228 protein-coding genes, 13 pseudogenes and 4 riboswitches (2 of these 245 running past the window's edge) are annotated in these 230,686 nt (G+C 36.3%); of the genes and pseudogenes, 44 read left to right on the top strand and 197 right to left on the bottom strand.

The window, feature by feature from the left end:
- The 24 genes from AC0L8O_RS09405 to AC0L8O_RS09290 form a co-directional block, all read right to left on the bottom strand.
- Window positions 1-230, bottom strand: the 5' end (the start) of a protein-coding gene (locus AC0L8O_RS09405) for an aminotransferase class I/II-fold pyridoxal phosphate-dependent enzyme (protein WP_473447580.1). 517 nt of this gene lie to the left of the window's left edge; only the first 230 of its 747 coding nucleotides appear in the window; its start codon is at window positions 228-230; the stop codon falls past the left edge of the window.
- A 29-nt stretch (window positions 231-259) separates the two neighbouring features.
- A complete protein-coding gene (locus tag AC0L8O_RS09400) occupies window positions 260-4,723 on the bottom strand; it encodes an amino acid adenylation domain-containing protein (RefSeq protein WP_473448793.1) in 4,464 nt (1,487 codons plus the stop codon).
- A 146-nt stretch (window positions 4,724-4,869) separates the two neighbouring features.
- Window positions 4,870-6,114, bottom strand: coding sequence for an ATP-grasp domain-containing protein (locus AC0L8O_RS09395; RefSeq protein WP_473448791.1), 1,245 nt, complete (start codon window positions 6,112-6,114; stop codon window positions 4,870-4,872).
- A gap of 48 nt (window positions 6,115-6,162) precedes the next feature.
- The gene (locus AC0L8O_RS09390; RefSeq protein ID WP_473447578.1) at window positions 6,163-6,858 is read right to left on the bottom strand and encodes a 4'-phosphopantetheinyl transferase family protein; all 696 of its coding nucleotides are present in this window, start codon (window positions 6,856-6,858) and stop codon (window positions 6,163-6,165) included.
- An 85-nt stretch (window positions 6,859-6,943) separates the two neighbouring features.
- Window positions 6,944-7,708 carry a thioesterase II family protein gene (locus AC0L8O_RS09385; RefSeq protein ID WP_473447575.1) on the bottom strand — a complete coding sequence of 255 codons (765 nt, stop codon included), beginning with the start codon at window positions 7,706-7,708 and terminating at the stop codon, window positions 6,944-6,946.
- A gap of 355 nt (window positions 7,709-8,063) precedes the next feature.
- Complete coding sequence (locus AC0L8O_RS09380; RefSeq protein WP_473447574.1) at window positions 8,064-8,906, bottom strand: enolase C-terminal domain-like protein; 843 nt, start codon at window positions 8,904-8,906, stop codon at window positions 8,064-8,066.
- A 138-nt stretch (window positions 8,907-9,044) separates the two neighbouring features.
- Window positions 9,045-9,215: a hypothetical protein gene (locus AC0L8O_RS09375; RefSeq protein WP_473447572.1), complete on the bottom strand. Its 171-nt coding sequence runs from the start codon at window positions 9,213-9,215 to the stop codon at window positions 9,045-9,047.
- 534 nt (window positions 9,216-9,749) lie between these two features.
- On the bottom strand, window positions 9,750-10,712 hold the full coding sequence (locus AC0L8O_RS09370; protein ID WP_473447570.1) for a Gfo/Idh/MocA family protein: 963 nt from the start codon (window positions 10,710-10,712) through the stop codon (window positions 9,750-9,752).
- 80 nt (window positions 10,713-10,792) lie between these two features.
- Window positions 10,793-11,632 carry a sugar phosphate isomerase/epimerase family protein gene (locus AC0L8O_RS09365; protein WP_473447569.1) on the bottom strand — a complete coding sequence of 280 codons (840 nt, stop codon included), beginning with the start codon at window positions 11,630-11,632 and terminating at the stop codon, window positions 10,793-10,795.
- A gap of 62 nt (window positions 11,633-11,694) precedes the next feature.
- Window positions 11,695-12,669, bottom strand: coding sequence for a Gfo/Idh/MocA family protein (locus AC0L8O_RS09360; protein ID WP_473447566.1), 975 nt, complete (start codon window positions 12,667-12,669; stop codon window positions 11,695-11,697).
- Window positions 12,666-13,676, bottom strand: a complete 1,011-nt coding sequence (locus AC0L8O_RS09355; RefSeq protein WP_473447564.1) for a Gfo/Idh/MocA family protein — start codon at window positions 13,674-13,676, stop codon at window positions 12,666-12,668. Before AC0L8O_RS09355 ends, AC0L8O_RS09360 begins: the two co-directional genes overlap by 4 nt.
- Before the next feature lie 41 nt (window positions 13,677-13,717).
- The gene (locus AC0L8O_RS09350; RefSeq protein WP_473447562.1) at window positions 13,718-14,695 is read right to left on the bottom strand and encodes an ROK family protein; all 978 of its coding nucleotides are present in this window, start codon (window positions 14,693-14,695) and stop codon (window positions 13,718-13,720) included.
- 28 nt (window positions 14,696-14,723) lie between these two features.
- On the bottom strand, window positions 14,724-15,536 hold the full coding sequence (locus AC0L8O_RS09345) for a carbohydrate ABC transporter permease (RefSeq protein WP_026560420.1): 813 nt from the start codon (window positions 15,534-15,536) through the stop codon (window positions 14,724-14,726).
- Between the two features lie 17 nt (window positions 15,537-15,553).
- On the bottom strand, window positions 15,554-16,444 hold the full coding sequence (locus AC0L8O_RS09340) for a carbohydrate ABC transporter permease (protein ID WP_473448790.1): 891 nt from the start codon (window positions 16,442-16,444) through the stop codon (window positions 15,554-15,556).
- A 180-nt stretch (window positions 16,445-16,624) separates the two neighbouring features.
- On the bottom strand, window positions 16,625-17,884 hold the full coding sequence (locus AC0L8O_RS09335) for an ABC transporter substrate-binding protein (protein WP_473447560.1): 1,260 nt from the start codon (window positions 17,882-17,884) through the stop codon (window positions 16,625-16,627).
- 128 nt (window positions 17,885-18,012) lie between these two features.
- Entirely contained in the window at window positions 18,013-19,227 is a 1,215-nt protein-coding gene (locus tag AC0L8O_RS09330; protein WP_473447558.1) for an ROK family transcriptional regulator, read from the bottom strand.
- 430 nt (window positions 19,228-19,657) lie between these two features.
- Complete coding sequence (locus AC0L8O_RS09325; protein ID WP_473447556.1) at window positions 19,658-21,223, bottom strand: SagB family peptide dehydrogenase; 1,566 nt, start codon at window positions 21,221-21,223, stop codon at window positions 19,658-19,660.
- Window positions 21,224-21,240: 17 nt separating this feature from the next.
- Window positions 21,241-23,187, bottom strand: a complete 1,947-nt coding sequence (locus AC0L8O_RS09320) for a TOMM precursor leader peptide-binding protein (RefSeq protein WP_473448787.1) — start codon at window positions 23,185-23,187, stop codon at window positions 21,241-21,243.
- Window positions 23,188-23,189: 2 nt separating this feature from the next.
- Complete coding sequence (locus tag AC0L8O_RS09315) at window positions 23,190-25,088, bottom strand: putative thiazole-containing bacteriocin maturation protein (RefSeq protein WP_473447554.1); 1,899 nt, start codon at window positions 25,086-25,088, stop codon at window positions 23,190-23,192.
- A gap of 148 nt (window positions 25,089-25,236) precedes the next feature.
- A complete protein-coding gene (locus tag AC0L8O_RS09310; RefSeq protein ID WP_473448785.1) occupies window positions 25,237-25,530 on the bottom strand; it encodes a heterocycloanthracin/sonorensin family bacteriocin in 294 nt (97 codons plus the stop codon).
- Window positions 25,531-25,787: 257 nt separating this feature from the next.
- Window positions 25,788-28,091, bottom strand: coding sequence for an ATP-dependent DNA helicase (locus AC0L8O_RS09305; protein ID WP_473447552.1), 2,304 nt, complete (start codon window positions 28,089-28,091; stop codon window positions 25,788-25,790).
- A gap of 150 nt (window positions 28,092-28,241) precedes the next feature.
- Window positions 28,242-29,195 (bottom strand): DUF4097 family beta strand repeat-containing protein, encoded by a 954-nt coding sequence (locus AC0L8O_RS09300; protein ID WP_473447550.1) that lies wholly within the window; start codon window positions 29,193-29,195, stop codon window positions 28,242-28,244.
- The gene (locus AC0L8O_RS09295) at window positions 29,196-29,795 is read right to left on the bottom strand and encodes a DUF1700 domain-containing protein (RefSeq protein WP_473447548.1); all 600 of its coding nucleotides are present in this window, start codon (window positions 29,793-29,795) and stop codon (window positions 29,196-29,198) included.
- Window positions 29,785-30,105, bottom strand: a complete 321-nt coding sequence (locus AC0L8O_RS09290) for a PadR family transcriptional regulator (protein ID WP_473447546.1) — start codon at window positions 30,103-30,105, stop codon at window positions 29,785-29,787. Before AC0L8O_RS09290 ends, AC0L8O_RS09295 begins: the two co-directional genes overlap by 11 nt.
- Before the next feature lie 243 nt (window positions 30,106-30,348).
- Here AC0L8O_RS09290 and AC0L8O_RS09285 point away from each other — a divergent pair, with 243 nt between their 5' ends.
- Complete coding sequence (locus AC0L8O_RS09285) at window positions 30,349-30,825, top strand: DUF2975 domain-containing protein (protein WP_473447544.1); 477 nt, start codon at window positions 30,349-30,351, stop codon at window positions 30,823-30,825.
- 10 nt (window positions 30,826-30,835) lie between these two features.
- On the top strand, window positions 30,836-31,066 hold the full coding sequence (locus tag AC0L8O_RS09280; RefSeq protein WP_473447542.1) for a helix-turn-helix domain-containing protein: 231 nt from the start codon (window positions 30,836-30,838) through the stop codon (window positions 31,064-31,066).
- 632 nt (window positions 31,067-31,698) lie between these two features.
- On the opposite strand, the gene AC0L8O_RS09275 is transcribed toward AC0L8O_RS09280, so the two are convergent.
- The 7 genes from AC0L8O_RS09275 to AC0L8O_RS09245 form a co-directional block, all read right to left on the bottom strand.
- The gene (locus tag AC0L8O_RS09275; RefSeq protein ID WP_473447540.1) at window positions 31,699-32,211 is read right to left on the bottom strand and encodes an alpha/beta hydrolase family protein; all 513 of its coding nucleotides are present in this window, start codon (window positions 32,209-32,211) and stop codon (window positions 31,699-31,701) included.
- Between the two features lie 7 nt (window positions 32,212-32,218).
- Complete coding sequence (locus tag AC0L8O_RS09270) at window positions 32,219-32,656, bottom strand: alpha/beta hydrolase (protein ID WP_473447538.1); 438 nt, start codon at window positions 32,654-32,656, stop codon at window positions 32,219-32,221.
- A gap of 103 nt (window positions 32,657-32,759) precedes the next feature.
- Complete coding sequence (locus AC0L8O_RS09265) at window positions 32,760-32,951, bottom strand: hypothetical protein (protein ID WP_473447536.1); 192 nt, start codon at window positions 32,949-32,951, stop codon at window positions 32,760-32,762.
- A gap of 96 nt (window positions 32,952-33,047) precedes the next feature.
- A complete protein-coding gene (locus AC0L8O_RS09260; RefSeq protein WP_473447534.1) occupies window positions 33,048-33,347 on the bottom strand; it encodes a hypothetical protein in 300 nt (99 codons plus the stop codon).
- A 169-nt stretch (window positions 33,348-33,516) separates the two neighbouring features.
- Window positions 33,517-34,242, bottom strand: coding sequence for a DUF421 domain-containing protein (locus tag AC0L8O_RS09255; protein ID WP_473447532.1), 726 nt, complete (start codon window positions 34,240-34,242; stop codon window positions 33,517-33,519).
- Window positions 34,242-34,484, bottom strand: coding sequence for an LbetaH domain-containing protein (locus tag AC0L8O_RS09250; protein WP_473447530.1), 243 nt, complete (start codon window positions 34,482-34,484; stop codon window positions 34,242-34,244). Before AC0L8O_RS09250 ends, AC0L8O_RS09255 begins: the two co-directional genes overlap by 1 nt.
- 74 nt (window positions 34,485-34,558) lie before the next feature.
- Window positions 34,559-34,939: an LbetaH domain-containing protein gene (locus AC0L8O_RS09245; RefSeq protein ID WP_473447528.1), complete on the bottom strand. Its 381-nt coding sequence runs from the start codon at window positions 34,937-34,939 to the stop codon at window positions 34,559-34,561.
- A 265-nt stretch (window positions 34,940-35,204) separates the two neighbouring features.
- Between AC0L8O_RS09245 and AC0L8O_RS09240 the strand changes: the two genes are divergently transcribed.
- Entirely contained in the window at window positions 35,205-35,720 is a 516-nt protein-coding gene (locus AC0L8O_RS09240) for a YhcN/YlaJ family sporulation lipoprotein (protein WP_473447526.1), read from the top strand.
- A gap of 149 nt (window positions 35,721-35,869) precedes the next feature.
- Here the strand turns inward: AC0L8O_RS09240 and AC0L8O_RS09235 are convergent, their stop codons facing one another.
- The 3 genes from AC0L8O_RS09235 to AC0L8O_RS09225 all read right to left on the bottom strand — a co-directional run bounded on the left by AC0L8O_RS09235 (window position 35,870) and on the right by AC0L8O_RS09225 (window position 37,294).
- Window positions 35,870-36,094, bottom strand: a complete 225-nt coding sequence (locus AC0L8O_RS09235; protein ID WP_473447524.1) for a cyclase — start codon at window positions 36,092-36,094, stop codon at window positions 35,870-35,872.
- 68 nt (window positions 36,095-36,162) lie between these two features.
- A complete protein-coding gene (locus tag AC0L8O_RS09230; protein ID WP_473447522.1) occupies window positions 36,163-36,600 on the bottom strand; it encodes a DinB family protein in 438 nt (145 codons plus the stop codon).
- Between the two features lie 160 nt (window positions 36,601-36,760).
- On the bottom strand, window positions 36,761-37,294 hold the full coding sequence (locus tag AC0L8O_RS09225; protein WP_473447520.1) for a dihydrofolate reductase family protein: 534 nt from the start codon (window positions 37,292-37,294) through the stop codon (window positions 36,761-36,763).
- A 117-nt stretch (window positions 37,295-37,411) separates the two neighbouring features.
- Here AC0L8O_RS09225 and AC0L8O_RS09220 point away from each other — a divergent pair, with 117 nt between their 5' ends.
- A complete protein-coding gene (locus AC0L8O_RS09220) occupies window positions 37,412-38,347 on the top strand; it encodes a helix-turn-helix transcriptional regulator (RefSeq protein WP_473447518.1) in 936 nt (311 codons plus the stop codon).
- Between the two features lie 134 nt (window positions 38,348-38,481).
- Here the strand turns inward: AC0L8O_RS09220 and AC0L8O_RS09215 are convergent, their stop codons facing one another.
- The 8 genes from AC0L8O_RS09215 to AC0L8O_RS09180 form a co-directional block, all read right to left on the bottom strand.
- Window positions 38,482-39,657, bottom strand: a complete 1,176-nt coding sequence (locus AC0L8O_RS09215; protein ID WP_473447516.1) for a hypothetical protein — start codon at window positions 39,655-39,657, stop codon at window positions 38,482-38,484.
- Window positions 39,658-39,839: 182 nt separating this feature from the next.
- On the bottom strand, window positions 39,840-40,235 hold the full coding sequence (locus AC0L8O_RS09210; RefSeq protein ID WP_473447514.1) for a GNAT family N-acetyltransferase: 396 nt from the start codon (window positions 40,233-40,235) through the stop codon (window positions 39,840-39,842).
- Window positions 40,236-40,429: 194 nt separating this feature from the next.
- Window positions 40,430-40,750: a hypothetical protein gene (locus tag AC0L8O_RS09205; protein WP_473447512.1), complete on the bottom strand. Its 321-nt coding sequence runs from the start codon at window positions 40,748-40,750 to the stop codon at window positions 40,430-40,432.
- Between the two features lie 110 nt (window positions 40,751-40,860).
- The gene (locus AC0L8O_RS09200) at window positions 40,861-41,721 is read right to left on the bottom strand and encodes a GNAT family N-acetyltransferase (protein WP_473447510.1); all 861 of its coding nucleotides are present in this window, start codon (window positions 41,719-41,721) and stop codon (window positions 40,861-40,863) included.
- Between the two features lie 376 nt (window positions 41,722-42,097).
- On the bottom strand, window positions 42,098-43,723 hold the full coding sequence (locus tag AC0L8O_RS09195; protein ID WP_473447508.1) for a DUF4179 domain-containing protein: 1,626 nt from the start codon (window positions 43,721-43,723) through the stop codon (window positions 42,098-42,100).
- Entirely contained in the window at window positions 43,704-44,267 is a 564-nt protein-coding gene (locus AC0L8O_RS09190) for an RNA polymerase sigma factor (protein WP_473447506.1), read from the bottom strand. The genes AC0L8O_RS09195 and AC0L8O_RS09190 overlap by 20 nt, the downstream gene beginning before the upstream one ends.
- A 259-nt stretch (window positions 44,268-44,526) precedes the next feature.
- Window positions 44,527-45,048 (bottom strand): GrpB family protein, encoded by a 522-nt coding sequence (locus AC0L8O_RS09185; protein WP_473447504.1) that lies wholly within the window; start codon window positions 45,046-45,048, stop codon window positions 44,527-44,529.
- Window positions 45,049-45,229: 181 nt separating this feature from the next.
- Window positions 45,230-46,297 (bottom strand): sulfite oxidase, encoded by a 1,068-nt coding sequence (locus AC0L8O_RS09180; RefSeq protein WP_473447502.1) that lies wholly within the window; start codon window positions 46,295-46,297, stop codon window positions 45,230-45,232.
- A gap of 291 nt (window positions 46,298-46,588) precedes the next feature.
- Here AC0L8O_RS09180 and AC0L8O_RS09175 point away from each other — a divergent pair.
- The 3 genes and pseudogenes from AC0L8O_RS09175 to AC0L8O_RS09165 all read left to right on the top strand — a co-directional run bounded on the left by AC0L8O_RS09175 (window position 46,589) and on the right by AC0L8O_RS09165 (window position 50,284).
- Window positions 46,589-48,077, top strand: a pseudogene (locus AC0L8O_RS09175) (spore germination protein).
- 19 nt (window positions 48,078-48,096) lie between these two features.
- Window positions 48,097-49,287 (top strand): Ger(x)C family spore germination protein, encoded by a 1,191-nt coding sequence (locus AC0L8O_RS09170; RefSeq protein ID WP_473447499.1) that lies wholly within the window; start codon window positions 48,097-48,099, stop codon window positions 49,285-49,287.
- 10 nt (window positions 49,288-49,297) lie between these two features.
- Window positions 49,298-50,284: pseudogene (locus tag AC0L8O_RS09165) on the top strand (GerAB/ArcD/ProY family transporter).
- Window positions 50,285-51,045: 761 nt separating this feature from the next.
- Here the strand turns inward: AC0L8O_RS09165 and AC0L8O_RS09160 are convergent.
- The 23 genes from AC0L8O_RS09160 to AC0L8O_RS09050 form a co-directional block, all read right to left on the bottom strand.
- On the bottom strand, window positions 51,046-52,245 hold the full coding sequence (locus AC0L8O_RS09160) for a CbiX/SirB N-terminal domain-containing protein (RefSeq protein WP_473447497.1): 1,200 nt from the start codon (window positions 52,243-52,245) through the stop codon (window positions 51,046-51,048).
- 76 nt (window positions 52,246-52,321) lie between these two features.
- Entirely contained in the window at window positions 52,322-53,152 is an 831-nt protein-coding gene (locus tag AC0L8O_RS09155; RefSeq protein WP_473447494.1) for a class I SAM-dependent methyltransferase, read from the bottom strand.
- 291 nt (window positions 53,153-53,443) lie between these two features.
- The gene (locus AC0L8O_RS09150; RefSeq protein WP_473447491.1) at window positions 53,444-53,998 is read right to left on the bottom strand and encodes a nitroreductase family protein; all 555 of its coding nucleotides are present in this window, start codon (window positions 53,996-53,998) and stop codon (window positions 53,444-53,446) included.
- Window positions 53,992-54,753 carry a uroporphyrinogen-III C-methyltransferase gene (cobA, locus tag AC0L8O_RS09145; protein WP_473447488.1) on the bottom strand — a complete coding sequence of 254 codons (762 nt, stop codon included), beginning with the start codon at window positions 54,751-54,753 and terminating at the stop codon, window positions 53,992-53,994. The genes AC0L8O_RS09150 and cobA overlap by 7 nt, the downstream gene beginning before the upstream one ends.
- On the bottom strand, window positions 54,750-55,379 hold the full coding sequence (locus AC0L8O_RS09140) for a precorrin-2 dehydrogenase/sirohydrochlorin ferrochelatase family protein (protein ID WP_473447485.1): 630 nt from the start codon (window positions 55,377-55,379) through the stop codon (window positions 54,750-54,752). The genes cobA and AC0L8O_RS09140 overlap by 4 nt, the downstream gene beginning before the upstream one ends.
- Window positions 55,348-56,733, bottom strand: coding sequence for a cobyrinate a,c-diamide synthase (locus tag AC0L8O_RS09135; protein ID WP_473447482.1), 1,386 nt, complete (start codon window positions 56,731-56,733; stop codon window positions 55,348-55,350). Before AC0L8O_RS09135 ends, AC0L8O_RS09140 begins: the two co-directional genes overlap by 32 nt.
- Window positions 56,730-57,866, bottom strand: coding sequence for a cobalt-precorrin 5A hydrolase (locus AC0L8O_RS09130; protein ID WP_473447479.1), 1,137 nt, complete (start codon window positions 57,864-57,866; stop codon window positions 56,730-56,732). The genes AC0L8O_RS09135 and AC0L8O_RS09130 overlap by 4 nt, the downstream gene beginning before the upstream one ends.
- A complete protein-coding gene (gene cobM, locus AC0L8O_RS09125; RefSeq protein WP_473447476.1) occupies window positions 57,859-58,641 on the bottom strand; it encodes a precorrin-4 C(11)-methyltransferase in 783 nt (260 codons plus the stop codon). The genes AC0L8O_RS09130 and cobM overlap by 8 nt, the downstream gene beginning before the upstream one ends.
- Window positions 58,641-59,345, bottom strand: coding sequence for a precorrin-2 C(20)-methyltransferase (gene cobI, locus AC0L8O_RS09120; RefSeq protein ID WP_473447472.1), 705 nt, complete (start codon window positions 59,343-59,345; stop codon window positions 58,641-58,643). Before cobI ends, cobM begins: the two co-directional genes overlap by 1 nt.
- Complete coding sequence (gene cbiE / locus AC0L8O_RS09115) at window positions 59,345-60,538, bottom strand: precorrin-6y C5,15-methyltransferase (decarboxylating) subunit CbiE (protein WP_473448783.1); 1,194 nt, start codon at window positions 60,536-60,538, stop codon at window positions 59,345-59,347. The genes cobI and cbiE overlap by 1 nt, the downstream gene beginning before the upstream one ends.
- Window positions 60,513-61,649 carry a cobalt-precorrin-5B (C(1))-methyltransferase gene (locus AC0L8O_RS09110; protein ID WP_473447469.1) on the bottom strand — a complete coding sequence of 379 codons (1,137 nt, stop codon included), beginning with the start codon at window positions 61,647-61,649 and terminating at the stop codon, window positions 60,513-60,515. The genes cbiE and AC0L8O_RS09110 overlap by 26 nt, the downstream gene beginning before the upstream one ends.
- Entirely contained in the window at window positions 61,624-62,298 is a 675-nt protein-coding gene (locus AC0L8O_RS09105; protein ID WP_473447466.1) for a precorrin-8X methylmutase, read from the bottom strand. The genes AC0L8O_RS09110 and AC0L8O_RS09105 overlap by 26 nt, the downstream gene beginning before the upstream one ends.
- Window positions 62,279-63,055: a precorrin-6A reductase gene (gene cobK, locus AC0L8O_RS09100; protein ID WP_473447463.1), complete on the bottom strand. Its 777-nt coding sequence runs from the start codon at window positions 63,053-63,055 to the stop codon at window positions 62,279-62,281. Before cobK ends, AC0L8O_RS09105 begins: the two co-directional genes overlap by 20 nt.
- A 9-nt stretch (window positions 63,056-63,064) precedes the next feature.
- The gene (gene cobJ / locus AC0L8O_RS09095; protein WP_473447460.1) at window positions 63,065-64,687 is read right to left on the bottom strand and encodes a precorrin-3B C(17)-methyltransferase; all 1,623 of its coding nucleotides are present in this window, start codon (window positions 64,685-64,687) and stop codon (window positions 63,065-63,067) included.
- 140 nt (window positions 64,688-64,827) lie between these two features.
- A riboswitch (cobalamin riboswitch) is annotated at window positions 64,828-65,005 on the bottom strand.
- A gap of 98 nt (window positions 65,006-65,103) precedes the next feature.
- Window positions 65,104-65,874 (bottom strand): ABC transporter ATP-binding protein, encoded by a 771-nt coding sequence (locus AC0L8O_RS09090; protein WP_473447457.1) that lies wholly within the window; start codon window positions 65,872-65,874, stop codon window positions 65,104-65,106.
- A complete protein-coding gene (locus AC0L8O_RS09085) occupies window positions 65,874-66,593 on the bottom strand; it encodes an ATP-binding cassette domain-containing protein (protein WP_473447454.1) in 720 nt (239 codons plus the stop codon). The genes AC0L8O_RS09090 and AC0L8O_RS09085 overlap by 1 nt, the downstream gene beginning before the upstream one ends.
- A gap of 1 nt (window position 66,594) precedes the next feature.
- Window positions 66,595-67,422 (bottom strand): ABC transporter permease, encoded by an 828-nt coding sequence (locus AC0L8O_RS09080; protein ID WP_473447452.1) that lies wholly within the window; start codon window positions 67,420-67,422, stop codon window positions 66,595-66,597.
- Between the two features lie 13 nt (window positions 67,423-67,435).
- A complete protein-coding gene (gene nikB, locus AC0L8O_RS09075; protein ID WP_473447449.1) occupies window positions 67,436-68,365 on the bottom strand; it encodes a nickel ABC transporter permease in 930 nt (309 codons plus the stop codon).
- 9 nt (window positions 68,366-68,374) lie between these two features.
- Complete coding sequence (locus AC0L8O_RS09070) at window positions 68,375-69,922, bottom strand: ABC transporter substrate-binding protein (RefSeq protein ID WP_473447447.1); 1,548 nt, start codon at window positions 69,920-69,922, stop codon at window positions 68,375-68,377.
- 193 nt (window positions 69,923-70,115) lie between these two features.
- Window positions 70,116-70,316, bottom strand: a riboswitch (cobalamin riboswitch).
- Window positions 70,317-70,769: 453 nt separating this feature from the next.
- Entirely contained in the window at window positions 70,770-71,036 is a 267-nt protein-coding gene (locus tag AC0L8O_RS09065; protein WP_473447444.1) for a GerAB/ArcD/ProY family transporter, read from the bottom strand.
- Between the two features lie 424 nt (window positions 71,037-71,460).
- Window positions 71,461-72,714: an exosporium leader peptide gene (locus tag AC0L8O_RS09060; protein WP_473447441.1), complete on the bottom strand. Its 1,254-nt coding sequence runs from the start codon at window positions 72,712-72,714 to the stop codon at window positions 71,461-71,463.
- 944 nt (window positions 72,715-73,658) lie between these two features.
- Window positions 73,659-74,048, bottom strand: a complete 390-nt coding sequence (locus AC0L8O_RS09055; protein WP_473447438.1) for a hypothetical protein — start codon at window positions 74,046-74,048, stop codon at window positions 73,659-73,661.
- A gap of 449 nt (window positions 74,049-74,497) precedes the next feature.
- A complete protein-coding gene (locus AC0L8O_RS09050; RefSeq protein ID WP_473447435.1) occupies window positions 74,498-74,863 on the bottom strand; it encodes a winged helix-turn-helix transcriptional regulator in 366 nt (121 codons plus the stop codon).
- A 145-nt stretch (window positions 74,864-75,008) separates the two neighbouring features.
- Between AC0L8O_RS09050 and hxlA the strand changes: the two genes are divergently transcribed.
- Together hxlA and hxlB are read left to right on the top strand one after the other, a co-directional pair.
- Entirely contained in the window at window positions 75,009-75,650 is a 642-nt protein-coding gene (gene hxlA, locus AC0L8O_RS09045) for a 3-hexulose-6-phosphate synthase (protein WP_473447433.1), read from the top strand.
- Window positions 75,651-75,662: 12 nt separating this feature from the next.
- Window positions 75,663-76,220, top strand: a complete 558-nt coding sequence (gene hxlB, locus AC0L8O_RS09040) for a 6-phospho-3-hexuloisomerase (protein WP_473447431.1) — start codon at window positions 75,663-75,665, stop codon at window positions 76,218-76,220.
- 169 nt (window positions 76,221-76,389) lie between these two features.
- Here hxlB and AC0L8O_RS09035 read toward each other — a convergent pair whose 3' ends face one another.
- The 3 genes from AC0L8O_RS09035 to AC0L8O_RS09025 all read right to left on the bottom strand — a co-directional run bounded on the left by AC0L8O_RS09035 (window position 76,390) and on the right by AC0L8O_RS09025 (window position 80,076).
- Window positions 76,390-77,802 carry a sugar porter family MFS transporter gene (locus AC0L8O_RS09035; RefSeq protein WP_473447429.1) on the bottom strand — a complete coding sequence of 471 codons (1,413 nt, stop codon included), beginning with the start codon at window positions 77,800-77,802 and terminating at the stop codon, window positions 76,390-76,392.
- Between the two features lie 235 nt (window positions 77,803-78,037).
- On the bottom strand, window positions 78,038-78,934 hold the full coding sequence (locus AC0L8O_RS09030; RefSeq protein ID WP_473447427.1) for a sugar phosphate isomerase/epimerase family protein: 897 nt from the start codon (window positions 78,932-78,934) through the stop codon (window positions 78,038-78,040).
- Window positions 78,931-80,076, bottom strand: a complete 1,146-nt coding sequence (locus AC0L8O_RS09025) for a Gfo/Idh/MocA family protein (RefSeq protein ID WP_473447425.1) — start codon at window positions 80,074-80,076, stop codon at window positions 78,931-78,933. Before AC0L8O_RS09025 ends, AC0L8O_RS09030 begins: the two co-directional genes overlap by 4 nt.
- Before the next feature lie 179 nt (window positions 80,077-80,255).
- Between AC0L8O_RS09025 and AC0L8O_RS09020 the strand changes: the two genes are divergently transcribed.
- Together AC0L8O_RS09020 and AC0L8O_RS09015 are read left to right on the top strand one after the other, a co-directional pair.
- Window positions 80,256-81,092: a helix-turn-helix transcriptional regulator gene (locus tag AC0L8O_RS09020; protein ID WP_473447424.1), complete on the top strand. Its 837-nt coding sequence runs from the start codon at window positions 80,256-80,258 to the stop codon at window positions 81,090-81,092.
- A gap of 174 nt (window positions 81,093-81,266) precedes the next feature.
- A complete protein-coding gene (locus tag AC0L8O_RS09015; RefSeq protein ID WP_473447423.1) occupies window positions 81,267-82,430 on the top strand; it encodes a serine hydrolase domain-containing protein in 1,164 nt (387 codons plus the stop codon).
- A 201-nt stretch (window positions 82,431-82,631) separates the two neighbouring features.
- On the opposite strand, the gene AC0L8O_RS09010 is transcribed toward AC0L8O_RS09015, so the two are convergent.
- On the bottom strand, window positions 82,632-83,090 hold the full coding sequence (locus AC0L8O_RS09010) for a hypothetical protein (protein WP_473447422.1): 459 nt from the start codon (window positions 83,088-83,090) through the stop codon (window positions 82,632-82,634).
- A gap of 149 nt (window positions 83,091-83,239) precedes the next feature.
- Between AC0L8O_RS09010 and AC0L8O_RS09005 the strand changes: the two are divergent.
- Window positions 83,240-83,338: pseudogene (locus AC0L8O_RS09005) on the top strand (DUF2975 domain-containing protein); the annotation flags it as partial.
- A gap of 216 nt (window positions 83,339-83,554) precedes the next feature.
- Here AC0L8O_RS09005 and AC0L8O_RS09000 read toward each other — a convergent pair.
- The 3 genes from AC0L8O_RS09000 to AC0L8O_RS08990 form a co-directional block, all read right to left on the bottom strand.
- Complete coding sequence (locus AC0L8O_RS09000) at window positions 83,555-83,932, bottom strand: SET domain-containing protein (protein WP_473447421.1); 378 nt, start codon at window positions 83,930-83,932, stop codon at window positions 83,555-83,557.
- 140 nt (window positions 83,933-84,072) lie between these two features.
- Window positions 84,073-84,444, bottom strand: a complete 372-nt coding sequence (locus AC0L8O_RS08995) for a VOC family protein (protein ID WP_473447420.1) — start codon at window positions 84,442-84,444, stop codon at window positions 84,073-84,075.
- Window positions 84,445-84,833: 389 nt separating this feature from the next.
- Window positions 84,834-85,712 (bottom strand): TolB family protein, encoded by an 879-nt coding sequence (locus AC0L8O_RS08990; protein ID WP_473447419.1) that lies wholly within the window; start codon window positions 85,710-85,712, stop codon window positions 84,834-84,836.
- A gap of 243 nt (window positions 85,713-85,955) precedes the next feature.
- On the opposite strand from AC0L8O_RS08990, the pseudogene AC0L8O_RS08985 reads away from it, so the two are divergent.
- Window positions 85,956-86,962: pseudogene (locus tag AC0L8O_RS08985) on the top strand (DUF3231 family protein).
- Between the two features lie 169 nt (window positions 86,963-87,131).
- Here AC0L8O_RS08985 and AC0L8O_RS08980 read toward each other — a convergent pair.
- The 22 genes and pseudogenes from AC0L8O_RS08980 to AC0L8O_RS08875 all read right to left on the bottom strand — a co-directional run bounded on the left by AC0L8O_RS08980 (window position 87,132) and on the right by AC0L8O_RS08875 (window position 106,577).
- Complete coding sequence (locus AC0L8O_RS08980; protein ID WP_473447418.1) at window positions 87,132-87,632, bottom strand: LURP-one-related/scramblase family protein; 501 nt, start codon at window positions 87,630-87,632, stop codon at window positions 87,132-87,134.
- Between the two features lie 68 nt (window positions 87,633-87,700).
- Window positions 87,701-88,591 (bottom strand): AEC family transporter, encoded by an 891-nt coding sequence (locus AC0L8O_RS08975; protein ID WP_473447417.1) that lies wholly within the window; start codon window positions 88,589-88,591, stop codon window positions 87,701-87,703.
- Window positions 88,592-88,890: 299 nt separating this feature from the next.
- Window positions 88,891-89,763: a LysR family transcriptional regulator gene (locus AC0L8O_RS08970; protein WP_473447416.1), complete on the bottom strand. Its 873-nt coding sequence runs from the start codon at window positions 89,761-89,763 to the stop codon at window positions 88,891-88,893.
- A gap of 167 nt (window positions 89,764-89,930) precedes the next feature.
- On the bottom strand, window positions 89,931-90,413 hold the full coding sequence (locus AC0L8O_RS08965) for a PTS sugar transporter subunit IIA (RefSeq protein ID WP_473447414.1): 483 nt from the start codon (window positions 90,411-90,413) through the stop codon (window positions 89,931-89,933).
- Between the two features lie 24 nt (window positions 90,414-90,437).
- Window positions 90,438-91,223 (bottom strand): endonuclease/exonuclease/phosphatase family protein, encoded by a 786-nt coding sequence (locus AC0L8O_RS08960; protein WP_473447413.1) that lies wholly within the window; start codon window positions 91,221-91,223, stop codon window positions 90,438-90,440.
- Between the two features lie 3 nt (window positions 91,224-91,226).
- Window positions 91,227-92,867, bottom strand: a complete 1,641-nt coding sequence (locus tag AC0L8O_RS08955) for a PTS transporter subunit IIBC (protein WP_473447412.1) — start codon at window positions 92,865-92,867, stop codon at window positions 91,227-91,229.
- Between the two features lie 62 nt (window positions 92,868-92,929).
- The gene (locus AC0L8O_RS08950; RefSeq protein WP_473447411.1) at window positions 92,930-94,591 is read right to left on the bottom strand and encodes a glycoside hydrolase family 13 protein; all 1,662 of its coding nucleotides are present in this window, start codon (window positions 94,589-94,591) and stop codon (window positions 92,930-92,932) included.
- A gap of 299 nt (window positions 94,592-94,890) precedes the next feature.
- Window positions 94,891-95,499, bottom strand: a complete 609-nt coding sequence (locus AC0L8O_RS08945; protein WP_473447410.1) for an ABC-2 transporter permease — start codon at window positions 95,497-95,499, stop codon at window positions 94,891-94,893.
- Window positions 95,480-96,361 (bottom strand): ABC transporter ATP-binding protein, encoded by an 882-nt coding sequence (locus tag AC0L8O_RS08940; protein WP_473448781.1) that lies wholly within the window; start codon window positions 96,359-96,361, stop codon window positions 95,480-95,482. Before AC0L8O_RS08940 ends, AC0L8O_RS08945 begins: the two co-directional genes overlap by 20 nt.
- Window positions 96,361-96,738: a GntR family transcriptional regulator gene (locus AC0L8O_RS08935; RefSeq protein WP_473447409.1), complete on the bottom strand. Its 378-nt coding sequence runs from the start codon at window positions 96,736-96,738 to the stop codon at window positions 96,361-96,363. Before AC0L8O_RS08935 ends, AC0L8O_RS08940 begins: the two co-directional genes overlap by 1 nt.
- Before the next feature lie 160 nt (window positions 96,739-96,898).
- Window positions 96,899-97,519: a DUF3298 and DUF4163 domain-containing protein gene (locus AC0L8O_RS08930; protein WP_473447408.1), complete on the bottom strand. Its 621-nt coding sequence runs from the start codon at window positions 97,517-97,519 to the stop codon at window positions 96,899-96,901.
- A 382-nt stretch (window positions 97,520-97,901) separates the two neighbouring features.
- Entirely contained in the window at window positions 97,902-98,543 is a 642-nt protein-coding gene (locus AC0L8O_RS08925; RefSeq protein WP_473447407.1) for an NUDIX hydrolase, read from the bottom strand.
- Window positions 98,544-98,593: 50 nt separating this feature from the next.
- Entirely contained in the window at window positions 98,594-99,052 is a 459-nt protein-coding gene (locus AC0L8O_RS08920) for a DinB family protein (protein ID WP_473447406.1), read from the bottom strand.
- 29 nt (window positions 99,053-99,081) lie between these two features.
- A pseudogene (locus AC0L8O_RS08915) lies at window positions 99,082-99,682 on the bottom strand (response regulator).
- Window positions 99,679-100,815, bottom strand: coding sequence for a sensor histidine kinase (locus AC0L8O_RS08910; RefSeq protein WP_473447405.1), 1,137 nt, complete (start codon window positions 100,813-100,815; stop codon window positions 99,679-99,681). Before AC0L8O_RS08910 ends, AC0L8O_RS08915 begins: the two are co-directional and overlap by 4 nt.
- Window positions 100,816-100,820: 5 nt before the next feature.
- Window positions 100,821-101,561 (bottom strand): ABC transporter permease, encoded by a 741-nt coding sequence (locus AC0L8O_RS08905; RefSeq protein WP_473447404.1) that lies wholly within the window; start codon window positions 101,559-101,561, stop codon window positions 100,821-100,823.
- 1 nt (window position 101,562) lies between these two features.
- Window positions 101,563-102,462, bottom strand: coding sequence for an ABC transporter ATP-binding protein (locus AC0L8O_RS08900; RefSeq protein WP_473447403.1), 900 nt, complete (start codon window positions 102,460-102,462; stop codon window positions 101,563-101,565).
- A gap of 196 nt (window positions 102,463-102,658) precedes the next feature.
- Window positions 102,659-103,167 (bottom strand): annotated as a pseudogene (locus AC0L8O_RS08895) (GrpB family protein).
- 89 nt (window positions 103,168-103,256) lie between these two features.
- Complete coding sequence (locus AC0L8O_RS08890) at window positions 103,257-103,466, bottom strand: hypothetical protein (RefSeq protein WP_026561435.1); 210 nt, start codon at window positions 103,464-103,466, stop codon at window positions 103,257-103,259.
- Between the two features lie 150 nt (window positions 103,467-103,616).
- Window positions 103,617-104,483, bottom strand: a complete 867-nt coding sequence (locus AC0L8O_RS08885; protein ID WP_473447402.1) for an alpha/beta fold hydrolase — start codon at window positions 104,481-104,483, stop codon at window positions 103,617-103,619.
- A 169-nt stretch (window positions 104,484-104,652) separates the two neighbouring features.
- Window positions 104,653-105,885 carry an ATP-grasp domain-containing protein gene (locus tag AC0L8O_RS08880; RefSeq protein ID WP_026561433.1) on the bottom strand — a complete coding sequence of 411 codons (1,233 nt, stop codon included), beginning with the start codon at window positions 105,883-105,885 and terminating at the stop codon, window positions 104,653-104,655.
- A gap of 416 nt (window positions 105,886-106,301) precedes the next feature.
- The gene (locus AC0L8O_RS08875; protein WP_473447401.1) at window positions 106,302-106,577 is read right to left on the bottom strand and encodes a histidine kinase; all 276 of its coding nucleotides are present in this window, start codon (window positions 106,575-106,577) and stop codon (window positions 106,302-106,304) included.
- A gap of 273 nt (window positions 106,578-106,850) precedes the next feature.
- On the opposite strand from AC0L8O_RS08875, the gene AC0L8O_RS08870 reads away from it, so the two are divergent.
- Entirely contained in the window at window positions 106,851-107,771 is a 921-nt protein-coding gene (locus tag AC0L8O_RS08870; protein ID WP_473447400.1) for a class I SAM-dependent methyltransferase, read from the top strand.
- A gap of 166 nt (window positions 107,772-107,937) precedes the next feature.
- Here AC0L8O_RS08870 and AC0L8O_RS08865 read toward each other — a convergent pair whose 3' ends face one another.
- From AC0L8O_RS08865 to AC0L8O_RS08825, 9 genes and pseudogenes are all read right to left on the bottom strand, one after another.
- Window positions 107,938-108,687, bottom strand: coding sequence for an ABC transporter permease (locus AC0L8O_RS08865; protein WP_473447399.1), 750 nt, complete (start codon window positions 108,685-108,687; stop codon window positions 107,938-107,940).
- Window positions 108,688-109,449 (bottom strand): ABC transporter ATP-binding protein, encoded by a 762-nt coding sequence (locus AC0L8O_RS08860; RefSeq protein WP_473447398.1) that lies wholly within the window; start codon window positions 109,447-109,449, stop codon window positions 108,688-108,690. It abuts the gene before it with no gap.
- Window positions 109,450-109,625: 176 nt separating this feature from the next.
- Window positions 109,626-109,772, bottom strand: a pseudogene (locus AC0L8O_RS08855) (DUF1048 domain-containing protein); the annotation flags it as partial.
- A 136-nt stretch (window positions 109,773-109,908) separates the two neighbouring features.
- The gene (locus tag AC0L8O_RS08850; protein ID WP_473447397.1) at window positions 109,909-110,241 is read right to left on the bottom strand and encodes a DUF1048 domain-containing protein; all 333 of its coding nucleotides are present in this window, start codon (window positions 110,239-110,241) and stop codon (window positions 109,909-109,911) included.
- On the bottom strand, window positions 110,238-110,591 hold the full coding sequence (locus AC0L8O_RS08845) for a DUF1048 domain-containing protein (RefSeq protein WP_473447396.1): 354 nt from the start codon (window positions 110,589-110,591) through the stop codon (window positions 110,238-110,240). Before AC0L8O_RS08845 ends, AC0L8O_RS08850 begins: the two co-directional genes overlap by 4 nt.
- Before the next feature lie 43 nt (window positions 110,592-110,634).
- A complete protein-coding gene (locus AC0L8O_RS08840; protein WP_473447395.1) occupies window positions 110,635-110,970 on the bottom strand; it encodes a DUF1048 domain-containing protein in 336 nt (111 codons plus the stop codon).
- Window positions 110,967-111,311, bottom strand: coding sequence for a PadR family transcriptional regulator (locus AC0L8O_RS08835; protein ID WP_473447394.1), 345 nt, complete (start codon window positions 111,309-111,311; stop codon window positions 110,967-110,969). The genes AC0L8O_RS08840 and AC0L8O_RS08835 overlap by 4 nt, the downstream gene beginning before the upstream one ends.
- 312 nt (window positions 111,312-111,623) lie before the next feature.
- Window positions 111,624-112,763 carry a M20 family metallopeptidase gene (locus tag AC0L8O_RS08830; protein WP_473447393.1) on the bottom strand — a complete coding sequence of 380 codons (1,140 nt, stop codon included), beginning with the start codon at window positions 112,761-112,763 and terminating at the stop codon, window positions 111,624-111,626.
- Window positions 112,764-112,922: 159 nt separating this feature from the next.
- Window positions 112,923-113,411, bottom strand: a complete 489-nt coding sequence (locus AC0L8O_RS08825) for a GNAT family N-acetyltransferase (RefSeq protein WP_473447392.1) — start codon at window positions 113,409-113,411, stop codon at window positions 112,923-112,925.
- An 84-nt stretch (window positions 113,412-113,495) separates the two neighbouring features.
- Between AC0L8O_RS08825 and AC0L8O_RS08820 the strand changes: the two genes are divergently transcribed.
- On the top strand, window positions 113,496-113,888 hold the full coding sequence (locus AC0L8O_RS08820; protein WP_473447391.1) for a (deoxy)nucleoside triphosphate pyrophosphohydrolase: 393 nt from the start codon (window positions 113,496-113,498) through the stop codon (window positions 113,886-113,888).
- Window positions 113,889-113,938: 50 nt separating this feature from the next.
- On the opposite strand, the gene ilvA is transcribed toward AC0L8O_RS08820, so the two are convergent.
- The 10 genes and pseudogenes from ilvA to AC0L8O_RS08770 all read right to left on the bottom strand — a co-directional run bounded on the left by ilvA (window position 113,939) and on the right by AC0L8O_RS08770 (window position 122,862).
- On the bottom strand, window positions 113,939-115,141 hold the full coding sequence (ilvA, locus tag AC0L8O_RS08815; protein ID WP_473447390.1) for a threonine ammonia-lyase: 1,203 nt from the start codon (window positions 115,139-115,141) through the stop codon (window positions 113,939-113,941).
- Between the two features lie 105 nt (window positions 115,142-115,246).
- A complete protein-coding gene (locus AC0L8O_RS08810; protein WP_473447389.1) occupies window positions 115,247-115,669 on the bottom strand; it encodes a GDSL-type esterase/lipase family protein in 423 nt (140 codons plus the stop codon).
- Between the two features lie 55 nt (window positions 115,670-115,724).
- Window positions 115,725-116,249, bottom strand: a complete 525-nt coding sequence (locus AC0L8O_RS08805; protein ID WP_473447388.1) for an SGNH/GDSL hydrolase family protein — start codon at window positions 116,247-116,249, stop codon at window positions 115,725-115,727.
- A 140-nt stretch (window positions 116,250-116,389) separates the two neighbouring features.
- Window positions 116,390-117,190: a DUF817 domain-containing protein gene (locus tag AC0L8O_RS08800; RefSeq protein WP_473448779.1), complete on the bottom strand. Its 801-nt coding sequence runs from the start codon at window positions 117,188-117,190 to the stop codon at window positions 116,390-116,392.
- Between the two features lie 266 nt (window positions 117,191-117,456).
- Window positions 117,457-117,861 (bottom strand): VOC family protein, encoded by a 405-nt coding sequence (locus AC0L8O_RS08795; protein ID WP_473447387.1) that lies wholly within the window; start codon window positions 117,859-117,861, stop codon window positions 117,457-117,459.
- A gap of 165 nt (window positions 117,862-118,026) precedes the next feature.
- A pseudogene (locus AC0L8O_RS08790) lies at window positions 118,027-119,150 on the bottom strand (polysaccharide deacetylase family protein).
- 17 nt (window positions 119,151-119,167) lie between these two features.
- Window positions 119,168-120,490: a 6-phospho-beta-glucosidase gene (locus AC0L8O_RS08785; RefSeq protein ID WP_473447386.1), complete on the bottom strand. Its 1,323-nt coding sequence runs from the start codon at window positions 120,488-120,490 to the stop codon at window positions 119,168-119,170.
- A gap of 4 nt (window positions 120,491-120,494) precedes the next feature.
- Window positions 120,495-121,469, bottom strand: coding sequence for an N-acetylglucosamine kinase (locus tag AC0L8O_RS08780; protein ID WP_473447385.1), 975 nt, complete (start codon window positions 121,467-121,469; stop codon window positions 120,495-120,497).
- Between the two features lie 112 nt (window positions 121,470-121,581).
- Window positions 121,582-121,965, bottom strand: a complete 384-nt coding sequence (locus AC0L8O_RS08775) for a hypothetical protein (protein ID WP_473447384.1) — start codon at window positions 121,963-121,965, stop codon at window positions 121,582-121,584.
- Between the two features lie 45 nt (window positions 121,966-122,010).
- On the bottom strand, window positions 122,011-122,862 hold the full coding sequence (locus tag AC0L8O_RS08770; protein WP_473447383.1) for an AraC family transcriptional regulator: 852 nt from the start codon (window positions 122,860-122,862) through the stop codon (window positions 122,011-122,013).
- A 167-nt stretch (window positions 122,863-123,029) separates the two neighbouring features.
- On the opposite strand from AC0L8O_RS08770, the gene AC0L8O_RS08765 reads away from it, so the two are divergent.
- Window positions 123,030-124,154 (top strand): glycoside hydrolase family 88/105 protein, encoded by a 1,125-nt coding sequence (locus AC0L8O_RS08765; protein WP_473447382.1) that lies wholly within the window; start codon window positions 123,030-123,032, stop codon window positions 124,152-124,154.
- A gap of 440 nt (window positions 124,155-124,594) precedes the next feature.
- Here the strand turns inward: AC0L8O_RS08765 and AC0L8O_RS08760 are convergent, their stop codons facing one another.
- Together AC0L8O_RS08760 and AC0L8O_RS08755 are read right to left on the bottom strand one after the other, a co-directional pair.
- The gene (locus AC0L8O_RS08760) at window positions 124,595-124,849 is read right to left on the bottom strand and encodes a spore coat protein (RefSeq protein WP_026560035.1); all 255 of its coding nucleotides are present in this window, start codon (window positions 124,847-124,849) and stop codon (window positions 124,595-124,597) included.
- 11 nt (window positions 124,850-124,860) lie between these two features.
- Window positions 124,861-125,046, bottom strand: a complete 186-nt coding sequence (locus AC0L8O_RS08755) for a hypothetical protein (RefSeq protein WP_473447381.1) — start codon at window positions 125,044-125,046, stop codon at window positions 124,861-124,863.
- 197 nt (window positions 125,047-125,243) lie between these two features.
- Between AC0L8O_RS08755 and AC0L8O_RS08750 the strand changes: the two genes are divergently transcribed.
- The 3 genes from AC0L8O_RS08750 to AC0L8O_RS08740 are packed head-to-tail and all read left to right on the top strand — an operon-like array spanning window position 125,244 to window position 128,136.
- A complete protein-coding gene (locus tag AC0L8O_RS08750; RefSeq protein WP_473447380.1) occupies window positions 125,244-126,275 on the top strand; it encodes an ROK family transcriptional regulator in 1,032 nt (343 codons plus the stop codon).
- A 24-nt stretch (window positions 126,276-126,299) separates the two neighbouring features.
- Window positions 126,300-127,535, top strand: a complete 1,236-nt coding sequence (locus AC0L8O_RS08745; protein WP_473447379.1) for an MFS transporter — start codon at window positions 126,300-126,302, stop codon at window positions 127,533-127,535.
- Window positions 127,536-127,575: 40 nt separating this feature from the next.
- Window positions 127,576-128,136 (top strand): sugar O-acetyltransferase, encoded by a 561-nt coding sequence (locus AC0L8O_RS08740; RefSeq protein ID WP_026560039.1) that lies wholly within the window; start codon window positions 127,576-127,578, stop codon window positions 128,134-128,136.
- A gap of 713 nt (window positions 128,137-128,849) precedes the next feature.
- Here AC0L8O_RS08740 and AC0L8O_RS08735 read toward each other — a convergent pair.
- Entirely contained in the window at window positions 128,850-129,914 is a 1,065-nt protein-coding gene (locus AC0L8O_RS08735) for a DUF5105 domain-containing protein (RefSeq protein ID WP_026560040.1), read from the bottom strand.
- A gap of 533 nt (window positions 129,915-130,447) precedes the next feature.
- Between AC0L8O_RS08735 and AC0L8O_RS08730 the strand changes: the two genes are divergently transcribed.
- Together AC0L8O_RS08730 and AC0L8O_RS08725 are read left to right on the top strand one after the other, a co-directional pair.
- On the top strand, window positions 130,448-130,594 hold the full coding sequence (locus AC0L8O_RS08730; RefSeq protein WP_156931934.1) for a BH0509 family protein: 147 nt from the start codon (window positions 130,448-130,450) through the stop codon (window positions 130,592-130,594).
- Window positions 130,595-130,753: 159 nt separating this feature from the next.
- A complete protein-coding gene (locus AC0L8O_RS08725) occupies window positions 130,754-131,230 on the top strand; it encodes a glutathione peroxidase (protein WP_473447378.1) in 477 nt (158 codons plus the stop codon).
- A gap of 45 nt (window positions 131,231-131,275) precedes the next feature.
- On the opposite strand, the gene AC0L8O_RS08720 is transcribed toward AC0L8O_RS08725, so the two are convergent.
- From AC0L8O_RS08720 to AC0L8O_RS08705, 4 genes are all read right to left on the bottom strand, one after another.
- On the bottom strand, window positions 131,276-132,454 hold the full coding sequence (locus AC0L8O_RS08720; RefSeq protein WP_473447377.1) for a serine hydrolase domain-containing protein: 1,179 nt from the start codon (window positions 132,452-132,454) through the stop codon (window positions 131,276-131,278).
- Window positions 132,455-132,605: 151 nt separating this feature from the next.
- Entirely contained in the window at window positions 132,606-134,540 is a 1,935-nt protein-coding gene (gene fbp / locus AC0L8O_RS08715; RefSeq protein WP_026560043.1) for a fructose-1,6-bisphosphatase, read from the bottom strand.
- Window positions 134,541-134,784: 244 nt separating this feature from the next.
- Window positions 134,785-136,620 (bottom strand): YhgE/Pip domain-containing protein, encoded by a 1,836-nt coding sequence (locus AC0L8O_RS08710; protein ID WP_473447375.1) that lies wholly within the window; start codon window positions 136,618-136,620, stop codon window positions 134,785-134,787.
- Window positions 136,617-138,617 (bottom strand): efflux RND transporter permease subunit, encoded by a 2,001-nt coding sequence (locus AC0L8O_RS08705; protein ID WP_473447374.1) that lies wholly within the window; start codon window positions 138,615-138,617, stop codon window positions 136,617-136,619. The genes AC0L8O_RS08710 and AC0L8O_RS08705 overlap by 4 nt, the downstream gene beginning before the upstream one ends.
- A 206-nt stretch (window positions 138,618-138,823) precedes the next feature.
- On the opposite strand from AC0L8O_RS08705, the gene AC0L8O_RS08700 reads away from it, so the two are divergent.
- Window positions 138,824-139,390 (top strand): TetR/AcrR family transcriptional regulator, encoded by a 567-nt coding sequence (locus AC0L8O_RS08700; RefSeq protein ID WP_473447373.1) that lies wholly within the window; start codon window positions 138,824-138,826, stop codon window positions 139,388-139,390.
- 243 nt (window positions 139,391-139,633) lie between these two features.
- Window positions 139,634-139,780, top strand: a complete 147-nt coding sequence (locus tag AC0L8O_RS08695; protein ID WP_473447372.1) for a BH0509 family protein — start codon at window positions 139,634-139,636, stop codon at window positions 139,778-139,780.
- A 98-nt stretch (window positions 139,781-139,878) separates the two neighbouring features.
- Here the strand turns inward: AC0L8O_RS08695 and ltrA are convergent, their stop codons facing one another.
- The 10 genes and pseudogenes from ltrA to AC0L8O_RS08645 form a co-directional block, all read right to left on the bottom strand.
- Entirely contained in the window at window positions 139,879-141,153 is a 1,275-nt protein-coding gene (gene ltrA / locus AC0L8O_RS08690; protein WP_473444226.1) for a group II intron reverse transcriptase/maturase, read from the bottom strand.
- A gap of 541 nt (window positions 141,154-141,694) precedes the next feature.
- A complete protein-coding gene (locus AC0L8O_RS08685; protein WP_473447371.1) occupies window positions 141,695-142,798 on the bottom strand; it encodes a 5-methyltetrahydropteroyltriglutamate--homocysteine S-methyltransferase in 1,104 nt (367 codons plus the stop codon).
- 116 nt (window positions 142,799-142,914) lie between these two features.
- Window positions 142,915-143,017: riboswitch (SAM riboswitch) on the bottom strand.
- 117 nt (window positions 143,018-143,134) lie between these two features.
- A pseudogene (locus tag AC0L8O_RS08680) lies at window positions 143,135-144,315 on the bottom strand (MFS transporter).
- Window positions 144,316-144,708: 393 nt separating this feature from the next.
- On the bottom strand, window positions 144,709-145,602 hold the full coding sequence (gene gnd / locus AC0L8O_RS08675) for a phosphogluconate dehydrogenase (NAD(+)-dependent, decarboxylating) (RefSeq protein ID WP_473447370.1): 894 nt from the start codon (window positions 145,600-145,602) through the stop codon (window positions 144,709-144,711).
- Window positions 145,603-145,664: 62 nt separating this feature from the next.
- Entirely contained in the window at window positions 145,665-147,155 is a 1,491-nt protein-coding gene (gene zwf, locus AC0L8O_RS08670; protein WP_473447369.1) for a glucose-6-phosphate dehydrogenase, read from the bottom strand.
- A 152-nt stretch (window positions 147,156-147,307) separates the two neighbouring features.
- Window positions 147,308-148,120, bottom strand: coding sequence for a sulfite exporter TauE/SafE family protein (locus AC0L8O_RS08665; protein WP_473447368.1), 813 nt, complete (start codon window positions 148,118-148,120; stop codon window positions 147,308-147,310).
- A gap of 14 nt (window positions 148,121-148,134) precedes the next feature.
- Complete coding sequence (locus AC0L8O_RS08660; protein ID WP_473447367.1) at window positions 148,135-148,410, bottom strand: hypothetical protein; 276 nt, start codon at window positions 148,408-148,410, stop codon at window positions 148,135-148,137.
- Window positions 148,411-148,561: 151 nt separating this feature from the next.
- On the bottom strand, window positions 148,562-149,131 hold the full coding sequence (locus AC0L8O_RS08655) for a cupin domain-containing protein (RefSeq protein WP_473447366.1): 570 nt from the start codon (window positions 149,129-149,131) through the stop codon (window positions 148,562-148,564).
- A 79-nt stretch (window positions 149,132-149,210) separates the two neighbouring features.
- Window positions 149,211-150,245, bottom strand: coding sequence for a flavin-containing monooxygenase (locus AC0L8O_RS08650; RefSeq protein ID WP_473447365.1), 1,035 nt, complete (start codon window positions 150,243-150,245; stop codon window positions 149,211-149,213).
- 222 nt (window positions 150,246-150,467) lie between these two features.
- Window positions 150,468-150,995, bottom strand: a complete 528-nt coding sequence (locus tag AC0L8O_RS08645; RefSeq protein ID WP_473447364.1) for a hypothetical protein — start codon at window positions 150,993-150,995, stop codon at window positions 150,468-150,470.
- 216 nt (window positions 150,996-151,211) lie between these two features.
- Here AC0L8O_RS08645 and AC0L8O_RS08640 point away from each other — a divergent pair, with 216 nt between their 5' ends.
- Window positions 151,212-151,343, top strand: coding sequence for a biofilm-forming protein (locus AC0L8O_RS08640; RefSeq protein ID WP_473447363.1), 132 nt, complete (start codon window positions 151,212-151,214; stop codon window positions 151,341-151,343).
- 146 nt (window positions 151,344-151,489) lie between these two features.
- Here AC0L8O_RS08640 and AC0L8O_RS08635 read toward each other — a convergent pair whose 3' ends face one another.
- From AC0L8O_RS08635 to AC0L8O_RS08625, 3 genes are all read right to left on the bottom strand, one after another.
- Window positions 151,490-152,548, bottom strand: a complete 1,059-nt coding sequence (locus AC0L8O_RS08635; RefSeq protein WP_473447362.1) for an LLM class flavin-dependent oxidoreductase — start codon at window positions 152,546-152,548, stop codon at window positions 151,490-151,492.
- Window positions 152,549-152,788: 240 nt separating this feature from the next.
- Window positions 152,789-153,226, bottom strand: coding sequence for a DUF421 domain-containing protein (locus AC0L8O_RS08630; RefSeq protein ID WP_473447361.1), 438 nt, complete (start codon window positions 153,224-153,226; stop codon window positions 152,789-152,791).
- A complete protein-coding gene (locus AC0L8O_RS08625) occupies window positions 153,199-153,390 on the bottom strand; it encodes a hypothetical protein (protein ID WP_473447360.1) in 192 nt (63 codons plus the stop codon). Before AC0L8O_RS08625 ends, AC0L8O_RS08630 begins: the two co-directional genes overlap by 28 nt.
- 204 nt (window positions 153,391-153,594) lie before the next feature.
- On the opposite strand from AC0L8O_RS08625, the gene AC0L8O_RS08620 reads away from it, so the two are divergent.
- Window positions 153,595-153,762 carry a hypothetical protein gene (locus AC0L8O_RS08620; protein WP_156931938.1) on the top strand — a complete coding sequence of 56 codons (168 nt, stop codon included), beginning with the start codon at window positions 153,595-153,597 and terminating at the stop codon, window positions 153,760-153,762.
- Window positions 153,763-154,024: 262 nt separating this feature from the next.
- On the opposite strand, the gene AC0L8O_RS08615 is transcribed toward AC0L8O_RS08620, so the two are convergent.
- Both AC0L8O_RS08615 and AC0L8O_RS08610 read right to left on the bottom strand, forming a co-directional pair.
- The gene (locus tag AC0L8O_RS08615; RefSeq protein ID WP_473447359.1) at window positions 154,025-155,026 is read right to left on the bottom strand and encodes an LLM class flavin-dependent oxidoreductase; all 1,002 of its coding nucleotides are present in this window, start codon (window positions 155,024-155,026) and stop codon (window positions 154,025-154,027) included.
- Between the two features lie 166 nt (window positions 155,027-155,192).
- A complete protein-coding gene (locus AC0L8O_RS08610; RefSeq protein WP_026560059.1) occupies window positions 155,193-156,392 on the bottom strand; it encodes a phosphoglycerate dehydrogenase in 1,200 nt (399 codons plus the stop codon).
- Window positions 156,393-156,524: 132 nt separating this feature from the next.
- Window positions 156,525-156,603: riboswitch (ZMP/ZTP riboswitch) on the bottom strand.
- Between the two features lie 557 nt (window positions 156,604-157,160).
- On the opposite strand from AC0L8O_RS08610, the gene AC0L8O_RS08605 reads away from it, so the two are divergent.
- Entirely contained in the window at window positions 157,161-157,889 is a 729-nt protein-coding gene (locus AC0L8O_RS08605; protein WP_473447357.1) for a DsbA family oxidoreductase, read from the top strand.
- A gap of 34 nt (window positions 157,890-157,923) precedes the next feature.
- On the opposite strand, the gene AC0L8O_RS08600 is transcribed toward AC0L8O_RS08605, so the two are convergent.
- Window positions 157,924-158,382: a hypothetical protein gene (locus AC0L8O_RS08600; protein ID WP_473447356.1), complete on the bottom strand. Its 459-nt coding sequence runs from the start codon at window positions 158,380-158,382 to the stop codon at window positions 157,924-157,926.
- Window positions 158,383-158,603: 221 nt separating this feature from the next.
- A complete protein-coding gene (locus AC0L8O_RS08595) occupies window positions 158,604-159,710 on the bottom strand; it encodes an HD-GYP domain-containing protein (protein WP_473447355.1) in 1,107 nt (368 codons plus the stop codon).
- A 312-nt stretch (window positions 159,711-160,022) separates the two neighbouring features.
- Here AC0L8O_RS08595 and AC0L8O_RS08590 point away from each other — a divergent pair, with 312 nt between their 5' ends.
- Window positions 160,023-160,247 carry an HPr family phosphocarrier protein gene (locus AC0L8O_RS08590; RefSeq protein WP_026560063.1) on the top strand — a complete coding sequence of 75 codons (225 nt, stop codon included), beginning with the start codon at window positions 160,023-160,025 and terminating at the stop codon, window positions 160,245-160,247.
- 83 nt (window positions 160,248-160,330) lie between these two features.
- On the opposite strand, the gene AC0L8O_RS08585 is transcribed toward AC0L8O_RS08590, so the two are convergent.
- From AC0L8O_RS08585 to AC0L8O_RS08565, 5 genes are all read right to left on the bottom strand, one after another.
- Window positions 160,331-160,483, bottom strand: a complete 153-nt coding sequence (locus AC0L8O_RS08585) for a hypothetical protein (protein WP_473447354.1) — start codon at window positions 160,481-160,483, stop codon at window positions 160,331-160,333.
- Between the two features lie 74 nt (window positions 160,484-160,557).
- A complete protein-coding gene (locus tag AC0L8O_RS08580; protein WP_473447353.1) occupies window positions 160,558-161,421 on the bottom strand; it encodes a manganese catalase in 864 nt (287 codons plus the stop codon).
- Window positions 161,422-161,566: 145 nt separating this feature from the next.
- Window positions 161,567-161,779, bottom strand: a complete 213-nt coding sequence (locus tag AC0L8O_RS08575; protein ID WP_473447352.1) for a DUF4025 domain-containing protein — start codon at window positions 161,777-161,779, stop codon at window positions 161,567-161,569.
- A gap of 123 nt (window positions 161,780-161,902) precedes the next feature.
- Window positions 161,903-162,196 (bottom strand): spore coat protein, encoded by a 294-nt coding sequence (locus AC0L8O_RS08570; RefSeq protein WP_473447351.1) that lies wholly within the window; start codon window positions 162,194-162,196, stop codon window positions 161,903-161,905.
- 19 nt (window positions 162,197-162,215) lie between these two features.
- Window positions 162,216-162,419, bottom strand: coding sequence for a hypothetical protein (locus AC0L8O_RS08565; RefSeq protein WP_026560066.1), 204 nt, complete (start codon window positions 162,417-162,419; stop codon window positions 162,216-162,218).
- A gap of 142 nt (window positions 162,420-162,561) precedes the next feature.
- Here AC0L8O_RS08565 and AC0L8O_RS08560 point away from each other — a divergent pair, with 142 nt between their 5' ends.
- The gene (locus AC0L8O_RS08560; protein ID WP_473447350.1) at window positions 162,562-163,005 is read left to right on the top strand and encodes a DUF2512 family protein; all 444 of its coding nucleotides are present in this window, start codon (window positions 162,562-162,564) and stop codon (window positions 163,003-163,005) included.
- 34 nt (window positions 163,006-163,039) lie between these two features.
- On the opposite strand, the gene AC0L8O_RS08555 is transcribed toward AC0L8O_RS08560, so the two are convergent.
- Window positions 163,040-163,234, bottom strand: coding sequence for a spore germination protein (locus AC0L8O_RS08555; protein WP_473447349.1), 195 nt, complete (start codon window positions 163,232-163,234; stop codon window positions 163,040-163,042).
- A gap of 324 nt (window positions 163,235-163,558) precedes the next feature.
- Here AC0L8O_RS08555 and cyoE point away from each other — a divergent pair, with 324 nt between their 5' ends.
- Window positions 163,559-164,470 (top strand): heme o synthase, encoded by a 912-nt coding sequence (gene cyoE, locus AC0L8O_RS08550; protein ID WP_473447348.1) that lies wholly within the window; start codon window positions 163,559-163,561, stop codon window positions 164,468-164,470.
- A 114-nt stretch (window positions 164,471-164,584) separates the two neighbouring features.
- Here the strand turns inward: cyoE and AC0L8O_RS08545 are convergent, their stop codons facing one another.
- From AC0L8O_RS08545 to AC0L8O_RS08520, 6 genes and pseudogenes are all read right to left on the bottom strand, one after another.
- Complete coding sequence (locus tag AC0L8O_RS08545; RefSeq protein WP_473448778.1) at window positions 164,585-164,959, bottom strand: hypothetical protein; 375 nt, start codon at window positions 164,957-164,959, stop codon at window positions 164,585-164,587.
- A 216-nt stretch (window positions 164,960-165,175) separates the two neighbouring features.
- A pseudogene (gene fabZ, locus AC0L8O_RS08540) lies at window positions 165,176-165,600 on the bottom strand (3-hydroxyacyl-ACP dehydratase FabZ).
- Between the two features lie 110 nt (window positions 165,601-165,710).
- Entirely contained in the window at window positions 165,711-166,124 is a 414-nt protein-coding gene (locus AC0L8O_RS08535; RefSeq protein ID WP_473447346.1) for a GNAT family N-acetyltransferase, read from the bottom strand.
- A 148-nt stretch (window positions 166,125-166,272) separates the two neighbouring features.
- Window positions 166,273-166,464 (bottom strand): hypothetical protein, encoded by a 192-nt coding sequence (locus tag AC0L8O_RS08530; protein ID WP_026560073.1) that lies wholly within the window; start codon window positions 166,462-166,464, stop codon window positions 166,273-166,275.
- Between the two features lie 85 nt (window positions 166,465-166,549).
- Window positions 166,550-167,386 (bottom strand): sugar phosphate isomerase/epimerase family protein, encoded by an 837-nt coding sequence (locus AC0L8O_RS08525; RefSeq protein ID WP_473447344.1) that lies wholly within the window; start codon window positions 167,384-167,386, stop codon window positions 166,550-166,552.
- Window positions 167,387-167,481: 95 nt separating this feature from the next.
- Window positions 167,482-167,952, bottom strand: coding sequence for a hypothetical protein (locus AC0L8O_RS08520; RefSeq protein WP_034332275.1), 471 nt, complete (start codon window positions 167,950-167,952; stop codon window positions 167,482-167,484).
- Window positions 167,953-168,164: 212 nt separating this feature from the next.
- Between AC0L8O_RS08520 and AC0L8O_RS08515 the strand changes: the two genes are divergently transcribed.
- Window positions 168,165-169,004, top strand: coding sequence for a DUF2935 domain-containing protein (locus tag AC0L8O_RS08515; protein WP_473447342.1), 840 nt, complete (start codon window positions 168,165-168,167; stop codon window positions 169,002-169,004).
- A 63-nt stretch (window positions 169,005-169,067) separates the two neighbouring features.
- Here the strand turns inward: AC0L8O_RS08515 and gntK are convergent, their stop codons facing one another.
- The 3 genes from gntK to gnd (AC0L8O_RS08500) form a co-directional block, all read right to left on the bottom strand.
- Window positions 169,068-170,612 (bottom strand): gluconokinase, encoded by a 1,545-nt coding sequence (gene gntK, locus AC0L8O_RS08510; protein WP_473448775.1) that lies wholly within the window; start codon window positions 170,610-170,612, stop codon window positions 169,068-169,070.
- A 56-nt stretch (window positions 170,613-170,668) separates the two neighbouring features.
- Window positions 170,669-172,012: a GntP family permease gene (locus tag AC0L8O_RS08505; RefSeq protein WP_473447340.1), complete on the bottom strand. Its 1,344-nt coding sequence runs from the start codon at window positions 172,010-172,012 to the stop codon at window positions 170,669-170,671.
- 105 nt (window positions 172,013-172,117) lie between these two features.
- Entirely contained in the window at window positions 172,118-173,014 is an 897-nt protein-coding gene (gene gnd, locus AC0L8O_RS08500) for a phosphogluconate dehydrogenase (NAD(+)-dependent, decarboxylating) (protein ID WP_473447338.1), read from the bottom strand.
- A 151-nt stretch (window positions 173,015-173,165) separates the two neighbouring features.
- Here gnd (AC0L8O_RS08500) and AC0L8O_RS08495 point away from each other — a divergent pair, with 151 nt between their 5' ends.
- Window positions 173,166-174,020 carry a MurR/RpiR family transcriptional regulator gene (locus AC0L8O_RS08495; protein WP_473448772.1) on the top strand — a complete coding sequence of 285 codons (855 nt, stop codon included), beginning with the start codon at window positions 173,166-173,168 and terminating at the stop codon, window positions 174,018-174,020.
- 44 nt (window positions 174,021-174,064) lie between these two features.
- On the opposite strand, the gene pepF is transcribed toward AC0L8O_RS08495, so the two are convergent.
- Complete coding sequence (gene pepF / locus AC0L8O_RS08490; protein ID WP_473447336.1) at window positions 174,065-175,861, bottom strand: oligoendopeptidase F; 1,797 nt, start codon at window positions 175,859-175,861, stop codon at window positions 174,065-174,067.
- A 190-nt stretch (window positions 175,862-176,051) separates the two neighbouring features.
- Between pepF and AC0L8O_RS08485 the strand changes: the two genes are divergently transcribed.
- Window positions 176,052-177,416, top strand: a complete 1,365-nt coding sequence (locus AC0L8O_RS08485; RefSeq protein WP_473447334.1) for an MATE family efflux transporter — start codon at window positions 176,052-176,054, stop codon at window positions 177,414-177,416.
- A 72-nt stretch (window positions 177,417-177,488) separates the two neighbouring features.
- Here AC0L8O_RS08485 and AC0L8O_RS08480 read toward each other — a convergent pair whose 3' ends face one another.
- The 20 genes and pseudogenes from AC0L8O_RS08480 to AC0L8O_RS08385 all read right to left on the bottom strand — a co-directional run bounded on the left by AC0L8O_RS08480 (window position 177,489) and on the right by AC0L8O_RS08385 (window position 199,055).
- Window positions 177,489-177,668 carry a hypothetical protein gene (locus AC0L8O_RS08480; protein ID WP_034332259.1) on the bottom strand — a complete coding sequence of 60 codons (180 nt, stop codon included), beginning with the start codon at window positions 177,666-177,668 and terminating at the stop codon, window positions 177,489-177,491.
- Between the two features lie 202 nt (window positions 177,669-177,870).
- Entirely contained in the window at window positions 177,871-178,653 is a 783-nt protein-coding gene (locus AC0L8O_RS08475) for an enoyl-CoA hydratase (RefSeq protein WP_473447332.1), read from the bottom strand.
- Window positions 178,654-178,667: 14 nt separating this feature from the next.
- Window positions 178,668-180,008 (bottom strand): acetyl-CoA carboxylase biotin carboxylase subunit, encoded by a 1,341-nt coding sequence (locus AC0L8O_RS08470; protein WP_473447330.1) that lies wholly within the window; start codon window positions 180,006-180,008, stop codon window positions 178,668-178,670.
- A 29-nt stretch (window positions 180,009-180,037) separates the two neighbouring features.
- Window positions 180,038-181,177, bottom strand: a complete 1,140-nt coding sequence (locus AC0L8O_RS08465; protein ID WP_473447328.1) for an acyl-CoA dehydrogenase — start codon at window positions 181,175-181,177, stop codon at window positions 180,038-180,040.
- 30 nt (window positions 181,178-181,207) lie between these two features.
- A pseudogene (locus AC0L8O_RS08460) lies at window positions 181,208-182,761 on the bottom strand (acyl-CoA carboxylase subunit beta).
- A gap of 3 nt (window positions 182,762-182,764) precedes the next feature.
- Window positions 182,765-183,661 carry a hydroxymethylglutaryl-CoA lyase gene (locus AC0L8O_RS08455; protein ID WP_473447326.1) on the bottom strand — a complete coding sequence of 299 codons (897 nt, stop codon included), beginning with the start codon at window positions 183,659-183,661 and terminating at the stop codon, window positions 182,765-182,767.
- 14 nt (window positions 183,662-183,675) lie between these two features.
- Window positions 183,676-183,888 carry an acetyl-CoA carboxylase biotin carboxyl carrier protein subunit gene (locus AC0L8O_RS08450; RefSeq protein ID WP_473447324.1) on the bottom strand — a complete coding sequence of 71 codons (213 nt, stop codon included), beginning with the start codon at window positions 183,886-183,888 and terminating at the stop codon, window positions 183,676-183,678.
- Window positions 183,889-184,295: 407 nt separating this feature from the next.
- On the bottom strand, window positions 184,296-184,727 hold the full coding sequence (locus tag AC0L8O_RS08445) for a YueI family protein (RefSeq protein WP_473447322.1): 432 nt from the start codon (window positions 184,725-184,727) through the stop codon (window positions 184,296-184,298).
- Between the two features lie 538 nt (window positions 184,728-185,265).
- Window positions 185,266-186,555 carry a multi antimicrobial extrusion protein MatE gene (locus AC0L8O_RS08440; RefSeq protein WP_473447320.1) on the bottom strand — a complete coding sequence of 430 codons (1,290 nt, stop codon included), beginning with the start codon at window positions 186,553-186,555 and terminating at the stop codon, window positions 185,266-185,268.
- Between the two features lie 252 nt (window positions 186,556-186,807).
- On the bottom strand, window positions 186,808-187,896 hold the full coding sequence (locus AC0L8O_RS08435; protein WP_473447318.1) for a Gfo/Idh/MocA family protein: 1,089 nt from the start codon (window positions 187,894-187,896) through the stop codon (window positions 186,808-186,810).
- Window positions 187,893-188,879: a Gfo/Idh/MocA family protein gene (locus tag AC0L8O_RS08430; protein WP_473447316.1), complete on the bottom strand. Its 987-nt coding sequence runs from the start codon at window positions 188,877-188,879 to the stop codon at window positions 187,893-187,895. The genes AC0L8O_RS08435 and AC0L8O_RS08430 overlap by 4 nt, the downstream gene beginning before the upstream one ends.
- A 15-nt stretch (window positions 188,880-188,894) precedes the next feature.
- Window positions 188,895-190,004: a Gfo/Idh/MocA family protein gene (locus AC0L8O_RS08425; protein WP_473447314.1), complete on the bottom strand. Its 1,110-nt coding sequence runs from the start codon at window positions 190,002-190,004 to the stop codon at window positions 188,895-188,897.
- Between the two features lie 21 nt (window positions 190,005-190,025).
- Window positions 190,026-190,904 carry a sugar phosphate isomerase/epimerase family protein gene (locus AC0L8O_RS08420; RefSeq protein ID WP_473447312.1) on the bottom strand — a complete coding sequence of 293 codons (879 nt, stop codon included), beginning with the start codon at window positions 190,902-190,904 and terminating at the stop codon, window positions 190,026-190,028.
- A gap of 32 nt (window positions 190,905-190,936) precedes the next feature.
- Window positions 190,937-191,644, bottom strand: a complete 708-nt coding sequence (locus AC0L8O_RS08415) for a carbohydrate ABC transporter permease (RefSeq protein WP_473447310.1) — start codon at window positions 191,642-191,644, stop codon at window positions 190,937-190,939.
- A gap of 136 nt (window positions 191,645-191,780) precedes the next feature.
- Window positions 191,781-192,731: a carbohydrate ABC transporter permease gene (locus AC0L8O_RS08410; RefSeq protein ID WP_353579790.1), complete on the bottom strand. Its 951-nt coding sequence runs from the start codon at window positions 192,729-192,731 to the stop codon at window positions 191,781-191,783.
- Window positions 192,732-192,787: 56 nt separating this feature from the next.
- Window positions 192,788-194,089, bottom strand: coding sequence for an ABC transporter substrate-binding protein (locus AC0L8O_RS08405; RefSeq protein WP_473447308.1), 1,302 nt, complete (start codon window positions 194,087-194,089; stop codon window positions 192,788-192,790).
- Window positions 194,090-194,378: 289 nt separating this feature from the next.
- The gene (locus AC0L8O_RS08400) at window positions 194,379-195,530 is read right to left on the bottom strand and encodes a GntR family transcriptional regulator (RefSeq protein ID WP_051475504.1); all 1,152 of its coding nucleotides are present in this window, start codon (window positions 195,528-195,530) and stop codon (window positions 194,379-194,381) included.
- 181 nt (window positions 195,531-195,711) lie between these two features.
- Window positions 195,712-196,704, bottom strand: coding sequence for a Gfo/Idh/MocA family protein (locus tag AC0L8O_RS08395; protein ID WP_473447306.1), 993 nt, complete (start codon window positions 196,702-196,704; stop codon window positions 195,712-195,714).
- A 221-nt stretch (window positions 196,705-196,925) separates the two neighbouring features.
- Window positions 196,926-198,071, bottom strand: coding sequence for a M20 family metallopeptidase (locus AC0L8O_RS08390; RefSeq protein WP_473447304.1), 1,146 nt, complete (start codon window positions 198,069-198,071; stop codon window positions 196,926-196,928).
- 69 nt (window positions 198,072-198,140) lie between these two features.
- Window positions 198,141-199,055: an AEC family transporter gene (locus tag AC0L8O_RS08385; RefSeq protein WP_473447302.1), complete on the bottom strand. Its 915-nt coding sequence runs from the start codon at window positions 199,053-199,055 to the stop codon at window positions 198,141-198,143.
- Between the two features lie 177 nt (window positions 199,056-199,232).
- Between AC0L8O_RS08385 and ppnP the strand changes: the two genes are divergently transcribed.
- Entirely contained in the window at window positions 199,233-199,547 is a 315-nt protein-coding gene (gene ppnP / locus AC0L8O_RS08380) for a pyrimidine/purine nucleoside phosphorylase (protein ID WP_473447300.1), read from the top strand.
- Window positions 199,548-199,621: 74 nt separating this feature from the next.
- Here the strand turns inward: ppnP and AC0L8O_RS08375 are convergent, their stop codons facing one another.
- From AC0L8O_RS08375 to AC0L8O_RS08360, 4 genes and pseudogenes are all read right to left on the bottom strand, one after another.
- On the bottom strand, window positions 199,622-200,209 hold the full coding sequence (locus AC0L8O_RS08375; protein WP_473447298.1) for a branched-chain amino acid aminotransferase: 588 nt from the start codon (window positions 200,207-200,209) through the stop codon (window positions 199,622-199,624).
- A gap of 60 nt (window positions 200,210-200,269) precedes the next feature.
- On the bottom strand, window positions 200,270-201,025 hold the full coding sequence (locus tag AC0L8O_RS08370) for an exodeoxyribonuclease III (RefSeq protein WP_473447296.1): 756 nt from the start codon (window positions 201,023-201,025) through the stop codon (window positions 200,270-200,272).
- 364 nt (window positions 201,026-201,389) lie between these two features.
- On the bottom strand, window positions 201,390-201,920 hold the full coding sequence (locus AC0L8O_RS08365) for a cysteine dioxygenase (RefSeq protein WP_473447294.1): 531 nt from the start codon (window positions 201,918-201,920) through the stop codon (window positions 201,390-201,392).
- A 67-nt stretch (window positions 201,921-201,987) separates the two neighbouring features.
- A pseudogene (locus tag AC0L8O_RS08360) lies at window positions 201,988-202,868 on the bottom strand (DMT family transporter).
- 186 nt (window positions 202,869-203,054) lie between these two features.
- On the opposite strand from AC0L8O_RS08360, the gene AC0L8O_RS08355 reads away from it, so the two are divergent.
- Complete coding sequence (locus AC0L8O_RS08355; protein WP_473447292.1) at window positions 203,055-203,951, top strand: MBL fold metallo-hydrolase; 897 nt, start codon at window positions 203,055-203,057, stop codon at window positions 203,949-203,951.
- A gap of 37 nt (window positions 203,952-203,988) precedes the next feature.
- On the opposite strand, the gene AC0L8O_RS08350 is transcribed toward AC0L8O_RS08355, so the two are convergent.
- Window positions 203,989-204,258 (bottom strand): DUF1292 domain-containing protein, encoded by a 270-nt coding sequence (locus tag AC0L8O_RS08350; RefSeq protein WP_216773991.1) that lies wholly within the window; start codon window positions 204,256-204,258, stop codon window positions 203,989-203,991.
- A 143-nt stretch (window positions 204,259-204,401) separates the two neighbouring features.
- Between AC0L8O_RS08350 and AC0L8O_RS08345 the strand changes: the two genes are divergently transcribed.
- Entirely contained in the window at window positions 204,402-205,088 is a 687-nt protein-coding gene (locus AC0L8O_RS08345; RefSeq protein WP_473447290.1) for an SIMPL domain-containing protein, read from the top strand.
- A gap of 35 nt (window positions 205,089-205,123) precedes the next feature.
- Here the strand turns inward: AC0L8O_RS08345 and AC0L8O_RS08340 are convergent, their stop codons facing one another.
- Window positions 205,124-206,221 (bottom strand): PRK06851 family protein, encoded by a 1,098-nt coding sequence (locus AC0L8O_RS08340; protein WP_473447288.1) that lies wholly within the window; start codon window positions 206,219-206,221, stop codon window positions 205,124-205,126.
- A 144-nt stretch (window positions 206,222-206,365) separates the two neighbouring features.
- Between AC0L8O_RS08340 and AC0L8O_RS08335 the strand changes: the two genes are divergently transcribed.
- The gene (locus AC0L8O_RS08335) at window positions 206,366-206,671 is read left to right on the top strand and encodes a hypothetical protein (RefSeq protein ID WP_473447286.1); all 306 of its coding nucleotides are present in this window, start codon (window positions 206,366-206,368) and stop codon (window positions 206,669-206,671) included.
- A gap of 50 nt (window positions 206,672-206,721) precedes the next feature.
- Here AC0L8O_RS08335 and fabF read toward each other — a convergent pair whose 3' ends face one another.
- Both fabF and AC0L8O_RS08325 read right to left on the bottom strand, forming a co-directional pair.
- Window positions 206,722-207,963, bottom strand: a complete 1,242-nt coding sequence (gene fabF / locus AC0L8O_RS08330) for a beta-ketoacyl-ACP synthase II (protein WP_473448770.1) — start codon at window positions 207,961-207,963, stop codon at window positions 206,722-206,724.
- Between the two features lie 230 nt (window positions 207,964-208,193).
- Window positions 208,194-208,631, bottom strand: a complete 438-nt coding sequence (locus tag AC0L8O_RS08325; RefSeq protein WP_473447284.1) for a DUF6376 family protein — start codon at window positions 208,629-208,631, stop codon at window positions 208,194-208,196.
- Between the two features lie 793 nt (window positions 208,632-209,424).
- On the opposite strand from AC0L8O_RS08325, the gene AC0L8O_RS08320 reads away from it, so the two are divergent.
- Window positions 209,425-209,862: a MarR family winged helix-turn-helix transcriptional regulator gene (locus AC0L8O_RS08320; RefSeq protein ID WP_473447282.1), complete on the top strand. Its 438-nt coding sequence runs from the start codon at window positions 209,425-209,427 to the stop codon at window positions 209,860-209,862.
- A 53-nt stretch (window positions 209,863-209,915) separates the two neighbouring features.
- On the opposite strand, the gene AC0L8O_RS08315 is transcribed toward AC0L8O_RS08320, so the two are convergent.
- Entirely contained in the window at window positions 209,916-210,869 is a 954-nt protein-coding gene (locus AC0L8O_RS08315; RefSeq protein ID WP_473447280.1) for a GAF domain-containing protein, read from the bottom strand.
- Window positions 210,870-211,608: 739 nt separating this feature from the next.
- On the opposite strand from AC0L8O_RS08315, the gene AC0L8O_RS08310 reads away from it, so the two are divergent.
- Window positions 211,609-211,827 carry a hypothetical protein gene (locus AC0L8O_RS08310; RefSeq protein ID WP_473447278.1) on the top strand — a complete coding sequence of 73 codons (219 nt, stop codon included), beginning with the start codon at window positions 211,609-211,611 and terminating at the stop codon, window positions 211,825-211,827.
- Window positions 211,828-211,864: 37 nt separating this feature from the next.
- On the opposite strand, the pseudogene AC0L8O_RS08305 reads toward AC0L8O_RS08310, so the two are convergent.
- The 3 genes and pseudogenes from AC0L8O_RS08305 to AC0L8O_RS08295 all read right to left on the bottom strand — a co-directional run bounded on the left by AC0L8O_RS08305 (window position 211,865) and on the right by AC0L8O_RS08295 (window position 216,272).
- Window positions 211,865-214,224 (bottom strand): annotated as a pseudogene (locus AC0L8O_RS08305) (FdhF/YdeP family oxidoreductase).
- Window positions 214,225-214,571: 347 nt separating this feature from the next.
- Window positions 214,572-214,931 (bottom strand): Na-translocating system protein MpsC family protein, encoded by a 360-nt coding sequence (locus tag AC0L8O_RS08300; protein WP_026560116.1) that lies wholly within the window; start codon window positions 214,929-214,931, stop codon window positions 214,572-214,574.
- A gap of 72 nt (window positions 214,932-215,003) precedes the next feature.
- Entirely contained in the window at window positions 215,004-216,272 is a 1,269-nt protein-coding gene (locus tag AC0L8O_RS08295) for an L-lactate MFS transporter (RefSeq protein ID WP_473447276.1), read from the bottom strand.
- A gap of 488 nt (window positions 216,273-216,760) precedes the next feature.
- Here AC0L8O_RS08295 and fdhD point away from each other — a divergent pair, with 488 nt between their 5' ends.
- From fdhD to AC0L8O_RS08280, 3 genes are read left to right on the top strand one after another with little or no spacing between them, the layout of a single operon-like run.
- Window positions 216,761-217,552, top strand: a complete 792-nt coding sequence (fdhD, locus tag AC0L8O_RS08290; protein WP_473447274.1) for a formate dehydrogenase accessory sulfurtransferase FdhD — start codon at window positions 216,761-216,763, stop codon at window positions 217,550-217,552.
- A gap of 12 nt (window positions 217,553-217,564) precedes the next feature.
- Window positions 217,565-218,590: a GTP 3',8-cyclase MoaA gene (gene moaA / locus AC0L8O_RS08285; protein WP_473448767.1), complete on the top strand. Its 1,026-nt coding sequence runs from the start codon at window positions 217,565-217,567 to the stop codon at window positions 218,588-218,590.
- A 9-nt stretch (window positions 218,591-218,599) separates the two neighbouring features.
- A complete protein-coding gene (locus tag AC0L8O_RS08280; RefSeq protein WP_473447272.1) occupies window positions 218,600-218,830 on the top strand; it encodes a hypothetical protein in 231 nt (76 codons plus the stop codon).
- 81 nt (window positions 218,831-218,911) lie between these two features.
- On the opposite strand, the gene AC0L8O_RS08275 is transcribed toward AC0L8O_RS08280, so the two are convergent.
- The gene (locus AC0L8O_RS08275) at window positions 218,912-219,430 is read right to left on the bottom strand and encodes a DoxX family protein (protein ID WP_473447270.1); all 519 of its coding nucleotides are present in this window, start codon (window positions 219,428-219,430) and stop codon (window positions 218,912-218,914) included.
- 293 nt (window positions 219,431-219,723) lie between these two features.
- Between AC0L8O_RS08275 and AC0L8O_RS08270 the strand changes: the two genes are divergently transcribed.
- Window positions 219,724-220,254: a YceI family protein gene (locus AC0L8O_RS08270; RefSeq protein WP_473447268.1), complete on the top strand. Its 531-nt coding sequence runs from the start codon at window positions 219,724-219,726 to the stop codon at window positions 220,252-220,254.
- A 40-nt stretch (window positions 220,255-220,294) separates the two neighbouring features.
- Here AC0L8O_RS08270 and speD read toward each other — a convergent pair whose 3' ends face one another.
- The 4 genes from speD to AC0L8O_RS08250 form a co-directional block, all read right to left on the bottom strand.
- A complete protein-coding gene (speD, locus tag AC0L8O_RS08265; protein ID WP_026560123.1) occupies window positions 220,295-221,101 on the bottom strand; it encodes an adenosylmethionine decarboxylase in 807 nt (268 codons plus the stop codon).
- A gap of 128 nt (window positions 221,102-221,229) precedes the next feature.
- Entirely contained in the window at window positions 221,230-221,874 is a 645-nt protein-coding gene (locus AC0L8O_RS08260; RefSeq protein WP_473447266.1) for an SDR family oxidoreductase, read from the bottom strand.
- Between the two features lie 65 nt (window positions 221,875-221,939).
- Window positions 221,940-223,418, bottom strand: coding sequence for a D-alanyl-D-alanine carboxypeptidase/D-alanyl-D-alanine endopeptidase (gene dacB, locus AC0L8O_RS08255; protein WP_473447264.1), 1,479 nt, complete (start codon window positions 223,416-223,418; stop codon window positions 221,940-221,942).
- Window positions 223,419-223,543: 125 nt separating this feature from the next.
- Window positions 223,544-223,645, bottom strand: a complete 102-nt coding sequence (locus AC0L8O_RS08250) for a YjcZ family sporulation protein (RefSeq protein WP_084042975.1) — start codon at window positions 223,643-223,645, stop codon at window positions 223,544-223,546.
- A gap of 142 nt (window positions 223,646-223,787) precedes the next feature.
- Here AC0L8O_RS08250 and AC0L8O_RS08245 point away from each other — a divergent pair, with 142 nt between their 5' ends.
- Window positions 223,788-224,456 carry an SOS response-associated peptidase gene (locus tag AC0L8O_RS08245; protein ID WP_473447262.1) on the top strand — a complete coding sequence of 223 codons (669 nt, stop codon included), beginning with the start codon at window positions 223,788-223,790 and terminating at the stop codon, window positions 224,454-224,456.
- A gap of 64 nt (window positions 224,457-224,520) precedes the next feature.
- On the opposite strand, the gene AC0L8O_RS08240 is transcribed toward AC0L8O_RS08245, so the two are convergent.
- From AC0L8O_RS08240 to AC0L8O_RS08210, 7 genes are all read right to left on the bottom strand, one after another.
- Window positions 224,521-225,132, bottom strand: a complete 612-nt coding sequence (locus AC0L8O_RS08240) for an alpha/beta hydrolase (protein WP_473447261.1) — start codon at window positions 225,130-225,132, stop codon at window positions 224,521-224,523.
- Window positions 225,133-225,152: 20 nt separating this feature from the next.
- Window positions 225,153-226,133: a ring-cleaving dioxygenase gene (locus AC0L8O_RS08235; RefSeq protein ID WP_473447260.1), complete on the bottom strand. Its 981-nt coding sequence runs from the start codon at window positions 226,131-226,133 to the stop codon at window positions 225,153-225,155.
- A gap of 143 nt (window positions 226,134-226,276) precedes the next feature.
- The gene (locus tag AC0L8O_RS08230; RefSeq protein WP_473447259.1) at window positions 226,277-226,669 is read right to left on the bottom strand and encodes a hypothetical protein; all 393 of its coding nucleotides are present in this window, start codon (window positions 226,667-226,669) and stop codon (window positions 226,277-226,279) included.
- Between the two features lie 19 nt (window positions 226,670-226,688).
- Window positions 226,689-227,279: a spore coat protein gene (locus tag AC0L8O_RS08225; RefSeq protein ID WP_473447258.1), complete on the bottom strand. Its 591-nt coding sequence runs from the start codon at window positions 227,277-227,279 to the stop codon at window positions 226,689-226,691.
- 195 nt (window positions 227,280-227,474) lie between these two features.
- Window positions 227,475-227,759: a hypothetical protein gene (locus tag AC0L8O_RS08220; protein WP_473447257.1), complete on the bottom strand. Its 285-nt coding sequence runs from the start codon at window positions 227,757-227,759 to the stop codon at window positions 227,475-227,477.
- A 73-nt stretch (window positions 227,760-227,832) separates the two neighbouring features.
- Window positions 227,833-228,444 (bottom strand): YitT family protein, encoded by a 612-nt coding sequence (locus tag AC0L8O_RS08215; RefSeq protein WP_473447256.1) that lies wholly within the window; start codon window positions 228,442-228,444, stop codon window positions 227,833-227,835.
- Window positions 228,445-228,631: 187 nt separating this feature from the next.
- On the bottom strand, window positions 228,632-229,261 hold the full coding sequence (locus AC0L8O_RS08210) for a peptidylprolyl isomerase (protein WP_473447255.1): 630 nt from the start codon (window positions 229,259-229,261) through the stop codon (window positions 228,632-228,634).
- 116 nt (window positions 229,262-229,377) lie between these two features.
- On the opposite strand from AC0L8O_RS08210, the gene AC0L8O_RS08205 reads away from it, so the two are divergent.
- Window positions 229,378-230,686 carry the 5' portion of a DUF294 nucleotidyltransferase-like domain-containing protein gene (locus tag AC0L8O_RS08205; RefSeq protein ID WP_473448766.1) on the top strand. Its footprint extends 602 nt past the window's final position, so only the first 1,309 of its 1,911 coding nucleotides appear in the window; the start codon lies at window positions 229,378-229,380; the stop codon falls past the right edge of the window.

Here is a 230,686-nt window from a genome sequence, read left to right as displayed (position 1 = left end):
TCATGCATCTCTGTATATCCGTCTGGTGACGTATAGCCAGGTTCGATTGAGTGCAGATTTGCCATCTCTGTTCTTGTGAAAATCTCGGGAAATAGATTGATATTAAAGTTCATATTATCCAACACATCGATCTTTTCACGTCTGTCAAAAATAATGCTCCAATATTGAATCAATCGTTGGTACATTTCTAAATTTTCAATGTCTTCTTTGTAATAAGCATTTATCGACACAGAAACACTTCTTTCTATTGGGAGATTTTTTAGTCCATTAATAGTAAGTCCAAATCTTCCTGATCTAACTTAACCGTGTCAAAATCAGATGGAGTAAACTCGATGTTTTGTTTGTTCAAGCAATGATCCACGATTTCTTTTAGATTCTTGATCCACTCATCCATAAATCGGGATATCCATTCCTCACTGAATTGACGAGTAGCATATGTCACAGACAATCGAAGCTGACTTTCAATGATCATCACAGAAACATCTAGTAAAACGTTAAAATTATTTCTTTGTCCGAGATCAGGACCTGTGAATTCCTCTGACAAAGTAAATAGTTCAGAGGTCACCGAATTGTTAAAATCACCAAGATAGTTAAAGCGAATGATCTGTTGTTCATTCGTTTTCGGTAGCAGATGCTTACTGATATAGCGTTTTACTAAATAATCGAATCCTTTATTCGGAACCTGACGAAGCTGTTCTTTCACTGTTTTAATCTGATCGGCTAACTCAGAATTTGGAAATGTGAACAAAACAGGGTAAATACTCGTAAACCACCCCACTGTTCGGGAAACATCGATTTCATCATTCATTTCTTCTCGACCATGTCCTTCCATCTCGATTAAGATGGATTGGTTATTTGTCATATGCTGCATTGTTATAGAAAGCGAGCTTAGTAATAAATCAACAGGTTCGGTCTGGTAAGCATTATTTGTATGGAACAATAATTGCTCTGTTACATCTCTGCTCACTTTTTGACTGACTGTTGCTGTCTGCTTCATTAGTTGTTGACTTTCATCCGTTGTGGCAATGAGTTGAGGACCTTGATGTCCTATGTTTTTCGTCCAATAACACTCATTTTCCGTTTGTAAGCTGGCAGCATATTCTGTCACCTGTTTCGTCCATTTTTGAAACGAGCTTGTTTTAGGTGGAAGCGAGATTTTTAGTAATTGCCTCTTGCTGTCTAAAATTGTTGCCAAGTCTTCAAGCAAAATTCTCCATGAAATACCGTCAACAACAAAATGATGTGCGGTAATTAATAGCCGGTTGCCTTGATCTCCTAAATAAAAGACAGCCGCTTTAATTAACAAACTGTTTTCAAGATCAAAGGATGATTTTATCTTTCTACCAATTTCCGCCATTTCTTGAAGCTGTTGTTGGTATGTCAATTCAGACAAATCAAAGATTTTAAGCTGCACATGTTCATCTAAATGTTTATCGTTATAAAAGAAAACACCATCAGAACGAAGATTAAGCCGTAAGCTATCATGATGTTGTATTAAAACATCCATAGCTGTTTCGATGTCTTTGGATTGTACCGACTTATCAAGTCGCAGCAATACAGATTGATTGTAATATTCCGGCTGTTGATGACCTTGATTAAAGAACCAATAATAGATCGGGGAATAGTTCAGTTCTCCCTCAATTGGTGCTTGTTCATTTTCTTCGTTGGCATGTTCTTTTCTTTTCATATAAGCTGCCATCGTTCCTATATGCGGATAGGCTAATATATCTTTCGTTCTGAGCACATAACCGATTGTGTTCAAACGAGATGATAATTGAATCGCTTTAATCGAATCACCACCAAGTTCATAAAATTGATGGTCCAACCCAATTGGACTAATGCCCAGTACGTCCTCAAGAGCAGCTACTAACAGTCCTTCTTTTTCAGAAAAAGTGAAAGCATCCTGGCTCATTTCCTCTTGGTTACCAGTAGGATCTGGAAGTCTCGAAGTATCGATCTTCCCATTTGTTGTTAATGGCATTTCATCCATAGAAATGATATGCACCGGGACCATATATGCCGGAAGTGATGAGCTCAGGCTCGCCTTTATGACAGATGGATCCATATCTTCCGTTGAAACAATGTAAGCAGACAACTGCTTACGTCCATCCGGCATTTCCCATGCGGATACATATGCATGTGTAATAGTGGATAAAGCCAATAATCTGGCTGCTATTTCTTCTAATTCGATTCTGTATCCATTTATTTTGACTTGATGATTTTTTCTTCCTACATATTCAAGTAACCCGTTTTCGTTAAAACGCACCAAGTCACCAGTTTTGTATAATGTCTTACATGTTAAGAAATGTTTCTCTATGAAATGACGTTTTGTTAAATCGTTACGACACCAATAGCCTTTTGCCACTCCATCGCCGGCAATGTAAAGTTCACCAATGCTTCCCATCGGTAGAGGCTGCTGATAATCATCAAGGACATACAGCTGAACATTATCAGCTGGTTTGCCAATCGGCACCGAATGACCGGTATCTGTTTCTGGATCATATTTATGAATCATACAACCGACTGTTGCTTCTGTCGGTCCATATTCGTTAAAGATCGAAATATTTCTTTGAAATCGTTCATATACAGTTTGCGCTGTTGATACTTTAAGATTTTCTCCCCCGACAATTAACGTTTGAAGTGAACTGTTTTTAAAACATTGCTCATGAAGCAAAGCTAAATGGGCTGGTGTAAGTTTAAGTACGGTTACTTTGTTTTCTTGTAAAATATCGAATAATACGAACCCCTCTTTCGGTTCTTTATATATTCGAATTTCATGCCCTCCAATTAAAGGCGTGAATATGGATGTGACAGTCAAATCGAATGATAAGGGGGAATATAAAGCAAAAACACCTGGTTTTTCATTTGCGTACACTCTATTTGCCCACCAACAGTAATTTGTCAGGCTGCTATGTCTGATCATTACACCTTTGGGTCTTCCTGTTGAACCAGATGTATAGATCATATAAGCCAAATCTTGTGGTCCAGACTGTCTGATATGATGATCTATACATATCGTTTCATCTTTAATCTCCAACTCTGCTACATGTAAAATCTGACCATCAAAGTGAATTTCCTCTGGAAGATCGAAATTTACCACGATACAAGATAAACTACTGTCTTCTATCATTTCTGTAATCCGCTCGGCTGGATAGGTATAATCAATCGGGACATACGCTGCCCCAACCTTTAAAATGGCGAAGATTCCAGCGATAAGTTCCATAGAATGTGAGCCATATACTCCGATTCTCTTCTCCGGTCCAATACCTATTTGGGCAAGTTTACCTGCAAGGTGAACAATCCTATTGTGCAGTTCTCCATAAGTCCAATGGTTAGGACCACTGCTTAAGGCAACCTTTTCCGGGTTAAGCCTAACCTGCTCTTCAAACAATTCCACAACCGTTTTATCTTTTGGATACGGCCTTGTTGTTTGATTAAATGAAACTAGCATTTTTTCTCGTTCTTCTTCAGTTAGGACAGAAAGATCACTCACAATGGAATTCGTGTTTGCCATTACAAATTGTGATAATTGAACAAGTCTACTAGACAGTTGATCAATTTCAGTTTCGCTAAAAACAGATGTTTGATAATCAAATTCCAATGAAAGTTGATTTTCCGCCCATTCGTTTATAACAATTTGCAATGGAAATACTTGCTGACCCGGGTGAATTTCCGTTAATTCGAAATTGTTACTGAACATTTGATTAGATGGAGTAAATGGATAATAATTAACAACTACTTGAAACAAAGAATCATACCCGTGCTTCTTAAGCTGCAGATCTTGAATCAAGAGGTCAAAAGGGTATTTTTGATGATGATAGGAATTGCGGATTTCTCGCTTGACTGTTGAAAGCAGGTCAAGCACTGAGGCATTTTGATCTAGATGTAATAACAAAGGAATTGTGCTCGTAAACATGCCAATTGTCTGTTTTTCCTTAGCACCTGAGCGATTGTACACAGGCATACCAATTGTGAAATTCTGCCTACCGTACAATTTATGTATAGATAAAGAAACTAAAAAAATAAAGAAATCATTTACTGAACAATTATTCTTTTTCGTCCATTGATAAATGGAAGATGTTAATTTACTATCAAGAGAATAGGTTTTTCTTTTAGCCTGGAGCTGATCAGCGTTAAACTGAAAAATCGGCTCCGGTATCAATTCGAATTTTTTGAGCCAATATGCGCTGTCTTTCATTGCACGTATAGAACTGAGGTATTCCTTTTCTCGATTAATGAATTCTAAATAAGAGGTACATTCGATGTAATTAATAGGCTCACCTTTTGATAGCTTCTCGTAGTTGCTGCCAATCTCTTTTGTTAAAATCTCCATAGACCAACCATCAAAAATAAAATGATGCAATTTAGCAAAAATCCCCCAATGATCATCGTCCATTTGATAAATCACGAAATAATAGTGAGGTTGACCATTCAATAATAGTGGGGTATTCTTCTGTTCTTGTAGCCACTGATTGAATGAATGTTGCCGATCAGCTGCACAACGAAAGTCAACAACATTAATTTTTGTGTCATGGATGTTTGAAACCGATTGGACTGTTTTCTCAGATTGTTGGGCTATGATAAGGCGAAATGCTTGATGCTTTTGAATGACAGTGTGGATGGATTGGATCAGTAGTTTGGCGTCTACATACCCTTTAATTTCTCCAATACCACAAATATGATGAATCAACGTATCGGGGTACAACTTTTCATTGTACCAAATTCTTTTTGCGGATGACTTAGCGGATAATTGTGTCCCTTTTCATCTGTTAGATGAACCATTAAGGTGAAAACCTCCTCTTCAACTGAATATCCTAACTTCTATTACTTCTGACACAACCTATACCCATATCAAAAATAACACGCTTATCATATATCGAGATTTGAGATGAATTGAGACTGTTGTTCTTGTTTTACATCCACCTTTATCATGTTTATTGCTTTGTCCAATAGTAGACTTGTATCTTCATATGAAGTTGTTTTTGCAATAATAAAACCAAGACGATGTGATGCATTTTTAGGAACGTGGATTTGGTCTCCTGCTTTTGAAGTAAGAGTAACCTGCTGTATTCCATCTAAATTCTTAACTTGATCGACTCCTAAAATTTCTACTAATTCACCCGGTTGATCGGAAACGATAAAATGAATCCCCGCACATCCTGTATGGTTTATGTTGAAAAGCGGTTTTTCACCGATTGCACTCTTAGTTTGCAATTCCAGCAAATCAACTTCTGCAACAGCTTGGATTAATTCCGGAATCATTCCGCCTGCAGGTCTAGCATTTATTTCAATGATTGCACAACCTTTATTTGTCCATTTTATCTCTGTATGTGTTACGCCATTGACAAATCCAATAGCTTTTAATGCTGCTGATACTGTCTTAGTCATTTCACTTTCTAAATCACCCGGTAATCGTGCAGGAAAGATATGCTTGTATTCAATAAAATACGGATATCCTTTCACATGTTTTTCTGTAATACCAACACAATTTGATACACCATTCCACGTAAACATTTCAACACTATATTCTTGATCATGTAAAAATTCTTCTACTAGAACTACTTTAGAAGGTGCTTGTCCACGAGCATTATGAGTTTTATTAATAATTACGTGGAATTGTTTGAGTGCTTCTTCTTTTGTTTCACAAACACGAACATCGTTAGAACTGCTTTCGTCTGTAGGCTTAACTACACATGGCAGACCGATTTTTAATAGTTCTTCTTCTAACTCTGCAACAGAATGAATAGCGCTAAATTTTGGTTGATTTATTTTCGCTTCTGATAAAGCAAGCCGTGTTTTATACTTATTGCGGCAGAGGCTGAGTACATCCGGAGGATTTCCGGGCAGATCAAATATCTTCGCTAGTTCTGAAACAATGGTTAAATAATACTCACTTGTTGTCATAATTCCGGCAATTTCTTCAGAGGTGAAGGTTGATTTGATTATTTGGATTAAATCAGTAACAGAGTTTGTATTACAGCTTATAATTTCACATCCTGTTCTATTCAGTCCCACATAAACATCTTTACGCTGTGTTAAAAAAACAGGCTCATACCCCCATAGCTTCGTCTTATTCAATAAGATCATTCCGGTACCTGTTGTATTAGACTCCACAAACAATATTTTTTCCTCATCACTTATCACTCCATTACGTAACAACCACTAGTTTGAGACCATATTTTTAAAACGAAACGCCAAATCATTTGATGATATCATTTCTACTTGTTCAGGAAACGTGGAGTTCCTGGCACAAACTGATAACTTATACCTGTCATCAATTTCATACTGATAAAAACACCAATTTTCTTTGTCAGTATTGGTCTGCAATCTCATTTTCTCATCAACTAGATTGATCGAAAAGGACTGAGGTGGTATTGATAATCCCTTGCCAACTGCTTTTATATAACTTTCCTTTAATGTCCACACCTTGTAAAAATGCGCCAATGTGTTTTCTTCTGGTTGTTCATCTAATTGTGTCTTTTCTAATTGTGAAAAGCAGTAATCTGTTATGGCAAGATCAATTGGTACCATTTCTTCAATATCAATTCCAACAGGTAACGGATCAAATGCTGCTACTACCCAATGACCTGAATGAGATAGATTAAACTGAATTTGAGGAAATCCGCATATTGCAGGTTTACCGAACTTATTTTTAACAAAGTTGATTCTGTCATTTCTTAATCCCCATTTTTCGATCATATAGGTACGAACAAGCAACTCACTGAATATCGAACGTAATTGATCTTCGCGAAACTTAAAGTGACGAAGCTTTTTTCTCCTATCAGGACTTAAGTAGCCGCTTAATCGATCACACAAGGTCTGATCAACATTTTCAATTTGCACTGCAACAATTTCCATTTACCTTAACCTCGAAAGTTATTTTCACAAAATGATTTTTATCAAAGTCAAAAACGAATATGTTTGTTGAATGAGACTGTTTATTTTACTCATTGCTTTTCACGGTAAAAAAAGATGTCAAACGATGGTAGATATACTGCTGTAGTTTTTTATCTTGAGAGCGAATGAAAAAATGATCACCATGATACATTTTCACCACTACTGTACCTGTTGTTAATTCACTCCATTTTTCCAAACTTTCCATTGAAGTAAGATTATCCTGATAGCCACCAAAGATTGACATCGGACATTTTAACGGCTCTCTATTAATAAAGTTATATGTATCACAAAGTTTAAAATCTCCTCTAAGAAGAGGTTCGTATAGTTCAAATGCCTCAGGATGTTCAAGAATTTCCTTTGGAGTCCCTCCGAGAGATCTCAGCTTTTGTAGAAACATGTCTCTTGGCATATTATGAAGGGATGGTTGCTGATTCTTCAGGTGTGGTGCACTTTTTCCAGATAGAAACAGATGGGTGGGTGAAATTCCATTGTCTTGTTGTAGTTGATGTGCTAATTCAAATGCTAAGAGCGCTCCCATACTGTGTCCAAAAAAGGCAAAAGGTGTATCTAAGTTTTCACGAATTTCGTGCGATAACTTAGAAACTAGATGATCCATTTGACTAATAGGCATTTCATTGAATCTTGTCTCCCTGCCTGGCAAAATGGCTGCATACACTTCAATATCCTCATTAAATTCCCAATGTTGATAAATCGAACTTCCACCACCGGCATACGGAAAACAAAAAAGCTTAATTTTCGGGAAAGCTCGAGGGTTTCTGCACATAAACCAGGAAGAACAGGTGTTGCCCATTTGCTTCTCCACCTTTTACAGATAAATAATATTGATTTTTCAGGGAACTAAATAATTATTTTAATATTCTAAATTATAAACCAACTGGAAGAAAATGAACATAATGCCAAAGTATGGGGATTGATTATACAGAAATAGGTATTTCTCCTAGTTATTTTTATACTCATTTTACTTTTTATAAGCAAAAAGAAACGGGTTATTCGTTATGAATATCACAATGAAAAAGGCATTACGTCCTATATTAAACAGATTAAAAATAATTCTTTTATTAAATAAAGGACCTTAAACATCAATGAAATATCAGAAATATAAAGATCCACACCTATTTCTTATAGGTGTGGATCTTTATTTGAAATTACCCAACAAGTTTTTTACAAACTTTCCATCCGGATTTCTCTACCATATTAGTGTAAAAGTTATGATCCAATTCAATACCGAATCCGGGTTTATCAGGCACTTCCACCTTTCCTTCCTTAATAATGTAGCTAGAAGCATCGATTCCTTCAACTTTTATTTCATCCCATTCTATGAATAAAAAACCTTTAATTAGTGGAGCTAAATGACCCAACACATAATTTCCATATACACACCCATAACTGTGCGGTGCTGTATATACATTTGCTCTATCCAGTTCCTGACCTAAATTTATCCACTTATGAAAACCATAGTGAAGGATGTCATACTGTATTGCATCTAAATATCCCTGTTTCGCCCAATCGACTATTTGTGGTGCGGCATCTCCTTCACCATCTGTTACAAGTACATTCAATCCCTCATTTTGAATCCAATTCTTTAAGTTTTCAAGAAGAGGTGGATCTTCATGAAAGGCTTCTTCGATCCATGTGATGTTAGAATGGGCAGTTGCCTTCAGAACATATTTAGTAAGGTTTAGGTTATATCCATTATTAGCGTCAATCATAATTTTAGCATCTGGACCTACTGCTTCTCGAACTCCATTTATAATGGCAATGTCTCTTTCTGTCCCTTTATCGACAGGCATGTGCATAGCTCCGCGACCAACTTTAATTGTGTATGCTCGATGTCCCCGTGCTTTTCCTTCTAATGCCTGCGATTGAATAAGTTCTATCGCATCATCGTCGTCCTGGAGGTGGAGGTCATCAAAATAAAGAGAAGTATCATAGCATGGAACACTTATTTTTAAATCTGTGTCGCCTAATAATAACTTATATACAGGCATGTTCTTTATTTTTCCTAGCCAATCTAATAGGGGAAATTCAATATCATAATAAAGGGAATTTACTTCTCCATTATGATTAAATAACTCCCCAACTTTTTTACCTAAAAGTTCCTGTGCTCGTTGTTCATTTATTCGAGACTACCCAAAACCTTCATGCCCTCCTATTGTTACCCTGACAAGGTCTAAAGGAACACTATCTCCATGCACACCTAGGCGTGCATTACATCCTGCTGCACGTATTCTTTTACCTGGCAGCTTGCACCATTCAATTCGCTCAATTTCTTTATTGGCTATATTTAACATATCCATATAATTGCCTCCTTTTGACTTAAAATATCCATCTATTATTAGTTCCTGTAATGATATAGATTTAAAAAATTTGCTTTTGATATAGTTAGAAGGTTAAATTTTGCATAATTTATCTAAAGCAAAATCATAACACCAGAATCCGCATCACTTTCTATTATTGCTATCACCTCTTATAAAAATATAGTTACTATAAAAGTTGTTTTATAACTAAAAACATTGTTCCAAAAGACACAGTTCCTTTATAATCGTTCTCCTATTTATATTTATGTTCCATTTATCAAAATAAGCTAATATAAATCTATAAAAGTCGTTATAAAATACTTCACTTCCTTTCATTCGATTCTATAACTGTACGCAAGAAAATGTTCCGTGAAAGATAACAATTTTTACAGTAAGCGCTTTCTATAAAATATTCATTCGATAAATTGCAAAAAAGACTGTAAGGTGTTGGAACACTCTACAGTCACTACTTTTCAAGGTTGCTTCTACACTCAAATTTTTTCTCGATAAAATTATTTGAACCTATAATTCTCATTATAATTGAACAATTCTACCTTTCTCATTCGATCTATTTGCCGCAAGGGTCACATGTAATGTCTTAAGTCCATTTTCATAGGATGATAGAATGTAATCTTTATTGTTCGTTTTAACTGCGTCAATAAATGCATGATCTTGTATTTCATAGAAATCAACCTTTGACGTATAAGTTGTTGTATTTTCTCCATCTATGATCGTTACATCCGTTCCATTCACTTCCACTCGGAAACCATTTCCCATTACTTCCAGGCCCATTCTGTGATCAGGCTGTGTGAGGGAACAATCTATATGTCCTACCGCATCCGTTGCAAACGTAACATTAATAGATGAAACATCAGGGATATTCATTCCCTGTATATCTTTTAAGACATGTAGATTCATATCAGCGGAAACCGAAACGATTTCTCCTGCTAAATAACGCATTAAATCTACAATATGGGTGGCCTGTTCGACAAGCTGTCCTCCTGATTTCTCCATTTGCCTAAACCATGGCGTTTTGACAAAGGAGGTTAAATAATAGCCTCTTACCATGGCAATCTCTTTTCCTGACAAAAATTCTTTTGCGATTGCAACAGTATCTAAGTAGCGTAAACAATAGCCTGTTGCACATAGAATACCGGCATCCTTGATTGCTTCTAACTTTTTCTCGACGGAATTCATATCCAATCCTACCGGCTTTTCAACCATTAAATGAATCCCAAGGCGTGCTGCCTTCTCCTCCATGTCACCATGTGCAAATGGAGGAACACAGATAAATAAGGCATCCAGCTTCTCATGTGAAAGCATCGCATCGAAGTCTGTATAGGCAGTTGCACGATATTCTTCTCCTGCTCGTCGTGCATTTTCCTCAGCAATATCGCAAACCGCAGCAACCGTTGCATCCGGGTTCTTTGCAATGTTTCGCAGGTGGACAGCACCTATTCCTCCTACGCCAACAAATCCAACCTTTACTTTTGGCATCGTTCTCCCCCTTAAGGTTTTACACAGAAGACTCTCTGCTAGATTGATAGGTTGAAAGAGAGCGCTTCTGGTCCACTTCGTTAACGAGTCACCATATCTTGCATGTTAAAAATGAACTCCAGATTCCTTGATGTATCAACAGCTAATGGTCGAGGATCAAGTTTGTATGATGTGATTTCAGCTGTTACCGTGTCATGGTAGCCAATTTCTTTTAGTGCTTCAATAACATTTTGCCAATTGACATCACCTGCGAGTAATGGGACAAATCCGGTAATGTTTCCAACAGATGTATTAAAATCTTTAACATGTATCTTTTTGATCCGATGCCCTAAGATTCGAATCCATTGCTCAGGGTAGCCGAACTGCAAGACATTTCCCACATCAAAATAAGCTCCAGCATAATCAGAATCTAATTCATCAATGTAGTTGACCATTTCTAATGGTGAAAGTAAAAACTTATTCCATACATTTTCAATTCCAATCGTAACGTTGTTCTTCTCTGCCAGTGGAAGCAGTTTTCTAAGTTCAGTCTGACTGCGCAAATAGCATTCAGAATAGGTTATTATTTCTGTTACAACGCCCGGGACAACTAAAACGGTATCAATTTCCATCACGGTCGCTAATTGAATTTGTTTTTCCACCACGTTTCTGCCTTGCTCCCTAATAGCTTCATCCGGGTGACTAAGTGGATATTTCCATAATAAACCTGTTGATAGACTTTTCAGTTTTAAATCATAGGCAGCTGCAAGTTGGACAATCTGCTTTGCTTCCTCTTCGGTTGTTTCCATTGTTAGTCCTATACCGCCAGTATCATAAACATTTAATTCCACTGCGTCAAAGCCTGCGTCACGACTATATTCAAATACTTGTTCAAGTTGAGTTCCCTCTGGATAGCACCATTGATTGATCCCTTTTAACATGTAAAACCACCCCTTCATAAAAAGAGGTCATCCCCTTAACTAGAAATGACCTCTACAATTTTTTAAATAAGAGAAACTGGTTGTTTCTTTTCGGAAGATTCATAGGCTGCGATTGCTACTTCTAATGCTTTTAGGCCATCTTCACCAGTGATAGACGGATCCCGTTTTTCTCTGACGGTTGTGATAAAATCGGCGACTAACTCTTCATCCATATTGTCTCCCCAGAAATCCCACTGTGCACCTTCCTCATTACTATAGACAGCTGTTTTCTGTTCAAAGGCATCTACTGTTAGAGTCCCATTTGTGCCGACAATCTCTAATGTCACATCTCCCCATGTCGGGTAGGTTTTATTACGGGACCAGCTGCAATCTAATGTAGCAAACATGTTATTATCAAATTCCATTGTCAATAAGCCACAATCATCAATATCATAATCCGAAATTTTGTTATCAACTTCAGCATAGACCTCGGTTACTTCTGCACCTGTATACCAACGAATCACATCAACGACATGGACCGTGTGATCGATGACAGCACCGCCACCTGATTTTTCCTTATCGACAAACCAGCCTCCCGGATTTGTTCCACGATTGGTTCCTTTAATCGCAATGATTTTCCCAAGCTCGCCACTATCAATGATTTTTTTTGCGTTTACGATTGGCGTGTTAAATCTTACCGGAAAAGCCGTCTGTAGAATAACATTATTTTCCTTACATACCTGGATCATTTTTTTCGCATCTTCCACTTTTGAAGCTAACGGCTTTTCACATAAGATATGAATCCCTTTCCGGGCAGCACTTACAACATGCTCCATATGAAGACTGTTTTCAGAGGTAATAATAACAGCTTCTATATCTTGATCAAATAATTCATGGTAATCAGCATAGTGCTTCGTTTCAAATTGAACAGCTACCTTTTTACCGCGTTCTTGACTGTCATCTGCAATTCCAACTAGTTCTACTCCGTTTATTTTTTGTAAGGCACTAGCGTATCCGTATGCATGACCATGAGCAAAACTAATGATCCCGACTCTCATCGAATAACCTCCTTTACTTTTACCTCATGTAAGACAACCGGTTTACCTGTTTCAATTGACTCTAAGGCTGCTAAAGATATTTCCATTGCTTTCACTGCATCTTCTGCCGTTACAATTGGTTGATCGTTATTCTCGATACATTGTATAAAATGCTGCAGCTCTATAAAATAAGGATTATCTTTTAACGGACTTTCAGGAACAGCAACACCATCTGTACTGCTGTTATTCCGTCCAGTCACAACAGGCAGTACCTTTGAGCTATCAAATTCAATAATTCCACTTTTACCAGCAATTTCGAATTTCGTTGTAAAGTTTTGATGGGCCCAGGTTCCCTCCACATGTGCAATAACACCGCTTTTGAATCTTAATGTGACGAGCGCATATTCTACTCTTGAATACACACGCCCCTTGCTGCTTTTCGCGTATACACGTTCGACTTCACCAAAACACCATCTTAAGTAATCAAAATCATGGATAATCATGTCTAAAACCAAGCCGCCGCTGCTGTTAAAATCAGCATACCAATCATTTGAGGCATTTGGGAAACCGCCACCTCTTGACGTTCTGACAACTGCCGGAGAACCGATTTTATTCGTATCAAGTAATTGCTTTGTTCTAACATATTCAGGGAAAAACCGTACAACATGCCCAACAAACAGCTTTACATCTTTTTCTTGACAGTAAGCAATCATTTCCTTGGCATCTGTCAATGTTCTTGCAAGAGGCTTTTCACAAACAACATGACTGCCTTGATCAGCAACCTTTATCAAGTATTCCTTATGAAGCGGCGTCGGCAAGCAAATGGATACTACATCAATTTCTCCAATACTTGCTGCTGCCTCCTCATATGTACGAAATGCTTTGGCCCCAACCTGCTCTGCCAACTTTTGTGCTTTCGGATAATTAGTATCAACAATACCCACTAACTCGACGTTTGTTAATTTTTCGTAGGCCTGAGCATGAACAGTTCCCATTGTTCCAGCTCCAATAACAAGTGATTTAAACACAAGCAACTCCCCTTTAACCTTTTAAGTTAGAACAATTCTTTTTACATATTTATACTTGGTTCAGTTCCTTCAATTAGAAAAAATAAACCTGATGCTCCCATCACACCTGCTCTTTTCCCTAACACCGTTTTACTGATCACAACATCTCTGCTCATTTGAGTGATGCTATTTCCCCTTACATATTTTTCAACTGTAGGTAAAATAAAGTCTGACATATTCATGATTCCGCCCCCAAAGACGATGGCCTCGGTATTAAATAAATGGATTAAGCTCGTTAAACCTGTCCCTAAATATTCACCAACTTCATGAAGTAATGAGATGGAAAAAAGATCACCTTTTTCAGCAGCTATTGCAATCTCTTTATTTGTTACTGTTGATCCTGTTTTCAAATCATGCAGCAGGCTGGTGGAATGCTTTAGTCGTTGATTTGCCAGCCTTGCAAGTGCTGTACCTGAAGCATACTGCTCTAAACAACCTCTGTTTCCACATCCACATCGTTCACCTTTATGAACAATGGTGATATGTCCAAATTCACCTGCACTATCATGGATTCCAGTGATCAGTTTCCCGTCACTAATAATTCCCGCCCCGATACCGGTGCTCACGGTAATATAGATAAGATTTCTTTTTCCAATACCTGCACCCCAAATCCATTCGGCAACGGCAGCGGAATTCGCGTCATTACAAACATGAACCGGAAGATGAAAGTGATCTTCAAGCAAGGCTCCAATCGGATAGTTTTCCAATCCTAAATTATTGGCATAGACTATATTCTTTCGCTTCGAATCTATAACACCCGCCGAAGCAACGCCAATTCCTCTTAATCTACTCTTATCTACGTCCTCGATTAATTGTGTAATTGCGTTAACTAGAATCAATGAAATATGATCTGCATCTTGTTTAGAAGTTTTGCATTCCAATTCCCTTATTACTTTTCCATCAACCGAGACGAGCGCTACTAATAATTTTGTTCCTCCTAAGTCCACCCCGATTGCTAGATCTTTTTTCTCTAAGCTCATCTGTATCCTCCTAAGCCATTCTAGTAACCTATCTTCTAACACCTTGTAAAGCAATTCCTGAAATGAGATGTTTTTGGAACAGAATAAACATGATCAGCATTGGAATTGTTGAAAGCACAGCTCCAGCCATCAGTAACGGATAATCAGTTGAATATTGTCCTTGGAATGCAGCAATTCCAACTGAAAGAACTCTCATATTCTCAGAACTCGTCATCACAAGCGGCCAGAGGAAATCGTTCCATGCTGCAAGGATAGTGAAGATCCCTAGTGCAATGAGTGCCGGTGTTGCATTTGGAAGAATGATTCTCCAATAGATCCCGAACAATGAACATCCATCCATCGTTGCTGCTTCGTCAAGTTCCTTTGGTATCCCCATAAAAAACTGTCTTAACAAAAAGACACCGAAGGCACTAAACATACCTGGTACAATTAATGCATAAAACGTATCAATCCAACCAAGCTGTGTTAAAATCGCATAGTTTGGAATTAATATAACTTGTGGAGGAACCATCAACACAGATAGAATTGCAATAAAAATGGTATTTTTAAAAGGAAATGTTAATCGGGCAAAGGCAAATGCAGCAAGCGAACATAAAAACAACTGTGCGATCGTTCTGCCAAGTGTTAACGCAATTGTGTTTATATAATATTTCACAAAATTAACACTCTCGAACACTTCAGCATAGTTTTCAAATTTCCATTCTTTCGGTAAAATGGTTGGCGGTACCTGCATAGATTCTCCAAATGTTTTCAGCGAAGTGGAAACCATCCATAAAAATGGTACAATCATGATAAATGCCCCGAAAATCAGCAATATATGATTACCTATTTTTAACTTCATATGTTAACAACTCCTTTTTATCCATCATAGTGAACCCACTTCTTCTGGAAGACAAACTGAATGATTGTAACCGCCAAAATAGCTAAGAATAAGAGGAAGGCTTGTGCAGAAGCCATGCCCATTTGTGAGTACTCAAAGCCTGTCTCATATACCCCGAACACAACTGTCCTTAATGGATCTAACAGGGCCGTACTTTCCCCTATCATGATATAAATTAAATCAAATACTTGGAGCGAGCTAATCATTCCTGTAATGAAGACAAAAAATAAAGTTGGTGTGATAAGCGGCAGTGTTATGTTGAAAAACTGCTTCATTTTTGAAGCACCGTCAATTTGAGCTGCTTCATAATAGGTTTTATCTATTCCTTGTAATCCAGCCAGAAGGAGAATGACATTATTTCCGACCGTCATCCAGACGTATACTAAAATAACGGAAATCAGAGAAATATTTGGATCAAACAACCATGACGGTTGTGGAAGTCCTAATGAACCTAACATGTAATTAATGAGTCCATATTCCGTGTTATATAGCCACTTCCAAACCATTCCAACTGCGACAGGCATCGTGACAACAGGTAAGAAGTAAAGGGTACGATACACGACCATTCCTTTGATTCTTTGGTTCAGCAGCAAAGAGATAATAAGAGCAAAAATAACAGAAAGCGGAACAGAGACAATTGTAAAAACGATCGTATTGAGTACTGAACGAATAAAGGATTCATCATTTAGTAAGGATATGATATTTTCCAGCCCAACATATTCTGCCCTACTAATGCCATTCCATTTCGTAAACGAGAGAGCAAAAGACGCAATCGCCGGAAACATATAAAAGACGAAAAGGCCAAGAACAGTCGGAGCTATAAATAGATATGCCCAAAATACTTCTTTATTCGGTTTCTTTTTTCTCATCTTAGGTAAAACCGGTTCCTGTCTTTTCTCTGTAGCTAACGAATTTTCCAACTAAATCTCTCCTTCCGTTTAAGATTTTCTGTTCTCTTCCCTTTATTCAATAAAGCGAAGAGATTAGACAGCCAGATTGAGAAGGGATTTAGTCATTTTCATATGTGATAAACCCTTCTCAAACTTCTATTATTCTTTTTGTTCTTCTTCCAATATGGCATTCATTTCTGTACCAATTTTTTCTAACGCCTCGTCAATTGTCTGTTGACCTAAAAAGGCTGCCTGAATTTCTTTTGTTTCAACATCTTGCCATTCTGCGGTACGTTTTGATACTGGATAAGCAGCTCCTGACTCTTGTGCATCAATAAAGACTTGTAAATCCAATGATGGTAATGATTCTTTCCAAACATCACTCATCGATTTAATTGCCGGGATTGAAAAACCTGTTTCAGCAATTACGCGGTTTCCATCTTCATTTGATAAATACTTAACTAATTCCCATGTTAAGTCTTCATCTTTTGTTTTTTCATTCATTGCCCAGCCAATACCATGGACAATCGTTGCTTCCTGCTTACCTGCCGGAAGTGGTGCAACTCCGACGGAATCTCCTAATTCCTCCGTATATGTAGAGGCCTTAACATTAATTGCCGGTATCATTGCAAGTTTATTTGAGATAAATAATTGTTCAACTTCTGTTTCAATTTGAGATTGTGTGGATGGAGATATACCTTTATCCTGTAATTCTTTTAAAAAGGTGAAAGCTTCTTTAGCCTCTGGGGTGTTAAATCCTGAAGTTGTTTTATCATCACTGATGACATAACCGCCTGCCTGGTGCATTAAGTTGTAGTAACCCGGCTGACTTGATACAGTATGTGCGGCATAGCCATATATGCCTTTGTCAGGGTTCGTTAATTTTTCACCGGCAGTTTTTATGTCTTCCCATGTCCATGATTCATCCGGATATTCTACGCCTGCTTCGTCAAAAATTTCTTTATTGTAAAATAGACCAACAGCATCAACAAAATAAGGGGCAGCGTATAACTCTCCTTCTAATGAATAAAGATCAACAACAGCCGGGAAATACGTATCTTTGTTAAATGAATCATCTTCGGAAATAAATGGTTCAAGGTTTTTAATTAAGCCTTGTGTTGAATATTGATAAAAGTTCGGACCATTCATCCAGAAAACATCCGGTCCACTTCCGCCACCTAAACTTGTTTTTAATTTCGTCCAATATTCTGCAAAAGGTGTATATGTGACATTTACTTCAACATCCGGGTGTTCTTTCTTAAAGGCTTCAATTGAGGCATCAACTGCATCGCTTGCATTTTCATCCCATAATGCAACCTCAAGCGTTTTCTTATCTTTTCCACTACTAGAATTCGAACTACATGCTACTAAAGAGATAACCATTAATGTTAGTACGATCCAACTAACGATCTTTTTCATTTTTCCCTGCACCCCTTTATATACTTTGATTTACAAACCAAAACCTAGAGTAATGTTGGAAAACGATCTGTTATTCTAAGATGTAGTGTCATTCTAGTAGTACCACCCCCTTAAAAAGTTGAGAAATTTTAAGAAATTTCAAATTTAAACTTTCCATGAAGCAGCACAGCTGCCGATCCGAGTAATTCAAAATCCGGACCAAGTGATGTACTTTGGATGTTAACCCGATCTCTTAATACCGGAATGACCTTACTTGCTACCATTTCATTGATTCGTTTTAAAAGCTGCGGATTGTCTTGAACAATACTTCCACTTAAAATGACAACTTGTGGATTAAACATATGAACAATATTTGTTACGGCAATAGAAAGGTATTTCACAACTTCCTCTAAAATTTCCACTGCCAATTCATCTTGACGGTTAACAGCCTCAATAAATGTCTTAGGTTTGATTTTGTTAAAATCATTTTGGGAAAGCTCTTTAATGATAGTATTAGAACCAGTCGTGATGATCGCGGATACGATTTTTGAATAGATGGTCGGCCAATTTGTATAGTTTTCTAGACAACCTTTGTTGCCACAATCACACTTCACCCCGTCTTGAACAACTGTTGTATGACCAAATTCTCCTGAGCTGCCAAGAAAACCGCGGTAAATCGAACCATTTATTAAAATACCGGATCCTACACCATCCCCAATTGTTACATATAGCAAATCTTTATAATGACTAAATGATCCAAAAAAGTTTTCTGCTAAGACATATGCATTTGCGTCATTATCAACGAAAGTAGGTAAGCCAATTTTCTCCTCAATTATTTTTTTCAACTCAACGTTATATAGTTTCAATTTTGAGTTATAGGAAATAACCCCCTTATTCGCATCCACAATCCCTGGAGTGATAATTGAAATCCCCTGGCATTTTTCAAGGTCCTGTTTATTCTTTGTAAAGCTTTCAACAATTTCTAATAAAAGGTGAATCATCTCATCCCCTAGGCAATTGTTCGTAGGATGTACTTCTTTTTTTAGAATGTTTCCTTCAAGATCCATATCCGCAATTTTAATAAAAGAGTTGGTGATCGATACACTAATGACTGAGTGGGCCTTCGGATTAAAGCGAAGTAATACCGGCTTCCTTCCTCCGCTTGAACTTCCCACTCCATCCTCAAAAACAAGCCCTTCATTTATGAGCTCAGCTACAGCAGATGTAACCGTTGTCGGACTCACCTTAATGGCTTTGGCGATTTCAGTCCTTGAGATTGCGCCACGCTTACGAATTGTATCCAGTATTAGTGATCGATTTAACTCCTGTATTAACCTTAAGTCCCCTGTTCGTTGAATTTCCATTTATATATCCTCTTTTCAAAACTTACTTTTTCCAGTGCCTTTATTTAGTTTTTCACATAAGAGTTTGCATTATATGTATAAAGCCCCTGCTTCGCCCTTATTTATGAGCTTACATGGTGATTTTGATGATTTCGACAAGTTTGTAAGACTTCCTCACAACTATTTTTCATCAGTTACTTTTTCCAGTGCCTTTATTAAGTATATTAAATGATTATACCTTAAATGTAAACGCTTTATTTTTTATTTTTTTAATTATAGATATTTCATCATTATCTTGTATTTCCTCTAATCGACTTACCTTTTTCCTTTATTCTTATTGAAAAACATGATCAAATCTACTTTTAAAGAACCAAAAAAACCTTGAATAGCAAGAGCTAATCAAGGTTAATATTTTATTCGTATCTTTTTCGGCTAAGGTCTTAGTTGTGATTCAAGAATGTAGCCTTCCCATTAACCAAGGTCTTTGTCGATAAGGACCAATTGGGATTTGAATGAAGCTTGTTTTTCCTAGAGAATCCAAGTTGTAAAGTTGATCGCTTAGATTAACGTCAAAACCAAGGAGAGGGTGGCCACCCATCTCAAGGGCTGATGCTGCTAATAATAATCTTTGGACGAGCATCCCCGCTTCCATCTGTTGAATTCGATATCCTCTGTAGCCGAGTGAATCCTTCTCGTAATCCTTGTCACCGACAACATGTATGGTGATCGGTACTTGCAGGAGATTTACATTACCTAAAGGCATACCGGATTGCAGCATGAGCCTGTGGTCCCCTGGATTTACCAGACGCAATGCGTGTGCACTGTTGTCATAGAAATAAGCTCCATTAGGGATTCCTTCTATATTATACAAACAGGCAAAAATAGAAATACGTGTGTCAGTTAAATATCTTCCGTCTATGTCATTACGATAATAGAAAGATGCTGTCGCCTCATTTAGAAGGTGGGCAAGTTGGTTTAGACTTACCTTACCTAAAGTGAAATCCATATCAGGTGACATTCGCTTTTGACAGGTAGATTTGAAATCATACGAAAGGCGTTTAACCAGTGGTAAGGGTATCACCTTTCCCTCAACTCTTCTATTCTCCTTTTCCTTGATCCATCGAAACCTAGTAGAATCAAGTACGGAAGCTTCATTCATTTTTAATAACATCGGAAACTCTTTCATTCTCTTTGATTTAACATAATGTTTATGGTGTATGGCAGGTAATTCTAGTAAAAGGTCTGCAGCTGAGACAATCATACCATGACGGATTCCTGACCAAATGGTTGGCTCTATTGATAACGGAATGACGGCATATATGCTCTCTTCTTGTTCCACGAGCCCAAGAAGATGGTTAATCGCACGATCAAGATATTGATAGTACACACCTGATTCAAATCCAAAACGCTTAGCCACTTCTAATAACTGCCCCATCAGTACACCTGTGTCTAACCCTTGGAGTCGGTAAGCAAAGTTATTGTACTTGAAAAAGTTTTTCCAAAACATCGTGGAGATAAAAACTGTGCCAAAGCAAGATGTAAGATCACATTGGTATCCGAGGGTCCGGTTAAGATATTCGTCAAAATTGCCTTTACGCAATAAGACTAAGCGGTGGTGTGAAGGATCAAAATGATAAACACCTTCAGGTAAGTCGTCAACTTTTAAATAGACGTATAATTCGTTTGGATACAGCCCTCCACCTGAAGGAGCAAACCTTCTATAAGATTGCATGACTTCCAGATTATTCTCGGTCGAATCCGTCTGGAAAACTGATTGGTTAAATTGGGTCATCCCATAAACATACCAAAGAAAGTGACCGATTTTCCTATGATCAGGCTTTTCTGGAGCATCCTGGCCTTCCAGCGATAATGGGATATCCAAAGAAAGCGGGATTTCAGCTAAGTCATAGTAAAGCTTGTAAGCTAGGGGGCCATCTTCCCAATCCACTTCCCAGTTTGGTATACTTGCCTTGTCGACGTCAAAATGGAGATTGTGCAAAAACTCATCAAGATTCATCCTTCCGTCCTCCCTTCTTATGGAAACGGATGTGGAAGTGGATTAAGCTTTTCATATGTCAGTGGTTCTGTCGTATACCCCAGTTCCTTAGGGACCCGCAATATCCGCTCTAAACCTGATACGCGCTTTAGATGATGCCCAAAGGTCATCGGTAGCATTCCGGGTATCAGCACTTTTACACAATGTAATCTGTTTTGTTTAAGTTCAGGTGTAGTCTGATCAACGACAATGACATCCAAGTTTACGCTCCGTAAAGCTTGAAGGATATCTTGAAGATCTTCGGTCAGATCAGCATGGTTTGACTTCCACTTGAATACTTCGTTAAATGTTTTTATCGGAGATTTATTGTTAAGTAAAAAATGCAGCCGTTCTTCGGCTTGTGGTAATCCATACAGCATACCATGGTCATCCATTTGTTGGACTAAGGAAGAATCTTGTAACATACGCACATATTCTTCTTTGTTTGCCTCCAATTTCTCATCCAGTGTCAACATCATGCCAGCCAGCTCATGAACAGCGGTTTTCACAGCCCGCACTGGATCCAAATGAGCCCCGGCTGCGCAGATTAGGTTTAACCCTTTTTGCTTTTTGTTTTTTGCTAATGCCACAACGCTTGGAATTCCGTGTTCCATTGTAGAGTTATATACATACAGATCATATCCTCCAACTGTACTCATCCGCTCAATCATCAACTTTAGTTCTTCATCTTCAGAGGAGTATGGATCGATACGTGGTAAAGATAATTTTGCGTACCAGGTCATAAGAAACGAATCACGCTCAACCACTTCCATAATGCCGTAAAAAATCGCTTCTTCTAAACTTCCTCCTAGTGCACATCCGTTTGACGTTTCATAGACAAATCCTCGTGATCCACACCCCAAACTGTAATAAGCAAGTAACTCCGGGATGAGAATCGGTTGCTCAATCAAAAGAGAAAAGCCCCAGACCCATTTCATTGGACGGTCAGGATCAAATTTTTCAAAGGGGAATCCCGGGCGTTGATACTGTTCTGTCTCATGTACACCAACCGATTTTGGATTTAAGGCTTGATCTTTTACATTTTTATAAGAGTCATATACCTTCGTCCGTTTTCCACGGGGCTCAAGGCCGCAGTATCGTTCCAATCCTTCTAAAATGGCCGTTAACTCACTTTGAGCATAGGAATTTGTACGGCCGGCTGTTCCTTCATCTCCCTCAAATAAAGGTAAATTGACACTTACATCCGCAAATGGAGGCACGAGATTAAACATCTTATCATTAAGCAGACCTGTTCGAGAATCAAGATAGTCTTTAGCTAACACGTTTTTCAGATCATCTAATGAACGTGTACGATAACTTTCCATACTGATTTTCGGACTTTGCTGAAGGGAAATTCGAGCTAATTCCGGTGAATCATCAGGTATGGAACTACATACCGTACATTGTGGGACGTGCAGGAAGGAATGCCATGAACTCTTCAATGTTTTTAGGTTGATGAAACCAATCCTCTTCTCTTCTTGAGAATGTTTTTCTTTTATAAACCTTTGAATCTCTGTTTTAAGGAGATAGACCATCTGTAATAATCCTGTCCGCGATATCCAGGCTTCATGTTGAGTTTTTCCAGTGTCCTCTAAACTTTTATGCATCTGCCACATTTCTCTACGATGTCTTCCGGTTATAATACGGCGCTGATCGGCGCATTGAGAACAACCTGGAATTTCAGGATAAACCAAAGGCCCGACAACACCTTCTCCAAATGATACACACCCCCGAAGCCATGGGGTATTGCTTGCCCGATACACAACTTCAGCGATTTGATAAATAGAGGGATTCCATTCATCATGCAAGACAAGAGCTAAATCAATGGTTTTCGGTACGACTGAATCAACATGTGTCTTTCGAACAATCAGAAATTCTGAGGATAGCTCCTTACAAAAAAGGTCTGCCAGTAAGCCTTCACCAACAACCAGCAAATCAGCACTCACCATCATTCCTCCTCTCGAACCACTACACCAAATATCCCTGCTAAACCTTCTTTTATAATTGGCTCTAGTTCAAGTTCAAAAATATCAAGTCGCTTTCCATTTCGGCCCAATACTTCCTGTGCTGATTGCAAAAGCAAAGAATGTTTCTGAGATTCACCATCAGGTATATTAAGTTGCTTTTGTGCTTTTTCATTAAATAGTACGGATGCTGCGGTTAAACCTTGAAAATTTATCGGATCCTCATTGTTTTGTAATTTATAAAGAGCCTGTTGCAATGCGTTTCTTAATGAACGTGTTAGATTCGTATCTACACTTCCATACCATCCATTTTTCGTCCCAATCCACACTGCAGGGAAGCCATGGACTTCCTCTCCTAATCCAATCAACGGCTCACCTTGAATCGTTGATAAGGACTGTAAATAAAACCTGCATCGTTCATCTTCTACTGTATTCAACTTGATTCGAGTAAGAGAATCGGTATTGTTTGTCTGGCTTCTTTTCATCTCCTGTACTAAACACTTTTGTAACCCACGATAGACACTTTCCGTAAATGTTTCACCTGCACCAATTTGAACATTTGTTGGCAGATCAAGCATGGCCGTTAATCGCATTGCGTATGCTTCAATTCCAAAGAGACCCGCTTCCCTTCTAGCTTCCTCGTGCGTTAGTCCCGAACTGATGACACTTTGCAACAAATCAGCAGGTCCATCAGACAAGGGATCTGTTGGCTGAACCCGGCACTGTGCTAACGGAAGCTGCAGCAAATCTCCCTCATTCCAGATATGGAAAATCCCTGTTGCCTTTGATGTTAACTTATTGAAAAAAAGAAGTGATTTTCCTGTTTCTTCTCTTTCCAGATCTCGCTGGATTCGTTCATCAAAATCGTCTACAGTTCTAGTTACCTTATTTCCACTACATATCGGATGAGGAAGAAATGTATGCCAGATTCCTTCCAACGTTTCTAAATTCAGTAAAAAGGTTTGATTATTCTTTTCCCGCTCCGTCACCCCGGTAATGTTCTTAAACAATTCAAAAACAATGAGATTAGAAAGCATGGCCCCGGCTGTTGTGGAAAAAGAAGAAATTCGATTTTCTTTAAAGAGTTCTGTTCGGTGAAGCCTGCGCCATGCAGATTCCCAACAATACTCTGAGCTTGGTAAAACGACAGGCCCCGCCATCCCAATCTGTTGTAAACATAAAGCAGGGATAAACACTTTCTTTTCTTCTCTACAAATCGTATGGAGAAGTTTTAGCTCTTCTACATTCCCTTCTTGTGACACGTATAATATATAATCAAAAGGCTTCACAATCTCTCTCCAAGTGCTTAGTGAGATCTCCTCGACTGCAACCTCCGAATCGTTTTTTCGGGCATGTGCCATGAGTTCATGCAGCCGCTGTATATTTGTCTGTTTCCTATCTGTTATGAGTATTTGAAACTTAGGTAACCCAGATTCTAGTAATGCGGAGATCAATGAAACGAACATATCTCCTGAACCAACTGCCAATGCTTTTACCTGACGATACGTCTGAAATCGAAACGCGGCAGAATCTACAAAACTATCAATAAATTCAATTTGTGAAGCATACTTTTTAAGGACATGTTCAGGCAATTGATACGGATGGTCGCGACTTACATCTTTAACAAATCCGTTTTGATACAATGTTTCAGCAATTTCGTACACTCGATCACGATAAGGTCCTGGTAATCCTGTTGTCAAACTCTCTAAAGTATTTTCTCCATTGAACATCGGTATTAGTTTCTCAACCCACTTATCAATCATACTGCCTTCCATACGAAACGAACTTACATTATTCCGAAAATATACACCGCTGTTAGCTTCAGGGAGAAAAAACGTGTCCCTTTTCACCTTCAGACGCATAGAAGGGTATAAGTTTGTCATATCGATCCTCCTTAGCTGTTGCTACCAAAGTCTTTCCATTCATTACTACCATCCTATGTACTGTAAATTGTCCCTTATGTTACTTTTCAAAGAGAAAGCCTCTACATTAGTATGTAAAGGCTTGCCGTATTTCTTTACGAAACTTAGTTTATCTGCCTCCGCAGCGACCTCCGCCGCCACAATGGCCTCCACCACCACAACGGCCTCCGCCACCACAATAGCCCCCGCCACCGCAACGGCCTCCGCCACAGCGACCTCCGCAACCATAGCAGCTGAAACAGCTAGAGCAACCATAACAACTGAAACAGCTATAACAATTAAAGCAGCTATAACAGCGGAAAATATTTCCGAGACCAAAGAAAAATCTTTCATCATCTTGATAGTATTGATTCGGGTCATAAGGTACAGCCTGAGTAGCTTGGTAATCTCCGAGATTTAACATCTGAAGATCCTGCTGAAAATTATTCATTAAGTAAAACCTCCTCATAATACTTACCTGGGACCAGTGACGAGAAACGGAAACGTAAATTCAAACCTGATTTTTTGGTTATCACATACTTCTTCAACAAATTATGTAAATTGGGTGGGTATTGCTACTGGTGAAAGAGCCTAATTATTTCTAAGATTTAATAGGTTAATGGCTTGCAGGGCACAAAAAAATAGAGAAACGACTAATCGTTTCCCTTAAGATAACAAAACTTATTGATCAATCGGGAGATTTTGAACATATTCAAAATCCCTCCATTCCCTTGGTAAAAGTCCTTGATATTTCTGAGTCAGAAACCGATCATCAACAAGTACTATTACTCCGGTATCGGTCTCAGATCTGATTAATCGGCCACCTGACTGTAACACTTTGTTCATGCCAGGAAAGGTATATGCGTAATCATATCCGTTTTTTCCTATTGTTTGAAAATAGTCTTTCATTATATTTCGTTCCAGGCAAAGCTGTGGTAAACCCACTCCGACAACGATGACACCATTCAGCCTATTCCCTTTTAAGTCAACACCTTCAGAAAAAATACCACCTAATACCGCAAAACCTAAAAATGGTTCTGTACGATCTTCTTTGAACTCTTCTAAAAATTGTTCTCTTTCCTTCTCATCAATCCTGTTCGTCTGAATAATCGTACGAATGTCCGGACAGCTAGTGGTAAAGTCATCATATACACTGTTCATATAATGATAGGAAGGAAAGAAGATCAAATAGTTTCCGCTGCGTGCTTTCAAAAGTTTTGAAAGCATATCAATGATCGGCTTTTTTGAATATTCCCGGTCTTGGTACCGAGTCGATAAAGGTTGAAGAAATACCTCTATTTGTTCGTTTGCAAATGGTGAAGGAATCGAAATTGTATAATCCTCTGTCGTACCACCTAACATATCTAAATAATACTGAAATGGTAAAAGAGTTGCAGAAAAATAGACAGTTGTCCGAAACTTTTTACTAACCTGCTGTAATAGATGAGAAGGATCCAAACAGAACATTTTAAGGCGAACTTCATTTTTCTCTATTTCGACATACGTAACATATTGTTCATTATAGAGATTTGATATTCGAACAAATCCAGTTGCGGCAAAATAGGTTTCTAATAGACCTGATTGCTCAACTTGTTTTGAAGGTTGTACTAATTCTTTTTCTGCCTTGTCTACAAATTCTTCAAGTATGTTGATCAGATGTTCATCCAATTCCCGCCACACAAGATGTCCTTTTTCAAAACACTTTTTCTTCAGTTCAATAAAATATTTATTTAGTTTTTGAACTGATTCATACAAACCAGACCCTTTATAAGCACGTTTTAATGAAAGAAAATCGGATTTTTGTAATTCAGCTGAAAACATTTCCCTTGCTCGATCAACCAGATTATGAGCTTCATCGATTAATAAGGCGGATTGTCGTTTATGTTCATCAAAGAACCGCTTTAGTGACACTTTTGGATCAAAAATATAGTTATAATCACAAATAATTGCATCTGCCACAAATGCTAAGTCTAAGGAAAATTCAAATGGACAAAGCGTATGCTTTCTCGCGTATTCCTCGATTTTTTGACGATTAATAAACGTTTCATTAGAGTAAATATCGAGAACAGCCTCATTTATTCGATCATAATATCCATTCGCAAATTCGCAATATTCCTTTTGACAAATGGTTTCTTCTTTAAAGCAGATTTTTTCCTTGGCTGTAATCGTAACAGCACTCATACACAATCCCTTAGTTTTCATAAGTGAAAAAGCTTCTTCTGCGGTTTGTCTTGTGATGGTTTTGGCTGTTAAATAAAACATTCGATCCAGCTTGCCTTCTCCGATCGCCTTCACTGTTGGGAAAATCGTCGAAATGGTTTTTCCAATACCGGTTGGTGCATTTGCAAAAATATTCTTTTCCTCTGAAATGGTTTTATAAACGACACCTGCAAGCTTACGTTGGCCCTCTCGATATGTGGTAAATGGAAATGATAGTTGATTCATACTATGATTTCTTCTCAGTTGATGGTTTTGCATAAGAGATGCATATGGAAAATAGTCCTTCACTAATCCAAATACAAACTGTTCGAGTTCTTGATAAGTAAAAAGTTTTTGAAATTTCTTTTGCTCTGATGTAACAGCATGTATGTAAGTTAATTGAACAATCATATCGTTTTGTCGATAATCTTTGGCATATATATAGGCATAAACCTTTGCCTGTGCCCAGTGTACAGGGACTGACTCTTCCTCTATGTCACTCAATTCTCTTGAAGTTGACTTGATTTCATCAATAAGGATTTTATCATCGCGAAATAGCAACCCATCACATCGACCTTCAATGATGAACATTATTTTTTCATACTCAATTTCTGTTTTTAGAAAGACTTCTTTCTCATCATTTTCTTGATACGTCCTTTGGATGGCTTTATGAGCTTTTGTTCCTTCCGTAAGGGTTGTGGCAGTTCGAAATCGTTGATCAATACTTCCACTTCGAAACACATATTCAACTAATGAACGTACAGATAGCTTTATTTCAGGTTGCATATTATCACCTAATAGATAAGATTAGTTGTATCGTATAAAGTATACCAGACATTGTCAAAAAGGAAGGTGGATGGAGTCATGTAACAATAAATAAAAATAGACGGCATCCGATCCTTCTAAACCGGTTTGCCGCCAAAATTATAGATGGTTTTATTTATCTAAAGAGATCTCAACATCACCATCACTTGAAAGAATTGTTATTTTATCATTAGAATCAATATTATTCGTTGCTTTTGTTTGATATTCTTCACCGTTCACTACTATATCGCCAAAATCATTCTGAATATGATAATTCAGTTGAGTTTCTTTATTTGTTAATTCCAACACCATATCGCTAAAGCTGGATTCGATATTTGTTTTTCCCAAGAGCTCACCATTTATATAAATTTCCCCGTCAGAGCTTTCAATTTTTGTGCCATGACTTGTAAAGTCACGTAATGAAATTTCACCAAAATCATTTGAAAGAGTTGCTTCTTTCGCAATATTAACAGAATTAAATTCGGCGTCCCCATCATTAATTTCTAGTGTTAAATTGTTTATTTTTACGTTTGAGGCGTTAGTATCGCCAAAATCGTTTTGAATTGTTACAGTATTAGATTGAATGTCCTTGATGTCTAGATCTCCATCATTGGATAAGATCATCAATTTATCGGTTGTCATTTCGTTCAGCTTTATATCTCCAAAATCATTCGCAATGCTAACATTGTCAAACTCTTTATCGGCTGGAACATAGATTTTAATGATTGTTTTTTGAATGTTTCCAATAAAGTTCATGGCAAATGTAAATTCTGCGTGTGATGTTCGATCCTTAATCGTAAGTGTTTCATTTTCAACTGTATGTGTGATTTTTGTACCTTCTAAACTCTCAATCTCCAATTTATATTCATCAGAGGGAATAACCTCTAGTTTGGCGTCCGAGAGAGCTACCTCCAAATTATTGAATTCTTCCAATACCCATTCCTCATTCTGTCGATCTTCTTTTCCTACTGCTTTCAACCCATTATCTGTTAAGATAATCGAAAATTTAGTTCCACTGAATAATCCTATGACAGCAAGAAGGATTCCAATCATAATCATTGTGAGTGCGATTTTTGTATGTTTCATTTAGATTCCCTCCTTGCGTCTAATCATTTTATCTAACAATCTCTTCAATACTTTCACAATTCCTGAGCTAGTCTTCTTGGTGAATTGTAGAAAAGGAGAAAATAAAAGCACACCAATTCCAATGGTAATTAGGCCGATACCACTAAAGAATATGGATGTTTGCCAATCTTGTGCGATGACCGACACGCCAGCAAATAAGCTGAACAATCCACTAATGGGTAAACTTACAACAAGGATAAAAAAAGTAAGAATCGCTACACCACAAACCAGAATTAAGGTAAATACAAGACAAATGATCACAAGGACAAGTGGCAAAGCAATCGGCGAGGCTAGAATGGCAAGGATGATAAACCACATGGCCGAAAAGTTCTTTTTCGTTGTACTTTTTTGGTTATCCAAGTCTTTTATTGCATAATCTGCCAAAATTTGAGATGCGACATAGGATGGCGAACCAAGTCTTGCAATAACTGATTTGGTATCTTCTTCGCCTGCCTCATCAAAATACTCACGATAATAGTCAATTGCTTCTTCTATTTCTTCACTTGGCAATTTTTTGATTTTTGCCCGGAGCTTTTTCAAATATTCTTCTTTACTCACCATCTATTCCTCCTAATAAAACAGATTCAATTTTTTGTTTGTGTTCCACCCATTCACTGCGAAGTTCTTGGAGCTTTTCCATTCCACTGTCAGTAATTCGGTAATATCGGCGATTTCTCCCTTGAAATGGGCTGTCATATGTTGTTAAATATTCTTTCTTTTGTAATCTGCGAAGCACCGGGTATAGGGTCGATTCTGAGATATCCATAATTTCACGTACTTGCTGAGTGAGTGAATAGCCATATGCATCTTCTTTTGCCAATACGGCAAGGACACAGGCATCAAGTAAAGAGGAACCCAATTGGAATGACATTTGAACACCTCCAATTTCTTTTATAATATTATACGGCGTATATTATTGGAACAAACATATTATACGTCGTATAATATCGTTTCGTCAATTCCATTTTTGGATAATTTTGTATTGTCTATTCTGATTGAAATTAGACTATTTATTTAACAACAAAACAATCATAAATATAAATAAAACTTTATTGTAAATCGATAAATTATATGATAAATTTATAAACGAAAAATATATGTGAGGTGCTTTTTTATGAAAATAGGTACAACACTCTTTTTAAAGGCAGCTGTCTTCCTTATCGGAACACCTGTACTACTTTTGAGTATTTTTGGATTGGTTCAATTAACTAATAATCCGGCAAATCCGGATTATGCCCATATCCTGTATCCCATTGTGATCGGATTGTATATATCAGCAATCCCTTTTTTTATTGCCTTGTTCCAGGCTTTTAAGCTATTAAGCTACATTGACAAAAACCAGGCTTTCACGGAATTGTCTGTTAGAGTTTTAAAGGTGATCAAATTCTGCGCATTAACCATCAGTGGTTTGTATGGAGTCATCATTCCATTTGTTTTCCTATTAGCAGAATTGGATGATGCACCAGGTCTTATCATCATTGGAATGGTCCCTATCTTCGCTTCACTCGTCATCGCTGTATTCGCCGCTGTTCTTCAACGTCTTTTACAAGAAGCAATAACAATCAAATCAGAAAATGAATTAACGGTCTGAGGTGAAATGAATGGCGATCATTATTAATATCGATGTGATGTTGGCGAAACGAAAAATGAGTGTTACTGAGCTTTCGGAAAGAGTTGGAATTACGATGGCGAACCTTTCTATCTTAAAGAATGGCAAGGCAAAAGCTGTTCGATTTTCCACTTTAGAGGCAATTTGCAAGGCATTAGAGTGTCAGCCTGGTGATATTTTGGAGTATAGAAGTGATGATGAAGTGGATGGTAATGCACCTTAAATCTGAACGGGGTTATTGACCTTTTAGAGCTGTGTAGGTTGAATATAAATAGGGACAGTGTACCTGTCCCTCTGGTCCTTAGAAATCCGCCATTTTTAAATGAAATTTGTTTTATTTGCGATTTTGGATATTTATTTTCGATTTCAGGATTTTATTTGCTATTTTGAAAATTTATTTGCGATTATTGAATTTTATTTGCTATTAGACATAATCCGACAAATTACGACCAACTACGGAATTTTGTTTCAAATTCATAAATGAGGATTTAACCCAAAGACAATACTTTGGGACAATCGATCTCCTTTTCCGCTTTTTACTAGATAAGGTACCTTATTGCTTTGTAGCATTTTCACATTTAAATTACCCAACTTAATTCCTCCTCATTTGCTATATATACAAAATCAACCTTTTCTATTTTAGCAGTTGTTTTTAAAGGTAAATAATGTTAAAAACAAAGAGATTATTGCTCGAATCTAATGTGTGCAACTTATATCAGCTTAAAGGAAAAATTCCCTATCACTATGACTCTATCGAACACAAACTTTATCCATTTCAAACATAAAGAAAAGACGATACGTAAGAATCATATTCATACAGTATCGTCTTGTTTATTTTTATAAAATTTTAAGTTTTTAACGCTTGTGTTCCATTTCCATTAATTCAAATGGTGTTAGCTCAGGCAGCTCCAAAGCAAATCTCTTTTCCAACCATGCCTCCGCTTCAATAATCCATCTAGCCGCATCGCGATCCATTTGGCTTTTCGCCTGGGATGTAGCTTGATTCGACAGGCTTAAACCATGTGGTCCTTTTTCGTAAATGTGAACTTCATAAGGAATGTTTTTATCGGCAAGTGCATGTGCCATCCTTAGAGTGTGTTGTGCTGGTACTAATGTATCCTCTGACGTCGCCCATAAGAACATAGGTGGCGTACTTTTCGACACGTGAAAAACCGGGCTTATTTCTTTAAGTGTTTCCTCATCAGGTTCTTTGGTCCCTGTAAACGCAAGATTCGCAGCTTCAAAAAGCTTGGAATCTACAGGGCTTTTCGGGAAGGATCGCATGAAAAGATAATCACTTAATGTGTAGCCTAGAATCGTGGCTGCTGGTTTGAACATTTCGGTTTTTTCATTGAAATATTCATTCATAATAGGCTTATCCCAATACACAGAATACATAGCACAATTGTGTGCGCCTTGCTGAGAATCCACAGATGGCGATTTTATCTACATCTACAAGCCATTCTTCAGCATGTTCCCTAATTGTCAGCATCGCTTTTCCTATTTCTCTCATTGGTGTTGGGTGAATGGAGTGTTCCTTCATTTTCAATTCTTCTTGAAAATTTGGAAATCCAACCTCTCCTCCCATATAGGTTGAATATCGAAGGACAAAAGCATGATATCCCATAGCCGCAAACCTTAGTGCCACCGCTTCTCCTTCTCTGTCTGAACAGGCTAAATAGGCTCCTCCCGGACAAATAAGAATAGCAGGTCTCTTCTTTCCACCCAATAATTCCGGTGAATCTGCGATCACGTATGATGTTAGTGTTACGTCATCTCGATCATCATAGAACTTTATCACTTCAGATTTCATTGATTCTCCCCCTTGTTTATTGATTTACTCCTATCACTTCAAATGTGATCGATCTCGCTGCGCATTTTACAAGATCATAATTGAATTTACAATTACTCCCTGTTTAAATTTTAGCATGATATTTTTCATTTATTGAAGTACCATTTACAATTTTATTAATCTTTTCCAGTATTTCATCAACTTGATTGGAAGTAATACCTGTTTCCGGTGTAACTTTGCATTCTCCAAACGTCATGCCTTTCATTATTTGAAACGCAACGTGTGGTGGCATTTCACCGTGCATAAAATTGGTCAAGTAACTTTCAACTACTGCTTTTGCTATCTCAGTTTGGTTTTTGGCAGCAGTTGGCTATGGGTTTATGTTCGCTTCTTCTGTGTATTTTATGGTGCACTATATTGCTAGACCTGATTTAAATGTAACGATCACTTCTCTTAAAGGGTTTGCGTAAAAATGTGGGAACACGATTACTAATTCAGGGATTTTAGCATTACTAGCTGTTTCTGTATATATCCGAGGTGCAATTGGACAACAACCGGTCGAACCATGTTTACGTTGAACTTTGTTCGTTTTGGTATCCCTGCCATCATTTGCTTGGTAATTGTTATTTGTATGAAGTATTATCCGCTTGAAAAATATCGTCCAGAAATTGATAAGATGAAAAATGGTTCTATTTAATAATGATTGATACATTATTTAAAAACATTTCCCTTAAATAACAACCATTGTAAGTCACATCCTATTATAGATTAACGTATCATGTTTATTTTTCCATAATCACAGGGAAAAACCCTTAATACCTAAAGTGAGAACTTAGGTTTAGGGGCTTTTTTCATTATGAATATTTACTAGAAACATCAATTTAATGTCTTATCTGCACATCGGTTATATTATGGTCGCTTTTCAATGATACGTGCAATTCATGATTTGCATTTATTGATGCAAAGAAGATATCAGAAGTTTTCAGCCCCTTTTTCTGTAACTCACGTAAAAGCCACTTTTCTTTTAGATTTAATTGAGAGAGAACATGACTTTCTATGTTACCTTCCACAATAACAGGATAAGCGATACTTCTTGATATCTTCTTTATTCCTAAATCCTCTATAGTGACAGCAGATTTATGAGATTTTTTAAAAGCAGTGAGTTTTCCATTTGGTTCAATTAACGCTAGTTCTACTTCATTGACATCAAAAATATCTTTTTCTCTTAACATTTGTAAAACATTGTCTAATGAATACCGAATCTTTTTTAAATTCTTCACAACAAAAGAGCCATTTTGGACAACAATTGTGGGTTCAAATGTAATAAGTCGCCCAAATAATCGATTTTTCAGTTTTAATTTCGAAACAACAATTTGTAAACCACCTATTGCTGATATCGACAAAAACGTATATAAGTGAGGAATATCCGGATCAGCAATATCTGCGCCAGCTACAGCACCAAGCACGATAATGATCAAAAAATCAAAAACAGGAACTTCACCTATTGAGCGCTTCCCCATAAACAAAGTCACAATTAAAAGCCAAGGAATAATAGTGATAATCCTTCCATAGATCTTCAAAATATCTACTAATGTATCTGCTTCCATTATTTCCTATCTCCTTGGTATCCAAGAGTTAGTTCTCTATGGGTATTAACAATTTTTTCGTTGATATTAAAATAATGGTATGATTCTGTATTACTTGGAAGATCATCTGCGTCCTCTTGATTAGTAATCACTCTACCAGCTTGGACATATCTGTTTTTAGGTATCGTAACCCCAATTATTTTTGCCCCCGGTTCTATGACAACATTTTCCTGAACATAAGAATCAAAAATAAGACATTGCATACCAATAAATACATTAGAATCAATTCGTGCTGGTCCAAAGATTTGAGATTGTGGAGCTAACGTACATCTTTCACTTATATAAACAGAAAAAGGGGAATTGTCTTTAAAACTGAATTCATAACTACATTACTTCCAAATTCAAAGTTTTTCATTCCATGAATAACAACCCCATCCTGAATATTGGAATAATTTCCAATATGGATTTTCAACCCTTCGTCACCTCTGATAGATGAAAAAGGTCCTACAAACGTTTCTTTTTTTATATTTACACTCCCGATAACTGAGGCAAAATGGTGTATATATGCTGTTTTGTCTATAACAGGAGTATCTTGGTTAAGATTAAAAGTTGTTTGTGTATTTGGAATTACGTTGTCCTTCTTATTAATCATCTCTATTGCTTTTCCTACAAGTGAAGTTGCAATAAGCCCCATGAACAATTTATTTTTCGTTTTCATTTTCTCAACCACCGTTCATTCTTTTTAAATTTAAAAACCTTTTTTTATTTTATGATTAGAATGTTTTTCTACTATGGTAAATAGAAACACTATTGTCTGTGGTAGGAAATGAAATGAAAGTAAAGAAAAAGTACTTATACATTCCCTTTAATGATGGTGATCAGACTTGTTGACACAAAAATAGAGCGACAATAAACTTTTTCAATTACATAAAAGAAATAAAATTGGTCATTCTATTATCGAACTTAAATTAGGAGGGACTTTGATGAAATTACTTAAACAAATTTCAATCTGCTTGTTTGCCATAGCCTTCATTACTGGTTGTGCAATGAATGATGAAGCAAGAAATGACAATAAAACTGCAAACAACAACGACACAAATATTCAAAATGTTGCAAATCGAAATAACAACAATAGCAATAATAATAATAATAATAATAATAATACAAGAATGCAGGTTGCAGATGAAGCACAGGATAAAATTGAAGACTTATCAGAAGTAAGACATGCCAATGTTATTGTTACGAATAGAAATGCATATGTTGCAGTAGTACTCAATGATGATTCAAAAGGCGAGGTAAGAAAAGAAGTTGAAAATAAAATCTCTGAACAGGTAAAATCTACTGATAACAATATTCGGAATGTTTTTGTGTCAAGTAATCCTGATTTCGTTGATCGTATGGGAGATTATGGGGATAAAATCCAAAGCGGAAAGCCAGTACGTGGATTATTCGAGGAATTTAATGAGATGGTACAAAGAATCTTTCCGAATGCACGCTAAAGGATATATTTATAAAAAGGGGGCACCGGTTAGGCGCCCTCAATTAAGTTAAAAGCATAAAAAACATCCTATAATTTGATTAATCACAGTGAAATAAAGAAAAGCTACCTCATTTGGCAGCTTTTTTATCATGTACAGTGTATAGATCATTATTTCTGGTTATCAAGATTTCGTTTATGTTTTTCATTTATTATTTTCTTGTTAAGTATGCGCACTTCTCCGACCATTAATAATCTCATATCCTCTACAATATACCTTGCTAATTCTTCGTCAGAAATATCATTTCCCTCAATATCAAGACGGAATTCCTGCCCTTGTATTCCGCCACCATTCGTAAACTCAATTTCAAAGTCGAAAAGAACTCTTTTATCCATTTCTCATCCACCTTTTTAAATTGTATTAGATTAGTATAAATTCACATTCGAGGAAGACAGGCTAATGTTTATTTTACGAAATTCATTTCAGACAACCCCAATATGTCTGTATTACGAGGAATATATCCAAGTAATCGAATCATTGAAGCAATTTGTCCTTTATGATGGGATTCATGAGTAATTGAATGAAATAGTAACTGATGTGGAGTTTTTCTAATAAATCCACTGCCTGCTTTCCAAGAAGGCTCTTTTTCGATAAGCTCATCAAATTTGTTTCTGAATTGCTCTAATACACTCTCTACATATTCATCCGCTTGTTTAAAATAGCGTTGAATATCATCTACCTTCATATTATTCATTACTTTCTTTATTAATAATGGAGATATTGTTACTGAAAGCACAAAAGAACCTAACCATGCATGATAGCAGCCTGCCACATGAACGAAAGTATCTCTAATGCTCTGAAAACCAAATTCAACTTCTTTTGTAATTTCATCTTCAGTCAATTCTCTGCATTGTTCTTATAAGATTTGACGTGTTTGTTTTATCCAATCATATTCTATTTCTTCCATAGCATCCTCCCCCCTTCAAAGTAAAGGAAATATACACCAATTGATCCGATATAGAAATAAGCGCCTTTCTTCATACAAGAAAGGCACTGCCAAATCATTTCTTACCTTGATTCACCTTATAAAATAATTGTGCAAACTGTCCAAACCGTTTTATATCAATTAAATTTAAATCGATTTGTGGTTTCTTATGTTTAAATAAAGGGATACCCGATCCTAAAATATGAGGTGTGACCGTAATGATATATTCGTCAATTAAATTTTCTTTTAAAAAAGAATCAAGTAAACAACCTCCACCAACCATCCATATTTTAGAGCCCTCTTGTGCTTTTAACTTTTTGGTAAATTCAACTACATCTTCATTTACAAATTCCACATATTCGTTTGAACCTTTTTCAGTAGTGGAGAAAACATAACATTTTTTGTCAGGATAAGGAAATGGCTCCATATGTTTTACTATATAGTCATACGTCTTTTTCCCCATGATCACAGTATCAATAGATTGATACATGTCTTGGTATCCAGCGTCCCCTTCCCCTTCTGTATCTTCAAGCCATTGTAAGTCATCATCTTCTTTCGCAATAAATCCATCTAAACTTGCGGCAATGTACAAAACAATTTCACGTGACATCCTTTGATCTCCTTTTTCTTATAGAATTTCCCTTATTGATAAAATCATAAGGTATACACTATACTAACTGTAAAACATGACAAGTAATGGCATGATTAACGAAAAAAGGTGAGAAAAATGGCAAAATCCAAGCGACTATTAGATATTCTACTGTTTGTTACGGCTAAAAAGAAATTTACAGCTCAAGAAATAGCAGATGAATTTCACATATCTATTCGTACTGTACATAGATACATAGTAGATTTATGTGATATAGGATTGCCGATTTATGCTGAACAAGGACGGAATGGGGGTTATACCGTATTAACACATTCTTTTCTTCCCCCTATTTTATTTACTGAAGAAGAAGCCGTTTCAATCTTCTTTGCTTTTCAATCGCTAAAATATTATCGAAGTTTGCCATTCGGGGCTGAAATTACCTCGGTTGAAAATAAATTATATAACTCACTTCAAAGTGAAGCAAAATCAAAAGTAGATAAAATCCGTTCACATATTGCATTTTGGAACCCTAAGCGAACAATTGATTCGCCATTATTAAATGAAATGTTAGAGTATTCTATTGAGAATAGAGATGTACATATTCAATATGAATCAAAAACAGGAGTAAGGGAAAAACACATTCGTCCAATCGGTGTATATGCACATGATGGGTTATGGTATTTGCCCGCTTACGATTATGATAAGAAAAAAATTTTACTATTCCGTGTAGATCGTATTCTTTCCATCATTTCAAATGAAAAAAATCAAGATGAATTTATGACTTTAGAAGACTGGTTCGACTATCAGGAAGTAAAAAAACCAATTCGGTTGCATGTACATTTAACAACGGAGGGCGTACGTCAATGTAAAAGTGTTCCTTATTTTGAAGGTTTTATTGTCACACAAGAAGATGGAACTGGTTACATAGATTCAATCATTGATAAAGATGAACTTGGTTTTATAACACCCTTATTTTTAAGACTTGGACGTCATGCACGAATAATAAAACCAATGGAATTAATTGATGGATTACGAAGGCAAGCTGAGGAGATTTTAACTATGTATGAAGATTAAGGTGCCTTCAAGACATTGTTTGTCTAAATACAGTTTTGTGTTTTAAGATATTTTAAAAATTCTACAATAAGACAGATATCAACCAAAATGGTTTCCTTCTCGTTAGATTTTTAGTTTTGTCAGCTTACCATACTTTAATTCTTAACAACAAAGTCTAATAAATGACTATGCGCAATTGGTATTTCCGCTTTAAGATCGAATGAGGTATTGTCAATTACCAATAGTTTTTCTTCTTGTTCACTTGAACGAACGATATAAATTTCACCGTTTTCTTTATCTTGATACAAAAACCTATAGCTGCTGTCTTGTTCAAGATAATCCTTATTAAGGGGTTCAAACTTTGGTTCAGGTTCATATGTCATTAGACCAATGATACTACCTTTTTCTTGACTATAAACATTATATAATGCTCTATTTGTATCTATTAATAATTGACTACTTTCGTCATTGAAAAAAATATCTTCTTTGCTTATACCTTTAAAAGGTTCATAGATGTTGGATTCAAAATTTTTGTCGTATGAAATGACTTTGCCTGCTTCACCAAGTACAAAGGCATGTTCTTGTGTTGCATATAGCGGATACATATCCACGTTTTTACCGCTATTCATATACTCAACACTTTGATTTTCTAAATCAATCACACCAATACCTGAGTTCACATATTTATCATTGTCACCATATTGTCCACTTGTACCATAAAGGATTTTATTATTAAATTCTAAAAGCGGTGTCCACTTTGGTGGATTCCCGTACTCTGTTTCAAAACTTTTTTGTGATGAGAAGTTAGATATAGATACATTGAATTCATTTGTTTCACTATCCGTATTTTGTTCTCCAGTTTTATGAGAAACCAAAGTTTGAAAAAGTACACTCTCACCGTAATGCATTATGTGATCAACACCGACTTCATAATCAAAGTAATCCAATTTTACTCTTTTAAATTGTTTTGTTGGAATATCGTACGTGTAGTAGTAATTATCAATTGTAGCTTCACCAAAAAGAGAAAGATATAATTTATCTATACTATTTGGTTTCTGATGCAAACTCATTCTTCTAAAGTATCTATCTTCTATTTCATATTCCCGTACAATTTCACCGTCAAGTGTTACTTCTTTTACAATGGTGTTTTCTTGTGAAACCCTTATGTCAGCTGGGTAAAATAAAAGATAATTCTTATTATTGCTGCTGAACGGTTCGAAATTTTCAATCCCTTTAACAAGTGTTCGATCAGTATTTTTTGGTAGTAGGTAATATGTCACTGTAATTACTATTACTAGCACCATAGCTACGATCAAGTATCTTTTTTTCATAACGATCCTACCCAACTTTAAATTATTTTTGATTTTACCAGGAAGTGATGTCCCTTTGTGTTGTCTTTAACTTCAACAAACTACGTCGTTCTTTCTTTTAATTTGTACATCTTTGTTTCCAGAATGGTGTTTGATTGTTGAAGATATAAATGAAGAAAAGCAAGCTAGTTGAAACAAATTCTTCACGTATATGATTGCCAAACCCCTCCTGAACCAGGTGTAAAGCCACATGCTTTATAAAAGGTTGTTTTGTTTTGCTCATATGATACTGTTACAATTCCAAGCCCAAAACGTTTGGATTCACGCAATAATTCCTTTACTAACGCTGCACCAATTCCTTGCCCCTGATACATAGGATGAACGATAATATCTTCCATATAACCATGTTCTAAGCCCATTCCACACACATACCCAAAGGCAATCAGTTTATCATTTTCGTCTCTAACCCCTGCCCAGAAATTACAACGTTCAAACAGTGTCGGGTAATCTTCTTCTCGTCTACTCCAACCAACAAGTTCTCTTAAATCAGGTACTTCATTCGTATCTATTGGTATATTTATCATTACTTTATCATTCATTTATACCTCTCCTTACTCATATGCAATATGCTAAACTATATATTGAAGTTCTATTCCCCCCTACACTGCTTGTTAGGTTTAGTGAAAGCCTTGACATTTTTCTTTCCCTTGCTAAGTGTTCTTCACAAATCTGGCCACCATATTCTAAGAACAGTGTTCACTTGTTGAATTACACAGTTAATAACTGAAAAAAACTAATGTGTATCTCTTTTTCCAATACCATAACCAATCACAATACCTATGATAAGCGGAGCAAGATAGTTAAGCTCTAAATCTTGTGTAAAAAAACTTAATACAAACCAAGCAACTATTGCACCTAAAATTGCTAACCCTAAATTCTTCATCAATTCCCCCTGAAAAATTTCTACTTCACTCAATGGCCTCTTTAGCTGAGACCTATATAAAAATAAAACTACCGCAGCAATCCAATAATTCGTGTTCAAGATAAGCGATTGATTGCTGAATTGTATATCCATTTTTGAAAAATAGCCATCTGCAAATGATTTTGTATTCACCCTAGGCCCAAGTACTAGCTATTGGATATTTACCCCTTTCTTCTAATGTATCAGTTCTTATTACTTGATATCCTTCCATAAAATGCACGTTTCTTTATTAACGCGTTCTTTCAATGTTCAGTGAACTTTTTTGGGATAACAACAGCATTACAGGCTTTTTCATAAAACTCAAGAGGACCAGCTTCACCAATTACAGCATACCCATATCCAATTTCCTTCATCTCATTTAAACAATAATGAAGTAGAGTATATCCAATTCCTTGTATTCTATTTGAAAAAGATATACCCATTGGACCGAATAATCCCTTTTTTCTTCTAACTACATCAAAGCAAGCGAATCCAATAATCCCTTGCCCATCTAGAGCTATAAAAATTGGAATATTTTCTTGTAAAAATCCGTTTTCAATTGAATCTAGCCATCCATTTCCAAATTCCTTTTCTACAAAGGTTTTCAAGGATGGAGCATCCTTTTGCTTCGCCTTTCTATATGTTATTCTACTTTTTGAAATGGTAGGAAACGAATAATCTTTTAAAGAAACGATCATATCTCTTGGCAGAGACACAATTTCAAGAATACGAGAGACATCCAAACCATCAATTATTGCTCTCGTTAATCTGTCATTAACTTTAAATATGGCGTCCACAATATGTCCTTCATTTAAATAAACTTGTTTGAATCGCTTCATCTGATCCTCTGCGTGCGCTAATACTCTTTTCGTGCTTTGAGAAATATTTAGTGTTAAAGGTTCATAATTAAATCCTTTATCTTCCTTATCAAATTGTATATCTGTTACTCTTTTATTTAATACCTCAGTAAGATTTGGATAATTAATATATAATTCAGCACACACACTTGTCCCCTCGAGCAATACCCCTAAAAATAAATGAATCGGATAAATAATCTTGGTTGTCCTTTCAGCTTCCATTTCTGAATATTTTAAAATTCTTAAAGAACGATCAGTGTATCTCAAAAACCTTCACCCTCAGTCAATCTATAAATTCAGTGTATCAATGAATTTCCGATGAATTTCTCCTCCTGATTTGACTATAATAGTTTAGTATAAACACTTTTTAATGGAAGTATCCCGATTACAATTCCATCCACATTTTAACATATATATCCAAATGCGTTATAATATTTTAGCTTAAAACCTGGCCATTCTGGAATAAGTATGCATCAACCTTTAATAGTATTTTAGAAAAAAACAATTACGTTCATATATGTAAAAACACTCATCGTGGAATTATTCCCATTAAAGTATTAGCATCATATACACAAGGAGTATATATTTTCACCCTCAAGAACTTAAGTCTTGAGGGTGAAATTTTGATCATCTCGTTATAGTCTCAATTTGATGAGTATAACGGAACCTTCCACTTATCTTTGACCTCATAATACCTAGTCACAGAAAGTAAATGCAATGTTAGTTCTTCAGGAATTTCATCTAAATCATATGAAACGAGATCAATAGTTGTTTTATAACGCCCGTTCTCATCTTTTTCATTTAGAATGGAACCGCTAGGATAAGTGAAATAATTTTTCCCTTTGTCATCCACTAAAACCCATGCTCCAAAATCTGAAGCCGGCGCTTCTTTGCCGCCTTCCATTTCAATTTTAAACATCGTTTCCTTTTTAATTGGGATGAGCGATTTACGTAATGAATACATACTTTGTTTTTTCGCCTTTTTAATTGTTATATAATTACCCTCGTATTCAAATGAGACAGGTTTTTTCCTCAACTCGTTTGGTTTAATTTTAATGGAAAAATCTGAAGGCACTGTTTTTATAACCCCATCTAACACAAAGGTCAATTTGGTATCCTCTTTTTGCGGGATAAATGACTCATTCCACGCATTATGGCCGATTTTCCCCATCGGTTGGCCAGAACCTTGTAGCATTCCTAAATCACTCGGGTGTCCTTTATCTTCAAAAAAGGTATTATGGTGATATATAGCTTGATTTTTGTCATTCTCAATATGATATTGAATAGCCGATCCAAAGTTAGTAAAGGAGTCTGCACTTTCCTCACCAAATTTTTCTTCAAGCTGCTTTATCTTTTTTTCTATTCTAGCTTGTTCTTTTTTCGTAAAAGATGTTTCATACAATAATTCATTCGAGGAAGGTGCAAAGCGAACTTCCTTCATGTTAATGGTTACATCATGCAGGCTTGTTTTTGCATCATTTAATGAGTAAATAGTTGTGTTTTTAAGACTCTCTTTTAAATCAACTGGAATCTCTAACTCCCAGTTACCCTTTATTCCATTTAGCTCGACTAAGTCAAAATTTACAGTAACTTTTTCCAATACTTCTTGTTCACGTAATGAAAATTCGATAAGCCCGTAGTCACTTCTTTCTGACCACCCTATGCTTAATCCATCAAGTTTTTTTCCATTTTGATCACTTGCCATGATGTTGTTCTTTGAATCAGTTAATTCAATATATGAATCTTGTGATTGTCCTTTTTCATTTAAAATTTGATAGGATAACGCCACCCGGGAAGAATCGGCAAAAACATCTTCTACTTTTAAGGTAATTCCATTATCCGTTACTTCTTGATTGATTCGTTTTACTAACCCTGCCTCAGATGCCATTCTTAATCCTTCATCCACTTGTTCTGTTGAGAAAAGGCCACCTATCCACTGTGCGAAGCTAGGGTGTAGTGTTGTCCCTAAACCAATCACTAATACAGCTCCAGCTGCTACAAGCGTCATACGCTCCCAGGGACGCCTCTTTTTACGGGCAGCAGTCTGTCCATAAGGCTCCAGTTCGTCAAGGACTAAAGAAGCAAAATCATCAGTTAATGTTGGAGTTTGTAAAGTTTCTTTTAAAAATTGTTGTTCCTCCTTGAAAGCATTGACTATATGCATACAACCTTCACAACTCTTTAAATGAGTGTGTATATCAACATGTTCTTGTTTTAATAGTAGATCATCAACATATTGTGAAAGTTTATCACCCGTTGGACAGTTCATGAAAATAGCCTCCTCCGCATTTTATAGTTTCTCTCATTTTTTTCTTAGCCCGATGAAGTTTATTACGAACATTTGAAAGTGGGAGCTCAACAAGCTCACTTATTTCGCTATAGCTTAATTCATTTACATAACGTAAGAGAATAATGATACGCTCATCTTCTGGCAAGGATGAAATTAACCGTTCTAGCTGTCTATTTTTCTCATTTTTCAAGAAAATGACTTCCGGGTTATTAGGATTCACGACTTTTTCTTCATTTATTTCTACTTGCATCATTTTATAGCGTTTTTTTCGGAACTCATCCATACAATGGTTGATCGACACCCGATAAATCCAACTGGAAAACGATCCTTTTCCATCATATTTACCCAACTGGTGATATACTTTGATAAATGCTTCTTGTACTAAGTCTTGTGCATCCTGTGGATTTTTTGTCATTCGTAAAATCGTTGCATATAACTGATTTTTATATTTATTAATAATGTGTGCGTAGGCATCTTTATTGCCGGATAGCACTGCTTGAATCCATTGGATTTCCTCTTCCATTTTGTCCTCCTGACTATACTCCATGTGCATTTTTCGCTTTTTAATCTCATCTATTATAACGAGTTCATCTATGAAATAATTTCATTTCATAGAAAATAATTTTTCGAATAAAATATACGTATTTAAATTAGACACAAGAATGGCTGTCGGAACTTTACCGACAGCCTGAACACTCTGAAATATAGCAACCCTTTGTTTAAACATTAACACATACAGTTATTAAAATGTTGAAACCAGTCTATCTATCCCACCAAAATCATTACTTGTTTTTCTCGTTTCTCCATCGGAAAGATTTTTCAACAAGTTCATGAACAAATGCTTCTTTTCCTTTTTGATATTGATGAGTATCCTTGAACTTATTAGCTAATTCAATTTTTAACTCTCCATATTTATTTGCTTCTTCGGGGTGGTTCAATAAATAGTTTTTAAAACTTAAATGTATTTCAATATTCTCGTTACCAATTTGATAAATATGTACATGGTGTGTTCGTTTATCTTTACCTTTAGGAAAGTATCTTCTTCCCGAAATACCGTTTTCACCTCTAGGTTCATATCCAAAAGTTTGCATTTTATTATTATATGCATCAACCTTATCAATATTTTTAACAATCATTAAAATATCAATTATTGGTTTTGCATAACCAATTGCTGGTACAGAGGTACTTCCAATATGAACAATATCTACCAATTCATTTATGAAGATTTCATTAAGTAATTTCTCTTCTTTCCTGTAGGATTCTTCCCATTTTTTTGTCCAGGGGACAATTTCGGTTTTTCTCAAAAAAAGCACTTCTTTCCTTTTAAACTTCTATGTTTTACCCTACTAAATTCATTATTTACTTAAAATAATCCTTCTTCAAATAACCTGCCGAGATCGTTTAGGTTTACCATACACAATCTTTTTTGTTTTAAATCTTTTTCAATAAGGTATGACTCCATTATTAATAAATGAAACATGTGTGTTATTCAATGTTAACTTTTATCCTATCTATGGCGTTGTAACCATACCCTTTTCTGTTCCACATTGGCTTTAATGGTTGAACATTGCCTTTAGAATCAGTCGCTTTGGATAGTATTGTATATTCGCCTTTATTATGTGCCTCCCATTTATACTTCCAACTAACCCAAGCATTTTTCGCGGAAGAAGAAGTTAGTTGACATGGATCCCAAGTTTGACCACCATCAAAACTAATTTCCACCTTTGTGATATGGCCATTACCTGTCCATGCAATTCCATCCATTTCATATATTCCTGAATGTAATATTTTCCTATTTAAAGGATATTTAATCGTTGAATTCACATTGATCGTCGTAAAAGGGAATTTTCCACTATCGTTCTCTTTGTTCGGATAATAAACGTAATCAACTGCTTGAAAAGGTCCTTTAAATTCCTTATCAATCACTATTATCCTTTTAACCCATTTCACTGATGCCATTGCATACCATCCAGGAACAATTAACCTAAGTGGAAAACCATGCTTGAATGGGATTGGTTGATTGTTATATTCATACGCCATAATGGTATCTGGATCAAGGGCTTTTTCTATAGGAAGGCTTCTTGAAAAACTATGCGACTGGTTAGAATCAGGCCTTTCTCCAAAATCATGCCCCTCAAAAACAATTTCTTTGGCAGTTTCAAGTAATCCTGTGTACGCCAATAAGGATCTTAAAGGTACGCCTTTCCAAATCCCTTGGCTAATCGCACCTTTTCCCCATTGCTCTCCATAAACTTTTGGGTTAAATAACTCACGTTTATTACCAGAACATTCTAAAACCACTTTTATCGTTTTAGACGGTAATGAGTAAAGTTGCTGCAAAGAAAAGACTTTTGGATGATGTACCAGCCCCTCAATTGGCAAAAAATAAAAGGAAGACGCAAATCGTGGATAAGGAAAATGATTTCTTCTATAAAACAGTCTATTACTAACAATATCGCCATGCATAAAATGTATAGGTGTTTCCTGATTTTCAGGAACTAAACTCTTTGTAAGCAGGTAGGGCCTTAGTTCAGATTGATGGGAATTACTCATAAAAACCACCTCTTTTTACATGTAGTTGCTAATTAATGCATATGTAGCTTATGAGTAATCATTCAGGGATTATTAAGTTTTGAAAAATTAAGAACCTAGGGATATGTTAGAATTACCATTCAAAATGAATCCTAAATCATGTCGCACAAAGATATAACTCATAATCCTCAAATTAAACCACTTGCATAAAATATTAAATTCTTGCCAATGATGTTTCTACAGATGTTGTTCAAGTACACCTATTTCCCGATACCTTTTAATGGTGTTAAACAGCTAATGAGGTGAATACCCTTGGAGGAAAATAATAGCAATTTAGGATCTGATACATTCAAAAACATTGATGAAGATCTTCAAGTAAATCTTGATCACATAAAAGATGAATTCGGAATCAGTAGTGATCTTTCCATAAAAATCGTAAATCAATATAATAATCAAACTAGTATAGCGATCATTCATCTAGATGGTATTGTGGACGAACAAAAAATTAATGATCATATATTGGAACCAATCATTAACATCTGTAACCGTCAACCAGCTATAGAACCAGATGAAATTATGAATAATATTATCCTTACAAAAACATCAACGATCTATTCTTGGGATAAACTTATATCCTCCATTCTATCCGGGAATACGATTATTTTACTTGATAAAGAAAAGAAAGCCATCGTAGCAAGCACACAAAGATTAGAAACCCGATCTATTAGTGAACCGACAAGCCAAACAGTGATTAGAGGGCCAAAAGATAGTTTCAATGAAAATATTAGTCAAAATATATCACTTGTTCGTTTTAGAATTCAAAATAAGAATTTAAGAGTACTAAACACAAAAGTAGGATCTGTTACAAAGACAGATGTGATGATCATGTATATAGAAGGAATTGCAGACAAAGCAATAGTCAATGAAGTACTCTCGCATCAAAAAAATAAAAATTGATCGGGTGCTTGAATCAAATTATATAGAGGAACTCATTCAGGACAACAAGAAAACAATCTTGCCTCAGTTACTAAATACCGAACGGCCAGATGTTGTCGCAGGAAACTTATCCGAAGGAAGGATAGCCATTTTTATTAATGGAACGCCTTTTGTTTTAATTTGTCCAGTAAATTTTATTTCGTTCTTTAAAACACCTGAAGATTATTACAACAATTTTTATTATAGTTCTCTTGTGAGAACACTAAGAGTCGTAACATTTATTATTAATTTATATGCTTCATCTTTATATCTAGCTTTAACCACACATCATCAAGGTTTAATACCAACTACTTTACTTGTTTCTTTAATGGCTCAACGGGAAAAAATCCCCTTTCCTGCGGTGTTTGAGATCCTTTTGATGGAAATAGCTTTTGAAATTTTACGCGAAGCAGGTATACGAATGCCTAGGGCAATCGGTCCTGCTGTTTCGATTGTAGGTGCACTTATTTTGGGACAAGCTGCAGTAGATGCTGGGTTTGTATCAGCCGCAGTGGTAATTATTGTGGCAACGTCAGCAATTAGTAGTTTCACTCTCCCGAATACCAGCACGATGAATCTAGCACGTATTTTACGTTTTCTATTCTTATTCAGTTCTGCATTTATTGGGCTATTAGGTGTGTTATTAATGACACTCACTTTTTTACTTCATCTAAGTAGTTTAAGATCATTTGGGAAACCTTACTTTGCTCCCTTTGCACCTTTGGAAGTAGATGGTCTAAAGGATAGTTTTATCCGAACATCCTATTCATCTATGGAAAAAGAACAAGACCCCATTCCCTCTTCCCAAAAGTCAAATGATTCTTAACTTACTGAAAGGAAAACCTATGAAGAAAATTTTGTTGATTTTGATATGTATGTTGTTATCCAGTTGTTCAAATTATAGAGAACTTAATAACCTAGCTGCAATCATTTCAGTAGGAGTAGACAAAGGAAAAGAAGATGGGTATCGTGTTACCTTTCAAGTAGTAAACCCAGGACAATTAACCAAAACAGGAGGTAATTCACCTGGTTTACCCTTAATTAATTATCCCATTGAAGGAGAAACCTTAAACGATGCTTATCGAAAATCATCCGCCTTTATCCCAAGAGAAATTATTACATCACATCTTTCCCTCCTCATAATAGGGGAAGAACAAGCAAAAGAAGGTATATATCCCTTACTCGATGCTTTTGAGCGTGCCAAACAAACCAGATCAAGTGTACTAGTATTCATTTCCAGAGGCATGACTGCTGAGGAAGTTTTGGAAGTAGTAGAACCTATTGAGTCAAACCCGAGTAAAAGTATTATAAGTACAACAGAAAACAACAAAAACATGTATGGAATTGGAGATTTAATACCTATATATGAACTCGTCAGTATGTTCTCCTCAGAAGGAAGAGCCCCTATTATTACGGGCATAAGTCATAGTAAACCTAAAGAAGGAGTTAGTCAAAGCCAGAACTTAGAGAAAATGACACCAGCTGTTATAGAAGTTGATGGGTTAGGATTATTTAAAGATGATCGCTTAGTTCGCTGGTTAGATGGTGAACTAGCAAGAACAGCCCAAATGATCTTATCAGAAAGCAAGAGTACTACTTTCCCATTTTCTTGTTCACAGATTGATTCTGGTAGTAAAAACGAAAAGTTAACATTAACAACTCAGGGCAGTAACTCTACCTTAATTACAAAAGTTAGTAAAAGTGAAATTTCATTAAGGATAGATGTGTCTCTTCCAGCATTCATAAGTGATTATAATTGCAATATGGATCTAGAGGACCCAAAGACAATCGAGAAAATAGAAAAGACTCTTGAAGATGAGGTAAAATCGCAAATTAATCAAGTAATGGAAATTGTCCAAAAAGAACAAACAGATGTTTTTGGATTTGGTGAAAAACTTTCTAAAACCGACCCTAAGTATTGGGAAAAGCACAAAAAAGAGTGGGATGAATTATTTTCGAATGCCTCCTTCTCAATTAATATCAACTCAAAGATTTCGAATACCGGAATGCGTACGAATACTTTTGAGATGAAATGAGTGAGAGTCAATGACAAAGATTCAAATTGGTCAAGTTCAATTTTTTTGTATGATGGTATTGTTTTTATTCGGCACTGCGGTTTTGTTAGACATCGGCAGTGGAGCCATGCAAGATGCTTGGCTAGTATCTCTTATTTCACCATTGTTTGGTGGAGCAGTGTTTTACTTGTACTATTATCTATTTACAAAGTTCCCTGACAAATCATTGATAGAATATACCAAAATTATTTGGGGAAAATATTTGGGATCAATAGTTGGTCTTTCTTATATCATCTATTTTATATACATTGCTGCTAGAGTATTTCGGGATTTTTTGGAAATGTTAGTTATTTCTCCATATTTTAGAACTTCCATGACTACGCTAGGAATTTGTATTATACTTGTATTAATATATGCGGTTAACTTGGGGATAGAGGTATTTTCAAGAGTGGCTGTTATCTGTTTTGTCATCATGTTATTTTCCCTGTTCGTCATTAATACAATGTATGTTATTGGAGGATACATATCACCTGAAAATATCATTCCGGTATTAAGTAATGGCTTGAAGCCGATAATAAAGGAGGTTTTTCCTCTTGGTATAACTGTCCCATATGGGGAACTTATTACATTTACGATGCTTCTCCCCTATGTTAACAATAAGAAAAAAGTGATGAAGACAGGACTGTTCGCTATTGCTTGTACGGGGCTTTAGCTTACATTTAATATGCTTATGCTTATTAGTGTGATTGGACCAGATCTTATTATTCGATCTGCGTTCCCCTCACTTACAGCGGTTTCAAATATAAACATAGCTGACTTTATTCAAAGATTAGATACGTTTATTATTACATTAATGGTCATCTTAGGTTTTGTAAAAATAACTATTTTTTTCTTTTGTGGTGTAATGGGTATAAACCAATTGTTTTCGAGGAAACCTCATCTACTTATAAATTATTCTGTAGGTGGAATGATACTCTTTTTTCTATTATTATTGCCTCAACCTATCAAGAACATTTAAAGGAAGGATTGGATTTAGTTCCCTATTACTTGCATATACCGTTTCAAATCGTAATTCCCCTTGGGTTATTACTTACACTATTAATTAAAGAAAAGATATTGAAGAAGCCATACAAAACATAAAGCACATAAAGAAAGCACTTACTTTTCTGACTTTATATATGTAAAGAATACGTATGTGTATATTGAGAAAAAGATGACTAACAATACTATATCTTCTCCTTTGAATAATTTCATTTGATCTTTTAGTATATTGAGTGTCATAAACGTACTAATTCCTTGACTTATATCTAGAGTGATGATCAGAAGTAAACATGCACACATAACAACAAGTAGGATAAAAATGCTGATCAATATTACCTCTTCCTTTCGTAATAAGATAAGTACTATTATCATGATTAACAAAATGTAAAGAAATTATATTTATCTTTTAAAACAACCTACCTTCAGTATTGGTTTGGAGAGATTTAGTTTTATTAATTCGCGATATTTAGAGGTGTTTGTTTACTAGAGAAAAGTTCATTATTTAGATTGAAAGCTGGTATATAAAAATGAAAGGCTATACCTAAACCACTCTTAATAAAGCCACGTGTATTCTAAAATAGTTCATCACTTCGAATAGAAAAAATTATCAATAAAAACGTTCATTATTCAATTCATACTATTAGAGAAAACCTAGAAAAATGGATTTTCTATTTTTAAAAATAGTAATCGTTGTTACTAAGAAAAACCGGATTAAAATCAAATCCGGTTGTATATCCTCTAATTATGGTGATGATGATGTTCATATCCATGTTCTTCCGCATATTTACGAAAATTTTCTAAATCTTTATTGCCAGTGGAAGTACCGTTAATGGCCTGATTCATTCGTTCCAACAGTACTGTTCTTAATTTTGGGTGATAGCCAAAATACTGAGCAATATCAATTGTTATATACGGATATGTTTCCTTAAACTGTTCGGCCATTTTATACATTCTTTCCATTAAAATTCCTGTAAATAAAAAATATGGCAGCATGATAATTTTTTTTGCGCCTAATTTAATGCATCGTTCCATCCCATCCTGCACAGTTGGCGTGGTGACCCCCATAAAGGCACTTTCAACAATAGGTACATGTAATTTCTCCCACAATAATCTGCTGATTTTATAAAAATCACCATTTGCATATGGATCGCTGCCGCCTCGTCCAATTAATAAAATTGCTGTGTCCTCATGCTTTTGATCCACATCAAAACCTGCTTCAGTAAGTCTTGTTTTTAAAATTTCAAACACTTCCTCATGAACACCTATCGTTTGGCCATAGGTAAATCGAACATCTGGGAAATGCTCTTTCGCATGTTCAATTTCTGCAGGAATGTGCAGTTTTGAGTGTCCTGCATGTAATAAAATGATTGGAATGACATGTATTTCATCTGCACCTTTTTCAATACACAACTGAATTCCATCTTCAATATTTGGTGAGGCAAATTCTAAAAAACAGGTTTCTACTAGGAAGGCTGGATCTATGTATTCTTTCATTTGCCCTACAAATTCGCAAACTTCTATATTTCCTGCCTCCAGTCTGCTACCGTGTCCAACAAATAATACAGCTTTTTTCATCGGTGCATTACCTTTCTTGTATTTTTCAATTCCTTTTATTCGATCTTCGCTACGTTTCCGCACACCTTGCTGCATTGAATAAATGATAGCTTCTTCTTTCACTTTTTCATGAACAATATCACGTGCAGTTTCTTCATGTTGAACCGAATACCATGTCCCTTTTGGGTAATCAATTACGACGCATTTATCTTTACAGCGGCCATTACATCGTGTCCGCGATGTATGAATATCCTCATCTAAACGGTTTTTTCGAATTTCGTCTCGAATTTGCTGGGTTACCTCCTCGGCTCCTGCTCCCATACAAGTTGCCCCATTGCAAATAAGTAAGTGACGCTGCATTTGCGTTAAATTCCAGGTTGTCATAAAGTGTGATCTCCCCTCTTTCATCATCTTTCATCTTGTACACATATTCGTAATGTCAAAAAGAAACTTAGTCATTTTACCTCACAGGCTCCCAACTAATAATCGCAGCATAGAATGGATAACGGTAAACATACTGGCCATCTTCCATTATTATAAAACATTCGAGTGATTCTTTTACATGTGCCATATCAAACCGAGTTGACAAGATTTTTTTGCTTTGTGCTTCATATAATTGCTGTAATGTCTCATAACGATACTCACGCTCCAGCTTGAGCATTTCACAATTTGCATAAATTCCTAATTGATACAGCATATTGACGATGGTAATATAATCACGGCGAGGGTATTTAATATCATAGCCGAACTGCTCATCTAATTGTATGTAATGGGGCTGTATAGGTCCTGTTGTTAAGCCAATGATGGCGCGTTTTTTGGCAAGATTGTTCATTTTTTTCAGCGCCGCATTCATTTCATACATACGATAAAAGCAGTTAACCCCCATAACAACATCATGTTCCTCAATTTGCTCTTCTTCCCATTTACTATGAACGAACTGAACATTTGCATCGTTTTCAAAGTATTGTTTTAAATAAGTCAGCACACTTTCAGAACCATCCACCAACGTTAAACGTTTTACATCTTGATGGAGTTGGAAAGTATAATTGCCCCATCCGGGACCAATTTCAATACAAGTGGAATTTTGCGGAATATGCTGTTTTATTTTTTCGTATATTTTTTTTGAATACTCATCAGTTTGCTTATATGTTTTTTTCTTCATGGACTGAGCCCAAAATGCTTCTTCCAGCTCATCATCAATCATTCTTTCTGGCATTTTCCCATGCCAGTCTAACATTCCTTCTTTCCACAGCTTTTCAAAATCAAGTTGCAAAGGGGATTGTTTTATCATTGAATTTCTCCTCAATTTTCACAACAATATGGGCAATACTTTTGGTGTTTTCAACAACTACTCTTACTGTTTACAAATCTTTTAGATGTCTTAGCTTGTACTTTAGCTGATGTACAAGGCTGCATTGATTGACGCTTCCTAAGTATCACTTGCCTAATATTCTGAACACGCCAAGACGTAGTTTCTTTTGCCTAGCTTTTCCCTTGTTAAGATAGAAATCTTCTGTATTCCTATTCCGGTTACTTTATAGGCAAAAAGCATCCCCTGTCGTGTCGCCATTTACAAACCTTCTTATAACCAAGTTGTTTTTTCTACAAATGGTGTGCGCTTTTTTTCAGTAGTGATTTCTTCTGCAGGATAACCAATACATAACGTACCGATTAATTGTTCCCCATCTGATGCACCTATAAAATCATGTAATGCTGTATCATGAACTAAGCCTACCCCACGTGTACGCCATACCATTCCTAAACCCAGTTGTTCGGCCATTAACCACATCGACATAATCGCACTGCTGACTGCAAAGGTATTATCTTTTGTTGCACCTTCATCGTGATCAACAATGGCAGATGTCACCACAATGATAAGCGGAGTTTTAATGATGGCTTCCATTGAGCTTTCCACTAAATGTGGTTTTGTTGGAAAACGTTTTTGTAAATAATCAAGCGCCACCTGCTCATAACGGTGTAAGCTGTCTCCCTGTAATATGTAGAAATGCCAGGGCTCACGCATACGGTCATTTGGTGCATACGTTGCCGCTTCTAGTAATGTCTCGATTTTGTCACGTTCCACTTCTCGCGTTTCAAATTGGCGAATCGCACGGCGTTTTTTTAAAACATCTAACATAATTCATGCTCCTTTTCTATAAACCAGGTAATTTGATCTCGAACACGAACCACTTCGCCAACTAAAATCATGGCTGGATTAGTGATACGATGTAGTTGAATATCATGTGCAATCGTGGAGAGATTACCTGTAATCGTACGCTGGTTTTTGGTTGTTCCCCATTCAATAACGGCAACAGGGGTTGTTTCACTTTTGCCATAGGTTATTAAGCTTTTCGTAATATGCTCGATATTGCCAATGCTCATATAAAAGGCCACCGTATCAATTTGAGCGAGCGCGGACCAATTTAAAAAGTCCTGCTCTTTTTCTGGGCGGCCATGACCTGTAACAATCGCAAAGCTTGCAGCATGATCACGATGTGTGACAGGAATCCCCGCATAAGCAGGCGCCGCAATCCCCGCTGTAATACCTGGCACGATTTCAAATGGAATATCTGCTTGCCGTAAAATCGCTGCTTCTTCTGCACCACGTCCAAATACAAATGGATCACCGCCTTTTAAGCGGAGAACCTGCTTGTCAAGATTAGCTTGTTCCACTAGTACACGATGAATTTCATCTTGAATCAGTCCATGCCTGCCAGGTTCTTTTCCACAATAAATCTGCTCAGCGTCTGCTTTCGCATGTTTTAATAATTCAACATTCACCAGACGGTCATACAAAATCACATCTGCTTGCTGAATGCACTCTAATCCTCGAATCGTCAATAGTTTTGGGTCACCAGGACCAGCTCCTACAATATATACAAATCCACTCACCGTTTTTCTCCTATTCGCTGTTGCAGCCACGCTTCACATTTTTGTTTTTCACCTTTCTCCATCCATTCTAGTAACTGTGGATCCAGGAGCTCTGCTAATAGCTGTTTTTTCATATTCCCTGTAAACACTTGTAAAATTAGCTGACGTGCTTCCTTTAAAAAAGAAACATACTGAGCGTAATGTCCTTCAAATTGCTCTTCTAAATCCGACTTTACTTTGCGTGTCAGACCTGGACTTGCTCCAGACGTTGATACAGTTAAAACGAGATCACCGCGTCGAACAACTGCTGGATTGATGAAATCAACACGTCCTTTAGCATCCGCACGACTGAGTAATTGCCAATGCTGGGTCGCTTCTTCCACGGCAGTGTTTACCTCTTCTTCATTTGTTACCGCAAATATCAGTGCTGCATCATCTAAGTCAGCAGGATCAAAATCTTTTTCTTTCCATGTCACATGTCCCTCTTTAATATAGTGATACAATTTTTCGGTTACCGATGGGCTTATCACCGTCACCAGCGCATTTGTTGGCATCAGTGCTTCCACCTTTTGACGTGCTACATGTCCTCCCCCAACAACAACAACCTTTTTATAGTCAATATTCATTAATAGTGGGAAATAATTCATTGTTTACCTCCAAACATGCTGTCAGCCAATTTTTCACAAGCTGTGGATTCGAAGCAAAATGAAAGTGTGTATATCCAGCAACAATATTTTTATGTAGATATCCTTCCTGTTGAGCACGAAAACGGCCTTTACTAAAATAAGCAGGTGATAAATGCTTCCCCTCATACGTTGAGTAATGGAACTCATGCCCTTTTGCCCACTCCTCTTCATTTATTAGAAAGTTACCTGGAACACCTGTAATTTCCCGGTATCCAAGTGCCGCTAATTTATCCTGCATCCGCACACGTCCCGGAATAATTCCGAGCATCGGGAATACCTGTCCTTGACGATCCACAATTTCCTCTGTTAAATACATAAAACCCCCGCACTCCGCTAATGTTGGCAACCCTCGCTTAAGCGCTGCTCTTATTGATTGCATCGTTTCTTCATTTTCCGCCAAGATTTTAGCAAACTCTTCCGGGAAACCCCCGCCGAAATACAACCCTTGAGCTTTTTCCGGAACTTTCTCATTATCTAATGGAGAAAAATAATGCAGTGTGGCACCATATGCACGGAGTAATTCCAAATTTTCTTCATAATAGAAGTTAAAAGCGGCATCCTTTGCAACTGCAATATGTACTTCTTGTCCTTGCGGCTTAATATCAAAAATAGATGCAGAGATTTCTAATGATTGTGTTTTCGTAATTTTTAACAGTTGTTCAATATCTACTGTTTCTTCAATTGCTTCTGAAAGTCTATCAAAATAGGAATCTAAATCACCCCGTTCAATGGCTGGCACTAACCCCAGATGACGACTTGGCATCTTTGGTACAGCTCCTTTTGGCAAATAACCAATGACAGGAATTCCACATTCTTGTTCAATCGCTGCTTTGACAATATCAAAATGACTTTTACTTCCTAATTGATTGGCAATAACACCCACAATAGTTGAATTTTCATCTAACATTTGAAATCCTTTGACGATGGCAGCCGTACTTCTTGCCATACTAGCAGCATTGACAATTAAAATGACAGGGCTGTTTGTAATCTCACTAATATGAGCAGCAGAACCATCATTTGATAATGGCGATTTGCCATCATAAAAGCCCATGACACCTTCAATAATCGCTGCATCTGCACCTTTGCTCGCTCTTGCGACAATTGCGCGAACTGTTTCATGTGACATCATGAAACTATCAATATTGCGAGAAGGTCGTTGTGTAACAGCAGTATGATAGGTTGGGTCAATATAATCTGGTCCACATTTAAAGCCCTGAACGATTAAACCACGCTTCATAAGAGCACTCATGATGCCGATTGTGAACGTAGTTTTTCCAACACCGCTTCCTGTGCCGGCCAGAACAAATCGATTCATCGTATTTCCTCCTCAAAGTTGACACGTGCAATGGAAATCGTTACATTTCCACTTTTCTTTTTCTCCAGCAGTAACTCTTTCGCATTCGCATACCGTAATGCGGCCGGCTCGCTGACCCCATACGCGCCTGTATATTTAAAGACTGTTTCCGATGGGTTTTGCATCGGAATTTCATTTAGTTGATCTGGTGTGTACGTGACAAACGTCCAGTTATGTTTAGCAGTTAATTCAAGCAGACCTGTTTCGTTTTTCTTTAAATCGATGGTCGCAATTGCTTTGACACTCTTTTTACTTAAACACAGCTCTGATAATGTTTCATCTATGACTAGTTCAATCTCTTCCATTGTTGTACCACGATTACAGCCAATGCCAAGTACAATTGATTTTGGCCGATAAATAACTCCGTTCTCGAGCAGCATCTCTTCATGTGCCTCAATTAAACGATCTGTAATTAGCAGGGCCGCTTGCGGCTTAGCTTTGATTGCTTCTTCAATCGTTGGATAAATGTTTAAACTCTCAGGCATTGAGCGGTTGTACATCCACCAATTTTTTTCTCCTGTTTCCTGCACAATTGCAACATGCTCTTCATTAACTACTGACGCACTAACAGGTGTTAATTTTTCTTCACTATCCCATATCCACCCAAATTGGGCGCCAAATAAATCCACAGGGATCGTTTTTTGAACATCTGACGCGGTTGTTATGACGGGCGCAGCACCGATCGCATGGGCAAATTCATGTGTTAAGGCATTGGCACCCCCAATGTGACCTGATAATACGCTTATGACATATTGACCTTTATCATCCACTACTAACACTGCAGGATCTTTCTTTTTATCAATTAAAAGCGGAGCAATCATGCGTACAACGGCACCGAGGGAAATGATGCAAATGATGCCTTTATATTGCTGGAACAAAGCGGGCAATAATAAACGGACTGTTCCATCAAATAACTGAATTTGACGAATGTCTTCGTCGCCCTGCTCGAATTTCTTCATATAATATAGGTCCGCATACGGAAATTTTTCTAGGTAGCTTCTTGCATGTGTGACTCCATGTTTCGTAATGGCGACGAGTGCATACGGTTTCCGCTTTACAATTACTGGAATTTCACCTTCACATAAACTAATCATTTTCCTTCACACCTTTGCGGAAGCCATGAGTAAAGGTTTTATCATATAGCTTCGAACGATACTTTTTTTCATGGATATGCGGGTCTAATGCCCAGCCTGCCAGAATCATCGCATGTTTGCGAATACCATTAACACGCATTGCTTCATCTAATTCAACCAGTGTTGTTCGCACAATTTTTTGATCTGGCCATGAAGCACGCTGCACAACAGCAACTGGTGTATCATCTGCCCACCCAGCAGCCTGCAGTTCTTTGGTAATTTTCTTTGTTAATGTTGCACTTAAAAACATGGCAATTGTACAGTGATGGCTTGCCAGTGCCTGTAATTTTTCACGCTCAGGCACCGGTGTTCGTCCTTCAGCTCTTGTTAAAACAAGAGTTTGAGTTAAATCAGGAATCGTAAGTTCTGCCCCAACAGCTGCTGCAGATGCAAAAACAGAACTTACACCCGGCACTACTTCATAGCTAATCTCATGCTGCTTTAATAATGCTACTTGCTCCATCGTTGCCCCGTACATCGCGGGGTCGCCTGTATGTAAACGAACGACCTTTTTGCCTGCATGAACACGATCGACGATACAATCCACCATTTCCTGCAGATGCATCCCTGCTGTGCGGATTATTTCAGCTGACTCCTTCGCTTCCGCTACTAACGTTTCACTCACAAGTGAATCGGTATACATCACAACATCCGCTTCTTTTAATAGCTTTAAGCCTTTCACCGTGATTAAATCCGGATCTCCCGGACCTGCTCCGATAATCCAAATTTTCTTCATTATTTACGCACCACCATACATGACAAATAATTTAATTCTGCACCCTGAAGCTCATTGATCTTCCAAATGACCTCTTCGTCGGATGTAACTTTTGTAACCACATGTGCTTTTTCTAATAAATTCATTTCCTCTAGTAGATCGAGCATTGCGTCTAATACTTTTGCTACTTTAATAAAGACGATTCCATCATGTGTTTCAATCACTCTACGCATTTCTTCCATATCCTCTGTAGCAGGAATCATGGCCACATAATCATCCCCATCGGCCAATGCAATCCCTAGACGATTAACAGAACCATTAAATGAAGAAATACCTGCTACCGTTTCAATTGGGACATCTGGGTACATCGATTTCATTAAGTTCATTAAATGAATAAATGTGCTGAACAGCATCGGGTCCCCTTCCGTTACAAAAGCTACATCTTTTCCTTGTACTAGATAGCCATAAATTGCTTCCACAGATTTCGTCCACTCTGTACGGAGGGTATCCTCATCCTTTGTCATGGGGAATACCAAGCCAAGCATCTCTTTTTCCGCCGGATTAATATACACTTCAACAATACGATGGGCATAAGATTTACTGCCCTTTAATTTTTTGGGATAAGCAATGACCGGGCTTTCCTGCATTTTGCGAAATGCTTTTACTGTGATTAATTCTGGATCTCCAGGCCCGACACCTAATCCAAATAAAGTTCCTATTTTCATTATTCTTTTCCTTTCTTTGCTGTCACGATATAGATTGGATTTAACGGTTCAAAACGTGTTAAATGTAAGATTGGCTTACTTTTTGAAAGTTGTGCTTGTATTATCGTTACTTCACATCCTAATATTTTTAGATGTTGCAGCGCTTCTGCCAGATTTTCGATCGTGGCAATATTCATTACAAGGCGTCCATCGGGCTGTAATCGTGAAATACATGTTTGTAATAAATGCTCCATATTTCCACCGTTTCCACCAATAAAAATTGCATGTGGATCTGGAAATTCATCCAGACGCTCAGGTGCTTTCCCCAGCACTGCAACAAAATCTGTACGATGTTTCCATTGATTTTGCAGACAGTTTTCAAGGTCACCCTCATTTTTTTCAATTGCATACACAGCACCTTCCCGAGCTATTTTCGCAGCCTCAATTGCAACTGAACCTGTGCAGGTGCCAATATCCCATACAATGCTATTTTCCTTAAGTCCTAACTCCTGCAGACAAAGAGTCCGAATTTCTCTTTTCGTAATTAATCCTTTATCTGGTTTCCTTTGAAGAAAAGCATCATCCGGAATTCCAAGAGAGGCGCGTTCGACCACCACGCGCTGTTTTAAAATCACAACATTCAATGGAGAAAAGGAGCTTTGTTCCATTTCGTCTATATTGAAGAAACGGCAGCGCTCCTTTTCACCTTGTAGATTTTCAGCAACAAAAGCATCATATTCTGTCATGCCAAAACGCTTTAAATATGATGCGATTTCATTAGGGGAATTTGTTTCATCTGTTAAAACAGCAACTTTTTTACGCCCATCAATTTTTTGCGCAAATCCTTTAATGGTGCGGCCATGCAAGCTGACAATATACGCATCCTGCCAGCTTTCCTGCATTTTAGAAAAAGCGAGTTGTACCGAGCTGGTATATGGATAAATTTCTATTGGAAGCTTCTTCGCAAGTACACTGCCAAGTCCATAAAACAGTGGATCACCGGACACTAAAATAACGACATTCCGTGTTTCTTGCTGCAATTCATCTATTAACGGTGTTAAACCACCTTTGATTACTTTTTTCTCTTTTTTGTATTCAGGGAAAAATGTTAAATGACGCTCCCCGCCTACAAGTACATCACATTCATCTATCCACTCAACATATTGGGGGAGCAATCCTTCCGCGCCATTATCCCCTATACCAATCATCTTCATCCAATTCATTAATGTTCTCAGCCTTTCCTAAACAATCTCCATTCATGGCATACAAGGTTGTCGACACGATCATGTCAGTATTCATATGATTCAGTGCATAGTAGCAGCAGTTTTTGCAAAGTGTTGCAAAGAATGCTTCGTTTCCCTGAAGCATTTCACCAACCTGTGAAGCCGTATTCGCCTTTAAAATTTCTCGCTGCGTCTCCTCATCAACACCCACTTTATTGGCAATGCCTGCTAAAAACTCAAAACTTATCGGTGCGCTTTTTGAGTGAACCATCATAACGCCTTGGGCAACTTTTGAGAATTTCCCCATCATCCCTACTAAAGAGACTCTCGGAATCTTCTTACGCGCAATATTTTTTAATGTAAAACCGACAAAATCGCCCATTTCAATAAATGCTTCTTCTGGTAAATGAGGATACTGCTGCATCGCATATTTTTCACTGCGTCCGCCTGTTGTAATGACTACATGCTTACATCCTGCTTCTTTTGCTACATTGATCGCTTGTACAATACTTGCCATATAAGCAGAACTTGAAAATGGTACCACTGTTCCCCGCGTACCTAATATTGAAATTCCTCCTATAATGCCTAAACGACCATTCAATGTTTTTTCAGCAATCTCTTCACCGTCTGGTACGGAAATGACCACTTCAATTCCGCCATTCAATTTATATTTTTCTATTGCTTCTTTTACAACACTATTTATCATTTTACGAGGTACAGGGTTTATCGCTGCTTGGCCAACTGGTACAGGTAATCCCGCTTTTGTTACTCGCCCTACACCAATCCCTCCATCTAAATGAATGCCTTTTTCTTTTGAATAACAAACAGTACTCTGAATTCGAGCTTGATGTGTTGCATCAGGATCATCACCGGCATCTTTGATCGTTTCACACATTACCCTGTTGTCTAACACTTCATATGCTGTTACTTTAAATGTTGCATACTGGCCAACCGGTAAATAAATCGTGACTTCTTCTGGTACCTTCCCTACGACAAGAGCTTGCAATGCTGCCTTTGTCATCGCTGTTGCACAAGCTCCTGTCGTGTAGCCGTGACGCATTTGTGAAGGATCTTTTTTATTTCGTTTCTTTTGCTCGTTCATCTGCCATAATCGAGATGGCATTAAGTGCAGCGACTGTCACTGTACTGCCACCCTTTCTCCCTGAATTCGTAATAAATGGAATCCCTTCAAGCACCGCTAACTCCTCTTTCGACTCTGCTGCTGATACAAAGCCGACTGGCATTCCAATAATTAAATCCGGTTTTGCTATCCCTTCTTTAATTAAACGAATTAACTCCAGCAGGGCGGTTGGTGCATTGCCAATGGCATAAATTCCTCCTTGATGTAAACGCGTTGCTTTTTGCATGGAAATAATAGCCCGTGTTGTTCCTTGAGCCTTTGCTTCCTTTGAAACATCATCATCCGCAATATAACAATGCAAGTCCCCACCATGCTTTTGGAATCTCTTACGACCTGAACCACTTTCAATCATTTGCACATCCGCCACTACATGACGGCCCGCTAAAATGGATTGAATCCCTGCCTCAATTGCATCCGATGTAAAAATCATACTGCGGCCTAACTCAAAATCTGCCGAAGCGTGAATGACACGCCGAACAACTAACCATTGCTCATCTGTAAATGGATGTTCGCCCATTTCTTCTTTGATAATGGAAAAGCTGTAATCATAAATTTTGTCTGGATCTACTGTTACAGGAATAAATTTGGTATTAAAGTTTGTGTTTGCCAAGAATAAAACCTCCCAATAATTGAGTTACTTCTTCAAAAGAAGTACAAAAATTTTCATATTTTATCGCTGGACGTTTGATTAAAATAACAGGAATCCCTAATTGCAAAGCAGCTGTCATTTTTTCATCTACAGATCCTACTTTGCCGCTTTCCTTTGTAATCATCAGCGTCACATTGTATTGCTCACATAATGCTTTATTTAAAGATTCAGAAAATGGTCCCTGTATCGCAATAATGTCTTTTTGTTTTATACCTAAACGATTGCACTTTTCCATGTTTCCTACATTTGGCAGCATTCTGCATACAAGCCGGATATCATCATGCATTAAGTGTTTTGTGAATATTTCCAATGTTTTGCTACCTGTTGTCAGCATGACTGTCCCTTTATGAGATTGAGCTAATTTAGCTGCTTCTTCATAATTTTCAACTTCTGTAATGAGAGGCGAAATAAATTGTTCTTCTGGCCTTTCATAACGAATATATGGAATTTCACTTGCTTTTGCAGCTGCCATTGCGGTTTTCGACGCTTCTTCCGCATATGGATGGCTGGCATCGATGACACAGGTGATCTTTTGCTTTTGAATCATTGCCATCATGTCATCAACTGATAACCTTCCAACTTGGCAAGGTATATCTTTTGCATGTAAGCTTTCGGCTGCAGATTCTGTGACAACCGTTGCTAATAAGGGATAGCCTTGATTTTGCAAGTGAATGGCCAATGCTCTTGCATCACTTGTGCCTGCTAAGAATAAAATCATGTGTTCCTCCTAATCTCCACATGGTGCCGGCTCGATTTCAATTTTGGAGCTCATATCCTGATAGGTAAAATCCTGAATTCTTTTCACACGTTTAAAATATTTAAAAAGACGTTCATTTGGATGGGCATTTTGTTTATACTCTTCTATCATTTTCGTTAATAACGGCAGCAACTGATCTGGTTCAATCCCTTCTGCTACTGGCTGTGCAGCATGCGCTGTTCGGCCAACAGGCTTTGCGCCAATAAATAAATCAAATTTCTTCTTGCGGTAAACAATCCCGATATCATCGAAAACAGCCCGATAACAGGCCATCCCGCAACCGTTGAAACCAATATGTAATTCTTTTGGAAGCTTTAATCCTCCCAGTTTTGATGATATTTCTTCTGCATATGGTATAGATTCAGCTTTTTCACCGTAGCAAAAATCACAAGCTTTTAGATTTAAAACATCTCCGACAGGCATGACAAGTAAATCATTTTGTTCAAGTTTTTTTACAATCGATTCGGGCTGATCTGTTGGAACTTTAAGTAAAAAACGATGATCTGGCGTATATTCCATGGTGCCTGTCTCGCCAATGGTTTCTGCCAATACGCTCATTTGCTTTGGGGTAATAAATTTATTGGCAACACCAGGTGAAACAGCAAATTCAAATATGTCTTCGATTGTCTGCTGAACGAAATGCGAAGGTTCTATTTCCGATTTTGACACCAAGGATAGAGCCTTTAGAGCTAAATCTAATGAGCTAACTTCCTGTTTTTTTCTATTAATTTGTTCATAACCCGCTTGTGCCTCACCTGTTTCTTGATTTAATGCCCATGGTTCGGCTTCCTTTTTCAAACGCTGATGCGGTTTTAAGCTCTGCTTATCCTCACCTAACGTATATTTACGCTGATAACCTCGAGGTGTAATGATCTTATTGTCATAAAAGAACGTAGAAGAATTCCCAATTATAACCGTAGTTAGCATTCCGATATCATGTTCTAACATTTTATCCAGTGTTGTCAGCACAACATTTTGATTGGCCCGATAGGCACTTTTCACAAGTCCTACAGGTGTTTCTGGAGAACGATATTTTAATAAAATATGTTGCGCCTCTACAATTTGGCGTGTCCGTCGACCGCTTTTCGGATTATATAAAGCTATAACAAAATCCGCCATCGCAGCTGCTTCAATGCGCTTTTCGATTACGGTCCAAGGTGTTAAATGATCACTTAGACTGATCGTGCATGAGTCATGCATGACGGGTGCACCCAGTAAGCTCGCACAAGAATTAATGGCTGAAATACCCGGAACAATTTCTACTTCAATACCTTCTTTTTCAGTCCAGCCCTTCTCAATCAGCACTTCATACACTAATCCAGCCATTCCATAAACACCTGAATCCCCGCTGGAAATGACTGAAACAATTTGACCTGCTTCTGCTTTCTTTACTGCATCCTGTGCACGTGACACTTCTTCTGTCATACCCGTACTAACAATGGATTTTGCTGTTACCAAATGTTGAATTAGCTCCACGTATGTTTTATAGCCGATAATACAATCACTTTGCTGCAACGCAACTACAGCTCGATTTGTAATATGCTCACGATCACCAGGACCGAAGCCAACAACAAAAATTTTCCCTTTATTCATAGGCTTACCTCCAAATAAAAAATGCCTGCACTCCTTTTAAAAGGAATACAGGCATGTGAAATAGCAGTATAAAAAAAGCATACTAAAAACACAAAAACAATAGGTAACATTGTCCCGCCTATACTTCTCCCTCCGAAAAGCAAGTGTCGTTTAAATAAGCAGGTTTCCTGACTTAAGCTTCTTTTTACTCTTACACCTTCCCGATATCTCAGTGGTATTGTAATTTCATCAGCTCTTACAGTTGCGGGGGCAGTACCAGACTTTCACTAGTTTCCCTTTTACCTCACATATGTGAGCACTTATTTAAATACATTATTAAATTTTTTATTAATATAACATACAATCTCGTAAGTTAATATACTATTTTTTGTAAATATCATAAAAGCTTATGTAGAAAACCCCTTTTTAAGTTGATATCATGCTTCATTACGTTGGCTCATGGTATCAAATAGTAATTGTGAATATGGGTGCTTTAGCTGCCAGCGTTCCCAATGTGTAATAGTCTCTACGATTTCCCCTTGATGCATTACTTCTATACGTTTGCATAGTTGTTTAGTGGACTGTAAATCATGGGTAATGAATAGATAACTTGTCCCGTTTTGTATTTGAAAAGATCTTAAACTTTCTAGAATTGATTGTTGAGAAGGACGATCTAAGCTAGCGATAGATTCATCTAAAATAATGAGTTTCGGCTTAACGGCTAAAGCTTTTGCAATACAAATACGTTGTTTTTGCCCACCACTTAATTGATTAGGAAAATACTCCAAAAATGACGAGTCCAAGCCTACTACATCCAATAGTTTCTTACATTCTTCATACCAATTCTTTTGATCTGGAAAAAAATTACGAATAGGCTCTGATAGGATCTCTTCAATACGCATTTTAGGATGCAATGAGGCTGAAGAATCTTGCAATACCATTTGGAAGTTTTTATAGAATGTACTAAATTTTAATTGTTTTGAGTCAATGCTATGTCCATTCCATAAAATTTGCCCGGAAGTTTGTTTCTCCATTCGCATGATTAATTTTGCAATGGTACTTTTTCCGCTCCCACTCTCACCTACAAGTGCTACGCTTTCACCTGTTGAAATGGTTAAGTTAACATTGTTAACAGCCATTTTTTTCTTGCTTTTCCCTCTTCGAAATCGAATAGGATACTCTTTTGTCACTTGCTTTAATTCTAACATTATGATGAAAGTACCCCTCCTTCATTCATATGAATGACACGATCCGCATACTTTTTTATACTGTTTTCATCATGTGAAATGAGAAGTACTGTTAATCCTAGATTACGTTGTAACTGCTTTAATAACCTTAATACTTTTTCACGATTTACGATATCAAGTGCAGTTGTTGGTTCATCAGCAATTAATATTTTCGGCTTTAAACCTACGATCAACGCCAATAATACTCGCTGCCTCATTCCGCCGCTTAACTCAAATGGATATGAACGAAGAATTTGTTCCGGTTCGGAAAAACCGACTTGGGTGAGCAGATGATGCAATAGTTGTTCAACTTCTTGATTTGTACCTAGCTTTCTCTGTCGAATTGTCTCTAACATCTGCTTTTTTACTAGCCTAATTGGGTCTAATCCGTTTAATGAATGTTGAATCATCATGGCAATACTCTGTCTTCTTAAATTTTCAAATTGCTTCTCACTAAAGTCCACAATATTTTTCCCTTCAAATAGAATTTGCCCTTTTGTCACATGTAACCCTTTATCTAGTAATCCAACTATTGCATTTGATACAATACTTTTACCCGCACCACTTTTACCAGTCATTGCAACTATTTCTCCTGGATATAACATGAAAGATGCATCTTGAATAATCACTTTTTGCTGCTGCCTATGTTTATATGTAACTTCTATATGCTCAACCTTTAATAATGGGCTTCCTTCCACCATTTTATGCCTCCTTACCTACTGTCCTATTCATTATCCCCAGTTTTTCACTTACTAACTGACATGCTAGGACAAATAAAACAATAGATAAACCAGGGAAAAACATAACATGTGGAGAAGTCTGGAAATATCCAATCGCATCATTTAGCATTGCACCCCAATCAGGTGTGGGTGGCTGAGTGCCTAATCCCAAAAAGGAAAGACCGGCAATATTCAAAACAATCTTGCCCATATCTAAGGCACTAAAAACCATGATAGGCATCCCTATTTGAGGAAGTACATAACGTTTTAAAATACGAAAATGAGTATTTCCAGCCATTCTTGCTGATAGGATATAATTTTCTTGAGATATTTTTACAACAAGACTTCGAATAAAGCGAACATAACTTGCCCAACGAACGACTACAATGGCGAACAGCATATTTACTAAACCGGGACCTAATAAGCCTACTATCGCAATCGTTAGCACAATATCTGGAATGGCTAAAGTGCTATCGATGATCCTCATCATAAAAGAATCTGTACGTCCTCTTACATAACCTGTTAATAACGCAATTGGAATACTAATTAACATAGTGAAGAACATGATGATCAAAGCCGATGTTACACTTATTCGAATACCAAAAATAATACGAGATAAGATACAGCGTCCCAGATGATCTGTTCCAAATGGATAAACCCAACTTGATGACTGTAATCTATCGGCCAAATTTACTGCTATTGGATCATGAGGTGCAATCCATGGTGCAAATAATCCTAGCAAAGAAAAACAAAATAGGATTCCGCCCCCTGCAAGCAAACCAATATTTACTTGCTTGAATCTCTTCAACATTATCTGCCTCCTCCTATCGAACTTTTAAACGTGGATCAATGAGTAAATAGATACAATCTACTAGCATATGAATGGATACAAATAAAATAGCTGCAAAAACAACATAACCTTGAATGACAGGATAATCTCGCATATTAATAGATTCTATGACATATCGACCTAAACCTGGCCATGAAAAAATTGTTTCTACAATGATACTTCCGCCTAGCATATATGCAAAGCTTGTACCAACCATCGTTACAATTGGTAATAAAGCATGCTTGAATACTTGAAATACTAAAATCCTATTTTTCGATATTCCTCTTGCTCTAGATGCCTTAACAAATGGTTGCTGCAACATCTCCAGCATTTGCATGCGCAAAACTCGCGCATATACTGTCCCAAGGCTGAAACCTAATGTTGTCGCTGGTAAAATTAAATTTTCCCAATTATTTCTTCCCATTGATGGTAACCATCCAAAGTGAACTGAGAAAAGATACATAAATAAGAATCCTAACCAAAATGTAGGTATCGCTGAACCTAAGAGTGCTAATACACGCCCTATTTTATCCACTACTCCATTTTCATAAACAGCCGTAGAGATTCCTAAAATCAAAGTCACTAATAACATAACGCCAAGCCCTGCAAATGCTAGCTCTAACGTAGCTGGTAACCTCGCAAACAACTCACTTATGACCGGCCTTTCTGAAACATATGACTCGCCCCATTGCCCAGTAAATATTTGCTGTAACCATTCAATATATTGAACGCCAATAGAATTTGTTAAGCCTAGTTCACTCTTTAGTGCATAAATAGCTTCATCAGAAACAGGAACATCATTGGCTTTTAACATAATCGTTGCCGGATCTCCAGGCGAAATTCTAACCAATAAAAATGTTAGCGTCGATACAAAAAAAATAACAAGAAATAATTGAAGAGTATGTTGTAGTACGAATTTTTGCATAATGTATGATTACTCTTTGTCAACATTGGCATTATTATAGTAATACTCGATTGAAAATGCCTCAAAGCCTTTCAATTTATTGTTCACTGCAAATACAGTATTTGGATATACAATATATGAATGAGGTACTTCCTTTCCAATTTCCTCTTGAATTTGGATTGCTAAAGAATTCATTTTTTCTGAATCAGTTGTTTGATGTAATTCATTGATCATTTCATCAACTGTCTGTGAAGCAAAATGGTTTTTGTTTGATGAACTATTCGATTTATAGAAAACCTCTAAGAAAAAATTTGGACTACCTGTATGAGCAGTAAGCATACTATACATGGCTAAATCCCATTCTTCATTATTCAGTGTTTCATCAATATTCTCTACTTGGCGAATAGTTACTTTCATCCCTTGTTCAAGTAATTTGCTTTGAATAACCTCTGCCATAACAGTTAGCTCAGGACGTTGTGGGAATGATAAGAGGGTGGCTTCAAATACTTTCCCGTTTTTTTCCCACAAACCATCTTTGCCTTTTGTCCAACCATCTTGGTGCATTAACTGTTCAACAGAAACATCTTCCTGTGTTTCATTTAATTGTCCAAATGGTAAAACTGGTGAGAATGGACCAACTGCTACAGTTCCTTGACCTTTCATAACAGATTCCACAATTTCTTGGCGTGGAATTAATGAATCGACAGCTTTTCGAATAGCTAATTGCTTAAATATGGGAGATTCCAAATTGTACATCATCAAATGTGTACGTAATGATTTAGCTGTTAAAACCTCAAATTCATCATTTTTTTCTAAAACTTCAATGTTGTCAACTGAAATATCGGTTGCACCATCTACATCTCCAGATTGTAAAGCCATTAATCTCGTATTACCGTCAGCAATAAACTTAATCGTTACTTCAGCTAGTTTTGCTTTTTCACCCCAATAGTCTTCATAACGATGTACAATTAGAGATTCGTCTTGGTTAAATTGTTTTATCATATATACACCAGTAAACGCCGGATAGCTATCCTCTTTATCTAGAGAATCCACATCCACGACAATCGTGCCTGGCGCTGCTAAGTTTGAGATTAGTGCAGCATTAATTTCTGTTGTTTCAATTTTTAACTCTGTTTCTGAAACAACTTCCATAGATTTAATTTTTAATAAATCATTTGTTCCTTGATTATTTTCAATGGCACGTTGTAAAGAATTCTTTACAGCCGTTGCATCCATTACTTTTCCGTTATGAAATGTTACATTTTCTTGCAGACGGAACAACCAAGTACGATCATCTACTTGCTCCCATGATTTTACCAACCATGGTATAGGTACTAATTCTTCATTTAATTTAATTAAGGTTTCTGCAGTTCCTGATCGCATTACCTCCCAGCTATCTTCACTATGTGGATCTAAACTTGATGGACTCCAAGTAAAGGCTAAGGTAGCAGTCTTTTCACCCACTTCTTTGCTGTCATTAGCTACTTGTTCTTCCTCGTTAGCTGAGCAACCTACTAATGCAATAAGGAATAATGCCATAAAAAACCATGTAGCCAAGCTTTTGTACCTTTTCTTCATTTCTTCTCCTCCTAAAAACAATTGTTACAACAGGCTTTTTTACTTCTGTGCACCCGTGTTAAATAATTCAAAATAAAAAGCACTCCTGACTTAAGAGGTCAGAAATGCCTTAGAAAAATACACAGGTAGTGTCTAAAAATCCACAAAATATGATAAGCAAAACTAGCCACCTCCCTATTTTCCCGTAGGTTTATCAGTGATGTTCATATAGGCAGGTCTCCTGACTTATCTTCTACACAACTTGCGCCTTCCCGCTTTTCTCATAAAAAGCAGTGACATTATGCAAGTTGCTCAAAAATTACAGTGGCGGGAACCGTGTCGGATTTTCACCAAACTTCCCTTTTAAGCTATCTATCTTTGAGAAAGGTATAGCACCTATATTAATAATTATGAAGTTTTTTACATAATACCATACAATAATGAAATAATGGCAAAAAATTAAGACTTATGTTAATTGATAATAATATTTAGAGGGTTACAACTTAAATTTAACCTTACACTCTTAAACTCTATCCTTCAATTCATAAAAGGAACAAACGATATTTCCCATTTTTATTAATATATCTGAGACAAATAATATAATAGAAACACCCTTAATTTCTTCTACTAACTTCTGGTTAAATGTCAAATATGAACACACATATCGGGAAATTTACTGGTACTTACGAAAAAGTATTCTGCAAAATCAACCGATTACCTTTTCTTTGGATACATTTTATCTATAATAAGCTTCTTTATTAAAAACAATCTAATCTGTTATGATATAGTTTCATCTTCATGGATTCTTTTCTTTAAGAAATTTCTCTTTTTCTTTTCTAAGATAATGAGAGAAAGTAATAAAAACCCATTACAAGCTAATACACCCCATATCAAATAATAAACTCGATGCGCCAACAAAAGAAAAATACACAAATGAAACAGCAATTATTTTTCCTAGCCATTTCCCCAATATTATTTCACAGTATTCAACAAAATTGTAGCCCGGATAATGTCTAGCTAAAACACTAAATAAAATAACGATAATCATTGATATCCCTATTCCGAATAGTGATGCTATACTTGCTAGTCCTAAAGGGGTAAGGAGAATAGAGCTGCCTATCGTAAAAACAACCACTTATAATCCGAATTGAAGTGGAGAGATTTTTTTGTTATCTATCAAAAGTGATTCCACCTTTTTTCAAGCTATATATACAGCTCCTATTCTTTCCTAAGTTTTACAAATTAGTCTAAAAGAGATACCCCTTAAATGGTTTTAGTTTATCTACTTTTTTTAAACAGTCTTAATCAAGGGACAACCTTTCAAAAAACAATATTCCTTTGTACATCGTTTACTATTTCATTCTCATTAGGCTGAAGTTTAGCAGGTTTTCATTCACCTCATCAACGATATGAATAGCAAAGGATCTGGAAGAAAGTTATTTGTTGAGTAAATAATGGTAGATTTTCATAAAATAAAGAAAGGACTTTACTTTGAGGAATGGGTGACTCAAAGTAAAGTCCTTAAATAATTTTCTACTGTTACAATCAGTTTGTACTTATTACGGTATAGGACCATGATTTGCAGCTATAATAGCTGCCATTCTATCTAAGGCTTCTTGTACTGTCGTTGGGTCAGGATCTAACCAATCTCCTGTATTAGTTGGCGTGTAACCTAAACCAGCAGCATCATCCAAATATTCAATTCTGGTATTTCCTGTTAAAGTTACTCTACTACGTACAGGTATAGAATCTACAGTTGCCCTAATTCTCGTAGCAACAGTGTTTACTCCGTTAACAGTTAAACTACCTTTAATAGCGAAGCTAAGGAGATCGAAAGGATCGATAGGAACGGTTCCGTTTGTCACATTAACGACTACATCACCATCCGTACCTCCCCCGATAAGATGCACTTGAGTATCATACGGTACAATAGAATTTATAGTGATGACTGGTTGTGGTAAAGGTAAAGGTACTCCTCCAACATAGGAAGCGAACATTGTTACATTGGCTCCATTCTGTGTATACCCTCCGAATAATTGAGAGTCACGGATATTTATTTGACTAAGAAAAGTACTATTTCCTGTAAAGACTGGCGTCGGACTAATATTAACGCTAACAAAGAATAATCTACCAGTGGAAGGTGTAATGGCATTTGTTGAAAAGTCAAAATTAAGGGGTCCTGTCAATAATGATAGGTCTGCAAAACCTGAACGATTATCGACATTAAGATTGCCATCCCATGATGGATCATCAATATCAAAAGGGATGGCTAATCGAGTTAATAAATGATTAGTTCCAACCAATTGTACATTTGCCTTGAGATGAATTAATGGTTCGGTATAAGTACCGGGTCCTATGGAGATAGCATATCGTTTAGTTGGAGAAGCATCTGTGATAAATGCCATGGCTGCAGTAACGGTCAAGAATGGATCACATTCACTACCATCAGCTGTTGCATCGTTACCAGCTTTATTTACATACACAATTTGAGTGGCTACTGGAGGAGGTTCTATACATCCGGGTCCTGGTATACCTTGAGGTCCTTGTTCTCCTTGAGGTCCTTGTTCTCCTTGAGGTCCTTGTTTTCCTTGAGGTCCTTGTTCTCCTTGAGGTCCTTGTTCTCCTTGAGGTCCTTGTTTTCCTTGAGGTCCTTGTTCTCCTTGAGGTCCTTGTGATCCTGGAATTCCTTGTGGTCCTTGTTCTCCTTGAGGGCCTCGAGGGCCTGGTGGACAGGTAGGAGGGCACGGAGGTTTGGTTTTTGATGGACAACATCCGTTAAGTTTCATCCTAGCTATTTTATTTTTTCTTGTCATTTTCTCACTCCAATACTTTATATTTTATAAATTACGTCATAAATTAAAGATTTGATTGCACGATTGTCTAATAGTATTAAGATTTCCATTAAGCCCTTCCATTGTGAAGTTCTTTCATTACTCCTACTCAAACATTGATAATATCAATAGATTTTATGCATAAAAACACTATCACAAATAAGACAAAGAGCCTAACCTAAAACTAGATTTTTGCTTTTTACCTAACCGCACGCTTCATAGGCACATACCGAAATGATGCCTTGTTCATTTACTACACAGTCTGCAATTTTTTCGAATTGCTCCAGCTCTTATCACTGATGTCTTCTAGATCTCCCCACTCAATATGTCCCCAAGTCCGAACAGAATCGTTATTGGAATTAACGAATCAATTTTATTAGACAAATATAGGGAAATTGTATGAGGATAAAAATCTCCATTTGCCCAATAGAAGTCAAAATTATTCATGATGTGTAAGTTTTTTCTTTGTTCTTTGCTCAATTGCTGTGAAGCATATTTCTGTCATTTTCAATTAATAGAATATGTTCACCATGTGTGATACCTAAAACGATAAATGAAACCACCGTTTCAATGTATTTGGTTGGATATCATATATATAACATATATGTCCCCCGTTATCTTTCTTTAATTGATCTATCACTGGCTGAACATATCATATCTATTCATGAACTAGTCTCCTTATGCTAGCAATTACCCACTCGGGCTAAAAGTTCTTTTTGAACTTCCCCGTTTGTTCAAAAAAGTCTATAAATTTAATACTTCTTTCAAGACAGGCATTGCTTGTTCATAATCATTTTTGTAATGTGCAAAACTTTCCTCCGCCATAATTTCGAAACCTGCCTTAAGATAAAGCCCAATTGCTTTATAACTTCAAGTCTGTGTATGTAAAAATACATCTTTTTAACCTTCATAAAATAGGAATCTATTTAAGCACTCAGATACCAAAGCCTTCCCAAGTCCATAGCCCTGATAATTTTTTTTACTGCGAACCAATGAATGGATGGTACTTTTTCCGGCCCTCCAAAATCCCACCAGCTTGTGATTGTACCAATTTCCTCACCACCTTTATTTTGAACAAATAGAAGTCGTTTTCTTAGTTCATCAAAATAAGGTGAATAATGAGAATGAAAGTATTTAAGCGCTTCTTCAGTATTTTGGAATTCACCAACAGATGTTACAATTTTGGCCCATTGTTCTTCTTTACCTTCAGTGAACCAGGAAAACGAGTATCCTTTTGGCAATTCAACATTTGTAATTGGCTTAACAAAGCTTCTTTTCATTATTACATTAAAGTATGGTAATGATTTATCTAACACTTTTAAATCTCCCCTTTTTTTACCGTGAAGTTTTCTTTTTTATTAGATTAACCTGATCCTTCAATCTCTCCTGATCACCTTTCATAATTAACTTCTATTTACTATCCAATCTGGTCATACATACTCGTAATGGATTCGATATGAAATTGATTATTCTTTCTAGTTAAGCTGTACTGCCGCGTTAGTTTAAGTATATTTCTTCACAATATTTAGATTGTTATTCCTTAATTTAACCCGATCGCTTACGAAATCCAAATTTTTACAGAACCTATTTCTATAGTAAGTCTTTTATTAAACCGATAATAGAAATACCTTAGCCCTCAAGCCCACTCAATATAAAAATAGAGAAACGACTATATCGCTTCTCTAATAATTATTCAGTTTGACTTTTTCTTTTTATGATTTACCATATCGTAGGTTGATGAAAATTTACACCTAGCACTCTATCTTTATTTGGCATCATCCTCTGTGAATGTTGTGTGTTCTAAATATTTTTTTCGATAATTCTTTCCCCACTCGTACATTGACTCTAAGATCGGCATTAATGTCTTTCCTTGTTCGGTTAAAGAGTATTCCACTTTCGGAGGTACAACTGGATATACTTCACGATGAACGATTAAGTCTTCTTCAAGTTCTCTTAACTGATTGACTAACATACGTTGTGTGATTCCTGGAATCAATGATTTTAATTGGTTGAAACGCAGTGTTCCATCCTTTCCTAAATGCCACATGATTAGCATTTTCCATTTTCCACCAATCACTTGTAATGTTAGTTCTTTTTCGCAATTAAATGTCTTCTCATCAAAACGGCTCATGGGTTCCTCCTTTGTATACTCAATAGCAATTAGTATACTTTTATACACTATATGATTTAAAAGTGCGTACTTTTAGTTTTGAATAATTCTAATATAATTGATACTGTAAGAAAACTCAAACAGTAGCCGTTAAGGAGGAAATAAGATGGAATTACAACTAGCATTAGATTTAGTAAATATCGAAGAAGCAAAACAAGTGGTGGGTGAAGTTCAGGAATTTATAGATATTGTTGAAATTGGTACACCAGTCGTTATTAACGAAGGATTAAGAGCAGTTAAAGAAGTAAAAGAAGCATTTCCAAATCTTACAGTTTTAGCAGATTTAAAGGTTATGGATGCCGGGGGCTATGAAGTGATGAAGGCTTCTGAAGCAGGTGCCGGAATTGTCACAATTCTTGGTGCAACAGATGATGCAACAATTATAGGTGCGGTTGAAGAAGCAAAAAAACATGGTACAAAAATCTTAGTTGATATGATTAATGTGAAAGATATTGAACAACGTGCCAAAGAAATTGATGCTCTTGGCGTTGACTATATTTGCGTACATACAGGTTACGATCTTCAAGCTGCAGGAGAAAATTCCTTTGAGCAATTACGCACAATCAAACGTGTTGTATCGAACGCAAAAACGGCTGTAGCTGGCGGAATTAAACTAGAAACACTACCGGAAGTCATTGCTGCTCAACCCGATTTAGTTATTGTCGGTGGCGGAATAACAGGGAAAGATGACAAAAAAGCGGTCGCATCTGAAATGCAAAAATTAGTTAAAGAAGCTACTTTAGTATAATCGGGGCAATATATGGAAACATCTTATTATCTTTCAAAAGTATTGGAAGAATTAAACCATTCTGTTAAGTATATTACGGATGCTGATGCCGAGGGTTTAGTTAAAGCCATTAGATCCTCAAATAAAGTGTTTGTTGCAGGTGCAGGCCGATCAGGTTTTATGGGAAAATCATTTGCCATGAGAATGATGCATATGGGAATCGATTCATATGTTGTCGGTGAAACAGTTACGGCTAATATCGCAGAAAATGATTTACTTATTATTGCTTCAGGATCAGGAGAAACAAAAAGCTTAATTTCCATGGCTGAGAAAGCAAAAGGTTATAGGTCTAAAGTGGCTGTTGTAACAATTAATCCTGAATCCACCATTGGAAAACTAGCCGATATTATTGTCAAAATGCCTGGTTCTCCTAAAGATCAGGAGACCAGCGAGTATCAAACGATTCAACCAATGGCATCACTTTTTGAACAAACGCTGTTACTGTTTTTCGATAGTTTAATATTAAGATATATGGAGCTAGAAGGATTAAATTCTAAATCCATGTTTACTAAACATGCTAACCTCGAATAGCAATGTGATATTATAAGCAGAAATGTATGAAGTTCATACACTTCTGCTTATAAATTTTTTCAGTGAATGTATTTCTTTTCCGAGTTTCTACTATTATATTTGAAATCTTCTTGATTGATAGAAAAAGTCAATCCCTCTTAAAAACCTGACATCTGTGGGGCATTATTAACTATATAGCTTCTTTTCTCTCTTCACGATCCTTACCCCAAATTTCCTCCAGCTCCTCAAGTGTTTTCCCTTTCGTTTCAGGAACCATCTTCCATATGAAAAATACAGCTAATAGACTAATAAATCCATAGATGCCAAACGTCATACCACCAAAAAGATCGTTTAATGGCGGGAATGTAGATGAAATCGTTAAATTAGCCAACCAATGTAAAGCTACTGCAATTGATGTCGCCTGACCACGAATCTTATTTGGAAAAATTTCAGAGACGATGACCCATGTAACGACTCCCCATGAAAATTGAAAACTGGCAACATATAATAAGATGAATAGTAATGTTGAAAGCCCAAATATGTCCATTGATGCTAATGCTGCTACAGTAAACAGGCTTACTGCACAACCAATAGATCCTCCAATTAATAATGGCTTTCGGCCCCAGCTATCTACAAACAAAATAGCCAAGGCCATAAATACAACATTGATAACACCAACAATAACAGTTTGCAACATAGATCCATTTTGACCGGCACCCAATTCTTCAAAAATCCTTGGGGCATAATATAAAATAACATTAATTCCGATTAATTGTTGTAATATTGCAATAGCTATTCCTATACCGATGACTAGTTTTCCATATGAGAAAATATGAGCTTTACCTGTTGTTTGATTTAATAAAGAAGTTTTTATATCATCCATTATTTCTTGTGCCCTATTTTTAGAACCGTTTACTTTTTCCAGAATAGATAAGGCTTGATGATAATCTTTTTTTATAGAAAGATATCTCGGGGTTTCTGGTACGAAAAATAGTAAAATAAAAAAGAGAAAAGCCGGTATCATTTCTGAAGCAAACATATATCTCCATCCAATATCATCAATCCATGCAGAACTCTGACCGGATACAATCGATAAGTTTACAATATATACGACTAGCGCACCGACTCCGATCGCTAATGTGTACAGTGCCACATACTTTCCTCTACTTCCTTGAGGTGAGATTTCACTTATATATACAGGAGCGATAGCAGAACCAATCCCAACTCCAATTCCACCTATAATCCTGTACAAATTAAACATTAGCAACAAACCAATGGTAGGCTGGTCTTTTGTGAAAAATAGCAGTTCCGGATAAGCACTACCTAACGCTGATAAAAAGAACAAAATAGCAGCTATTATTAATGTTTTCTTTCTCCCTATTCTATTGGCAAGGTACCCTGAAATGATGCCTCCTACCACACATCCAAATAATGCACTTGACACGGTTAACCCATGAGCAAACGAGCCTAACCCTAAGGTATCAATTAAGTATCTTTGTACAGACTGTTCTGCACCAGAGATAACAGCTGTGTCGTAACCGAAAAGAAAGCCGGCTAATGCAACAGTTAAGACAACTGTAAGAATATATCGGTTATTTTTCATCTTGTTACTCCTCCACAACTTAAATTTAAGCGCTTTCATATTCAAAAATAATGATTTTTCATATAAGACTAACTATGATTCTTGTATAACCTAATCCAACTATTTATGATTTATTTCTTAAATAGTTGAAATAGGTTACACGAGTGGTTTTTTCATTTTGAGCGCCTTCTTCTCAAACGATTCTCATTCAGGAAGTACCTCGTCTGCAAAGTACTCCCCGATTTATCTACTTTTTTTATATTTTCATTTGTTCTTTTTGCAGTAATGTTTCTAAATATTCATAGGTTCTTTTGGCAATTGGATAAGGTTTTTCAAACGGTGCCGGATACATGTCCTGTTCCACGATCGCCCAGCCATTAAAGTTAATCTCCTTTAACAATTGTACAAAGGCTTCAAAATCCACGATCCCTTTTTCCGGTTCACACATTATATCCTCGCTTACTGCTTTTGCAAAAGACCACCCTTCTTCCTGCATTCTCTTTCTTACTTCCAGATCACAGCTTTTCACATGAAGATATGGTATTCTTAAGTGATGTTTTTTCATAAAAGCAACAGGATCACCGTCTGTATAAGCGTGATGTCCAGTATCTAAACAAAGATTTACATCACTATCCCGTAACAATTTTTCTATTTGTTCCTCTGTTTCGATGTGACTTTGAGCATGTGGGTGAAAAACAACTTCCAATCCGTATTCAGATTTTGCATGGTTTTTAATTCGATCAACGTTGGTAATGAATTGTTCCCATTCTTGTTCATTTAATTCAGGGGAACGAACAAGTTCACCAGTAAATAAATCTGTATAACAATCATCAATTAAAACAACATATTTAGCAGTTGGAAACTTTAATTGAAGTTCGCTCATTTCGTCTAGCAATGCAATCATTTCATCTGTTTTAGTATCAGAGGTTAAATCACCTACTAATGTTGTCGCTGTTAGTGTTAAGTTTCTTTTATCTAATTCTTCCTTTAATTGATGATACTCATTTGGAAGATAACCCCAAGGGCCGAGTTCTACTCCTTGATATCCCGCTTTCTCCATCTCGTCTAAACATCTTTCCCAATGCGTTTGTTTTTCATTTTCTGGAAACCATACTCCCCATGAATCAGGTGCAGTGCCTACTTTAATGTTCATACTATAACTCCCCCTTTTTCACTTACATCAATCCAGTTCTTTTCTTCAGCAGATGTTAAGATGGCGCTTACAGTTTTATCAATACTTGCTCCGAACTCGAAATCACATACATATGGAGTATTTTTTGTTACGGCAGAAAGGAGTTCGTGCGCCTCTAATACCTTCATATCGTTATAGCCAATCGCAATTCCTGCAGCAGGGTAAAATGCGGAATATCCTTTGTGTTCAGGACTTAGAAATACCGTTCTGAACCCTCTATCCCTGCTATTGTCGGAAGTAAAATACACATTCACTTCATTCATACGTTCAAGAGAATAATAAACTGTTCCTCCCGTTCCTTGTATTTCATAGGTTAAGTAATTCTTTCTTCCTGCCGCAACTCTACTTGAGGAAATCATGCCTACTGCACCATTTTCATAATTTGCTAGAATTGAGATCACATCATCATTCTCTACTTTGGCATACTCTGATGATCCTGCAGATACCGGTCTTTCTTCTATGACAATTTTTGATAATGCATTTACACATTGAATGTTTCCAAGGATATATTGTGAAACACTTATTAAATGTGAACCAAGGTCGCCTAGTGATCCAGATCCAGAAAATTTATTAATATGACGCCATGTAATAGGCAGGGATTCATCTAATAACCCATCCTGGTCATACGTTCCAGTGAATTTAACAATCTTGCCTAGTTTACCAGAATCGACAAGCTCTTTTATATAGGCATTAGCCGGATTCATAACATTGTTATATCCTACATAATTAACAACACCTTTTTGTTTTGCTAGTTCCGCTAATTCTACAGATTGTTCAGCAGACAATGTTAAAGGTTTTTCACAATAAACATGTTTTCCATTTTCTAATGCTGCCTTTGCTATTTCATAATGAAAGGCATTAGGTGTGGCAATATCAATGATGTCTACTCTTTCATCTGTTACAACCTCTTTCCAATCCGATGTACATCTTAAAAACCCCAATTGTTCCCTTGCCATTTTTGCAGCATCTTCACTAACATCTGAAACTACTTCAAATACAGGTGTACCGGCATCAGGTCCGAAGATCATTAAAGCGTTTGCAAAAGCGTTCGTATGAGCCTTTCCCATCCAACCTGCTCCTATAAGTCCAATTCTTACGTCCATTAAAACTCCTCCTACATTTATTATTGTTGATGATGCTTTAATCTTATTACAGGCATCCAAAACAGTCATTACTCTATATTGCCTAAAAATTTAGGAATATTGCTCTTTCTAAAAAAATCCTTTTGATGTAACTTAGTAGTAAATAGTTTAATAGAAAATGTTTCGAGGTGATGTGTTTTATGAAGATAAAGGATAAAGGAACGTTACCCCAATCTAAAATGTTTTTTACGATGACAAATGAATTTGCCAAAAAAGCACTTTATTACCTCATTTATTCAGGGACATTTTATTGTAGTGAAAAATATAAGGTGAGTAGAGAGAATTTTAATAGTTTTTTATTTTTATATGTAAAAAAAGGGAAAATGAATTTCACTTATAAAGATCGTCAATTTATGGCACCTGCAAGCACCTTTGTATTTCTCGATTGTTATCACCCACACTCCTATCATGCAGAAGAAGAAACGATTTTTGATTTCTTCCATTTTACCGGTAATTCAAGTAGAGAATATTTCGACCTCCTTTATGGTAAAAACGGTAGTGTATACCCTATGTATGACAATCATATTATTCTTGATTATGTGAAACTTATTTTAAAAATGGCTGAACAAAATGAAGTTGATGAACATAGTGTTTCGATCACGATCCAAAAAATACTTTATGAACTGAATCAATTCTCTAATTTTTCCAACGACTCAACGGAAAATAAAATAAAACAAGCGATCCTTTTCTTGGAGAATCACCATACAGAAAACATAAAACTTGAAGATATTGCCAATCACGTATACTTAAGTTCTTACTACTTTACAAGGATATTTAAAAAACATATGGACTGCTCACCCATTCAGTATTTAATTAACTATCGAATTAATAATGCGAAGAAGCTCCTACACAATACTAGTTTGACGATCAATGAAATATCTACTGTTTGTGGATTCAATAATACTTCTCATTTTGTTACAACATTTAAAAACCATGTAAACATGTCTCCAAAAAAATTTAGAGACATACCATTCTAAACATGACATGGAAACATCCCATTTCCTGTTCAAGCTGTGATACAACTCCGCCTCTATCACTGATGAGCTCCTCCACTTAAAAAATAGAATCTTGTGACAAATAGCAATAAATGGTTAAATGGAAGTATCATCTATTTTTCTGCAATTCTACGCTTCATAAGGAGGGGAATCTGTTTGAAATCTTTTGAAAAGCTACACCCATTATTAAAAAGCTTTGTCGAGAAAGGTCCGGCTGGATGTGCCTGTTCCGTTACCTATCAAGGGCAAACAGTATTTGAAGATTTTATTGGCTATAGTGACCTTGAAATGAGAAAACCAATTTTACCTGATACGATTTATAGAATTTATTCAAACACCAAAGTGATCACATGTGTGGCTGCCCTTATTTTATATGAACGGGGCATGTTTTTGCTGAACGATCCTCTTGAAGAGTATCTTCCTGAATTCAAAGAACCAAAATTTTACCATAGAAATCAAAACGAAGATTTGTCGATCATTCCCTCTTCAAAATCAATCAGGGTAAAAGATCTCTTCACGATGACCTCTGGTTTAACCTATGGAGGGGAAGGAAATGAAACCGAACGTCAGGTAAAACTAGCACTCAATAACTACAACAACGACAAAGGTTCTGAGATTTTAGATGTAAGAACCCTCTCCAAAATGCTAAGCGATATTCCACTAGCCTTTGAACCTGGGACAAAATGGCACTATGGTTATAGCCATGATGTCTTGGGAGCACTGATTGAAGTTCTGTCCGGTAAATCCTTTGGAACGTTTTTAAAAGATGAAATTTTTGATCCTTTGGAAATGAAGGATACATTTTTCAAGATTCCCGAGGAGAAAAAAGCGCGTCTTTGCAGCCTTTACAATCGTAATGAAAATGGAGAGTTAACCAAAAATTCATTAATGGACGGGAGTTATCAGCCAGAAGCCAAGTTTGAAAGCGGAGGCGGAGGGTTGCTGTCTACGTTAGGCGACTATAGTCGATTTGCCCACATGTTGGCAAACGGCGGAGAGCATAACGGTGTCAAAATTTTAGGTAGGAAGACGATTGAACTAATGTCCACCAACCATCTACAGCCAGAGGTGTTGCCATCCTATAATTGGGATTATCTGAAGGGTTATGGTTATGGATTGGGTGTCAGAGTCATGAACAATCCGCCATTAGCTGGCAGTAACAGTTCAATTGGAGAATTCGGATGGTGTGGATTAGCTGGCACATGGGTCATGATCGACCCAAAAGAAAAACTCTCTGCTGTGTATATGCAGCAAATGTTCCCTAACTTTGAAGCTTACCATCACCCACGGCTTCGCTCGGTTATTTATAGTTCGATTTGAGAGAATACGACTTCCTCTAGAGGAAATACCGCCTAACCACACCTTCATTGTTGGAAATAAACTTCCACATGAAGATGTGGTTTTTAAAATTGAAGAAAGGGCTTCCAACTAAAATGGGAAGCCCTTGTTTTTAGGATTATTCTTTCTCCGTGAATCTCCAAAAATCCATATTATTTATCTCCTTCTACACTGCATTTTTTTTTATATGAATAACTTTTTTAAAACAAAAATCAGCGCATGTATATTGGCGTTCAATTGTTCTTTCTTTCCAGAATCTTTTCCAGCATTTAGTTGGTTGGTCACATTGATACAAGCCTCTAATTCTATAATAGATAGATTTAATTTGTTTTGTTGTAAATATTCGTATGAACGTGATAAATGATGTTTTACTTGATTTTGAATTTCGCTATTTTCTATTTTTTCCGCTATGGATTTCACACACTTGTAATTTTCTAATAGATGATCAAACCCGAGCAATTCAATTTGGGAAAGAGAGGTTACATTTGATACACCATTATCAATGAATTCAAATCGATAGTATGAAAAAGCACCTGGATTTTCGATTGTAAAAGCTTTTGTGTATCTCCTCCATTTAAAATGAACATGTTCTTTTCGATCAAGAACTTCCCAATCCTCTCCATCATTTGATCCAAGTAACAACCAGCTTTTAGTGATGGAACATATTTAAGTGAACTTGAAGCAGTCGACCAACACGGAATTCATTTGAATCCCATAGCACAAGGTGATTTTAAAACACTATATCCGAATCAATGGAATTTCTGCCATTAAATAAAAGAGTGGCATCCCTACTTTTGAACTATATTGACAGGAACAATGCGTTCTCACAAATTTCTGTAAATGCTTTAAAGAAGATAAAGTTTTGTGCATTTACAATCAGTATCTTCTATGCGAACCGGGATTCCAATTAGGATAACAGCTATTTTTAAAAATAATGTTGTTCCACGATTCATACATAGCACCTCTCTTCATTATTGTCAGTATGATTTTAACCTACAATTTATTGTTTTTCAATAAATAATTATTAATAAAGGGTATTTTTAAATTTTTACAATAAAAAGAAGCATTTTTCAATGAAAAATGCTTCTTTTTGGTATTTGCTATCTTCAATCTTTATCAAACCAAAGCTTTTCTTTGTCATCTACATCGCCGTTATAGTTAATGAGGATCTCATCTCCTGCTTTTATATCCGTATAAGCAAAGAAATCGAATGTATGATTGTCAAAATTAATTTCGTATGTTGCATTTGGTTCATAAGAATGATTGAATAACATTCCATAACCAAGAAGAATAGCAGTATGATTTATCCCATACTCAAAAGCGTAATCAGCAAGCAGGGTTTTTTCTATGTATTTATGCTCATCATTCGGATATGCAATAACAGGTGCTTCATGTAGAAGTTGTCCTTTTTTAATATCGTTTTTAGCAAATACCCCTCTATTAAATTCTCCATCACTTAGTTGCGAAGTTTTTATCTCAATCATGTTAGTCGCCTTCTCACTTTTAAAGTTATTGTATTAACTATAACATTAATGTAAGCAATTAGCTTTACTTTAAAACGTTTTCCGCAAACTTTGTTGTTTTTTGTTTGATTCGGTAAAGAAAACAACTATTTATCTTATGATTATCTGTGTTGATCTAAAAGAATGAGATTACCATCGGGGTCTTTAATTGTAAAACTAGCAGGGCCTTCGGTTGTTTCATCTGCTTCTGATAATAAATTCATTCCTTTTGATTTAAGTTGTTTTTGGATATCTCGAATGTCAGTAAACGAATCAAGATTTTCAGCATTTTGATTCCATCCCGGATTAAAGGTGAGAATATTATCTTCAAACATTCCTTGAAAAAGACCAATTACACTGCTTTCATTTTTCATAATGAGCCAGTTTTGCGTAATATCTCCTCCCAAAACTTCAAATCCCAGATTTTCGTAAAATGATTTTGATTTGTTAATATCTTTTACACTTAAACTTACAGAGAATGCTCCAAGTTCCATGTTTTTCCTCCTAAATTTTTTTTCGTATATGTACTACTTTGTCTTGAATGTTTATCCACTTTACGCCATATAAATTTATTAAAAGGTGGTGATTACGTGTATAAGACAATCACAAAAAAGACAAAAGCTATTGTAAAATATTGTCCACAATGTAATAAAGATAATCCATATTCAATCAATTATGTATCAGGCACTATTTTCTGTGAAAAATGTGGATATTGCCATTCTGCCCAATATTGATACTTACATAATAGTATACATTAAGTTAAGCTCTATCATTATTTTTCTACCAACATGTTAGGTGAAGTATAATTAAAAAAGAAAACTCTTTTTGCTAGTGTTGATGGTTGATTGGAGTACCAATCAACCTATTTAAATGTTTTTAGAAATTATAAAAATTCATACCTCACAAAAGCAATTTGTTTGCTATCTGGTGACCAGGAATTCACATTGATCGTACCTTGTCCTCCAAACAGTTTTAGGAGTAAGCGAGATTCACCACCGGAACTTGACATGATGCGTAATTCAACATCCTTATTAGGTGGATGATCACCAGGTTCAACGTCTCCTTTACGATAAGCAAGATAGACTACTTTTTCACCATTTGGAGACACGTGTGGGAACCAGTTATTGCTTTCTTCATATGTCATTTGCGTCTGATCACTGCCATCTGCATTCATTCGCCAAATTTGCATCAATCCAGAACGAGTTGAATTAAACCAGATATGCCTGCCGTCAGGAGAATATTCCGGACCATCATCAAGTCCCGGGAGATCGGTTAACTGCTTTTCAACCCCTCCGCTTATTGGGATTGTATAGATATCATACTGTCCGTTCCGTTCAGCACAGTAAGCTAATGTTTTACCATCTGGTGACCAGCCGTGCAAATAAGAAGGTGCCATCGGTGTAATGAGAGTCGGATTACCACCCTTTAATGGTAACGTATATATGCGAGATTGACGATCTTCCAACGTATGATGACTAACAGCAATTTGAGATTCGTCCGGAGATAACACATGGTCGTTATTACAAAAGCAAGCAAACCCCGAATCAATTACATTCCTTTCATTCGTATTGATATCAAAAGAGTGAATATGCCCACCACTGTTATAAATAAGCCTGTCATCACGAGTCCAATTTGGTGCTTCAATAACTTGATCAAATGTTGCCAACGTTTCTCTTTCACCAGTTTCTATATGTATGATTTCAAGGTAACTTTTTGTGTTTTCCCGTACTGGAAAAATAAATGGTTCTTTCAGTGTATCCATCTTTATTCTCCCCTTTTTTAACATTAGTCAGAATTAGAGTTGGCTGTTTGATTCACCTATCTAATTACATAGTATTCGCCTATTAACACCTTAATCCTCTATAAAAAATAAAAAGCTCTATGCATTTTAACGATTAGCCATATCTTTCTTCATGAACCTACTTATACATTGAATTGATAAGTTTGGATATAATATTTTTAAATCTAAATAATCAAACAGAATGTAATAAGTGTTGAGGTGAATATGTTGGATAAAGATCAATTAAGGCTTACATCTTCTGAAATAGGATCTCTATGGGGAGAGTTTGTTAATGGTACGATGACTGATGTAGTTAATAAATATATGTTCTCAATTATTGAGGACGAGCAAATTAAAGCAGTTTTTGCAGAGGCTATAGAAGTATTTAAAGGGCAAAAGGAACAAATGAGTTCATTATTGAAGAACGAGGGCTTTCCTGTTCCAATTGGATTTTCTGAAACTGACCTTTTTAAAGGAAAACAAAGATTATTCACAGATATTTTTTGTCTGAATTACTTACATGTTATGACGTTACATGGTTTGCTCGGTCACAGTACTTCCTTAGGTGTATCTGTGAGAAAAGACTTAAGATTACTTTATGATTCATTTAATAATGATGCAAAAAATATGTATCATCAAACGATAGAACTTTTACTTGAAAAAGGTAATTTCCAAAGAGATCCTTTATTCTATCCAGCCGAAAATCCTGAATATATTACAGATAAAGACTTCACCGATGGCTTTTTTGGAAAAGGCAGAACATTAGCGGCAACAGAGATCATTAGTATTTCCTTCAACCTAAAAAAAGCATAATGGCTAAAACACTTTCTATTGCATTCAGTCAAGTTGCTCAGTCTAAAGAGGTAAGTAATTTTTTAACCGATTCAGAGAAGACAGCAGATGGACAAATAAAAGCATTAGCAAAAATCATGCAAGCAGATAATTTACCTGTTCCAAAATCTTGGGAAACAGAAGTGACAACCTCGACTGAATCCCCTTTTTCTGATAAATTGATGCTGTATCACATTGGATTCTTATTCCAAGCAGCACAGAATTATCATGGAGCTGGTCTTGCATCGTCTATGCGAACCGATCTTGTTACTACATATGAAGGAACGATTTTAAAAAATCTTAGGGTAACAAAGAAATGGTTTGATTTAATGGTGAAAAATAAATGGTTAGAACAACCACCCCTTGCCCCTAATAGAAATGAACTTGCACGTCAAAAGTAGTAATCAATGCTATGTTTTAAAACCAACCTCATAATTCAGAGGTTGGTTTTAGTATACAGAAACGGCTCATTATGTCATTTTTTCTGTTTGTTTCTACAACTCATTACAGTAAAAATTCAACTCTCTACTTTACCACTCGGTTCACCGTAAATGGGCTCTTTGTTCTACGTTAAATCGTCGATGCTGAGGAAGCAGCTGCTTGATCATCAGCCTTCACACAATCAATGGCTACAACTAACGCGATGATAATGTCGTCCATCTCTTCTTGCAAAATTTGGACCTTATAGCTATCACCCCAACTGAACCACTCCTTGCTCACATTACCGATCACTTCACCATTCTGTAAAATTTGAAAATCCATATCCCACCAGTTTCCCTGTACCTCAATACCTGCCGCATCAATCGTATAACGAGCTTTAAAGAATGAGAACTCTTTCTTGATCGTTAACACCTCACGACCATTTACCTCAACTAAAAACGTCGGTAAAAAGCTAAATACCTTTTTCGAAATCAATGCAACTTCATCTCTTGCTGAATTCATAATGGAGAAAGTCTTTGGAATTTGCATAAAGCTTCCCTCCACATAATAAACATCATTCTCCTGCTGATCCTTCACCGTAAACTTGCCGCTTAGACTGAATACTTTCTGCTTTATATAGAGTTGTTTCATCCTGCACCACCTTCAAAATGCTATTTATAGAAATACGTTTTAACATGTTGAAAGTTTCATATTTCCGCCTACGGAAATAAAATCTTTGAAAGATACACGACCACTGTCACTGTGATCATACTTCCTATCGTTGACAGTAAGACTGTTTGGGCAGCATAGTCTGGGTGATTGTCATATTCCAAAGCAAGTAAAGAACTATTTCTGGAAGTCGGAAATGAACTTGCGATAAACAAAGCTTGTGCTGTGATTCCTTCCAATTGAAAAATAGAGATAAAGACGAAGGCAAGACAAGGAGATATGACCAGTCTACCGATAAGGCTTAGAATCAATGGAAGTGATAAATGGTTAATTTTCAAAAAGGCACTCTGAGCACCAAGTGTAATAAGGGCGATCGCCAAAAACGCATTTGAAACTGTTTCGATCGGTGTCCAAATGTACTCAGGTACTTTAATAGCTGTCACATGAAGGAACATCCCTAAGAAAAAGGCATAGATTACAGGATTTTTGAAAAATGCCTTCATGGCTTGTAATTTATTACTACCAACTGAAACGGAATTAAACAACCCGTAAGTGTATGTTAGGAGATTTTGAAATACCATCACAACAATTTGGATAGACGCACCTAAAGGGTTATGCTGAAACACAAGCTGGCTTACAGGTAATCCGAAATTACCTGAGTTAATTAATACAACACTATTTTTAAAAGTGGATGATAGTCTATTCTCGAATTTAAACACCTTTGAAATGACTGTTGTTATGATGATTAGACAAAGACTTTGTAACGCAAGAAAGCTAAGGATCTGCAGAAGTATGTCCCCTCCCATCTTACTTTCATAAACATTAGCAAAACCGACAGCCGGCAAAAGAAGATACGTATTTAGTTTTGATAATGTTCCCATATCAAAGGTGAATTTCCGATGTAGAAATACACCAAGACCAACTAACGAAAAAACTGGCAAAATAACATGTAATAAAATAAGAAAAAAACGTTCATATTGTACAAACCTCCATTACCATTTACACAAGAGCCATTATTGATCCTTATTGATTCTCTGTATCTAAATTATATAAATAAAAAAAGTTTTACTGAAATATAAATATTTTATCGAAAGGTATTCAAAAAACGAATAATGCTAATTAGAAAAACTTGGCTTGTCGCCAAGTTCTATTGGCGAGAGCCTTAGTTTTTCTTAACTATCCTCCATAAAATTTAAATTCTTTCTGATAGTAAAAAAAATCATGGCAGGATAACCATGATTTAAATATCAACCTTAAAATCAAGTTCTTTTACATAATCAACAAATTCTTTTACAACCTTCATCTCAAGAGATTCTTCATGATAAAGCATCCATGTTTTTCTTATAAGAGGAAGGCCCTTTTCGTTTTTCAAATGTATACAATGAAGATCCGGATGATCTTCAACAAGGACGCTTGGGAGAATTCCATAACCTAAACCATTTACTACCATTTCCTTGCACGTATCTGCTTTGTCCACTTCCATTCCAATGAATGGAGGTGAGGAAAAGGTTCCTGTCCACCAATTATCGACTAATGTTTTCAATGTCATATCTGTTTCATATTGGATTCTCGGTAATGTTGGCAAATCCTTAAGGTCGATTTTCTCTCTTGAGGCTATACAAATCGTTTCTTCAAAAAGCAGCTGCTTGGCATCTGCCCAATGATAGTCTCCCCGCACAATTCCAATATGAACATCTTGGTTATAAACAAGATGATACACTTCATGACTCCAACCTGTTGTTACCTTGTAGTTTACATTCGGAAATTGTTCACGAAATTCCTTTAAAAGACCCGGCAGTTTGTGTCTTGTCATATAATTCGACACCGCCAAACGTAATGTTCCACCTACCTCCTGAGACATATTTTGGACTGTTTCTTTCATTTCACAAAGACGACTAAGCATTTCATCTGCACATTTTACTAGATATTCACCTTGTGGTGTAAAATGAACACCTTTTGCTCCCCGTTTAATGATCGCCACATCAAACTGTTTTTCTATTTGTTGAATTCTTTTTGTTAATGATGGCTGTGATATATATAAACTTTGTGCTGTCTTCGTAATGTTCTTTTTTTCATAAAGAACCTTTAAGATCAGCCAGTCACGTTCTTCCATTTGTTTCCTCCAACGATTAACTAGTTAGCTAGTTTGGCTAGTTTGTTTCTACCATTCTACTTGATTATTTCCATTATACCTTTGTTTCTTCTTTTGTTGAACCTAGTCCTAACCAATAAAAAGAGGTCTTAGTTGAATATCAACTAAGACCTCATAAAATTTAACTATTAAATTTTCGTAATTTCCATAATCACATCTTGACCGCCAGAAACGGACTGATTGTTTTGTTTATTTTCTATTTTAAAATGTTCACCATTTAGTAGAATGATCGGCGTAATGATTTTTGTTCCAGTATTTGATACTTTTTGAATATCAAATTCCGCTATAGGATTTCCTTTTTTAATTTTGTCACCTTCCGAAACATGAACTTGGAACCCTTCTCCATTTAATTTCACTGTTTCCAGTCCCATGTGAATAAGGAGCTCTGCACCGGATTTTGAACGAATGGTGATCGCGTGTTTCGTTGGAAATACACTTACGACCTCACCATCAACTGGTGAATATACTTGATTTTGTGTTGGTTCGATGGCTATTCCATCTCCCATCATTTTTTCAGAAAAAACAGGATCCGGAACTTGTTCCAGTGCAACTGATTTTCCTGTTAAAGGAGCATGAATTGATTCCTTTTTTTGTGTAAACAATTTGAACATGTCGGCTCTCTCCTTACTTTTTGATTAGATAGTAATTTCTACCCCAAAATGATCCGATATAACCGGTTTATTTTCCCCGTTAAAAATAACAGAAGAGTTTTTTACGTTAACTGGAAAGTTTGAAAAAATATAATCAATACGTAAATCACGTTTGTTTTTATCCCAACCGGCAATCTTACCGGCAACCGTTACCCCGGAATCTTTCTCTTTAGATAATGTGTAAGAATCATAGAGACCTTTGCCCAACAAATAATCATATCCTTCGCCTCTAATATGTGCACCATTATTAAAGTCACCCATTAGGAAATACTTTCCGTTTCCATTCGCCTTATCACATAAAGAATCGATTTGTTGTTTAAACGGTTCTTCCTCATCCCCCCACCAGCCAAGGTGGCAAGAATAAAAGCTAAAGGTTTCATCTTCTATTCTGATGTTCGCCCCAACAATTTTTCTTGTTTTCCAATACTCCGTATTTTCTGACTGACTAATAAAAAAGGAGGTTGCTTTTTCAATCGGATGTTTTGTTAATAGTGCCACACCCTCTTCATACTTTTCATATCCTATATGGGAAAAATCCCAAACAAATTGATAGTGGGTATTACCCAGTTTTTTTAATTCTTCAAGTAAAACTTTAACAAAATTATCTTTTTTTACTTGTCCATCAATGATTTCCGACTCGATGGATTGACTTACTTCCTGTAGGGCGATCACATCATATGACTTTTCCTGAATGGTTTCAGCTAAAATCGTTATTTTCTCAAATTGATCATCTTCCTGCCAAGAATGGCAATTAAGTGTTAATAATTTCATTGTTTAAACCCCTAAACGGTCTTGTATATCTGATTTTAATACGTCAGCTTTTGGTCCATAAATGGCTTGAACACCTTTTCCTTTCAGGATTAAGCCAAGTGCTCCATTTTGTTTCCACTCTTGTTCGGAAGCAACCGCATTCATATCAATTATCGTAACGCGAAGTCGTGTCATACATGCATCAACTTCTTCGATATTATCTTTTCCACCTAATAAACCGATCACTGTTGTTGCAAGTGAATTATCCTGTTCCTTCGCACTGCCTTGTGAAGTAGAAGGAGCTTCCTCTTCAATATAGTTTCCTAATCTTCCTGGTGTCGCGTATCTAAACTTTTTAATCATAAAATTCGCAACAAAGAAGTTCATTGCAAAGAATAGTAAACAAGCGACGACAAAATACACGAAATCCAACCATAAGCCCGCTTTCATAATCATCGGTGTTCTTGTTAATAATTCGATGATGCCAAAGGAATGAATTCGAATATGAACAATATCAACAATCGCAAAAGCTAGTCCTGTCATAATCGCGTAGGCCACATAAAGAACTGGTGCCACAAACATAAACATAAATTCAATCGGTTCTGTAACACCTGTTAAAAATACTGCTAATCCAGCAGAAAAGAACATTGATTTATATTTTGTGCGTTTATCTTTATCAACATTTTTATACATCGCAAGCGCAATACCAATTAATGATGCACATGATAAAATCATTTGACCAACTTTAAATCGAGCAGGTGTTACTTCATTTAATAATGCTTCATATCCTGCAGTATCGCCTGCAGCAAGTAAATTATTTAAATCAGCGATCCACGCAAGCCATAAAGGATCTTGTCCTGAAACCGTTGTCCCTGCACTTGAACCTGTTAATATTGTGTATGTTCCGCCCAACTCTGTATAGTTCATTGGTACAGTTAACATATGGTGTAAACCGAACGGTAATAAAAGCCTTTCCAATGTTCCGAAAATAAACGGAGCAATAACCGGAGCTGTTTCACGTGATGAAGCAATCCAGCGGCCAAAGTCATTTAGAAGACCTTGAATAAATGGCCAAACTACTGAAAGAATGATTGCTGTTACAATAGAACCTACGATTACAACAAACGGGACAAAACGCTTTCCATTGAAGAAAGCAAGCGATTGTGGCAGTTTGTCATAGTTATAATATTTATTAAAGATATTTGCTCCTAAGAAACCGGAAATGATCCCTACAAACACACCCATATTTAAGGCTGGTGCACCAAGAATAGAAACGAAATAGTCTTTGACAATTAATTCACTTCCAAAAAGGGAAGTAACAGTCGCTTCAGGATCATTTAACATCTCACTGTTAACACCAAAAATAGCACCTGTAATTCGATTAATTAGAACAAACGCAATCAGTGCTGCAAATGCACCACCTGCACGTTCTTTCGCCCACGATCCCCCAATTGCCACTGCAAATAGAATGTGAAGATTCCCAATAATTCCCCAACCGATTTCCTCCATCACTAAAGCAATCGTTTGCACCAACGCTATATCTCCACTTGCCATTCCAATTAGTTTACCAAGTGAAATCATGATTCCGGCAGCCGGCATAACCGCTACAACAACAAGTAATGCTTTTCCGAATTTTTGCCAAAATTCAAAGGATATAAATTTCATCTGTTTTCTCTCCCTATCAATTCAGTATACAGGCAACCGTTTCTACAAACGGTTGCAAAATGTTATGTTAATCGATACACTCTTGCTTCAAAAGGTTTTAAAACACCATTCATAACAGACGTTTCCGAAACGTTTTCATTTCCAATCAACAATTCGGCATTTTGATGTTGACATTCAGCAGGCAGTTGATATGATGTTTCTTTATCAAAAAGATTTGTCATAATTAGGAATGTTTCATCTTTCCATGTTCTTAAATAAGCAAAAATTTGGTTATGCTCTTCCAATATAAGCTTAAAACTACCATACACGAGGGTCAAATGCTCTTTTCGTAATTGAATCAATTTCTTATAGTAATAATAAATGGAATCTTGATTATTCATCGCATGTTCTACATTAATATCGGTGAAATTCGGATTTATTTTTAACCAAGGTTGCCCTTTTGTAAAACCGGCATTCTGACTATCTGTCCATTGCATAGGTGTTCTTGAATTATCACGACCGTTTTTCCAAATAATCTCCATTAACTCTTCATGACTTTGACCATCTTCGATTCCGTTTTGATACAAATTTTTGATCGCAACATCATTATAGTCATCAATTGATGGAAACTTAACATTGGTCATTCCGATTTCTTGACCCTGGTAAATAAACGGTGTTCCTTGCATGAGAAAATACATCGTCGCAAGACATTTAGCTGATTGATCACGGTATTCTTCACTGTTTCCCCATGTAGAAACAGAACGAGGTTGATCATGATTTTCTAGAAACAATGCATTCCAGCCTTTTCCATCAAGTGCTGTTTGCCATGCGTTAAACGTTTCTTTCAATGCTTTAAGATCGATTCCTCCAGATACGCTTTTTCCCCAGAGATCTAAATGTTCAAATTGAAAAATCATATTAAAAACGCCTTTTTCTTCTCCAACCCACTCATCCGCCTGATTTGGCTTTACACCATTTGCTTCACCAACAGTCATAATGTCATATTTAGCAAACGTTTCCCGTTTCAGCTCCTGAAGAAATACATCAATCCCCTCTCGATTCATATGTCCTTCGAATGATGGAACATATTTAAGGTTCTTTGGATTTGGTAAATCAGGGAAACCTGCAACTTTTTTAATATGTGATATCGCATCAACCCGAAAACCATCAATTCCCTTATCAAGCCACCAATTGACCATTTCATATAAATCGTTTCTGACATTCGGATTTTCCCAGTTTAAATCCGGCTGTTTGCGAGAGAAAACATGCATAAAATATTCTTTCGTCTCTGGATCATATTCCCAAGCAGAACCTCCAAAAATCGATTCCCAGTTATTAGGTTCCCCACCTTCACCCGGATGCCATATATAATAATCTCGATAAGGATTTTCTTTTGATGAACGAGATTCAATAAACCAAGGATGTTCATCAGATGTATGGTTAATAACCAAATCCATAATTAATTTCATCCCGCGCTTATGAACTTCTGTTAAAAGTTGATCAAAATCGGCCATTGTTCCGAAATCTTCCATAATTCCTTTATAATCACTAATATCATACCCATTATCATCATTTGGTGATGTATAAATTGGACAAATCCAAATCACGTCAATTCCTAAATCCTGCAAATAATCCAGCTTTGACATAATGCCTTTCAGGTCACCAATTCCATCACCATTAGCATCCATAAAGCTGCGAGGGTAGATTTGGTAAGCAACTGCTTCTTTCCACCATATTCTATTCATGATGCATTCCTCCTCGTAATCTAAAAACTAATATATCAGACTATGAGATTTTGAGCAACCGTTTGCATTAAAATTTTCGTAATTTTTTTGTTAAGGTTTTCAATAAAGTTTATTTACACGACTAATTTTGCTTTATAAGTTATAAGTTTCACTCTATTATGCAGAGATTCCATCCTACTAATTTTAATTTCGGGACAATCGTTTGCATGTTTGTCTGTGAATTATTAGATATTACGTAAGTGTTATTGAAGCAATTAACAGAAAAAAGGCATCCAGTAAAACTAGATGCACTTATATCCTTAAAATACTTTCCTTTTATAAATCCGGATCGACAGCAGCCATGAAATCATGTAAATGAACCCTACTGTTATCATCATGTATAAATAAATCTGTACATTATTAAAAGATAAGAATGTTTTAGTCAATTCCCTTATTCTATCATTAAGATCTACAATAAAAGAATTCACAATAACCATATAGACGACAAATGCGAATATTGATGCGATCATTAAGTACTGACTTTTTAGAAAATACGAAAAAGGAAAAGCAATTGAAATAAACAAGACAACAAAACCAATAGTCAATGCCATTTGTCTCCATTGTACGAATTCTCTATGCATCAACCAATTCCCAATAAAAATCGTCAAGAGAACCAAACATGTAAAAACAATTGCACCTAAGTATTTGGCACTAACGATTTCTTTTCGTGTATATGGCAAAGTGTTCAATAATGTCTTTACTGAGGTTTTTTCATCAATTGAAAAAGCATTCATAATAATTGCAATACTAAAAATAATCCCTACCCACATGGTTGAAGTTCCTAAAAATAAGTAGATTAATAGAGCAGGTAATAAAATTAATAGTATTTTTTTCTGTAAGAGAATATCTTTACAAATAAGATGTAACATGGTCACTTTTTCCTTTCTTTGTATAAAACATAATATCCTCAAGTGTTGGTTTTTCAAAGATGACTGTCTTCCCAAAAATATCATGTATCCGTTGTTTATTCGTTGCTAATGCTTCAAATCCGTGATTGGATTTTCGAACAGCTATAAATTCGCGCTCTGTATCACGATCTAATAAATTGATTTCTCCTTTTACAATGGCATAATCTTCCGCGATTTTATAACTCTCTTTTGTAAAAACATGCTGGCCGTTATGTATAAAAGTAATGTAATCTGCTATTCTATCTAAATCTGTTGTAATATGTGTTGAAAAAAAGATTGTTTTTTCTCCGTCCATCATTACATCATGAAGGAGTTCTAACAGTTCCCTGCGAAATACTGGATCTAATCCAGATGTTGGTTCATCCATTATAATTAAATCCGCATGATGTGATAAAGCAAACGTTAAAGAAGTTTTCATCATCATGCCCTTTGAGAACGTTTTGATATGCTTATTTAAAGGCAGTTCGAACCTATCTACATATTGAGTAAATAATCCATCGTCCCAATTTTTATATGCAGGTTTCATTAGTTTCTTCATTTCGTTTAATGTAACATTTTCATAAAACATGTTGCCATCACACACAAATCCAATCCGTTGTTTAATTTCTTTCTCATGCTTTTTGTAATCCATTCCAAAGACAGAAATGGTTCCACTGTCAGGTTGTAATAGATTCATAATCAATTTAATCGTTGTCGACTTCCCAACTCCGTTACCTCCAATAAACCCTGTAACAAAGCCTTTCTTCACTGAAAGTGAAAAATCTTTCAATTGAAATCCTTTAAAAGCTTTATTGACATGATGTAATTCAATGACATTTTCCATCATGTATCCTCCTTATATAGCATCGTTAGTAATTCATTTAATTCTGATAAGTTTATCCCAATTTCTTTACTATTTTGAATCGCTGCCATTAACTGTTCTTCGATTACTTTCATTTTGCGTTCGCGGATCATTTCATTATTTTGTTCAGACACGAACGAGCCCTTTCCTACTACAGAATAAATAAAACCATTTTTTTCAAGCTCTTCATAAGCTCGTTTTGTTGTAATTACACTTATATCTAAATCTTTTGCTAATTGACGCATGGAGGGTAATGATTGTCCCGCTTTCAATTCATTAGATAAAATATGCTTTTTTATCTGGGTATAAATCTGCTCATAAAATGGTTCTTTTGAGTTATTCGAAATAATAATTTGCATGCACATACCTCTACGTGAAATATTGTATATATACTTTATATACAATATATACAAACTGGAAGGGAATTTCAATATGTTTTAATAAAAAAGAAAACTCACCATTAATTTGGCGAGTTTATCGTTCCTATTACCTTTTTACTTTGCTTTGTATGTTGAAAAACTAATGGTTAACAGCCATTCGGCCAAGAGGTCCATCTTCATCTATAATATCTTGAATTTCATAAACAGATATGGGGAACATTGGAAAACCAAAAACATATGGAGTGATGTCATAAAGTTGAAAATAGATAACCAACGCTTTATCAGCCATGTAAAAATCCTGATTTGGCGCAATTGTTGTAAAACTATTCAGAATGGGAATATCGCGCTCTTTTATTTGCGCCTGGATGATGCTTGAGAGAGTTTTTATATAATCACTTCCAGGTTTAAATAAATCTTTAAGGTTACAAAGCTTTCCCTTATTGAGATCAAATGTTAAAGACTTACTAATCGTTAACCCATGTGCCGCTTTTTCATGATACGTATAATTTGAAAGGGATAAGCTTAGTACTTGACGTTGGTTGTTCTTAATCTCATATTGTCCGAGCATTTCTTCAACCGTACTTGGCATATTTCCAACTTGTTGATCGATTAACTGCTGCGCTGTATATACAATCATCTGGTTGATAGATAATTGCAATCGTTGATTTTGCATGCGAACAACTCTCGGATAAACGACTGTCTTTTTCGGCGCACTGCTAATCTTTACTGTTTTTGTGGCCACAGGTAATGAAAAGGACATTTTTGTTCACCTTCTTATTTTTTACTCATTGTATTCTCTCACTGAATAAAAATGAGTAAAATTAAAGGCTTTACAAGAAGTCTATTTTTCTGTTCTCCGACGATAAATAAACAAAGTAACTTCCATTTAATAGTAAGGTCACAATGAGCAGATAGGCCCCAACGTATGCAACAGCACCCACAGTGTCCAATCCAATTTGTACGAGATGATAGCTATAGAAAATTTGGAAACATAGCTAAATAGCAATGCACTTCTACTCAAAGCGGGAGGGTCATCCATTTCCTATTGTTCTGATTTTCAACCTGTACAATGGTTACAATTGGAAGGATCTATGCAACAAGTCCAAGCACAAGACTGCCAAGACTAAGTAAACCAATCATTTTTAACCCCCTATTCTGTCAAAACAATGTTCTTGCAGATTTCGTATCACTTCTTTATAGAAAGAAACTTCATGTGGTACAAATTTATCCCTGCTTACATGTTTACGAATGGTACATTTTTCACCTTCATCCGTTATTTCAAAACCGTTGATTTCAATTTCATTTTTTTCTCCAAGCCACAGTTGAGCAAAATCAGTGAATTTTGCTTTTACAATTCCTGCAACTTCTTCTGATTGAAGTGTGAAATCATCAAAGGTATATTCACTTTTATATAAAAAAACGTTTGCTAGTTCTTTATCAATAAACCCTTCCTTCGTCACCTGATACCGAATTTCTCCCAAACTTATTAACTCGTAAAAATCGACACTTACACCTATTTCTTCTTCTATTTCTCTTACTCCATCCAAAACTGTTTCGTCAGCTAGTAAATGTCCGGCCGCCGTGATATCTAATAGATCGGGATAGTCTTTTTTACTTTTACTACGAAGCTGTAAATAGATATAATCTACTCCTTCATCATTACTGATAAACCAACAGTGAAATACTTCATGCCAAAGCCCAAGTCTATGTACCTCACTACGGGAAGCGACTCCTATATGGTTTCGATGATCATCAAAAATCTTTAATTTTTCTTGTTCACTCATGATTATTCTCCCTGAAACGTATTTTTTCGTATAATCAGATATAACATACATCAACTTTCCCGAACAAATGTAATGAAGTCAATACCAACTGGTTCCATTCCTTCTGCTCGAAGTTGTAAGTTAACCTGCCCGCGATGATAATGACCGTGTAGAGCAACATGAGTTAAAATATCGATAAGTGATGATTGAAATTCCTCACCTTTGCTATTTTTGTATTGGACAAGGTCAATATGGTTCTCTTCTGATAAATTTGAAAGGATTTCAGTAAAGCCCTTTTCATTTTGTTTTATTAGTTTCTCACAGTCCTCTAATCCAATATCTGCCCAAATGGGTAATGTTGAGCTATCCTTTCCTTGAATTCTCGTTAACCATACTTGTTCTGCACAAAGAATATGCGAAAAGAACTGTCTAGCTTTGTGGCTGTCACTAGGTTCGTTCGCTTTTAGAGTTTTTAAAATCTGCTGATTAGCCCAATGTAAATGGTCAAACATGCTTTTGATCGTTTTCATTTTGACATCACCTCAACTATTAATCTCTACTAAATCCACCCTTTTTCCTTCGCTACCGTTACAGCTTCCGTTCGGTTTTTCACTTCGAGCTTATTGAGTATTTCAGACATATAATTTCGGACAGTACCTGCAGATAAAAATAATTCTGAAGAGATGTCTTTTGAGGTTTTTCCTTCTGATGCTAATCGTAATACATCCTTTTCACGATCAGTCAGCGGGTTATCGTGCTTCATACTCCCAAAAATCAGTTCCGGAGCAAATTCACGTTTTCCTTTCATGACACTTCGAATCGACTCAGCAAGCTCATCAATGGAGCCGTCTTTTAGCATATATCCATTTACTCCAATCTTTACTGCCTGCTCAAAATATCCAGGGCGAGCAAACGTTGTTAATATAATGATTTTACAGGTAGAAAAATTTTTTTGCCTCTTCTGCTACATCAAGGCCACTCATTAGAGGCATTTCAATATCCATTAAACAAATATCAGGTTGAAGGGAGGTAATCATGTGTAATGCTTCCTTGCCATTTGATGCCTCCCCCACAATTTCAATATCATCCTCAAAATCTAGTAAAGAGCCTAATGCACCCCTTAACATTCCTTGATCTTCTGCAATCATTACCCTAATCACGATCCAACACCAACCTTTTTATCCTTAACAATAATTGGAACAGTTATGATTAATTTTGTTCCTTTGTGTGAGATGATTTTCATCATTCCGTCTATTAATCTTAAACGTTCACTAATACCTTTCAAACCGTTCCCATCTTCAACTGTTTCAATAAGTCCTTTTCCGTCGTCACAAACTGCTAATTCAATTTCTCCATCTCTTTTCACCAGATGAACGACACAGTTTTTTGCCTGACTATGTTTGACCACATTTGTAACTCCTTCTTTAAGACACATGCTGAGGATATTCTGCGTGAGTAACGGAACATCTTCCAGCTTTGAATCACCTGTAAAATGAAAGGAAACTCCTGCTGCCTGTAAAAGAATCTCCGACTCAATCAGTTCCTCCGCCACCGTAATGGCTCGCATATCAGATACTAATTCTCTTACTTGCTTTAGTGCTGATCGGGAAGTTCGTTCAATCTCTTTTGTCTCCAATTTGGCTTTTTCAGTATCCTTACTGATTAATTTATGCACGAGCTGACTTTTTAACGTAATGAGTGATAACGTATGACCTAAATGATCATGAAGGTCTCTCGCTATACGCATTCTTTCATCTCGTTTGACCAATTCTTTAATTTGTTCATTTGCTTCATCCAGCTTTTTCTCCAATTCCATTCTGGTACTCATAGACCTGATGCCGAATGGAGAGATAAACATAATGAGGATAAAAATTCCATAATAGTATATATCTTGTAAATCCAAGGTCTCTCTTTGAACAATCAACGGTGAAATAATGACTACCGCAAACATTCCCAAAGCTTTGTAAAACATTCTCTTACTCTTATACCACCCAATAAAATGTGCGGTAAAAAACCCTAAAAAGATATTATAAAGATTAAATAAGATTGCTAGAATTAAAATGACAAAAACTTGTATGACGAGCCAATACGTATATGATTTCTTATCAAAGGAGTTATAGAGCTGCCGATATGTGATTAGAAACAACAACAGCAACCCGATTCCAATTATTCTTTTCCACCCTTGTGCAATTGCCACATAAAAGGCAGGCATGGCAAGATAGATTAAAAACACATATGGAAAAAAACCATATCTATCTGGAAAAACCCTAAACCCCTTTAATTTCTGCACCATTTAGCTTACACCGCCGCTTCTTGTTTTCTCCTAATATAACCTGATATTACCACGAATAGGAAGAGATACCCAATTAAAAGGATAAAATTAGCCCATTCCGGCTCTTCACTTCGAACGATTTGCCATGCACCATTGCCAAAATGATAAGATGGAAGCCATTTCCCAATCGTTTGGACAAAATCCGGCATAATCTCAAGCGGCATCCACATACCACCTGCAATAGCCAGAATCATATACACCATATTTGAAATCCCCGCAGCTGTATCTACCCTTTTCATTGTTCCTACTAAAGTTCCCAATGCAAGAAATGGCAAGGAACCAAACAATAGCCACAACCCGCATAGTAACCATTCCACCACTGATAATGAAATCCCGTTAATCATTGCTCCTGCTGTAAAAATAACCGCAATCGACAATATATGAATCATTGTTTGCCCGACCATTTTCGCAAAGAAATAGGCATGGTCAGATAAAGGAGTTATCCTCATAAAGGTAGACCATCCTTGAGCTTTTTCTTCAACCAGGCGGATACCAAGGGTCATAATCGCAGAGCCCATCAAACTAAAAGCCGTCATTGACATTAGATAATGTCCCTGCCATAGTTGTTGATCGTCCATTGCAGAGTTAAAAATTCTAGTAAACACAATATAAAAGGCAATAGGCATAAACAATGACCAAAACACATAATAGGGATTCCTTAAAATCCTCAATACTTCCATCTTACATTGCATCAAAAGTCCGTTCATATTATATAACCTCCCTTTTTTCCATAACTTGTTCAAACGCATCTTCAAGACGTCCCCGTTCAATTCCAATGTTACGTACCGGAATATCTTTCGCAAATATAGCTTTAAGGACATCATCAGGTTGCTCTGTTAAACAAAAGAACCTTCCATCTTTTTCGTATACATCCGTTACAAAAGGAAGAGCGGTTAAATCCTCGTAACGAATGGTTGAATCACTTGAAAATGTTACGGCTTGTTTTGTGAGCTTACTCTTAATATCCAAAGGAGTACCATCGCCGACAATCTTCCCTTCATGAAAGAGTATCACTCGCTCAGCAATATCATCTGCCTCCTGTAAATAGTGTGTTGTAAAAATGATCGTTTTTCCCCGTTGTTTTAATTCCTTCACCGTACTCCAAAACACTTTCCTTGATGTCACATCCAAGCCAACTGTTGGTTCATCAAAAAATAACACATCAGGATCACCTGCCATCGCAATGGCGAAGCCAAGTCGTCTTTTTTGACCTCCAGAAAGTTTATTTGCCCTTTTTTGACATTCATTCTGACTAAAACCAGCGAAATCCACTAGCTCCTCAAAAGACAATGGATTAGGGTAATAACTTCTAAAAAGGTGAATGACTTCTTTCACCTTTAAAGCATCAATTACACTTACCTCCTGCAACATCGCACCGATTTTCTCCCTTACAAATTTATCTTTTGGCTGTTTTTTAAATAGCTGGATACTTCCCTCACTAGGCTCTAACAGTCCAAGCATCATATTCATTGTTGTTGTCTTTCCTGCTCCATTAGGACCCAGGATCGCAACAATTTCTCCTTTATGAATAGAAAATGAAATCTTATTAACAGCAGGTTTATTTTTAAAAATTTTCGTTACTTGATTTAGCTCAATTATCGGTTCCATTTGTGACACCTCCATTGTTTATATAGTAAGTTTACAATGGAGGAAGGATTTGGATTAGTAGATTATGTCATGAGGTGAGGTGACAATTGTCATATTTAAGTCAGTGATCTCTTTAAGAAATGAGCCTACGGTTATGTAAAACTAAAAACACCTACAAACATTGGTTAAATTGTTTGTAGGTGTTTTTAATGAACATTCATTTATTTGCAAACCATATAAGTGCTCTCTGTTCCATGTCCTTTACAAATGTTTTTTTGGCTGGACTATATTCACTTGTGGAATCATAACGTTGGGCCAACTTTTCTTTAAACGAGCTGTACGTTTCGACCTCCTTAGGATATGAGCGCAGGTAATCTCGAAAGATAAGGTGACGGTCAATTTGAGGATTGTTCTCTTCATAAAAATGAATATGATGGGTTCTGTTTTCCCCCCTTTACGAAATAGCCTTCTGCCTGTAATGCCCCATTCCCCTGCAACATCATAACCGAGTGAATTCATTTTGTTATCAAAAGAATCAATCTCCTCTATGTCTTTAACGATGCACATCATATCAATAACAGGTTTTGCCTTCATGCCGGGTACAGACGTACTCCCAAAATGTTCAAACTTGATGATTTCATCTCTAAAAATTGTTTTCAAAAATTGTGCCTCCGTTTGAAACATTTCAAACCAATCTTCACTAAAGTTTGTCAGACGCACTTTCATAAGGATATACCCCTCCCTTCCTTCATCAATCCAATTATATAAAAAAGTGCCAACTTCTATTTAAAAGAAACCGGCACTCTTTGGTAGGCTTAACGCGACGCTTTTGGTGGCTGACACACGTCACATTTACGTTGATTATTATTTTTAAATTTCGTGAAGGTTTTCTCAAAATTGTTACCACATGCACACTTAAATTGTAACTTTTGAGAAAAGCCGTGATATTCTGTCGTAAGTAACGTACTTTCAGAATTATTTTCAACAAAATCTTTAATTTTTCCGATGGTCCATCGTTTATTCATTCTTTACAACTCCTATTTTTTCACTGGACGGAAGCTTTTATAGGCATCCGGTTTTGTTAAACAAAACTTACATTTTCTAAGAGCTAATTATAGCATGTGTTGACAAATATAGAAATTAGGGACTGAAAATTCGTTTATGTATGAACTAATCTAAGTCATTTTATGAGATAAAAGGAACTCAATAAGGCTTCTATCAGTTTCTTCAGAAGATTTTCCTAACCAAATTAAATGCCCCCATGTGTCTAGTAATAGCAATTTGGAAATAGGAATGTTCTCATGAGCAAGATTTGGATGTTCCAATGGTACTGAAGCATCATTTTTACTATGCATAATAAATGTTGGACATTGTACATCTTGTAAACTGTTGATCGTCACTTCATTTATCTGTACAAGATCCATTAGAAAACCATTACCAGATCGCTGACGATTGTTCATCTCTCTTATAGCCTCTATATCGTTTATATCTAATTTATCTTTCGCTTGTTTAAATGTGAGGGTACTAAAGGATGGTAACATTTGTTTGAATATAAACTCCGGGAAGACATTGTTTATAATAGAGATAAGTTTCCATGTGAACTTTTCAGTTTTTGGACGGAATAGTACATTTGCAACCTTGTATTCTATGTCTTTTGGGGTAAGCCATTCTTTTGTAACAGCAGATTGTAATATTAGGGTATGTACGTTTTCCGGGTAGGTTGCAGCGAATAAAATACCACTTGGTCCACCTGCAGATATTGCAAGTACATGAACTCTTTCAATGTTTAAGTGATCTAGTAGCCTTTTATAAAAATGACATGCTGTTAAGAGGCTTTCTCCGACTTCTTTAGAAGTTTCTCCATAACCCGGTCTTGAAGGAGTAATTAGTGAGAAACCACGTCCAATTAATGCTTTATAACCAAATTCTTCATAACAGTTTGAGTGTCCACCATGGAAGACGAGTAAGGGTTCTCCTTCACCAATAATAGAATATTCCATCGTTACCCCTTCTATGGTCAATTTCATTACTATTCTTTCCATTGTCTATCCACCCATTTCTTAGGCTTTCATCCTTGATTAGATGCAAATCTATAACTTGATCTTCTATACTTTAACATAATATACCAATTTAGTCCTTAAACAATTATCCAGACAAAAAACAGGGCTGTCTCAAAGACTTACCCTGTTGTAACAAAACATCCTAGTGCTATTATTCTTTTAAACTAAACCCAGCTCTGTTCATCTCTTCCAACACTTCCTCTACTTCTTCAGATGAATGCCCGATCACTAGACCAATTATCTTTGTCACTTGTTTGTTATCTGGAAAATATCGAGGGTCTAAGACACTTAATGGAATGAAGTGTTCCTTATCTAAGAATTTTTCGGCTATTGGAATAGCACTTTCAACGTTTTCATTCCAATCAAAATTACATAGGCGCATGCACTTTTTGCCAAATCGTTCTTGAATTTCGTTATATAGCAGGAGTCCACATGTAGATGCATTAAAACGGACATTTAAATCAATAAAATAGTATTGTCCTTTATATAAGAGAACATCGAAGCCGGCTACACCAACATATCCTTTATCTGAAATATTTTTCATTACTTCAAAACCGGTTTTCACGATATCCGCGATACTGTCGTCATAATCAGTGGAAATCCAGCTGCCGCAGAAATTACCATCTTTGGTTACAAGTTGCTCTGACTTTCCTAGAAATTGAATAACACCGTTTTTGTCTGCCATATAATGAACAGATATGTTTTGTTCGTATGGGATTTGCTCCTCTACGATGATGGATGTTAAATCTCCAAAGCTTTCATTAATTTCCTCAAGTTGTTTTTCATCATTAATAAGTAAAACTCCATATCCACCTGAAGTTGGACGGCCATCACCTGTTTTTAAGACGAATGGCAGTTGCGGTTTTTCTTCCAAAATTTGTTCCAGACTCATCATTCTTCGCTTTGGTATATGTTCGGATGGAACAAGTTCAGGTATATTTCGCTTATCACAAAGATAGGCTAACACTTCCGGGCCAACCCTGTACAGTTCGGTTGACACCTTATTTTCAGGATGAGGATATTGAAAAATTACTTTTTTCTGTTGTTTTGATAGAAGCTTAAGAGTTTCAATATATTCTTCTTCATTTCGATATGTGTAAAGCTTTGACGGTAATTGAAGCCCTGCCTTTTTTAACAATTGTAATGCAGGTTTTGTCGCACATGCCTCATGACATACAACCGGTGTGTTTCCAACAACACTTAGTTCCCTTCCTGTTAGCGCATTTAAGCTTAATAAATCCCCTGCAAAATGCTGATAATCTTCAGCATATAATTTTGGGTTAAAAATGATTTCTTCACCGTAAATATCTTGAAGTGAATAAACCGGACGGAAATTCAATTGCTGATTTTGTGTAAATGTTAATTTTTTTGCTGCTTCTCCCATTTGGAAAACCTCCTAAAGTCCTTGTTTTAGTAAAATAATTTTTTCTTTTATTTAAAAGATTTAAAAACTTACATTTCAGTATTCTAGTAATCTCTTTTGATTTCTATTACCTTTTTAATTCACGAAAAAGACAATCCTTAAACCTAATTTTTTTCATTTTTCTACATTATTTTCATTTATTACTAGAAAAACAAATAGATAAATTATTATTTTAAAAAACAAAAAAAGAACTGTTAACAAAGGGTTCATTACCCTATGTAACAGTTCTTTTTTATAAAAACAAACTTGAATCATTCCATATGTAATTTTAAGACCATTACTATGTACACTCTGCGGATTCTATCAAATATGCGGCTAGCAGATTCTTTAAGGTTTCATCATCAAAAGCGCCGTTTGCATTGACGGTTTTTTCCAGTCTATGTCCCAAAGTTACCGAACAACATTATACCAATAACCAAAATAAACAAACCGAATAAAGCTAGCATTCCAAAAGAAGAAATAGCTAAGCTAATTGTTTTTAACCGCCCTTTGACACTAAAAATAGCAGTAAGGAACGAACCCAGCAATAGAAATAATAGTAACAATAAATCCAGGGATTCAGGTAAGGGATTTAATACTTGTGGGACAATAAAACATAAAATGATAAACGTAATGATTATGAACAATGAGCTCAAACCAAGATATTTTTTCATTAATTTTCCTCACTCACATTGAAAATCAAACATCCAATTGCGCCTATCCACTTAAATACAAGGAACCAAAATTGTCAAAATTTAATTTTTCCGGTTATTCATCCCGATTTAACATGATTCTTTAGTTTAATTACCATCCTCTCCTTATCATAACACATATAAATATTTGACAAAATATTCTATTTATGCTATAATTTACATTTATTATTTTGCGTATTATAATGAGATTCTCCTGGCCAGGGGAATCTCATTTTTTTATAGGAGGAAAATGGAATGAAACATAATGAGTCCAGTTTAACTTCCTTGATATCGGCTTTCAGTCGTGCATATCACAGTAAATATGATACACCTAAAATTTTGGATGATTTTATTGCAAACAATCTAATTTCCAATGAAGAATTTTCTACTATTAGTACCAATTTGATTAACGGGATAGAATTTTTCAACAAAGATATTGGGCAACGATATAAAGATGATCCAAAAGAAGTCTTAAAATGGATTACACAAGTTCAGCTTTCCCCAACACCTTTAGCACGCTCTGCCTATTGCGAAAAAGTACTGCTTAATGAAATTACGTTAGGTGTACAACAGTATGTCATACTTGGAGCTGGGTTAGATACATTTTGCTTCCGATATCCAGAATTGAAAAACAGACTAGAAATATTTGAAATTGATCACCCAACTACCCAAAAATTTAAGAAGAAAAAGTTAGCAAATGCTGAATTTGATATCCCTAGTAACCTTCATTTTGTTTCTATGGACTTTACTGCTACATTTACTTATCAAGATTTAATGAATGCTGGTTTCAATCATGATAATAAAAAAACTTTCTTTAGCCTTTTAGGTGTTTCTTATTATTTAAATAAAGAGGAAAATGCGAATTTAATAAGTGATTTATTTGCTACCATGCCACCAGGCAGCTCTATTGTTTTAGATTATGCAGACGAAAACCTATTTGATGAAAAAGGGATGTTTAATAGAGTTGAAAACATGGTGAAAATGGCTACTGCAAGTGGAGAACCAATGAAATCAAATTTTACTTATAATGAAATGGAAAAGATGCTAGAAAAATCTGGTCTACTAATTTATGAACATATGTCACCAACTAAAATAAATGAGCTATACTTTAGAAATAGAACTGATTATTTATCTGCATTCGAAACCATTCATTTTATCCACGCTGTAAAGAAGTAATTAAATTTATGTAAAGCCTCTTAAAATTCAAGAGGCTTTTATAATCCAACTCGATTATCAATTAATCTATATATACTATTGGAATTCCTTTAGGTCAAACCATTTGATAACAAATATATTCATCATAACTTCTGACTAGTAATATGCTAATCTCACAATACTATTTTTATCCTAGCTGGCGTTTAAATGCTTTATTAGCGAAGACGTAAGCGATGACCATGATGCCGATGCACCAGGCAAGTGCTGTCCAGATATCATTACCAACGGTCCCTTCATACAAGAGAGCACGAATAGCATTCACGATTGATGTCACGGGCTGGTTCTCAGCGAACGCACGGACAAGTTTAGGCATGGTTTCGGTGGGAACAAAAGCCGAACTTATAAACGGCAGGAAAATCAACGGATACGAGTATGCTGTCGCCCCTTCCATAGACTTCGCTGTTAATCCGGGAATGACCGCCAACCATGTAAGTGCAAGTGTAAAGAGAGCGAGTATTCCTGCTACCATGAAACAATCCAGGACATCAGCACTGGAACGGAAGCCCATCAATAGTGCGACTAGGATAACCACCATAACAGTAAGCGCATTGGAAACAAGCGAGGTCAATACATGAGCCCATAACACCGATGAGCGCTTGATGGGCATGGTAATAAAACGTGCCATCAATCCACTCTTTACATCGGTAAACAGCCTCAACGAAGTATATGCGACTCCGGAAGCGATAGCCATCAACAAGATTCCCGGCAATAAATAATTAACGTAGTTATCTGTGCCTGTCTCTATGGCTCCGCCAAATACATAGACAAACAGCAACATCATCATAATTGGCGTAATCGCCACCGTGATAATCGTATCCGGGCTGCGCATGATATTCTTCATTAAACGTCCTAGTAATACCCCTGTATACCTATTCATTTACATCTCCCCCTTTTTACCAATAATAGAGAGGAAAATTTCCTCCAATGTCGGCTGCTTCTCGACGTACTCTACTTTCGCTGGCGGGAACATCTCCTTAAGTTCGGTAAGAGTACCGGTCGTAATGATTTTTCCGCCATGCAGGATGGCAATACGGTCCGCAAGTTGTTCTGCTTCTTCAAGGTACTGGGTCGTCAGCATAATGGTTGTTCCTCCATTGGCAAGCTCCTTGACGGCATTCCAAACTTCAATCCTCGCTTCGGGGTCAAGCCCTGTTGTCGGTTCGTCAAGAAAAATAACTGCTGGCGTACCGATCAGACTCATGGCAATGTCAAGCCGGCGCTTCATCCCACCGGAATACTTATCGGCGCGGCGGTTGGCCGCATCATTGAGGCTGAATCTTGCTAGCAATTTGTCGGCGACTTGAGAGGGATTGGAAACTCCCCGTAACTTGGCGATCAACATCAAGTTTTCCCTCCCGGTGAGCATGCCGTCCAACGCTGCAAACTGCCCTGTCAGGCTGATGCTTTGACGAACATCATCAGGTTGACGCTGGACGTCATAACCGCAAATACCTGCTTCACCGCCATCGGGCTTCATCAACGTCGAGAGGATGTTGACCGTAGTTGTCTTGCCAGCTCCATTTGAGCCCAACAGTGCGAAAATTTCGCCGCACTGCACTTCAAAATCTACCCCTATTAAGACTTCCTTGTCTTTAAAGGATTTTTTTAGCCCTTTTACAGAAATCGCTGTATTGTTCATATTTATTCCTCCTTATAAAAGTCCAGCAAGGCACAAGATTGACTATACCACCCTACTTAGTCTTACTGATAATCAGTATTACTTAGTACCTAATTAAAAATATAACTGAATAGTGAAGGTGGCCATTAATTTTAACCAGCTATTCAGTAGGAATTATCTATGGAATTTCCTATTTCCTAATCGATCTGATTCATATCTTCACGATACTTGTCGACATAGGTTTTAGCGTTTGCCGTAAGTCCGTTGGCAAAGGATATCAAGCCGAACCCAGTGATTTCCAAGAGTTGTCTGCCTTATTCCGCACCGGTATCGAACAACTCAATTTATTCAGTCCATCGAGCAGTTTAATTGAAGAAGGAATGAGTAATGTTCAAAAATTGTTTTTTATAGAAGTGATAAAAATAGGATTTTGTGGAATTAACAAGGTGAATAAAAAACACAATATTATTAAAGTTCCTTCTATTTTTTCATAGTTTTAACCACTATTTGATTGACCGATTCTTGATAGAGTTCAGCGTAAGTTATTGAATCTTCAATAAGCTCATCACAGAAAGCAGCAACGTTTGTTCCTGTGACTTCAAGTACACCATTCCCAGCAACTGCACCTTCTTCAAAGAAGCTGAGAATTTCAGAGAGCAGTCCGATACCTTCGTTTAGCTCAACAGGGCCGACTTTGAAGAGATATTTTTGGATCTCTTTATAGACAATTTGGTAATCTTGTGGAAGCGCTTTGACACGCGAAACATGAACTCTCCATTCTTTTTTGCCTTCGATGATTTTTTTGATACTCATTTTAGTCCTCCCAATTTTCTTGCTACGTTGTTGTTGAGTTGGTCACGCCATTTATCTCTATAAGTTTTTGCTCCTTCGTCACCAACAAGAGCTGCACAGAATCCTTTAATATCATCTCCTAGTACTTCTTCGATTCTCTGGCAGTCTCCTGATGTAACTTCAAGCAGTTCAAGAGCACTGTCAAGAATCGGCATCAGATTACGACCGGTGAAATCTCCGTGAATCCAGAGATTACTTATAATTTCTTTCCAAGCAGTTTGATATTCAGCTGGCAAGACTTTTACTCGCGCTTCAAAACCTTTCATTGCTTTAGTCATATCACTGCCGGTTATTTTTTCTAAAAAGTTCATTGTCGTCTCCTTTAAGATACTAAGCTGTTTTAGCAAAGTTCTATTATTTAATCGAATCGTTGAGTTTTTGACGCTGCTTATCAACCCACGATTTTGCATCAATGACAAGATCATCACAGAAGGCTGATACGTCATTACCAGTAATTTCCTTAACTTGCTTACCATTAGCTGCGACTTCTTCAAGAAGGTCGATGATGTGATTAAAGACGAATTTTGTTTCTTGCCAATCCATCACACTGCCAGTGTTCCAGAGATATTTTTGCATCGCTTTGTAGGCGTTGTAGTAGTCTTCAGGTAAGGCTTTTGCACGTTTTTCCATTTCACGCCATGCTTTCTTTTCGCTAAAATCGCCAAAGATTTTCTCAAACATACTCATCATATTACTTCTCCTTTTGATTTCATTTTTGTTTTGAGTTCGTTAATTTTGCTTGATACGAATTCCCATTTTTTCCAAAAAATTTCAAGATGCTCTTGACCTGCTGCATTGAGTGTGTAAAATTTTCTCGGCGGTCCCATAGTTGATGGCTTTTTCTCGATGTTCACCAGATTGTTTTTCTCGAGTCGCATGGTAATTGTATAAACTGTGCCTTCAACCACATCAGTGAAGCCAAGTTCTCGCAGCTGCTGCGTGATTTCGTAGCCGTAAGTTTCTCCACGGCTGATGATCTCAAGCACACAACCCTCAAGCACCCCTTTCAGCATTTCTGTAATATTTTCCAACTATTTTCCCTCACTTGTATTTCCTATTTTTTTGTTTTCAGTATTACAGGTATTATGTGCTACTGATATTTAGTATTACTTATTACTAGTATATAGTATTACAGAATACCGTCACTTGTCAATAAAACTTTTAATCAATTAAGCCCAATTTTAATAACATCATACATGTTCTTTTCTAATTTAATATCTCAGAAGTTACTCCCACCTACTGAGTGCTTACATATAAAAAGACCAGGATAGTATCCATCCTGATCTTTTTGTACAAATAGTATACAAGAAAAAATATTGTGACTTGCTTAACTGTAAACAAAACTATGCACTTAACTTTTCAATCGTTTTCGCAAGTAATGCAGTAAATTGAGGGAATGTTTTTAAGTCTGTATATTCTTCCTTTTCACTATGAGAAAACTCCCCCATTGGACCCATTCCATCTACGGTTGGGATCCCTTCACTTGCGGTAAAAGATGCGTCCGACCCTCCTCCTGAGCTTACCTCGCGAATCGTTATGCCAAGATCATCTGCCGCTTCATGGATAACCTTCATTAGCTGCTCAGTCTCTCTTGTCTTCTGCATAGGGGGCCGACTAATATCTCCTTTAAGCTTGGTGAATGTACCCGAAACATGCTCCTCCTGAGAAATTTCTGTTATTTTCCGCACAATATCAGCAGCCTGTTGTTTATTGTTAAACCTCACATCAATGTCTGCTCTTGCAACTGAAGGGATCGTATTTGTTGAGGTCCCTCCTTGCACTAACCCAACGTTTACAGATATTCCTTCATCATAATTGTTCAGCTGTTGAAGTTTTAAAATTTTATGAGAGATTTCCTCAATGGCACTTCTCCCCCGCTCAGGATCTACTCCGGAATGAGCACTTTTCCCTTTTACGTCTAGCGTGAATTGGCCAACCCCTTTGCGCTCAGTTACTAGTCCTCCATTTGGGCGTGAGCATTCCACAACAAGTGAATAGTGTTTGTTTTCAGCAACCTGTTTGATTAATGGTTTTGAGGTAGGAGAACCGATTTCTTCGTCACTGTTAAAAATAATATGCACATTTTTATATGCATCAGATCCGGCTACCTTCAACGCCTTAAGTGCATATAAAACTTGAACATGACTCGCTTTTTCATCATTAACACCAGGACCAAAAGCTTTGTCACCAATCACTTTAAATGGGCGTTTTTCCGCTTCTCCCTTTGGAAAAACGGTGTCCATATGGGCAATGATTAGAATTTTCGGATCAAGATCTCTCGAAGCTTTAATTTCCAAATGATTACCCAGCTTTTCTTCATAATGAACTTTTACATCCATTCCGATCTCTTCAAATTTCTCTAATAACATGTCACCAACAGCATCTACACCTTCTTTATCATATGTGCCGCTGTCTGTATTGACTAAACGTTCCAAAAGGCCGTACATTTCTTGTTTTTTTGACTCTAAATATGTTTCAATCATTTTTCTCTCCTTATGCTTGTTTGTAGGTTCATTACCCACTGTTTTCTGTGATAAACATAAAATTAAGGTCTATTCTTTTTACTTACGGTTAAATCGGCAAAAAAAAATACTCACAAAAACAAAGTTGTGAGTATGAAAGCTATTCATATTTGGTACTAGTTATTTCTTTTTCAAAATGCACGGTCTGCCATTCATCAAACTCATCAAGTGTTTCGTCAAAACCTTTTTTCTCCAAAAAGAAAGACCGCCTGGTAAAAATTTATGAGTATGTAGATACATCATTTTATAACCTGCTATATTGCTATAGCGTTCAATTGCTTCATATAATCGTGTTCCAATACCTTGTCTGCGGGCATTTTTATCAACATAGCATTTAATAATTTCGCATGTTTGCACTAAGTCATAGCGATCTCTAAGTAAAGAAATACGTCCATCATAAGGGCGAAGAGCGATGGTTCCAACCACTTCTCCTTTTGAAAATGCAGCGAGAATAGTCGCCTTACTCTTATTTATATATAATGATTCCATGTCCGTTAAATCTCTCATAGACGCATCTCCAATTTGAAATGGATAGACATCTTCCATCGTTTTTAATAAAAACTGTGAAACCTTCTCAACCTCACATTTCCTTACCTCTCGAATATCCATAAAATGTTTCCTCTCTATATTACCTTCTTTTCTATATATCTTACATGGTATCATATTCAAGTAAAACCATTTATGGAGGAGATCATGAAAAAAATTGTGAAGGTGGTAGCTGCCATCATAGAAAATGATGAAAATGAAATTTTATGCGCACTAAGATCTCCAAACATGTCCATGGCGAATATGTGGGAGTTTCCAGGAGGTAAAGTGGAGAAGGACGAAGACATTTATGCTGCCTTAGTACGAGAAATTAAAGAAGAACTCAACTGTACGATCGAAGTTAATGATTTTTTCCATGACCATACACATGAATACGAAACTGCTACCATTAACCTAATATGTATGACATGTAGAATTGTAAGCGGTCAACCCGAATCAAATGAGCATTCCGCCTTACTCTGGTTAAAAAGAGAAAATCTCACATCCCTCATATGGGCACCTGCTGATATCCCGGCAGTAAAACAATTAAGTGTGTCATAAGGTGGTCCATGGGGACAGGTTCCTTGTCCCAGCTAATTGGGACAAGGAACCTAGACACGAATATTATATCCTTTATTTTTCAAGACTTTATGTATTTGTTCAATATGGTCATTGTTTTTTGTTTCAAGGGAAATCTCTAGTTGTGCAAATCCTGGATAAATATGTCTTCCAATATGTTGCAGATTGACATTTTGAATGTTTGCATTCAGCTCAGTAATATAGCGTAGAACCTTTTCAAGCTCACCTGGTTTATCTTTTAATGTGAGTGAAAAATGTGCATACCTTCCTGCTTCTACAAGACCGCGTTCAATAATTTTCGAAATAAAATGTACATCCACATTTCCTCCACTTATTATAGCCGTTATTTTCTTTCCTTTTATATTTAACTTTTCATATAAAAGGGCAGCTACCGGACTAGCTCCCGATCCTTCAACCAATAGCTTATTTCTCTCCAAAAGCATTAACATCGAGCGAGCGATTTCCATTTCATCTACACATACAATATCATCAACATATTCTCTAATGATGTCAAAATTCCGTTGTCCTGGTTTTTTTACGGCAATTCCGTCTGCCATCGTAGGAGTTGCTTCTACCATGACAGGTTTATTTTGTAATAAAGACTGTTTCATACTTGGACAAGCAAGGGTTTGAACACCGTAAACAGATACTTTCGGATTCATCTGTTTCACCGTCATGGCAACGCCTGCTATTAGCCCACCTCCACCAACAGGACAAATAATCGCATCTACATCAGGAAGTTGTTCAAGTATTTCTAACCCAACTGTCCCTTGTCCAACAATCACTTCATTATCATCAAACGCATGAATAAATGTACCATTTATTCGATCACAATACTCTAATGCATATGCTAGAGCTTCATCAAACACCGATCCTTCTAAAATAACTTCTGCTCCATATTGCTTAGTCGCAAGGACCTTACTAAGCGGTGCTCCCTTTGGCATCACAATCGTACAAGGAATACCTAACATTTGACTTGAGTAAGCAACACCTTGAGCATGATTGCCTGCTGAAGCTGCAACAACTCCCTTATGTAAATCTTCCTTTGATAAAGAAATTAGCTTATTATACGAACCCCTTACTTTAAATGACCCTGTTTTTTGGAGATTTTCAAGCTTTAAATACACTTCATTTTGAGAAAGATGACTAAATGTATGTGAATAGTCAAGCGGTGTCGTATGAACAATCCCTTTCAATTTTTCCCTGGCAACTACTACATCATCCACATTCAACAAATACTCCTCCTAACCTTACATGCTTTTCTTAGGATGTTCAGTTGAGTGAAGCATTATGATTATTTAGCTCGTAATAAATAGAAAAACTTGGCTTACCGCCAAGTCTTAATTTTGATTCTCCACTTCATCCCTGACGTCCGGTTCAACAGTAACTTCCTCCAAGTTCTGCAAAATCCGCTTTGCCATCAGCTTATATCCGCTAGTATTTGGGTGGAAATGGTCATCAGATAATAACTCTTCATCAGAATCTATAAATAAATCTGAGATAGGAATATAATTCACATTTTCAAACTGTTCAGTTACCAATCGTCCAGAATCATTCCACTCGTTGATAATCATTTCTAATTCTTCTATTTCAGCTAAATAACGATCAAAGGGGTTATAAAAACCGATTAAATAAATTTTGGTATCTGGATTTATTTCGTTAACCCTTTGAAGAATAGCTGTTAATCTCTCAAGATATGTTATTTTTTCTTGATCAAACAGATCTAATTGAAGATTCATAATATTATTTCTTACAATTTTCATAATATCATTGGCACCTATTGTTATTAATACAATATCTGCTTTTTTAATTGACGTTTCAATTTCTTTTTTCAAGACGTTTTAATAATTGATCTGTTCGATTTCCTCGTTTGCCATAGTTTTCAATCGTAACATTAATATTATTTTCTATAAAAGTATTATTTAAGATCCCCACATAGCCGCCATTTCCTGTTTCATCTCCAACACCTTGAGTGAGAGAATCACCAATTGCGACAACTTTTAGATCTTTCTTAAATAATTTAATAACACCTTCTACTACTCCCTTAACCTTCTCCCTAAAGCCTTCCGTTTTTGTTTCATCAGTCTCTCCGTCTACAACTTCTTCCTGTTCACTCTCAGCCATTTCGACCGTAACTTCCTCAACCACTTCCACATTCTCAGGATCAGATTCTTTTTTAGTTAATGACTCATCTATTTTTTCATTAGAATGTTCATTTACATTTAATGTTTCGACAATACTCTGTTTCGTTTCTTTGGAGTCAGAAAGAAAGAAGTAAACACAAAAACACACGACTAGCATACTAGCAATCAGCAGCCACACTTTCACTTTCCGTTTTTTCAAGTTTAACAACACCTATCAATTTATAGTACGAATTCAACAGTTTATTTATTTTATCATGATGTTAAAAATTCACAAACTATAAGTAGTTTTTAAACCATTGTACTATAAATGTGTATATACTCTTATGGGATTTTATGCCATTAAACCTGTTGTTCTTCTATTTGGGACAGTGTTCCTGTCCCTATGTCCCGTTTCACAATTTTTAGAGTTGCTACGATAAGAAAGCTAACGATGACGAGTAGTAGCCATGAGCTTACTTTTCCTAGGTGGACTAGGCTCCATGCTTCTGTTTGGTTTGGATATTCCCATGCGCCGAAAAATGTGGCGATGTTTTCGGCTATCCATATAAAAAACCCGATGAGGACAAAAGAAAGGGCAAGTGGCATACGATAACGAATTCCATTCACTTCGTAAAAGACCATTGTTCGAAAAAAGACAATAATGACAAGTCCCGATAACCACCATCGGATATCGATCCAGAAATGATGGGTGAAAAAATTCAAATAAATCGCAGCAGCAAGAGGAACAACGACAAAATACGGCGGCCACTTTATTAGTTCAACCTTCAATCTTCTCCACGCCTGGCAAAGATAACTTGCTACACTAGCGTACATGAAGCCACTGTACAATGGCACCCCAAAAACTTTCGAAAACCCATCCTCCGGATAAGACCATGAACCCATATGTACTTTAAAAAGCTCAAGAGCAAGACCAATAATATGGAACAATGTAATCACTTTAAGTTCATCACGTGTTTCAAGTCCGGAACGCACCATCACCCACTGCATAAAAAGGCAAATAATAAGGAGCCAGTCATATCTTGGCAGAAAAGGAAGGGGGATGAATTTTGTCAAAGCCAAAGATGCAAAAATGACAACGGGAAATAAACATGATAAGGCTTGCTCCCATCCAAAATGAACAAGTTGTTTTAGTGCTTTCATGATTTCATTACCTCCAAAGGTGTTATATATATAAGAAGGATCCATCGTTTGCTGAATTTCCACGTTAAAAAAGTTGTTAACTTTCATAAAAGTCCCTGCCTATATTTCCTATTTAGAATTTAGCATAATATTTATTGATTTACAATAAAAAATTATTGCTTTTATTTCAATCATTATTGTTAATGGATAAAAAAAGCATCCCTTTACAAAAAGGAATGCTTAATTACGTATATAAGTCTAATTTATAAAATATAAGGCGTGTTCCATTAAGCTTCGTGACTAAATTGCCAATGAATCTGATACTTATCAGTTAAACTACCATAACATTTACTCCACGGTGTCTCTTGCAGCTCCATTTGTACAGAGCCATCAGCTTTCAACTTCTTAAAGGCATCTCTGATGGCAGACTCGTCACCACTTACATAAGCGAGTGTAATATTATTACCCACATGATAAGGAGTCCCAGGAAAATTGTCAGAGAACATCAGCTTAGTACCAGCAATCTCTAGATATGTATGCATAATTAAGTCTTCTGTACCTGGTGGTAAATGCTCGGAATGCATAGATCCGAAGGTCATAAATTGAGGTTCCTCAAGTCCAAACACCTTTGCATAATATTGGACCACCTCTCGAGTATTTCCATCAAAAATTAAGTATGGATTCAATGCCATAAGATCACTCCTTAAATTGGATAGTTTTTACATACATATCATACCATATAGGAACCCTATAATCAAACATACGTTCTTAATTTTCGAAAAAATAATACCCCTCAATAATTGGGGTATTACAGATACCTGCAATAGTTTTTCTGATGGTCTATCAAAGTTGACATACTACCTTTCAATTAATTGCCCTGCCATTAAAAACTCATCAACTTCTATCTTTGAATTCCATCCCATCTGTTGACACATTTTATGGATTCTTCGCATGTCTTGTCTTGCGACAATGCTTGAACATCCTACTTTTTTTGCTAGATATGCGGCCCGCCGCAGTAAATCTACTAAAGTATCAGCTTGTGCTTCCCTAAATCCAAAATCTAATAATACTAATTCCTCTTTATTCACACCAAAACGTGCAAATCCCCAAAACTCGTCTTCCTTTAACTGTCCCGAAAACAACTCTCTATCCTCAACTATTTTTTGTACTTTTATGGGCTCTGTTAAATACTGAATCCACTGCCTTTCTGCACCATTTCCAGAGGGAATTTTGCCTAGACCCCATTCTAATGATTCAGCTGCCAGTTTTTGTCTATCTTGTGAGCTTTGTATGATAGTCCACTCATGTAAAGGTATAGAGTTTACATCAGGAACTTCAATCGAAATTTTCCATGATCGATATTCCGGTGTAATACCGACTCCTTCTAATAAATCAGATATTTTCACTGGTTTTAAACCCCTATTCAGAGCGCGGCGTATCAGCTGTTTTAGGGCAGCTGGAGTTTCTTTCGTAATATCATTGCTATGCAGAACGAGAATCGAACCATTATAAAGAAACACTGAGCCATTATCGACTATTTTTTGTGCAGGAAGACCTGCCCAATCACCTGTATCATTTCCAGTAATGCTGTGATAACCCCATTTTGAAAGCCAACTAAGATTTTCTTCATTAAAATTTAGATAAGGAAAACGGAAAAAGTTCGGGCTTAGCTTTCCTGTAGCTTCTTGATAGGCCAGTTCTGTTTCCTTTAATTCTTCCAAAAATACATCTTCTGATAGTTCTGACATTCTGCGATGATAATAGGAATGGGATGCAAGTTCATGCCCCCGTGATATCAACATATTTGCTTTATCAGGATGTTTGTCAATCCACTCTCCTGTAAAAAAAATGTTCCTGACACTGAAAATTGTTCAAGTGCGTCCAACCATGCTTCTAATGGTTGTTTACTAGGACCATCATCAAATGTGAATGCACAAGCATTTATCGTTGGATTTCCTTTTTCTATCGATTTATATCCCATCGTCATTCCTCCGTTTCCTAATCTTTGTATCTATTAAATTGAGGAAGAAATTCCTTATTTTCATTTAAAATATCGCTAAAAACCCTTTTAGCTAATTCTGCAGACCCAACAAGAGGATGAATCGTTAATGCTTGTAATCCTGCCTGATAATCACCATGAACTGCTGCTTCAACGGTAAGTTCCTCATATGCTTTTACTACTTGTAATAAACCACGAATATGTGGAGGTAACGCTGTTTTTACCTGTAAAGGTGTTGCACCTTCAGAATCTATGACACAATTCACTTCTACAGAAACATCATCCGGAAGACATGAAAGAATTCCATTGTTTTTAACATTGACAATTTGGATGTCTTTTTTATTGTTATAAATGGATGTCATTAGGTTTACTGCAGCTTCCGAATAGTATGCACCTCCGCGTTTTTCAAGCTGTGTCGGCTTACAATTTAAAAGTGGATCTTGATAAAGGGCAAAGAGCTCTTCTTCCACCTTTTTCACTTCGTCTGCTCTTGTTCCTTTCGTCTCTAAATCTTCTAATTGCTTTTCTAGCATTTTATCTTTCATATAGTAATATCTTAAGTAACTGCATGGAATCATCCCAACTGATTGAATAAATTTATGTTCCCATTCTATATCAGGAATATTCTTCACTGAAACACCTTTTACACCTGATATGATATCAAGGACTTCACCTGTTTTTTCTATCCCTTCCACCCATACTTTTGTTGTCCAATTCAAATGGTTGATTCCTGCCATTTCAATATCGACTTTTGAGACATCAACACCCATCATTTTTGCCACTAACATTTTGGTACCGATTGGTAGATTACATAATCCAATCGTTTTCACCTTTGTGTATTTCGTAACAGCTTCTGTCACAATTCCTGCCGGGTTGGTAAAATTTAATAAGAAGGCATGGGGAGAAAGTTCCTCCATTTCCTTACAAATATCCAAAATAACTGGGATTGTTCTAACCGCCTTAGCAAATCCGCCAGCACCTGTTGTTTCCTGACCTAAAAGACCATATCTTAACGGTATTTTTTCATCCCGGGATCTGGCATCAAGCATTCCAACACGTATTTGTGTTGTGACAAAGGCAGCATCTTGAATGGCCTCCCTTCGATCAAATGTCATGTGGAGTTCTATAGGCAAACCAGCCTTCTCAATCATCCGTTCAGCCAGTGCACCAACCGTTTTTAATTTTTCACGGCCAGCTTCAATATCGACTAAATACAACTCATCAATAGGAAATTCCTGATAGCGTTTAATAAAACCTTCAATCAGCTCAGGGGTATAAGAGGAGCCCCCACCGATTACGGCAACTTTCAATTTATTTCGCACTTTCTTACGTCCTCCTTTCATCTCTGAATTTTTGATACATTTCCTCCGTTGTTTCAATACCAATGTGATCAAAAGCAAGCAAAATGGACCCATATACAGGCTCAATATCTGGTATTATGACTGAAATACTAGCATTTTCACTTTCGATCTTTGCTGTCAATGATTGTATTAAATGCTGATTTCTCCCCTTTTGAAGAATAGAACCGATTAGCACAACAGGTATGTTATCGCTTTCAAAACCACCCAGGCTTTTTATAACAGCATTGGCGGCAATCCCTAACTCTTCACCTATATTCTTCAAAAGTTGAATCGCGAGTTGGTCACCCTCTGCTGCAGCTTCATGTAAGACGATCGTTAATTCACCAGGTACTTCATAAATGTCCTGATCTAAAAAATCATTAACAAGTTGATCCATCGTTTGAAAGCCAAAAAATCTTGAAACTTTTTCTGTTAGTATTGAAGGGATTTCTCGCTGCTCCCATGACCTTACGGCTGAACGAAACGTCTCACGTGCCATATATATTCCACCGGCAGCATCTCCGTAAAGATATCCCATACCCCCTATTTGCACGACTCTCCCTTCCTTATTTCTTCCGGCAGCATTTGTGCCGCTTCCACATACAAGGACAACCCCAACATTATTTTTACTGCCAATTCTCAACCCTTCAAATGTGTCACATACAACATCCCACAATCTAAGGGGTAACATACTCAGAGCCGGCCGTAAAATAGCAAAATCCTTTTCTCGATCTGCTCCGGCGAGCCCAAATTGTGTAAAAGTTATATCTTCATACTGAAGACCCGCAGTCTCCAAAGCGATATCAATCGATTCTTTTATATTCTTCATTGCAAACTGAATTCCTTCAACTTGATGATTTCCTCTACCAGATAAACCTTCCCCTACTTTATTTCCATATTCATCCGTAATAACAGTGTATGTTTTACTGCCTCCCCCATCAACACCCATTAAATAGCGCATAAATCCTCCCCCTGATAATCGCGTATCTTATCATATATCATTATTCAAATACTCACCTACACATGACTAATTCTGGAACATGGGGACAGGTCCCTTGTCCCATCCGCCAACCCTAACTCGGTTTTCTCTCTAACACACTTATAAAGTTTTTTCTATAATAGAAAAGCAAATAACCATGAGCAAAAACAAGAATAATAGCTAATAAAAGGAATGAGTGATCCTGGAACAAATGAAGCAAAAAAATATTGGCTACAATCGGCGATAAGACAGCAATAACTAGAGGAATATATTGATTGATTAAAAGGAAAATACCACAAAATACTTCCAATGTTTTTTCTACAATTAACAAATAATTAGATTCAAACAATGCCATAGCTTCAGGGCTAGTCTCAATAAATGGCTCAAGTCCAAAAATAACAAAATAACCATTAATACCTGCAACTAAAAAAATCACACCCAATAATAATCTGCTCGTTTGCATCATTGCTTTACTCAACACACACTCCTCCTATGGACCGCATGGACAGGTCCCTTGTCCCAATTACTGTGGACGGGGCACCTGTCCCCTCGACCCGCTTTTTCTGTAATGTAGCGGAGCATAGCCGGTGATTGATTTGAATACTCTGCCGAAGTGTGTAATGCTTCTGAAGCCTACTTTTTTGTAAATTAGGTTGACTTTCATTGAGGAGTGTTCCAGTAGCTTTTTGGCTTCTTTGATTCTTACACTGTTCAGATATTCAATAAATGTGAAGCCTGTTGCTTCTTTAAAAAATCGACTTAAGTAGTATGGACTTACGTAGAATTTCTCTGAAACTAAATTCAGTGACAAATCATTCATATAATGGTTGTTCATATAGCGGACAACTTCTGAGATTCTTTCATGCATTGGGCTTGGGTACTCCAATGATTCTATGCTGTTTTGTTTAACATGCCGGCAGCAAATAATGAGCAGTTGCAGCACCAAAGTCTGTGCGTACATCTCGAAACCCGGCATCTCGTCTATAATTTCCTGACTGACCTTCTGACAAAGAGATTCAATCCATAATCGCTCCTGAAGAGAACACCTGACAATGATGTACTCTTGTTCGAACAAAGGCTGAAATATTTCCTGATAAGCTTGATTTACTGAGCCCATAAAGTTCTCATGAATATTAACAATAAACCGCTCATACTTCGGCATTTCCGCATTCGTTGTCCGATGGAGGATATTAGGTGAAATGATGATCACATCACCTTCTTGAACGACGAATGTCCGATCTTTTATAAAAAATTCCCTTTTACCTGACAGTAAATAATACACTTCAAACGTACTGTGGAAATGATTCGCCGGCATATGATGACTTAGCGCTTTCCGGTATGAGACTGTAAATGTTTCATCTTCATTCTTATACAAAAGATCTTTCAGTCTGCTTCCCTCCTCCATCTACCAATTCATTTTTTATATTACACATATCTATTTCATATCCTGCAAAATATAAGCAGTTTTTATAAAACACTGCAAAAAATGTACATTTTATTGTGCTACCCTAATGTTAAACATATGAAGGAGGAATCATTAAGATGAGTACTTCAGAATCGAGTACATATGAACCATCAAATAAGACGTTAACTCCTATTCAATGGGCTGAAAAAGCATGTGAAACATTAATGGCTAAATTCGAACCGGAACTGCTTCCACCTGAGAGGTTTCACTATCATCAAGGTGTATATCTATCCGGGATGGAAAAATGCTGGAGGCAGACAAATAAAAGTAAATACTATGACTATATAAAACGATGGGTAGACAGCCATATCCTTGCAGACGGAAGCATCATGAAATTTAATTCTGATGAACTCGATGATATACAGCCTGGTGTTCTTCTTTTTACCCTCTATGAGCAAACAGGAGATGAACGTTATAAAGAGGCATTGTTCAATCTAGTACCTTTATTAAAATCATGGAAAACGAATCCATCAGGGGGCTTCTGGCACAAAGAGCATTATCCGAATCAAATGTGGCTGGATGGCCTATATATGGCAGGACCAATTGCAGTCCAATTCGGTAAAACTTTTGAGCAAAGCGACTATTTTGATATGATGACCTATCAAGCCATTCTTATGGAGAAGCACACAAAAGATCCGGACACAGGCTTGCTGTACCATGGCTGGGATGAAACAAAAGAAGCAAATTGGGCAGATCCTATTACCGGCTTGGCACCTGAATTTTGGGGCCGAGCTATTGGCTGGTACCCTGTGGCCCTTTTGGAAATGTTTGATCATCTACCTGAGGATCATAAAGATAAACAAATGCTCACAAGTATCCTTCATGACCTGCTTGTTACATTAACAAAATACCAGGATTCTGACACCGGATTATGGTATCAAGTCATTGACAAAGGCAATCTATCAGACAATTGGTTGGAAAACTCTTGCACCTCGCTGTTTGTTCAAGCGATTGCGAAAGCAGTTCGAATGGGTTATCTAGATGCCAAGTATATGAAATATGCGTGGAAGGGCTACAATGGAGTCATCGATACATTGGAATTTGATGAAAAAGGAAATCTTCTTATAGGCAATATTTGCATAGGTACAGGAATCGGTGACTATGCTCATTACATTGCACGACCAACGAGCGAGAATGATTTGCACGGTGCAGGTGCATTTATTCTGATGTGTGTGGAAATGAACCAGGCTAAAACAATTTAAAAGCAAGTGAAAAACAGAGGCATAGGTCTCTGTTTTTACTTGTTTTCTCTTATACATCCTATCCACCCCCAAGAGAATTGAGAGATCAAAACATCAATACTTTTTTCTCACGAAATCCATTTCCCATAGAACAACAACTGTTAAAAATAAAAAAAGGCTGTTTTCGTAAACACTTTTGCTTTGTAATAAGTGTAGAGGTTGTTGATTTGAGCTCCAGGCTGCTCGCTTTCCGTGGGGTGGGCGGTGAGCCTCCTCAACGCTTTGCGTCTGCGGGGTCTCACCTGTCCCACAGCTCCCACAGGAGTCTCGCATATCCGTTCAAATCAACCCTATTTAGTTTTTTTAAGTACTTATTTAATACAACAATCTTTTAGAAAAGAGCCTAAAAAAACATTCCTCCCAACACGATAATGTGTGGAGGAATGTCCCTTTTTACTTTCTTAACTTCCCTGCTGAAATTGTTGCTTCACTTCCATCACATCTTGTTGTTCTGCTTCTGATGCTGGTGTGTAATAATTACGTTGAACAGCTGCCTGGTATACTTCCCATTGCTTTTGTTCATCACTATTTCGAATTTGAATTAATGTATTTCGCAATTGTTGATTATTACATTGAGCGATCATTTGCGCGTAGCTTGCCAGACTGGAATTTAGATTTGATAAGTAATCTGACACCATATCCTTTTCTTGTAGCATGATTTGTCCTCCTATCCTAAAAATGACATTAATTGTTGTTTTGTTTGTCTTGCATTGTTTGCATGGTTTTGAAGCATCGCTTTTATTTGTGGATCTTGACATTGCTGTGCATATGTATCAAGCTTTGTTGCACATGTTTCATGACCACCGATTAAGTGACGAAGATTTTGAAGCTCAAGCTCATTTAAATTTGTCATGTCTGTTCCCCCTTCCTTTTTCATAATGTGTGCCTATCCGTTCCTTTTCATGTAATAATTGTAAAATTTTGATCACAAAAAAAATGTTGATAACGCTTTAAAATTTTAATTGTTTTCAAAAAATGTATATGATATAGTAATCACGACTTATTAAAGAACTTTAAAAAGTAGTTTAAAAAGTTTTAGGCGGTGATATAGTGGATGATTTAATAGCTTCTCCAAAATCAATGAAGAAGATCATCCTTCGAGGTATTCGTAAAAACCTTTTAGAACTTGGAAGTGCAACAAAACTTGAATTAAGCAATTTATTAGAAGTTAGTCTCCCGACAGTCAGTAAGTTCCTGTCGCAGATGGCAGAAGAAGGTGAAATTCGCTTAGTCGGATTAGATGAATCCAGTGGTGGTCGACGAGCAAAAAGATATACATACAACCCAGAGTTTGCCTTAGGTCTTGCGATTTTTTTGGAGAAATCAGAAACGAATTATACCGTTTTCAATTGCATAGGAGAAATAAAAGCACAAGGTAAAACTCCGAGTGTATTAGTGGATGATGGATTAGATTCATTAACTATGTTCATTGAAAAAATAATGACCAATTACCCCAAAATCAGTTCTATTGCAATTGGAGTCCCCGGCTCAGTTGAGAATGGAAAGATTTTTTTTATACCAGGGTATGAGCAGTTTCAACACCTTAATTTAAAAGCCTACTATGAAAACCATTTTTCTGTACCTGTTATAGTTGAAAATGATATGAATGCTGCGGTTCTTGGATATCACAATACAAGTGGAATGAAAAACAGACAATCACTTATCTATTTGTATTCAGGTAAAAATGGACCTGGAGCAGGGATTATGATAAATGGTGATGTCGTGCGCGGAAGTACATTTTTCTCAGGTGAGGTTTCATTTGTCCCAATTTATGATAACCAAAATTTTCGACAAGCTCTAGAAAATAGTAGCGACTCGAAAAAATGGATCAATAAGGAATACGAATTGGATGCAATCGGTAGATTGATAGCCTCATTTGTCTCCATTATTAATCCTCATACGATTATTTTTTGTAACAATGAAATGGATAAAATGAGTTTAGATAAAGTGGCTATCAGCTGCTCTAAATACATACCTATTGAACATCTCCCAAAACTTACCGTAAGTAATTGGGAACAAGATTATTTAGATGGATTACAAAGTCTCGGACTTGATCTCATGCTAAATGAAACATCCACTTAAAATATAAAAAGGCGAGGTTTAATTATGGCAACATTCCTTTTAGTCATTATTTATTTGGCGTTTATTAGTTTAGGTTTACCTGATTCATTATTAGGAGTGGCATGGCCTGTGATGCAGACGGACCTATCCGCCCCACTTGAAACTGCCGGATACCTTTTTATGGCGATTGCCGGGAGTACCATTATCTCCAGTTTAATTAGCGGAAGTTTACTTAAACGGTTTGGGACTGGCAATGTGACATTTGTCAGTTGCTTAATCACTGCGTGCGCTTTGCTCGGATTTCATTTTTCTCCATCTGTAATTTGGTTATTCGTTTGCGCTATTCCCCTTGGGTTAGGTGCAGGCGCAGTTGATGCTGGATTAAACGATTATGTAGCAACACATTACAAAGCACATCATATGAGTTGGTTACATTGTTTTTGGGGAGTTGGAGCGACTCTCGGCCCTGTCATCATGGCCCAATTTATTTCAGGTCAACATTCTTGGAACAATGGCTATCTTGCTATCGCAGGTATTCAATTCCTGCTGGTGATCATCCTTTTGCTTACTTTACCTTTATGGAACAAAGTAACTAAAAAAAGCCATAAAGAATTAAACGAACTGCCCGGGGACAAAACAGATATAACCAATCACCTTGAAGAAGATATGAACGTAAAACCACTACAAATTAAAGGTGTAAAATTGGCTATGCTATCCTTCCTATTTTATTGTGGAGTTGAAGCCACAATGGGTCTATGGGGAAGCAGCTTTTTGGTTAATGTAAAGGAGTTAGATGCTGCAGTTGCCGCCCAATGGGTTTCCTTATACTATGGAGGAATTACAATCGGCCGATTTATAACAGGCTTTATTACGTTTAAAATGAATAATCTTACTCTTATTCGAGTTGGACAATTCATTGCCCTTGCAGGTGCCGTCCTTCTGTTCCTGCCATTTCCACCTATATTTTCGCTTATCGGCTTTATAATGGTTGGTTTAGGTTTAGCACCAATCTTTCCATGTATGCTTCATGAAACACCAGCACGATTTGGAAAAAAGCATTCGCAAACAATTATGGGCTATCAGATGGCCATTGCATATACAGGAAGTACCTTTATTCCACCGCTCCTTGGGTTCATTGCATCTAAATCAAACATCGGGATTTTTCCATTCTGTATTGTCATTTTCGTTGTCATCATGCTTTTAAGTTCAGAAAAATTAAATCAGTTAATGAAAAAGAAAGTAATGATAAATAAAGATACTAGCTCGACAATTAGTTCCTGATGCCGAGATCCTTTTCAAGTTATAGAAAGAAGGTCATACTATGAAAACTGAAAAAGAAAAAATGCTGGCGGGAGAAATGTATAACCCTGCAGACCCTGTATTAGTAAAGGAACGTGAGGTAGCAAGAAAAAAGGTTAGAATTTATAACCAAACATTAGAAACAGACGGAGAAAAACGCATTAAATTACTAAAAGAGCTACTCGGTTCTACTGGAGATAACGTCTATATGGAGCCAAATATCCGTTTTGATTACGGATATAACACATATGTTGGAGAAAACTTTTTTGCCAATTTCGATTGCACTATTTTAGATGTATGTGAAGTGCGATTTGGGGATCATTGCATGCTCGCACCCGGAGTACAAATCTATACAGCAACACATCCCCTCCATCCAAATGAACGTAATTCCGGCAAAGAATTCGCAAAACCGATTACATTTGGACACAATGTATGGATTGGAGGAAGTGCCGTCATTAATCCGGGGGTTACAGTAGGAAACAATGTTGTCATCGCTTCAGGTGCGGTCGTGACGAAAGATGTACCGGATAATGTTGTGGTTGGTGGTAATCCCGCTAAGGTGATCAAACAAATTGACCTATAAGCAGCGTTGATACCAGTCATATTGAAGGCATCTATTCCTTATATTTCTAAGTGATTAAAAACGACCACATCAAAGGATTTGAGGTCGTTTTTTCTAATTTAAAGGTATAAAACCCACTTGAACTTATTATGATTTATTGCCACTCACCCATTCAATTGTGTTAGCAAGGAGTTGAGTAAAGTCCTGATCTAATAAGCCTTCTTTATTATGGGCAGGAGTAAGACAGCATACCCTCCCTTGACCATAATCATGGTACCAGCCTGCAAAAGAACTTCCATCTTCAGATTCGATACTAAAAAAACATTTGTTTCTTTTTCCTTTAGGTTAACAAAATAATGCTTCTGATTTGGTTTAAGTTCTCTTTGTACACTCCTCCTTCACCCGTATGTACGCGCGTTTATTAATAATGTTAATCCAAATTCACGTTATTGTTAACGCATACATTTTGATATATTCTAAAAATTTCAGTTATTACAGATTGATGAATAGACTACTTCATTTGTAAACAGTAACCCCTATTACCGGAATATAATTTAATATTTTTTCTGTATCTAAAAACTATAACAAAATTTCATAGCATATACATTTGTATTACCTCAAAAACATAAAAGAAACCTACCTTTATTGAAATATCTCTACTTTTCAGAGATTAGTAATCAACAACAGAGGTAGGTTTTCTACTATTATAATTATTTTCTGTTATAAAGGGATCCTCAATAAAATTTCACAAACGGTGTCGCGATATCTTCTGATCGATAATCATCTGGATCGATCTTCCATTGGTCTTCACCATGCTTCACCATTTGAATTTCAACGATCACTTCTTCAGCAGTTGTAACGTTTTTAAATTCGCTCCCCATTTTTTCAAAAACGAAGTTTAAAGCTTCTGCCTCAGTAGCATTCGGGTTTGACGTAATAAATTTTTCCATTTCCTGTTCCAGGATAGGTTGTAATGAAGGAACATCTAACGGTTTCCCTTTCAATTCAACAATCGCTTCTTTGCCATTGCTTGTTTGTGTGACGGTTGTTGCTCCTACTTTTTCTTTAAAAGCAGCTTTCATAGAATTTACCAAGCTGACCACAACTTTTTGATCAAGTTGGTCTTCAGACATGTATGTTGCACTTGAGAACCCTTCGATAATCGCAGCATCAAATTCTTCTAAGAGTGCATCTTTCTTTTCACCTGTTAACTTTTCAAATCTTGGATTATCAACATTATAAAATAAAATATCTAAGTAAGCAGATAAAGCTTTTGCCGGATCCTGTAATTTATCAGCTGTTTTTAATAGCTTTTCGTCAGCTCCATCAATTTCGATTTCAATTGGATCTTCCTCTTTGTCACCATATGCTAGAGGAGTGTAGACAAGTTGATATTGTTCACCTTTATCAACGATGTAAAATAAACTACCTTTAATTTTTTTACCTTCAGTAAGTCGAGTATATTCTAACTTCTGCTTGTAATCCTCTGGCTCACCTTCAGTTGCTTTTGTGTCACCTTGGTACAAAGCAAAACTAGGCGGTTCGATATCAATTGTTTCTTTTCGTTTATTTGTCATTTCAACATCAATTTTGAGTACAAGTTGATCCTCGGACACATTATCATATTCAGATGGAAGAGTATACTCAGCATTGTCCACCTTAATTTCAACAGACGAGTTTTCATTCTTCCCCGATTCTTTTTCTTTTTCTTCTTTACTTGTCGTTGATGATGAACAAGCAGCAGCAAGCATGATCACAACAAGCATTGATAATACAAGGCTAATTCTTTTTTTAATCATTATTCTCCTCCTAGGTGTAATTCGTGTAAAAAACACAACATCCATTATTCTAAAGAGATATTCCTTTATTTGGAATAGTTATTTATTACCTATTATAAATTTAAAATAGTTCAAAATACCCCGAAACCTAAATATTGGAAATTAACTATAGAGTAATAAACAAGTAATTGAAAAATCACTTAAAAACATTCGAAATCATAGATTTTACTCAATATTCATTAGTAATACATCCCATTTATCCTAGTAACACATTCGCCAGAAACGTGACTTTTATCATATACAAATAAACCTTATTACCCATTCCCTCCTCTTTACACCGTATGCAATTATATATTTTTTCCTACAAACATAAACAATTAAATTCTTATGGTTCAACAACCTTAAATAACCATTCTATATTATTTTTCGAAAAATCATCTCAATTTGATATTTGTTTAATATCAAATTGAGATATATAATAAAATAAATAAGTCGAAAAACGTTTACAACAACCAATAAATAAATTGCTTCTGATATTTTAAGGAGGAGTAAGCATGAGCCAATTAGCGAGAGAAACCAAAGTCAAGGCATTATTAGCTAAGCAAAAATTCAATGAAAAAGAGATCTCAGACATGTCAGATGCTCAAATCGAATATTATCACTGGCTCTATTTCGAAGATTCTGTTTACGATTATATGTAAATATAGAAACCTTATATAAATTAACTAAGCTTTTGTACCTGGTACAAAAGCTTTTTTTCTTTGGGACAAAAAATATTTCTCATTGTTGGATGATTTTATATTTGATACAATTTAATTTTACACAATATATAGATTGATTTTTTCCAAGGAGGAAGATGTATGAAAACCGTATATGACTTCACTGTCAAAAAACCAAATGGCGCGAAAAAATCGTTAAAAGAATATGAAGGTAAACCTTTATTAATTGTAAACACAGCGAGTAAGTGTGGACTAACGAAGCAATTTAGCGGACTTCAAGAACTCTATGATAAATTTAAAGATGACGGTCTGGAAATTTTAGGATTTCCTTGTAGCCAGTTTAATAATCAGGAATTTGATAATATAGATGAAACAACAGAGTTTTGTCAGCTGAATTACGGTGTCTCCTTCCCTATGTTTGCCAAAATTGATGTAAATGGCGAAAACGCAGAACCTCTATTTTCATACCTGAAAGAACAAAAGAAAGGTGTTTTATCCAAAGACATTAAATGGAATTTCACTAAGTTTCTGATCGATAAGAATGGTCAAGTGATAAAACGATATGCTCCAACGACAGAACCTGCGAAAATAGAAAAAGATATTACAGATCAATTCTAAGATCTTCTAACAAAAAGGCAGAGAAATTATTCTCTGCCTCTTTCGTTATTCACAGCAAGCACTAAAAACAATATTACGCAACTTTCTAGTTAGCGGAGTTGTACCTGAATCTTTTTTCTGCATCATAAATAAAAAGGTTAGTTCATCTTTTGGACAGTTAATGAAATAACAACCAAGCCAACCATCCCAGCCATATTCGCCAAGGCTTCCTATACTTGCAGATTGACTTGGATTTGTTAATACACGCATAAAGTTTCCATAGCTGTATCCCGGTTGCCCCCATAAATCAAAGCCTTTTTTCTGTTCTGCATTTAGTGTAGCCGAAGTTAAAAAGCTGACTGTTTTCGGACGTAATAGTTGAGTCCTTTCCAATGTTCCTTGGTTCATCAGCATTTTCGCAAATTTTGCATAATCATCAACGGTTGAAACTAAGCCTGCTCCACCAGATTCAAAGGCTGGATTTCGATCCATATGGTGAATAATTCCTAAGTGATTGCCCGTATATAGCTCTAAACCTCCCTCTCCTGAATTTGTATACGTTTTCACAAGACGGCTTCTTTTTTCTTCAGGAAGCCAAAATCCTGTGTCATTCATTTGGAGAGGATCAAATAATTCCTTCCTCAAGAATTCGCCAAATTTTTGTCCGCTTACGACTTCAATGACTGCACCTAATACATCTGATGAGGTTCCATATTGCCAGGAAGAACCAGGCTGGAATGCTAGAGGTACTTTTCCTAATTTGTTCATTGCTTCAATAGTACTCAATGGCGAATCACCTAAAAGCTTACGATCTATCTCTTCAAACACAGCGGCTGTTCCTTGTCCTGCTTGATCATCCCCGCCATAGACTAATCCAGACGTCATGCTGAGTAAATCATGAAGAGTAACTTCGCGTTCGACTGTTATAAGCTTTCCATTCTTTTCAACCATTTGATACTTAAATCCATCCAAAAATTGACTAACAGGTTCATTTAAATCAATCTCCCCCCGTTCAACCAGAATCATAGCCGCAGCTGCAGTGACCGGCTTTGTCATCGAGTATAAACGAAAAATAGAGTCTCTTAAAATAGGCTTGTTCGCTTCTATATCAGCAAAACCGTCTTCATAGTAAAAAATTTCTTCTCCCCTTTTTAGCACAAGAAGGTTCGCACCTGCGATGTCCTGATTATCTAGGCTTTTTCTTAAAGCTTTTTTGATCTGATTACTAACGTTTTTATCTATCAAACCAATCTTCTCCTCTATAAACGATTTTATGTATAGTTGAATTTACACAGTAAAAAGAAGGGAAAGATTCCCTTCCAAATTTTAAAAGTACAGAAATTATAGACTTTTGTACGAGGTTTTGGTGTCTAGCTCCAGGTACCTTGCGCTTTTCCTATTTCATATACCGATATTCCATTAAACTATTTAATATAGAGATCTCCTGCAATAATTCTTCTCCAACATTTGTCTCCAACACCTTTTTCCGCTCTAATTCTTTATCAACGATTCTTTTAACAGACAATACATCTGTTCCATTTAGTAATACATCGTCTTTAGAATTAAAATGTTTATGTGCAACGAGCTGCATGCCGTAGGAATTATACAATAATGTGTATCCCGCAATTCCTGTAGTAGATTGATAAGCTTTAGAAAAACCACCATCTATTACAATCATTTTACCGTTTGCCTTGATCGGATTTTCTCCTTCAATTTCTTTTACAGGGGTATGTCCATTTATGATATGACCTTGATCTGGATTAAGATTGAATTCTAATAGGATTTTCCGGCAGATTTCTTCATTTTCTCGTAAATAGTAATATGGATTTTTCTGCTCTTTATGTGTTGCCTTATCTTTAATAAAATAACGTTCAAATGTTGTCATCGCTCGTTTACCAAAGAGTGAGGAATATTCTCCTGTCCATAAATACCACACCATATCTGTCGCTAGGTCATCCGTTTTTTCAGGGTGTGCAAAGGAATAACGTAGATAACGCTCAAACACATCTAGTAATTCACGGCCTGCATATGTTTTCCCTTCAATGACCATCCCTTCCATTTTCCCGTCTTCATCTAAAGGAATACAGCCATGTATCAATAAATTTCCATTATATTTCAAATAAAGGCTGCCTTTTTTCATGAGAAAATTCATATGTCTAGCCAATTTTTCCGAATGCTGAACAGAGAATAAGAGCTTGTCTATTACTTGCTTTTCTTCCTCTAATAATTGATCCGGCTGCTCAGGATTAACCGTTGTAAAACACGAATTTTCCAACGGATAAGTTTTTCCACGTATTGTTATTTCGTTATGTTCAAAGTCGATTTCTTCAAGCAAAAGTCTTTCTGACATATTAAATCCGGGACGTCTTTTAATGATTGGACTTTCAAGCTTGAATTGAATCATGGCAATGGCTTGATGAATTTTAGTAATTTGCAGTTTTTCTTCATCTGAAACGTGATCATCAGGTTGAACTTTCGGTCTGAAAGCCGGATTGTCATTGTAATATTTATCTGCTAGATTCATAAGCGGTCGCAGATTTATTCCATATACATCCTCGATTATGTCAAGATTGTTATAGCGTGCACAAATTCGAATAATATTAGCTAGACAAACCTTAGAGCCTGCAAAAGCACCGATCCATAAAACATCATGATTTCCCCACTGAATATCAACAGAATGATAGTTAATGAGGGCTTCCATTATTTTATCAGGCTCCGGTCCACGATCATAAATATCCCCAACAACATGGAGATGATCCACTACTAAACGCTGAGTCGTATATGCCAGACCGATAATGAGCTTATCAGCTTGTCCAAGCGAAATAATTTGTTCAACAATGCTTGTATAGTAAGGTTCTTTAAAATTCGTAAACTCATCAGTTTTGTATAAGAGTTCCTCAATAATATAAACAAATTGACTAGGCAATGCTTTCCGTAATTTTGAACGAGTATATTTGGAAGAGGCATAGGAAATCAGCTTGATCATCCGTTCAATGATGACGGTGTACCATTGGTATAATTCTTCTTCATTGCTAAAATGATTTTTCATCAGCTTGATTTTATCTTCAGGGTAATACACTAGTGTTGCAAACTCTTTTATTTCTTTTTCAGTTAACACCTTTTTATAAATGTCTTCTATTTTCTCTCTTACCTTCCCTGAGCCATTTCGCAAAACATGTTGAAAGGCCTGAAACTCGCCGTGTAAATCACTGACAAAATGCTCTGTACCCTTCGGAAGATTCAAGATCGCTTCAAGATTAATAATCTCAGTAACTACCTTTTCCTCACGATCATACTTCTGCGCTAATAAATCCAAGTGTTTTGTATGCAAATCATGTATCCCCTTTCACTACTCTCTCTTTATTATACAAAATGATGGGACGGAGGGACAGGTTCCTTGTCCCAATTCATCGTATTCCTTAGAATTTTATTATATAAGATTAAGAAAATTTGGATTATTTTTATTTTAGAGGTCATTTTGCAGGGGGTCAATAGAAAAAGCAATGTGGTTGGTCCACCGGGACAGGTTCCTTGTCTCCAAAAAAGAGGGACAGTGAACCTGTCCCTCTGACCCATTATGAAAACAGGTCCTTTAGGCGTGCCCAGAATCCTGTTTGTTCTTTTGTTGTTTTTTCTGGTTTTTCTTTTTCTTCTTTTTTGATGCTTTCTGTTTTTATGACAAATTGAACGGAGTTTATTTGTTGGTTTTTAGGCGATACGAAGGATACCGCTTCGAAGTCGGATTTGTCATAGTCTGCGATCATTTGATCCACTTCTTGTTTCATTTGTTCAGGTAAATCACTTGTCGATTCATAAAGTTCACCTGTTCCGTCATGTAGCTTGCCTACACCGTTTTCCAATTCGTCAGTTCCATTTGAAAGTTCTTCAATACCCATGTGCATCTTCGTATAGGAGTTTGACAATTGATTTACTCCTCCTGAATACTCTACTAGACCTGAGTGGAATGCACCATAATTGGAAGAAAGTTGGTTGATTCCTTCTTGTAACTGCGCAAATGATTCTGCAACTTCCATTTGTTCAAGTGAGGAAGAAATGCCATTTGCTGTTGTATCAAGATTGTTAGCCATTTCTGATAAGGCACCGTTAACTTGGCTTAATGTCACATCTACTGCGTCAAATGATTCTTTTACAGCCGAATAGGTTCCCTTTGCCGTACGGGCGGCAGCATATGTTTCAAGTAATTGATTTAGTACTTGTTGATCTGCTCCGCTATTGTATAACGCTTGAGTTTGTTCTTCTGTCAATTCATATTCAGGAATAGCTTCCATTGCTTTATTTAACTCATCGTATGCTTTGGCGTAGTTATCATTAAATGTCTTTAAGCCATCTGACGTATCTCTTAGCCCGCCTGAAATTTGACTGAGCCCATCTTCAAGCTTTTTAAAATCACCAAGACCCATATCCTCTGAACCGCTGCCGCTAAGAGATGTATTTAATGTTTCGAGTGCCTGCTGAATGTTTTTGGAAGCATTGATCAGTTCAGTTGACGACCCATCTATTTTTGACATTCCTTCTTTAAATTGAGACGAACCGTTGCCCAATTCATGTACGCCGATATTGAGTTCCGATACTCCATCCTTTAAGTCACCAACACCATTGTTAATGTCCTTTATAGCATCTGTTAAAATTTCCATATCGCCTGTCATGTCATCAATATTCGGTGCATCAATTGGCATGGAAGATGGAATAGCTGTGATATCGATGCCTTCCATTTCAAAATGAAGAGCATCTGCTTCAACTGTCAGTTTTTCCTCTTTTTCAGGCATGACAGTAAATGTTACTTGTTTGTTTTTTCCGGCATTTGCCAGCATCCCGTCAGGTGCCTTAATATTGCTATATTTATCGGTATCAAGGGAAAGTGAAATTTGTAATAAGTAATTTTCAAAAAATATCCGATTCACTTGTTCATTAGCTGATGTTCGAATCTCAATTTGTACATGGCCCTTTTTTCCAGCCAGTTCATCAGGGTTTATTTGCTTGCCATCTAGTATATAAGAAATGGAAACATCCCATGGCAAAGGCTCTTCCTTCATATTACCTTGATAATAAAATTTCCCTTTCGAATCAGCTGTTAATTGAACCGAATTGTTTGTTTGCTTCATTTCTGTTAAGTCTGTTAGGTTTTTCAAGCTTGTATATAGCCCATAATCAACTATTTCACCAGGCTTTTCAATATCTAAGATGTTGACCACATATGCCTCTTGTCTTTCTCCGGTCGCACTTAGCTTGGCATAGACAACTTCATCTTTAGATGAGATTTCTCCTTTTTCTTGTGAAGAATCACCAATTGATTTGCTGTCATCTGTAGCAGCCGTAACATGTAGTGAAGGAACCAAGAAAATAGTTGTTGTCAAGACAAGTAGAAATTTACTTATGCTTTTTTTCATCATTTCTTCTCCTTATAAAAATGTGCTTTTAACGTTGTTTTTGCAATTAGCTTATCGAAGACAATGAACATAGCCGGCAGGAAGATCACGACCATAATAAAGGCAAGTAATGCCCCTCTTCCCAGCAATAACCCGATAGAAGATACAATTGGGTTCGAGGATGTAATCCATAAAATAAACCCTACACTTGATAAAATGGCACCTGAAATTCCAATCGAAAATATCTTCTCATCCAGTGTTTTTTTCATGGCTTCCAGTGCTGTCATTTCTTCACGATATTCTTTATAAGCATCTGTTAAAAGGATCGCATAATCAACTGTTGCCGCAAGTTGAATAATACTAATCAAAAGATAGCCGACATAAACTAATGCAGAATCTGTAAAATAAGGAACCGAAAGATTAATCCAAACAGATGTCTGAATCGTCAAGAGTAGCACTATCGGAATCGAAATCGATTTAAACGTTACGATCAGGACAATCGCAATCGTAATGACGGTCAAAAGATTTACCAATGTATTGTCTTTTTGAACCGTATTTTTTATATCATATAATGTCACACTTTCCCCAACTGAATAGACATCGTCATAATATTGTTTAGCCGTACTGTTGACTTGTTCAATTAATTGAAATGCCTCTTCTCCCTCGTTTTTTGTTTCAGTTTGAAGAATGAACCGACTATAATTTTCTGAATAAAACGGTTCTGTCACAGACGGATCCAAATACTCCGGAGGAATCGCGGAACTTACTGTATTCACATAGGCAAGAACACTTGATACATGTTCAATGCTCTCTAACTCTTGGACAAGCTCATCTTCTTTGGCAATATCTCCTTTAGGAACAAACAGGACAAGCGGTGTACTCTCACCAAACTGTTCTTTTATTTTTACGATATCACTTCCTACTCTTGTATCTTCAGGCTGATCACCGACACCGTAGATGAAATTTGTCTGACTCTGTGCCAAATACGCCGGTACAATTAGTAATAAAACAATAAGTAAGCTTGGAATTTTCATTTTCACCAAAGCATTGCCTTTGTTTTTAATACTTGGCAACAATGGTTTATGCTTTGTCTTGTCGATCCATTTATAAAATACGAGCGTTAATGCTGGTAAGAACACCATTACACTTATAAAACTTAGTAAAATTCCTTTTACCAGGTTGATCCCTAAATCGGACCCAATCTCAAAGTTCATAAATGATAGTGCGATAAACCCAAAGAAAGTTGTTGACGCACTTGCCGTTATCGCTGAAAAAGATTTTTTCATTGCAAGCTGCATGGCTTCCTGTGGATCTGTTGTTTTCCTACGATAATAAGAAAAACTATGTAGCAGAAAAATCGCATAATCAAGTGAAACGGCAAGCTGTAAAATCGGGGCAACCGACTGGGTCACAAAGGAAACTTCTCCAAGAAACATATTGGTACCCATATTAATTAAAATAGACACACCAATAGCGGTTAAAAATAATACCGGCTCTACCCAGGAAGTTGTTGAAACAACTAAAATAATAATAATAATTGGTACTAATAAAGCTGCAGCATACATAGATTCTGTTCCGGCCATTTTTTGTTGTGTAGCCGTATTAAGAGATTCCCCTGCCATCGCATTATCTTCCCCAATAAGTTCATAGATTTCATCTGTAATAGCGACTTCATCACCATCACGGATACTGAATGAAAATAATGCTTTTTCGTCCTTATAATACGTTTCTACAACCTCTTCATCCGCCATTTCGAGCGGCGCTTTTATATCGATCGCATCATCTAACCATGTCACATCTGACACACCATCAATGGCAGCTAATTCTTTTTTAAAAGCAAGAGCTTCCTGAATGGACACATCATTGATCATCACACGGTTAGACGGAACACTTCCCTCAAATTCCTGCTCCATTATGTCCATTGCTTTCGTTGACTGGGCATCTTCCGGCAAGTAATCTGTCATATCATAGTTTACTGATACTGTTAAGGATGCTAAGGAACAAATGATTGTCAGGACCATAAACGTGATCACTACTGCTTTTTTGTGTTTAATAATTCGTGCTGCAATATTTATAAGATTTCACCCTCTCTTGCCATTTTTTCTTTTACACCCTATCATTATATGGACACGGTGTTGGCTATTCAACAATCAGTTATGTAACATCCGTTAGTTGAACAACACATATTCAAAATATGTTGGATAATGTATAAGAAAAGGTGATTTTCATGTCTAGTTCTAAACTGGATCGACGGAAAAAATATACTCAGATGGTCTTAAAGGATAGCTTAATGAAGCTTTTAAAAGAGAAACAAATTTCTTCCATAACAGTGAAGGAAATATGCGAACATGCTGATATTAACCGTTCGACATTTTATTCTCATTATAGTGACCAATTTGATCTCCTTGATAAAATAGAAGATGAAATCATTGAAGATTTAACTGGCTATTTAAATCAATGTCATTTTGAAAATGATGAAGATGATCTTCAGATGATCGAAAAGCTACTAGAATACTTTGCTTCAAAGCACAAAGTGTGCCAAACACTCCTTAACGAAAATAGAGATACGACATTTCAAAAAAAAGTAATGGTTTTCGCTCAAGATTTCTTTATGAATCATTGGAAGGCTGAAAAACAACTCAGTGAAGAACTCTCAATGTATATAAGTACGTTTATTATAAGTGGAAGTATATACGCAACGAAATCCTGGCTAAATAACGGAATGGACAAATCACCAAAAGAAATGGCTGAACTCATTAATCATGTCATTAAATACGGACTCTATGGAAAATAGCGCGTTTCACCGGTTCGTATTTCCCTAAACATTCCTTGAAATCTCTGGCTTGATTTTTATATAAAACAATCATTCTATGTATAAATAACAATTCTATATTAGTTTTCGCAAAATCATATCAAATTGATATTTGTTTTATCTCAGTTTGAGATATATAATAAGTACAAGAAGTTAAGGAAAGCGATTACAATATAATAACAACAAAAGATTTATTCTTGGTTTATACATAAGGAGGATTTAAAAATGAGCAAAGTAGCCAGAGATTATAAAGTAAATAAATTATTGGATAAGCAAAAATTTAATGAAAAACAAATTTCTGAAATGTCAGATGCGCAAATTGAATATTACCACTGGCTCTATTTTGAGGATTCTGTTTACGATTATATGTAAATAGTAAACGATCAATAATCGAGTAGAGGGAAAATAATCTAATTATTTTCGCCCCTCTCACACCACCGTACGTACGGTTCCGTATACGGCGGTTCAATTTATATTACAGTGTGTACTTTTAGATAATGATCTAAAGCAGAGGGAAGACCCCTCTGCTTTAGTCTTTTGTTTGAGATTGCTCTTTGAACAACTTTCGATAAACCGATGTATCGATAACCTCTTCGACAGAAGGTTAATCCCTTCGCCTCTCCCTCAGGGATTCCTAATTGGATAAGCGATTTGATTCGTTTCTTCGATACCTTCCATTGCTTCCATATGATGACTCTAATTCTGGAGCGAAGCTTCTTATCTATCTCAGTCATTGCTTTTTTCATATTCGAGATTCTAAAGTAGTTAACCCACCCAAGTATGACTTGTTTTAGTTTTAAGGTTCGGTAGTCTAGCGAAACACTCCAATTTCGCTTTGTTAATTTTCGAAGCTTCCTTTGAAATTTTTGTATTGACGTTGAATGGGGTTTTACTTGGTATTTCTCATTCTTAAAATCGTAATAATATCCAAATCCTAAGAATTTCAAATCTTTTGGACGGGAGATTTTACTCTTTTCTCCATTGACTATTAACCCTAATTTATTTTCTATAAATCTCACAATTGATTCCATCACTCTATTCGCTGCTTTCTCACTCTTCACGAAGATTAGGGCATCATCAGCGTATCTCACGAATTGGAGTCCTCTACTTTCTAGCTCCTTATCAAGTTCGTTCAACATAATATTACTAAGCAGTGGGCTTAGGTTTCCTCCTTGCGGAGTTCCAACTGGTGTTTCTTCATATTTCCCATTCACCATAACTCCACTGACAAGATATTTCCTTATTAGGGAAATGACATCTCCATCATCTATTGTATTAGAGATGATCCGCATGAGTTTATCGTGATGAACTGTATCGAAAAATCTTTCAAGGTCAATATCCACAATCCAATCGTATCCATCATTTAGAAATTCCAAGCTTTTAATAATTGCCATCTCACAACTTCTTTTTGGTCTAAAGCCATAACTGAATTCACTGAATTGCTTTTCAAATATTGGACTGAGAACTTGATGAATGGCTTGTTGAACTACCCTATCCACTACTGTTGGTATTCCCAATTTGCGCATCTTACCATTTTCTTTTGGGATCTCCACTCTTAAGGCAGCTTGTGGTTGGTACTTTCTTGTTCTGATGCGCTGACGTAGCTCATCCTTGTTCTCTCTCAGATATTGTTTCAGTTCATTGACCGTTATTCCATCGACCCCACTAGCACCTTTGTTTTTATATACACGCAAGTAGGCTTCATTCATATTTTGATTACTTAGAATTTGTTCTAAAAGTTCCACACTCGTTTCTCCTTTCCTCTCACGTAGTAAGTGATAGCTCCATTTTGGTTATCCTTTGAGGTACGCTCATACTTTCACCATTAACACATTCGGAGTATGTCACTTACGCATTCGTGGTGTTGAAACACTATAAATTGTTCAGCCCTTCATGAAATTACTTCACTACTATGGCTTCTGCTGACTTCTTGCGGCTAACCTTTTTCGACTGTACCCTTTGTACATCCGCAAGATCTCCCAGGGTAAGACAACCATCTTTCCTCTTTTACTCGCCTGATCTACTTTACAAAGTTACGCACATCTTTTGGACTTTAACTTGTTTAGGAGTCTTATCCCTTTGTAAAGCCTTAGTATCAGATTTCTGTTCGTCGAGCCAAGATTTTATTCCACGCTTCCTCCAGCCCTTATCTCACGATAAGTACCTTGCGCTTCCTTAGTGGTTGGTCGATGTGTACCCCCACAGTAGACTTTCACCACCTAGATAGTTGCCATGCCTGGCACACTAAAAGAAAGCGAACATCTATGATGATGTTCGCTTTTGTGTTTATCCCCATATTTCTTTAGATATGTCAACGATATATTTTAGCTTCTCCCATTGTTCCTCTTCCGTTAGGATATTTCCATGATGTGTGGAAGCAAAACCACATTGTGGGCTGATACAGATTTGCTCTAGTGGTACATATTTTGTTGCTTCTTCCACACGTGCTTTAATGTTTTCTTTATCTTCTAACTTACCATGCTTTGAGGTAAATACACCGAGAACAACTTGTGGTCCACCATTTGGTATGTGTTCTAATGGTGCAAAATCTCCAGAACGGTCATCATCATATTCTAAGAAAAACCCGTTTACTTTTTCTTTTGCAAATAATGTTGGCGCGATTTTAGCATAACTGCCTTCAAATGCCCAGGTAGAACGATAATTTCCACGACAAAGATGCGTTGTGATAATAAGGTCTTCCGGTTTATCTTCTAATACACCATTTGCCACACGTAATGCTAAGTCAATTAATTGTTCACGGGAATAACCACTATCATTAAATGGAATTTCCGGTGCGTTTAGCCCGGCAATGTATACATCGTCAAGTTGCAGATAACGGCATCCTGCATCATAAAAAGCTTTTATAGCATCACGGTAAGTTTGGATCACATCATTTGTGTATTCTTCAATGTCTGGGTAAATATCCAGATTACGGATCCCGGCATTAAATAATTGGTTTGGACTAGGAATCGTTTGTTTTGCAACAGCTCGGTCTCCAACGATTTCCTTAAATTCAATGAACTCTTTTACATGTGGATGGTCCTGATTAAAGGAGATTTTCCCCGTTACTTGTACATCATATCTTTCGGTTTCTTCTCCATTAAATTTGAAACCATGTCCAGGTACATACCCTTCAACACCATGTAAATGTTCTAAAAAGTCTGTATGCCAAAATCTGCGGCGGAATTCTCCATCTGTTACTGCTTGCAACCCTACTTCAATTTGCTTGTCCACAATTTTTTTAATTTCTTCTGTTTCAATCGTATGTAATTGTTGAGCAGTAATTGTTCCTTCTTGAAAATCCTTTCTTGCATGATGAATTCTCTCAGGTCGCAACAAACTTCCTACGTGATCTGCTCTAAATGGCGCTTTTACTAATGTTTTTGTCATATCTATTTCTCTCCTTTTGGGGGTATTAGTACCTGTAGCATAACTTTCTGTTAACACAAAAAACCCTCTTCCAAAAATAAGAAGAGGGGTTCAGTTAGCATCATTATACCTTGCTCCTCTTATCTCTATAGCCTCACGCTACTGGAATTGGCACAGTACTTTTGAAAGTCCGCTGCCGAGGTTTCAAAGGGCCAGTCCCTCCACCTCTCTTGATAAGAAAATATCAAAATATTAAGTTATTATCCTTACTATACAGTTATTATTCATCCACTGTCAATCGTTTGAGGCGTAATTTTCCAAAATCCGACTTTTTTCTCCCTATTCTTTAACTCCCTATCAGCCTGTTTTGCTTGGAAAAGGAGACGCTTTCACTTTATGTAGACTGTTGCTTACTAACAATTGTTTTACTAAAAGATGAAACATGATCATTGATAAACAGACAGCCACAGCACTTACTATAAACAATATTTGATAGCTTGTATGTTGAGAAACCCAGCCCAACATCATGGCACCTAGGCCAATTCCCAAATCAGTCGCCGTTGTAAAAGAAGCATTTGCTACCCCGGTTCGATCTGGATGAACAAGGCGAATGGTGGCGGCTTGTAAAGCAGGTTGAGTAGCACCAAATCCAATTCCGTAAAATATTGCGGCTAAAAGAACACCAAACAATCCCTTTGAAAACCCTAAAACAGCCAGTGCGATTATTGTAATGATGAGAGCGGACCTATGACAAATGATTCTCCATATCGATCTGATAGCTTTCCGGCAATCGGTCGAAATAGAACAAGAGTGACAGCATAAACGAGAAAAAATGTTCCTGAATTTACGTTAATGGAAGCAGCAAACAATGGGACGAATGTGGTGACTCCTCCATATGCGATAAATAAAAAAAAGACGGTAATCGTGACAGGTAGAACAGATTTTTCGAAGAATTCCATTTTCCTTGAGCTTGATTGCACTTGAAAAGGCACTTTTGCTCCTAAGATTAAGAGAATGGCAATAACCGACAGACTAAAAGCGAATAGAAATAAAGAATGATAGGAAAGGTTTTCCGAAACCCAAATTCCAAACATCGGACCGATGGCCATCGCAAGTGTCATAGCCATACCAGACCAACCTAACCCTTCACCTCTGCGGCCTGATGGAATCAAATCCGTGATCGCTGTAAGAATTGAAGTTGTGGAAACGGCCCAGCTCATCCCATGTAAAATTCTCAGTCCCATCAACACAACAATTCCACCAACCCAGTTATAAAGATACATTGATATAGAAAAAAGAAGTAAACCACATAGTATAAACGGCAGTCTTCCGAACCGGTCCAGCAGACCACCTACAATTGGACGAAAAATAACCGCAGAAAGCATAAACGCGCCCATCACAAGTCCGACCTGTGATTCATTACCACCTATCTCTTTAATGAACAAAGGAAGTGTAGGATACAACATATAAAATGCGGTAAACAAAAACAGCATGCTTATCAGCATTTTGATATATGACTTCGTCCATAATCGTTCCACTTTTTTTCCTCCTTTATAGGGATTCGTTAACGGAGATTAATGTTTTTTCCTCTTTAGGGAAACGTGTTTATAGTCATTATGCAACAAATGGTAACATTCCTGATATCTCATTCCTATCAAATGTTTGCCTAATCCTCTCACACTATCTTACGGATTTCTTTAAACTACTGCACAAAATAAGTGAGATATTAATCCTTGATATGAGAGAGGAGAATGGCAAATGTCTGAACAAATGTATTTGCAACAGACTTAACTTGCCACCATCATTAAACGAAAGACAGATCAAAATGGTGTTTCCCTTACTGATATTCCTTCTTATTTCTTCACAATTCAGCCGTGAATATATCCGCATGTTTGGCCTTCCACCTAGAGAAGATATGAAGCTTTTACCATCTACTTCTTTTCTACTGCATGTCCACCAAACTCATTTCTTAAAGCTGCAACAACTTTACCAGTAAACGTATCGGTTTCAAGGGAACGGTATCTCATCATTAATGAAAGAGCAATAACAGGTGTTGCTGCCTGGAGATCTAATGCCTCCTCTACTGTCCACTTTCCTTCACCGGATGAGTGCATAATCCCTTTAATTCCATCCAACTTCGCATCTTTAGCAAAAGCGTTCTCAGTTAATTCCATTAACCACGAGCGAATAACTGACCCATTACTCCACACTCTTGCTACTTGTTCATAATCATAATCAAATTGGCTTTTTTCCAGAACCTCGAAACCTTCACCAATTGCTGCCATCATTCCATATTCAATCCCGTTGTGAACCATTTTTAAATAGTGACCACTCCCTGATTTACCTGTATACACATATCCTTTTTCAACAGATGTATCCCGGAAGATCGGTTCCACGATTTTCCATGCTTCTTGGTCTCCACCAATCATGTAGTTGGCACCATTGCGGGCACCCTCCATTCCTCCTGATGTACCAACATCAAGGTAGCTAACACCAACTTTTTTAAACTCTTCATATCTGCGCATTGACTCTTTGTAATGGGAATTTCCCGCCTCAATGACAATATCTCCGTCAGATAGCAATGGCTTTATGTCCTGAATCACTTGATCAACGACTTTATGCGGGACCATGATCCAGACAATTCTTGGGTGATCTAGTGATTGTACCAATTCATTTAAATTTGTCGTTCCATGTGCACCATATTGTTTAATTTCTTCGATTGCTTGTTCATTAATATCAAACGCAACAACCTCATGATGGTGATCAATTAAGTTTCTGCTAATATTTAGCCCCATTTTTCCTAAACCAATTAATCCAACTTTCATCAAAATCACTCCTACTGATCTAGTTTATGATCTGTACCAAAATGTTCGTCTGCTGGCACTATCTATTCTCCATTTTCAGCTATATCTTCTTTTTCGTTTTTATTGTCAATTGACCACCAAAAGAATCCGTCTTCTTCAAGTAATATGTGAGCGGCGTTTGGACCATATGATCCCGATGGGTATTCATGTAGTGGGACTACATTTTCCTTAAAAGCTTCTAGGATCGGTTGAACCAGCTGCCAAGATAATTCAACTTCTTTCCAATGAGCGAAAAAAGTAGCATCCCCTTCTAATGCATCTACTAATATGTTCTCATATGCCTCCGGAATATCCCTCTGTTCTGGAGTAAAGTCAACATGTATAGGTTCAATTGCCCCTTCTTTCAACGGATTTCGGCTATTTAACTGTAATGACACTTCACTTTCCGGGTTAATTCCGATTTCCAATAGATTAGGTTCTGTTTTTTGATTGTATTTTGTCAAAGGATTTTTAAATTCGATTACGATCCTTGTTGATTTTTCCTTCATACGTTTCCCTGTTCGAATATAAAACGGAACACCTTTCCATAAAGAATCATCAATCCAAAGGCGGGCTGCGATGTATGTATCATTTGTTGAAGACGGATCCACCCCGGGTTCCTTCTTATAACCCATTACTTGTTCACCATTTATCTCCCCTGGTCCGTATTGACCCCTAATTACTTCTTTGAATACATCCTCTTTGTTTATAGGACGTACAGCTTCCAAGACCTTTCTTTTTTCTTGACGTATGTTTTTCGCAGAGAAACCGTTTGGAAAATGCATGCTGAACATCATAAGCAATTGAAGTAAATGATTTTGAACCATATCACGAATGGCCCCTGCTTTTTCATAATACGCAGCACGCTTCTCGACTCCTACTATTTCACTTGCTGTAATTTGGACATTTGCAATATGCTCATTGTTCCAAAGAGCCTGCAAAACAGGATTCGCAAATTCCAATGTTTCCAAATTTTGAACCATTGGTTTTCCTAAGTAATGATCGATTCTGTAAATTTCTTCTTCATCAAAAACACGTGATAATTTTTCATTCAATTCTCGTGCAGAAGTTACATCATGTCCAAATGGCTTTTCAATAAGAAGTCGCTTCCACCCATTTGTTTGAACGATTTTAGATTCTTGTAGCTTTTTAACAATAACGTCAAAAAACTGAGGAGCTACCGAAAGATAAAACAGTCTGTTTTCCGGAATATGTAATTTAGTTTCTTCTGTTTTGATTAAGGATAACAACCTTTCATACTCTAAACCTTTTGTCACATCAACCTTACAATATCGAATGAAATGAAGAAAATCACTTATTTTTGGATCACTTGATGAATGATGTGAGAATGAATCGATCGATGATTTAACAAGATTGTGAAATTCAGCATCGGTATATTCAGTTATACTCGAACCTATAATTGAAAATGGGGTTGGCAACTTTTGGCTAAGAAATAATTCAAATAAAGCCGGAATGATTTTTCTTTTAGCTAAATCTCCAGTAGCTCCAAATAAGACAAATGTTGAACAATTCATTACCCGCCCTCCATAAAAACTCACCTTTTACCTTGTAGTCTGTCCAGTTTATTCCGATTTATCTAATTTACTTTTGACCACGCCAAAAAATCCTTCATGCCAGCACACAAAGGATTTTCTATTCTAATAAGTATTATTCTAATAAGTACCATTTATAAACCTTGAAAAATCAACCGAATCCCGACAACAACGAGGACAAGTCTTAAAATGACAATAACTGTTCCGTCTTTTAGGCGACGATTAATAAAAGCACCTGCTTTCGCACCAATCCAAGCTCCTGGTGCTAACACAAGAATCCATAGCCACTCAACATTCCCAAGCTGAATATGTGCAATTGATCCAACAATCGAAGACAAAAACACCATAAACATCGAAGTTGCCACCGCAATGGAGGCAGGAAATCTGAATAATAAAAGCATCGTGGGTACCATTAAGGAACCACCGCCAATTCCAAATAAACCGGACAAAACGCCAACGATAAAAGCAATCAAAACTGCAAGTAGAGGTTGAAATTGTAAGAAGTGCTCATCACCCTGTTTATCTCTAAACGTATAAGTAGTACCAATTTGATTTGTATTTGGCTTCAAATACTTTTGAACACTTAGGAGGAGTGAAATGAAAATGACAAAAGTTCCGAAGAATATGTAGAAAAGATGTAAATCAATTGTTTTATTAATCAATGCTCCCACAAAAGCTCCAGGCCCGCTTCCGATAAAAAAAATCATTCCTGCCTTAAAGTAAACTGTTTTTTGCTTCATATAACTTAGTGTTGAAGAAAGTCCTGTAACAATTAAAATGATCATTGAGGTCCCAACAGCAAGTTGTGGTGTTATGGACGGCAATAGATGTGTATAGTTTCCAATAAACAGTAATGCAGGTACGATAATAATTCCTCCGCCTAATCCGACAAGGCTACCGAGCATTCCTCCTGCTAGACCAATAAAAAATAATATAACCAACAGCATATGTAAATCTCCCTTTAAGATTTCAACTTTTTACCTACTATATAACCCGCATAAAATATGAAAAGTGTGTAACCCAAAACCAGCAAAATTGATGTAGGAATAGACTTAGCAAACGTAATAAGAACAGCAGATAACTTTATTAGCTGTGGAAGCAATTGATCAATAGTTGATAAATAATAGACATGAACAATGACCAAACAAAAAACAATGATAAAAATCGGACGAAATAACTTAATAATAGTCCTTTCTTTATTACCTTTTTTATTTGCAGTTTTTCTCACCACAGCCACAACCCTGCACCTCTTTCTATCATTCTACTGATTCTAGTATGAAGGATTGATATATCTTAAGCAAGAAGAACAGATTTGAACTGTTTGAAAGTAGAAACTTAAAAATAAAAGCGACCCATTATAAAAGAGTCGCTACCTAATTAAGATTAACCTAATGGGATTCTTCCGCGGCCATCGCTTCAGCCTTGGTAGTATGAACTGTACCAAATGGATGGTTTGGAGGAGCATAAATTGAATAAAGCTTTAATGGAGTATTTCCTGTATTAATGACATTATGCCATGTTCCTGCCGGTATCAAGATAGCAAAGTCATCATACACATTTCGTTCGAAGCTTAAATTATTTTTGTTTTTTCCCATTCGAACAAGTCCTTGCCCTTGTTCTATACGTAAAAATTGGTCAACATTTGGATGCATTTCCAATCCAATATCCTCACCGGCATCAATACTCATTAATGTAACCTGTAAATGTGTTCCAGTCCAAATAGCTGTACGAAACGTATTGTTTTGCTTGGTTGCTTCATTAATATTCACAACATATGGCTTAGCTCCGTAATCTGCTATTGCCACTCTTTGATTGGAAAATTGTTGCACATATCTCACATTGGCTTGTTCAGTTACATTTGGGTATGTCCAATAGACAGACTGTCTTCCATAAGTAGGCATCTGTGAAGGAACATAGTATGGATATGGATTTTGATATGCATAAGGAACAAAGTACATTGATCTTTCCCCTTTCCTAGGTTCTAACCTATCCTATGCAATCGAAGATAAAATGTACTTTAAATTACTCTCCATAATCTCAGTCAGTCCTATTTATTTTCCTCACAATATACTCCGCATCATATCCAATCCCTTGTAGTAAAGCCGAACCACGGCGATATTGCCATGGAAGACCGATAAAATATAACCCTTTAATTGTTGTTACACCACGGGTATGTATGACATTTCCTTTTTCACTTATTACATGATTTATGTGCAACCAAGAAAAATCCGTTTTAAACCCTGTAGCCCATATGATATTTTGAACTTCGAGTTCTGTTGTGTCCTCGAAAAACAGTTTATGTTGATTTCCATCAATTACACGGTTTTTCAACTTGATGGTATCTTGTTTTATCGCTTCTTTTAATTCAAATCCAAAAATAGGGTCCCCTCTTTTTTGGATGAGCCTCCCTATTAAAGAACTATTCGATGCTTTTAAAATGCCGATTTTATCAAACCACCAGAAGATACTATTTTGCCTGAGTATTAGGGGTAAATAACTTAATTTCTTACTAACAGCTAAAAATGTCTCTCTTTCTTTCGATAACTCAACAGCAATCTGTGCCCCACTGTTTCCGCCGCCAACCACAAGAACATTTCCATCAGCCAGTTGTTTAGAATTTCTGTATTGTGAAGAGTGAAGTTGGTTAATGTTTACTTTCTTAGATAATGCAGGCATTGATGGTATCTGAAAAGGACCTGTTGCGATGACAAGATTTTCTGCAGTATATACATCATTTTTTGTCTTAATTATAAATTGACCTTCCATTTCTGAAACACTCATAACTTCTGATTGAAAACGAATCGGTATGTTATATTTCACAACATAAGACTGTAAGTAATCCGCAACTTCATCTTTTGTTGGAAAACCATGTGATTCTCCATGAAACTTCATACCTGGTAAGGTACTGTACATGCGGGGAGTAAATAATACTAAAGAATCATATCTTTCTTTCCAACTTTCTCCGACCTCATTCCCTTTGTCTAAAATGAGAAAGCTTTTATTAGATTGTTTTAAATAATATCCAACGGCAAGCCCTGCTTGACCAGCACCTATTATGATTGTGTTGTACAACGCATACACCTCTTTTATATGAATAAATGCTCATATAAACATAATAATCCCAGATATTTGGTTTTACAATAGTTTTGTTTTATATAATACAGGTAGAATTTCGTCGAATTTTGTCTAATCGAAAATATATTCTGATAATCGAAAATAAACTAGTAGAATTGTTCAATATTTGGTAGTAATCGTTAATATCCTACTAAAATCGTAAATAAACTGTGTCATTTGTCAATTTCTATGTATTTTTGAAAAACCAGTGATTAAAAAACAAGTTAAAAAAGCAACTGCTGTAACAAAAGAGGCAAAAAATAGACCAATAAATCTCATAAACGTGTCTTCACCGGGATATTGAGGCTCTAGCGTCATCATCATATAGATAAAAATAATTGTTAATAGGAAGTAAAAGCTACTGCCAACAGCTCCAAGTTTCAGTCTGTTACCTTTTGTTCCTTCCCAAGCTTTATTGATCACAATCCAAACATAAACACTTATAATTACCGCTAAAAACATAATCACCAAATGCAAATATGGAACCATGAGAAACATAAGGCCATACAACAAACCGCCTGTAAGGAGAAATAAGCCTGCGTTTATTCCAAATAAATGTAAACCTACTAACCAATGATTCTGAAACCACCCGAATTTTCTCAATCTTTCAACAAATAAATGATTTTCAGGTATTATTCCTCTTAACCGATTCTTAAAAATAATGATAAATAGTAGAACCAAAAAACCAAAAAACAAAATTGAAGTCATTTCCTTTACTCCTTTTCCACTTTCTTTTGATACATTTTTATCTTAATTTATATTTTATTGTTTTTCAATAAAAATAAATTAATTATCAATACTTTTTTAATGATTATTAACAACACCAAACAGAAACATGACCTCAACGGTATATTCTTTTTGAAAATTATCATAATAAGGAATGAAAACAAAACATCATTTAATCAAAAAGGCGGTGTATGACCAATGAAAAAAGGCCTGCAAAATTCTAGTCTTGAGCAGCAAAGAAATGATCATGAAACAGAAACAGCTTTTAAAAATGAGGGTGCAAAACAAAAAAATAAAGGTTCAAAAAATAAAAACCCAGATCAGTTTTAAATCTACAATACAAAAAAGCACTCGTTTTACGAAGTGCTTTTTAAACTTTATGAACGTGTTTAATTTAATTAGTGGATGAAAGTATAAGAAAAGACATCGACTTCCGCCATCCGTTGCGGTACGTCGTGTTTTTCTACTTTAATTGTTTATTTCAATCCACTTTGATTCTCCCATGCCGCTACTTCCTCACGAACTCTTGGTGCAACTTCTTTTCCTAATAATTCAATCGCTCCCAAGACATCTTCATGTGGCATTGACCCTACTGGAACATGGAGCATAAATCGTGTAATCCCTACGTTTTTGCGAAGGTGAATAATTTTTTCTGCAACAGTATTCGGATCTCCAACATATAGAGCACCATCAAAGCTTCGGGCTGCATCAAAGCTTTTCCTGTCATAATGACCCCATCCGCGTTCTTTCCCAAGCTGATTCATCACTTGTTGTGTAGAAGGGAAAAATTTATCTGCTGCCTTTTCAGTCGTTTCGGCAATAAAACCGTGTGAATGGGATGCAACAGTTAGTTTTGAGAAGTCATGCCCCGCATGAGCAACTGCTTTTTTATATAGCTGAACCAATGGTTCAAATTGAATCGGACTTCCACCGATAATAGCCAATACTAATGGCAAGCCAAGAATCCCTGCCCGTACTACCGATTCAGAGTTACCTCCACTCCCTATCCACACTGGAAGCGGATCTTGCACTGGTCTTGGATATACACCTCTGTTTTGAATAGCTGGCCGGTGACCACCTCTCCATGTTACTTTCTCAGAGTCTCTTATTTTGAGTAACAGTTCAAGTTTTTCTTCAAATAACTCATCATAATCTTTTAAGTCGTAGCCAAACAAAGGGAAAGATTCAATGAATGAACCCCTTCCTGCCATAATTTCTGCTCGTCCATTCGATATCCCATCAAGAGTTGCAAAATCCTGAAACACCCGGACCGGGTCAGCTGACGAAAGAACTGTTACAGCACTTGTTAAGCGAATATGTTTGGTTTGAGATGCTGCTGCTGCTAAAATGATTGCAGGATTTGAGGCAGCAAAATCTTCACGATGGTGCTCACCAACTCCAAACACGTCTAACCCTACCTGATCAGCTAAAATGATTTCCTCAACTACTTCCCGGATTCTCTGTGCATGACTTACAACTTCACCGGATTCTACATCTGGTGTTGTTTCTACAAATGTACTTATGCCTATTTCCATATTATTTTTCTCCCTTGTCATTAGCTAGTATGTAAAACAAATAGGTACTTTTGACTAATTCATTCTCATTACTTTATTCTAATATTTTTTATCGATTCTTTGTAGTAAAACAACTTTAACGATATCCTTATTCACTTGTAATTTTCCCCTACATAAAATAAGGAGTGAAACACCTATTAATGAAAAAACATGGACATACATAAATTCCACGCTTTAATATCCGCTATTCATATCCAATCATTACATCATTCGTTTCTTAATGATCAACTTTTTTGTCTTCTCATTTACATAAGCATAAAAAATATCTTTTTCTGTCAGGTTTTGCTCTTTTAATTTATTTTTCAACCATTCCTTGGTTTTTCCCAATAATTTTAAATTACGTACCTGGATTCTCCTATCGACAATGACGGAAATCGGTAATCCTTCATCATCAATAGGTATGTTCATGTGTTGTACCGTTACCGGTGTATTTTCTGGTTTTGCTATGACACTAATTTCTCCGATCGGCTCCAATATTGCATAATCGATATCAGAAACCTTTGGGAAACCTTGACTTCTTAAGATCGATAATATTTGAGCTATTGATAGTCTTGATTTTTCTATATTGTCCTCCACAAACTCACCATGCTTAATTAGAATGGTAGGCTCACCTAAAAAAACCGGTTTCCCCATTGCCATAATGTAAGCTTCGAAAATAAGATATGGATCAAAACCAGAATTGCCAGAGCATAAACTGTTGGGAGAAACTCTGTGCTTATTAGAGGTTCTGATGCTACTGTACCAACAATAATGATTGCCACTAAATCATAAGGTGTCATTTGAATGATTGTTGATTTTCCCATTAACCTCATGATCATTATCGTGAGAAGATAGAGAACAAAAATCTTGAGGAGCAATCCCATTCCGTTCACCTCAACCTATTTTTTTCTATTTTCCCCACTTCTTTCCCTATTATGCTGAGTGAATTGACTTCACCATTTAGTTAACAGTGGAAACTCATTCAGTGTCTTCATACAATGTTTTATTACAACTATAGGAGGTAAGTGATGCGATACACAATTGTGACAGGGCCGCAGCCTGGTCATTATGGAGTCGATTATGCCCATTACTATTTTCCATCATACACACATCAGCTAATGATTCCGTACCTATGGCAGGCCCCATATTTGACAACAGGTCCTCATAGCATTCAACATGTCTATTATTTCAGGTAAAGTGAGACGTCCATCAGGGGGTTTCTTCTCCCATCCTGATGGTTAGTGAAACTTATCAGGCTCAAAACGCCATATCCTTATGTCTAGCCTGACTTGGACGTCAATTACTCGTCTGATCTTTACGGACAGTTATCTCCACTTATCTTCAATTTTTTTCTCTCGTATCTTGGAGTTAAAGTCTTACTTTCTTATAGAGTGAAAAAATCCCTTAAATGTTTAGGATTTGTCCAACATTTAAGGGATCGATCAATTATGTTCTATTTTATTTCCCATCGACAACTTCTTTTAATATTTCGTAAGATCGTTTTTGTTTTTCCGGATCATAAATGTATGATACTGCCATAATTTCATCAACGTTATATTTTTCTTGGAAACTTGTTAACTGGTCTTTAATTGATTCTTTGGAACCTAATAATGTAACACTTGACATTGAAAGTGACATTTCTTTTTCGTGAGGTTGCCAAATCCCCTCCATGCTTTCTACTGGAGGACGTAATGGGCTTTGAGTTCCTCTTACGACATTTAAGAAGAATTGCTGCATGGTTGTTTGTTCTCGTCTTGCTTCTTCATCACTTTCAGCCGCGATGACATTTAGGCAAACCATCATATGCGGTTTTTCTAAGTATTCAGATGGTTGGAAGCGGCTGCGGTATATTGAGATCGCTTCTTCCATATATCGCGGAGCAAAATGGGACGCAAACACATACGGTAAGCCCAACTTTGCTGCCAAATATGCTGAGTCTGTTGATGAGCCAAGAATATAAATTGGAATATTTGTCCCAACTCCTGGAAAAGCCTTCACATATTCTTGTTGTTCGATCGGTCCGAAATATGTGAGCAATGCATTCACATCGTCAGGAAATGTGTATACAGAATCGTTCTGTGAACGTCTTAATGCACTTGCCGTCATCATATCAGTACCCGGTGCACGACCAAGACCAAGGTCCAGGCGATTTGGATAGATGGTTGCCATTGTTCCGAATTGCTCGGCTACAACTAATGGTGAATGATTTGGCAGCATAATTCCACCAGATCCCACCCGGATTTTATTTGTATGCTCTAACGTATGTTTCATTAGAATAGAGGTCGCTGAGCTTACCAAAGTTGATGTATTATGATGCTCAGCAATCCAATAACGAGAATACCCCATCGCTTCAGTAGCTTGTGCTAAATCAACCATTGAATCAATCGCTTCCTTAGCATCCTGCCCTTCACGAATTGGCACTAAATTTAAGACTGAAACAGGAATTTGTATATTCGACATATCTACTTTCCTTTCTTCATTAAGTTACGATTCTATAGTAACAAGTTCAACGACAGAAACAAACTTTTATGCTTAGCTTTCACTTCTATTTACATACCATTCTTTTAAAAAAATGAAAAAAGCTGCTGTTCACAAGAACAGCAGCCTTATCCTACTATCATTAATTTTAGATTAAACGAGTTGTAACAATTCCTTCAATATTTGTAATTTGTGCTTCTAGTTGAGGGATAATATCACCGTTTACTTCATTGTCAATATCAATCATTGTGTATGCATATTCTCCACGGCTTCTATTCACCATGTCTGCGATATTTAAGTGATAACTTGAGATCGCTTGAGTGATTTGACCAACCATGTTTGGAACATTTTTATGGAATGTTGCAACACGGCGCTTTCCAGTATATGGTAGTGATGCATTCGGGAAGTTTACAGAGTTTTTAATATTACCAGTTTCTAAAAAGTCCTTTACTTGACGAGCAGCCATAATCGCACAGTTTTCTTCAGATTCTTTCGTAGATGCACCTAAATGTGGAATCGGCACAACATTATTCATTTTCAATACATTTTCATTTGGGAAATCTGTTACATATTTGCCTACTTTTCCACTTTCAAGCGCTTCTCTCATGTTCTCTTCATTAACTAATTCACCACGAGAGAAGTTTAGGATGTGTACGCCCGTCTTCATAATCGCAAATGTTTCTTCATTGAACATGCCTTTAGTATCAGGTGTTAATGGAACGTGGACAGTGATATAATCAGAATTTGCATATAATTGCTCAAGGCTCATTGCACGCTGTACTTTACGAGATAAGTTCCATGCTGTATCGACAGAGATGAATGGGTCAAAACCTATTACGTCCATATCTAATCCAAGTGCATCGTTTGCCACAAGTGCACCAATTGCACCTAACCCGATTACTCCAAGAGTTTTCCCTTTGATCTCTTTACCGACGAATTGTTTTTTACCTGCTTCAACAAGCTTCGGTATTTGATCTCCTTCTGCTTCCAGTGATTTTGTCCATTGAACACCTGCAAATAAATTACGTGAAGAAGCCATTAATGTTGTCAAAACCATTTCTTTTACTGCATTTGCATTTGCACCTGGTGTATTGAATACAACAATTCCTTGGTCAGTGCATTTATCAACAGGAATATTATTTACACCTGCACCGGCACGTGCGATAGCTTTTAAATTGTTTGCAAATTCCATTGAGTGCATATTGTAGCTTCGTAAAACAATGGCATCAGGATTTTCGCTGTCATTGTCAATTGTGTAGTTGCCTTTGCTAAAAACATTTAAACCAACTTCTGCGATATTGTTTAACGTTTTAATTGTTTTTACTTTTTCTAGAGTTGTTGTACTCATTGAAATCTCCTCTTTCCAGGTATTTTTAAAATTTTATGAATATTTTCATTTTAATAAGATAATGGGATTATATCATAATTCGACATAAACGTCCTCCTTATTAAACAGAAAAAGGCAAGGGATTTAATCCCTTACCTTTGCCCAGGCGAACGGCTTCGACACTATGTGCTCCCTCACGGTAATCCGTGTTTCGCCAGTTACACATAGCCTTTTCAATTACCTATATGATACCATATTTCGAATGAACTTCAACCCTAATTTGAGGAATATTCTTATTTGCATAAAAATTAAATTATTGGCTTTTTCAATATACTTATTGCTTAAAAATAGTAATTCTAAATACCAGGGTTGATTTCCGTTACATGCACTCGCTTTCCGCAGGTGGTCTCTAGAGCCTCAGTGCATTGCACTTGCGGGGTCTCCATCAACACACTCTCCCGCTGGAGTCTGGCACATTCCACTCCAATCAAACTTTCTTATAAACTCGTTGCTTAGAAATTATACTTTTTCAATAAGATTTTTTATAAGAACCGTCTCATTTTAATCAGACGCTTTTTTAATTTTTTCTTGAATGATGTAGTTAAAAATCCAATCCACGAGAACATAATTGCTAAATCACAGAAAATTTCCCGGGTAAGCGCAGGAATTGACTTTTTTCATGGTGTTGTGTCGATTTTTAGAGAGTTGGCGGTGTATAAGTTCAAGTGTTTGCAACTGGATTAAACAAATTGATAAAATAGCTTCATTACTAACATAGAGGTGACGTTTATGAAAATTGAGATTTGGTCAGATTTTGTTTGTCCATTCTGTTATATAGGAAAACGAAGATTGGAGTTGGCACTTGAGCAATTTCCTCATAAAGATCAGGTTCAAATTGAGTATAAGAGCTTTGAATTAGACCCTCATGCACCAACCCATTCAGAGCAAGGTATATATGAAGCATTGGCTGCTAAATATGGCTCAACCGTAGAACAAATGAAGCAGATGAATAAAGGAATGATCCAACAGGCAGCAGAACTTGGATTATCTTTTGAATTTGAAGGCATGAAGCCGACAAACACCTTTGATGCCCATCGTTTATCAAAGTATGCTAAAACCATTGGAAAAGATAAAGACATAACAGAAAAGTTATTATCTGCATACTTTACAAAATCTAAAAATGTTGGAGATAAAAATACATTAGTTGAGGTCGCTATAGAGGCAGGAATTGAAAGAGAAAAAGCAATGGAAGTTTTATCAAACAAAACATCTTATGAACAAGAAGTACGAAATGATCAAACCTTAGCAAAGCAATATGGAATACAAGGTGTACCATTCTTCTTACTTAATCAAAAGTATGCCATCTCTGGTGCACAGTCTCCTGAAACATTTGCAGGCGCACTTCAAAAAGTTTGGGATGAGGAACATCAAAAGCCAATGTTTCAAGACCTAACTGCTTCTGATCAGGATCTATGTACAGATGATGGTTGCATAGTACCACAAAACACTGAAATATAACAGAACCAACAAAAAGAATGACTAAAACTATAGGTCATTCTTTTTCTATTTTTAATATCCATCTATAATACCCGACCAAAATAAGCAGTAAAATTGGATTAATGAAGGCTGAAATGCCTAGATTCCACCATCCATACCGAAAATACCCCCAGGGTGAAGGCGAATTTGCTAACCATTCATAAAATAGTAAAAATATTTCCCAAACGAAAATATACCGGGCAATTTTAAAGAACCCTTTTTTAAAAGGAAACCAGTTTAGAAACATAATATTAACAGGGGGAATTAATACTGTATATGCAGGAAATGCAAGCCAATCTATTCCTTTTGTTATATACCAATAGCCATGGTATTTTAAGTCGACAAAAATATCGAAAACCAACTGAAAAGCTATAGTAAAGACCCAAATATGGACAATTTGGTTTTTGGTCAGCCTTTCATTCGTTTTATAGGCTAAATAATTAAAAATAATGACTGAAAGAAGTAATATAATCAACTGATTACTCCTTCCTGTATGAAATTATCAAGTCTAAAGGAAAGACTCATGAAATCAACGTTACTAACAAAGAATTGAACCATATTATGTCTCCGTTCTAGTTAATAATCTCTTCCTGTATTCTACACCTTAATGAAAATCTTTATCCTCGATTTGAATATTTTGGAAAATAAAAAATGACTTATCAGCATACTTCTTTAGTAGCTTGATAAGTCATTTCATCACAATAATGCATCTGCCTCAACAATTTCTAATGTTAAATTTCCCCGTTCTGATAAGTCGACTTCATATGGGGTTATGCTTTGGCCGGTCTCATCTTTAATAATTTGAATTGACGGACGGCCTACCGAATGAAAATGATATTTCGTTACGATTCCAAGTCTGCCATCATTTAATTTAACAGTTAATCCTTGTGGATAGATTGCTATACAATTTTTAAACAGCTTTAACTGCTTTGTATCAAATTGGGTTCCACTCCCTGAAAACAGTAATTCCATTCCTTGATGTGGCAGCATGGCCGGCCGATAGACTCTATGACTGGTAACGGCATCAAAAACATCGGCTACACTCAAGATTTTTGCATACGGATGAATTTTGTCACCTTTTATTCCCCTGGGATATCCTCTTCCATCGATTCTTTCATGATGCTGCAGGGCACAATGTGCTACAACCAATGGTATTTCATGAACCTTTCGGAGAATATCAAACCCTAACTGAGAATGTGCTTTCATATGTTGGTACTCTTCTTCATTGAGCCTACCTGGTTTATTTAAAATTTCAGGTGCAACAAATATTTTCCCCAAATCATGTAATAAAGCACCTAAACCAATTTCCTCTATTTCTTTTGTAGACATACCATTTTTAATCGCAAGCTGACAGGAATAGATTGTCACATTTAAACTATGTGTATAAACATGGCTTTCATGAATCTTAGTTGTTGCAAGAAGATTAAGCACACTTGGATTTTCGGTTAAGCATGTCATGATATCTCTGAAGATTTTTTGAAAGGTCCGAACTGTTTTTTCTGTTTCAATCATCGCCTGAAATGTAGGATTTGTTCCATTCAATTCGGCGATTGTTTCTATTCCTTCTGTAATGACATTTGTTGCTTCATTTAACAGCTCTATCGGAATCGACTCAATAATGTCTATTCCTTCAGAGGCTTTATCGTCTATGTAAACTGTATTGATATTTAAGTTTTTCAATCTTTTAATAAAACTATCAGTAAGCTCCGTCCCCTTAGTTAAAAGAATTTTCCCCTTTTCACTATATATGGATCTACCTAATTTGATTCCTGATTGGCAATGATCTAATTTAACTAAACGCATTTTCTTTCCCCTGTCTCTTTTATATTTCTTTATTAAGTGACGTAAAATGCGTTCACATCTTTGTGTTGCATTTTTGACCTTTATGTCTCTAAAAGGCGGATGCAGAAATTTGTCTCTTACTGTCGATTATAGTCAATTTTCATTTGAATTTCAATGAAATATCTACCCTAAAAGAACTGGTTTTTAATGAAACTATGACAATTTAACCATACTAATACTTTTGATGCTCAAGGATATGTTCAAAAATATCATGTTATTTATCTTGCAATTTCGAATTATTAAACTATAATTCTAAAAGAGGGAGGTTGATTTATGGTCATTCATTTTAAATTATCCGATAAAGATCAAGTACCAAAGTTAAACAAAATTGCGTCAAAGTATCCTTTCGATATATGGATTCATAGTGAAGATCGAAAGTATGACGCAACTTCTATCCTTTCATTGTATACCCTACCTTTTAAGACAGAGTTAAAACTCGTAGTTGAAGAAGACGTTAACTCTACAGCATTACTGGAGGATATGAAAGCCTTTCGATAATCCTCTATCAGGTGTAACTATTTTACATAAACATTACTTGCTCCCCTTCTTTTTAATAAAATGGTGGAGCAACACTTCTTTTTCTATTTCAGATTAGATTGTCTTCTATTATCGTCCTCTGTTGAAGTTGATGATGTCACAGATTCCAATCCATAGCCTGTAGAACTTATTTCCAGATGCTCTTCTTTTTTATTTCCGTTTAAATGTAATTTCTCATCATATTGATCTTTTCCCATCTTCTATTCTCCTTTCTTAAATAAGTGAACAGCCCGTTTAGGCTGTCCACATTTCCCTTGTTTTTGTAGATGAGTTATTGCAACGGTTCCATTTTGCCTAACCCTTGTTTAACTCTCAACTCTTCAGGATTTGTGCCGTGTAAAGAAGCAGGGCCTGGCTGCAGAGATGGTTTCTGCCCCATTGGTTGAGGATGTTGAACATATTGGAAATTTGCTTGTCCATCTAATGTTGGTCCATTTGCCCAGCTACCGTTGCTGCTATCTTCACCTTCAGAGAAGTTCATAAACGAATAGGACACATCTTGTTTCTCATACTCTTGATTAAAATTACTTGGTACAATTGAACCTTGAGTTTGCTCAATTTCTTCGATTGCGGCCATCCATTGATTTTGATGCATTGTATCACGAGCAATCAAGAATGACAGCATATCTCTTACACCAGGGTCTGTTGTCATTTCGTATAAACGACACACTTGTAACCTTCCTTGAGATTCTGCATTTAAATTTGCCCGAAAGTCAGCTAATAAGTTTCCGCTTGCAATCGTATATCTGGCATTCCATGGATAACCTGCACTATCGTTCGGCTGAGCCCCAAGACCATTTACGATAGCATGTTGTGGATTCATCCCACCTAAAACTGCTTCAATAACAGGATCTTTTGCTGCCTCCTCCTGATCTTGAACAGGTGCACCATCTAATAATTGAGCAATCATTGTTGCAAGCATTTCAACATGACCTATTTCTTCTGTTCCAATGTCTAGAAGCATATCACGATATTTTCCTTCTGCACGACAGTTCCATCCTTGAAAAAGATATTGCATCATAACTGAGATCTCCCCAAATTGACCACCAAGGACTTCTTGCAATTTCTTGGCATAGACAGGATCTGGTTGGCTTGGTTTTGCTGTATATTGTAATTCTTTAACATGGTAAAACATCTATTTTCCCCCTCGATAAATAACTTTCGTACTTTCCTAGTATGAGGAACCTGTCAAAGGATATAGTGACCAAATGTCACCATTTAGAAATTCAGGACAAAAAACAAGGCTCAGAACGCTACTTGTTCTGAACCTTTCCGGTATTTTATTGATTTTTATAGCCCTCACGCTTTACTTGAATATCTTCACCCTCTACATTATCAATAACTGCATTTACTTCACCTTCCATGTAAGCATCTGACGCTTGCTCATGTGTAGTTGCTAAGCCGGATGATAATGTGTTATTTGCTTTGTAATCTTCCACTTCATATGTTTTACCTGCAAGTTGAGATGAATGACTATTATTCGTTTTTTTCATGATTACACTTCCCTTTTATCTAGAATTTTGAAAATCTTTTTTCATTATGTCTAACGTTGATAACACCATGTATGAAAAGTAACTGAGCAGTGCTATTTTGAGAAAAGCCTTTTTATTTTTTAATCAAAATTGATGATCTGGATGTAAATTGTTTTGCATATATTCCTGCACCTTAACTATTTGATCTGTTGTAGCAAGTTCAGTTTTATACCAGCCCTTTTGTTCCATTAGTTCAAAAAGTCGAAAATGATTCTTTGTTGCTTTTTCAAGACATTGTTGGAAGATGTCTCGAAGATCTTTATGTGATGCCTCTAACATCGTACTACTTATACTTTGACATCTTCCCTTTTCCAACTCCAAACAAAGCTGTATCATCTCTCGATCTGTTAAACCGCGTCCTTCCATATTGTTCGGCATAAACTTGTCCCCTTTTATCTTATTGAATCATTTTAGATTGGTTGAAGTATTGTGATAGAGCGGCAACATTTAATTGATGTTGCTCCGCTAGTTGTTCTAACTCATGTTTTAATGTTTGATCATCACATAATGATGCACACCAGTTCATTGTTTTTCCTAAGATTTCTTCCGCCCTTATTTCATCTTCTATAAAGGAAAGTTCTTTCATTGTGAGCTGTTTCATCTTCCTCACCTCCAAAAATCTCACCCTTTTCTAAACTAGTATTCATTAGTACAAGAGCTTTTATCCAATTGGATATATTTTCTTACATAAGGCTTATTTATAGAGTAAATAGTAAGGTTGTAAAAGTGAGGAGGAATAGTAGGTGAACCATATTAAAGCTTTTTTTATAAAAGCAGTCGCTACTTTCTTGTTGCTAATGATTATTTTAGGTTTACTGTTTCGATATTCAGTTGGAGATGTATTTATCTTAACGTTAATTATCGGAGTTGTATCTTATCTACTTGGAGATCTTATGCTATTGCCAAGAACAACAAACATGACAGCAACTGTTTCCGATTTCGCGATTACGATGCTTATTACCTGGTTTTACTTAGCAAACATTACCACTTCAACAACAAATGTATTTCTAGCTTCACTCTTAACCGCTCTGGGTGTAGCTTTATTTGAAATGTTCTTCCATCGATATATGATTAACCATACCCTCCATCAAAAAGATGAATTCGAAAGACTTGGTCACTTGCGATACAATGCAGAAATATCAGAAGAAATCACACCAGATCGATCTAAAATAAGAGATCATGAATAAAAAGAAGGCACTTTAAGCTGTGCCTTCTTTTTATTCATCTATTTTTTGGATCAGAGCAGTTCGTAATACTTTCCCCAGTAATAACCAGCTGAAAATCTCCATTACCTCCTCCACCTGACCCTGAAGTGGAAGATTCAATATTTTTTGGGGAAATGCAATGTGAATCTCCAAAATTAACAACACCACCACTAATACTTTCTATTGTTAGTTTTTTTATAAAACATGGCATTATACTAACTCCTTTTTACCTGAGACCTTGTTGCATCTTATGTACGGAATGTCCAATGTTGTGGACATGACTACTAGAAAAGGAGAAAATGGACGGATAAAAAGAATATAATAAAAAAGGGCGCACTTACAACTTCTTCATTAGCCTTCTAATATAGATCAATTACCATTGTTTCACTTTATACCCCCACTCGTTTTCTTGACAATCATACCTCTTAGACTTAATATACCAAGTAGTATATTCATTACATTCATTTACATAAATAATAGAACGATCAACATCTATAGAAAAGAAAAATGATGTAGATAGAGGGGAAGAAAAATAATGGACCAAGGAGATATACGACAAAGACAGCCTTTGTCAAAAATCTTGGCATTGACAATTAAAACAGGAATTATAAAATCTAACTTGATTCCAATGTTTGCCGGATTAACATTATCACTTTATACCTATCAATACGGGCTTCTAGAAAAATTACCAGATATTATTTTTGCATTGATTGGTTCTATTTTAGTCATTGGGGCTGCCGGAGCTTTTAATAACCTCTATGATCGGGACATTGATGCAATCATGCAGAGAACAAAAAACCGTCCAACTGTTACAGGGGAAATTAACCCTAAAGTGGTCTTATGGCTTGCAATCTTCATGTCTATTTTTGGAATACTGGCACTTTCATTAACAACAATGTTGGCTGCATTCCTGGGTTTTCTAGGTTTGTTTTTTTATGTTATCCCCTATACAATGTGGAGTAAAAGGAAAACCGTCTATAATACCGAAATTGGAAGTATTTCAGGTGCAATGCCTCCTCTCATAGGGTGGGCAGCCATTCATCCTGATATCACACACCCTGCTATACTAGGGCTATTCGTGATATCCATCATTTGGCAAATGCCGCATTTCTATGCAATTGCCATTAGAAAACATGATGAATATAAGGCTGCTAATGTACCTATGCTACCAGTTGTCAAAGGGGTTAAGAGAACATATATCCAAACGAATATATACTTAATCATTTTAATTGGAAGTAGTTTTCTTTTTAGCTCTTTAAGCATTGGACTTATGTTAGTTGCCCTTCTTTTAAGTGTAATTTGGCTTTTATTAAGTATTTACGGTTACAAAAGAATGGATTCAGAGAAATGGGCAAAATCACTGTTCATTTATTCTTTAATACACATGACCATACTCTTTTCAACCGTTATAATCTATTCTCTTATGGGCATTATCTTTGATTTATAAGAAAAAAGGTAGACATAATCTCCATTTGAAAACGAGCGGTGCACATGATCAACGCCGCTCTATAAAACAATGTTTGTACGATAAAAAGAAAGTGTTATTGAATACAAGTTTCGTTCATTGTAATGTATAACTAGAAACACTCCAATGCTTCGAGTTTTTTATTTTCTTACCTTCCCACCCTCTTGCTAGAAGCTCTTTTGCGATTAACATATTAAAAAATCCGTGACCAACGACAACAACTGAATGATATCTTTTAGCATATTCAATAAGTTGATTCGCCGCTCGTTTTGATCTGAGCTTCGCATGCTTATATGATTCACAGTTGTTCGAATAACCACTAAACCACAAACATCTAAATAAGACTGACCACATCTGCGGGGACACTTTTATATTCAATAATCTTGTAGAAGGTATTGGCATTTCTACTTCCCGAAATATAGGATCTGTTATCAAATATGGATGATTTCGCAACAATCGAGCTGAGTCTATCGATCTTTTTAAATCACTTGAAATAAAGACTTTAGCATGAGCTACCTTCTGTAGCGTAGTATGAGGAAAATTTTTTCCTCTATAACCCCATTTGAATTATACTCATTAACCCAGTCCTTAAATTCTTCACAATTTTTCCGTTGGTTGTCATTCAATAATGACCTACCGTGTCTAATCAATGAGATTTCCATTCTATTTCTCCCTATAGTATAAAATCTAACTTCCTAAGGCAAAAGTGATCTCTGTTTCACATACAACGTATCCGTTAACAGATGCTACTCCTTTTCCCTTCCCAATGGATCCTTTCACTCGGGTAATTTCTACCTCAAGTATCAATTGATCTCCGGCTTTTACTTGATTTTTAAATCGACATTGATTAACGCCAGCCAAAAGACCTAACCTTCCCTTATTCCCTTCTTTTGTTAGCATAGCAATCGCACCAACTTGTGCTAATGCTTCAACAATTAGAACACCTGGCATAACAGGAACATCTGGAAAATGCCCAGAAAAAAATTCTCATTTGAAGGGACGTTTTTTATCCCTACTGCTCGTTTACCTACTTGTAAGTCAATCAAATTATCAACAAGTAAAAATGGATATCGGTGCATAATAATTTCTTTTATTTCATCTATATTTACCATAGACTCGCTCCTTAATTAGTATCTTTTTCCATTTTACCACTAGTTACTATTACTTGGTACTAATTTTGATTAAAAATAAAAGCTCAGTGTTTATGTCATCACTGAGCTTTCTATAAAATAAGAGACATTCCCGGTGCATCTTGTTCTCTTTCCTCAAAACCTAATTTTTTATAAAAATGTTGTTTGCCCTTTGCCGAGAAAAGTTGAATCGATTGGATACCTGACTCTTTGCATTTTTTAAGAAGCAGATCAATAATTTGTTTGCCAAGCCCTTGATTTTGATAGGTTGGATCTACCATTACATCGCAGATGAGTGCCTGATACACACCATCTGAAATCATTCTTCCAAATGCAATTAATTGGTCTTGATCATAAATCGATATATGAAACCAGCTGTTCTCTGCAGCTTGGTACAATTGTTCACGTGTATAGGTTCCTTTTTTATTTTTTATTAATCCACTCGCTTCATGTAGCTGAACAAATTGTTCAAAAGAAGGAAGTATATTTGAATACGTAAAGTTCATTCTTATCACCTTCTATATAAATCATGAATTTCTATGTATCTATACATATATTTATACAGTAAGTTGAATAAAAATTCAATTATATTTTTTACATTTTTTTAAATGGAATTAAAAAAAGACGAGTTTCCCCGTCTAATTTGCTCCATTATTAGTTGTCTCTTTCGTCTTCACGGTCTTCATTTGGTCTTCTTCCCCAAAGTAGTCCCCATGGATCTCTTCTTCTTTCATGATGATGGTCCTCATCGTGATCATGCTTTTTTTCTGTAATAATTTTCACTTCTTTTGCATGAATAACTAAATTGTCAACTTTAATGACTTGTTCTTTTTTAGGCTTTGACATAATCCTTCTCCCCCATTCTCCTTAAATCGTTACATTTTATTCAAATGGGAGAAAAGGGTATAGGCAGTCGCCGCTTTTCTTCGTATTAAGCCATTTCTTTTTCACAATAATCACTAGCAATCTTTTTCACTTGTTGAATACCGTCCCAAAGGCTTCCAGGACCATCATAAACTAACGTAATCGGACCATTATAAGCTTGTGCCGCTATAATATCTAACGATTGGCGAAACTCTTCTTCATCAATGATGCCGTTTTGGTCATAATTTGCCTTTGCATGTACCGATTCCGCATATGGCATTAAATGTTTAATGGAGTCGTATTTAACATCTCTATTAAAATTTCCAAAATCGACTGTGAGTCCTATTTCATTATTCGTTATTAATTCAATACAGTTTTCCTTCGTTGAAGAAAGCGGTTTAAAATTTTCGGTCACAACACGGACTTTTTTTGGTATAGCGTATTCGGCCAATTCTTTTAAGCTTTCCTTCGAACGATTTAATGCTTCTATATCTGTAGGAGACGTTTCTCCAGCAACAACACGAATACTTTTAGCACCAACGATTGAAGCAATATCAATCCACTTTTTTATATATTCGATATCAGCTATTCGTCTATTGTCGTCAGGCGAACTAATATCCCCATAATCGACTAGTAAACATTGAAAATTCAACTCTGCTTTTTCAAATGAATGTTTTAGCTGTAACAAATAGTCATTTTCCAAAGATGGAAAATGAAAATGACATACTTCTAGTGACTTAAATTGTTGATTAGCCAAAATCGAGGGTAATTCAAGTAATGTTGTATTTTCCGGTTGTTGTTCAATTTTTGTTTTTTGGGTTCCTTCATTTTCATCCCAATACGTCCATCTTAATGGTCCCAGTTCGCGATGAAGACTCCAGGTTGTTAGTGACAAATGTGGCATAGTTTAAACTCCTCCTAATGGTTTCTCACTTATAAATTCACCGTGAGAGTGCTGTCTTCCTGCTGTTTAGACAATCCGTTTAGAGGAGTTTTTCATTATTTTGCAGGATCTTGATAAATATATTTTTCATAAACAACTTGGAATCCGTACATGGCGAATGATTTTACTAAAAATAAGAGGGAAAGCTGAAATTTTGTTAATCGAACAAGAGTTACATACCCAATTTTCTTTAACCAATCTATTGTAAAATAGGTAAAAAAGGCGTCAACTACAAGGTTAATTAATATGTATAGCTTAAACTTACCAAAGGTATATTTGAGGATCCAAAGTGATCCAACGAAAAATGGTCCAAAAATTAATGGAAGCTCACCCATTACGTTCGGTTTTACGGAAAATGGGAACCACCACCATCTTTTCTTTTCAGCTAAATAGCCTTCTGCCGTAACATAAAAACTTATAAAAAGTACAGCAGGAAGGAATCTTTTAAATACTTTTGCAGGTAAGAGCGGAACTGATACCCAAGGCAGGAGAGTTATTAACATCATAAAGAGCTTTACGTTCCTCATTTTTCCAGACATCCTTTTTATTTTTCTCTTACATTTATCTTTCCAATTTTGGATCATATTATGTGGCTCTTCAGTATAAATTAACCAATTATATCAAGTATTCATTTCTGTCCCTCCTTCATCATAAATATAGAAACAATGACTGCTAACACAACCATTGATTTATACATGTAAAGATTCATAAAAAGGCTAAATAATAAAGGTGGGGTAAGATGACATCCAATATGATACCCGTTTGGGATGAACATTTATTTTGGTTGGAGGTTTTGCAAGATCATGCTTATTTTGTGAGGGATCATCTTTCTGTAAGTGAGGCTGAATATGTAAATACATCACAGCAATATATCCATTTATTTGGTGAACTCTTATCCTTGTTACATTCGATTCCAAGAACAGCTCAATATTATGAGGAAGCGATGATTCACTTTGCTAAAAGAGCTTGGCCTGTTTCTAAAGGCTATTATGAATTTGAAGGGAAACTGCAATCACTTCGTATTGATAATAAAGTAAACTTAAATCTCTCTCCTACATATTTAAATGGAACACTTGGTGAAAATCAGGAGTACCTGCGAATCTTAACGTTTCTAGCACAAGGGAAAAACCCTGTACCTCTACCCTTAGTAGATTTAATGGACTTATGGCTTGAGGATCAATTAGGACATGTCGTTCTTTTCGAAAACATACTTGATCCAATAGAATTGATGGTAACTAGGCAAGCAGAAGTCTATAAAAGTCGTTATCAGGCATTTATTATTCAAAATCGACATTTGAAAGGTTATTTACGATTTAAAAAACCTAATTTTGCGAGACAAAAAGAATTTGCCAATGATGTAGGAAAAACAACAATTGAAATGAGCAAGTTTATTAATAGTATGATAATTAAGTATAAAGAAAATAAGTTGCTTAATAAATCGACACTCCGTTTCCTTGAACATCATTTTCCCGAAACATGCTATTTTATTAAAAAGTTAAGCTATTACGCTCCAGGTTTACATGAAGAAGCAAGTAAGTGTTCCCTAAAAAGACCATCATATTCGAACGAATCTTATTAAAGAAATCACTAAAAAACGTCGAGTAGCCATTGACTCGACGTTTTCATGTTATGGCTCGTTAAGTTAATTAGGAAATTTCTGTTGAAACGCACTAATCGCATTGTATTCATTTTCTAATAGTCTTGGAAGACGAATAAATATTGGCATAAGCTCTCGGTAGGCAGCTGTTGCTTCTTTTTTGGGTTGATGAGAATGGATGGAGCCGACCATTTTTTCAACTTCACTTAATGAGTCGATTTCCCCTAAACCGTACATGCCAAGAACAATTGCCCCTAAACATGAGCTTTCGAAGCTTTCAGGAATGGTTACTTCTTGATCAAATACATCTGCAAGCATTTGTCTCCAAAGCTCCGATCTTGCAAATCCCCCCGTTGCTTGTACGCGTGTTGGCGTTCCAATCAGTTCTTCAAGTGCCAGCAGCACACTATATAGATTCAGCATAACTCCTTCCAACACTGCACGAATCATATGTTCTTTTTTATGGTGCATTCCTAAGCCGAAGAACGAGCCTCTTGCATTTGCATTCCATAAAGGAGCCCTTTCACCTGCCAAATATGGATGAAATAATAGTCCATTCGATCCTGGTGGAACTGTCGAAGCTATTTTTGTTAACACTTCATATGGATCGATTCCTAAACGTTTAGCCGTTTCCACCTCGGCATTTGCTAATTCATCACGTACCCAGCGGAAAATCATTCCTCCATTATTAACAGGCCCACCGATCACCCAATGCTTTTCGGTTAAGGCATAACAAAAAATACGGCCCTTTGGATCTGTCACCGGACGGTCTGTGACAGCCCGAATCGCACCACTTGTCCCTATCGTCACAGCCACTACCCCAGGCTCAATAGCATTCACCCCAAGGTTGGAAAGTACACCATCACTTGCTCCAACGATGAAAGGGATATCTTCAGGGAGCCCGGTTAATTTTGCAAATTCGATTGACATGCCTTTTAGACTCTCAGTTGTGCTGACAGGCTTTGATAATTGATCTTTACTCACACCGGCAATCTCAAGTGCCTCTTCATCCCAATCTAAGTTTTCTAAATGGAACATCCCTGTTGCTGATGCAATTGAATAATTAATCACATATTTACCGAATAATCGATAAAACACATATTCTTTAATTGAAATAAATTTGTTCATAGGCTGAAGGAGTTCCGGATGTTCATTTTTCAACCATAATAACTTAACCAATGGTGACATTGGATGAATGGGAGTACCTGTACGTAAATAGATGTCATGACCATTGTATTCATTTTTTAATTTATCCGCGTACTCGGCACTTCTGTTATCAGCCCATGTAATAGAAGGAGTTAGCGGCATTCCTTCTTGGTCCATGACAATTAAACTATGCATAGCTGAACTAAAGGATACAAATTGGACATCACGACCTGTAATGTTGGCTTCTAGTAAACTATTCTTCATAACCGTTAAAACAGCTTGGAAAATTTCCTCCGGATCCTGTACTGCCGTTACAGGAGTTGGTGTATGAAGTGGGTACTCTACACCAAAGCGGCTGATTGCTTTCCCTTCTTTATTAAAAATAACGGCTTTTGTGCTCGTTGTTCCTATGTCAACACCCATCATGTACTTGCTCATCAATATTCCTCCTAAATGTGAGAAAAGGGAAAACCATTACAGGTCGTCCCCTTCTCAACTAATTATCCAATAAAGACTCCTAAAATTAATGCCACTGTGACACCTACTAAACCGATGAGTGTTTCCATCACAGTCCAAGATTTTAATGTGTCTTTTACACTTAAACCAAAATATCGCCCTACTAACCAGAAGCCTGAATCATTTACATGAGATAAAACAGTTGCTCCTGAAGCGATTGAAATAACGAGTAAACCTAAAACCGGACCTTCAAGATTTAGCATTTCAATAAGTGGTGCCATTAACCCTGCTGCTGTTACCATGGAAACCGTTGCTGAACCTTGTGCAACACGGACAGCCGCCGCAATTAAAAACGCTAACAAAATTGGTGGTAAAGGAGAACCAGCCATCATTTCACCAAGTACTTCACCAACACCTGAGTCAATTAAGACCTGCTTAAACACACCGCCGGCACCTGTAACTAAAATAATTATCCCTGCAGGTTCCAAAGCTTTTGTTGCGATATCTTGTACTTCTTGACGAGAATATCCTCTTTTAGTACCTAAGAAAACAAATGTTAAGATTGTTGCAATCGTTAATGCCACAAATGGGTGACCTAAGAATGTTAAAATTTGACGAATGGTATTACCTTCTTCTAATAATACACCTGAAACCGTATTCAGTAAAATCAGTACTAACGGTATCATAATTAATGAAGCAATTAATTTAAAGCTTGGTAATTCTTTATCATACTCTATTTCTTCAAGATTCATATAATCCGGTACAATAACATGAAGTTTCTTTGAGATATATTTTGCAAAAAGTGGTCCTGAGATAATCATTGCCGGGATACCTGCAATTGTACCGAATAAAATAACCCAACCAAGATCTGCTCCAATTAAATCTGCTACCGCGATTGGCCCTGGAGTCGGTGGGATAAAACTGTGTGTAACAGCCAAACCAGCAAGCAATGGAATTCCATAATATAAAAGAGATTTTCCTGTTTTCTTTGCTAAACCGTATACAATTGGAACTAAAATAATAAAACCTACATCAAAGAAAACCGGAATTGCTACTAAAAATCCTGTAATACCTAATGCCCATTGTGATTTATCTTCACCAAATTTTTTCACAAGTGTTTGAGCTAAACGTTCCGCACCGCCAGATACTTCAAGCATTTGACCAAACATAGCACCTAAACCAACTACGACAGCTACAAATCCAAGTGTTCCACCCATTCCATTTTGCATGGATGTAACGACATCATTTAAAGGCATTCCCGCTAAAATACCTACGATTAAACTGACTAATAATAATGAAACGAATGCATGTAATTTTGTACGTATAACTAAAAATAATAGAAGAAAAATTCCGGCTAATGCCACTAAAATTAACATTTGATCTGACATATTATTTCACTACCTCTCTATGATGTAACAAATCATTTTAAAAATAAGAAGAAGATAGCCATTTAAAACTCTGTCTTCTTATTCTTTCTTATTTATGGAAAAAGATCATTTTTTCTCAACAGCGTGACCGCCAAATTCATTTCGTAATGCTGCCACAACTTTTCCGGTAAATGTGTCATCCTCAAGAGAACGATAACGCATCATTAACGCAAGAGTTATTACCGGTGCAGCTGTTTGAAGATCCAACGCTGTTTCAACAGTCCATTTCCCCTCACCTGATGAATGCATAATTCCTTTAATGCCTTCAAGCTTTTCATCTTTGGAAAAAGCATTTTCAGTTAATTCCATTAACCAAGATCGAATGACAGACCCGTTGTTCCATACTCTTGCTACCTTTTCATAATCATAGTCAAACGGACTTTTTTCCAGAAGATCAAATCCTTCCGCAATCGCTTGCATCATCCCGTACTCAATCCCGTTATGAACCATTTTTAGAAAATGTCCGCTTCCGGCTTTTCCAGAATAAAGGTAACCGTTTTCAACTGTGATATCTTGAAAAATCGGTTCTATCTCTTTAAAAACCTCTTCATTTCCACCGATCATTGTACAAGCACCATTACGAGCACCGTCTACTCCACCACTTGTACCACAATCAAAGAAATAAATTCCCATTTCTTCACATTTCTCATTACGCTTAAGTGAATCTTTATAATGAGCATTTCCTCCATCTATAATCCGATCTCCCTCTTCTAAAAATGGAAGCAGTTGTTCAAAAACAGATTGAGTTGCATCACCTGCAGGTACCATCATCCAAACGGTCCTTGGCTTTGAAAGATTACTAACAAGTTGTTTAATACTGTCAGCTGTTTGAACTCCCATGGAAGAAATTTTTTTCATAGATTCATGATTTGCATCAAAGGCTACAACATCGTACTCTTTATCTACTAAATTAAGAGATAGCTGATATCCCATCTTTCCTAGACCTATCATTCCTATTTGCATGTTTAAATCATCCTAACTGTTACGGAATTAATTTTCTTGATATCTTCATTATAAGAAAAAAATTTCTTTTTGCAAGCGTAATCAGAAAAATATTTTTTCTTTTCTAGAAATTTAGTATAATAAAAGAAAGCCCTATCAGGAGTGAACCATGATGAAAAAGTCTCAAGAACCATGTCTAGTCACCATTCGAAAGCTTTATCCAAAGTTTAGTGTGACAGAAAGAAAAATTGCTGATTTTATTTTAAAAAATCCAAATAAGATTATACATTCTTCCATTAATCAATTAGCTGAGGATTTAGAGGTAGCTGATTCAACTGTTTTCCGTTTTTGCAAACGAGTAGGTTATAAAGGATATCAAGCGATGAAAATCGCGCTCGCTTCAGAGGTTGTTTCCCCGCTACAAGATATTCATGAAAAAGTCACTGAAGGTGATACTGTTGATACCATCGCCACAAAAGTCGTTCGTTCTAATATGAAAACGCTTGAAGATACACTCTCGATTTTAAATGAAGAACAGATTCAATTAGCTGTTGACAGTATGATCGGAGCAAATACGATTGAATTCTTTGGAAGCGGTGGTTCAAGCATTATTGCACTCGATGCCTATCATAAGTTAGTTCGAACTGGATTAAAAGTACACGCTGTTATCGATACACATTTCCAGCTTATGGCAGCATCACAAATGACAGAAAAAGATTGTGCGGTATTTATCTCCCATTCTGGCTCATCAAAAGATATTCTTCATATTTTGAATATCGTCAAATCAACCGGAGCGAAGATGATTGCCATTACAAACTATGCAAAATCACCATTAAGTGCAGCAGTTGATATCCCCCTTTATACCGTATCAGATGAAACAGAGTATCGTTCTGAGGCATTATCATCACGAATCGCACAGTTAACATTAATTGATGTGTTATATGTAAATATCTTGATGAAGCGTGGCAAGGAAGGAACAGAAGCGTTAAAGAAAATGCGCGAGGCGATCCTGGTTAAAAGAATTTAAACAAAAAGCAGAGACGAATCTAAACCTCGCCTCTGCTTTTTTGTTTAATGTAATAATTGGGAAAGCTCATCTACCAATTCTGTAAACTTTCTAAGTGAATTTTCAATAGGCTCTGATGATCTTAAGTCTACACCCGTTTTCTTTAACAATTCTAAAGGATAATCAGAACTTCCGCTTTTCAGGAACTCTAAATAAGATGTTAGTGTTTCTTGATCACCTTCAAGTATTTTTGTGGCAATATGAATCGCAGATGCAAAACCTGTTGCATACTTATACACATAAAACGGACGATAGAAATGAGGAATTCTTGACCATCCGTATTTTACCTCTTCATCGAATACAACTTCATCACCATAATACTCTCTAAACAACGATTCATATGTTTCATTGAATATATCAACATTTAACGGACGGCCTTGTTCAGCTAATTCATGTGTTTTCATTTCAAACTCTGCAAACATAACTTGTGTAAAAAATGTCCCTTTAAATTGATCAATAAAATGATTGACCAAATGTTTGCGAATTTCTACGTCTGTTTCAGTGTTTAATAAGTAATTGATTAGCAGGACTTCATTTACTGTTGATGCTACTTCAGCGACAAAAATACTATATCTTGCTGTAATTTGCGGCTGATGCAAAGAGCTTAATTTACTATGTACACCATGTCCGCATTCGTGTGCCAATGTAAACAAGCTATCAAGATCATCCTGATGATTCAAAAGAATGAATGGATGAACTCCGTAAACACCTAAATTATATGCTCCTGAACGTTTACCAGGTGTTTCTCTTACATCGAGATAACGTGATTGCTTAAATTCCTTTAAGGTGTTGAGATAATCTTCTCCTAAAGGCGACAGCGCCTTACACATGATTTCATAAGCTTCATCATATGTAATGGTTTGCTTGACACCACTTACCAGTGGAACACTCATATCATATTGCCTTAATTCATCCAGCTTCAATATTTGTTTACGAACTTTTGAATATTGATGCAGGGATGATAGGTTTTCCTTCGTTGACTTTATTAGGTTGACATAGACTTCTTTCGGCACATTATCTCCAAATAACGCTTTTTCCAAGGCAGAAGGATAATGACGAAGCTTTGACATTGTCACATTGTTCTTGATCGCAGCTGAAAGTGTGGAAGCTATAGAGTTTTTCAACTGAACATATGGCTGGTAATATGCTTTATATGCTTCTTTTCGCTTGTTTCGATCTTCATCTTCAATTAATTTTGCATACATTCCTCTTGTTAGTTCTACCGATTCTCCATCATCATTTGTAATATCACCAAACTTAATATCTGCATTATTCAACATACCAAATGTGTTACTTGGAGCAGAAAGTGCCTCCCCCAGTTTAGAGACAATTTCTTCTTGCTCTTTACTTAATACATGTTTTTTATAGCGGAAAGCTTCCCATAAATCTTCTTCAAAGTAATGAAGTTTCTCCTCTGTTGTGATGTACTCTTTTAACATGTCTTCTTTCAAACTTAAAAGAAACGGCATAAAAAACGAGGTAGCGGCCCCAACCTTAACACTTAGTTGTTTTGCTTGATCTAATAATGATTGTGAACTTGTCTGTCTTGTATCTTCATCTACTTTTAACATTGCATAAGCATACAATTTATTAAACGTAAATGACAATTCTTCCTTTTGTTTTAAAAAGGAATATAAAGAGGCACCATCATGAATGTTGCCATCAAAGTTTTTTAATTCTTCAGCTTTTATGGCCACTGTTTCTAAATCTCTTTCCCAATCTTGTATGTTTGAATAAAGATCTGACAAATCCCACTTTTCATGATCTGGGACTTCTTTTCTTGATTTATATGTAGTTGTCATGTCACTCTCCCCTTTCCTTACGTGTACTCTATCTTTACACTATATTCGATAAAATTTCCATTAAGCCTTCTTAAAAAGACTTGTTTTTTTAAAAAGCAATACCCAGGAAATCGCTTTCATAAATTGATAGACATTCTTCTCTTTCGTCATTAAAATAAAGGAGATACCTTCTGAAAGCAGGGATATGTGTATGATGAAAGATTGGAAAAAGATTCTGCTGTTAGCTATACCTTCGATCGCGTCGTTTGCTTCTATGACGCTGACGGGAACAATCAACCTTATTATGGTTGGGCAATTAGGTGCTCTTGCTATTGCCATTGTCGGGGTTTCCAACATTATTATGTATAATGCTTGGGCGATTTTCTCAGGTATAGGTCACACCGTCAATTATTTGGTTGCACAAAACTATGGTTCCAATCAGATGAAAAAAGGTGTAGAACGAACTTATATCGCATTTTATTTATGTATTATAGCCAGTGTGTTTCTCCTTTTAGTAGGATTTTTGTTTCCAGCTGACATATTTCGGGTGATGGGAAGTTCTGCTGACATGATTACTGAAGGAGAAAGTTATTTGCAAATCCGCTTTTTCGCCATGATTTTTTCTGTTTTTGTCTTTGTTTTTCATGGTTTTTTACGTGGTATTGGTGATACGAAAACCCCGATGGTTAGTGCAGTTATTGGTAATCTCATTATGATCTTTCTTACATATGGATTAACATACGGCCATCTTGGTATGCCGGATTTAGGGTTGACAGGTGCTGGTATTGCCTTTTTAACCGGGGAAGTTGTGACATTTGTTATTTGTGCGTATTTTTATTTTGTTAAGTTGCATGCAAAATTCGGAACACGAACGATTGTTCCTTTTAACCGGTTGGAGTCTAAATTGATTTTTAAAGAAAGCTCAAAGCTGGGTTTTCAGGAGTTTTCGATGAGTATGGCTATGTTTGTCTTTACAGCATTTGTCACCAGATTAGGAACTCATGCTCTTGCAGCAAATGAAGTAGCTCTTAGTGTCATGAGTCTCGGATTTATGCCGGCCTTTGCTTTTGGATCTACCGCCACCATTTTAGTCGGTCAAGAAATCGGAAGAGGTGATCCAACAGCCGGTAGAAAAGCAGGTACAAACACCGCTATTTTAGGTTGTATTTTTCTTCTGATACTTGGTGTAATACAGTTTTTCCTTTCTGAGCCAATCGCAAGAGTTTATTCGGGAGATCCAATGGTGTATGAACTTGCCGGAAAGCTCATCATGATTTCCGCCTTTCTTCAATTGTTCGACGGACTGCTAAACTTCTATGCTGGAGGTTTAAGAGGAATCGGTGATACATCATTCTTATTAAAAACATCACTAGTGTTAGGGTGGGTATTTTTTATCCCTTTAAGCTATATCCTTACCTTCACCCTTCAATTATTAAGTGTAGGTGCTTGGATTTCGTTGTATTCATATTTAGCTTTATTTGGAATTACGGTGATGATTCGTTTTTATCGCACAAACTGGTCAACAATAAAGATAAAAGTTGTTTCTGATGAAGTAAAGCACAGTATTAGCTCCTAATAGAAAAAGGTGAATGGGAAATGTGGGTTAAACCATTTCCATTCACCTTTTTGTTTATTAACGAGCTACTAGTTAACTAGATTTTAGCCATTTAAAAAAACCAACTTTTCCCTGTCCTTCACAAGTTGCACATGCGATAACCCCTTGACCGTCACATGTAATACACGGTTGGTTACCTACAAGCCTAAACCCCTCTCCGGAACAGTCTTTGCAATTGAAATGTTTACTACCATCACAGCTTTTACACTTCATATGATTGCCCTCCTGTTTCAATATTGGAGCTTGATAAGATATAAATATACAGCTGCAAGGATATGCTTCAACTATTAGTTTGTAAGATTTGCTCTCAATTATAATATATTTCAATCATTGAGGGCTTATGATAGTGTAAGAATACAAAAAGATATCCTTTTTATGACACATATTACAGTATATCTACAAATCCTGTTACGTTTTATTCTCCCTTATAAGAGGGAGTTCGCTTTTCTTTAAAAGCTTTTAGTCCCTCTTGCCTGTCTTTTGTTGGAATGGTTATTTCATAAGCTTTTCGTTCAAGTGCCAGTCCAGTTAATAAATCAACTTCACTACCTTTGTCGATGGCGAATTTTGCTTGTGTTACGGCAATTGGAGCATTTTTTACAATTTTCCCTGCTAAATGAACGGCTTTCTTTTCGAGTTCTTCTGCCTTTGAGACATACTCAACTAAACCAATTTTTAGTGCTTCTTGAGCTGTTACTTTTCTCGCCGTATAAATTAGTTCTTTAGCTCTTCCCTTTCCGACCAACCGTGGTAATCGCTGGGTCCCTCCAGCTCCGGGAATAATTCCAAGAGATGTTTCTGTTAGCCCAAGATATGCGTGTTCTGACGCAATTCTTAAGTCACAAGCTAAAGCAAGCTCTGTTCCGCCTCCAAGTGCTGCACCATTAATGGCTGCTATGACCGGTTGAGGCAATGATGCAATACATTCTATCATCTGACGAATTCCATCCAGGGTTTGCCTCACCTCTTTTTCATTCATTGTGGCCCGCTCCTTCAAATCAGCTCCGGCACAAAATGCTTTTGTCCCATGTCCAGTTATAATCACACATCGTACAGTTGGGTCGTTCTTTATTTCAGATACTATGTGATCAAGTTCACTTACCATTTGTATAGATAAGGAGTTAGCTGCATTCGGCCGTTTTAGTGTTATTTTGGTGATAAATTCATCAATTTTTTCGAATGACGCAGCATGAACCATTTTATAAAATCCTCCTACTTTTTTATATGTCTATCAATAAAATCTGTCGTTGTCTCACCTTTACGAAAGGCAGTATGTGTTATTATTTTCCTTAATAACGGGATATTTGTTTTGATTCCTTCTACTATATAGTTGGAAAGGGCAATTTCAAGCTTGGTAAGCGCCTCTTCTCTACTCTTTCCCTTAACTATAAGCTTGGCAATCATAGGGTCATAATATGGTGATACAATTGACTCTTTATGAACCCCAAGCTCATGTCTAACCTCTTCCCCTTCAGGAAGACTAAGCTTTGAAATCTTTCCTGGTGAAGGAAAAAATGTGATTGGATCTTCCGCATAAATCCTTAATTCTATTGCATGACCGATACTCTTTATATCACTTTGATCAAATGGTAATGGTTCTCCTGCTCCAATTCTCAGCTGCTGTTCCACTAAATCAATTCCTGTCGTCTCCTCTGTCACTGGGTGCTCCACTTGTAATCTTGTGTTCATTTCTAAAAAATAGAATGTTTCGTTCTCATCAACTAAATACTCAATTGTCCCGGCATTTGTATATCCAATCGCCTTTGCAGCTTGAATGGATGCTTCCCCCATTTTTCTTCGGAGACGATCATCAAGAAATGGTGATGGTGCTTCTTCGACTATTTTTTGATGTCTTCGTTGTACGGAACATTCCCTTTCTCCTAAGTACACTATATGACCATATGAATCAGCCAAAATCTGAATCTCAATATGTCTGGGCCTTTCAATATATTTTTCAAGATACATCTCTTCATTTCCAAAAAAAGATTTTGCCCGCTTTTGATTTCCCTCAAATGCTCTTATCATGTCCTGATCAGATCTTACAACCTGCATCCCAATTCCCCCACCACCTGCTGAAGCTTTTAACATAATCGGGTACCCAAGTTTTATTGCAATGGCTACAGCCTCATCTGTATTGTTGATAGAAGTTTGGATACCCGGTACAATCGGAACTCCGGCACGTTTCATCGTAAGTCGGGCTTTAATTTTACTTCCCATCGAGGAAATGACTTCAGGTGATGGGCCTATAAACACAAGCCCCTCCTCTTGACACCTACTAGCAAAATGAGGATTTTCAGATAGGAAGCCATACCCGGGATGGATGGCTTCCACTTTTGAGTGTTTTGCAATTTCTATTATTTTATCAATTTTTAAATAACTGTCTGTTACACGGGGACCTCCAACAAGATACGCTTCATCTGCCAGTTTAACATGTGGTGCATCTTGATCGGCTTCTGAAAAAATCGCAACCGTCTTAATGTCCAGCTTTTTACATGTCCTGATGACTCTTACGGCAATTTCTCCTCGGTTGGCGACAAGAATTTTTTTGAACATACCATCAGCTCACTTTCACTATCACTTTGCTAACAACCTATTTGGCGGGCAATGACCATTCTTTGTACTTCTGAAGTCCCTTCCCCGATTTCTAATAATTTGGCATCTCGGAAATATCTTTCTACTTGATATTCCTTCATATATCCATATCCGCCATGAATTTGAATGGCCTGGTCACAAACTCTCATACACATTTCAGAAGCAAATAATTTGGCCATGGCAGCTTCCTTTTTAAATCCCTTTCCTTGGTCTTTCAGCCAGGCAGCTTTGTACACCATATTTCTTGCTACTTCAATATTCATCGCCATATCGGCTAGCTTAAATTGAATCGCTTGAAATGTTGATAAACTTTTTCCAAATTGCTTCCGCTCTTTTGCATATTGTAGTGACTTATCATAAGCACCTTGCGCAATACCGACGGCCATCGCTGCAATTCCAATTCTTCCGCCATCAAGTGTAGCTAAAAATTGCTTATAACCCTTTCCTTCTTCACCAAGAAGATTCTCCTTTGGAATCGTCACTTCATCTAAAATAAGTTCCGTTGTATTTGATGCATGCAAGCCCATCTTTTCGTAATTTGCCTTAACGGTAAATCCATTTGCATCGGTAGGCACTAAAAAGGCGCTTATGCCATTTGTCCCTTTGGATTGTTCTGTCACAGCTGTAACAGCTAAATGTTTAGCAAAGCTTCCGTTCGTAATAAAACATTTGGATCCGGTTAACACCCATTGATCATCTTTTAATATAGCTTTCGTTTGGGTCCCACCTGCATCAGACCCCGCATTTGGTTCGGTTAATCCAAAAGCCCCTAAATACTCCCCTTTACATAAAGGTGTGAGAAACATTTCTTTTTGCTTTTCCGTCCCAAATAAGTAAATTGGTGCTGCTCCTAACGAAATATGTGCAGAATACGTAATGCCTGTAGAACCACAAACCCTGCTCAACTCTTCAACAACAATCGCAAAACAAGTTGTATCTGCATCAGCTCCTCCGTACTTCTCCGGAAAAGGCAGCCCCAGCATACCAAGTTCAGCTAATTTTGCAAATACTTCTGCTGGAAATGCACCCGTTTTATCTCTTTCATTTGAACCGGGTGCAACTTCAGCATCAGCAAAATCACGTATGACTTTTCGAATCATGTCTTGTTCCTTTGTTAATTGAAAATCCATCCTCTCAAACCCTTTCTTTGCAGATGTTTTTTATACAGGGTGAACAGGGTGTTTTTTTCAGAAAAGATGACGTACTTGGACATATACGCTTGGAACCTGACTTGTAATTCATTTCTTAAAGAATTTGCGGGAATGACCCCGTCGATAATCATTTCAGATGCTAGCCGGTATATATCAATATCTTCACGATATTCTTCACGCATTTGCTGAATAAAAAGAGGACGCTCTTCAGCTGGAAGCTCTGCAATTTTATTTGCATAAACTGCATTCACAGCTGCTTCCGGACCCATAACAGCAATTGAGGCACTCGGTAAAGCCAAGCAACAATCCGGCTCAAATGCTGGCCCCGCCATTGCATATAAGCCTGCGCCATACGCCTTTCTGACAATAATCGATATTTTGGGTACCGTCGCTTCTGCCATGCTTGAGATCATCTTAGCTCCATGGCGGATAATCCCAGCCCTTTCGACTTTTGTCCCAATCATAAAGCCCGGAATGTCTGCCAAAAACAGCAAGGGAATATGGAATGCATCACATAAAGAAATGAATTTCGCTGCTTTATCGGCTGAATCGTGAAAAAGCACTCCACCTTTGACTCGAGGCTGATTGGCGATAATCCCAATCGATTGGCCGTTTATCCGACTAAGTCCGGTAATAAGCTCTTGGGCAAATAATGATTTGATTTCAAAAAAGAATGTTCATCTACGACTCTCTCAATGAGGTCATACATATTAAAAGGTGCATTTTGATTTTTTGGAATGATCTGTTCGATAGATTGATCAACTATTTTAGGAGAAACGGCTTCAATGATTGGTGGTTTATCTAGATAACTTGCAGGAAAATATGAGAGGTATTGTTGTGCGAAAGAGATTGCCTCAGCTTCAGATGTTGCTAAAATATCTCCACATCCTGAGACAGAACAATGCATCCTTGCTCCCCCATTTCTTCAAGGGAGACTTTCTCACCAATAACCATTTCAGCCATTCGCGGTGATCCCAAGTACATGGAAGAGTTTCCATCAACCATGATTACAATGTCACAAAAAGCAGGAATATAGGCACCGCCAGCTGCAGAAGGACCGAATAACAAACATATTTGGGGTACTTTTCCTGACAGCTTTACTTGATTATAAAAAATTCTCCCAGCTCCGCGACGTCCGGGAAACATGTCAACCTGATCTGTAATTCTTGCACCTGCGGAATCGACAAGATATAGCATTGGAACAAACAGCTTTTCTGCTGTTTCTTGAATTCGTATGATTTTTTCGACTGTTTTAGCTCCCCACGATCCTGCTTTGATTGTAGAATCATTCGCCATGACACAAACGGTTTGCCCGTTGATTTTTCCGATTCCTGTCACTACGCCATCAGCAGGGAAGTTTTCTTGTTGACAGTTCGCCAGTAGACCATCTTCCAGCTCCAATCCTTCGTCAAGCAATAATTGAAGTCGTTCCCGCACAAATAGTTTTCCCTTATCTTTGTTTTTTTCATGATACTTTCTTGGTCCGCCTTTTTTTATTTGGTGAATGCGTTCATGTAATGTATCATCAGTAGACAATGACCATCCCTCCTTTAATGTCCCCATTTTTCATTTTAATTGAGTTAGTAAACTATGACTTGATAGAGGTCTCCCTATTCTATCTTGGATAAAAGCGGCAGCTTTGTGAAGTTCCTTTACGTCAACTCCTGTATGAATATCCATCTTATGGAGCATATATAAAAGGTCATCTGTTGCGACATTTCCCGATGCGCCTGGGGCATACGGGCAACCGCCAAGTCCACCTAGAGAACTATCAAAAATAGTAATCCCCGCTTCTAAGGAAGCGATTACATTCGCAAGTGCCGTTCCTCTTGTATTATGAAAATGCATGGCAAATTGCTCAGCAGAAAAACTCTTAAGTAATAGAGTTAATAAGTCATCTACCTGTTTTGGTGTTGCTACACCGATTGTGTCACCTAATGAAAGTTCATAGACACCCATATCAAATAACTCATCACACAGTTTCAGGACATCCCAATAAGATATATTTCCCTCATATGGACAACCAAATACAGTTGAAAGATACCCACGAACAGATTTTCCTGAACATTTCGCATCATCAATGACAGATTTCAAGATTGGCAGAGTGTCATGAATTGACTTATTGATATTTTTCTTATTATGAGTCTCACTTACAGAAAGAAAAACAGACACTTCATCAATGTTTGATTCTAAAGCCTTTTCCAGTCCCTTTTGATTTGGTACCAGTGCTGCATATGTGACACCCTTTTCTCGCGTTATATTTTTGGCAACCTGTTCTGAATCTGCTAAGGCTGGTATCCACTCCGGATGAACAAAAGAGGTAACTTCAATATACGATAAACCTGTACGAGACAAATGATTAATCCATTCTACTTTATCTTTTGTGGATATAAATGTTTTTTCATTCTGTAATCCATCACGCGGCCCAACCTCTTTAATTGTTACAGTTTGCGGCCATTTCAAAGCTTTTCCTCCTTCTAGTTGATTTCGATTAAATTGTCTCCTTCATTCACAAAATCTCCTTCATTGAATAGAATCTTTTTGACACAACCTTTTGTATCTGCTGTAATTGGAATCTCCATCTTCATTGATTCCAGGATGACAACTTCTTGACCAGCCTCCACATTATCATCAATATTCACAAGAATCTTCCATATACTTCCTGCCATATTTGCTTGTATATAGCCCATGATTTTCCCCCTCACTTACTTAAAACTAAACATTTATTGCTTATTACTATCTTATTCGGGGAAATGCTCGTTATAATCGAAATATAGTATTTTGATTATTTAGATAAATGGATTTGTAGAAATAATAAAGAAAACTCGCCAAGTGGCGAGTTTTCTTTATTTATTCCTGCAAAATTTACAAACCTTTATTAGATCATTTGTTTCTGATCGATGCGGGTATACGAGCTTAATTCTTGTTTTTCCGCATATGGGACATGTTCCTCTCCCTTTTGATGGCAATGACTTTAATGTTTTACCTCGATATCTTTTCGCCAACTTTTTCCAACTCCATCCATAGGTTGTTTCCATATATTACGGATGGATCTGACGAAATGATCTGGGACAAACGTGGTTTTTTGATAACTTTCCTAAAATAATTTTTTAAAAAACCGAATAACACTATTATCGTTATGTTCTTCTTTTTGTTCTGTTTTCTCCTGTTTTGATATGTATATATCCTCAATGTTTACGGCATGATCATATGCTAATACAAGCCCCAAGTCACTATCATGTTCTTTATTTGTTGAAAGTGAAAATTTGTTTCCAACTTTATTGGCTAATTTAATATAGTCGGAAAGATAGGAGTAGTTCATATTTCCATTGAGAAAAAGTGTGGCCTGCTTGTTTTTTTGCATTAGGTCTTCCACTTCTTTATATGTTCCAGGCTCTCTGACTTGTGTTTTCGTAAGAACGACGACAACTCTTTCACGCAACGTCCCTAAAAACTTTCTTCGCTCATCGGGATTTATTTCTCGTGGTCCGTGAATTCCTTGTTGAATATACTCATCTAAACGATCCATATTCTCCCTCCAATCATTTATAGTCTATCCCTTTTTTAAAATTTTTTACAGAAATACGCACTTCACTATTCTCAATAGGTATCAATAATTAAATTATGTTAACTAATTTTTTATAAAATATTGGTTTATTGCTCCATAACGGTCATTGAAGAAAAGAAGGCACCATCCTGACTAATGAATTAATGGAACTTCAAAAAGTTGAAGAGTGGATTACTTCTCAACTAGAGAAACTGTATCAAACAAACGTAAAGGAAGTCCTCTTGGCAATCCTTGCTAATGAAGATAAACTAAATGTGTTTTTTATAAATAATTCAACTGAAATTATAAGTATATACTCAATTATTGGGTTTTATTTGGATGATTAACCCAACAACTGAGAATTCGTTTCTCTCACCATAAATTTTAGACGAAAATCATATTTTTAATTTTTACAATTGAACAAGTATAAGTGTACAGAAAAAATAGAACGCCGTAAGCTCTTTATTACAAAGGGCTTATGGCGTTCCAAAGGCAAATATTTGTCTTGATCAGTATTGATTTATCCATTCACAAAATTCTTTTCCGTGTGACGAAGCTGATTTTTCTTTCCTCTGCTGAACAAAATAAAGGCTAATATACCAAGTTCAGAAAGCATTCCAACAGATTGAGCTATAGCACCGATCCTTCCATTCCAGTGCGGAAAAACGGTTGAAAAAATAAGAAGGACAAGGAATGTAAAAATAAGATTTGTAGATTGTGAGTAAACCATTATTTTAGTCTGTTTTTTTACCATTAGTAAGCCATTACAATAATCAATAAACGGAAAAGCCAGTGTCATCAGCATAAAGACATAAAGACAGTCAAGACTTGATGTAACAAGGCGATCATTTGCTCCTAAAACATGTTCAATAAAAAATGGCCCGATTGGTGACATACAAAAAACAGCTAATATTAATGTCGGAATAAATCCAATCATAAACGTAAATTGCTGCACCTTTTGAGGATGGTCTTTGTGAAACGTCAAAACGATTTGATGTGTATATGTAAAGAAACTTAAAAATAATTGGGTAATGCTAAGAGCAATCGCATAAGACGCAATGGCTAATTCAATTTCATTCGTTTTCCCTAAAAAGGAATTGATCACCGGTCCAACCATGACAATAATTAACGAAGAAAGAATAAGAGGATGATAAAATTGAAATATCTGTTTCTTTGTTCTGATCGAATGTGTTGGGTCTTTATCGACCATCTTTTTCACAAGTACTCTGCCTTCCAGAAAACTGATTAAACTCTCGACCATCATTCCTGATAAAAAGATAATCGCCCCTGTTCGGGCATTGATATTCCCTGTTTTTATAAAATATAAAGACAAAAGATACATAACAATCAAACGGATGATCATCCCAATCGTTAACCATTTTGTTTGTCTATTCAAAATAATAACACCTTGAAATAAGCACCTTATTGCAGAAAAAAACGTGACAAAGATGAGAACTTGGTACACACTAATTATTTCCGATATCATGCTTTGATCTGCTCCAAAAAATGTTGAGAATATCCACTTTCCTATTGGAGTAAAAGCAATGGAAGCAGCAGCCAACATTAATCCCACTACAACATAAGCGCTTACAGTCGACATAGCATGAAAAGAGACTTTATCGCGCACTAATGCAGAGCAGGCATTTCGCAGCAATACTCCCAAGCGTTCGGTAATGCCAAACAAGCTCATCGCTACGACATAACTTGCGATCATAATTTCTGCGTTATTTCCTCTCGTTAATGTTCCGTTAATAATCATATGGGAAAACGTAACTAAACTCGCTGACAATCCTAAAGGTACAAAAAACATGAGAATCTTCTTGGTCGATAACGTGTCATCTTGAGAATTAATAATGGTTCATCTCCCTTTTTAATGGTACGGTCATTTTATCTTCGATTATTTAGATTTATCTTCGATTTTACCATTTTATCAACGATTATAAAGATTTATTTTCGATTTCCGAAATATATTTTCGATTAGACATTTTTCGACACAAAGACTTCAACAAAACGCACTGCAATAGGAAAGAGAGAAAGATCTCTCTTTCTCTCTTTGGTCCATCTAATTGAAATTTGGAATTTCGATTGAAACCTCTCTACCTTCATCTGAAGATCGTAAAATTCCATCAATAATTGCCTGATTAATGACAATCTGTTCACCAGGTATTGGAGCAGACCTGCTTTCTTTTATGCTCACAACAAAATCCCGGACTTTTTCATAAAAAATGTCAAGCTGATGTTGTTTAACTGGAATCTCTGTTTCAACGTGGTGACCTTTTATATCATGAAACATGCTAATTTCACCAATTCCACCGTCCCAAACCCCGCTCCATGGTCCACTTCCGGCTGGTGTTAATTTTAACCCGGCATCTGTTCCTAAAAATAGTGTTGGTCCAAGAGAATCCATATGCATGGCCCAGGAAATTTTAAAATTCAGGACAATCCCACCTTCTAATCGAATAAAGGCGGTACCAAAATCTTCTACATCAAACCGATCTGCCTCTTGATGATAAAGAGGATTTGTTCCAAAATGATTTGACGTGTAAGCAGAAACGGTAAGAGGCCTTGGATAACCAAGTGTATTTAACGCTAAATCCAACGAATAACATCCTATGTCTGCCATTGCCCCTGCGCCTGCAAGCTCTTTATTTATAAACGTTCCACCAGGCATACCGCGGCGGCGCCCTCCACCAGCTTGAACATAATAAACATTTCCTAGTTGTCCTGATTGAACAAGCTCTTTTACCGCTTGCATGTTAGGGTCATATCTAGGTTGAAATCCAACCGATAACATACGATCAGCTTTTTTAGACGCCTCTACCATCTCGATTGCCTGTTGTAATGTAACAGCCATTGGTTTTTCTACTAAGACATGTTTTCCAGCTGATAAAGAATCAACTGTTGTATGATGATGGGCAACATTTGGAGTGCAAATGCTGACTCCATCTAGATCTAATTGTAAAAGTTCCCGATGATCATCAAATGCTTTTGCATCTTTAAGCTCGAGATTTTGAATAAATTCCTTTGCTTTACCTGGAATCACATCGGCTACAGCAACGATCTTCACATCCGGCATTTTCTTATAAGCTCGTGCATGTGCTGCAGCGATTCCTCCGCTTCCAATGATGCCAATTTCGATTACTTGTGTCATAAAGATCCCTCTTTCTGAGCTGAATGAGGTTGATAGCCAGAAGATTGATAGATTTTTTCTGTCAATCTTACAACTTCCTTCGCGAAGTCCCCAGGCACCATTACCTCATGTTCTCCTAGTATAGAACGAATAAAGCTTTGATCGGAATTTGTTGTTTGTTCCGGAAGTACAGGTACTATCGGCTCTTCTCCTAGTTTTCGAATCGTTAATTTCCCATTATCAAAAAAGATCGCTCCCTGCTCTCCGCAATAAACATAGGTTTCATGCCAACAAGGAGCATTTCCAATAATGGTGAGCCCTGCAATAACATTATTTTCAAATCTTATTGTTGTAACCGAATCCAATTCAACCGGACTTCCATGTGTTTCTATTGTTGCCTTTATCTCCAGCGGTTTTAACCCAGTTGTCCATAAAAGTACATCTATAATATGACTACCAGAATCCATCAACATCCCTCCACCGGATAGATCAGGATTCTGTCTCCACGTATTTTTTGAAAGATGACCCCACTCTTGATAAAGGTTGGCAGAAACAGAGGTAAGCTTCCCGATGACACCTTCTGAGATAGCATTTCGTATATACAAGAATGAAGGTTCAAAATGCCTTTGATAAGATACTTGCAGTATTCTTCCTTTCTCTTTTGCCAATTCAATCAAATGAGTTGACTCTTCAACAGAACATGCCATTGGTTTTTCTACTAACACATGACATTGATGTTCCAATGAATCAACAACATGCTGCTTATGAAGAGTGTGTGGAGAGCAAATGATTACAGCATCCAATGCAATGTTCTCTAACATTTCTTGATGATTAGCAAACTGTTCCACCTCTGATAGATTGAATGTTGTGAGAAAGTGTTTTCTATTATGTCCACTTGGATCGGCTATTGCTTCAATTTTCACATTTTTTTCAGCGAGCATTTGTTTTGCATGCAAATGTGCGATGCCACCAGTACCGATAAAACCGAGTTTGATTTGTTTCATAAGATTTCCCCTTTCTTATGAGTTTGACAAAAGAGCTGCTTTTTCATCAAAATATACCGCTTTACCCGTTTTAGCAGATTCATAGATTGCTTCTAAAATTTGTGTGACAACATATGCCTCTTCCGGCTTTACAACCGGTTCTGTATCATGAAGGATATTATCAATCCACATCCGTGCTTCTAAATCTGCATCAGATTCCACGCTGCCATCGTAAAATGCTACTCCACCAGGTCCTAGATCAACATTTGTTGTATATAGCTTCCCGAAGTTTTCTCCATTAATCCTTAACCCATCCTTCATATCTGCTCCACCTTCAGTACCACTTAATGAACATTTAGCTTCATCCACATCTAAGGAATTTAGCGCCCAGCTAGCCTCTAATACGATCGTAGCTCCGTTTTCCATTGTGATAAAACCAAAAGCAGAATCTTCAACTGTGAATTTTTCAGGATCCCAAGGTCCCCAAGCATTTGCTGCATTTCTTTTTTGACTTAGCTTATGGAATGATGAGCCCATAACAGACTTCGGCTTGTAGTTATTCATCATCCATAATGTTAAATCAAGTGCATGTGTACCAATGTCAATTAATGGACCTCCTCCTTGCTTTTCTTCATCGAGGAATACTCCCCATGTAGGAACAGCGCGACGGCGAATGGCATGTGCCTTAGCGTAATAAACTTCTCCAAGATCTCCACGTTCACATAGTTTATGTAGGTGCTGGCTATCAGGACGGAATCTGTTATTATACCCGATTGTAAGTTTCTTACCTGAACGTTTTGCCGCTTCCAGCATCGCACGTGCCTCTTGGGATGTTTTTGCCATCGGCTTTTCACACATGACATGCTTTCCAGCATCTAAAGCCGCGATCGAAATTTCTGCATGTGAATCATTAGGTGTTAACACGTGAACGACTTCAATCGTTCCATCTTCAAGCAACTCTTGATAATTTTCATACACTTTTGCATCCTTTATTCCATATTCTTGTGCTGCTTTTTCAGCTCGTTCAACAATCACATCACAAAAAGCAACAAGCTCAACAGCCTCTACTTTTTTCAAACTTGGCATATGCTTTCCATTTGCAATTCCACCACAACCGATAATCGCTACTCTAACTGTTTTTGACATAGTAAAATTCCTCCTCATATTTTATTTAAAATAGATAGATAGATGTTCTTTTGCTTTTATAATTCCTTGACGTTCTGCTTCGAGCGATCCCCAATATCGATGGTCTTCCAACTCAATACTTACTGGTCCTTGGTAACCAATTTTATCCAAACGAACAGCAACCTTCCCCCAATCAACCTCTCCTTGGCCCGGTATTGTGTAACGCCATGAACCTTCAGAAAAATCATACTTTGACCCAAATGTTGCTGGTAAAATGCCATGTTCGTAGAGATCATCATGAAGGATTTCTGTGTCTTTCCCATGACAATAATTCACTCGATCTCCGAACTCAGTTAATACTCGCAAGTGATCAATACCAAGCCTTACCAGGTGTGAAGGATCATAGTTTAGCCCGAAATGCTTGGACGGAATTTCATTAAACATAGCTCTTAACATTTCAGGTGTTGTGCCTAATGTTGGATAATATGGGGCAGGTCCAGGCCATCCTTCAAGAGCAATATAAAGATTTTCTTTCTCAGCTTGTTTGACAATGGTTGGAAATGATTCTTTCCAAATTGAGAACGCTTCCTTTCTGTTCATCGTGATATCTTCTGGAACTAGGCACATAAAGATAACACGGCCACCTAAGCTTGCAATCTCGCTAAATTGTGCATTAATTGACTCAACTGCTTGCAAGCGCACCTTTTCATCAGAGCTTAATAGCTTTGTTTGCCCTACCGCTCCAAGACCATCAATTGAACCTACTTCTAATCCGTTTGTTTCTAGAGCAGTTTTAACCTCTTCATTGAAATATGGCACATCTATCACATCGATCCCTACGCTTGATGCCCATTTTGCTAATGATTCAATACCATCTGCTCCAAGTTTTGGTGGGATCCTCATTCCGATTTGTCTGTTCATTTTCATCGCCTCCAACTAAAGTCTCTATTATTTTATTTAATACCACTGAATGTAATGCCTTTAATAAATGTCTTCTGTAAAAAGAAGAATAATATAATGACAGGAACGGTCATCATGGTTGAAACTGCCATCATTAATCCCCACTCAGAACCTTTTTGACTTTGGAATTGCTGAAGTCCGAGTGATAACGTGTACTGAATCGAATCAGTTAAATAGAGTAATGGACCGATAAAATCTGTCCAACTGGCCATAAATTGAAATAAGCCAACTGCTAAAACAGCAGGTTTTGCTAGCGGCAGCATAATTTGCCAATAGATTCTAAATTCCCCCGCTCCATCAATTTTCGCCGCTTCTCTTAAACTATCAGGCAAGCCCATAAAGAATTGTCTTAAAAGAAAGATATAAAACGGAATGCCAAAAAATGCAGGTATGATTAAAGGATAAGGTGTTCCAACTAATCCTAATTTCTCGAATAATAAGAAAAGAGGGATCATTGTAACCTGTCCTGGTATCATCATGACACCAATTGTGATAATAAAAAGAAGATTTCTGCCTGGCCACTTTAGTTTTGCGAAGCTATAGGCAACAAGCGGACAAGATAATACAGCACCAAGAGTACTGAATAATGTAATGATGACCGTGTTTTTCAAATAGGTGAAGAACGGAATATAGTTCATTGCATCAATATAATTACTCCATTGAAAAGGTTTTGGAATCCACTCAGGCGGAAACGTAAACACTTGGTCCAACGGCTTTAATGAGGTTGATACCATCCAAATAAACGGAATTAAAAAAAGAAAGATGCGACAATTAAGATTATATGTGCCAGACTTTTGGAAACAGTTTTTTTTGTTGTTCCATCCATATTCTTCCCCCCTATTTTCCTTGATAATGAACCCAGCGCTTAGATGTAATAAATACAACAGCTGTTAAAGCCATGATAATGATAAACAAAATCCAAGCCATGGCTGATGCGTAGCCCATCTTAAAGAATTTAAATCCATTGTCATATAAATACATGACATAGAAAGTTAATGAATTCGCCGGTGTCCCTTGTCCTTGAGTTAACGTGTAAGGTAAGGTAAATTGCTGGAACGCGCCAATAATTCCCATAACCAAGTTGAAAAAGATTACAGGTGTTAATAAAGGTAGTGTAATATGAAAGGTTTTCTGAAACCAATTTGCCCCATCTACATCTGCCGCATCATAGTAATCATCAGGTATATCACCTAATCCGGCTAGATAAATTACCACCGCCTGACCAATTCCCCATAAAGACATGAGTATGAGGGAAGGTTTTGACCATGTTTCACTTCCAAGCCATGCCGGCCCTTCAATTCCAATCGTATTTAATAATCCATTTACAAGTCCGAATCCCGGATTTAGGAGCCACATCCATAAAACAGCAAGTGCTACGTGTGGAACAAGTGTTGGTAAGAAAAAGATTGTTCTGTAAACGGCCATACCCTTTACTTTCATATTCAACATCATCGCTAATGCAACACCAAAGATAATACTTAATGGGACAAAAAAGACAGTAAAGTAGATTGTATTGTATACTGATTTCCAGAACAAAGGATCATGAAATAAATCTTTATAATTTTGAAGTCCAATAAACTCACCGGGTTGAAGAATACTATATGTTGTAAAGCTAAAGTAGATCGAAGAAAATAACGGAATTGCATAAAAGATAATAAGTCCTATGATCCATGGCAAAGCAAATAATATTCCATATTTATATTCTGAAAAATTTGTTAGCAAATTTTTACGCTTTGTACGAACTTGGACATGTTGAGTTGTTCTTTCATTTATCGGATTACTTTTCACCTGCAATTACCTCCTGTCATTTTAAAGGCAAGGGAGAAAAACATCTCCCCCGCTTCTTATTTATTGAGCTCTTTGTTAACCTTGTCAGTGACTTTTGTTAACAGCTCTTCAGGAGTACCATTTCCTCTTGTTGCGTTCTCCACTGCACTTGCTAATTCATTCCAATACAATGACCCTTGCGTCATAACAGGTCGATGATGTGAAACAGGTAAAATGTCTACAAATTCCTTTAAGATAGGGTCTTCTTTATATCCAAGTTCTTCATTGACTGAATCAATAACAGAAAAGTCTCTTGAAATACCGCTGAATATTTTTTGGCCTTCTTCACCACTAAAGAACTTGAGGAATTCCCATGCTGCTTCTTTATTTTTCGCTCCTTTTGGAATGACTACCGACCAGCCGCCAGACCATGTCGTATGATTCTCACCAGTTGGTGTTGGCATTGGAAATACGCCATAGTTCAAGTCCGGCTTAAACTTTTTGATCGCGGAAACCTCCCAAGGTCCACTAACTTTCATACTAAGTTGCCCTGTTAGGAATGGATCCATTGCACCTGTCCCCTGCGAATCTGTAAAGCCTGCAATATCTTCTACATCATATTTTTGAGCGTAATCTGTCATCCATTGTAATGCTTCCACTACTTTTGGATCATTTGCTGTTGCTGTATTTGTTTCAGGATTGAAAAACTCTCCACCAAATGCCCAGCCCCATCCATATAACCAGCCTTGGCCAAACCAAGGGATAAATCCGATTCGTTGGAATCTACTTCCCTCTTTAATGGTTAACTTTTCTGCTGCCGCCTCAAGTTCTGCAATCGTTTTAGGCGGGTTATTTGGATCTAAGCCTACTTCTTCAAAATGATCAACATTAAAATAGACTAAACGAGAGTCGGTTGAAGTAGGTAAGCCATACAATTTTCCTTGATAGCTTGCTTCTTCCCATGCAAATGGATAATACATATCCTTCGTTACTCCGCTTCCTTCAGCAAGTTCAGTCAAGTCCTCTAATGATCCTTGAGCAGCCCAAGAACCAATTTCAAATCTATCAAAATAAGCAACATCTGGCGGATTTCCTCCAGACACAGCTGTTAGTAATTTTTCGTTCTGTCCTTCCCCTTGATTCGCAGTATAAACTGCATTAATTTTTATATCCGGGTGTTTTTCTTCAAAAGCTTTTATAACTTCGTCAACAGCCTCACCTGTAACATCTGTCATGGAGTGCCAGAACGTAACCGTTGTTTTTCCGTCGTTTTCTTTACCATTAGATGAACTAGAGTTTGATGAACATCCTGTGATAATAAGTGAAAAAGTCATCAATAAGATCAATGTTAAAAATCCAACTTTTCTTTTCTTTTTCATTCCAATCCCCCTCAAAATTGTGATGAAAATGCTTAATCAATAGAAAAACATCGGTCCTCCCTTCCCCTTCATATTTCTGTGTTGCAAAACAAAGCTGTATGTACCACCACTAAATAACAGCGCTTACATTAAAGTTCAAAAAATAACTTCATATGATATAACAACTAAGCAACTTATTATTAATGGTATGTTGTTAGATTAACAATTTAATATTGTTATGTCAATATGATTTTTAAAGATTTTAAAATTTCAAAAAGGAGCTGTCCCAGGTTCAGGCAGCTCCTTATTACTATCTATCGTATGTGTTTACTGGGGTTTTAGTTGAATTCCCTTCTAGAAATGTGAAATCAATAACAGTATGTTTAGGTTCTTTTTCTCCCTTTAAGATATGTTTAGATAATATATCAACTGCTTTATTTGCTATATCTACTTCATTCTGTTTGATATGAGTGTAATCCGGGCGTTTATACGGATGTGTTGGTGAATCAAAACATACAATTGAATAATCTTCAGGTATTTTATGGCCTAAATCCTGTAATACTTTTGATATCAATAAAGCCCAGTCATACTCACATGCTACAAATGCTGAGATTGTTGGATTAGATTGAACAAACTTTTTTATAATCTCATAGTTTGTTTCGAATAAACTTTGTTCTACTTGTGTTTGTTCAAGGCTATTCAGTAAAGTTAACAACATAAATTCTTGTTTCAATTGAATCCCCTGTTTTGAATAAGCCAGTTGAAATCCTTGCACTCTTTCTTCAATCGCAGAAGTTCCTACAGGTGAGGATGAAATAAAGCCTATGTTTTGGTGACCTAATGTAAATAAATAATTTGTGAGCTGCTCACCGGCTAGTCGATTATCTGTACAAACAGAGCTTGCAGGAATTCCTCTTAGATAGCGATCTACCAAAACAAGAGGAAAGTTTTTTAAACTTAACTTAAGCAACTCAACATTGTAGTTTTCACCATGCACAGGAAAAATAATGAGACCGTCAACTGAGTCATTTACTAATTGTTTGATTGCCTTTTCTTCCTCTTCTATATTTCCATGTGTTTGCCTAATAATTAGATTTGTATTCTTTTGTGCACATGCCTTTTCAATCGCTTTTACTAAAGTTGTACCAAAGTTATCAGAAAAGCCCGGTATAATGAGAGCAAATGTATACCTTTTTTCACTTCCATTTGTCACGGTTGAGTTTTTTGATTCACGATCTTTCTCGTTATATTGCTTAGAAACAAATGAACCTTTACCTCTTATTCTTTCTATGATCAGATTTTGTGCCAGTAAATCTAACGCTTTTTTAGAGGTAATTCGACTAACGTTAAATTTATCTGAAAGCTCTTTTTCAGATGGAACCCGATCACCATGGTTTAAAAAACCCTTATTTACTTGATCAATAATATAATCATAAATTTGCTCATAAAGTGGAGTCTTCATATGTTATTCACCTTTTAGTATAGTTGTTATATCCAATATATCATCTTGTGAGTAATAAAACAATAAATAAGTCCTATGTATATTTCAGGAGACTTGATTAGGAATAGTTCTTTTAACGCTTTTTCATTTCAAAAATAAAAAGCCTAAACATCCCCAAAAAATGTTTAGGCTACATTCTCAACTATTCTACTTCAATCTTAGTGTAATTTTGATTTGATAATGCTGAGAGCTGGTTTATTAATGTTAAGCTTTCCATATCCTCTAAAGTAATGGAAGGTGATTTGTCAAAAAGAATATATTCCACCCATTGTTCTAACGGCATTGGCAATGATGCGGGCATATTTTCTATACTGACTTGTTTTTCACCTAACTTCTTACAATTAATATAGGCTTTAGATTCTTCTATCAATAAGCACCCTTCCGTCCCATACAATTCAAGTTTGAATGGTGAACCATATGAAACGAAACTCGTTTCAATTATTCCTAATGCACCTGATATATATTCAACTAGAACAACAGCATTGTCATCAACCTCATGTCCTAGTGTCTTTTGCAATCTTGCTGTCACTGCTTTTGCTTCTCCCGCTAATCTATTTGTTAAGTAAATAGGATGGGCTCCCAAATCGATCAATGCTCCACCACCGCATTGTTCTTTATTAAAGAAATGTTCAGGTAACCAGCCATGAGGATGGTCATCAAATGGAACTGCTCCATTATGTGCACATCGACATCTAATTGAAGTTAATTGACCTAATAACCCCTGGTCTATTACCTGTTGTGCATATAAATAATAATTTGTTGTAAGTCTAGGCAATGAAAGCATTAACTTAACTTCATGTTCCTTTACTGCGGCAAAAATATCACGGCAATCATCTACACTAAGAGCTAATACTTTTTCAGAAAAAATATGTTTTTTATGTTGAGCCGCAAGAATAATCACTTCTTTATGTAGGTTTGTCGGTGTATCAACAATAACTGCGTCTATAGTCTCATCCTTTAGCACTCTATTTAAATCAGGTTCAAAAGCAACTCCTAATTCGTCTGCCCATTGTTCACCTCTTTCAGGCTTTTCATCCCAAACTACTTTTATATTTATATATTTATTTTCTCTTGCTTCTCTTGCATAATCTACTGCATGAACATGCCATTTACTTAACATCGCTATATTTATCATAAATAACTCCTCCTTATTCTTTTTTCGTGATACCGCTTACATTATAAACGTGTATTACTCTATCAATCAATTATATTGTCTATTATTATGCATTATTCTTTTCAATCAAGTAAACATGAAATATCTATAAGTTTTTATTAACAACAGAACTTTCCATTTAATATCTCACACTATTTCTGGTATAAAAAGTAAAAAGACAAACCATTTATAGTTTGTCTCTCCTACATATTTTGTTTTTCAACCAATCGTTTTATGATCGTTGCCAGTAAATGGGTTCTTTCCACAAGACTTGGAATTTCTAAATATTCTTTGTCACTATGCGCGTTTCCACCTATCGGACCCAAACCATCAATTGTGGCAATTCCCAGGGAAGATGTAAAGGAGGCATCAGAGCCGCCGCCTGTTGCTGTATCTTCTATTTCGATACCAATTTCATCTCCAACAGCTTGTATTAATCTTAGCAAAGCCCGTGTTTTTTTGTTTTTCTCCATTGGAGGACGATTCATTTCCCCTTCAAGAACAATCTTTGTACCTGCTACTTCTGTCGTTGAACAAATTTCCTCAAGCTTTTCTTCAATTAATTCTACTTGGTCGATTTCTTTCATCCTTACATCGATCTGTGCTTCTGCATGGTCTGAAACTGTATTGGCACTTGAACCACCTTCAATAAGACCAACATTAACACTAATTCCATTTTTATGGTCAGAAAGCTCGTACAATTGAATAATTTTATGAGCTAATTCTTCAATGGCACTTCTACCCTTCTCCGGTTCAATACCGGAATGTGCTGCTTTCCCCTCTACAATAAGCGTGTAATTTCCTTTTCCTCTTCGTGCCGAGACTAAAGAACCATCCTTGCGGGCGGGTTCCATCACAAGGGCATATTTTGTTTTTTTTGCTTCATTTTCGATAAGAGATTTCGAGGTAGGTGAGCCAATTTCTTCTTCACTGTTAAGGATAATTTTTATATGCTTGTACGCTTCATCTCTCTCATTAATTAAAGCTTTTATCGCAAATAAAACCGCAGCATGGCTTGATTTCATATCTATAACACCAGGTCCATATGCACGCTTCCCCTCAATTCTAAACGCTCTTTCCAGTACTGTTCCTTTTGGAAAGACGGTATCCATATGGGCAAGAATAACGATACTTGGATTCATCGACTCTTTATGTTCAATCACTAAATGATTTCCATACTCTTTTTGAGGAATGACCTTGACATGAAACCCCAATTTTTCATAGCAATTTCTTAAAATCTCCCCTATTTGATCTACCCCTTTTTTATCGTATGACCCACTATCAATATTGACTAGTTTTTCTATAAAGTTCAGCATTTTCTCACTATGCTGTTGTAAAAATGTTTCCATGGAGCCTTTCCTTCTTTCTCTCTTACAGTTCCTTAAAAGATTTTACCAAAATATAGTCCTAAAGGTAAATCATCCTATAAAAAGATTCGCTAATAACCAAAGCAAAATTAAGCTAATAATAATCGTCAAATTAGACAAAGTTCCAACAAATTTTTGATTATACTCAAATTCTACTGAATATGGTAATGCTGACATAGAGGTTGGCAATAAAAAGCCTAGCAATACTGTATATTTAAACATTTCATCAAAAGGGAAAACAAAGAAACACAGAACACCTAATAGCAAACCAACACCATATCTCAGTCCAAGATATTGCAGCATCAGTTTTACATAACTTTTGTCAAAGGAAAAATTCAAATAGATTCCTAAAAGCAATAATGATAACGGCATATTGGCGCCAGAAATTATATCCGCAACATCCACAATGACAGATGGTAAAGGTAAACCTATTAAATTGATTGTAACCACTATGATATAGGTCATAAGCGGGATCGACTTTGACATCTTTGTTACGACTGTCTTAAAGTCTAATTTTACATCTTCTTTTGAGTAAAAACTGCCAATTAAATAACTTAGACCAAAAACAATAAAGGCATTACCTACATCAAGCATACCAAAATAGGTAATCCCCTCTTTTCCAAAAATAGCTTCAACGAGCGGATACGCAAAAAGTCCGATATTCAGTCCAGGTACCATCATACCGAGCATTCCCTTTATATTTCTTTGCTTTTTCCGAAAGACAAAAAGACCGAAAAATCCAATTAGGACACCATAAAGAAAACCTATAAATATGAGTAAAAATAGTGATGATTCTAATGTTATATCAGAAAAAGTGACAATAATAATTGAAGGTAATGTGAGATTGAATATAATTCTTGATAAGCCTTCCCCATCTTTCTCCTTAATAATATTACCTCTTTTTAGGATATAACCTAAAGAAATAATTAAAATACAATACAAAAATTGCATATTGAAACTATCCAACTTTACCTTCTCCTAACCGCTCAATTCTTCACCTAATTAACAATACTGTTCATTTTACCTAATATCTATCTCTTAAGCAAACTGGTACATTACTATTCTCCATAACTACAAAACTCTATTCCACTATTCTAAATTTTGTGATAAATTAGATTAAAAGATCGTGAGAGGATGTAGTATATGTCAAAATTTGAAAATATTACGATAGAGAAGAAAGCAAATCTTTATTTTGAAGGAAAAGTTTCTAGTCGCACAATTTTATTTAGTGATGGTACGAAGAAAACACTAGGTGTCATGCAGCCTGGTGAATATGAATTTTCAACAAGTGTAAAAGAAGAAATGGATATTGTATCTGGACAGTTAGAATATAAGGTAGCTGGTGAAGATTGGAAATCAATTGATGGACAAGGTATTTTTTATGTGCCGGCAAACGAATCGTTCCGAGTTAAAGCAAAAACAGTTGTTGATTATTGCTGTTCATATATAAGTGAATAAATAACAAACTAGACTTTATTAACAATAAGAATGAAAAGGAAATGCTCAGATACAAGAACATTTCCTTATAACATCTACTTTTTTTCTATTTTCACATTCAATTGAAATAGATACTTATATAAAAATCGAAGTACTTCACCAATTGACATGTTTTCATCAAAACCTTCGATATCATTTAAGGTAAGATTTATATCCCATAACCCATCTTGTTGATTAAACATGAGATTATATTTGGGTGTTTCCCCTAATCCCTTTTCTTTAACATACTCTCTAATCTTTGTTTCTTCATTTTTCTTAAGTTTAAGGCCAAACATTGCTTCATAGGTTCCAAATACATCATCTACTTCCAAAGAAATAGCATCTATTCCGATCACGTCAAACCACTTTGATTCTATATATAGAAATTCAGCCATGTTTTCTTTAAGAATGTTTACTGACTTGTCCAAAAACCTCTCTGCCTCAGTACTGATCAGTTCATCGGTTTCCTTCATACTTCTCTCAATATACACATCCGAAAATCTAGCCGACGGCTCATTTACCTTTAAATCCGAAATCTGTTTATTGTTAGGAAATAATCCGTTTTTTTCGATATATTCTCTTTCTTCCTCAAATATTTCGACATCTATTTGTTCTACTAATTTCTGTATCCGTTCCTTTAACAATGCTCTTCCTCCATTTACATCATTCTCTATGGCAATAGTATATCCAAATTACATCAGTTTCTACAGATTTATCTCTATGCAAACAGGACAATGGTCACTTCCTAGTATGTCACAATGAACTTGTGAATCGATCAATCGGTCCTTCAGCTTATCCGATATGATAAAATAGTCAATTCTCCAACCAATATTTCTTTCCCTAACCTTACTCATGTATGACCACCACGAATAGACATCAGTCTTATCAGGATACAAATGTCTAAAACTATCAACGAAACCATCCTTTAATAGAAGGGACATCTTTTCTCTTTCTTCATCTGTAAATCCTGAATTCCCTTTATTTGTTCTCGGATTTTTTAAATCAATTTCTTGATGTGCAACATTTAAATCACCACATAAGATAACAGGTTTTACTCGATCTAGCTTCGTAATATATTCCCGAACATCATCCTCCCAAACCAGTCTTTCCTCAAGTCTTGAAAGATCCCGTTTGGAATTTGGGGTATACATAGTAATTAGATAAAACTCTTCAAACTCTAACGTAATGATTCTTCCTTCAGCTTCTTCTACGTTTTCTCCGACACTATAAGAAACACTTAAAGGTTTTTTCTTTGTAAAAACAGCTGTGCCTGAGTATCCTTTACGGATCGCATAATTCCAATATTGATCATATCCTTCAAGCTCTAAAGCTAATTGCCCTTCTTGCATTTTTGTTTCTTGAATACAAAATATATCTGCATCAACTTCTTGAAAGTAATCTAAAAACCCTTTTTTCACACAAGCTCTAATTCCATTTACATTCCATGATACAAGTTTCATAGGAAATAATAACTCCTTATTTCAGTTTATCTTATAAATATTTATCATATATTATTTCTCTGAAATAATCTAAGGTTTTTCGTAAGAACAAAAGCGCAAGCGCCTTGATCAACCTCGGGCAAATAAGACACAAAGGAATAGAAGACGTTCTTTGTCTTCAATTCCTTTGTGGCTAGACCCTAGAGGCAGTCAATAACGCGACATCCTGTCGCAATGGCTGCACTTGCACGTCCTGTGCTCCGGGGCTAGGCGCTGGAGCTGTATGTCGAAGCGCTTATCCACAGTTCAAGAATTTTAAAATTTCTTATACGAAGAAAAAACTGCAGAACGTTTCATTCTGCAGCTTTTGCCAGTTTAATTTCTTTCACCTTCTGTCTTGTTTCATCTGGCCACCACGCCCCACAATCGTCAGAAACAATACAGGCGGCGCATTTTTTAAATCATAGACCTTCATCCCGGTAATTGGCGGAGAATAAAGATGTAGTGTCACTAATTTGTGTTCTTCTGAAACAGACATTTTATGAACACCATTTTTAGGTGCATAAAAAACATTTCCTTGTTTTTGAAATTCAGTAAAAAGTTCGTTAGGGAGTGTATCACCTTTTACTTCATACACCGTATTTTGGGCTGTTCCGTCAATAACTTGAATCCATCCAAAAGAGCGTCCATGATCATGTGGAGCACATTCCAATTCTGACCAATTCATAACCAGTAGTTCTACATGTTTATTTTGATAAATTAATTTCCGAAAATATGGTTTCCCCTTTGAAGTTTTCAGTTCAGGTAGTAATTCTTTAAGCTGAACATTAGCATCCAGCAATGCTTCTTTTAACTGTTCACTTGAAGGATTTTGTAACTCACCTAATATTCTTTCAAGTCGTTTCTGATAATGCATCACGCTAGCCTCCTTATGTTGAAACGTCCATTTCTGTCTGACCTTACCAAGGAGTATGGATGATTAATTAATGTTTATTTCTACCATAGAACCAATTCAAGACATAGTGCAGCTGACCATTTACAAATACAACTCCAATAATAATTATGATGCCTCCTATTACACTTATGAGAATAAATTTTTCATGAAGTAAAACCACTGCAGCAATCAATGTTGCTAACGGCTCTAAATAGAGAAATACAGACACTTGTGTTGCCTCTAACACTTGAAGTGCTTTTGCCCAATACCAATAAGCTACTCCTGAGACAAAGATGCCTAAAAAAATAAATGAGCCCACTCGTCTGTTTGTAAATGTGAAAGTGATTCCCACCCTTTATTTCTTATTAAAAATGGAAAAGTTAGTATAAACCCGATTGTACTCATATAAAACGTAATCACAAGAGGAGATAATGGTATATTTAACTTTTTAAGGAGAACCGAATAGATCGCCCAATTTAATGTACTTACTAACATGAGTAAATACCCTATATTTAAAACAGGTTCAAATGTTTGTTCACTTCCAGCAGTTGTCACCAAGAATACACCGAATAGGGCCAGTATCATCCCGACACCTTTGAATAGCGTCATTCTTTCATGAAGAAAAAACATTGATAAAATGACGGTGAAAATCGGTGACAGTGAAATCATCCACCCTGCAGACGAAGCATCTATTGTGAGAAGTGCACTTGCTTGTATAACTTGATGAATAAAAACTCCTAATATACCTAAAACAATTAAATGAGGGACATATGTCATATTGATGAGCAATTTCTCATTTAAAATCATCAAAAGAAAGAATAGAAACACAGCACCAATCCCAAATCTAATCACTAAAAGTGTAAAAGGATCCAGCTTATCTAACACAGCTTTTGTTGAAACAAATGATACACCCCAAAACGTTATTGACATGGTTGCATATAATGACGCAGCATACTTATTCCCACTAGTTATCATATTAATTAACTCACACCCTTTTGTCCTCTTCTTATCATATGCTTGTCTTTTTTAGTGAATGTATAAAAGTTCGTTCTCATTTTCTTTTAGGTATGATAGAATGAATGAGTATTCATTCATAACTTGTCAGAGGTGATGTTTGTGCAACAAATCGGTCCTGTTAAAATCATTGAAGGTCCTAACAGAAGTAAGGTTCCTTATTCAAGAAGCCTGTACATTGATGGCTCAAGTGAAAAGGTATTAATTGATACTGGTGCGGATCCATCCCTATTAAAGCAGCTTCAACTTGATTCGGGTATTGATTTGATCATCAATACACACTATCATCCTGATCATACTTGTCATAATACACTTTTTTCTGATACTGAAAAATGGATTAATCGAATTGAATATCATATGCCCTTAACGATTGAAGGGATTTCAAAAGCTAATGGAATTTTTCAAGAATGGGGTCCTGAAGGTGTTAAGAAATGGGGAAACGAAATTCCTGAAGAATGGATTAAAAGTTTAACTGAGATTAATGGATATTATGAATATGAAAAAAAATATTCATTTGGAAATGTTCATGTTCACTTCTTACATACCCCTGGTCACACAAAAGGGCTTAGCTGTCCTTTTTTCCCAGACTTAGGAATTGTGTTTACCAGTGATTATGATATGACATCTTTTGGTCCTTGGTATAATGGCACAGATGGATGTATCGATGAATTTATTTGCTCAGCTAAGCGACTCCTCTCACTAGATGCAAAATACTTTATAACAGGACATCAAAAAGGAATATTCAATAAGAAGCAATTTCATGCGGCTATGATCGATTATCTTGATATAATTGACCAACGTGATGAAATAATTGAAAATTATGTTCAAAAAGGAATATCATTTGACGAGTTAACAACAATCGGGATTTTTTATCCGAAACATGCTTTAAAGCATTCACTTTTTCTAACATGGGAACGCAGCGGTATTCGAAAACATCTTCATCGACTTGGCTATACAGTTGTCAATTCTGATATGTCATGGATAATGGTAAAAAAATAACTGGAATAGAGAGTTCCCTTCTCCCTATTCCAAGTCATTACTCCTCTTCGTCTAGAATATCATCGAAAACAGACGAGATTTTCTCAAACTCTTCATCACTTTCAATCGGAGCTAAATCTCCCTCTTGGTCCAACTTCATAAAAAACACATCAATATCTTCATCCGTTTCATCACGGATATCATCGACAAAGCCTACGGCAACATAGTCAGTGCCCTCTATTGTAATGGCAGCAAGCACCTCAACCTCATTTTCTTCATTGTTTTCATCTGTAATAGAAAATATTTCTCCAACTTCAATCTTGTCCATGAATAAATGCTCCTTTCACGCGTACATATATTACGATTACTTCTTTATCTTACCAATAATAGGTAACTTCATACAAACTTTAAATGAAAATTTATCGATTTAGTGTCTCTCATTAGTACCTTTTAAATGAAAGGTTGATAAACATGTCCTTTTTTACACCTCATTACTTTCAATCCCCTATTTCAATGACCAGAATGACATCAACAGAGCGAGGAAGGTTGACTGTTGAAGGCAATGGAAAAATAACTGTTCCACCCGACCAGGCGATTATTCAAATTGGAATTGTAACCGAGTCAAAAGATGCAGATTCTGCGCAATCGCAAAATGCCCTTATTTCAAACAATGTCCTTTCAAACCTAAATAAAATAAATATTTCTAGTGATGATATCAATACGATTTCTTATACAATCCAGCCAGTCTATGAATTTACTGAAGGATCTTCAATCCTGACTGGATATAGAGTTCAGCATATACTGGAAATAACAATAAAAAATTTAGATAAACTGGGATCTGTCTTTAAAGCTGCTGTTGCAGCAGGAGCAAATATTGCGGAAAACATTCGCTTTGATGTTTCAACTCGTGACAATCTATATCAGGAAGCTTTACAACAAGCGATGAAAAACGCAACAGAAAAAGCGATAAAGCTGGGAGACCAAATTGGTGTAACAATAAATAATATTCCCATAAAAGTTACTGAAATATCAGGTACATTCTCACCTCGGCCATTTTCAATGGCACTTTCAACAGAATCTATATCACAAGGAGCTCCACCTATCCAAAGCAACAAAATTGAAATCGAAGCAAAAGTATCGGCAGTGTTTCAATACTAAATTAGGACAGTCTCTAAAAGACTGTCCCTGTCAACTTATTTATCTGAAATAAATAACTCTATTTTATTCATAATTTCCCTTGTGATTTGGATAACTTTATTAAAATCCATTGCTTCAATATAGTATGCTTCCAATTGATCACGTAATTGTTTGGCTTCAGCTAAATATGAAATCGCTTCTTTCATTTTATCCTTATATGCTTTCGTTGTTCTTTCAATATCAGCGGCATATTTTTCATCTGTCCCTGGTATTATACATGTTTCATACATATCAATGATTTCATCTGTTTCGCGATCAGGAAAATATTCATGAGGAGCCGTGCTATCAAAAATAGCTATACCTAATTCACGAAGTATGACCATATCAAGGCTATTAGGATCAAATCCGCAATGGTAGACTTCGACATCAAATCCACGCTCTTCACCTGCAGCGACAATTTTTTTCAACATGGTTGACTTTCCAGATCCTGCTCTTCCTTTAATAAAATACCGTTTTTCAATATCAGCAGTTAAATTTTGAATAAAATCAACAGCTCCATCCGGTGTTGCTGCTCCTAAAAAACGATGCTGTATTTTTGGTTCCTTTTCAAGTGATTGCTCTTTATAAAAATTTGATATAATATCTTCTGTTAATTGATTTGCTTTTGAAAAGTCCATATTGGAAATATAAATCTCTTCTATATCATCATGTGCACGTAATGAAGCTGCAAATGTATCATATGCTTTGTTAAATTTTTCCGAGATTTTTTTGTTAAGAGCTAAAATTTCATCCTTATGTTCGACTAGTTTCCTCGAGTCCCACGCAACACCTAGGTTTACGTATTCTTCAATCACACCAGGTGCTTTTGGCTCTATGACGTGTGGTGCAGTTCCATCAACGATGCCAATCTTCAATTCCGGTAAAATAACTCCATCAATTGAGTTGTTATCTGAAGCACAATGCAAATATTCTACATCAAGCTTTTTTCCTTCCATAAGACTACCTATCTTCTTCATCAAAGAAGATTTACCTGTACCGGGACCACCTTTTAAGATATATATCCGATCTAATCCTTCTAAAACAGAATCATATAAACTATAAAAGCCTTTTGCTGTATTTCCGCCTGCATAATAATGACGAACTGTACTTGTCATCTAACCACCCTTTCACACACCTTTACCTTACTTTATGTAGATAATCTCACAGGGGTGAATGCCTATTTTAAAAAGGAACGAAAGTAGGAATTCAACCGTCAATTCGTTATAATGTGTATATATCTGACAAAGGAGTTTTATAAAGTGAATTCTAAAGAAATAGAACAGAAAATTATTGAAAACTATCAAAAAGATGAACAAATGATGATTCTCATCTTTGCTCAATGGTGTGTAAATCATGATCTTGATCCAATTGAAGTCTATTTCAGAGCATATCCTCATCAAAGTGCCAATTATGCATTAAAGCAAACGATTGATTTAACGGTACCTAAAGGCGAATCTGAACATATTCCAGACCAAACTCTTCTAAATGTATTATCTTTATACAGTAATGAGGAACTTGCTTTTGTAGTAACAGAAGAAATAAAGAAAAGGAAAAAGGATCATTAAAATTTAAAAAGAGCACGCCATTTTTTATGGCGTACTCTAATATAGGTTTTTTATTCATATTTCTTAAACAACAATGTTGCATTATGTCCGCCGAAACCAAGTGAGTTTGATAAAACAACATCAACCTTTGCCTGTTTTGCATGATTAGGCACATAATCTAAGTCTAATTCAGGGTCAGGTGTTGTATAGTTAATTGTTGGCGGGATTATACCATCTCTCATAGATAATAGAGAAAAAATAGCTTCTACAGCCCCCGCCGCACCTAGCAGATGTCCTGTCATTGATTTAGTGGAACTAACAGAAAGATGATGTGCATGATCTCCAAAAACAGTCTTAATCGCTTTTGTTTCATACAAATCATTATAATACGTGCTCGTACCATGTGCATTGATATAATCCACTTGATCTGGTGAAAGATTCGCATCTTCTAATGCCAGGTTCATCGCTCGTTGCCCACCTTCTCCTTCCGGCGCTGGCGTAGTAATATGAAATGCATCACCTGTTGCACCATATCCTATTATTTCACCATAAATGTTGGCACCACGTGCTAACGCATGTTCCAACTCTTCTAAAATAAGGATTCCCGATCCTTCTCCGATAACAAAACCATCACGGTTTTGATCAAATGGACGGCTTGCACTAACGGGATCATGATTTGTTGATAATGCTGTCATATTTGAAAAACCTGCAATCGTCATTTCTGTAATTGATGCTTCAGAACCTCCTGTCACCATCATATCAGCTCCACCATTTTGTATAACCCTGAAGGCGTCTCCAATAGAGTTTGCACCTGAAGCACACGCGGTAACTGAACAGTTATTAATTCCTTTTGCACCTAACTCAATTGACACTCGGCCTGAAGCCATATCAGGTATAAACATGGGAATAATAAATGGGCTAACCCGTTTGGGTCCTTTATTCAAATAACGTTTATGCTGCTCCTCAAATTCATCAAGTCCCCCAATACCTGAACCAATCCATACTCCTACTCTTTCTGCTGGTACATCTTTCCCAATATCTACCCCCGCATCTTTAATAGCCATTTTACTGGCTGCAATAGCAAGATGCGTAAATCTGGCCATTCTGCGAACCTCTTTATGATCAATAAAGTCCTGTGGTGAAAAATCCTTTACCTCAGCAGCAACTTTTACATTGAAAGGCTCCGAATTAACTCTTGTCAATTCTGCAATTCCTGAAACTCCTTTTTTGGCATGTTCCCAAGTTGTTTGAACATCATTGCCTAATGGAGTAACAGCCCCAATTCCTGTTATAACTACTCTTTTTCTCATGATAAGTCTCTCCCCTAGTGAAAAAATAGTCTCTGTATATATGAATGCTTTATTTAATGATAAAATTATATTTATTATGACTTGGTCATAGTATCACATGGATATATCTTATACTAAAAATAAAAAAAAGAAAAGTTAAGCAACCCCTCTATAACAAGAGGAAAAAATAGAGCTAGGCCTCCTGCACATATAAAATACGCAGCATAAGACCCAGCCCCGGAACATCATTTTATTTATAATTCTAAGCTTTGAACTGTATTCATAAGTGAACTTATGTCTTCTAGCGTTTGAACAATTTCAGAGTTTTGTAGTTCATCCACCACAAGCTCTCCATCCTTGTAAAGTTGATCAATCTTCTCTAAAGCTGCTTCATTTTGGGTCACAATATCCTGATGGACATCCTCAGCAATCGCTGGAGCTTCAAGGTTATTAAATTCTTCCATTTGTTGACGTAATGATTGAAGTTGTTCTTCAAGTTCATCTCTTGAAGTTTCATCTGTCACCGCAGTCTGTATTAAATTTGGTGCTTGTTCAGCAAAATCACTTACTGATGTTAAATAACTAGTGGATTCATCAACATAATTCACCGATTTATTTACCTCATCTACTACAGAACAAGCTGAACTGATCATTAATGTAAAAATGGCAAACATCATAAAAAATCTTTTCAAAAATCTCCCTCCAAATATACCAATGTATATTATCTTATACGGATGATGTGTAAAAAAGGTTTCAATTTACGTTTAATACATGGTACAGATTTACTTTCCCAAAGTAAAAAGGCTAACACCTGTATTGTTAACCCTCTCATTTTAGATCTTATTCATTTGATACAAGCCATTTTAAAAATTCCTGTTCAGGTTCAGTTAGAAACCTGCCTAAGTCTTCAGAAAAATGAAGATATAATTCTATGTATCTTTTGGCTAGAGCGTCCATTCTCTTCCTCCTGTTATGTATAAGAACTTCTTTATTTTATCATGGTAGGTGATAAATGCATATGAAAATATATAAGCATTCACAACGCGAAAGCCAAAAAAAATACATAAACAAAATCCCTCAAGGTAAAAATAATAGTTGATTATTTAAATCATTGTGAAATGAGGTGAACCACAAAATGAAAAAGCTTTTTGCAATTTTACTAGCAGCTCTGCTTGCTACATCTGTTGTTGCATGTGACGATGCACCAGGGGAAGATGAGATTGGTGATGGTGAAATAAATGATGAAGAATAAAAATAAGTAGAAATATGCCGTTCAGCATCGTTTTATGATCCTAATTGGATGTAAGACAACCTGAACGGTCTTTGTATTTTCTTGACCAATTTGCCTAACACTTTTCCAACTGCTAATGTCACATATCTTTAGATCCCACACAATCTCTCAATTAAATAGCCCACAATTATTTTTGAAAACATTCATATTGTGTACTATAATACTGGTAGTAACTTTGAAAGGAACCATTGTAAATGAGTGAACTGTTAAAATTAGAAAATCAAATTTGTTTTAAAATATATACAGCTGAAAGAGAAATCACCAGACTTTACCGTGATTTACTTGCAGATTTGGACATTACTTATCCTCAATATCTTGTTTTATTGGTATTATGGGAAACTGATTCCATAACCGTTAAGGAGCTCGGCAAGAAATTATTCTTAGATTCCGGTACATTAACACCAATGTTAAAAAGGATGGAAGCAAATCATATTATTAGACGCCAAAGGTCTTTAGAAGATGAGAGAAGTGTTATTATCTCTCTTACAGATAAAGGGAAAGAAATGAAAGAAAAAGCAACATGCATTCCGTCAAAATTACTTGAGAATTTATCTATGAATACTAAGGAGTTAGTAAGTTTTGATAAAGCTCTGCAGACCATATTAATTCGTCTTAGAAACGAAAATAACTAAAAAAGACTCCTTTAAAAAAGAGTCTTTTTTTATGTTATTTTTAAATCGCCATCTTAAATGAAAAATTGATATCTGTTCTTTCCTTCTGATTTTGCACGGTATAAGGCTAGATCAGCATTTTTCAAAAGGGAATCTACATCGACCTTCTCTCTTGAGGTATAGGTATCAATTCCAATGCTAACGGATAATTGAGACTCTTGCATATTTTTATCCCATGAAGATAAAAGCGTTAGTATGCTTTCTGATATTTCCGTTAACACCTTTTTTGAAGTCACATTTTCTATCACAATGATGAATTCGTCACCACCTAGTCTTACCGCATAACCTGTTTGCTTTTGCTTTAGGAACAATTCAAGCCTAATAGCAGTTTCTTTTAAAATAAGGTCACCTTTTTCATGTCCATATTTATCGTTAATCATTTTAAATCCATCTAAGTCCAAAAAGAATATAGCTCCATCCTTGACTGAATAATGATCAAAATATTTATATAAAAAATATCGATTATAAAGCCCTGTTAAAGAATCCCGTAATGCGAGACGCTCTAGTTCTAAATAGTATGAAAACATTCGGGCAATTCTTTGTAACATTTTAACACTTTTATTCGAAAACTCACTATCATGATGATGAACAGCACATAATGTCCCAAACGCCTCGCCAGCTCCTACAGTAATAGGGACTCCAACATATGAATGTATGTTGGCTTCCTCAAGCATATTTCTTAAATCAACAAGGCCTGGTTCATTCTTTATATCCTCAATCATTAGTGGTTTGTTTTGTTTAAAATCAATCTTATTACAAACAGTTTGGTTAAGTTCGATAGACATCCCTTCACTTAGAGAGATATCTGTATCTTTATCAGATAGCTTAAGGATAATTTGTTTGTTATTAGTAAAATTCGAGAGAAAGAGCAACTTCCCAGGAAAAAACTCTTGTGCCATCTCCAAGATATCCTGTGCTAACTCATCAAAATTTTTATACATATTTACTTCATTCAAACTAATCCTCATAAATAACACTCCATTTTAATAAAAGAATCCTCTCCAACTTTTCCTGTTAAGATACATCTTATATATCTTTCATTATATCTTATCCTGAAAAAATTAAAAGAAGCCCTCTTCAAAAAGAAAAGAGGCTTTACAGCCATAATAAATTTATTAAATTATTCCATTATCTCTTGAAACTTCTCAGATAATTTTCTAGCTAGTTCATCAACACATAAAGGCTTGCGATGTGTATTTTCTAAATAAATGTATTTTTCTGTTTCAGGCATCACATATTTTTTATACCATAAGAAGAAGTCAGGGCTATCTCCTCGCATTCTCAAGTATTTTCGCATTGCTTCAAGTGAATGTAGTAACAATTCGCTTTCACGACTACCTGCATAAATTCACCTTCTCCTTTCCTAAGTTAGGAACTTTAAACTATACTCAACCTTGCTTTTCTTTCCTATTTTAATAGAAATTTTGCAGATTCAAAATCTAATAAACAGTGTCTTTGTGTTAGAAAACAGATGTAAAGCTAAATAACTGTTTAATATAGATATTAAAGAGTATTTGAATAAAATGAGAAGGAGATAAAGGATATTTTATCCAAATGTAGAATGATAGGGATAGAGGTTTAATTGACAAAAAATGTCTCATATTGTGTTCATGACATTGTCTCTTTGAATGACTGGTATAGAAGGTATATCATTTTCTGACACAAAGTAATGACATTCTTTAAACTTTTACATTTAAAGGAGAACAAATGAATAGCCAACAAAAGCTCGATAAAATGAATCTAATTCTAAAACATAATGAAGTGACTCAATTATTTATATCTGTTCTTCAAGAACTGGATAAATTAAAAACAACTGATGTTGAAGATCAACTTCTTAAAGTTAAAATGAGACAAAATTTGCTTATTATCCAAGAAAAGTTAATCTCACTTCAACTATCAATTCTTAGTGATGAGCAGGAATCATGAAAACAGGCAGAACAAGAATGTTCTGCCTGTTTTATACTTATAGCGATGCATTTACTTCTAAATCATCTATTTGTTTTTCTACATATTGAACATCTTTACGTGCATTGTATCGATCCGCTTTTTCAACTGTTACAGTAATATTGTAATCCGGTATGCCGGCATATTTTTCATATCTGCCTCTTGGAAGCAAAAAGTTTCCTTCAGGGAAGTGTACTTCAAGGTTTCCACTAGCAATGTCAACAAATTTCGCTCTACCTTGAAAAACACCAAAACCATTGTAGACAACAATGCCTTCTCCTTCAGCAATACTTAATTGTTTTGCATCTTCACCATTCATCAAGACATCATAACGATCAGCTCCGTTAAACGGATCTGTTTCTTTATAAACCATTGAGTTAAATTGTTTACCTCGTCTTGAAGTAACAACAAATTGGCCTTCTTTCTTTCCTAATTCAGGGATTTCCACAGAAATCAAGTTCCCTTTCCCATCAGACGTTGGACACACTCCACCTTCACAAAGCCAAGCTCCACCCCATTGGAAAACATCACCTTGTTTTTTTAAGTGTTGAATTCCATCATAATCACGATTTGCGATTGCAATTTCATCCCTAATTTCCTGTCCTGACTTAAATTCTACAAGATTAGCTGTTTCAGGCTTAACCCGTTTTGCTAAATCAATATAAATCTTCCACTCTGCACGAGCTTCTTCTATTTCATTTTTGTTTCCTTCAATTTGAGGGGAAAAATACACCATACGTTCTGTCGAAGTTGATGTTCCCCCTCCTTCTTGCTCATACCTCGTTTTTGCCGGCAGAACAATAACAGCTTCTTTCGCATCAACAAGTGTAGATGTATTCAAAATAATATCCTGGTGTACACGTATGTCCAATTCAGATAATGCTTTTTCTACAAAATCCGGATCTGGCATTGTTTCTAAGAAATTACCGCCTGATAAATAATAGAGCTTAATTTTTCGTTCATGATCTTCCGGCAGTAAGATGTTTTCTAACGTAACTCCTACAATATCTCCCTGCCATTTCGGCAATTCAAAACCCCAAATTTGTTCCATTCGTTTTGTGTTCTCTTCATCAAACCCGCTTCCTGGCAGAACAAATGGATCTGCTCCCATTTCTCCTGATCCTTGTACAGAAGAGTGGCCTCGGAATGGCATTAATCCACTGTTTTTACGTCCAAGATATCCGCGTAAAAGGGCGAGATTCGCCACTTGTGAAATATTGTCTGTTGCAAACGAATGCATGGTTAGTCCTAAAGCCCATGCAAAGACTGCATTTTTACTTTTTGCTAATAACTCTGCCAGCTCTATGATTCTCTCTTTTGAAATACCTGAAGACTTGATGATGTCAACCCATGTTTGTTGTTTCACATGGTTTACTAGATCTTCATATCCATTTACATGCTGTTGGACAAACTCATGGTTAATTGCTGATCCATATTGTCTTTCTTCCATCTCAAACCAGTGCTTCATAATTCCATGCATAAAGGCAATATCTCCACCAATATTAACTTGATAGAAATCATCAGCTAATTTGGTACCGAAAAGGGCTGATTCCATATTTGATGGGATCCAATACTTATCCATTGCCGGTTCGCTGTATGGGTTAACCACGATAATTTTTGTTCCTCTTTTTTTGCTTCCAGCATATATTTTGTTGATACTGGTGAAGCATTGGAGGCTACACTTCCCCAGAACAGTAATACATCAGTACCAAACCAATCTTGGTAATTCGCTGTTGAAGCTCCCACACCAATTGATCGCTTTAGCGCTGTTTTACTTGGAGAGTGACAAATGCGTGAAGCATTATCAATATTGTTTGTCCCAAGGAATCTAGCTACTTTCCCTGCAACATAATAGGATTCATTCGTAATTCCTCTTGAGGTTAAATAAAATGCATATTGCTTCGGATCCAATTGCTTCATTTTATTTGCAATGATCTCCATCGCTTCGTCCCAGGTTAGCCGAGAGAACTTTCTCTCACCTTTACGACGAATAAGCGGGTAAGGAATACGTCCCAATTTTCTTAAATCTGTGCTACTATATTTTCGTAGTTCATCGATGTCAGCATGAACAATTTCTTCTTTTAATGCTGGCATTGTGTTGAGTCTTAATACATTCATTCTCGTTGTACACATATGCGGACCTTTTAACGTCTGATCTTGTAGCCCTGAAACGCCTAAGGCACAACCATCACAAACACCCTGTGTTAAAATACGTGTTGCATATCCAATATTGTCTTTGTTATCCCACGCTACTTTCATTGTATCTCTAAAATGATGAGGTTTTACCTTGCCTAGGCCAAATGGAATTGGACTAACCCAGTGCTTTGGCTGAGGTGTTTTTGTCGCTTTTATTGGTCCTTGATGTTTTGTCTCTCCCATTTGAAATCACTCCTCGTTATAAAATTCATTTAATAGGTTACATTCTTAAATCTGTTACGTTGTAATAAAGTTTCGGAAAGATCCTCTATGCATAATTTACATTAATTTTAGTTTGTATAAAGAAAAAACCACCGTAGACTCTTAACTTAAAAAGGTGCAGAGTATCACGGTGGTTAGTCTTTTGCAGGATCGCTACCAAGTGCCATACCAGTTATTTTATTTTATTACAATCTTTAGGTTTGGTCATATTATTCAGCTCTTAAACTATTTGGTATATAGGTAGATTAGCTTTCGTCGATTATTTGAGAAAACTGTTATACTGGCTTCTAAAGCATTCCTCATGACCCTTATTTAATAAACTTTTGCTGCAGGTCTTCATCAAAAACAAAGATGGACATCCCGAAGTCTCTGTCAATATCAATATCTACAAATAAGTCAACGAATTTACAACCTAAAAACTCTTCCATCTCTAGAGGAGGGTTCTTTCTGTAAATTTGTTTTACCATTTCAGTTCTTGCAGATCGTAACGCCTGTTTCCCTTCATCTGCACTAGCAATAAATCTTTCGACTGGTGATAGATTGCCTTCCATTTCACAGATTGCCCAGTTTTTACAAAATGTTGTTGTAATTTTACTAGGACCTTTACCCATGTGCTTTTTTCGGAAAGAGCGAACGATATTACTAAATTCTGCTTCGTACTTGTTCATAATATCCTCCTACCCACTAGAGGTTTTAGCATGAGGTATTTTACCATACCTTATGCATTTGTGGAAGTATTATTATCCCGCAATGGAGTTTTTTGTGTGAGTGTTTTGTTGCTGACGAAGCCGGTTTATATCTTTACGTATCACAATAGATACAAGTAAGGCAATGACAAACAATCCTGAGAAAAATGTTAAACTTGTTCCGTAGCTTCCCGTTGTATCCTTCATCCAAGCTGCGAACATTGGACCAGCTAAACCTGCTGCAGCCCATGCAGTAAGGATATAACCATGTATGGCTCCTAATTGCTTTGTTCCAAATATATCTCCGATAAAAGCAGGAATTGCAGAGAATCCTCCACCATAACAAGTATATATAACCGCTAACATAACCTGGAATAATAATGCTTCTGTTGTATGTGGTAACAGAGCAAATAACACAATTTGCAAGACGAAGAATGTTGTGTACGTATTTGGTCGGCCAATATAATCTGAAATAGAAGCCCAACCTAAACGACCTAAGCCATTAAAAATTCCTAAAATACCAACAAGTGTTGCTGCTTCTGCCGTAGTAAGTCCAATACTTTCCTCCGCTAATGGCTTTGCTGCAGATAAGATAGCTATTCCACACGTTACATTAATGAATAACATTACCCATAAATAATAAAATCGAGGTGTTTTAATTGCTTCATTTGCGGTTAATTGTGCTAAATCTTCTTTAATTCTAGAATTTCCCGATTTCAACTTAGCCTCAAATCCCTTAGGTGCCCAATCAGCAGCAGGCTTTTCTAAGTAAAGGGAAGACAAGGTCATAATAATTAAGTAAGATAGCCCGAGAATATAAAATGTGTTTGCTGTTCCTACAGAATTAATTAACCATTCCATCACAGGGCTGGCGATTGCAGCAGCAAATCCAAATCCCATTATCGCAAGACCTGTAGCAAGTCCTCTCCTATCCGGAAACCACTTAACCAAGGTTGATACAGGTGCAATATATCCTACACCAAGCCCAATACCTCCAAGTACTCCATATGTAATATAAAGAAAAGGTAGCGATCCTAAATTAATAGCTAATCCAGATCCAATGACCCCAGCACCAAAGAATCCTGCTGCGAGTAAACCAGCTGCTCGTGGACCGTACTTTTCAACAAAGTGTCCTAAAAATGCTGCAGATAATCCTAGAAATAATATTGCAATACTAAATGTTAATTGTACTTGAGAAGCACTCCATCCAAACTCCTCCATTAATGGATTTGTAAAGTTACTCCATGCATAAACAGATCCTATGGAAATATGGATCCCAACTGCCGAAGCGGCAATTAACCAGCGATTTTTTGTTTTTTTCATGTAGTCATCCCCTCATTTTATAAAGCCTTATCTATAAATTTTAGTAAAGCTGTGTTTCTATTATTTAAAGATTATTTCAATAATAAAAAAATTAGTGTTTATCATGCATTAAGCCTTCTGATAACATATATACATCATTAAAACAAAGAAAACCGTCAATCCCTAATTAGATAGCAAATAAGGTAACTTGCCTATCTAAGTGGTGATTGACGGTTAGTTTCAAGCAGGATTCGCTACTATCGGACCAACAGTTAATCGCTTTCAATTTTGGAACAATTTAAATCGACGACAGGGTCGCTATCTCGGATTCAAAATGTTACAATATCATGAACTTTGTACCGAAATAATAACATGTATTCTATTATTCGGCAACAATAATTTTCGATTTTTAAAGCTTTTGCTTTCATAATTGACAAACTTTCATACTTGTTAATGACACCATAATATGATTATATGTTATGTATCTTATAATTTAGGTGAGATGGTAAATGGACATGAAAATGAGCATCAATCAAAACATTCGTAAATACTCAAATGGAAATTTATTTGATACAACCGACAACATTGTAACCGAATTTCCATTAACAATATTCGTCAACAATGTGGAATTTGCAACAATGGTTTGCACTCCTACACACTTTAAGGAAATGGTCGTTGGGTTTTTGGCATCCGAGGGTGTTATTCGATTTTATCGTGAAGTTGAATCTATTTCCATTGATGAAGAAGCCGGCTATGCCTATGTAAAACTTTATGCTGAAGTAACAACAAACCAACAATATTACTCTAAAAGATTTATCGGATCATGCTGTGGTAAAAGCAGACAGTTTTATTTTCAAAATGATGTTAAAACATCAAAGACCTCAATGAGCAAACAAACTCTTTCACCTTCACAGTGCATCTCTCTAATGAAAGAAATGCAGGAAAGCAGTATTGTTTTTCAGGAAACAGGTGGTGTTCATAATGCAGCTTTATGTACACCTGAAAAAATGATTATTTCCAGGTCTGACATAGGTAGACATAACGCATTAGATAAATTATACGGATATAGCATTTTGAACGAAATCCCTGTACGTGATAAAATTATCGTATTCAGTGGTAGAATTTCTTCTGAAGTCCTGGTTAAAGCGTCAAAAATAGGTGTTGGGATTGTCTTATCAAAATCTGCTCCAACTGATCTTGCCATCAAACTTGCAGATGATTTAAACATCACAGCAGTTGGCTTTATAAGAGGAACTTCATTTAATGTCTATTCCCATCCAGAACGGATTATTGAAAAATAAATTAAGGGAGGAATCGTATTGAGCAATAGTCATACTACTTATGATTACTTTGATCGCCCCCTGCGCGACTTGCGTATTTCTGTTACAGATAAATGTAATTTCCGCTGTACTTATTGTATGCCTGCTGAAATATTCGGACCGGACTACCCTTTTTTAAAGAGAAATGAATTGCTTTCTTATGAAGAAATAGAACGTGTGACGTCTATTTTTGTTCAATCTCTAGGTGTTAAAAAAATTCGAATTACTGGTGGAGAACCGTTAATGCGGAAAGATTTGTCTACTCTTATTGATCGGATTAGCCAAATAAACGGTGTTGAAGATATTGCTATGACAACAAATGGTTATTTTTTACCTAAATATGCAAAAGAATTAAAAGCTGCCGGGTTAAAACGTGTATCAATCAGTCTTGATTCTCTTGATGATGAAGTATTTGGAAAAATTAACGGTCGAGGTGTTTCAGTTCAATCTGTCATCGACGGTATCGACGCAGCATCAGAGGCTGGAATAAAGGTGAAAATTAATATGGTTGTTAAACGTGGGATGAACGACCAGGAAATTATCCCTATGGCCAAGTATTTCAGAGAAAAAGGCCATATTTTAAGATTTATTGAATTTATGGATGTTGGAAATACGAATCAATGGAACCTGAAAGATGTTTATTCTAAAAAACAAATCATTGAAGATATTCACGAGGTAATGCCGTTAGAGTCTATTGATCCAAATTATACAGGTGAGGTAGCAAGTCGTTACCGCTATATTGGTTCCGACATAGAAATTGGTGTCATTTCATCTGTTTCAGATGCGTTCTGTTCAACGTGTAATCGAGCTCGGTTATCAGCCAGCGGTTCTTTATATACATGTTTGTTTGCGTCTATTGGTCATGATTTGCGTGAAGAGATACGTTCAGAAAAAACAGACGAAGAGCTTGCAGAGCATATTCGGGCAATCTGGCGTGGACGAAAAGACCAATATTCAGTTGAACGAGGAGAAGCAACAACGAACAGGAAAAAAATTGAGATGTCTCATATTGGAGGTTAACGAACAACCATGAGTAATTGTAAAATCGATCATTCTTCTGAAGATGTGAAGAAAAAGTTACAAGATCAATCACCCTTTCTTACTACTAAGTTAGTAGAAAAATGCTTACTTTTTTTATCTACAGATACTAGTCAAACTGAATTAAATGAATTATTCCATCTACTAAAGAAGTATGATTTATCAACTGATGAAGAGAAAAATGTTCGCAACCGAAAAATCGAAGCACTAATCACAGATTAAAATATTTCAATATAATAAAACAGGATAACCTGAGTTATCCTGTTTTATATTTTTTGCTGTCAAATATATTATAAGTTTATATTAATGAACCGGAAGATGTTCATGATGATGTTTTTCTTTTTTATTATGTCTTTTGCGGTTAATAACTTGATTTAATGCTTTTAACATCCATCTGTCAGCTCCGTAGAAGTAACCAGCTGTACCTGCTATTATTAATAAGAATGCAGCAGTATAGAGAATTGGATTTGTGCTAATTGTCCCTGCCATCATAAAATTGAAGTTCATGAAAGCACCTGCTATTAGTGCTGGGACCGTTGCGGCTCCTACTATTAACCCGATACCGACTAAAACTTCTCCCCAAGGTATTAACACATTAAATAATGGTATATTGGGAAGGGCAAATTCCTCAAGGAATGCAGCATACCAAGCGTGTACAGCTGGATTTTCTCCACTTGCTTTAACAATGGCCCCTTGTATAAATCCTGTTGCATCAAAACCTTCTGTTACTTTATGAATCCCTGCTTCCAGCCATTGTACTCCTAACCAAACTCTTAAAACTGTCCATATAATCGCCATTTTCGGTCCTTTTAACCAATTCATGGTTTCAACAGCTCCTTTTTGTGAAGTTTTTCACAATTAACTTTAAATTTTTTAAGCTAGCTTGCTTTATTGTGAAAGTTTGTGAAGTTTTTCACTAACTTTCTACACCTTTATAATACCCTCTTTTACACCATGTGACAATAGACTTCACAGTATGTTCAATAAAGAATTTCAGGTATAACCAAAACTTTTTTCCGTTGACTTTCTTTTTATTCCATTATATAATTTATCTCGGAGTTATAAATCTTTAAGTTGAGATATTTTAAACTAAGTTATTTATTGGAGGAGAAAAAATGACAAAATCGAAATGGAATCTTGACCCGACACACAGTGGTGTAGATTTTTCAGTTAAACACATGATGTTTGCGACAGTTAAAGGCGGCTTTACAAGCTTTAATGCTGAAATAGATGCGGATCCAACAGATTTAACCACCGCTGATATTACATTCACGGTTGATTTAGCAAGTGTTGATACACGAAACGAAGATCGTGATAATCACTTACGCTCTGCTGACTTTTTCGATGTTGAAAATCATCCTTCTATGACATTTACATCAACATCTATCGAAAAAACAGATAATGATGAATATAACGTTACTGGTGACTTAACATTACACGGCGTAACAAAATCAGAAACATTTGTGGTTACTTTTGAAGGAACTGGTATTGACCCATGGGGAAATGAAAAAGCAGGATTCGGTGTTGAAGGAAAGCTAAAACGCAGCGATTATGGCTTAACTTGGAATGCAACATTAGAAGCAGGCGGCGTTCTCGTTGGCGATCAAATCAAAGTTTCTTTACAACTACAAGCTGCTAAAGCGTAATAGAACGATAAAAGGGATTGAAGGCAGAAACTTCAATCCCTTATTTCATGTTCTTACCATAAAAGATTTCGTCCATTTCTTTTGTCAAACTTGCCGTAATTTGCTCTTGCTCTTCTTTACTAAGCTTTTCTTTCGTATATCCAAACAAGTAATTATTTAAGTCAAATTGTTTAAGCTTACATTTTGTATGGAAGATATTTTCTTGATATATGTTCACATCAATCATATCAAATTCTTCCTTCACTTCATCTGGTATATAATTTTGAATTGAACTAATATCATGGTCAATAAATAGTTTATTTCCACTAATATCTCTGGTAAACCCCCGCACTTTGTAGTCCATTGTGAGGATGTCCGTATCAAAAGAATGAATCAAATAGTTTAATGCCTTTAGTGGTGATATTTCACCACATGTTGAAACATCAATATCTGCACGAAACGTGCTAATCCCCTCATTTGGATGGTATTCGGGATATGTATGAACAGTAATGTGACTTTTATCCAATCCCATCACAACTGCTTCAGGTAATGGACCAGGGGATTCATCGAAAGACTCTGTTGGTACTTCTACAACAGGACCTTCTGAAACTAAAATGGTTACGCTGGCCCCTTGTGGAACATAATCTTGTTTTGCAATATTCAACACATGTGCTCCAATGATTTCAGTCACATTTTTTAAAATATTTGTTAACCGTTCCGCATTATATTGCTCATCTATATATTCAATATATGCTTCTCTTTCTTCTCTTGTTTTTGTGTAGCATACATCATACATATTAAAGCTTAACGATTTTGTTAAATTATTAAACCCATGGAGCTGTATTCGTTGTTCTGGAGTCAGTTTCATCCTTCTTCCCCCTTAATTTTGAATTATCCGAGACACCATTACACTTTTATATTACCCATTTTTCATAAACACAATCATTAGACTGAAATTGCCCATTGAATAGAAAAAAAGCACCTCAAACGAGATGCCTAAAGTTTGTTTAATGCAACCGAAATCTGATCATCTCCTGCAATCAAATCAAAAGAACGTTTTTTAGTATGATCATTCGACAAGGCCTCTACAATCGTTTGTGCTACATCCTCACGTGGTATATAGCCTCTTTCCAATTGATCACCCACAGAAACTTTTCCTGTTCCTTTTTCATTTAATAGCCCACCTGGACGAATAATTGTATATGTTAAATTTGATTGCATTAGTACACGATCAGCATAGTGCTTTGCAACATAATATGGCTTTATTGCTTCATTCCAATTTTCACGATTATTAGCCTGAAGTGCACTTACCATAATAAATCGATCTATACCAGCTGCTTCTGCCGCTTCCATCGTTTTTACAGCTCCATCAAGATCAATTAATAATGTTTTATCTGCACCTGTGCTGCCTCCTGATCCAGCTGTAAAAACAATAGCGTCACATCCCTTCATCGCCTGTTTTAATTGAGCAACACTTCCTTCTAAATCGGCAATAACTGTTTCAATTCCCTTCTTAAAAAATACATCTTTTTGCTCCTGCTTTCTAACCATTGCCAATACAGAATGTTCGTCATCGCTATGTAGTATTTCCGTCAGCTTTTGTCCAATTTGTCCATTTGCTCCTACAACTAATACTTTCAAAATATTTCTCCTCCTTCTTTATCCAATTATTTCAAAGATTCAAGGTAAGTTCAAAAATTTTGTTTTTATTCAAACCCATTTTGCATGACAGAAAGGATTTTTTCTTCTATTATTTTCCCTTTTTCTTCATCATTCATATGATTTAATATGATTGAAAAGATTACTACTTCTCCACTCTTCGTTTCCAAAAAGCCCGATAAAGAACTTACATTCGTCAATGTGCCTGTTTTTGCTACTACCTTATGTTTGAGGGGTGAGTTTATCATTCTTTTACGTAGCGTTCCCCCTGTTAATTTCTCCTTCTCACCTGAAACAGGCAATGCTTTGTATAAGTGTGAGAACCATTCTTTGGATTGGGCTTTGTATAATAACTGTGTCATGGTATTTACCTGTGTCGAATTTACATGTGATAATCCTGAACCATCTCTAAGGACTGTATTGTTCACATCGATTCCTAATTGATGCAAGGTACTTATTTCGGTTTCTAACCCTTTTTCCCATGTACCTTGATTATGAGTGACCTTACCCATCTCTTTTACAAGCATTTCTGCTATCGTATTGTTACTTAATTTTAAAAATGGAATAAGGATCTCAGACAATGGCTCTGATTCATGTAAAATGAGCTTTTGAGTATGAATTGGTGTTAAATCAGGATAATAATCCCCTGTGACATGTATCCCCTGTTGGGCAAATTCCTTCTTAAAGAGAGCAAGTGTATATTTTGTAGGATTCCAAATTGAAATCCATTCTTTTATTAATTTTTTATCTTCAGGTATTGTTCCTTCTATCATCACTTCGTTTTCACCATGAACTCGTGTAATATTTAACGATTCTTCACTTTCTGCCTCTGTTGTTTTGGCTTTATTATGAATAATCACATAATCGGTTGAAGGAATTAATGTAATCTTAGGTGCCCTGCCTTTTTGGCTGGGTGTGATTTGAATTTGTATCGTTCCTGCATCAAAATCTTCGTCAGGTGAGGCTGTTAAGGCTGAAATTTGAGCTCCATAATAGGCTGTTTCATCTGTCCAGGGTAAATCAACAGAATAACGAACCGTATCGTATCTGCTATCATCTCCTATTACATCTCCATCAATTGTTTTGATTCCTTTTTGTCTTAATTGTTTTGCCATCATCTTGATATCTTTTATTGTAAGTGTAGGGTCTCCCCCGCCTTTTATGTATACATTTCCTTTTAATACACCTTTATTCTCCCATTTTCCATCTGTTTTTATTTCAGTGTTAAAGGAATAGTCTGGACCAAGTATCGTTAATGCTGCTATGGCTGTGAATAGTTTTAAACTGGACGCTGGAGTTAAGCTTGTTTCCCCGTTATGAGAATACAAAATTTCACCTGTAGAAGCTGACCGTACACTTAAACCTGAAATAGCTCCTCTCATCATTGGATCATTCGTTAAAACAGATTCAAGCTGGGTTACTCCTTCTGCTTGCAGCTCCAGTGAATATATTGTGCTGCTTGTTAGAATTGATGCTATCAGAGTTGTTGCCACTAAAAGCAAAAGAAAATAAGTTTTCTTCATCATTATTCGACCAACTCCCTTTTACAGATCTAAACTTTAATTTCTTCAATCTAATGGTTTTTATCCAATGTAGCTGTAAAAAAAGAAAACCCGAGAACTTGTTGTTCTCGAGTTGCCCTTTTTATATTTTAGTAACCAATATAAGAAGCTCCAATGATGATTAAAAGAATAAACAATACTACGATTAGAGCAAATCCTGCTCCATAACCATATCCGCCTGCGCCGCCCATACTATCACCTCCAGAACTGTTTATATACTATATGTAAAAATTCACTTTCAGGTTATAGGCAAAATCATTAAGATCTTTGTTATTTCCTTTTTTACATTCATCAGATACACTTTATGTATCAACTTATATGGAGGCTATAACCATGTGTGGACGATTCTCTTTAGCAACAGAGCAATCAATTATTGAGGAACAGTTTGATGTATTGATTCAAGAAGAACTTTCATATCGTTATAATATCGCTCCTTCACAAGATGTTTTTGTGATCGGTTCCAATGGACATGAACGAATTGGGAGATTTATGCGTTGGGGACTTGTACCTCCTTGGTCAAAGGATGTAAAAATAGGCTATAAAATGATTAATGCCCGTTCAGAAACTATTGATGAAAAAGTAAGTTTTAAAACTCCCTTTTTAAAGAAGAGATGCCTGATTCTTAGCGATGGGTTTTATGAATGGAAAAGGAATGGAAAAGAAAAACATCCGTATAGGTTTGTCATGAAAGATCGGCAACCTTTTGCACTTGCAGGTCTTTGTGAATGCTGGAATAAAGGGGACCAACACTTGTTCACATGTACGATTCTGACAACTGAAGCTAATAAAGTTACGGAAGAGATCCATAATAGAATGCCTGTTATTCTTCGAAAAGATGATTTTCATATGTGGCTGGATCCTAATTACCATAACGTAAAAGAACTAAAATCATTACTTGTACCTTTTGACGAAGGATTAATGGAGGCTTATGAAGTTTCAAATCTTGTTAACTCTCCATCCAATGATGTAAAAGAATGCTTGGAACCTATTAATAGTAAATAAGAAGGAGCTGTCTCTACACTTCTCTATAAATCCGAAGTGAAACAAGATAACTCCTTTTAGTTGCCTACGATTTAAAATTTTTTTCGTACCAAGTTTTTGCCTGCTCAATTTCTTCTCTTGTTAATTGGTGACCTGCCTGTCCCCAATGTTCGGTAATAGTTGCTTGTGCATTTCGTAAAGCCTCTGCTAATTCCTTCGTTTCTTCAATAGGGATAATAGGGTCATTTACACCAGCTCCAATAAAGATCGGTGTTCCATCTAAATTAGGAATTTCAACCTTTCTTCTAGGTACCATTGCATGAAGTAATATGGCTCCTTGTAAAGCATTTTTATGATGATACATAAGACTTGCTGCAATATTGGCGCCATTTGAATAACCAATTGCTAAGATTCGATCACGATCAAAATGATACTTTTTTGCACTATCCTCTAAAAACTCGTTTAACTCGCTTGTTCGAAAAATAAGATCTTCTTCATCGAAAACTCCTTCTGATAAACGACGGAAAAATCGGGGCATTCCGTTTTCAGAGACATTTCCTTTCACTCCAAGAATTGAAGCATCGGGAGCAATCATTTCAGCAATTGGCAATAAATCTTTTTCATTTCCACCTGTACCATGTAATAAAAGCAATGTAGGAGCATGCTTGTCTTTTCCTTCAATAAAAATATGTTTCATTCCTCTTTTACCTCCGATGTTTAAGATTCTTTTGTATCTAACGGCTTTAACTTCGCTTCGATTTCTTCTCGTTGATGTTCAAAATAAGGAGGCAAAGCTAAATTTTCTCCTAGATGTTCGAAGTCTTCATCACCTTCAAATCCCGGTCCATCTGTAGCCAGCTCAAAAAGAATGCCATTTGGTTCTCTAAAGTACAAGGAGCGGAAATAATAACGTTCGACAAATCCTGAGTTAGGTAAGTGATTATTTTTTAAGAGTTCTACCCATTTTTTTAACTCTTCTTCATCTTCAACCCGAAATGCAACATGATGCACACTCCCTCTTCCAGGTCGCTCGCGGTTATTTTCAGCATCTTCGATAATATGAACCTCTGCACCAGTTCCACCCTCACCTGTTTCAAAGACCCGAACTTCATTTTGATCATTATTTCTAGTATATCCCTGCTTTTCTCTAAAGCCCATTAAATTTGTTAATACATTTATTGTTCGTTCAGGACGTGATACTGTTAACACTACAGGTCCTAGCCCTACAATTCCATTTTCGGAAGGCACAGTGCTTTTATCCCAAGGTTTTCCACCTTCAACACCGATATTTGTTTCATCAGAAACAAGAATCAATCGTTGACCCTCGTGATCTCGAAATGAAAGAGTAGCGCGTCCCAATTCTACTTGTATTTCATCATGATCTACTTCCAACTTCTCAAAACGTTTTTTCCAATAGTGTAGTGCTACATCATTTTTCACACGAAGAGATGTTGCCGAAATACTATTTGTTCCCGGGTATGTTCGTCCTGCGCGGGGAATTTCAAAAAAGGTTAAATCTGTTCCTGGATTTCCCCTCTCATCTGCATAAAATAAATGGTAAACAGATGTATCATCTTGATTAACTGTTTTCTTTACTAATCTAAGTCCCAACACCTTCGTATAAAAATGATAATTTTCTTTGGCATTTGCAGTAAGGGCAGAGACATGATGTATTCCTTTTAAAGGTTTAATCGTCATATAAATCGTCCTCTCCAACTGTTCAGAATAATCTTATTTCATATATCTTGAATTCAAGATAATTATATATGAACTTTGTTCATTCGTCAAGATATGAACCTTATGTAAAAGGGGTTAACGAAATGTTCGCTAACCCCCATTTTTTACTGTTGAATAAATTGTCTTTGCTGTTGGAAATGACGGTAGCTTGGAATTTGTTGATGTACCTGGTTTTGCGTGTGTAATGGTTCATTTTGCATGATTGCTTGAGAAGAGTTGAATGCTGCACCGGAAATTTCCTGCTGCATTTGATTACAAATATTTAGGATTTGCTGACATTGTTGTAATGCTTGATTATGTCCTTGCAAGCTTTGTTGTATCACTTGTGTGGCTTGTTGTTCTTTTTGCATGAGTTGTTGTAGTACTTGTGCATTTTGTTGTTCTTGTTGCAACATTTGTTTGTATAATTGTGTACCTTGCTGTGTTTGTTGAATTAACTGTTGAACAATTTGTCGACATTCATTAATTTGTTGCATCGCATGTTGTGGTGTATGCATGTTAAATCCCTCCAAAGTATTAGTATGTTTGTTGTTGGTTGCTATAAAGCGCGTTTGGTTGGTAACTGTTAATCATAGCGTTAGTTGTTGCCTGATCAAATGTAGGCACTTGATAATATCCTTTTTGATTCATATACATCCATGTTTCGTATGCTTGATCCGCACAGTTTTTAGCACTTTGAGTCATCATTTCTCTCATTTGAGAATCTGTTAATTCCAAAGCAGCATGCATTTTCATGACCGCACCTGATTTGTGTGTGCCCAACATTAATGATGCTACATCACGGTCATTCAACTGGTTAAGTGATGCATTAGGAGCTTCAGGTACCCCATTCATTTTTATTCCATATGTTGGTGTTGTTTTCATCGATGTTTGTACAGATTGAAGCTGACCTTGGTTTCCTTTTTGCTGTAATGTGTTAACAAAAGCTGTATACTCGTTCGTCATAAATGAAAGCTGATTTTGAAGTATATTTTTCAAGTTTTGGTCCTGACAATGTTGTTGTAAAAGCTGGAATTGATTTATCCCATTTATCATACAACTTAACACTTCATGGCACTCTATAATTTCATGAGCACCTATGTTTACTTGGTTCATTTGGCTTTGCAAGGAAATACCCCCTTAAGTCATTTTTTAAAGCCAAATTTAAAATCCCACCAACAAATATGAATTATTCATTTATTACGTATTCATAAAAATTAGAAAAACACAACTTACCGCTAAAAATGGCGGAAGTCGATGTCTTTTCTTATCCTTAGTAAATTTTCTTAAAGTACAAAAAAACCTAGAATAAATACTAGGTTTTTAAGAAAAATAAGGTTGTATTGAACCGTTTGGTTTTAATGTCATAGTTATTCTTGCATGATGTTCAATATCTTTCGTTAATGTGAAGTAGATACCATTCCATCCAAGCAGCCAACCTTTTGGTGCGCAAGCTTGCAAGTGTAACAATTGATATTTATACATTTTATAACGAAGAGACATGGCGAAGTGTCCCTCAACAATTTCATACCATAATTCCTTTAAATATGCTTGGGCCTCTTTAAAAGCTTCAGATTGTGATATTTGATTTACCGTATGATAATTCATCTGTCTCCCTCACCTTCTTTTTACTAGATTAGTTGAGTTTGACCATTATTACTAGTTTTAAATGTTTCCAATCTTAAGCATGGCTGTTAATTGTATTTTCTTGATCCAGTTCTTTTATTGGAGATTTCTTATATCTTCCAATTATATTACTTGCAATAAAGATGCATAAAATTGAGAATAGAGCACTAAGCCAGCCTACTAATGTCAGAGCCAATAAAATAATCATAGAGTCACATATGAACAATACAATCCCTCGATTGATCCTATATTTTTTGTCCATGTATAGTCCTAAAATATGAATCCCGCCTAATGAAGAACCGTTATTTAATACAAAGGTAACACCAATTCCAATGAGTAAACCTGAAAGGATAGAAGCAAATAACATGTTCAATTCCAAAGCTGGAATGATTTGGTCAAACCATTCACGAAGTAAGGAGATACCTGTTATTGATAATAAGCTTGAGATCGTAAACCATTTCCCAAGCTCACGTATAGAAATTAGAAAAAAAGGAAGATTCACGATAAAAAAGAGTGTACCCCAGGATAGAGGAGATAAAAATGAGAAGATGGTTGAAATACCTGCTGTTCCACCAAATGTTAGGTGATGATCTGATAATATTTTTATACCTAATGAAGTTAAAATAAGTCCAATTAAGACAAAAGAGAGTTTTTTTATAAAGTCCATATAAAGCCCCCGATCATTGTTATCCTATTATAACTTATCTCATAGAGTAACACTGGTCAATATATTGGAAATTATTCGGAATTTTTTATTTATTACAAACAAAGAGACTTTATCACAAAAACTTTATAACGCTGAGTTTCATGTGATAAAGTCTTATTACTTAATATAACAAAGTTTATTTAGAATCTTATTTAACTTTTTCTGGTTCAGCATATTCGATGCCAAATGTTTCAACTGTAATTTCTTTTATTTTTTGTTCTTCTAACGGCTTGTCCTGTTCATCCGTTTCTACTTCTACGATTTTATCAACAGCTTCCATTCCTTCGGTTACTTTTCCAAAAGCTGCATAATCTCCGTCAAGATTAGAGGAATCAGCAACCATAATAAAAAACTGGGATCCGGCTGAATTAGGGTCCTGTGATCGTGCCATCGAAATGACACCTCTTTCGTGCTTCACATTATTTTCAAAGCCGTTTGAAGAAAACTCTCCTTCTATACTATAGTCAGGTCCACCCATTCCTATTCCCTCAGGATCTCCACCTTGTATCATAAAGCCGGGAATCACACGATGAAAAATAAGTCCATCATAAAACCCAGAATTGGCTAACGTTATAAAGTTACTAACCGTATTTGGAGCTACATTAGGATATAGCTCAACTTTTATGACATCGCCATTTTCCATTGTCATTGTTGCCATTGGATTTTCCTCAATGTTTTGAAGTGGTTTTTTACTTGTTCCTTCCTCCTCATTTGCTCCACAACCCGCTAACAAGATAAGGAACAAGGAAAAGATTAATAGATTAAAGCTTTTTTTCATATATTACTCCTTTCTGAACTGGAATGTACGAATACTTCTCATTACCTTCATAAATGCTGTTATGTATGTTACCGTTAAAGTATACAAGATTTATATAGGTGGTGTCTAACTTGTCAATGTCTGACCTTAAACATCTTTTGAAGGATTACTACCCTTTTTCACTGTTAACTGAATTTCAACTTCAAGAATTAACTGATAAGGCCTCACATAAGCAATTTTCGAAGAACGAATTTATCTTTCATGAAGATGAGGCTGTTGATGATATTGATCTCTATTTTCTTGTTTCCGGTTTAGCTAAAAATATACTACATCAATCAAATGGAAAACAATTATCTTTAAGATATTATTATCCTGGGGACATAATCGGGTTAATGGTGATGTTTACGAGCGGTGAATTAAATTTTTCTGTTCAAGCACTGGAAAATTGCACTGTATTCAAATTAAATAAACAACATTTTTTTGAAATAATGACACGAAACAATGATTTTTCTAAGGTTATTTGGGGAAGTATTGGTGAGCGAACAAAGTCCTTATATGATGAAATGAAAAATAAAGGATCTCAAGATGATGATGAAGAAAATGTACATCTCTTAAAGACACGAGTAAAACTCCTCATGGATACGCCAATCTTTGTTCCGCCCCATTATAAGATGAGTGATGCTGCAAAAATTCTAAAAGATCAAAATGTATCAGGATTAATTGTAAGCAGAGATTCTTCAAAGATGCTCGGGATGATTACTTATGATGAGATATTAACATTTGCTTCAACATCTCCTGCAACAAATTTAGTTAGCGATTGGATGAATTCAAATCCGGCATATGTTGATGCAGATGCTTTTGCGTTCGAGGCTTTATCATTTATAAAAAATAAGTTAAGTACATGTATTCCTGTTTTGAATAACCAAAAAGTGATCGGTATGTTAACTTCCCGCTCATTTTTAAATCTTGAAAATTCCAGCTATTTAGATCTAACCTATAATGTAAAAAAAACAACATCACTTGAAGACTTAGTTATGCAAGGACCTCTAGTGAACAAAACGTTACATTCTTTTGTCCAAGAGCTAGTTGAAAAAGAAAGCTATGCATATGAAGTATCGGAAATGATTACAAACCATAATGACAATCTCCACAGACAAATGATTAAGCTAACTGAAAATGAAATGAAACAACAAGGATATGGTACACCTCCCATTAACTACTGTTTTATTATAATGGGAAGTCAAGCTAGAAATGAACAAGGCTTCCGTACTGACCAAGATAACGGCATGATTCTAGCTGATTATGAGCATTTATCAAATCGGGAAGAAATTGAAAAGTATTTTAACACTTTTACACAAAAGTTGAATACATCCCTCCGTCAACTAGGGTTTCCGGAATGTACGGGTGGAATTATGGCAAAAGAAGAAAAATGGAGAAAGTCGGTAT

It is taken from the genome of Metabacillus sp. KJ11-3 (assembly GCF_055808295.1).
The sequence above is the reverse complement of the archived record's forward strand: the minus strand, read 5'-3'. Positions and strand labels throughout refer to the sequence as shown.

Coding starts and splice junctions, on each gene's coding strand:
- AC0L8O_RS09390 (WP_473447578.1), bottom strand. CDS start 6,858: ATGGAAATTGTTGCAGTGCAAATTGAAAATGTTGATCAGACCTTGTGT.
- AC0L8O_RS09385 (WP_473447575.1), bottom strand. CDS start 7,708: ATGGGCAACACCTGTTCTTCCTGGTTTATGTGCAGAAACCCTCGAGCT.
- AC0L8O_RS09380 (WP_473447574.1), bottom strand. CDS start 8,906: ATGCCTGTATATAAGTTATTATTAGGCGACACAGATTTAAAAATAAGT.
- AC0L8O_RS09375 (WP_473447572.1), bottom strand. CDS start 9,215: ATGGATATGTTAAATATAGCCAATAAAGAAATTGAGCGAATTGAATGG.
- AC0L8O_RS09370 (WP_473447570.1), bottom strand. CDS start 10,712: ATGCCAAAAGTAAAGGTTGGATTTGTTGGCGTAGGAGGAATAGGTGCT.
- AC0L8O_RS09365 (WP_473447569.1), bottom strand. CDS start 11,632: ATGTTAAAAGGGATCAATCAATGGTGCTATCCAGAGGGAACTCAACTT.
- AC0L8O_RS09360 (WP_473447566.1), bottom strand. CDS start 12,669: ATGAGAGTCGGGATCATTAGTTTTGCTCATGGTCATGCATACGGATAC.
- AC0L8O_RS09350 (WP_473447562.1), bottom strand. CDS start 14,695: ATGAGCTTAGAGAAAAAAGATCTAGCAATCGGGGTGGACTTAGGAGGA.
- AC0L8O_RS09345 (WP_026560420.1), bottom strand. CDS start 15,536: ATGAAGTTAAAAATAGGTAATCATATATTGCTGATTTTCGGGGCATTT.
- AC0L8O_RS09340 (WP_473448790.1), bottom strand. CDS start 16,444: ATGAGAAAAAAGAAACCGAATAAAGAAGTATTTTGGGCATATCTATTT.
- AC0L8O_RS09335 (WP_473447560.1), bottom strand. CDS start 17,884: ATGAAAAAGATCGTTAGTTGGATCGTACTAACATTAATGGTTATCTCT.
- AC0L8O_RS09330 (WP_473447558.1), bottom strand. CDS start 19,227: ATGGAAATTCAACGAACAGGGGACTTAAGGTTAATACAGGAGTTAAAT.
- AC0L8O_RS09325 (WP_473447556.1), bottom strand. CDS start 21,223: ATGAATCTTGATGAGTTTTTGCACAATCTCCATTTTGACGTCGACAAG.
- AC0L8O_RS09315 (WP_473447554.1), bottom strand. CDS start 25,088: ATGACAAACTTATACCCTTCTATGCGTCTGAAGGTGAAAAGGGACACG.
- AC0L8O_RS09310 (WP_473448785.1), bottom strand. CDS start 25,530: ATGTTAAATCTCGGAGATTACCAAGCTACTCAGGCTGTACCTTATGAC.
- AC0L8O_RS09305 (WP_473447552.1), bottom strand. CDS start 28,091: ATGCAACCTGAAATAAAGCTATCTGTACGTTCATTAGTTGAATATGTG.
- AC0L8O_RS09300 (WP_473447550.1), bottom strand. CDS start 29,195: ATGAAACATACAAAAATCGCACTCACAATGATTATGATTGGAATCCTT.
- AC0L8O_RS09295 (WP_473447548.1), bottom strand. CDS start 29,795: ATGGTGAGTAAAGAAGAATATTTGAAAAAGCTCCGGGCAAAAATCAAA.
- AC0L8O_RS09290 (WP_473447546.1), bottom strand. CDS start 30,105: ATGTCATTCCAATTGGGTTCCTCTTTACTTGATGCCTGTGTCCTTGCC.
- AC0L8O_RS09285 (WP_473447544.1), top strand. CDS start 30,349: ATGAAAATAGGTACAACACTCTTTTTAAAGGCAGCTGTCTTCCTTATC.
- AC0L8O_RS09280 (WP_473447542.1), top strand. CDS start 30,836: ATGGCGATCATTATTAATATCGATGTGATGTTGGCGAAACGAAAAATG.
- AC0L8O_RS09275 (WP_473447540.1), bottom strand. CDS start 32,211: ATGAATGAATATTTCAATGAAAAAACCGAAATGTTCAAACCAGCAGCC.
- AC0L8O_RS09270 (WP_473447538.1), bottom strand. CDS start 32,656: ATGAAATCTGAAGTGATAAAGTTCTATGATGATCGAGATGACGTAACA.
- AC0L8O_RS09260 (WP_473447534.1), bottom strand. CDS start 33,347: ATGTATCAATCATTATTAAATAGAACCATTTTTCATCTTATCAATTTC.
- AC0L8O_RS09255 (WP_473447532.1), bottom strand. CDS start 34,242: ATGGAAGCAGATACATTAGTAGATATTTTGAAGATCTATGGAAGGATT.
- AC0L8O_RS09250 (WP_473447530.1), bottom strand. CDS start 34,484: ATGCAATGTCTTATTTTTGATTCTTATGTTCAGGAAAATGTTGTCATA.
- AC0L8O_RS09245 (WP_473447528.1), bottom strand. CDS start 34,939: ATGAAAACGAAAAATAAATTGTTCATGGGGCTTATTGCAACTTCACTT.
- AC0L8O_RS09240 (WP_473447526.1), top strand. CDS start 35,205: ATGAAATTACTTAAACAAATTTCAATCTGCTTGTTTGCCATAGCCTTC.
- AC0L8O_RS09235 (WP_473447524.1), bottom strand. CDS start 36,094: ATGGATAAAAGAGTTCTTTTCGACTTTGAAATTGAGTTTACGAATGGT.
- AC0L8O_RS09225 (WP_473447520.1), bottom strand. CDS start 37,294: ATGTCACGTGAAATTGTTTTGTACATTGCCGCAAGTTTAGATGGATTT.
- AC0L8O_RS09220 (WP_473447518.1), top strand. CDS start 37,412: ATGGCAAAATCCAAGCGACTATTAGATATTCTACTGTTTGTTACGGCT.
- AC0L8O_RS09215 (WP_473447516.1), bottom strand. CDS start 39,657: ATGAAAAAAAGATACTTGATCGTAGCTATGGTGCTAGTAATAGTAATT.
- AC0L8O_RS09210 (WP_473447514.1), bottom strand. CDS start 40,235: ATGAATGATAAAGTAATGATAAATATACCAATAGATACGAATGAAGTA.
- AC0L8O_RS09195 (WP_473447508.1), bottom strand. CDS start 43,723: ATGAACTGTCCAACGGGTGATAAACTTTCACAATATGTTGATGATCTA.
- AC0L8O_RS09190 (WP_473447506.1), bottom strand. CDS start 44,267: ATGGAAGAGGAAATCCAATGGATTCAAGCAGTGCTATCCGGCAATAAA.
- AC0L8O_RS09180 (WP_473447502.1), bottom strand. CDS start 46,297: ATGAGTAATTCCCATCAATCTGAACTAAGGCCCTACCTGCTTACAAAG.
- AC0L8O_RS09170 (WP_473447499.1), top strand. CDS start 48,097: ATGAAGAAAATTTTGTTGATTTTGATATGTATGTTGTTATCCAGTTGT.
- AC0L8O_RS09160 (WP_473447497.1), bottom strand. CDS start 52,245: ATGACAACCTGGAATTTAACGCAAATGCAGCGTCACTTACTTATTTGC.
- AC0L8O_RS09155 (WP_473447494.1), bottom strand. CDS start 53,152: ATGATAAAACAATCCCCTTTGCAACTTGATTTTGAAAAGCTGTGGAAA.
- AC0L8O_RS09150 (WP_473447491.1), bottom strand. CDS start 53,998: ATGTTAGATGTTTTAAAAAAACGCCGTGCGATTCGCCAATTTGAAACG.
- AC0L8O_RS09140 (WP_473447485.1), bottom strand. CDS start 55,379: ATGAATTATTTCCCACTATTAATGAATATTGACTATAAAAAGGTTGTT.
- AC0L8O_RS09135 (WP_473447482.1), bottom strand. CDS start 56,733: ATGAATCGATTTGTTCTGGCCGGCACAGGAAGCGGTGTTGGAAAAACT.
- AC0L8O_RS09130 (WP_473447479.1), bottom strand. CDS start 57,866: ATGATTAGTTTATGTGAAGGTGAAATTCCAGTAATTGTAAAGCGGAAA.
- cobM (WP_473447476.1), bottom strand. CDS start 58,641: ATGAAGAAAATTTGGATTATCGGAGCAGGTCCGGGAGATCCGGATTTA.
- cobI (WP_473447472.1), bottom strand. CDS start 59,345: ATGAAAATAGGAACTTTATTTGGATTAGGTGTCGGGCCTGGAGATCCA.
- cbiE (WP_473448783.1), bottom strand. CDS start 60,538: ATGAAGATGATTGGTATAGGGGATAATGGCGCGGAAGGATTGCTCCCC.
- AC0L8O_RS09110 (WP_473447469.1), bottom strand. CDS start 61,649: ATGAACGAGCAAAAGAAACGAAATAAAAAAGATCCTTCACAAATGCGT.
- cobK (WP_473447463.1), bottom strand. CDS start 63,055: ATGATTTTATTCTTAGCAGGCACAAGTGATGCAAGAGCATTGGCCATT.
- cobJ (WP_473447460.1), bottom strand. CDS start 64,687: ATGAATAAAGGGAAAATTTTTGTTGTTGGCTTCGGTCCTGGTGATCGT.
- AC0L8O_RS09090 (WP_473447457.1), bottom strand. CDS start 65,874: ATGTTAGAATTAAAGCAAGTGACAAAAGAGTATCCTATTCGATTTCGA.
- AC0L8O_RS09085 (WP_473447454.1), bottom strand. CDS start 66,593: ATGGTGGAAGGAAGCCCATTATTAAAGGTTGAGCATATAGAAGTTACA.
- AC0L8O_RS09080 (WP_473447452.1), bottom strand. CDS start 67,422: ATGTTGAAGAGATTCAAGCAAGTAAATATTGGTTTGCTTGCAGGGGGC.
- nikB (WP_473447449.1), bottom strand. CDS start 68,365: ATGCAAAAATTCGTACTACAACATACTCTTCAATTATTTCTTGTTATT.
- AC0L8O_RS09070 (WP_473447447.1), bottom strand. CDS start 69,922: ATGAAGAAAAGGTACAAAAGCTTGGCTACATGGTTTTTTATGGCATTA.
- AC0L8O_RS09060 (WP_473447441.1), bottom strand. CDS start 72,714: ATGACAAGAAAAAATAAAATAGCTAGGATGAAACTTAACGGATGTTGT.
- AC0L8O_RS09050 (WP_473447435.1), bottom strand. CDS start 74,863: ATGAGCCGTTTTGATGAGAAGACATTTAATTGCGAAAAAGAACTAACA.
- hxlA (WP_473447433.1), top strand. CDS start 75,009: ATGGAATTACAACTAGCATTAGATTTAGTAAATATCGAAGAAGCAAAA.
- hxlB (WP_473447431.1), top strand. CDS start 75,663: ATGGAAACATCTTATTATCTTTCAAAAGTATTGGAAGAATTAAACCAT.
- AC0L8O_RS09035 (WP_473447429.1), bottom strand. CDS start 77,802: ATGAAAAATAACCGATATATTCTTACAGTTGTCTTAACTGTTGCATTA.
- AC0L8O_RS09030 (WP_473447427.1), bottom strand. CDS start 78,934: ATGAACATTAAAGTAGGCACTGCACCTGATTCATGGGGAGTATGGTTT.
- AC0L8O_RS09025 (WP_473447425.1), bottom strand. CDS start 80,076: ATGGACGTAAGAATTGGACTTATAGGAGCAGGTTGGATGGGAAAGGCT.
- AC0L8O_RS09020 (WP_473447424.1), top strand. CDS start 80,256: ATGAAGATAAAGGATAAAGGAACGTTACCCCAATCTAAAATGTTTTTT.
- AC0L8O_RS09000 (WP_473447421.1), bottom strand. CDS start 83,932: ATGATTGAGATAAAAACTTCGCAACTAAGTGATGGAGAATTTAATAGA.
- AC0L8O_RS08995 (WP_473447420.1), bottom strand. CDS start 84,444: ATGGAACTTGGAGCATTCTCTGTAAGTTTAAGTGTAAAAGATATTAAC.
- AC0L8O_RS08990 (WP_473447419.1), bottom strand. CDS start 85,712: ATGGATACACTGAAAGAACCATTTATTTTTCCAGTACGGGAAAACACA.
- AC0L8O_RS08980 (WP_473447418.1), bottom strand. CDS start 87,632: ATGAAACAACTCTATATAAAGCAGAAAGTATTCAGTCTAAGCGGCAAG.
- AC0L8O_RS08970 (WP_473447416.1), bottom strand. CDS start 89,763: ATGGAAGAACGTGACTGGCTGATCTTAAAGGTTCTTTATGAAAAAAAG.
- AC0L8O_RS08965 (WP_473447414.1), bottom strand. CDS start 90,413: ATGTTCAAATTGTTTACACAAAAAAAGGAATCAATTCATGCTCCTTTA.
- AC0L8O_RS08960 (WP_473447413.1), bottom strand. CDS start 91,223: ATGAAATTATTAACACTTAATTGCCATTCTTGGCAGGAAGATGATCAA.
- AC0L8O_RS08955 (WP_473447412.1), bottom strand. CDS start 92,867: ATGAAATTTATATCCTTTGAATTTTGGCAAAAATTCGGAAAAGCATTA.
- AC0L8O_RS08950 (WP_473447411.1), bottom strand. CDS start 94,591: ATGAATAGAATATGGTGGAAAGAAGCAGTTGCTTACCAAATCTACCCT.
- AC0L8O_RS08945 (WP_473447410.1), bottom strand. CDS start 95,499: ATGTTACATCTTATTTGTAAAGATATTCTCTTACAGAAAAAAATACTA.
- AC0L8O_RS08940 (WP_473448781.1), bottom strand. CDS start 96,361: ATGGAAAATGTCATTGAATTACATCATGTCAATAAAGCTTTTAAAGGA.
- AC0L8O_RS08935 (WP_473447409.1), bottom strand. CDS start 96,738: ATGCAAATTATTATTTCGAATAACTCAAAAGAACCATTTTATGAGCAG.
- AC0L8O_RS08930 (WP_473447408.1), bottom strand. CDS start 97,519: ATGTCCTTTTCATTACCTGTGGCCACAAAAACAGTAAAGATTAGCAGT.
- AC0L8O_RS08925 (WP_473447407.1), bottom strand. CDS start 98,543: ATGAGTGAACAAGAAAAATTAAAGATTTTTGATGATCATCGAAACCAT.
- AC0L8O_RS08920 (WP_473447406.1), bottom strand. CDS start 99,052: ATGAAAACGATCAAAAGCATGTTTGACCATTTACATTGGGCTAATCAG.
- AC0L8O_RS08910 (WP_473447405.1), bottom strand. CDS start 100,815: ATGGTGCAGAAATTAAAGGGGTTTAGGGTTTTTCCAGATAGATATGGT.
- AC0L8O_RS08905 (WP_473447404.1), bottom strand. CDS start 101,561: ATGAACGGACTTTTGATGCAATGTAAGATGGAAGTATTGAGGATTTTA.
- AC0L8O_RS08900 (WP_473447403.1), bottom strand. CDS start 102,462: ATGGAACCGATAATTGAGCTAAATCAAGTAACGAAAATTTTTAAAAAT.
- AC0L8O_RS08890 (WP_026561435.1), bottom strand. CDS start 103,466: ATGAATAAACGATGGACCATCGGAAAAATTAAAGATTTTGTTGAAAAT.
- AC0L8O_RS08885 (WP_473447402.1), bottom strand. CDS start 104,483: ATGGAAAGAATAGTAATGAAATTGACCATAGAAGGGGTAACGATGGAA.
- AC0L8O_RS08880 (WP_026561433.1), bottom strand. CDS start 105,885: ATGGGAGAAGCAGCAAAAAAATTAACATTTACACAAAATCAGCAATTG.
- AC0L8O_RS08875 (WP_473447401.1), bottom strand. CDS start 106,577: ATGAAAAAATATCTTGGTTTGAGCTCATTGTTCATAATCATTACGTTT.
- AC0L8O_RS08870 (WP_473447400.1), top strand. CDS start 106,851: ATGAAACATAATGAGTCCAGTTTAACTTCCTTGATATCGGCTTTCAGT.
- AC0L8O_RS08865 (WP_473447399.1), bottom strand. CDS start 108,687: ATGAATAGGTATACAGGGGTATTACTAGGACGTTTAATGAAGAATATC.
- AC0L8O_RS08860 (WP_473447398.1), bottom strand. CDS start 109,449: ATGAACAATACAGCGATTTCTGTAAAAGGGCTAAAAAAATCCTTTAAA.
- AC0L8O_RS08850 (WP_473447397.1), bottom strand. CDS start 110,241: ATGAGTATCAAAAAAATCATCGAAGGCAAAAAAGAATGGAGAGTTCAT.
- AC0L8O_RS08845 (WP_473447396.1), bottom strand. CDS start 110,591: ATGAACTTTTTAGAAAAAATAACCGGCAGTGATATGACTAAAGCAATG.
- AC0L8O_RS08840 (WP_473447395.1), bottom strand. CDS start 110,970: ATGATGAGTATGTTTGAGAAAATCTTTGGCGATTTTAGCGAAAAGAAA.
- AC0L8O_RS08830 (WP_473447393.1), bottom strand. CDS start 112,763: ATGATTGAAACATATTTAGAGTCAAAAAAACAAGAAATGTACGGCCTT.
- AC0L8O_RS08825 (WP_473447392.1), bottom strand. CDS start 113,411: ATGGATATTCGAGAGGTAAGGAAATGTGAGGTTGAGAAGGTTTCACAG.
- AC0L8O_RS08820 (WP_473447391.1), top strand. CDS start 113,496: ATGAAAAAAATTGTGAAGGTGGTAGCTGCCATCATAGAAAATGATGAA.
- AC0L8O_RS08810 (WP_473447389.1), bottom strand. CDS start 115,669: ATGAAAATTGTAAGAAATAATATTATGAATCTTCAATTAGATCTGTTT.
- AC0L8O_RS08800 (WP_473448779.1), bottom strand. CDS start 117,190: ATGAAAGCACTAAAACAACTTGTTCATTTTGGATGGGAGCAAGCCTTA.
- AC0L8O_RS08795 (WP_473447387.1), bottom strand. CDS start 117,861: ATGGCATTGAATCCATACTTAATTTTTGATGGAAATACTCGAGAGGTG.
- AC0L8O_RS08780 (WP_473447385.1), bottom strand. CDS start 121,469: ATGCGCTATTTAATGGGTGTTGATGGGGGAGGCAGTAAAACATACACT.
- AC0L8O_RS08765 (WP_473447382.1), top strand. CDS start 123,030: ATGAGTACTTCAGAATCGAGTACATATGAACCATCAAATAAGACGTTA.
- AC0L8O_RS08760 (WP_026560035.1), bottom strand. CDS start 124,849: ATGCTACAAGAAAAGGATATGGTGTCAGATTACTTATCAAATCTAAAT.
- AC0L8O_RS08755 (WP_473447381.1), bottom strand. CDS start 125,046: ATGACAAATTTAAATGAGCTTGAGCTTCAAAATCTTCGTCACTTAATC.
- AC0L8O_RS08745 (WP_473447379.1), top strand. CDS start 126,300: ATGGCAACATTCCTTTTAGTCATTATTTATTTGGCGTTTATTAGTTTA.
- AC0L8O_RS08740 (WP_026560039.1), top strand. CDS start 127,576: ATGAAAACTGAAAAAGAAAAAATGCTGGCGGGAGAAATGTATAACCCT.
- AC0L8O_RS08735 (WP_026560040.1), bottom strand. CDS start 129,914: ATGATTAAAAAAAGAATTAGCCTTGTATTATCAATGCTTGTTGTGATC.
- AC0L8O_RS08730 (WP_156931934.1), top strand. CDS start 130,448: ATGAGCCAATTAGCGAGAGAAACCAAAGTCAAGGCATTATTAGCTAAG.
- AC0L8O_RS08725 (WP_473447378.1), top strand. CDS start 130,754: ATGAAAACCGTATATGACTTCACTGTCAAAAAACCAAATGGCGCGAAA.
- AC0L8O_RS08710 (WP_473447375.1), bottom strand. CDS start 136,620: ATGATGAAAAAAAGCATAAGTAAATTTCTACTTGTCTTGACAACAACT.
- AC0L8O_RS08705 (WP_473447374.1), bottom strand. CDS start 138,617: ATGGTCCTGACAATCATTTGTTCCTTAGCATCCTTAACAGTATCAGTA.
- AC0L8O_RS08700 (WP_473447373.1), top strand. CDS start 138,824: ATGTCTAGTTCTAAACTGGATCGACGGAAAAAATATACTCAGATGGTC.
- AC0L8O_RS08695 (WP_473447372.1), top strand. CDS start 139,634: ATGAGCAAAGTAGCCAGAGATTATAAAGTAAATAAATTATTGGATAAG.
- AC0L8O_RS08685 (WP_473447371.1), bottom strand. CDS start 142,798: ATGACAAAAACATTAGTAAAAGCGCCATTTAGAGCAGATCACGTAGGA.
- gnd (WP_473447370.1), bottom strand. CDS start 145,602: ATGAAAGTTGGATTAATTGGTTTAGGAAAAATGGGGCTAAATATTAGC.
- zwf (WP_473447369.1), bottom strand. CDS start 147,155: ATGAATTGTTCAACATTTGTCTTATTTGGAGCTACTGGAGATTTAGCT.
- AC0L8O_RS08665 (WP_473447368.1), bottom strand. CDS start 148,120: ATGCTGTTGGTTATATTATTTTTTATTGGTCTAGCAGGAGGAATGCTC.
- AC0L8O_RS08655 (WP_473447366.1), bottom strand. CDS start 149,131: ATGTACTTTGTTCCTTATGCATATCAAAATCCATATCCATACTATGTT.
- AC0L8O_RS08645 (WP_473447364.1), bottom strand. CDS start 150,995: ATGACTTCAATTTTGTTTTTTGGTTTTTTGGTTCTACTATTTATCATT.
- AC0L8O_RS08640 (WP_473447363.1), top strand. CDS start 151,212: ATGAAAAAAGGCCTGCAAAATTCTAGTCTTGAGCAGCAAAGAAATGAT.
- AC0L8O_RS08635 (WP_473447362.1), bottom strand. CDS start 152,548: ATGGAAATAGGCATAAGTACATTTGTAGAAACAACACCAGATGTAGAA.
- AC0L8O_RS08630 (WP_473447361.1), bottom strand. CDS start 153,226: ATGGCAATGGGGAAACCGGTTTTTTTAGGTGAGCCTACCATTCTAATT.
- AC0L8O_RS08625 (WP_473447360.1), bottom strand. CDS start 153,390: ATGGGAAAATCAACAATCATTCAAATGACACCTTATGATTTAGTGGCA.
- AC0L8O_RS08620 (WP_156931938.1), top strand. CDS start 153,595: ATGCGATACACAATTGTGACAGGGCCGCAGCCTGGTCATTATGGAGTC.
- AC0L8O_RS08615 (WP_473447359.1), bottom strand. CDS start 155,026: ATGTCGAATATACAAATTCCTGTTTCAGTCTTAAATTTAGTGCCAATT.
- AC0L8O_RS08610 (WP_026560059.1), bottom strand. CDS start 156,392: ATGAGTACAACAACTCTAGAAAAAGTAAAAACAATTAAAACGTTAAAC.
- AC0L8O_RS08605 (WP_473447357.1), top strand. CDS start 157,161: ATGAAAATTGAGATTTGGTCAGATTTTGTTTGTCCATTCTGTTATATA.
- AC0L8O_RS08595 (WP_473447355.1), bottom strand. CDS start 159,710: ATGCGTTTAGTTAAATTAGATCATTGCCAATCAGGAATCAAATTAGGT.
- AC0L8O_RS08590 (WP_026560063.1), top strand. CDS start 160,023: ATGGTCATTCATTTTAAATTATCCGATAAAGATCAAGTACCAAAGTTA.
- AC0L8O_RS08585 (WP_473447354.1), bottom strand. CDS start 160,483: ATGGGAAAAGATCAATATGATGAGAAATTACATTTAAACGGAAATAAA.
- AC0L8O_RS08580 (WP_473447353.1), bottom strand. CDS start 161,421: ATGTTTTACCATGTTAAAGAATTACAATATACAGCAAAACCAAGCCAA.
- AC0L8O_RS08575 (WP_473447352.1), bottom strand. CDS start 161,779: ATGAAAAAAACGAATAATAGTCATTCATCTCAACTTGCAGGTAAAACA.
- AC0L8O_RS08570 (WP_473447351.1), bottom strand. CDS start 162,196: ATGCCGAACAATATGGAAGGACGCGGTTTAACAGATCGAGAGATGATA.
- AC0L8O_RS08565 (WP_026560066.1), bottom strand. CDS start 162,419: ATGAAACAGCTCACAATGAAAGAACTTTCCTTTATAGAAGATGAAATA.
- AC0L8O_RS08555 (WP_473447349.1), bottom strand. CDS start 163,234: ATGCCATGTTTTATAAAAAAACTAACAATAGAAAGTATTAGTGGTGGT.
- cyoE (WP_473447348.1), top strand. CDS start 163,559: ATGGACCAAGGAGATATACGACAAAGACAGCCTTTGTCAAAAATCTTG.
- AC0L8O_RS08535 (WP_473447346.1), bottom strand. CDS start 166,124: ATGAACTTTACGTATTCAAATATACTTCCTTCTTTTGAACAATTTGTT.
- AC0L8O_RS08530 (WP_026560073.1), bottom strand. CDS start 166,464: ATGTCAAAGCCTAAAAAAGAACAAGTCATTAAAGTTGACAATTTAGTT.
- AC0L8O_RS08525 (WP_473447344.1), bottom strand. CDS start 167,386: ATGCCACATTTGTCACTAACAACCTGGAGTCTTCATCGCGAACTGGGA.
- AC0L8O_RS08520 (WP_034332275.1), bottom strand. CDS start 167,952: ATGAGGAACGTAAAGCTCTTTATGATGTTAATAACTCTCCTGCCTTGG.
- AC0L8O_RS08515 (WP_473447342.1), top strand. CDS start 168,165: ATGACATCCAATATGATACCCGTTTGGGATGAACATTTATTTTGGTTG.
- AC0L8O_RS08505 (WP_473447340.1), bottom strand. CDS start 172,012: ATGTCAGATCAAATGTTAATTTTAGTGGCATTAGCCGGAATTTTTCTT.
- gnd (WP_473447338.1), bottom strand. CDS start 173,014: ATGCAAATAGGAATGATAGGTCTAGGAAAGATGGGATATCAGCTATCT.
- AC0L8O_RS08495 (WP_473448772.1), top strand. CDS start 173,166: ATGAAAAAGTCTCAAGAACCATGTCTAGTCACCATTCGAAAGCTTTAT.
- pepF (WP_473447336.1), bottom strand. CDS start 175,861: ATGACAACTACATATAAATCAAGAAAAGAAGTCCCAGATCATGAAAAG.
- AC0L8O_RS08485 (WP_473447334.1), top strand. CDS start 176,052: ATGATGAAAGATTGGAAAAAGATTCTGCTGTTAGCTATACCTTCGATC.
- AC0L8O_RS08480 (WP_034332259.1), bottom strand. CDS start 177,668: ATGAAGTGTAAAAGCTGTGATGGTAGTAAACATTTCAATTGCAAAGAC.
- AC0L8O_RS08475 (WP_473447332.1), bottom strand. CDS start 178,653: ATGGTTCATGCTGCGTCATTCGAAAAAATTGATGAATTTATCACCAAA.
- AC0L8O_RS08470 (WP_473447330.1), bottom strand. CDS start 180,008: ATGTTCAAAAAAATTCTTGTCGCCAACCGAGGAGAAATTGCCGTAAGA.
- AC0L8O_RS08465 (WP_473447328.1), bottom strand. CDS start 181,177: ATGGATTTTCAATTAACAAAGGAACAAGACATGATTCGAAAAGTCATA.
- AC0L8O_RS08450 (WP_473447324.1), bottom strand. CDS start 183,888: ATGGGCTATATACAAGCAAATATGGCAGGAAGTATATGGAAGATTCTT.
- AC0L8O_RS08445 (WP_473447322.1), bottom strand. CDS start 184,727: ATGGATCGTTTAGATGAGTATATTCAACAAGGAATTCACGGACCACGA.
- AC0L8O_RS08440 (WP_473447320.1), bottom strand. CDS start 186,555: ATGTTTTTTGTACCTTTAGGATTGTCAGCGAGTTTAGTTACGTTTTCC.
- AC0L8O_RS08435 (WP_473447318.1), bottom strand. CDS start 187,896: ATGACACAAGTAATCGAAATTGGCATCATTGGAAGCGGAGGAATCGCT.
- AC0L8O_RS08430 (WP_473447316.1), bottom strand. CDS start 188,879: ATGAAACAAATCAAACTCGGTTTTATCGGTACTGGTGGCATCGCACAT.
- AC0L8O_RS08425 (WP_473447314.1), bottom strand. CDS start 190,004: ATGTCAAAAACAGTTAGAGTAGCGATTATCGGTTGTGGTGGAATTGCA.
- AC0L8O_RS08420 (WP_473447312.1), bottom strand. CDS start 190,904: ATGAACAGACAAATCGGAATGAGGATCCCACCAAAACTTGGAGCAGAT.
- AC0L8O_RS08405 (WP_473447308.1), bottom strand. CDS start 194,089: ATGAAAAAGAAAAGAAAAGTTGGATTTTTAACATTGATCTTATTGATG.
- AC0L8O_RS08400 (WP_051475504.1), bottom strand. CDS start 195,530: ATGAAGACTCCACTTTATGAGCAAATTTATGATTATATTATTGATCAA.
- AC0L8O_RS08395 (WP_473447306.1), bottom strand. CDS start 196,704: ATGATAAATATAGCGATGTTAAGTAAATGGCATGTTCATGCAGTAGAT.
- AC0L8O_RS08390 (WP_473447304.1), bottom strand. CDS start 198,071: ATGGAAACATTTTTACAACAGCATAGTGAGAAAATGCTGAACTTTATA.
- ppnP (WP_473447300.1), top strand. CDS start 199,233: ATGTCAAAATTTGAAAATATTACGATAGAGAAGAAAGCAAATCTTTAT.
- AC0L8O_RS08370 (WP_473447296.1), bottom strand. CDS start 201,025: ATGAAACTTGTATCATGGAATGTAAATGGAATTAGAGCTTGTGTGAAA.
- AC0L8O_RS08365 (WP_473447294.1), bottom strand. CDS start 201,920: ATGCATTATCAGAAACGACTTGAAAGAATATTAGGTGAGTTACAAAAT.
- AC0L8O_RS08350 (WP_216773991.1), bottom strand. CDS start 204,258: ATGGACAAGATTGAAGTTGGAGAAATATTTTCTATTACAGATGAAAAC.
- AC0L8O_RS08345 (WP_473447290.1), top strand. CDS start 204,402: ATGTCCTTTTTTACACCTCATTACTTTCAATCCCCTATTTCAATGACC.
- AC0L8O_RS08340 (WP_473447288.1), bottom strand. CDS start 206,221: ATGACAAGTACAGTTCGTCATTATTATGCAGGCGGAAATACAGCAAAA.
- AC0L8O_RS08320 (WP_473447282.1), top strand. CDS start 209,425: ATGAGTGAACTGTTAAAATTAGAAAATCAAATTTGTTTTAAAATATAT.
- AC0L8O_RS08315 (WP_473447280.1), bottom strand. CDS start 210,869: ATGAGGATTAGTTTGAATGAAGTAAATATGTATAAAAATTTTGATGAG.
- AC0L8O_RS08310 (WP_473447278.1), top strand. CDS start 211,609: ATGAATAGCCAACAAAAGCTCGATAAAATGAATCTAATTCTAAAACAT.
- AC0L8O_RS08300 (WP_026560116.1), bottom strand. CDS start 214,931: ATGAACAAGTACGAAGCAGAATTTAGTAATATCGTTCGCTCTTTCCGA.
- AC0L8O_RS08295 (WP_473447276.1), bottom strand. CDS start 216,272: ATGAAAAAAACAAAAAATCGCTGGTTAATTGCCGCTTCGGCAGTTGGG.
- fdhD (WP_473447274.1), top strand. CDS start 216,761: ATGGACATGAAAATGAGCATCAATCAAAACATTCGTAAATACTCAAAT.
- AC0L8O_RS08280 (WP_473447272.1), top strand. CDS start 218,600: ATGAGTAATTGTAAAATCGATCATTCTTCTGAAGATGTGAAGAAAAAG.
- AC0L8O_RS08275 (WP_473447270.1), bottom strand. CDS start 219,430: ATGAATTGGTTAAAAGGACCGAAAATGGCGATTATATGGACAGTTTTA.
- AC0L8O_RS08270 (WP_473447268.1), top strand. CDS start 219,724: ATGACAAAATCGAAATGGAATCTTGACCCGACACACAGTGGTGTAGAT.
- speD (WP_026560123.1), bottom strand. CDS start 221,101: ATGAAACTGACTCCAGAACAACGAATACAGCTCCATGGGTTTAATAAT.
- dacB (WP_473447264.1), bottom strand. CDS start 223,418: ATGATGAAGAAAACTTATTTTCTTTTGCTTTTAGTGGCAACAACTCTG.
- AC0L8O_RS08250 (WP_084042975.1), bottom strand. CDS start 223,645: ATGGGCGGCGCAGGCGGATATGGTTATGGAGCAGGATTTGCTCTAATC.
- AC0L8O_RS08245 (WP_473447262.1), top strand. CDS start 223,788: ATGTGTGGACGATTCTCTTTAGCAACAGAGCAATCAATTATTGAGGAA.
- AC0L8O_RS08240 (WP_473447261.1), bottom strand. CDS start 225,132: ATGAAACATATTTTTATTGAAGGAAAAGACAAGCATGCTCCTACATTG.
- AC0L8O_RS08235 (WP_473447260.1), bottom strand. CDS start 226,133: ATGACGATTAAACCTTTAAAAGGAATACATCATGTCTCTGCCCTTACT.
- AC0L8O_RS08230 (WP_473447259.1), bottom strand. CDS start 226,669: ATGCATACACCACAACATGCGATGCAACAAATTAATGAATGTCGACAA.
- AC0L8O_RS08220 (WP_473447257.1), bottom strand. CDS start 227,759: ATGAATTATCATACGGTAAATCAAATATCACAATCTGAAGCTTTTAAA.
- AC0L8O_RS08215 (WP_473447256.1), bottom strand. CDS start 228,444: ATGGACTTTATAAAAAAACTCTCTTTTGTCTTAATTGGACTTATTTTA.
- AC0L8O_RS08210 (WP_473447255.1), bottom strand. CDS start 229,261: ATGAAAAAAAGCTTTAATCTATTAATCTTTTCCTTGTTCCTTATCTTG.